The sequence below is a fragment of the Paenibacillus sp. FSL H7-0350 genome, assembly GCF_038593195.1.
GTDB lineage: Bacteria > Bacillota > Bacilli > Paenibacillales > Paenibacillaceae > Paenibacillus_AQ.
This window is the reverse complement of record NZ_CP151972.1, coordinates 2364532-2595217: the sequence shown is the minus strand read 5'-3', so window position 1 is coordinate 2595217 and position 230686 is coordinate 2364532. Positions and strand designations below refer to the sequence as shown.

The following is a 230686-nucleotide window of genomic DNA, read 5'->3' as shown; positions in this document are numbered from 1 at the left end:
GCTACTTCAACTTCCGTACCTGTCACTGCTACATCAGCAGTTTTCACAGCTGTACGAAGCGCGGACTTCTGGGAAGCGTTCAGTGCACGGCGTTTCTCGATCGTCTTGACGCGTTTTACCGCGGATTTGATATTTGGCATTGCATTCACCTCCTGAAAGACATTCGAAATCAACAAATGATTCACAACTTAAAATAGTTTAGCATGAAGGGTAGTAAAAAGCAAGATAAAAAGCTTTAGAATTCCTCAGTGTGGTTTGTATAAACGGCGGCTTTCTCTCGCACACTATCAGCAATATGCAAAAGGAGGCTGAACTAAGAATGGAACTGGATCTTCAGCTGTATTCGGTACGTACGGACTTGGCGGTGGAAGCGAAGGAAATGGCAGAGCGGCACGCCAATACGCCGATCCCGGGTGTCAATGAGGAAGTGGAAGAAGCGGACGGCATCAAAGTCACGAGACTTGCTGTAGCAGACCTTGCCGGCTCTCAGGCGATTGGACGGGCAATCGGCAATTACGTGACCCTGGAGGTGCCTGGGCTGCGCGGCGGGGACACAGGGCTGCAGCAGAAGGTCTCTACAGTGTTTGCCCGGGAATTCGAGCACTTCCTGGATAAAATCGGGATTGACCGCGATTCCAAGGTCCTTATCGTGGGACTGGGCAACTGGAATGTGACGCCCGACTCGCTCGGCCCGCTGGTCGTTGAGAATGCGCTGATTACCCGCCAGTTCTATGAGCTGGTGCCCGACCAGATCTCGCCCGGTTACCGGAATGTCAGTGCTATTGCTCCCGGAGTGCTCGGCCTGACAGGGATTGAATCCAGCGAAGTTGTGCAGGGGATAGTGGACCGCACCAGCCCGGATGTCATTATAGCTATTGATGCGCTGGCCTCCCGTTCATTGGAGAGAATCAATACCACCATCCAGATTGCTGACATCGGGATTCATCCCGGTTCAGGGATCGGGAACAAACGCAGAGGGCTGACCAAGGAGGTGCTCGGTGTACCTTGCATCGCCATCGGCGTCCCTACAGTCTGCTATGCCTCCACTATCGTCAATAATGTGCTGGAGATGATGCGGACCCATTTCGGGCAAATGGCTGACGGGGGCGCTCATACCAAGGAGATTATGGGTCTCCTTGACGATATCTCTGAGCAGGAGCGTCTAGCCCTGGTGAAAGAAGTGCTTGAGCCGCTGGGCCATGACCTGATTGTGACCCCCAAAGAGATCGATGAATTCATTGAAGAGATCGCGAACATTGTGGCAAGCGGACTGAATGCCGCCCTGCATGAAGCGGTAGATCCGGGTAATGTCGGAGCTTACACTCACTGATCTGTCACTTATCAACTAGCCCGCACCGCCCTGCTATAACGCAGAACTGGTTGCGGGCTCTTTGTACAAATTACAAGAACTTATGTGTCACATCTCTATCTATGCTCCCTGCTATCTCTCATTTTGTGGTTCTAGCATAACCCTTAAGCTCATAGATTTGGAGTATGAGAGATTACAGAGGGCTTAGAGGAGGACATAACAATCATGAACAGAAAATGGTTTCAGCTATGGAATATAGGGCGGCTGCGCGGACGGCTGATGGATATTCTGTCGCTGGGAAGGACGATGCTGCTGCTGGCCGGAGGTTCGCTTGTGTTGTTCATGCTGCTTGGAGCCGGCGGATTGGCCGGGCAGAAGCTGAATTCTTCGCCCATTCCTTCTATGAAAGGTCTGGCGGCTTCGCTCTCCAGCGGATTCTTCATGGAGCTGCTGGGCATGGAGGTTCCTCATCTGCCGAAGGGCGAGGAGCCTTCAGCCTTCTCCGGGGACAAGGTGACCTCGTTCGTATTCCGGCTGCTGACCAGTGTTGATCCTGGTGATCCGAAGAGTCTGGTCTCGCGTGAGATGCCAGGACTTGCTGCCGATGATCCTTTCCTGCTGCGGCAAGGTTCAGGGGGAAGTACAGGGGCGCCGGCCGATTATCATCCGGGGGGCGATGAACTGGCCACTGGGGAAAACCCTGGAGCAGGGGGCGATCCTGGAGCCCTCCCAGATTCAGGGGACGGTACAGAGGCTGATAATGGCCATGACAATCCGGGGGGAGGCGTGGTACAGCCCGAGGCTTCGCCTATTCCGGACCCGTCCGGTACAGAACCTGACGAGGGTTACTCCGGAAGCGGAGATGCCGAGAACGGCACGGGAGATACTTCGGTCAAGCGTATTCTCGTCTATCATTCCCATCCGCGGGAAGCATATAATCCGCTGCTGGGCGCACAGAGCGACAACCCCAGCTCGGCCGTCCCTTCCAAGAATGTCATGCTGGTAGGCTCCTATATTGCCAAGAGGCTGGAAGAACGCGGAATCGGAACGGTCCATGCCCAGGAGGACTATGCTACAGAGGTGCCAGGCTACAACTGGAACTTCTCTTATAAATATTCACGTATGACTGTGAAATCGGCTATGGCCTCCAATCAGAGCATGAGTGAGTTGATTGATATTCACCGCGATTCGCAGCGGCACGGCAAAACAACGGCTGTGATTAACGGAAAAAATTATGCCCAGGTATATTTTATATTGGGGCATGCGAATAAAAACTGGAAACAAAACGAAGCCTTCGCCAATAAAATCCATCAGCTGCTGGAGAAAAATTATCCTGGAATTTCACGCGGGATATGGGGGAAATCGTCCGGAAACGGGAATAATGGGGAATATAACCAGACGTTGTCCCCGAACAGTGTGCTGATTGAGGTAGGCGGAATTGACAACAGCGCCGAGGAGCTGAAGCGGACGGCGGATCTTCTGGCAGATGCGATTGCTGATGTGTATTGGAGCAGCCGTGATGCTGAGAAGGCGGCTGCGCCAGATCAAGGCAGTACGCAGTCTGGAGTCACCGGGGCAGACACTTCAACCGGTTCCTAAATGGAATATAGCTGAAAAGGAGCGGAGACTATGACACGGTTCGGTAAAAAGCTGGTGATGGTCGGAATATGGGCGGGTGTAGGGATGCTGATCGGCCTGCAGTTCGGCGGCGGCGGTCCGGGAGTCTCCGGTATACTGCCGGACTGGAGTAAGCCAGCCGAGAGCAGCACGGCTGGGAGTCAGCTTCCGGCTGGACAGAACGGCACGGCCGGGACCGCACATGTTCCGGCTGCCGGCTCGGCCCCGGGCGGCCAGGCTTATGTATATGTGCCCGTGACTATTGATCCGGTAACGGGCGCTTACACCATGCTGCCCATGCAGCAGCAGGTTGCAGGTACACAGGCGCAGACGGCTGGCGGCACAGGCAGCCTTCCGCAGCAGGAGGTGAAGGACTACTCTGCGCTCAGTCCCGAGCAGATTCTGATCCCGGAGGAGCAGAAGCCCACGGTGGATGTGCTGGCCGATAAGACTGCTGGCCTGCTCCAGCAGGCTTCGCAGAAGGGTATCCGCTGGGTGGTCTCGCTCTTCGACTCCTCGGAGGAGTGAGCAGGAACAGCCCGGAATTTCCCGGGCTGTAAGGAGGTTTAAGGTACAAACGGCTGCGGATGATGGAAGTCCGCAGCCGTTTGTGTGTTTTTTTGCAGGATTCCGCCTGCGGTTGTAGAGGGTCCAGGCGGTTTCTTTCTTTTCCGGGGGCTGTCGGGATTGATGGGCGAAGCCCGTACTGTTATAATAAGTGGATTAACATTAGGCTGTCTGTGGGGGTAAGGAATGACTGACGTTCAGAAACGACAACAACAAATTCGCAATTTCTCGATTATTGCACATATAGACCATGGCAAATCGACACTGGCTGACCGCATTCTGGAGTATACGGGTGCGCTCACTTCGCGTGAAATGCAGGAGCAGGTTCTGGATCAGATGGACCTGGAGCGCGAGCGCGGCATCACCATCAAGCTGCAGGCCGTACGTCTGACGTACCGTGCCGATGACGGACAGGATTATTATCTGAATCTGATTGACACACCTGGGCATGTCGATTTCACCTATGAGGTATCCCGCAGTCTGGCGGCCTGCGAAGGCGCACTGCTGGTCGTGGATGCGGCGCAGGGGATCGAGGCCCAGACGCTGGCTAACGTGTATCTCGCGCTTGATAACAATCTGGAGATTCTTCCGGTGCTCAACAAAATCGATCTTCCCAATGCTGACGCCGAACGCGTGAAGCAGGAGATTGAAGATGTCATCGGGCTGGATGCCAGTGAAGCTGTTCTGGCTTCTGCCAAGGCAGGCATCGGCATCAAGGAGATTCTGGAGCAGGTCGTGAAGCAGGTTCCGGCGCCGACTGGCAGCTCGGAAGAACCGCTCAAGGCGCTGATCTTCGACTCCCATTATGACCCGTACAAGGGCGTTATCGTCTATGTCCGTGTAATGGACGGCAGTATCCGTGCCGGTTCCAAGATTAAAATGATGGCCACCGACAAAACCTTTGAGGTTATTGAGGTCGGAGCCTTTATGCCGCGCATGACCATTGTACCGGAGCTGAACATCGGCGATGTCGGCTTCATTGTGGCCGGAATTAAGCATGTAGGCGACACCCGTGTCGGGGATACAGTGACGGATGCCAAGAATCCGACGCCTGAACCGCTGCCGGGCTACCGCCGGATTAATCCGATGGTCTATTGCGGGCTCTATCCTATTGAGACTTCCGATTATAATGATCTCCGTGAAGCGCTGGAGAAGCTGCAGCTGAATGACGCTTCCCTGAGCTTCGAGCCGGAGAGCTCCAGCGCCCTCGGCTTTGGCTTCCGCTGCGGCTTCCTGGGACTGCTGCATATGGAGATTATTCAGGAGCGGATCGAACGCGAGTTCAATCTGCCACTGATTACTACCGCGCCGAGCGTTATTTACCGTATTAAGCTGACTAACGGGGAGACCATCCAGATCGACAATCCGTCGCACTATCCGGAGATCGGGACGATTGACTTCATCGAAGAGCCGTATGTCAAAGCGGGAATTATTGTGCCTAACGACTTCGTGGGTACCGTGATGGAGCTGTGCCAGAACAAACGCGGTGAATTCGTCAACATGGAGTATCTGGACAGCAACCGTGTAACCATTACGTACGAGATTCCGTTATCCGAGATCGTCTACGACTTCTTCGACCAACTGAAATCCGGCACGAAGGGTTATGCATCCTACGATTACGAGATCTCCGGTTACCGCCAGTCCAATCTCGTGAAGATGGATATCCTGCTGAACAATGAGCAGGTCGATGCACTGTCCTTCATCGTTCACCGCGACCGCGCCTACAACCGCGGCCGGGTCATCTGTGAGAAGCTGCGCGGCATTATCCCGCGCCAGATGTTCGAGGTGCCGATTCAGGCATCCGTCGGCACGAAGGTGGTTGCGCGTGAGACCGTTAAGGCCATGCGTAAGAACGTATTAGCCAAATGCTACGGCGGCGATATCTCGCGTAAGCGGAAGCTGCTGGAGAAGCAGAAGGAAGGCAAGAAGCGCATGAAGCAGGTCGGCAGCGTCGAGGTGCCGCAGGAAGCGTTCATGGCCGTGCTTCAGATTGAGTAGCAGCATATAAGCTCCTCCGGAGCTTTCGGTTTATCGCAGAAACGGGTGCCGTCCTACGCAGGGCGGTGCAGCCGTTTCTTCTTGCTTTTCAGCAGCAGGTGCTGTGGCAGGCCTGTACATTAATAGAACAAAGGAGACAGCTAATGAACACAGCTAAGAACACTGCACACCATGGCCGTCCCCCTGAGGCCGTATATATTCACATCCCGTTCTGCACCAATAAATGCTTCTATTGTGATTTCAATTCTTACGTGCTGAAGGACCAGCCGGTGATGGACTACCTCCATGCGCTTGACCGTGAGATGGAGCTGACCGTGCAACACACGCCTCCGGGTGTGATCAAGACGATTTTTGTCGGCGGGGGTACGCCTACTGTACTGGGGCCTGATGAGATGGCTTATTTCCTGGAATCGGTCCGCAGACATTTCCCGCAGTGGGATGAGCAGATTGAATTCTCGATGGAGGCTAACCCCGGCACAACCGATATCGACAAGCTCAGAGTCATGAAGGAAGGCGGCGTCAACCGTGTCAGCTTCGGGGTGCAGGCGTTCCAGAATGAACTGCTGAGCGGAATCGGCCGGATTCATGATGTGAACGACGTATACCGCAGTCTGGAGAATGCCCGTGCGGTGGGCCTTAATAACCTGTCGCTGGATCTGATGTTCGGCCTGCCGAACCAGACAGTGGACATGCTCAGAGAGAGCATCGACAAGGCGCTGGCGCTGGATCTTCCGCATTATTCCATCTACAGCCTGAAGGTGGAGGAGAACACACTGTTCCACACGCTGTTCAACAAGAACAAGCTTCCGCTGCCGAATGAAGAGGATGAGCTGGCGATGTATCTGTTGCTGATGTCTACTATGGAGGCCGCAGGGTATATACAGTATGAGATTAGTAATTTTGCGAAGCCGGGGCTGGAGAGCCGCCACAATATCACGTACTGGCGCAACGAGGATTATTACGGACTGGGCGCAGGGGCGCATGGATATGTGGGCCGGCAGCGGCACATGAATATCAAGGGCGTGAACCCGTATAACGAGGCTTCGCGCAGCGGGCTGCCGCGTCTGGACAGCTTTGAGATCTCCGAGCAGGAGGCGATGGAGGATTTCATGATGGTCGGCCTGCGGATGCGCGAAGGAGTATCGGATAAGGCGTTCCGTTCGCAATTCGGTAAGCCGCTGGAGGCTGTTTTTGCAAGGCCGCTGCATAAAATGCTCAAGGCCGGGCTGCTGGAGCAGTCCGGGGACAACTATCGCCTGAGCAAGCAGGGAATCCTGTTTGGCAACGATGTTTTCGGGGAATTTGTCGGTGCTTTGACAGAGGTTTAATTTTGAAATACCCCTTGAATTGTAATTCACTGTGTTGTATATTTATTCATATTAACAACAAGGGGTGAGTCAAGGTGCTTGTCAAAACGGATCATTTCCAAAAGGCTTCTCCAGCGGGAGAGCAGCAAGTGATATGCAGAAATGCTACGGTGGAGGATGTAGAGCCGCTGTATCTGATGATAGAGGAGTATGCCAGGCAGGGGATTATGCTGCCCCGTTCAAGGCAAGCACTGACCCGCCAGATCGACCAGTTCGTAATTGCCGAGATTGGCGGCAAGTTTGTCGGCTGCGGTTCCTTGTTCAGGCTCGGCAGTGATCTTGTGGAGGTCCGTTCCATTGGACTGCGTGATGAAGGTAAGGGCAAAGGTGTAGGCACGATGATCCTGGAGAAGCTGGTGGAAGAAGCCAGACGCCAGCGAATCCCGAAGATTATGGCCCTGACTTATGCCGTGGACTTCTTCCTCCGCAATGGCTTTGATGTGGTGCAGAAGGAGATTTTCCCCGAGAAGGTCTGGACCGATTGTGTGAACTGCAAGAAGCAGCATGCCTGCGATGAGATCGCCGTGCTGAAGAGACTGGACTAATCCGGCGGGACATAGCCCCACGGTAAACTATATAATAAGAAACCACTGTTCTCCCGGGAAGCTGATGCTTCAGGGTGACAGTGGTTTTTTGAAATTATAGAATGTATATGTTTCACACGATAACTTATCCGCTGAAACGGCTTCCGTATTATTGTGCATAGATAAGCTTGCGCTGCTGCTCTACAAGTTCCGCAAGCTCCGGCGTGGCATACGCAGAAGGGTGAAACGAAGGGGACATCGTATTATAAGTAACTCTAACGCTGGACCCGTCCGTCATCTCAATCTCCATCCAGTATTTGTCCCCCACCCAGCTCTTGGTCTGCTTGGACAGCTCCTCGAACGGGAGGTATGCCAGCTTGGGGAATTCACGGATGAATACGGCGTTGGCCTCCGGGGTGAAGTCCATCAGGTCAGAACCGTCATTGCCGCTCACAAAACGGACAGTTTGTATTTTGCCCACTATATCCAGCAGATCGTTAAGGGTTCTGGCTGCCGGATTGTTGGACGCCAGATATAGCCGGTCCCCCGCCCAGAGTCGCGCCGATGTCTTATAGCCCTCTACCTCGTAGAGCAGTGTGCCTGTCTTAAGATTTGTCGCATCTCCATCCTGCAGCTCAGCGCGCGGACACTTCTGTTCGGATTTGCTGTAGGTGATTCTGCCGATCTCCTTGCCTTTGCCCAGTGCGATGGGGTTAGGATTGGTATTATCGTAGTACATGACGCCGTCCCATTGCAGGAGGGATACATAATTCGCATCCACATCGATGCACTCTACCGGTAAGATTTTACCGTTACAGCCCGTAAGTGCCAGTGCAGTTAATAGGCCTGCGATGATAGCCCATAATGTTGTTTTTTTAAAACGCATTTTTATCACTCCCTGAGTATTGGACGGCATCGTCCGGGAAATGGTTGCGGTGAAATATCCAAAATCTTGCTTTGTTTAAAATAGGCGCAATCAAGTTGCTGAACTCACTTGACAATGCTGAGGTCAGTTTGGTATTTTTGTATTAGTGGTTAGCACTCATCTCGTTAGAGTGCTAACGAATCGGAGCCACAGTCGGATAGGAGGGAATAACATGTTAACTGAACGCCAGAGAATGATACTGAATGCCATTGTCGATGACTATATTTCTTCCGCTGAGCCGGTGGGCTCACGCAGTATCTCGAAACGCGGGGATGTGGGCTACAGTCCAGCCACGATCCGCAACGAAATGGCCGATCTGGAGGATCTGGGTTATCTGGAGCAACCTCATACGTCGGCAGGGAGAATCCCGTCCCATAAGGGCTACCGCTATTATGTGGATCATCTGGTACCGTGGAATTCCGCCGAAACGGCCGAGCTGGGCACGATCCGCGCTTTTTTCGCCGAGAAGCTGAATGCTACAGAGCAGGTTATCCAACACGCGGCAATGATCCTGTCCAATATGACGAATTATACTTCCATCCTGCTGGGACCGGAAGTTTTTCATACTTCATTGCGCCATTTCCAGCTGCTTCCGCTCGATGACAAGACCGCTGTGGCAATTATCGTTACCAGCACCGGGCAGGTAGAGAACCGAACCGTGAGTCTTCCTCCGGAGATATCTGTGTCCGAGATGGAGAAGGTCGTGAATCTGCTGAACAGCAAGCTGGTCAATGTACCGCTCTACAAGCTGAAGAGTCAGCTCTATTCCGAGCTGGGTGAAGAAATGCAGCGCCACATCTCCCATTATGAAGAATTAATGCAGGTGCTGGATAAGGCGCTTGAGAGCGACCAAGATCAGCGGATTTACTTAAGCGGAGCCACGAATATGCTGACCCAGCCGGAGTTCAAGGACGTCGACAAGGTGAAGACGATTCTCGATCTGCTGGAGGAGACGCCTACGCTGCTCAAAATGCTCACCCCGGCCAGCAGCGGAGCAGGAATGCAGGTGCGCATCGGTACAGAGAATAAGCATGAGGCTTTTGCCAACTGCAGTCTGATTACCGCCACCTATTCACTGGACGGCAAGCCGCTGGGGAGCATCGGTATCCTGGGTCCGACCCGTATGGAGTACGCACGTGTAATGGGTATTCTGGGGATTTTGTCCCGGGATTTGACAGCGATGCTGGCACACTGGTATAAGTGAACAGAGTGTACTAGTCCATGTGAATGATATTAAGGAGGTGAAGACAACTTGAAAGAGGAAGAGGTTCAAGAAATGAATGAGAAGAATGATCCCTCGGTGAATGAGAATCACGCGGCTGAAGAGGCTGATACCACAGCAGATAGCGGTTCATTCACGGCTGAAGAGGCCGGCGAGGCGGCTTCAGGCAATGAGGAATACAGAAAGCTGCAGGAGCTGGCAGATGAGCATCAGGCGCGCACCTTGCGTGTGCAGGCTGATTTCGATAACTTCCGCCGCCGGACCCAGAAAGAAAAGGAAGAGCTGGCACAGTACGCAACGTCTAAGCTTGTAACCGAACTGCTTCCGGTAATGGATAACTTCGAACGCGCACTGGCGACACCTGCAGCAGGTGCAGACGCTGAAGCGTTCATCAAAGGCGTGAATATGATTTTCCGTCAGCTGGAGGGAGTCCTTAAGTCTGAAGGGCTTACAGCTATGGAAGTGGTAGGACAGCCTTTTAACCCTGAATATCATCAGGCGATCATGCAGGTGGAGAGCGAGGAGCACGAGGAAGGCATCGTGACGGAGGAGGTCCAGAAGGGCTATCTCCTGAAGGATAAGGTTCTTCGTCCGGCCATGGTCAAAGTCAGCATGTAGTTCTGTTCTATATAAGATAAGCGGGTAGAGCTTGTGAAATTAATTTCCACAATAATATAAATGGATGAAGCCCCGGGCTTCACATTATTTCTGAGGAGGCACATTACAGTGAGTAAAGTTATCGGTATTGACTTAGGAACCACGAACTCTTGCGTTGCGGTTATGGAAGGCGGCGAAGCCGTCGTTATCCCGAATCCGGAAGGCGCGCGTACAACCCCATCGGTTGTAGGCTTCAAGAAAGACGGCGAGCGCATCGTCGGTGAAACGGCAAAACGCCAGGCCATTACGAACCCGGACCGTACGATCGCTTCGATCAAACGCCACATGGGTACAGGCCACAAAGAAAGCATTGACGGCAAGGACTATTCTGCACAGGAAATCTCGGCAATGATTCTTCAGAAGCTGAAATCCGATGCTGAAGCTTATCTGGGCCAGACGGTAACCCAAGCGGTTATTACAGTTCCTGCTTATTTCAATGACAGCCAGCGTCAGGCTACCAAGGATGCAGGTAAAATTGCCGGCCTTGAAGTGCTGCGTATCGTCAATGAGCCAACAGCAGCTGCTCTTGCTTACGGTCTGGAGAAATCCGAAGATCACACCATCCTGGTCTATGACCTTGGCGGCGGTACCTTCGACGTATCCATCCTTGAGCTGGGCGACGGCTTCTTTGAAGTAAAGGCCACCAGCGGTGACAACCGTCTGGGCGGAGATGATTTTGACCAACTGGTTATGGATTATCTCGTAGCTGAATTCAAGAAAGAGCAAGGCATTGATCTGAGCAAGGACAAAGCGGCGGTTCAACGTCTGAAAGATGCTGCGGAAAAAGCGAAGAAAGAGCTGTCCGGCGTACTCACAACTACAGTATCGCTTCCGTTCATCACGGTAGTTGACGGAGTGCCTCAGCACTTGGAGATCAACCTGACCCGTGCCAAGTTCGACGAATTGACTGCAAGTCTGGTTGAGCGCACACTGGGACCTACCCGTCAAGCGCTGAAGGATGCTGGTATGACGCCTGCGGACCTGAACAGAATCGTACTGGTCGGCGGATCGACTCGTATTCCTGCCGTACAGGATGCGATTAAGAAGCTTACAGGCAAAGATCCGCACAAAGGTGTTAACCCGGATGAAGTAGTAGCCCTGGGTGCTGCTGTTCAAGCGGGCGTACTGACTGGTGATGTAAAAGACGTAGTCTTGCTCGACGTAACTCCGCTGTCCCTCGGTATTGAAACTGCAGGCGGCGTGTTCACGAAGATGATTGAGCGCAACACTACGATCCCTACAAGCAAATCGCAGGTGTTCTCGACCTTCGCAGACAGCCAGCCTAGCGTGGAAATCCACGTATTGCAGGGTGAACGCGAGATGGCGAACGGCAACAAGACGCTGGGACGCTTCATGCTGAACGAGATTCCACCGGCACCGCGCGGCGTACCGCAGATCGAAGTTACCTTCGACATCGATGCCAACGGTATCGTTAATGTCTCTGCTACAGATAAAGGTACCAACAAGAGCCAGAAGATCACCATTACTTCTTCCAGCGGTCTGAGTGACGCAGAAGTGGAACAGATGATGAAGGATGCTGAGCTGCACGCTGAGGAAGACCGCAAGCGTAAAGAACTGGTTGAAGCCAAGAACGGTGCTGACCAGCTCGTATACTCCACAGATAAAGTAATCAAGGATCTGGGCGACAAGGTCGATGCTTCCGAGATCGACAAAGCCAATGAAGCCAAGGATAAGGTGAAGGCTGCACTTGAAACCGACAACCTGGAAGAAATTACTGCCGCTACAGAGGCGCTGAATGAGATTGTACAGCAGTTGTCCGTGAAGCTGTATGAGCAGGCTGCACAGGAACAGCAGGGTGCTGAAGCGGGTCAGGATGCTTCTGAAGGCAATGCCAAGAAGGATAATGTGGTAGATGCGGATTACGAAGTGGTTGACGATGAGAAGAATCAAGGGTAACCTTAGACGATAAGTTCTAATGTGGTGAGAGGGAAGGTCAAGACCGGGGCATCCCGTGTTTTGGCTTTCCTTTTACCATGTATATAGGGGAAATTAACGATGTACGGAGGTGAAAGCAGTGGCAGATAAACGTGATTATTATGAGGTTCTGGGCCTCGGAAGAGATGCTTCAGAAGACGAAGTGAAGAAGGCTTACCGCAAGCTTGCGCGCCAATACCATCCCGATGTGAATAAGGCCAGTGATGCTGAGGCTAAGTTCAAAGAGGTTAAAGAAGCCTACGATGTCCTGAGTGACGGGCAACAACGGGCGCGGTATGACCAATACGGGCATATTGACCCTAATCAGGGAATGGGCGGCGGCTTTGGCGGCGGTGGCGGAGATTTCGGCGGTCTTGGTGATATCTTCGATATGTTCTTCGGCGGCGGCGGTGGACGGCGTGATCCGAATGCACCACAGCGCGGCGGCGACTTGCAGTATACGATGACCATTGAGTTCAAGGAAGCGGTGTTCGGCAAAGAGACCGATATTACCATTCCGCGCACGGAGACCTGCGATACCTGCTTTGGCTCCGGAGCCAAGCCCGGTACGAAGCCTGAGACCTGTTCCGTCTGCCATGGCAGCGGGCAGCAGGAATTCGTACAGAATACACCGCTTGGACAGATGCGTAACCGCCGTCCCTGCTCCCATTGCAGCGGCACAGGCAAAATCATTAAAGAAAAATGCACCACCTGCGCAGGCCAGGGTAAGGTGAAGAGACAGCGCAAGATCCATGTGCGTATCCCTGCCGGTGTCGATGACGGCGCACAGCTGCGCATGACCGGTGAAGGCGAAGGCGGCACACGCGGCGGCCCGGCCGGAGATCTGTACATTGTAATCCGTGTGAAGAATCATGATTTCTTCGAGCGCGAGAACAACGATATTATGTGCGAGGTTCCCTTGACGTTCGCTCAGGCTGCGCTTGGTGACGAGATTGAGATCCCAACGCTGACCGAGAAGGTGAAGCTCAAGATCCCGGCAGGCACCCAGACCGGCACCTTCTTCCGCCTCAAAGGCAAAGGGGTTCCGCACCTTCGCGGCAACGGCGTCGGTGATCAGCATGTCCGCGTTATCGTCGTTACGCCTAGCAAGCTCAGCGATGAGCAGAAGGACCTGCTCCGCCAGTTCGCCTCCCACAACGGAGAGAACACGCATGAGCAGGAGCAGTCTTTCTTCGACCGCGTGAAGCGGGCGTTCCGGGGAGACTGAACTTTTAGGTAATGTGAAATATGAATGGAAGAGCTTGTAAAATAACGCCCCATCTCCATTAGTGGAGGCGGGGCGCTGTTTTTTGTTGGTTGTTAATTGTATTAATGATTCTATTGTATTTGCAACAACAGAAAGCTTCTAAAATTCACCAAAAAGAGAATCTGTTGTATATCATACAGTAAAAATTCTCCGAATGTGCATTTTCAAGCGGAAATCAAAGAATCAAATGTATAAAATACAACAGAATATCTATTAGGATGAATTAAAGGGGAATCTAATGTAGTAAATGCAATCAGAGGTAGTGTACGGTTATGTCAGCAGCGTCTGTTCAAGTGCTCAAACGGTTCTTAACCAAACAAATAAAGGCTGTCCCGAGTAGTCAAGTAATGACTACTGGGACAGCCTCTTAAGTTTAGTCTACTACTGAATCAAACCGCTCTTGCTCAGCAATTCATAGAGTGCAGCGGCTGCTGTCTCACGGGTTGCCGGAGCTGTTGGATTGAAGGCAATTCCTGATTCGCTGGCGAAGACGCCGGCTTTGGTCAGGGCTAGCAGACTGTCCTTGGCGTAAGGGGCTACCTTAGCGCTGTCGGAGTAAGTTGTGAACGAAGGATTAGCAACAGCCTTCAGCTCAGTGCCTGTCAGTTTCACTGCTCTGTCCAGAATGACAGCGAGCTCTTGGCGGGTTACTTTTTGCGTAGGTGCAAACTTGCCGCCTCCGATACCCAGAATCAGACCGGCCTTGGAAGCTGCGGCGACATCCTTAGCGTACCAGTCCGTTGATTTCACATCGGAGAAGGTTACGCTGGCATCGGTACGCAGACCCAGTGCACGGGTCAAGAGGGCTGTGAACTCGGCGCGGGTCAGGTTGCTCTGCGGTGCAAAAGTAGTTGCCGAAGTTCCTTGGATAATCAGCTTGTCAGCCAGTGTCTGGATGGCAACAGCTGATTTGGAATTAGCGATGTCTGTGAAGGCTGCTGCCGGTTTGCTGACTGCTGCATACACGGAGAAGCCTGGACGGCTTACGGTCACAAGGGTTGTTCCATCGGCTTGTGGTGTGAAGACCGAAGCAACCGGAGTCACCAATCCGTCTTTTTCAAACAGCACACCAGCAGTCTTCGATTCAATCTTGCCTGGTACAGTGAAGGTGCGCTTGATGAACACGTTGGTTGGAACATTCAAGTAAGTGCTGCCTGTAGCTGTAGTCCATGAAGCTTCATAAGATACCGGGGTTCCAATGATCTTGGCACCCGGAGTACCTGCAATCAGCTTGCCGGCTGCATCCGGCTCTTGCTTGATTACTAGCTTCAAGCTCTGGCCCGCAGGGGAAGCCGCAAGTAAGGATACAGGCAGAGATACAGCAGATCCGGCAATATTTACAATAACGGTGCTGCCTGCTGGCATACCTGCGAGTAATTTCAACTGCTCTGCGGTCAGGCTCAGTTCAGCAGACTTATCAGCGATACTGCTGACGGAGATGACAACGGCTGTCTTGGCAGCAGCTGCTTTGGCCAGAGCGGCCTTCAGATCGCTGTCGCTGACGGTTACTGTCGTTACACCATCCTTCGATGCAGTTAGAGGTGTTACCGTTACCTGTTGAACCCCTTCTTCAACAAGGGACTTCACAGGAGCTGGAACTACTACAGGTGTTGGCGTTACTACTGTGCCGCCACCTCCACCACCGCCGCCACCATTGTTTCCACTGCCAGAGACAGTAATAAAGCGGAATGAGGTGTAGGTGCTGTAGTAAGAATCCTTATTATAATCAATTTTGATCGGAGTCTTGGTGTTATCTTTGGCTTTGATTCCAAGAATCTCAAGCTTGTAGACCCCATCGGTCAGGCTGGCAACTGCCGGGTTGCCGCTAGCATCCAGGATTGGATCACCATTATGGTCATATGGGTGATAGGTGGATGATATCACCGTACTATAGTTGCCAGGCTCGAAGAACTTATCCGGCGCACCGGTCGTGGATACTTGGAAAGAGCCCTTCTTGATATCATCAAGCCCAATCAGATTAACTTCATAGTAGTTAATATCTTCAGCCTTCAATTTGTAGTTCAATACTGCACTTGAATTAGTGTAGACAATCGGTTGGCTCAGTGCAGCTTCCTGAATGCCTGTGCCCCAATCAGGTTGTCCGGTTGTCTTATCTACATTGATTGCAAAAGGCAAGTGAAGTGTTGGCTGCCCGTCTGCTTTCAGTACGATATTACCTTGCAGCATTTGTGGCTCAGTATCAGCAGCAACGGTGACCTTCAGGTTGAACGTGGAGGCACCTTTCGCGGCTGCAGTTACCGATGATTTGTCGAGAGCCGCAGATACCTTAGGATCACCATAGTTCCATTCTACGGAAGCGGAATAGGTGAGCGTGCTATCACTCATATTCTTCAATTGCAGGACTTTCGTAGCTTCAGAACCTGGAAGTAATGTGCCAAAGCTTGTGGATGGATTGTAGTTGATTACGTTCTGAGGCACAAAGTTCTTGTCCAGAATGGAGATAGGTTCAACCGCCTGCAGCAGTGCGGGAGTGTTAATTGCATCTTCTACATTGGCGCGTCCTGGACCTTGACGATAAAGATCTTGTGGTTGGCCGTTAACCTTTAGACCTACTGCGGTATTGGCTAGTGCCGCACGGATATCGAATGGTGTATAGTCCGGATGGGCTTGTTTAATAAGCAAAGACAAACCTGCAACATGAGGTGTAGCCATGCTGGTGCCGCTAATACGGTTGTATGCTTTGGAATAATCTGTTTTCGGATGACCTTTGCCATAAGCTGGCCATGTAGACAAGACTCCGTCACCAGGAGCAACAATGTCCGGCTTGATGCTTAGATTACCATCAAAGTTCGGTCCTAACGATGAGAAATTACTCATTGTATCACCAGTTGTCATTTCATGTTTATATTCTGAACCAAAGGTGAAATATGTTGGATTATCACCATTTGCCAGAATTGCTCTGGCTAACTTGCGTCCCTTGGAGCCTTCGATGTCAAATGTAGGTATACTTTGGTAACTATTACCTAGATTCACGCCAATGAAACCATTACGATCTTTGTAGTCTTCGTCTAGAATAGCTTGAAACTCATCGTCCACTTCCTCGGCATTTCCGTTGAAAATTACGATTGCTCTAGCTTTACGCTCTTTGGCATTCGCAATTTTATCTGCAAAGCCCAGTTCACCACGTGATACCAATACGATGGAACCGCTGATGTCTTCAGCAGGGTAATCTTCTTTCGCTCCAAGATCAGCGTACACAACACGTACTGGTTTAGTACCAATGATAGTGGCAAAATCATCATTTGCCAGCTCATACGCCATCATATGGAATGGAAAGTAGGTATCGTAAGTAACAGAAGTTACTGAGTTTGCAATTTCCGCCTTGAATTCGCCGGAGTAAGCGTCAATAGGGCTGGTCACTGAACCTACTGAAATGGCCAATTGGGAAGCAGCTGGAGAACCCATTGAGAAATATTGGCCATTTTCCCCGTTATTCCCATTTGCAATGACAGCAGTCACTCCAGAGAGAACCGCATTATTAATCGCAATGGAATCCGGAGAGTTGACATCCTTCTCGGAATCGGAGCCGAGCGACAGGTTGATGACATCCATTTTGTCCTTCACCGCACGTTCAATCCCATCAATGACTTGAGCGGAAGATCCGGAGGAGGTGTCCGGTTTATCAATATTGCGCCCCAATACTTTGTAGACATACAAGTCAGCCCCGGGAGCGACACCCTTCTGAGCCACATCACCCTTAGCTGCATACTGACCGATGATCGTGCCGGCTACATGCGTACCGTGGTAAGTTCCCGCATAGCCAACACCATATTCTTTATCTTCCCCCGGAGTCAGCGGTACTTCTTCATAGGGATCATTGTCCTGATAGAAGGAGTCATATCCGCCCTTATAAGCCGCAGCAATATCCGGATGCGTGTAGTCAACACCGGTGTCGATTACACCGACTTTCAGTCCGGTCCCGTCGAAACCGTGGTCGGCTGCCCAATCGGCATGAATCTGCTTCAGGGGAGCATTGTCGTTTCTGTAAGTCACTTCGGTTACTGTCTGATCAGGGAGAGCATACCAGGTGCTGTTCGGATAAATGGAAGACACGCCGGAGATCTTCGCCAGCTCAGGGATTTTGTTAGCCGGAACGGTGACTTCAAAGCCGTTCAGAATTGTGTCGTACTTGTAATTGACGGTGAGGTCAATCTTCTTGGCTTCAGCCTTATCAAGTACTTCTTCCTGCTGTCTATTTACCGCAGCTTCAGTCGCTGTATTGGCGAGCGCTGTAATTCCTTGTCTGGCAGCATATTTGCCGACGGCAGCAGGCTGGCCGCTGAGTTGAACGATAACCCGGACAAGATTTGAGGAGTTGGTGTTAATCTGTGGAGAAATATAAGGCTGATTCGCTGGAATCAAGGCTGGAAGATGATTGCCTGATACGGGGGTCTTCAAGCTGCTGGCGGCGAATGCCGCGCCTGGAATCATACTTGCAGCCACACCCAATGATAAAGTTAGTAATGATAGTTTACGAGGTAATTTTGTCCACTCCAAATGTAATCCCCTCCACAATATGATGTTGGTTCTGGCTTACATCTCTCCTGCTACAGACAGTAGGCGGATTCTCCTTTTCTATTAATCCGGTTTATTTCCGTCAAGATTACTAGGAAAAATATTAAGAAGATTTTACCACTGGTTATTTGTAAAATCCACACAAAATTTATAGAGTTTTGAGAATGTTTTCGTTTTATGTGGAATGTTAGTTGACACAAATAAGCTTTTAAAACTACTAATGAAATTAAAAAAGACAAAAAAATACAAAAAAACAGATGAAAAAACAAATTTCGTCATAAATACTTACATGGTTGCCCGGCGAAAAATAGGGCTGGAAATTTAGAAGTGTGGCTTCAGAATTATGAAATCTGTAGAAAACAGAGGGTGGAAGTCTGAATATTCTCTGGAGCCACAGCAAACCAAAATGTATAAATTCCTGTCCGGAAATCCAAAATACCCAAGTAAGCTTGAACGCTGAATACCAGGCAGAAAGCAGGGAATTCCGATGTCTGAAAAAAGTATACTGGCCTACTTCAAAACCCCGGAAGAAGCGGAAGGGGTCTCGCGTAAGCTGCAGGCACTGCGCGCAGAGGAGATTTCGATTGAACGGTTCAGCAGGTTTGGGGGGAGCGGGCAGGAGCCGGGAGTGAATCCGGTTACCGGCAATTTGGCAAGCATGGATTCGATGACAGCAGTCAGTGACCATACGGGTATCTTAGCTGCGGCGCATACGAGCGGGAGCGGAATGAGCCACGGCGGGGATGGCGGACCGACAGGCAGAAATATTCTGCTGACGGTTATTGTCGATGCGTCTGTCCATGGTCAGGCGATGTCGCTGATTGAGGAAGCCGGCGGAATGATTTGAAGCTGAAGAATCAGATAATACATTGGAGGCTGATGGCAAGCTATGGACAGAGAGAACTCGAAAATCTTTTCCAAAACCGATAAAATGAAAATGCTCTATGAGGCGAAGGCCGAGGATGTTGAATTCTCAGCGGCTGAAGCAGATCAGGATGATATAGAGGCCATGGACCGTTCCCGGGAGGCGGACAAGCGGCAGCTGGGAGAGATCATGAAGAAGGAATAATTCAGTAAAGTCAAGAAGAGATGAACAGGCGAATTGTTGCTATCGATACCCTGCGTAAGTGGGGTATTTTTGTGTTGTGGCGTGTATAATGGAGTGATATGCGAAGCCGGGAGGATACATAAGTGGATACAGTGATAATGTGGGTGGGGCTGGCGCTGCTGGTGGCACTCTTAACCTTTCTGAACCAGAAACAGGTCTATTCCTCCAAAGTGAAACAAGCTTACCGGGGGTTACGAATGCTCGCTGATAAGGTCCAATCAGAGCAGTCGGAGGCGGCAGATCTTGGACGCTGGGAAGCTTCCATTGCCGAAATGGAAAAGCACCCCAATGAATTCAACAAGCTGGACAAGGAGATCGGCCTGCGCCAGGTCTTCGCCTTGTATCTGGAGCGGCATTATCCGCAGGATACGAGACTTCCAGAGCTGCGAGAAGCGGCTGCTTACCGGAAGGACAGCGTATGGGGGATTAAGATAGGAAATTAAAAAAAACATATCATCCAAAAAGCCTGAACAGCCGTTAATAGGAGTATATAGAAATAAGAGAATATCGTCCGCATATCAGTTAAAAATTGAGATGTATAGGGAGCAGTCAACATGGAAAATCTAGCAGACCAGACAGTTACAGACGAACTGGTTGTCAAAGCTTTGGAAAAGAATCTCGCCATGATCCGGTTTGACCTGGACCGTCGTGTCGCCTATGTCAATGAGCTCTTTGCCCAGTCAGTGAAATACAAAACGGAGGATATGTACGGCATGCAGCACAGCCAGCTGTGCTTCCCTTCATTCGTGAACAGTCCGGATTATGAGTTGTTCTGGCAGAATTTAATGGCTGGCCGGAGCTTCCAGGACAAAATTGAACGGATGGACGCAGAGGGAAATTCGGTCTGGCTGGAAGCTACATATATGCCGGTGTTCGATGAGACAGATACCCATGTCATCGGCGTATCCAAGGTGGCCACCAACATTACGGAGAGACAGAATAACATGAGCCATGTCGTGGAGCTGATGCAGGGAATGGCGGATAGCCTTAATCAGCGTGCGGACAAAGGAATTGAGCGGAGTCAGGAGCTGCTGCTGAGTATTGACAGGATTGCCGAGGTGTCGAGCGAGAATACCGAAACCCTGCTAAGTCTGCAAAAGCAGGCGGCTGCGATCCGCGGCGTAGTGCAGACCATCCGTGATATTGCTTCCCAGACCCATCTGCTTGCCCTGAACGCAGCTATTGAGGCTGCACATGCCGGAGAATTCGGCCGGGGATTCGATGTGGTGGCCAAAGAGGTAAGAAAGCTGTCCGCGATAGTGCAGGATCAGATTACCGAAGTCCGGGACAGTGTCCAGGCCATTACAGAAGAGGTCGGGAGAATATCCATTGGACTGAACCAGGTGCAGGATAATGTGCAGCTCAGTCAGCAGCAGATTCAAGTGGCTCTGAATGAGTTCACGCTGATCGCAAGCTCTGCGCAGGAGCTGGACAACCAGGCACGCGAGGTTATGAACATTATCTAAGATGTGCTTACTCTGAAGTTGAGCATTTATTCCGTATAATCTATCGTAAGCAGTATGTAGCCTGTGTACACCAGGTGGACATGCTGCTTTTTTATTACATAGAGCTGGATATGCTGCAGAAATGAACCTTTTACCGCCCGGATTTGTTATAAGAAGCAGAACGAACAAGAAGGGAGGCCATGCTTAAGTGGATAACAAGGAATTATTCCAGACCTACAACAAGGAGGTATACCGCACCTGCTATTATATGGTGCATGATGCTGCCGATGCTGAGGATCTGTGTCAGGAGGTATTCATCACTCTCTTCCGCAGCGAGTGGCAAGGCATTGAATATCTGAAGGCCTGGATTATGAAGATCACCGTCAACACCTGCCTGAATCATCTGAAGCGCAGGAACAGCCTGCAGCAGAAGCTGAAGGCGCATCTCCATATGTTCAGGGAGAATCCGCAGCCGCTGGTAGACAAGCTGGTGGAGCAGAAGGAAACGAAGCTGGAATGGGCGGGATACATGTCCCGGCTCCCGGCGAAGATCAGGGTGGTGCTGACTCTGCGGTATATGCATGATTTCAGTCTGGAGGACATCCGCCGGATGCTGGACATCCCGCTGGGGACCGTGAAGTCCAGACAGCACAAGGGACTGCGTATGATGAAGAGGATTCTCGAAGAAGCGGGCGTTCAGCCCATAGCGAAGGAGGACGAAGAATATGGACAGAACCGAAGCGCAGTTAAAGCGTCGCTTAAATGAGGATCAGGAGCTGAATTACCCTGATTTCGAGCAAATGTGGGGCCGGATGGAGCAGGCCGGATATGCTTCCTCCAAGGGCGGCAGCCGTGCAGGAGCAAATAGCCCGGTCCGCCATCGTAACTGGCGTAAGATCACTGTCGCAGCCTCCTTCAGCGTAGTGCTGATGGCTGTTCCCGTGTATGCCGCTGTGCAATATGACTGGGGGGATCTGCTTAACCATAGAAGTGGTGTACAGGCTGCGATATCCCAGAATCTGGGTCAGCAGCTGGGCCAAACGATCACCAAGGATGGAGTAACCCTGACGCTGCATACGGCGCTCTCGGATGAGAACCGCACAGTGATTCTGTACAGCCTGGATGTCGGTGGAGACAAGGGCAACGGAATATGGGATGTGAACGGAATGTCCCTTAAGGATGCCAAAGGAAACGGTAATGACATGGAATCCAGCTACCAGCAGTGGGACGAGAAAACCAAGCGGTACAACGGCTATTTCGAGACAGACTGGAGTCCGGCCCAGGAGACAGTCAAAGTAAGCCTTAGCGCAACAGGAATTCAGTCCTACTCCCAACAGGAGGTGGACCTGAAGCTGGATACGGACTCACCGGAGCGGCAGAGCTTCCCGGTCAACCGGGATGGACTGGAGTCCTTTGGCGTGCAGCCCTTTAAGGAAGGGAATGAGCGTCTGATGTTGTCCACAGACACTATTTTTTCTGATCCTGAAGCGAGAAGGCTGGCGTCCCCGCAAATTATGGCGTACCGGGATGGGCAGCTTGTTAAGAAATCTCAGGGAAGCGTAATGGGCAAACCGGGAGATAACGGAGAATATACTTCCCTTGAGTACTACAAGCCTGCTGATGTGCCGAAGGATGAAACCACGTATAAACTCAGTTACACCAAGCTTGAACGCAATATTGATGGTCCGTGGACGTTCGATTTCGAGCTGAGCAAGAAGCAAATGGCTGGTGCGACGATGAAGACAGCCCTGAATCTGCCACTGGAGGCCGGAGACTCGTTGAACATGATTGAGCAGATGGTGGTAACACCGACGCAGATCCGAGTGGCTGTGCGGAGTAATACGGAGCCGTTCCCTGATTTGCCGTATGTTAATTATACTCTTGAGGTGAATGGTCAGCAGCTGGATGGCGGATTATGGTATACAGGCTCTGAGGACCGTAAGCTGATGACACTGCGCTTCGAGCGGCCGGTAAATCTTGAGATTACCAAAGACACACCAATGACGCTTGTGGGGAAATATAAAGTTACCGTGCATGAGGATGACAAGGCGCCGCTTGAATTAAAGAACATCTCTGGCGAGAAGCAGACACTAATCCGGCAAACCGGCGGGTATCCGGTGCAGTGGACCTATTATATGCAGGGGGCAGACCTCTATGTGGAGACGAAGAGTGATGATCCGAATTTTGGCGGTGTGAATCAGACCTACATCGGTAAAGGCAAAGACCGGCTCATCAGCAGCATTGTAACCACTAAGTTCAGAGGAGACGGAAATAACCATAGTATTAATAAGTACAAGGATTTCAAGGGAAAAGAAGCTTCAATATATATGTTCTATTACACAACAAATGCACCGGACAAAGAGACACGGGTACAGCTGCAAGGACAATAGTAACATTATTTTACGGGAAGAACCTTGTGTTCTTCTCTTTTTTTCGTATACAGTTAATAGATACGGCTTATGTATAGCCGAAGGATCATACGGCAGAGGAGAGAGGCACGGTGGATGTAAAGCGCTGCGATTGGGTGAACACGGACCCGGTATACATAGCTTATCATGATGAAGAGTGGGGCAAGCCGCTGGTTGATGACCTGAAGCTGTTCGAGCTGCTGATGCTGGAGGGGATGCAGGCCGGGCTGAGCTGGTATACGGTTCTGAAGAAGCGGGAGGGCTTCCGCGAGGCTTTTGACGGCTTTGATCCGGAGAAGATCGTGCTGTATGGGGAGGACAAAGTCGAAGAGCTGATGCAAAATGCGGGAATTGTCCGCAACCGTCTGAAGATTAAGGGCGTGATTACCAATGCACAGGTGTATCAGCAGATCTGCCGCGAGGAAGAGGGCGGCTTTGCCGGTTATTTGTGGAGCTTCGTCGGCGGGACGCCGGTGGTGAATCACTGGAAGAACAGAGCCGAGGTTCCCGCGACGACCCCTCAGTCCGATCAGATGAGCAAGGCGCTCAAGCGCAAGGGGATGAAGTTCGTCGGCTCGACGATCTGTTACGCTTTTATGCAGGCGTCCGGGATGGTGGATGACCATGCGCTGGATTGTTTTTGCCGGACTCCCCCTGCTGCTATAGAGAGTTGAACGGCAGTTTGGCGCTGAACGGGTAAGAAATGCTATACTAGCTAAGATACGTTTGGAGGGAGATTATGCTCGCAAAACTTAAGTCTATGCTTCCGAAGTAAGTTTGTTCGAAGCAGAATCGAGAGAAGTAACGCTTACAAACTAAGTGTATGCTTTCGAAGCGAGTTTTGCGCGAAGAAAAGTCGGGTGCAGTAATGCTCGCAAAACTTTTAGGAGGATTCATTACCATGCTATGGCACGAATTGACGGTACATACAACGGAGGAAGCACAGGAGATGATCTCCAATCTGCTGGTTGAGGCCGGAGCGGGCGGAGTCTCTATTGAAGAATCCGGGACGCTGAATAAAACCCGGGATACACGTTACGGTGAATTATACGATGAACCGCTCAATGACATCCCTGAAGGGGAAGCGGTTATTAAAGGATATTATGCGGAATCGGTGGACATGGACGCGGTTGTGGCCGAGGTGGCTCCAAGGGTGGAAGAGCTGAGAGAGTTCGGCATCGACCCCGGGCTGGCACAGATCTCCTGGAAGACAGTGGATGAGGATGATTGGGCTCATGCCTGGAAGCAGTACTTCAAGCCACTGCGCGTCTCCCGGCGGCTGACCATTAAGCCGACATGGGAAGAATATACCCCGGCCTCTGCCGATGAGAAAATCATTGAGATTGACCCCGGTATGGCCTTCGGAACCGGGACGCATCCGACAACGGCGCTGTGCCTTCGCGCCCTTGAGAAGCATATTGTCAGCGGTGACGAGGTCATCGATGTAGGTACGGGCTCCGGCATCCTTTCTGTCGGAGCAATGCTGCTCGGTGCAGCCTCCGTCCTGGCGCTGGATCTGGACCCGGTCGCCGTGGAGAGTGCCCGCGAGAATGTGGCGCTGAACCGGCTGGAGTCAGCGGTCACCGTGAAGGAGAGTGACCTGCTCTCGCTGCTGGGCGGTGAGGGGGCGGCGGATACCGTAGCTGGAGAAATGTGGCCTTCAGCCCGGTCAAGCAATACGGCTAACCAAGAGGCCGTTCCTGTTGGTGCCCCGGCGGCAGACGGGCTGGGAGTGACTCTGCCGGTCCGGGTGGTCGTGGCGAATATTCTGGCCGAGATCATTGTGCTGTTCACGGACGATGTCTACCGTGCGCTTCAGCCGGAGGGGATCTATATTACCTCGGGGATTTATAAGGATAAGGAAGGGCTGGTCGCGGAAGCACTGAAGTCTTCCGGTTTCGAGATTTTAGAAGTAACCCGCGAAGAAGATTGGGTGGCGTTCACAGCCGGAAAGAGGTAGACATGGGTTCCCTGGATCAATTTTTAGTATATCCTTTACAGCAGCTTCCGTTTTTTCTGATTACGATTGTTATTGCGTTTACGGTGCATGAATTCGCCCACGCTTATTTTGCCAATAAATTTGGGGACCCTACAGCGCGCCTGCTGGGCCGTATGACCTTGAATCCGGCGGTGCACTTTGATCTCTTCGGTATCATTCTGCTGCTGATTGCGGGCTTCGGCTGGGCGCGTCCGGTTCCCGTGAACCGGGATAACTTCCGCCGTCCCCGCCTGATGGGTGTCATCGTCTCGGCCGCCGGGCCAGTCAGCAATCTGCTGCTGGGTATTCTGGGTGCGCTGATCTATGCGATTCTGCTGGGAACAGGGACAATGGATTCGATTAAGAACGACCAGGTGCTTCAGGCACTATACTGGTTCTTCGGGATGTTCATCCACTTCAACTTCTTCCTCTTCGTGTTCAACCTGATTCCGCTGCCGCCGCTGGACGGTTACCGGATCGTAGAAGATATCGCACCGCGTCCGATCCGGGGAAGACTTCAGCAGTATGAGCAGTATACGGTTTTCCTTTTTCTGCTGATTATCTTTATTCCGGGTCTGCGCGCCTATACGATAGAACCGCTTAGCTACTGGGCTAGCAGGACCGGCAATGATTTCGTCCGGCTGTTCCTGGGCATGTTCGGGGTCTGAGCAGAGCAGTATGGACAGGGACTGTTCAGTGCATGGCAAACGTTGTAGAATATAATGTGATTATTAAGTAGATGAATGATACGTGTGAAGCGGCGGCCGGGACCTGATTTGACGGGGACTACGCCGCTTTTACGCTGAATAACGGACAGGATGAGGATGAGAGATGCAGCGTTATTTCGTAACTCCGGCACAGTTCGGACAAGACAAGGTTAGCATTGACGGTGAAGACGCCCGCCATATTGCCAAGGTCATGCGCGGCAAGGCCGGGGATAAGCTGATCGTCAGCGACGGCGTGTCCCGTGAAGCACTGGCTGAGATCGCTGAAATTGAGATCGGCCTGGTCACCGTGAGCATACTGGAGCCTCTGGCCATGACTCATGAGCCGCGCATCCAGATTACCGTCGCCCAGAGCCTGCCCAAAGGGGACAAGCTGGAGACAGTCATTCAGAAATGCACGGAGATCGGGGCTGTAGCCTTCATGCCGTTCCTCTCAGAGCGGACCATCGTGCAGTACGATGAGCGCAAGGAGAGTAAGCGGGTAGAGCGCTGGCGCAAAATCTGCAAGGAGGCTGCTGAACAGGCGCACCGGAATATTGTTCCGCAGGTGCATTCACCGCTTAGCTGGAAGCAGCTGCTCCAGAGCTTCAGCGGCTATGATGCCGTCTATTTCTGCTATGAGAAGGAAGAGGGTCTCCAGCTTCGCAGCGCAGCCGCGCCATGGCTGGCATCGCTTCCGCAGGAGGCTGCGGCCAAGGTGCTGATCGTTGTAGGGCCAGAGGGCGGCTTCAGTATGGAGGAATGCCGGCTGGCTGAGGAGGCCGGAGCAGTCTCTGTCGGGCTGGGGCCGCGTATTCTGCGCTGTGAAACCGCAGGTATGGTTGCCGCCGCCTGCATTTTATATGAATCCGGAGAAATGGGAGGAGCTTAAATCATGCCATCTGTAGCTTTTTATACACTGGGCTGCAAAGTCAATTTCTATGATACCGAGGCCATCTGGCAGCTCTTTAAGAATGATGGATACGAGCAGGTAGATTTCGAGGGTTCTGCCGATGTCTATCTGATCAATACCTGTACGGTGACCAATACAGGCGACAAAAAAAGCCGGCAGATGATCCGCCGGGCGGTCCGCCGCAATCCTGACGCTATCGTAGCGGTTACCGGCTGCTACGCGCAGACCTCACCGGGAGAGATTCTCGATATTCCCGGCGTCGATCTGGTGATCGGCAACCAGGACCGGGAGCAGATCATGACGCATGTAAAGAATATTCAGGAGTCGCGCCAGCCGGTCAATGCGGTTCGCAACATTATGAAGACACGCGAGTTCGAGGAGATGGATGTGCCCGGGTTCGCTGACCGGACGCGGGCGTTCATGAAGATTCAGGATGGCTGCAACAACTTCTGCACCTTCTGCATCATTCCATGGTCGCGCGGCCTCTCGCGCAGCCGTGATCCGAAATCAATTGTCGCCCAAGCGCATCAGCTGGTGGAGGCCGGATACAAGGAATTCGTGCTTACCGGCATCCATACCGGCGGGTACGGGGATGATCTGGAGAACTACCGTCTCTCTGACCTGCTCTGGGAGCTGGATAAGGTGGACGGGCTGGAACGTGTCCGCATCAGCTCCATTGAAGCGAGCCAGATTGACGAGAAGCTGCTGGAGGTGCTGAACCGCAGCACCAAGATGTGCCGCCATCTGCATATTCCGCTCCAGGCGGGTCATAACGAGGTGCTGAAGGCGATGCGCCGGAAGTATACCACGGAAGAGTATTTTGCCAAAATGCAGCTGATCCGTCAGGCCATGCCGGATGTGGGGATCACAACCGATGTGATCGTCGGCTTCCCTGGTGAGACGGATGAGATGTTCCGGGTAGGCTATGACTTTATGAAGGCGGTCAACTATTCGGAGATGCATGTCTTCCCGTATTCCAAACGGACCGGAACCCCGGCTGCGCGGATGCTCAATCAGGTGGATGAGGAGATCAAAAATGCACGTGTGCAGGAGTTGATCGATCTCTCCGAAGAGATGCAATTGGCCTATGCCAAGCGCTTCGTGGGCCAGACACTGTCTGTCATTCCGGAGCGGGCCGCGAAAGGCTCGGCTGGACGGAGCGTCCAGCACGGCTTCAGCGACAACTATCTCCAGGTGCTGTTTGGCGGCGACGATTCGCTGCAGGGCGAGCTGTGCCAGGTGAAGGTAACCGAAGCCGGCGTGAATGAATGCCGGGGCGAGCTTGTTAGTGTTAGCCGGGCAGTGGCGACCCCCTGACCGGACAGACTGCTACAGGATGTCTTCTGTGCCTTCGGCGGCAGGAAGACATCCTTTTTTTCGTTATCCCGTGATTAGCTATTTAAATAGGACTTAAAAAAACAGATTGGGAAAAGTGGCGGAGGCATTTTATATAGTTACATAGTCCTGAATTTGCCCGGGATTCGTGAAATACGGAAAATGGGGTAAAGACTTGGGCCGGATTTGTCGATATAGTGGAAGAGAGTGGGAAAAAAGTCCACCGATAATCAGACCGTCTAAGGAGAGAACAGATGACCGTGTACAGGAAAATGACAAAAACGCTCCTCATTATGATATTGCTCGTTGTGGCCGCTTTTCCGGTAAACGTCTTTGCTGCTGCTGGAGACACTATCTCCATTGAATTCGACAGTGCAGCCAAGGTTGAGCTTACCGTGGGCCAGTCACCGAAGCAGCTTAAGGTATATGCCAATGTAGAGGGCTCCGCGTCCAAACGGGATGTAACGGCAGCCGCGACCTGGACCTCCTCTAAGCAGGAAGTGGTCACGGTACTTAACGGCCAGCTTAAACCGGTAAGTGCAGGAACGGCGATGATCACAGCAACCTACAATAATGCGATAGCTTCTGTAGAGGTGTCGGTCACCCATTCCTTCAAGGAACTGAAATTGACCCGCAGCACAGAGGGCAGCTATAAATTAGGCGACAAAGAGGAATTGCTGTCTGTTACGGCAACCGCCATCGGCGGAACTTCGGCCACTGCGGAGAAGGATGTCACGAAGGACACGGAATGGAGCAGTTCGAATACGGGTGTGCTGACTATTGCTGCAGGCAAGGTTACACTGGTCGGTGAAGGTAAGGCTACCATTACCGCCAAGTACAAAGGATTAACCGAAACAATCAAAGCGGTAGTAGAGCTTCCTTATGCCGCTATTGTATTGAAAGACAAGAAAGACACCATCGTCAAGGAAATGGAAATGCTGGTCGGAGACAACCCGGTCAAGCTGACCGCCAAGACCAAAGCCACTTCGGCAAGTCAGGAGATCACCTTGGGCAATGAGGTGGAATGGAGCAGCTCCAGCGAGAGCGTAGCTACTGTTAAAGACGGCGAGATTACCATCCTGGGTGTGGGTAAAACGGTCATCACCGCAAGCTATCTGGGTGTCACCCAGTCGGTGGATGTCTATGTGCGTGCGCCATATGAAGCGCTTGTGCTGAAGCCTGCCGGCGACCAGTCGCTTTTCCTGGGGGAGAGTCTGAATGTAACCGCAGAAATGCGTAATGCCATCAATTCAACCTCGAACGAAACAGCGTCCGCAGTCTGGACCTCAGATAACCTGATGAATGCTACGGTAACTGCCAATACGGCAGATGCAGGTAACGCTTATGCCACTGTTACGGGTAAAGCAGTAGGAACCTCAATCATCAAGGCTAACTATCTGGGAATCAGCAAAAGCTTCAAGATCACCGTCTATCCGACCCTGACTGAGCTGGGCTTGGAGAAGACGGAGCAGGAAATATACACGGCGGATGCGGTCAGCCTGCCGAAAGTGAATGGAACCAAGTATGACGGAACCAAGCTCGACATCAGCGATGAGATGGAGTGGACCTCTGCGAATGAAGAGATTGTGTCTATCAAGGACGGAAAGTTTGTCGGCGGCAAGGCAGGCACAGCTATCCTGACCGGTAAGCTCAAAAATGGCGAAGTGACCTCCGCTTCCGCTACAGCCATCCGGTCCAAGACAGTTCAGTTTAACGTAACGGTTCAGAATAAAGTGTTGGTCCTGATCGGGCCTGATGAAGCACTGGGTGTAGTCATTGGTGAAGAGTTGCAGCTGCCTGCTGTCCAGGCTGTACTGGAGAACGGCGACGAGCTGGACGTATCAGGAAGCATTAAGTGGGAGCTGAGCGGCAGCAATGCTGTTCTTAAGCAGACAAGCACTGTGAAGACTATTAAGGGACTGGTCAAAGGTACGGCAACCCTGAAGGGAACCTACTCCAATAAGACAATTAGTTTTCCGGTGACGATTGCACAGAAGGTCGTGAAGCTGGTAGTGGACCCGGCAACGCTGGAAATGAACATCAAGGCCTCCAAGTCCATTAAGGCGACCGGATACTTTTCAAACGGTAAATCTGCCAACTTCTCGAGTGCAATGAACTGGGAATCCTCGAACCCTGCTGTGGCCACCATTAACGGGACTTCGGTCAAAGCGCTGGCTGAGGGAACTACAACCCTGACCGGTTCCTACCAAGGCATTCAGGCGACGGTTAAGATTACGGTTGTTCCCAAGCTGATGAAGCTTACGGTCAGTGAGAACCGGCTGAATCTTGCACCGGGAGCAGGCAAAAACGTAGTGGTAACCGCACTGTATGATACCGGACGCACTGCAGTTGTCACAGGAAGCATGGTCTGGACCAGCTCCAAACCTGCTGTCGCCAAGGTGAATGCTGCCGGGCAGATTACAGCAGTGAGCAAAGGTACTGCATCTATTAAAGGAAAACTGGGAACCAAGACAGTCTCCGTATCCGTTAGTGTGAAGTAGTGTAATGCTGCCGGCGGTTTGAGCGGCCGCAATAAGACCTGTACATTCGTCCATGTGGACGGTGTGCAGGTTTTTTGTCTATTCCGGAGCACTCCATTCTGCGCTTCCAGTTCCTTAAGGTGGAGCTGCGTAAGCAGAACTGGCGGCGTTTCATCGACTCAGATAATGCAGTGGCTGCTGCGTTATTAGCGAAGATGGGTTATACTACAAGAGAAGCGAGAGAAGTACGGCGGGAATTCCTGCGAATGTTCATCAAGCTCAGGACACGATTGGATCAGGGACGGCTGGCGCTGATTATGGCAAAGCCGAAGGTATTGAGGAAGGCAAAGCAGAAGGAAAAGCAGAAGGAAAAGCAGAAGGTCAGGCGGAGCTCATCCGTAAATTGCTGCTCAATGGATTTTCTCCCGAAGCGGTCTCTAAGGCTGTTGAACTGCCGCTGGATAAGATTAAGAAGCTGATGTAAATATAGACCTGGGGTGAAGGTGCCCTAGGTCTTTTTTCTATGGTTTGCGTGAATCTCGCCTTTGTTGATTATACTTCCCTTGCAGATTGGATTAGTACTGTCCGGCGGATTTGAAGTATAATGAGGACTGCGATTACGATTCTTGGAAGACTTAGGACTGCAGCCGCTGCTCCAGCCTGGACCAGACGCGCAGATAGCATAACGGCAGTACACCAAGCGAACAGACGACGTTGAAAATAGTCTGGGCATGGGCAAGCTGGGCGGCAGGTCCGCCGCCGATCCAGGCGGACAGGGATTGCAGCGGCCCTATGAAGGGCAGAAAGAGTAAGGCGCCGCCGACATTCAGTGTCACATGCGACCAGGCGACGAATACGCCGGAAGGCGTACTGCCGATGGCGGCAATGACGGCAGTGACGCAGGTGCCGATATTCGCGCCGAGGACGATGGCGATGCCAAGCGCAGGCGGCATCACGCCGCTGGCAGCGAGGCCCATCGCCATGCCGATAACTGCGGCGCTGCTGTGCACCATCGCCGTCAGCACAGCCCCGGCGGCCAGCCCCCAAAGTGCGCTGGTTGCGGCATGCCCGAGAAACCAGCTGAACAGGGCGCTGCCTTCCAGAGCAGGGCCGATGGACTGCATGACCGCGATGCCCCACAGGACGAGCGCGAAGCCGGTGACCGCGAGGCAGATGAACTGCAGCGGTCCCGAGATCCGGCGGCAGGCCTCAAGCAGCCGCCGGGACTGAGGGGCCAGCTCGCCGGCCATCACGGCGGCGGCCCACAGGCAGAGCGCCGCGATCAGCAGCGGCGCGGCCAGTGTGCTGATCTGCAGGCTGATCAGCTCCGTTGTCAGGCAGGTGCCGATGTTGCTGCCGAGAATAATGCCAAGCGTGCGGGCATAGGTCAGCAGCCCGGCATTGACCATGCCGATGGTCAGCACCGTTACAGCGGTGCTGCTCTGCAGCAGCGCCGACAGCAGGGCACTGACGATCAGGCCTTTGGCCGGTGTGGAGGTAGCCTTGTGCAGGCTGCGCTTCAGCAGCGGACCGGCCAGCTGCGACAGCGAGGCTTCCATCACCTTCATGCCGGCGAGGAATATGACAAGACCGTAGAGGACAGGGAATAACAGTTCACGGATCATAAGGACAAGCTCCTTTTTGAAAAGATAAGAAATTATAGGTTTCACACGATAACTTATCCTTCTATTTCTCGCTGAACGGTACCGTCCTTGAGAGGATGGCATAGCCGTTTCCACTTAACAGAATTTATATTGTTTCGGGGTCCCCGCAAAGTACCTGAGTCATCACCTACGCTAAAGCCTCACTTTGTGGGGTTATTTTACGGGGGTTGTACCAATATATGAACGCCAGGCATAGGACATGTATATTAATCTGGCAACAAGAATAGGGAGTTGAAGGTATTGGCATCAGTAATTCTGGAACGAAACCGTAAAAAAAGAGTAGAACAGGGCCACCCATGGGTCTTCGCCAGTGAAGTAGCATCTGTAGACGGAGATCCGCAAGCAGGCGGGCTGGTAGATGTTCTGACTCATCAGGGTCGTTATCTGGCTACGGGATATTACAATCCGGCTTCGCAGATCCGGGTGAGAATTCTGTCGCAGCACAAGCTGGCGGCGATGGACACGGCGTTTTTTGCACAGCGGTTCGAGGACTGTCTGCGGCACAGGGAACGCTTCCTGCCGGGGGCGGACGCTTATCGTCTGGTCTATGGGGAAGCGGATTTTCTGCCGGGGCTGATCATTGACCGCTTCGGTGAAGTCCTTGTGGTGCAGCTGCTGACACTGGCTATGGATCAGCACCGCTCCGAGATTGTGGAGGCGTTGGTGCAGGTGATGGCGCCGCGCGGCATCTACGAGCGCAGCGATGTCAGTGTGCGTGAGCTGGAGGGACTGGAACAGACCACGGGTGTGCTCTACGGCGAATGCCTGCGCCACATTACCGTAAGTGAGAACGGGCTGAAGGTGATCGTCGATATTGAAGAGGGGCAGAAGACCGGCTACTTCTTCGATCAGCGGGAGAACAGGGCATCGATTGCTCCGCTGATGAAGGGCTGGGGCGGGCGCAGCGGAATTACACTGCAGAACGTAGCAGCAGAGGATGGTTCACTCCAGATGCTGCCGGTCAACAAAAGCGGCAAGCCTGTCACTTTCCCATACTGGGATGGTGCAACTGTGCTGGAATGCTTTGCGCATACGGGAAGCTTCACACTGCATGCCTGCAAATACGGCGCTAAGAAGGTAACCTGCCTTGACGTGTCTGCGCATGCCATCGAGAGCGCAAAGGCCAACGTGGAGATCAACGGATTCAGTGACCGGGTGGAATTCGTGGTAGATGATGCATTTGCCTTCCTGCGCAATCAGGTCAAGGGTCAGGAGGAACGCACCGAGCGCGCTACGGGCGGAGCAGCGGCAGAAGGGAAAACCGCAAGCAAACCGGCTGCCAAGGCGGACACCGCGAAGCCGATGACCGCCGGTGGCGGCCGCACATGGGATGTTGTGATTCTGGACCCTCCTGCTTTTGCCAAGACCAAAAGCGCAGTGGCAGGTGCCGTTCGCGGGTACAAGGACATCAATCTGCAGGGCATGAAGCTGGTGAATGACGGCGGATATCTGGTCACGGCCAGCTGTTCGTACCACATGCAGCCGCAGCTGTTCCTCGATACGATCATGGAAGCAGCCAAGGATGCCGGCAAGGTGCTGAGACTGATCGAATGGCGGGCCGCAGGCAAGGATCATCCGCAGATTCTCGGGGTGGACGAGGGGCATTATCTGAAGTTCGCCATCTTTGAGGTACGCAGCAAATAGAAGTGTCTGAACCGGCGGGCCAGCCGGTTATGCGGGAAGAGTCTCTTTTATAGAGGCTCTTTTTTGATGTATTTGGTACAGTTAAAAGACCGCCCAAAACCAGAATAGTTGCGATAGCTGTATTCTGTACAATTAAAAACAGCCCGGAGAGTCTGTGGAGGTGAAAACCGGATTTTTAATTGCAGAGACTACACTTAAACCTGTTAACGCGTCATTTAAGCCGCTTGTAGTTGTACCAAATACACCTAAGTACAAATCAGCCCGAGTCCCGCGCCCGCCCTCGCCACCCGCCCCGGTCCCGCCACCGCCACTCGTCCAGTCCCGCGCCCGCCGTGCCACCCGTGTCACCCTGCCCAGTCTCGCCCCTGCCGTGCCAACCGTGACACCGCCGATTCCCGCCTACGCCGCACCTATCTCTTGCCGCCCATCCCATTGACCATCGCCGCACCATCCGCCCCTGCCCCAGCTCAGTAACATCCTCCCCTTTCAATAGTTGATTTCCCTATCCCGGCCGCTGGGACGTTCCCTCTATAATCAAGGTACAGATTCTAAGGGGGGCCGTTATATGAAACAGAAAAAAATACATGCCTACGTCTTCGTATTTCCCAGCTTGTTCCTGACCCTGGTGTTCGGCATTTATCCTCTGCTATGGGCCTTGCGTTATATGTTCTATGACTATCAAGGGTTTGGGACGCCTGTATTTATCGGCCTCGATAACTTCGGGCGGGTGCTGCGCGACCATCAGTTCTGGTCCTCTGTCGGCAATACCGGGATCTATGCACTCGGTAAGCTCGTGGTGACGATTCCGATGTCGCTGCTGCTGGCGATTATCCTGAACCGCAAAATGAAGGGGCGTTCCTTCCTGCGGGCGATTTATTATCTGCCTACCATCTTCAGCGCCTCGGTTATGGCGATTGTCTTCTTCATCATTTTCAACTCCTATAACGGCATCTTGAATCAGCTGCTAATCCGCTTCCATATCATCAGCGAGCCGATTGGCTGGCTCAGCGCCGACCATGCGATGATGACCACTATCATTATTGCTATCTGGGGTGCGGTTGGTAACTATATGCTGCTGTTCCTCGCAGGACTCCAAGGCATTCCGAATGATCTATATGAAGCGGCCTCGCTGGATGGGGCGAATGAATTCCAGAAGCTGAAGAATGTGACCATCCCGCTGCTGGGACCGGTGATGCAGATGATTATCATGCTGGCGATTACCATCTCGCTGAAGGGCTATGAGAGCATCATGGTGCTTACCGAAGGCGGGCCGTATGGCAAAACAGAAGTCATGTACCTGTACCTGTTCAAGCTCCTATTCCCGGTATCGGCGGAAGCACAGTCCATCCAGCAGCTCGGCTACGGCAGCGCAGTCGGCTTCACCACTGCGGTCATTGTGGGCGGTGTGACGCTGGTCTACTTCCGGATCTCCAAGAAATTAAACGATGTGTACTAGAACCGACAGGAGGAGAGCAGAATGAATAACACTCATACCCGTTCCGACATTTCCCCGCTGCTGACCCGCTCACTCGGCAAGGCTGTGCTCTGGATCTTTCTGATTGCGGCCGCCCTGCTGGCCTTGTTCCCGATCATCATGGTCGTGCTGGGCTCGTTCAAGACGAATCAGGAGCTGACCGGCAGTGCAACCATATGGCCGTCAAGCTGGCATTTCTCGAACTACCTGGAAGCGTGGAAGAACGCTAACTTCTCCCGCTATACGCTGAACAGTATATTTGTAAGCGTGGTCACCACTGCCGGCACTTTACTGGTGGCTTCAATGTCCGCCTATGCGGTAAACCGGGTTTCTTTTATCGGCAAAAAAGCGTACTCCCTGCTCATGGCCTCAACGCTGTTCATCTCCATCGGTGCTGTGGTGCTGCGTCCGCAATTTGACCTGATGGTGATGCTCGGCCTGAACAAGACGCTCTGGGGCGTCATTATTATCCTGATCAGCGCCCATGCCACCTGTTATTTCATCTTAATCGGCTTCTTCCAGAGCATTCCGCGCGACCTGGACGAAGCGGCGATGATCGATGGCTGCAACTTCTACTCTGTCTACCTGCGTATCATCCTGCCGATGCTGCGGCCTGCGCTGGCGGTTGCCGGGCTGGGGGCGTTCCAGGGGTCATGGAATGAATATATTCTGCCGCTGGTCTTCACGATGAGCAATCCTAAGCTTCAGACGCTTCCAGTTGGGCTGGCGAATCTGCGCTACGGAATCGGAGCGGCGTCAGAGGTACAGCTGATGATGGCCGGCGCGTGCCTGTCCATTTTGCCGCTGCTGGTGGTCTATGTGTTCGCCAACAAATCCTTCATGCAGGTGACGCTCGGCGCAGTCAAAGGTTAGTCCCGGAAAGAGTAGTGTTCCGCCCGCACTGTTGTTACAATGGGTTGCAAGGAGTGGTTCACGGATGAAACTCGGTTTCTACAAGCAGTCTTTGAAGAAAAGAATTCAGGTGCTGTACATCTTCCTCGCCATTCTCTGCATCAGTGTAACCGGGGTCGGCTCGTATCTCTTTGCGGAGCGCAGCATTCAGGGCAGTGCACTTGAGCTGAAGCAAGGTATTCTGAACAAATCCGTTCAGGTGATGGACGAGCACCTCCGGCATATCGTGGTCTCTTCCTATTCCCTTATGCTGGGTGAGAGCTTCGGCCAGGCGATGAAGGATGTCAGCAACAATAATACCTCTCATTATTATCAGAATCTGTCGCTGCTGCAGACTTCTTTTGACCAGCTTAAGCTGGTGGAGCCGCTGATCGATGCGACCTATCTCAGTACGCCGATTGGCGATTTTTACTCCACTAAGGATTTCCCCGACAGGAAGACCAACTTTATGGAGAAGTATGGCAGCTATCTGGAGCGGCCGGGCTGGAATACCCTGTGGCTGGGGGCCCATCAGAGCGAGCTGTTTCAGTCGAAGGGCCGGGTGCTCTCGCTGCTGCTGAAGCCTACGGTGATTGACAATCATAATTTCCCGAACGTCTATATGGTTGTGAACATGAAGGAGGAGGCGATGAGGTCTATCCTGGAGCAGGATCTGATGAATAATCAGGTTCAGCTCTTTTTGCTGCAAAAAGATGGATCGATGGTCATCCGGCCGGAGACGCAGACCTACGCGTTCAATACGGAGCACAATTTCGTCAGCCGTTTCAACCAAGGGACGGCAGGCGATTTCAACTATATCAATGCCAAAGGCGAGGAGCTGCTCGTCAATTACAGCACGCTGTCGATGAATGAGGACTGGGTCATGGTCAGTATTCAGTCCAAAGCAGACCTGCTGAAACCGCTGAACCAGATCCGTTGGCTGATCTTCTGGATTATGCTGATCTGTACCCTGGTGGCGCTGGCCTTGTCCAACCTGCTCGCCTCTGCACTGCTGAAGCCGCTCAACAAGCTGCAGCGTCTGATGGTGGAGGTGGAATATAACGACCTGGATGTGCGGTTTCAGAGCCGGTATGAGGATGAGGTGAGCGCCGTCGGCCATAAGTTCAACCGGATGCTGGACCAGATTCAGGTTCTGATTCAGGAGGTACGGACCTCGGAGCAGGAGAAGCGCAAGTCGGAGGTCAAGGCGTTACAGGCGCAGGTGGACCCTCATTTCTTATACAATACGCTGAATACGATCTTCTGGAAAAGCGAGAATGGCGAGAAAAGCGATGTCAGCGAGATGATTGTGGCCTTGTCGCTCCTGTTCCGCCTGGGGCTGAACAACGGGAACGATATTACGACCCTCCAGCAGGAGGTCCAGCATGTCCGGCAGTATTTGCAGCTCCAGCAGAAGTGCTATGAGAATCTGTTCACCTATACGATTGAGGTGGAGGATGATGCCTATCTGTCCGTCCGGATGTTGAAGATTCTGCTTCAGCCGCTGGTGGAAAATTCAATCCTGCACGGCTTCCGCGACAAAGCGGAGCTAGGCAGGATTGAGATCCGCATCTACCGCTCTGCCGGATTTCTGATCCTGCGGGTCACGGACAACGGCTGCGGCATGGATGCCGCTGCGCTTGCGAATGCGGTAAATGGCACCGAAGCAGAGCGCAGGGGGTATGCATTGTCCAACCTGCGAAGCAGGCTCAGCCTGCATTACGGTGAATCCGCATCGATTGCCTTCAGCAGCATTCCCGATATTGCTACAACTGTAACCGTCACCATACCGATCCTCTAGGAGGCTGCCATGAACCCATTGACCCTGTGCGTAATGGATGATATTCAGACTGTCGTCAAAGGAATTGCTTCAACGATCCCGTGGGCGGATCATGGAATCGAGGTAGCAGGGACCGCCGGCAACGGCGAGCAGGGCTGGGAGCTGCTGCTGGAGAAGGACCCCGACATCGTTATCAGCGATATCCGTATGCCTAAGCTCAGCGGTCTTGAACTCATGAAACGGGCTGCCGAAGCGAAGCTGCGGGCCAAATTTATATTCATCAGCGGGTATTCGGATTTCAGTTATGCGCAGGAGGCGATTAAGCTGGGTGCCTCCAACTATTTGCTGAAGCCGTTCACCCAGCCGGAGATTGTGGAAGCTGTGCTGAAGGTGAAGCAGACTATTCAAGAAGAGCGGACGAGAGCAGAGCAGATACAGCAAATGGAGCAGAAGATGGTAGCCAGCCATTCGCAGCTGCGCCAGGATTATCTTACCGCTCTGCTGCGCCAGGAGACCCATATCAGCCTGAGTGACAGCCGCTGGCAGGAGCTGGGCATCGACCTGGATGCCGGCAATCTGCTGGTGATGGCTATTGAGCTGGACTGTTATACCGAATACGGGTACACCCTGCATCTGGATGACAGTGAAATCATTCCCTTTGCGATCAAGAACATCCTGGACGAGACGCTGAAAATGCACACGCGCGGCGTTGTACTGCGCGAGAGCAGACAGCGGCTGGCTGCGATCTTTAATCCGCCGGACGCCATGGATACGGCAGCGCTGCTGGAGCTGTGCCGTGAGAATGTGGAGAAATACAGCAAGAATACCGTTTCGATCGGCCTTGGCACAGCGGCACGGGGACCGCGTGAGATCCGGGCCTCCTTTGTGCATGCGGCCAAAGCGCTGGCCTACCGCTTTTACAGTGAGGGGAATTGTATCTTCCGCTTCACGGAGCTTGACCCGGAGAACCGCGCAGCCCCGGACTATCCTGAGGAGAAGGTGAAGGAGCTGCTGTACGCGCTCAAATCCGGCAATGAGGAAGGCTGCCATGAGATCATCGGTGATATCTTCCGGCAATGGACCCTCTCCGGCAGATATCCTGACCCGCTGTCGATGGTCCGGCTGTTGTCCGGGCTGACCTTTGCCATGTACCGCGCGTTCTGTGATGAAATCACGGAGGAGGAGCGCATACAGCTGGAGGCTGACCTGACGGCGCTGGAGGAGAACCGTTCTTTAACCTTTGGCGGCTGGAAAAGCTATATCAATCACTTCGCCAGCATGGGCTGTGAATTCGTCGATAGCAAGCAGTTCCGCGATGTAACACAGTCCATTAACCGGGCCAGAGAGTATATCCGGCTGCATCTGGAGGAGAATCTGACCCTGAACAGCTGCGCGCAGGCTGTCCATCTGAGCCCGAGCTATTTCGCAGGCGCCTTCAAGAAGGAGACCGGCATGACACTGATTCAGTATATTACCAAGCTGAGGATGGAGCGGGCGAAGGAGCTGCTGATTGCCGGGGCGCAGGTACAGGAGATTTCCCTGATGCTCGGCTATGAGGACCGCCCTTATTTCAGCGGCCTGTTCAAAAAATACTGCGGACTTACGCCCACAGCGTTCCGGCAGAAATACCTGAAATAAGCAGGAGCTGAAGGAACAGGGACAAGCATTTTTCCCCCCTTACAAAGTTAGAATGTCCCTCACCCCACTGAAAGCGGAACCATTATGATTACGTTAACAGATAGCCGATTACAGGCTGTCAGGACAAGCACAAGGGGGCATAACGATGGATAAAAAATGGGTTGTTGCAACAATGAGTACAGTGCTGGCACTGAGTCTGGCCGGCTGCGCTGCCGACAGCAATAAGGAGCCCGCGGCAAGTAACAGCAAACCGGCGGACACCAAGGGAGACAACGGAGCAGCAAGCGGCGGCAAAACCAAAATTATCTACTGGACACCCGACCGTCACGACGCCGACTTCATGAAATCAAAGGTTGATGAGTTCAACAAGACGAACAAGGATAACATCGAAGTGGAAATGACTGTGATGGGGGATAACTATCCGCAGGCGGTAGATATCGCTTTTGCCAGTAAGCAGGCTCCTGATGTGCTTCAGATCAACGACTTCCAGACCTATTACAAAAAAGGCTACATGGCCCCGATCAATGACTATATGAGCAGCGAGATGAAGGAGACCTTCAAGGACAGCCTGCTGGAGAACAAGAACACCGTTGACGGCAAGACCTATACCCTGCCCAATACCGGACAGATCTGGAGACTGATCTATAATAAAGATATCTTCAAGCAAGCCGGCATTGAGAATCCGCCGAAAACACTGGACGAGATGTTTGCTGCCGCCAAAAAGATTACCGAAACCGGCAAAAAGGACGGCGTATACGGCTTCGCCAGCCCGTTCAAGAGCTCAAGCGGCTTCTGGCGTGCATCCAATACTGTAGCAGGCGCGAGCAACAATACCGGTATTGACGGCTACAATTACAAGACCGGCCAATTCGACTTCAGCATGTACAAGGATATTGCGCTGGCCCTGCGTCAGATGAACGAAGACGGCAGTATGCTGCCGGGCGTAGAGAGCCTGGATATCGATCCGCTGCGTGCGCAGTTCGCCCAAGGCAAAATAGGCATGTACATTAACCACTCCGCAGAGCCCGGCGTCTACAAAGACCAGTTCCCGACCACCGCTAATTGGGCTGCCGTTGCTGTACCGACTACGGACGGAACGATAAAGGGCGCATCGCAGATCATCGGCGGCTCCTACATCGGCATCAGTGCGGACAGCACGCACAAGGAAGCAGCGTGGAAGTTCATGGAGTATGTGTACAGCGACAGCCTGCAGAGCGAATATTATGAAAAAGGCTACGGCATCTCGCTGATCCCTACGGTTATCAGCTCTGGCAAAAAACCAAGCATTCCCGGCATTGAAGGCTTCCTGCCGAAGCGCTATGACGCGATTTACCCGGCGAACCCGCTTACCATTACAGAAGGTTCACTGGAAGGCAGCAAATGGAGCGATGCGTTCTCGGCATTCGTCTTCACCGGCGGCGATGTGGACAGTATTATCAAAGACCTGGATACCCGGTATAATGCTTCATTAGAGAAAGCAAGAGCCTCCGGCGCAACGGATATTGTAGCCGATCCAAGCTTTGACGCATCGAAGCTGCAGGGGAAATTATCCACCGAAGAATAAGAGCTTACAGGTGGCGGCCGATACATGATGGTTCGGCCGCTTTTTTTATCAATAGAGAGGGGCAGATCCGAAATGATTATAGAGAATAGCGAAGCCGCAAAGACGGTTCTGAATGAGAGTTCGTCCCGCACCCTGCTTGCAAAGGGAGGCTCGATGATGATGGTGGAGGTTACCTTCGCTGCAGGCGGCATCGGGGAGGTTCATTCCCATGATGCGCATGAGCAGATCAGCTATATTGTGAAGGGCAGCTTTGAGGTCAAGGTCGGGGAGGAGAAGCGTATTCTGAAGGCGGGCGACAGCTTCTATGCCGGCTATAATGTTCCGCATGGTGTGAAGGCGCTGGAGGATTCCGTGATTCTGGATGTGTTCAATCCGTTCCGTGAGGATTTCTTGGAGAAGCAGGAATGAAGGATTATTATCTGAGTACACCTGAGCTGCGCAGTGCTGCCGCTTATTATGCCCGCCATTTCCCCATCGAGGCGCAGAACTCGGTCCAGATTGCCGAACATGCTGTGGACAATGAATTCATTATTCCTTATACCGGCGATCTGAGCCGCTGGATTCCGCTGGGCAAGCCGGTGGCGGACTGGCTGCATAATCCTACGAACGACCCCGAATTCACCTGGGGCATCAACCGCCACTGGCATATGCTGGATCTGGGCAAGGCCTATCTGATGAATGGCAAGCCGGAATACGTTACGGCCTTTATGCAGCATTTCCGCAGCTGGCGCGGGCAGAACCCGGTTCCTGTGATCCCGTCATATGAGGAGGCGGTATTCTTCCAGAAGCCGGGTCCATGGCGTCTGCTGGAGACCGGCCTGCGCGTGCAGTCCTGGATCTCTGCGTATAAATATATGGAGGACAGCCCGCTGCTGGACGGATGTTTCCGCAGCGAACTGCTGGAGGGGCTTGCGGAACATGCTGAATTCCTGACCCGTTACCTCGGCAGCACGGAGATCAATCATGCGATTATGCATATGCAGGGCCTATACATGATTGCTGTCTTCCATCACGGGCATCCGTGCGCACCGTATTGGCGGCAGCTGGCCGGGGAGCGCCTGGAGCTGTGCCTTTTGCATCAGGTCGGACCGGAAGGGATTCAGATTGAGCTGACCACCCATTATCATGATGCGGCCATCGAGATGTTCGGGACGCCTTATCTGCTGGGCGCTTTGTCCGGCCACCCGTTCTCTGCCTGGTACGGCGGACAGCTCCGCAAGATGGCCGCGTTCACCGAAGCGCTGGTCCGCCCGGATGACCAGTCCACCGGGATCGGCGATTCCGACTGGATCAGCAGCGGCCGGCAGCGGCTGACACTGCTGGGTGCCATTCTGAAGGATGATGCGCTGATTGGACGCGGCACAGGTAATGCAGAATGCCTCTGGCTGCTGGGAGCCGAGGCATATGAGCGGTGTGTGCAGCTTCAGGCGGAGTCTGCGCCTTCGGTGAACAGCGTGGCTTTTGTGCAGACCGGATATTATGTGATGCGGGACCCGCAGCAGTATCTGTTCTTCGATGCCGCAGAGATGGGCGGAGCGCACGGTCATGCGGATGCGCTGAATCTGGAGTGGATGTGGAAAGGGCAATTGCTCTTCACGGATACCGGCCGGTACACCTACGAGGAAGGGGAGTGGCGCCGTTATTTCAAAAGTACCCGCGCGCACAACACCATCACCGTAGGCGGGTTGGATCAGACGCCGTATATCTCCACCCAGCAATGGGGCGAGCCTGTTGCTAAGGCCAGCACCTTCCGCTGGGAGAGCAACAGCCGTTACCATTTCATTGATGCCGCGCATGACGGATACATCCGTCTTCCCGGTCCGGTCATGCACCGGCGCTGGGTGCTGCTGGGCGTGGAGGTGCCGCTGCTGCTGATTGCCGACTGGCTGGAGGCGGATGGCGAACATGAGCTGGAGCAGCGGTTCCATCTGCACCCGGAGGCGGTGCTGGAGCTGTCTTCCGAAGCCGGAGCGGCTGGAGAAGCAATGACCGGAGCCAGAGAACCCGAAGTCGCAGCCGCACAGCCTACAGTAACCGTGGTCTATCCCGGCTCTACAGTGAAGCTGAATATGAGCTGGATGACCAGCGGCCTGATGGATGAACAGTTCACGGTTAGTAAGGAGCAGGGCTGGGTATCGGAGGTCTACGGCTCCAAATCGGAGATTCCGGTAGTAGAGGGCCGGGCGGCCTGGGCCGGCAAGGCTGGAATTCTGACGCTGTGTCTGCCCGAAGATGCGGCGGACGGCAGCGGTCCGCTGCACGTGAGCACCTGCGTGGTGGATGCGGAGCGGCGGCGGGTCGAGCTGTCCTATGTATACGGTGATGCGATCGGCACGATCGTAATCGGTACGGACACCCTGGGCTGGACGGAGCGGAAGGAATAAGGGTCTAGTTGTTAGCCTTGAAACTAATTTACATGAGTTTATGCAGACTTTTCCGTCCGCCGTTTGCGCGGCTCCGGGAGAGTCTTTTATTTTGCAAACAATGGCAAACGTACGTTCTGGAGCGTGTGGTGGAGGTATGCTATACTATTGAGACGAGAAGTTTCATAGATTCTGGTGTCATAGAGTGCCAGGGTTCAACGGAAGGAGTCTGCTGAAATGACGGTTAACTTCATCATCGGCCGCTCGGGCAGCGGCAAGACGACTACAATATGGGAGCGGGTATCCTCCAGGCTGAAGGCAGAGCCGCTGGGAGCCCCGATCATTATACTTGTTCCCGAACAGGGATCGTTCGGAGCGGAACGGGGACTGCTGGCGGCGGGCGGCGTGAAGGGAAGTCTGCGCGCCCAGACGCTCAGCTTCTCGCGGCTTGCCTACCGGGTGAAGCAGGAGACCGGCGGCAGCGCGAGTCTGCCCATCAGTGAAGAAGGCAAGAAGATGCTGATCTACAAGATTATCAGCAAACGCAAGGAGGAGCTGAAGCTGTTCGGCGCTTCCTCGGACCGGCCGGGATTTGTAGAGCGGCTAAGCAGTCTGCACACGGAGCTTAAGCGCTGCTGTCTTGGAGCCGGAGACCTGGAGGAGCAGATCGGCAGAATGCGGGATGCCACGCTGGGCAGCCCTATTCTGGCCGGGAAGCTGGATGATCTGCATCTCGTCTTCAGCGAGCTGGACCAGGAGATGTCACAGCTCTATATAGATGAAGAGGATAGACTGGCCGAACTGGCTGAGCATATTGCGGACTCTGCCTATATCCGCGGCGCCGAGATCTGGGTGGACGGCTTCCACGGCTTCAGCAACCAGGAATTTGTCGTCTTACGTGAGCTGATGCAGTACGCGGACACAATGACTATTGCGCTCACAGTGGACCGGATCTATCCGGCGGGCGTTGCCCCGCATGAGCTGGATCTGTTCCATCCGGCGGTGGTTACTTATATTAAGCTGCGGGGAATAGCGGAGGAGATGGGACTTACCGTATGGGATGAGCTGCTGGCTCCGCCCGTCCTCCCAAGGTTCAAGGACGCTCCCGTACTCGCCCATCTGGAGCGCGGATTACAGCGCCGGCATCCCTGGGCAGGACCGGCTGAACAGGTGAAGGAAGCCATCAGCATCCGGGCTGCGGCTTCACGCCGCACCGAGGTGGAGGGCGTGCTGCGGGAGATGCAGGCCCTGGCCAGAGAATCGGGAGCCAAATACGGGGAAATGGCAGTATTCATGCGCAATATGGCCGATTATGAGCCGCTGATTGCTCCGTTATTTCAGGACTTCGGCGTTCCGTTCTTCCTGGACCAGAAGCTCAGTGAGCTGCATCATCCGCTGGTGGAATTCATCCGCTCCGCCCTGGATGTCGTCCGCCGCCGCTGGCGTTATGAAGATGTGTTCCGCTGCGTGAAGACAGAGCTGCTGCTGCCGCTGGACGGAAGCATTACCCGCACTCATATGGATGAGCTGGAGAATTACGTGCTGGCCTGCGGCATTCACGGCTACCGCTGGACGGACGGGCGATCCTGGAAGGGGATTCCCCGCCTGTCGCTGGAGGGAAGTGAGGCTGTAGATGAAGCCATGCTATCCAGAATGGAAGCCTGCCGGAGTGCGATTACAGGACCGCTGCAGGCGTTTGAGAAGAGAATCAAAGCCAGCCGCAGCGGCCTGGAGCTATGCCGGGCGGTATATCTGCTGCTGGAGGATACGGAAGCGGCACGCAAGCTTGAAGGGATGGGAGCGGAGTCTCTGAAGCAAGGCCGTCCGGAGGCCGCACGGGAGCATAGCCAGCTCTGGGGCGCTGTTCTGGGTCTGCTGGACCAGATTGCTGAGATGATGGGCAAAGAACGGATAGAATTCAGCCTGTTCGCCGGGGTGCTGGAGACCGGTCTGGCAGAGCTTAAGATGGGGCTCGTCCCGCCCGCACTTGACCAGGTGCTGGTAGGTACGATGGACCGTACCCGGGTGTCGGGGGTGAAGTACGCCTTCCTGCTCGGTTTCAACGAAGGAGTGGTTCCGGCGCAGTTCAAGGAAGACGGAATTCTTTCCGAGGGGGAGCGCCTCCTGCTGGAGAAGTCTGGTATGGAGCTTGCGCCGGGCTCATCCCGGAAGCTGCTGGATGAGCGCTTCCTGATCTACAATGCGCTTACGACGGCCAGCAGGAAGCTGTGGATCAGCTATGCTGTGGCTGACGATGAGGGCAAGGCGCTGCTGCCTTCGGAGGTCATCCGCCAGCTGCAGGGAATGTTCCCGCATATGTTGGATGAACAATTCCTCTCCGGCTTCCCGCAGAGCGGCAATGACGACGACGCTGTCCATATGGACTTCATCGGCCATCCTGAGCAGACGCTCCGCATGCTGCTGCTTCAGCTCCGCCAGTGGCGTCAAGGAGCAGAGATACCCGGCATGTGGTGGGAGGTCTATAACTGGTTTGCAGCGGAGCAGGGCGCAGACAAGCCTGCGGGTGAACAGGCAGCGGAATACCGCCATGCGGATCTGTCCATGAAGCTGAAGCTGGAGCGGTTGCTCAGCTCGCTGTTCTACCGCAATGAAGGCATACGGCTGAAGAAGGAGACAAGCCTGCGCCTGTATGGCGGTTCCACGCTGCGCGGCAGCGTGTCACGGATGGAACGGTTTGTCGCTTGCTCCTTCTCCCATTTCGCCTCCTACGGGCTGAGGCTGAAGGAGCGCCAGCTCTACAAGCTCCAAGCCCCGGATATCGGGCAACTCTTTCATGCGGCCCTCAGTGAGATGGCGAAGCGGCTGCAGGAGCAAGGCCGCAGCTGGGGCAGCATGACTGCGGAGGAATGCCGCACGGAAGCGGGGAAAACCGTAGACAAGCTGTCTCCGCTGTTACAGGGAGAGATTCTGATGAGCAGCAAGCGCTACGGCTATATTTCTCGCAAGCTGAAGAATATTGTCGGCCGCGCTTCGGTCATCCTCGGGGAGCATTCGCGGCGCGGGAGCTTCGAGCCGGTCGGGCTGGAGCTGGATTTCGGCCCGGGACAGGAGCTGCCTCCGCTGAGAATTACACTGCCGAACGGCTGTGTCATGGAGGTGGTCGGGCGGATTGACCGGGTGGATAAGGCTGAAGGGGAGCAGGGGATTCTGCTGCGGGTTATCGACTACAAATCAAGCCAGAAGGACCTCAAGCTGCATGAGGTCTACTATGGATTGTCGCTGCAGATGTTAACGTACCTTGATGTGCTGCTGACTTATTCCGAGCAATGGCTTGGCCAGGAAGCTCTGCCTGCCGGGGCGCTCTATTTCCACGTTCATGATCCGCTCCTGACCTCAGCCAACGGAATGAACCGGGAGCAGGCGGAGCAGGAGCTGATGAAGCGCTTCAAGATGAAGGGCTTGCTGACCGCCGACCGTGAGGTGGTCTCGCTGATGGATACCACACTCGACAAAGGGTATTCCTCTATTGTTCCGGTAGCGCTGAAGAGCGACGGCAGCTTCTACAGCAGCGCATCTGTAGCTACCCCAGAGCAGTGGGGGCAGCTGCGGTCCTCGGTGCGCAGCACGATCTCGGAGATCGGTACCAGCATTACGGAGGGGGATGTGGCAATACAGCCTTACCGCATCCAGCAGGAAACGGCTTGCACCTTCTGCTCCTTCCGTCCCGTCTGCCAGTTCGATGAGACGGTGGAAGGCAATAGCTATAACATTCTAAGTAAGCCGGGCAAAGAAGTGATCTGGGATCTGCTGTCCCGCAAAGGAGGAGAGAAGCTGTGAGCACAAGACCTATACCCGAGACGAAGCCGGAAGGCAGTCTGTGGAGTGACGACCAATGGCGCGCCATTGCCGAGAGCGGCAGCGATATTCTCGTGGCGGCGGCAGCCGGTTCCGGCAAAACTGCGGTTCTCGTCGAGCGGATTATCCGCAAGATCAGCAATGAGGAAGCTGGCTTCAGCGTGGACCGGCTGCTGGTGGCAACCTTCACCAAGGCTGCCGCCTCCGAGATGCGCCAGCGTATCCGGGAAGCGCTGGAGCGTAAGCTTGCGGAGGACAGTGAGGGCGGGAACGAATATCTGCGCCGCCAGCTTGCTCTCCTGGGCAGAGCCTCCATTACCACGCTGCATTCCTTCTGCCTTGAAGTAATCCGCCGGTATTACCAGATGATTCCGATTGATCCCGGCTTCCGTATCCTGAATGAGCATGAGGCGGAGATGATGCGCCAGGAGCTGCTGGAAGAGCTGCTGGAGGAGAAATACGGCGAGGTTGCCGGGGACGGGGAAGATACCCTGTTTGTGCAGCTCGCAGACTGGTTCAGCGGTGAACGAAGCGATGATGCAGTGCATTCGCTGATCCAGCGGCTGCATGATTTTGCGCGCAGCCATCCCTGGCCTGCGCAGTGGCTGCGGGATACCGCAGCAGACTTTGCGCTGCCGGATGCTGAGGCTCTGAGCCATACGCCTTGGGTGCAGAGCATTCTTGCCGAAGCCCGGCTTACGCTGAAGGGCGCGGTCAGCCAGCTGGAGCAGGGGCGTGAGATCGCGCTTCAGCCCGGAGGTCCGGCGCCTTATGCGGAGAATCTAGCTGCCGATCTGGAGATGGCGCAGGGCCTGCTGGACGCGGTGGACTCGCAGCCCTGGGCCGGATTGTATGATATCTTCATGGAGATCTCCTTCGGGAAGCTGAAGCCCTGCAAGAAGGATGCCACTGATCCGCTGCTTCAGGAGAGCGTGAAGGCGATCCGGGATCAGGTGAAGAAGAGCCTGCTCGAGCTGCAAAAATCCCTGTTCGGCCGTCCGGCGGAATCCTTCCTGGGGGAACTTCATACGGCGGCTCCGCTGATGCAGGAGCTGGCGGAGACCGTAATTGCGTTCGGCGAGCGCTACCGGCTGGAGAAGGCAGGCCGGGGGCTGGTGGACTTCAGTGATCTGGAGCATTACTGCCTGCAGATTCTGCGCCATAAGGACTCGCAGCCCGGGCGTTCTCTCCCGTCGGATGCGGCGATGGAGTACCGCAGCCAGTTCGACGAAGTGCTGCTGGATGAATATCAGGACACCAACAGTGTACAGGAGGAGATTGTCCGGCTGATCTCCCGGGAAGCCCCCGGCAACCGCTTCATGGTCGGGGATATGAAGCAGAGTATTTACCGGTTCCGCCTGGCGGAGCCGGGCCTGTTCCTGGACAAATACCGCAGGTTCAGTAATGGGCTGTCTTACGGAGACAGTGCAGGCAACAATCTGCATGACGGTGAGGCAGAGGGCCGGGCGGCTGGGACTGATCCGGGACAGGAGGAACGGGAAGATGGCCTGGTCATCGATCTGGCCCGCAATTTCCGCAGCAGGCTGGAAGTGGTGAATGCGGTGAATATGGTCTTCCGGCAGATCATGGACAGCAATGTCGCGGAGATCAGCTATGATGAGAGGGCAGAGCTGGTGTACGGAGCGAACTTCCCGGGAGCTGCGGAGAAAGGCCCGGATACTTATTTTGCGCCGGAGCTGCTGCTGATTGATAAGGGAGGCTCTGCCCCAGGGCCGGCGGACGAAGCAGCAGAGGGCGATGAGCTGCCCCTTCTGGAGCTGGAGGCTGCTGAGAGTGAGACTGCACAGCTGGAAGCCCGGGCTATTGCCCGGCGTATCTCGCAGATGACGGGAATGACCGGCGGTGAGCCGCTGCTGATCTATGATAAAGCACTGCGGATCATGCGTCCCGTAGTATACGGCGACATTGTCATTCTGCTGCGTTCGGCCCGGGTATGGACGCCGCTGATGATTGAGGAGCTGCGGGCTGAAGGGATTCCGGCGTACGGTGACCAGAACAAGGGGTATTTCCAGGCTACGGAGGTGGAGATTGCCCTCTCCCTGCTGCAGATTGTCGATAATCCCCGTCAGGACATTCCCCTAGCCGGAGTGCTGCGCTCACCGGTGGTGAATCTCCGGGAGGAGGAGCTGGCGAAGGTGCGGCTGTGCAGCAGAGGGACGTTCTACGATGCGCTGGTTGCGGCTTCTGAAGCAGGAGAGGCACTGCGGGACAATCCGCCGGATCTGTTCTGGGATGCCGCGCTGCTTGCGGGGCAGGATGCCGGTACCGGTGACACAGCCGGAGAGACAGCCGCTGCGTCAGAGCTTACGCCATCGTCAGCAAATGAGGGTGTACAGGAAGGTATAACTGACGGAACCGATGCTTCGGCGGCGCTGCGTGATATTCCTATTACGCTGCAGCGTAAGCTTAAGTCCTTCAGGGATAGGCTGGAGAACTGGAGAAATGCTGCCCGGCAAGGAAGCTTAAGCGAGCTGATCTGGAGGATCTACCGTGAGAGCGGGTATCTGGAGTGGGTCGGTGGGCTTCCCGGAGGCTTTCAGCGCCAGAACAATCTGAAGGCGCTGTATGACCGGGCTGTTCAATTCGAGAACGAGACCTCGGCCAGAGGACTGTTCCGCTTCCTGGTGTTCATCTCACGGCTGAGAGAGAACGGCGGCGATCTGGGGGTTGCCGGAGGAAGCAGCGAGGAGGCCGGGGGCGTCAGAATTATGACGATCCACAAGTCTAAGGGTCTGGAGTTCCCTGTTGTTTTCCTGGCAGGCATGGCCAAAATGTTCAACCGTCAGGACCTGCATTCTCCGTTCCTGATGCACAAGGAGCTTGGCTTCGGGCCGCGCTTCGTGGAGCGGGAGACCCGGGTCAGCTACCCGACACTGCCCTATCTGGCGATTAACCGCCGTTCGCGGCTGGAGCTGCTCGCTGAGGAGATGCGCGTGCTCTATGTCGGACTGACCCGTCCGCGTGACAAAATGATTCTGGTCGGCACGGTCAGGGATCTGCCGCGCACGGTTTCGGGCTGGGCAGCGATGCAGGGCCGCGAAGAGCTGCTGTTGGCGGATCACCTGCTGGCCCGGGGCCGCAGTTATCTGGATTGGGTGGGACCGGCGCTGATCCGCCACCCTGCCGCTGCTATTCTGCGCAAGCTGGCAGGCAGCGAGGGGCCAGTATCCACGGTGCTGCATGGCGATGAGTCGAACTGGAGTATTACGGTGACTGGAGCAGCGGAGCTTAGCCCGGGCGCTTTCCTTGCCGGGGACGGCGATCAGGACAAGAACGAACAACGCCGGGTCATTCTGGAGGCGCTCCACAGGGGCAGCGCGGTGTCAACACCTGAGACCCCGGCTACTGCACAGATTGCGGAGAGACTGGGCTGGACTTACCGGTACACGGCAGCCTCAAGCATCCCTGCTAAGACCTCGGTCACCGAGCTCAAGGGATTATTATCGATGCAGGAGCAGCCTTCTTACGACCAACTGGAGGAGCGGAGGCTTCCGGGTGGACCGGACGAACGGAAAGAGCGCGGGTATAGGGACAGCCTGCATCTTCAGCGGCCGAAATTCATGGAGCAGCGGGGACTTACCCCTGCCGAGCGCGGAACGGCTTACCATACGGTGATGCAGCATATTCCCCTGGATGAGCCGTTAGACCGGTCAGTGCTGGAGGCTACGCTTGAGCGTCTTGTAAGGCTTGCTATCCTTAGCAGGGAACAGGCGGATGCGGTGGTGCTGGAGGAAGTTGGGCAGTTCTGCCGGAGTGAGCTGGGCCACAGACTCTTCCACTCTGTATGGAAGACCAGAGAGCAGCCCTTCAGCTACACGATGCCAGCCGGTGAAGCCTACCGGGGGCTTGACTATCTGGATGAAGCGGCTGCCGGACTTGCGGATGAACGCGGCGGCGGTGATTTTGCGGAGACAGTAATGATTCAAGGGGTGATCGACTGCCTGTTCCGGGAAAAGGGACGGCTGATTCTGCTGGATTACAAAACAGATCATATCCCTCCGCACGGGGACGGGCTTGCACAGCTGTCAGACAAATACCGTTTCCAGCTCGAGCTGTACAGCAAGGCGCTGCTGGATATTCTGGGCGAGCCGGTCAGCGAGATATGGCTGTACTTTTTCGAAGGCGGACATGCTGTGAGATTGTGAGCGGTGGAGAAGGGTTGCGGTAACAGCGGCGGATATAGAGTGCTGAACGGTAGCTAAGACAAATTATAGGCTTGCGGTCTGGCGAGCGTTGGCTGAGCGAATGAACTGACTGTTTTTGTCCCTTAGAATGTTGCGGAATGTTGTACTTATTACAGCTTGAGTGTAGACATTGCTGCCGTGTTGGATCGGATTGCTGTATGAAATACAAGAATAGCTCTGTACATCGGCCTGTAGCAGGGGGAAAGTTGTCTTTCTTGCAACAATTCCAGTATAAGAAGGCTTCTTGGCGCAGGAAGGTTGTATTTCGTGCAGGATTAAATGGCCGATGATGAGGTGCAGCCGCTGTCAACCTACTTCAACCTCGAACAGAATGAAAGATCAATGAAATCAGAGGACAACAGCGGACGGAAGTCCAAATGTTCAACTAAGCGACGGCCAAGCTTTGAGTTCAAATCTTAAGTGCTTTTTATATATGATTGCCGCAGACAGGCGGGGAAAAGAGGGCGGAAATGCGCATATTGCATACAGGAGACTGGCATCTGGGGCGGACGCTGGAGGGCCGAAGCCGGCAGAAGGAGCAGGAGCAGTTCGTGGATGAGCTGGTGGAGATTGCCGATTCCTCCGGGACAGATCTGATTCTGATGGCGGGGGATGTCTACGATTCGGTGAATCCTCCGGCTGCAGCGGAGCAGCTGTTCTATGACGCGGCGGCCCGACTGACGGCAGGCGGCCGTCCGCTGGTGGTTATCTCGGGCAATCACGACCAGCCTGAGCGCGTAGCTTCCGTGTCCCCGCTTGTCCGCAGGCAGGGGATTACGCTCGTCGGAATGCCGACTTCGGAACCGGTCACTGTGCATGCGCTCAGAACCGGCGAGATTGCCAAAATCGCTGCACTCCCTTACCCCTCTGAAGCCCGGCTCGGCGAGCTGCTTGCGGGGGATAGCGGAGAGGCTGAGCTGCGGCTGGCTTACAGTGCCCGGGTCGGGCGGCTGATGAATCTGCTTGGGCGCGAGTTCACCCCGCAGACCGTCAATCTGGCGATGAGCCATATCTATGTGCTGGGTGGCGTGGAGAGTGACTCCGAACGGCCGATCCAGGTCGGCGGTGCGTATACCGTTGATCCTTCGGCACTCTCTTGCGGCGCGCAATATACGGCACTTGGGCATCTTCACCGCGCCCAGCGGGTCAAAGGCGACGGGATGATCCGCTACAGCGGCTCCCCGCTGGCTTACAGCTTCTCTGAAGCAGGTCAGGCCAAATCGGTGGCCATGATTGATGTCGCGCCGGGTGGGGAGCCGGTGTTCGAGGAGATCTATCTCCGCTGCGGGCGGCCGCTGGTCAACTGGAAGTCTGCGGGCGGATTGCAGGAGGTCTACGGCTGGCTGGATGAGGGCCGGGACGCCGGGGCGTTCATCGATCTGGAGCTGCGGCTGACCGAGGCCATGTCCATGAACGATATCCAGCGGCTGCGCAAGGCACGGGAGGGCATCGTCCATATTCGCCCGATCTACCCGCAGATGGAGCAGGAGCTGGAAGAAATGTCCCGTTCCCGCATGCCGGTACAGGAGCTGTTCCGCAGGTTCTATCAGCGCCAGACCGGCGGCGCGGAGCCGGATGACAGCCTGATTGCGCTGTTCCTGGAGCTGGCGGAAGAAGAGCGGCACGATGCTGCGGAAGGGGAGGAGAACTGATTTGAAGCCGATATTGTTGAAATTATCCGGGCTGCAGAGTTACCGTGCGCAGCAGGAGATTGATTTTGCCAGCCTGACCGAGACGGGGCTGTTCGGGATCTTTGGTCCGACGGGCAGCGGTAAATCCAGTCTGCTGGACGCCATTACACTGGCGATGTACGGCAAAGTGGAGCGCGCCGTGAACGGAACCCAGGGAATTATGAACCATTCCGAGGACCAGCTCAGTGTGGCCTTCACCTTCGAGCTGAACTCCTCTTCCGGGGCGCGGCGCTACCGTGTGGAACGGAAATTCAAACGCACCGGGGAGCAGTCGGTCAGCAATACAATCAGCCGTTTCATCGAGGTCAAGGCGGACGGCGATCTTGTGATGGCCGACAAGCTGGCCGAGGTTACGCGCTGTGTCGAAGAGCACATCGGGCTGAAGATGGACGATTTCACCCGGGCTGTTGTGCTGCCGCAGGGCAAATTCGCCGAGTTCTTGTCGCTGCGTGGCGTGGACCGCAGGCAGATGCTCCAGCGTCTGTTCCATCTGGAACAGTACGGCGATGGGCTGGCACTGAAGCTGAGCCGCCGCGTCAAGGAGAACGAGGCGGCGCTGCGCGCTCTGGAAGCCGAGCAGCAGGGGCTGGGCAGCGCGGGCAAGGCAGATGTGGAAGCGGCCGCCGTCCGTGTGCAGGAGGCGATCCGTCATGCGGCGGATTGCCGGGGGCGGCTCACGGAGGCTGCGGAGCGCGCCGAGCGCTTCGTCCGCATCCGCGAGCTGCAGGAGGAACGGGCCCGCCGCGAGTCGCAGCGGCAAGGTCTGCTGGCCAAGGAGGAGCAGATCCTCCTCCTGGAGCAGAAGCTCGGCAAGGCGGACGAGGCCGAGCGGAGATTGCCCGCGCTGAAGGCTTGGCGCAGCGCGGAGGAGGCCTGGAAGGCCCGGGCGGCACGCGCCGGGGGCCTTGAGGGCTTGGCCGCCGCCGCCGTGCAGGAGGCGGCGGCCGGGGCAGAAGCGGAAGCAGCGGCCCAGACCGCGCTGTCCGCAGGCGAGCCGGCCCTCCGCGAGGAGGAGGGCCGGTACCGGCGCGCGCTCGAGCTGGAAGCCGAGCTCGGCGCGCTGCACAGCGAGCGGGCGGCGCTGCAGGCGCGCCGCGAGGAAGCCGCCCGGGGCCTGGCTGCCGGGCGGGAGAGCCTGGCCCGGGAGCGTGAGCTTTTGGCCCGCGGCCAAAAGAAACAGCACGAGCTGCAGCAGAGCCTGCAGCCGCTGGCGGTCCGCTCCCAGGAGCGGCAGTCTCTGCAGGAAGCCATGCAGAGACTGCAGGGACTGCGTTCTGCCGAGGCCCAGCGGGAATCGGCAGAACGTGAACGCCAGGGCCGCGCGGCGGTGCTCGCGGCGGCGGAAGCGCGGCTGGCCGCCGCCGGGTCCCGGCGGCAGGCGCTGGATGCCGGGCGCGGGGAACTGCTAGCCGCCGCCGCCCTGCACCAGGAAGAGCTGCGGACGGCCGAAGGGGCAGCGGGAGACGCTGCCGGCCGCCTGGAGGGGCATATCAGCGCGCTGGAGGCTGCGCTGAAGGAGCAGGAGGTTCACCGGCTCTCGCAGGCGCTCGCCGGTGAACTCCAAGAAGGGGTTCCCTGCCCGGTATGCGGCAGTGAGCATCACCCCTCCCCTGCGCTTCAACAGAAGCAGGGAGACCCTGAGGAGCTGGACAATAGGCTCCGCCATGTCCGCGTTCAGGCCCGGCAGGCGCTGGAGGCGCGCCATTTGCTGCGCAGCCTGCTGGAGCAAGATAGCTCGTGGCTCGCTGGGCTAGCGGGAGCCGCGTCCGAAGAGGCGCTGCACCAGTCAGCCGCTGGCGCGGCCGGGGCGGAGCCGGCTTCGGACAAGACGGCAAGCATTACTTCCCACGCCGCACCCGTACCCAAGCTCTCAAGCAGTTCCGGTTCGGATGCAGCATCTAACTCTCTGAACAGTTCTGATTCACACGCCGCACCTGATTCCTTAATTACCCCAGAGTCTCCCGGCTCCCAGACATTCGCGCAGCTTCCGGATGAACAAGCTCTATCCGCGCTGGATAGCTGGTTGTCTGCCTTGAATGAGCAGCTGGCCGCGCTGCGAGGCCGCTCCGCAGAGCTGCGCCGTGCGGCTTCAGACTGGCAGCGTTCCCTGCAGGAGCTGGAACAGGTGTATCACAAGGAGGCGGCAGGTGCCGAAGCAGAGAAGACCTGGCTGCAGGGGCTGTCTGCCAAGGCAGAGGAGCTGGCTGCTTCAGCCGGCAAGCTAAGGGAGGAATGGAGTCGTCTCTTCCCGGAGCTTGCCCCGGAGGAAGCGGAGAGAACGTATCAGGAGATGCTCGGCAAGGATGAACGCGCTGAGGAGATCCGCAGCCGGCTGGAGATCAGCGTCAAGTTCCTGGACGAGAAAAACCTCGCTGTGCAGACGCTGAACGAGCAACTGGCCGGATTGGATAAGGAGCTGGCGCAGTGGGATGCGCAGCTTGAAGGCAAGGAGGCACTTGCCCGCGATAAAGAGCAGCGCCTGCGCGAAGGGACCGGCGGCCAGCCTGCCAGGGAGCTGCTGGCCGCCTGTGAACGCAGGCTGCTGGAGCTGCAGACTGCGCTGGAACGCAGCCGGCAGGAACACCGCCGGGCAGCGGATAAGGCGCAGCAGCAGACCCGCGAAGCTGCGGTAGCCCGCCAGGCGGCAGAATCGGCGCAGGAGCATTATACCGCCGCCGCCGCCCAGTGGGAGGAGAGTCTGCAGTCTTCGCCGTTTGCTTCGGCCGCAGAGGTGGAAGCCTCATCGCTGGAGACTGGAGAACGGGCACAGGCCGCTGAACGTGTGAAGTCCTACCGCGAAGAAGAGGCGGAGTGCCTGCTGCAGCTGCGGAGCATTGAGGAGAAGCTGGCTGGAGCTGTGCTCAGCAATGAAGAATGGCAGGAGAGCCAGGACGCGCTGCTAAGGTGCAAAGAGGAGGATGAAGCCTCGCTTCAGGCCCGTGCACGGGCAGAGCGGGATCTGGAGGATCTGCAGCAGCGCCATATCCGCTGGGTAGAGCTGGAGGACAAGCGGGCTGGACATGCGGCGATGCAGGAGCGTCTATCCAAGCTGCAGACCGTGCTGCGCGGCAATGCTTTTGTGGAGTATATTGCTGAAGAACAGCTGATGCAGGTATGCCAGGCTGCGTCACAGCGTCTAAGGTTCCTAAGTAAGCAGCGTTATGCGCTGGAGGTGGATTCAGGCGGCGGCTTCGTCATCCGGGATGACGGGAACGGCGGCGTAAGACGTCCGGTGTCCACGTTATCCGGGGGAGAGACCTTCCTGACCTCCCTGTCGCTGGCGCTTGCCCTGTCAGCCCAGATTCAGCTGCGCGGACAATATCCGCTGCAATTCTTTTTCCTGGATGAGGGCTTTGGCACGCTGGACCCGGATCTGCTCGACACCGTCATCACTTCACTGGAGAGACTGCATAATGACCAGCTGTCCGTCGGTATCATCAGCCATGTTCCCGAGCTTCGGGCCCGCCTGCCGCGCAAGCTGATTGTAGTTCCCGCAGAGCAGGGCGGTGGGGGTTCAACCATTCTTTTGGAAAAAATGTGAAAGACGGGGTTGGTTGTGATGAGAATCACAGATACACCTCCAACCCCCTGTTATAATACAGCTAAGCCGACATTATTTGAAACACCTCGGCGGACGTATGACAGGGAATCTACTCCTTCTCATACGTCCGCCGCCGAAGCAGCTCATATGAGCTGTGAAGGGTGTTTCCTTTTTTTTGTCTTTTTTTGGTGAAACTCAAAAGTAGCAGCGGGATTACCGAATAGAGGGAGCGCCCTCCATTAAGGCAATCGAACAAAATGTATGCGAAAATCCGACTGCATTATGCTACAGCGAGGGTTAGCGAGCCAATTGTGCTGATGAAGTTATGCCCGGAGCAAATGTATTCAAAGAACCGAACACAACGTGCCGCCAGACCTGTTATAATACAGTCTGCCCACCCTATACTCTGTTATCATGATCCTCCACTCCCTGCCCCCTGACCCTCCTCCGCCTGATATCCTGATTCCATCCCCAACACTCTGCTCCCCCACTTTCCCTCACAATCCCAACCTAATCCGCCCCAATCATCTAGTTTTACCAGAATGTAGTCTTCCGTCTTTCGTAATTGCTCAACATCCTGTATGATTAGAGCCATACATTGAAATTTGTCGTGAAGCCAATCAGGCCGGAAGCCCGAAGACATTCAGGCGTGTGCGTCCCGCAGAGCTCAAGCTGAACAGAACGATACTTGATCCTCTTCTGGGTGATCTCCTGGGAGTACCGGGTGGTTATTGCACGGAAGAGAGTTGTGTTCATGTCTGTTATCTCAGCCAGTGCTGCGGATAGTGCCGGATGCAAGCTTCTGCATTACAAATTTTCTGGGAGGAAGCGTGGTATGGAAACTGTATTCAGCAAAATTATCGAAGGTACAATCCCGTCCAAAAAGGTGTTCGAGAATGAGCGGATTCTGGCGTTCCACGATATTGAGCCTGCTGCCCCTGTGCATGTGCTGATTATCCCTAAGAAATACATTGCTTCCATGAACGAGGTTACGCCTGAGGATCTGCCGCTGATCGGCGAGATTCACGCTGTAGCACAGCAGCTCGCAACAGAGCTGGGAATTGCTGATTCCGGCTACCGGCTAATTAACAATTGCGGTCCGGACAGCGGGATGGCCGTGCCGCATCTGCATTATCATCTGCTGGGCGGAGCCAAGCTTGGTGCCTTGACCGGGAACTCCAATTCTCATGCCTAAGTAAGCAATCTAACTATATGCAGCCTGACTGAAAAAAAAATAACGCGAAGGTTGACACCTTATTTAGGTTTGACCTATAATGAAAGGTGATGAACCGTGTTGTTATGCTCTTGGACGGTCTGGTCGGAGGGAGGGAAAACTGGTGTCTGAAACGAAAGTTCGCAAAAACGAGACAATTGATGCTGCACTTCGTCGCTTTAAACGTTCCATTGCTAAGGATGGTGTCTTGGCTGAGGTGAAGAAACGCAAGCATTATGAGAAGCCAAGCGTAAAGCGCAAGAAGAAGTCTGAGGCTGCTCGTAAGAGAAAGTTTTAGGAGGATTACCCACGCATGAATCTTAGCGAACGATTGAACGAAGATATGAAGCAAGCGATGAAGAGTAGGGACAAGTTCACACTCTCCACCATTCGAATGGTTCGTTCTACAATAAAGTATCTTGAAATAGATTTGAAGAGAACATTAGACGACAACGAAGTGCTTGATATCCTTAGTCGTGAGATCAAACAGCGCAAAGATGCCCTCCAAGAATTTGAAGCAGCGGGTCGCGATGAGCTTGCCGCGAGTACTAAGGCAGAAATCGAGATTATCATTAAATATCTTCCCGAGCAGCTTACCGAAGAAGAAATTAAAGTAATTGTACAACAGACCATCCAGGAAACCGGTGCTTCTTCGAAAAGTGAAATGGGTAAGGTGATGAGCGCACTGATGCCTAAGGTCAAAGGTCGCGCCGATGGCAAACTCGTGAACCAGGCGGTTCAGCAATTTCTGCAATAATATAACGCTAGCACCCCTTTCATTAGGGGTGTTTTTCATTATGTGGATCTTTTTGGATAGACCTGCGTATATGGAATACTAAGAATTATATGCAGGCGTACATACAATGATAAGTTGAGAATGCAATGGTTCATGTACAAAAGGGGGGCGCAGGCTTGAATAAGTTACGTACCATCATATTCTCCTGTATCGCGGCGCTGATGGTTCTTCTGTTCCTGCCGGTGGCGGGGACGATTCAGGCAGATAATGAAGCGGTCCGTGCACCGGGAGCGGCTTCGGGTACAGTAGTCAGCGGACCTGTGTTCATTATTCCGGTAGACCAGGAGATTGAGCGGGGTCTGCAGAGCTTTCTGGAACGGGGCTTTCAGGAAGCGGCGAATTACGGCGCAGTTCTGATTGTGCTGGAGATCGATACGCCTGGAGGACGGGTGGATTCCGCCGAACGAATCGGCACCCTGGTCAGAGACAGCAAGATCCCGGCAGTGGCCTATATCAAAGGCAACGCCGCATCGGCAGGCAGCTATATCGCGCTGAACGCGGATGCCATTATCATGAAGCCGGGCAGCATGATCGGGTCTGCTTCGCTGGTGGACATGAACGGGAAGAGCGTGGAAGACGCCAAGATGGTATCGTACTGGAAATCCAAAATGATCGGGGCTGCCTCGCTGAATGGGCGTGATCCTGAAGTGGCTGCCGGCATGATGGATGTTCATCTGGTAGTTAACCGCCCGGAACTGGGCGTGAACAAGCAGGCGGGCGAGATTATCGCTCTGAGCAGCAACGAGGCGCTTCAGGCCGGTTACGCCGACCGGATTGCTGGAACGGAGCAGGAGGCGATTACCTGGCTGGGCTACTCGACAGACGACATTTTTCGCATTGAGCATACCGGTGCGGAGAAAATGTCGCAATTTCTGACCCATCCGGTGGTCATGACGATTCTGCTCTTCGTGGGCATCGCCGGTGTGTTCATCGAGCTGCTGGTGCCCGGCTTTGGGGTGCCCGGAGTTGTCGGTACGCTGGCGTTCGCCCTTTACTTCTTCGGCAACTATGTGGCTGGCTTCGCCGGGGCGGAGACGCTGCTGCTGTTCATTCTGGGACTGGTAATGCTGATTCTGGAGCTGTTTGTGCCGAGCTTCGGTATTCTGGGGATACTCGGGTCCATCAGTCTGGTGGCTGGTGTTGTAAGGGCTGCATACAGCTTTACGCATGCGCTGTTCAGCCTTGGCATTGCTTTTTCGGCAGCGGCTGTGGTCATTGTGTTTGTAGCCGTGGTCTTCAAGGAGCGTGGGATCTGGAACCGTTTCATCCTTCAGGATAGCCTTACCAGAGACAAAGGGTTTGTTCCTGTCCCGGAGAAGCTGCGTCTGATCGGAGCCTCCGGCATGAGCGTAACCCCGCTGCGTCCGGCTGGAACCGCCACCTTTGACGGTGAACGGATAGATGTGGTGACAGAAGGCGGGTTCATCGAGGCGCAGACTGCCGTATCCGTGGTGAAGGTTGAGGGCGGCCGCGTGGTCGTGAAGGAAGCTGCGAAATAATTGTTGTCTATCAAGATATAGGAGGTTGATAAGCGTATGTTAGAAGCATCTATGATTACTTTTTTGCTGATCGCGGTAGCCGTGATTATTGTACTAAGCGTCTTCTTCAGCTTCTTCCCGGTAATGCTGTGGGTATCTGCATGGGCCTCCGGGGTCAAAATCAGCATTATCACGCTGGTAGCGATGCGTCTGCGCCGGGTAACACCTAGCCGGATTGTCAATCCGCTGATTAAGGCGACCAAGGCTGGGCTGGGGCTGAATATCAATCAGCTGGAGAGCCATTATCTGGCCGGAGGGAACGTGGACCGGGTAGTGAACGCGCTGATTGCCGCCCAGAGAGCGGATATTCCGCTGGAATTCACACGTGCCGCCGCCATCGATCTGGCCGGACGCGATGTGCTGCTGGCGGTTCAGATGAGCGTTAACCCGCGTGTCATTGAGACGCCGATTGTTGCGGCTGTGGCCAAGAACGGAATTGAAGTCAAGGTCAAAGCACGTGTAACGGTGCGGGCCAATATCGACCGGCTGGTCGGCGGTGCGGGCGAAGAGACGATTATTGCCCGTGTCGGCGAGGGGATTGTAACCACAGTCGGCTCCAGTAATTCGCATAAGGATGTGCTGGAGAATCCGGATTCTATCTCCCGCACTGTTTTATCCAAGGGTCTCGACTCAGGGACGGCCTTTGAAATTCTGTCCATTGATATTGCGGATGTGGATGTAGGCAAGAATATTGGTGCGTACCTGCAGACTGAGCAGGCAGAAGCGGATAAGCGCATCGCCCAGGCGAAGGCTGAAGAACGCCGGGCGATGGCGGTTGCCCATGAGCAGGAGATGAAAGCCCGCGTGGTCGAGATGAAGGCGCTGGTCGTTGAATCCGAATCCCAGGTACCCTTGGCGATGGCCGAAGCCCTGCGCTCCGGTAAGCTTGGTGTGATGGATTATATGAATCTGAAAAATATCGAGGCAGATACGCAGATGCGCGGCTCCCTCGGCAAACTAAACGATGGGGACGACGCCAGCCGTCCGCCCCACAAATAAAGGGATGTGAGCTCCCATGAGCAGCGTGATCTATTTCCTGGTGCTTGCGGCCATAGCGATCATCACCAATCTGAACAAAAAGAAGGGCAAAGACAAACAGGCCCCGCGCGGGGGGATGCCTACCTTTGGCGGCGGCGGAGGGGACATCGGTAATACGCTGCCCCGCCGCCGGAAGGCCGGGCGTGCGGAGCAGCAGGGCAGTGGCTTCCCGGCGCCTGCCGGGACAAGGGCGGACACAGACCTGCCTGCCCCGCAGCCGGATGTACATGAAGCCCCGTCTTCGCCAGCCTGGGCTGAGGCTGAGCAGCCGGTTGCCGGTGATGAGACCGGCGAAGGGGTGTCTCTGGAGCAGGCCGATGACCTGGATAGCTTGGAGGCCCGCACAGCACGCATGCAGCGGGAGCTGGAGGCGCTGCAGGCTGCCTTCGACGGAATGGCGGCTGCCGTCCCGTCTGCGGGCTCTGAAGCAGGCGGAGAGGGCATTGGCGCAGCATCACCGGCATTCGCCAGCCATCCGCTCACGGGCGACCCTGACACGCTGCGCAGCGGCCTGGTGTGGGCGGAGGTGCTGGGTCCGCCCCGTGCCCGCCAGCCGCATTCCACGCGGCGTTAAGACTTTGCCTTCGCCTCCTGATCAAACCTGTAATGCTGCAATAAGCCTGGATCTATTCCTTAGCGGGAAAGGATTCAGGCTTTTTTGCTGTTGTACCAGGAGACTGCATGTGAGTTCTTCTCATAAACGGCCGCCCCGCCGCATAAGGTGTACAGAAGGCAGGAAGGGGGAGCGTCTACTTATGACCCGTATCGGCCGCAGGCTGCGGGGATGGACAAACGGGGTACTGGATCTTCCGCAGGATGTGCTGCAGGAGATGCCTCGGATCACCCTGATCGGCAATAAGGAGCTGTATATTGAGAACCACCGCGGCGTGCTGCATTTCTCTTCGGAGCAGCTCAGGCTGGCATTAACCCAAGGAGTGCTGGAGATTTCCGGCGAAGGACTGGTCATCCGCAATATTCTGGGCCAGGAGCTTGCCGTCATTGGAGTAATCGGTGAAATCAGATATAAGGAAAGTGGGGAGAATCCATGAAAGAACCGCCTCTGGCATCACTGCGGGGGTTCGTTACACTGCATGTGAGCGGACCGCAGGTGGAGAAGTTCATTAATGCTGTAACCGGAGCGGGCATCATCATCTGGGATGTGAGGCCTGCCGGGGACGGCGCTTCTTTGAATCTGCTGCTGGATGACTTTTTCCGGCTCCGCCCGCTCCTCAAAAAGACAGGCTGCCGTATGCATGTTACAGCCAGGCACGGACTTCCGTTTCGCCTCGCGCGCTTGTGGAGACGGAAGTTTTTTGCCGCAGGGATACTGATCTTCGGTGTAGGCCTGCTGCTGCTCTCCTCCATGATCTGGAGCGTCAAGGTGGAAGGGAATACCCGCATTCCTACCGAGGATATTCTGGAAGCGGCACGCAAGGAAGGTGTCTATCCGTTTCAGTGGATTTGGCGCATGCAGGAGTCGGACGAGCTGTCCCGGGAGCTGACCACCCTGGTTCCGGGCTTGACATGGGCCGGGTTCCACCGGACCGGGACGAGCATTACCATCCAGGTCGTCGAAGCCGACCGCCCCGAGAATAAGCCGCTGCTCAGCCAGCGCCATCTCATCAGCCGGACCGATGCGGTGGTGACCGAAATCTATGCGGAGCAGGGCAGACCGGTGGTCAGCCGGAATTCGCGGGTCAAAAAAGGGGACATCCTCATCTCCGGAGCGCTGGGTGACGAGGAGAATACCGAGTTTGTAGTCGCCAAAGGCATGGTTAAAGGCCTTGTATGGCATGAATATAATCTGGAGGTGCCGCTCAAAAGAACGGGCAGTGCGTATACAGGAGAACGCAAGGACCGCACCTATCTCGTTCTCGGCAAGTGGGCGATTCAGCTGTGGGGCTATGGGGACTCCGGGTTTGCTAAGTCCCGTACGCTTTCAGAGCCCGACATGCTGTCGTGGCGCTCGTTTCAGCTGCCGCTGGGCCTGATGACTGAGAAGGAGCTGGAGATCAAAGCTACCGCTGAAGCGCTTACTCCAGAGGCAGCCAGAGCGGAAGGATTGACGCGGGCGAAGAGCGATATTTTCGCGCGATACGGCGCTGATAGCGTCATTAAAAGTCAAAAAATTTTGCATGAGAAGAAAGAGAATGGTAAAGTTTATATGAAAGTGCTGTTTGAGGTGGAAGAGAGAATTGCGGAAGAACTTCCGATAGTAAACAATTGAGGAGAATGAGGCTACTTGTCAGAACAGACTGCAAGCATTCAAATATCTTTGCACAATGCGGGAGAAGCGCAATCCCTGTTCGGCCCGCAGGACGGATTCCTGAAAATCATTGAGAAAGAAATTCCGGCAGTTATTAACTCACGCGAGGCCGAAATTACGATTCGCGGTACGGAGCGGGAAGTGGACATGCTGGGCCAGCTCTTCAACGTGCTGCTGTCACTGGTACGCGGGGGTTATATATTGAGCGAACGCGATGTGCAGTATGCCGTGGAGCTGGCGAAGGATTTCCGTGCCGACCAGCTGCTGGACCTGTTCAAGGGCGAGATTACAACCACATTCCGCGGCAAGCCGATCCGTGTCAAGACGATTGGCCAGAAGCATTATGTGAGCACCATCAAAAAGCGTGATATCGTCTTCGGCATCGGCCCGGCGGGCACAGGCAAGACATATCTGGCTGTGGTCCTCGCGGTGACGGCGCTGAAGGAAGGCTCGGTCAAACGGATCGTGCTTACGCGTCCGGCTGTAGAGGCCGGGGAGAACCTGGGCTTCCTCCCGGGAGATTTGCAAGAGAAGGTAGATCCGTATCTGCGGCCGCTCTACGACGCCTTGTACGACGTTATGGGGCCTGATCAGGTGGCAAAGGCGCTGGAGCGCGGGCTGATCGAGATTGCACCGCTTGCCTATATGCGCGGACGTACGCTGGAGGATGCTTTTATCATCCTTGATGAAGCGCAGAATACCACGCCCGAACAAATGAAAATGTTCCTCACCCGTCTGGGCTTCGGCTCCAAGATGGTCATCACGGGCGATGTGACCCAGATCGATTTGCCGCGCGGCAAGAAGTCAGGGCTGATCGAAGCCAAAACGATTCTTTCCGGTATCGAGGAGCTTGGCTTTGTCTACTTCGCTGAGCAGGACGTTGTCCGTCATTCCCTTGTGCAGAAAATTATCGTTGCCTATGACCGCTCTGCCGAAAACCTCCAATAAAAAAGGGGATTGTCTTCATGGCCTCAAAGCAACCATCGAAATTAAGCGGATTTGTATATAGCAGTAGCGGATGGAAGTATAGCGCGGTGACGCGCTATGCTCTTTTCCTGTTATTGGCCGTTGTCTTCTACCTCAGCCTGTCCTCTGATCTGCTGCCCAAAAGGTATGATATCAAAGAGGGAACCCGCAGTGCCAAGGAGATTACAGCTCCCAAGCAAATCCTGGACAACAACGCCAAGCTCAAGGCCCAGGAGACTGCTGCAGAGAATGTGACCAACCGTTATGCCATTATTCCTATCCGGGCGGAGAATCTAGTAACTCTGCTGCTGGACCGGATCGGCGGGTTGAATCAGGATGATACGATTTCACAGAGTGAGAAGACAGAGATTTACCGGGAAGAGATTCCGCGGCGGGCGAATGATTTTATTCTTAATTTCGTGGCGGCCAGCCAGAAGGCCGGGACTTACTCCGAGCATCTGCTGGATGAAATGCAGTCCGTTATCAAGGATCAGGCCTACGTCATTCCGGAAGAGACCTATATCAAGATCCCGCGCCTGACTCAGCAGGATATCATCGAAATGAAGCCGGTGGCCCGGGATATTGTCACCAAGCTGATGAATGACCAGATTACCGACGCCCAGAGCGCACGCGCCAAGGTGGCCGAGCAGGTCAGCGTCAGTTCGCTGGGACAGCGGACCGCCCGCGAGGTGGTTCAGGAGCTGGTGCGGCTGGTGATTACCGCCAACAAATTCTATGACGAGGATGCGACCAAGGAAGCGAAGGTGCAGGCCCGTCAGAATACGCCGGATGTGTTCATCGAGCAGGGGGATGTGCTAGTCGCCAAGAATCAGGAGATTACCCCTGAGCTGTACAAGCTGCTGGATGAGAACGGTCTGCTCAGTAAAGAGATTAATTACTGGCCGCAACTCGGCCTGCTGCTGCTCTCTGCACTGTTGTCCTTTGGTCTGATGACCTTCATCCGCTACAATGGCGGAGCCTCAGGCTTCAAATACAATAACTCCCAGCTGCTTATGCTGGTACTGGTCTTTATTATTACGATTGTTATGATGAAGCTTACGGCCTTCCTGCAGACCGATGTGCGGACATATATCGGCTATCTGGCACCTGTGGCTCTCGGCGCGATGCTGATTTCCATGCTGCTGGACATGACCTTAGCTTATTTCTGTTCCATTCTGTTCAGCATTCTGGCCAGTATCCTGCTGAATGTTCAGCAGAATACTATCTTTGATTTCACCTTCGGCTTCTTTGCCCTAATCGTGAGTTATGTTGCCATCTTCTCGACGCACCGCGCCGGACAACGTTCAACGCTGCTGAAGGGCGGCATTATGGTGTCCCTGCTCGGTTGCCTGACTGTGGCCATACTGACGATGCTGAGCGGAGGCGTATGGAACGAGACGAATACGTTATATGCTCTGGGCTTCTCCTTTGCCGGGGGGCTGCTTACCGCAGTGCTGGTCATCGGCTTGATGCCGTTCTTCGAGGTAACGTTCGGCATTCTGTCGGCACTGAAGCTCGTAGAACTGTCTAACCCGAACCATCCGCTGCTGCGTAAGCTGCTTACTGAGACGCCGGGCACCTATCACCACAGCGTGATGGTAGGTAATCTGTCCGAGGCTGCGGCCGAAGCGATTGGTGCGGACGGACTTCTGTGCCGGGTAGGCTCGTATTATCATGACATCGGCAAGACGAAGCGCCCGTTCTATTTCATAGAGAACCAGAACAATATGGAGAATCCGCATGACTCGATTGAGCCGAAGCTGAGCAAGTCGATCATTGTGGCCCACGCCCGGGACGGGGTGGAGATGCAGAAGGAATACAAGCTGCCGAAGCCGATCCGCGATATAGCGGAGCAGCATCACGGCACGACGTTCCTGCATTATTTTTATCATAAGGCATTGAAGCTTGCAGAAGATAAGGGGGTAGAGCCGGACTTCACGGAGGAGGATTTCCGTTATCCCGGCCCGAAGGCGCAGTCAAAGGAATCCGCAGTCGTCGGGATCGCCGATAGTGTGGAGGCCGCCGTCCGTTCGCTCCGTAAGCCAACCGTGGTGCAGGTGGAGACTATGATTGAGAAAATTATCAAAAGTCGGCTGGATGACCATCAGTTCGATGAATGCGATCTGACGCTCAAGGAGCTGGATATTATTTCGCGGACACTGAAAGAGACTGTTATGGGTATTTTCCATTCCCGGATTGAATACCCCGAGGATGTGCGTAAGCCCAAAAAAGAGGAAGGGGCCATCAAAAATGAGTCTGAGCGTCGTTTGGAACAATGAACAGGATGAACATGAAATTAACGGCGATCTGATTGCACTGCTGGAGCGGATTCTTCAGGCAGCAGGCATTGCTGAAGGAATTGACACGGGGGAAGTGGATCTGACCTTCGTCAATAACGAACGCATTCACGAGCTGAATCTGGAATACCGCGGTATTGACCGTCCGACAGATGTGCTCTCCTTCGCAATGAACGAGGCCGGAGAAGACGAGCTGGAGATTAAATATGATTTAGCAGATGAAGACGAAGAGCTGGAAGAAGTACCGAATGTGCTTGGGGATATTATCATCTCGGTTACCCGGGCGCAGGAGCAGGCTGAGGAATACGGCCATTCCCTGGAGCGGGAGCTGGGCTTCCTGTTCGTGCACGGGTTCCTGCATTTGCTGGGCTATGATCATCAGGAGCCGGAGGCTGAGGCCGAAATGATGTCTAAGCAGGAGAAGGCTCTGGCTCAGGTCGGGTTGACACGCTAATGGTCAAGAATACGGCGGTGGGCCACAAAAAATTCTGGCATTCCTTTCGCTTTGCAGCGCACGGCATTGCAGCGGCCTTCAAATCGGAGCTGAACATGAAGGTGCACAGCGGCCTTGCTGTTCTGGTAGTGGCTGCCGCCGCTGTGTTCAGACTTCCTCCGTCAAGCTGGATGCTGCTGCTGCTGGCCATTACGCTGGTGCTGACAGCCGAACTGCTGAACACGGCGATTGAAGCGACGATTGATCTGGTGTCGCCTGAGGTTCACCCCTTGGCCAAGAAGGCCAAAGATACCGCCGCAGGCGCCGTGCTGCTTACGGCGGTGTTTGCCGTGATTGCCGGAATCTATGTTTTTTATCATCCCGTGATGGACTGGATCACAGGTCTTATGTCATAATCAGTTTACAACTTCAGCTGGTGTAAGAGGCGGACCCGCTTTGCGCGCTCCGTCATCTTTAATTAGAGTGACATTTTCAGGGCAATGAATGAAGTGGGTGCTCAATAAAACTAGGCTAATGCTTACGAAGTGAGTTTTGTACGAGAACTAATCGAAGAAGCGTAAGCTTACAAAACTTAAGCTGATGCTTACGAAGCGAGTTTTATTTCGATGAAGATTCGATGAAGCGAATGCTCAATAAAACTAAGCGTATGCTTACGAAGCGAGTTTTGTACGAAGATTAATCGAAGAAGATGAAAAACTTTTAGGAGGACAACTATGGATTCTGCGCTACTTCTTCAGGAAGCGATCAAGGCAAGAGCCAATGCATATATACCGTATTCCCACTTCGGGGTGGGGGCAGCGCTGCTGGATCAGGACGGCAAAGTCCACCACGGCTGCAACATCGAGAATGCCGCTTACGGTCCCACCAACTGCGGGGAGCGGACGGCCATGTTCCGCGCCATTGCGGACGGCCATAAGCCCGGTACCTTCAAAGCTATAGCAGTAGTAGCAGATACGGATGGCCCCGTATCACCTTGCGGCGTCTGCCGCCAGGTGATGGTCGAGCTGTGCGGCCCCGATATGCCGGTCATTCTCGGCAACCTGAAGGGCGATATTGTGGAGACTACGGTCCGTGACCTGCTTCCTGGCGCCTTCGGCCCGGCGGATCTGGCGCAGGGGCAGAGTGCGGAGTGATGGCAGGAGCTAGCGTGTGCGTGCGGGAAGCGTGTGGGTCTAAGCATTGCAACTAATCAACTATTCGCGCCGCAGTCAAGCGTGTTCCCGGAGGTAACCAATAGCGCTGGTGCTCCGAAGTTAACTGTATATTCTACAACTAACTCTCCCCTATTCCCGCCAAAAGTTGATTTAAGTGTAAATTGTACAACTAAATTCATCAGATATCGTCGAAAGTGACGTTGATGAGGAAAATAGATGTATGAATTACAACTAAAGTCTATTTACCGCTGATTTGGAGCGGAATAAGTGTACAAAATACAATTAAGACAGTTGTAGGCATGGCAGGTTAGTTATTGTGGGCATGCCGGGCTAGTTATTGCGAGTGGGCATGGGCAGGATTCGGTGTTCAACAAATTAGTCTTTCCCGCTTCGCAGTCAAGCGTGTTCCCGGTGGGAACGAAAGCGCTCATGCTCCACAGCTCTCTGTCCCGCGCAGCATGCTGGCCACAGCCAATCAAAGGCGCCGCAGTTAAGCGTGTTCCCGCAGGGAACGGCAAGCGCTCATGCTCCACAGCTCCCTGTCCCGCGCAGCATGCTGGCCACCGCCAATCAAATGCGCCGCAGTCAAGCGTGTTCCCGCAGGGAACGAAAAGCGATCCTCCTTCCAAAGTTTCTTGCCGCGCCAAGCGCTGCATCCACGTCAATTCCGGGTGTCCAGAGGGCCGGGGCCCTTGGGGTCCCCCTTGGCGAAGGGGGACTTAGGGGGATCGAAAATCTTTTGAACGCTTTGGAATTAAAGTTTGGACGATTCTAACCACGTAGTAAGGAAGGAAGATCATATGAAATTCAAATCAGGGTTTGTCGCCATTATCGGCAGACCAAACGTAGGCAAATCAACACTCATGAACCAGGTAATCGGCCAGAAGATTGCCATTATGTCGGACAAGCCGCAGACCACACGGAATAAGATTCACGGAGTATACACGGCGAATAACTCACAGATTGTATTCCTGGACACCCCGGGTATCCATAAAAGACAGTCCAAGCTCGGCGATTACATGAATCAGACCGCGATGAGCACGCTGCATGAAGTGGAAGCGGTGTTGTTCCTGGTGGATGCATCTGAGGGAATGGGCGGAGGAGACCGTTTTATCGCGGAACAGCTTGGCAGCATTAAGACTCCGGTCATTCTGGTCATGAACAAGATTGACAAGATTGAGCCGGAAGCGCTGCTGCCGATGATTACGGAGTATAACAAGCTGCATACGTTCGCCGAGATCGTGCCGATCTCAGCCAAGATGGGCAATAATGTCAACACGCTGCTGGAGCAGGTGCAGAAATATCTGCCGGAAGGCCCGCAGTATTATCCGGACGATCAGATTACCGATCACCCCGAGCAGTTCGTCTGCGCGGAGCTGATCCGCGAGAAGATTCTGCATCTGACCCGTGAAGAGGTGCCGCATTCCATCGCAGTGGCGATTGAGGATATGAGCGTGGAACCCAATGGGGTTGTGCATATTTCGGCGGTTATTTTTGTCGAGCGCGATTCCCAGAAGGGAATTATTATCGGTAAGCAGGGAGCGCTGCTGAAGGAAGTCGGACGCCGTGCGCGGACGGATATTGAGAATCTGCTGGGCTCGAAGATTTTCCTGGAATTATGGGTGAAGGTGAAAAAAGACTGGCGTAACCAGGACCGCGTCCTGCGGGATTTGGGCTTCCATAAAGAATGATCACCTCTCAAGCCGCCTCTACTTGGCAGGAATTGCACGGATAGATCCTGGGGCATCGCACATCCTACATCTGAAGAGACATCGTGTTTCCGAAGAAAGGATGAATACGAATGCGGAATTTTTCGTGGAAGTATTTTGCAATGACTGGAGATCTCGATGCGTATTTGCTGTACAGGGAAGCTGGGGATTCGCCCGAGGGCAGCGGAACGCTGCCGGCGGAGGAAGAGATGGCTATCGATGAAGAAGCACAATAAGAACTGGTTGCTTGCCGAGTGGTTGGGGGAAGAGGCATGCTATACAGGGTGGAAGGGATCGTCATCCGCAGCATGGACTACGGTGAAGGGAACGCCATTATTACGCTTTGCACCGAGAACGCCGGTAAAGTAGGGGTTCTGGTGCGGGGCGCCAAGAAGGTCAAAAGCCGTCATGCTGCCCTGATCCAGTTGTTCACAACAGGTGAGTTCGTGTTCTTCCGCAACAACGGTGGACTGGGAACACTCAATGCCGGAGAGATCACGAAGTCCCATCATCCGCTACGTGAGGATCTGGTCAAGGCGGCGTATGCATCGTATGCCTGCGAGCTGCTGGACCGGGTACTGCATGATGAAGAGACTGGCAGCTTCTGGTACCGCCAGCTAACCGCCTGCCTGAATGCACTGGAGGAAGACAAAGAGCCCGGCATTATCAATAATGTATTTGAAATGAAGGTACTGCAGGCTGCGGGTTACGGGCCTCAGCTCGACTCCTGTATCGTCTGCGGCAAAGACAAGCCGGATGAGGAGCTTAGAATGAGTCCCCGTCTGGGGGGAGTTCTCTGCCGCAGCTGCCGGCATAACGATCCGCCGGCCATGGAGATTTCCCCGCGTGCCTTGAAGCTGCTGCGGATCTTCGCGGCGCTGGATCTGACCAGGCTGGGAAATGTTGATGTGAAGCCGGAGACCCGTGCGGAGCTGAAGACCGTCATGCGGGGATTCATGGATATGCAGTTGGGGCTCAGACTGAAGTCCCAGAGCTTCCTGGACCAGCTCGATAAATACAATATTTGACGAATCGCAAATTATCCGTTACTATAAGTTCAGTTTCTTTTATAAGATTGCCGTGTTTGCTCCAGAACTGGAGAGAGTGCGTGGATCGGGAAAGTAGTGGGCGGTATTGTCGCAGCAGCGAGCCGGGGGTAGTGGAAGCCTGGCGGGACGACGTTCATGAACAGGGCACCCGGGAGTACGGAAGCGGCAGCATGAAAAGTGGATTTCGTGATTTTTGCGTAATCAAGTAGGGTGGAACCGCGGGAGAATAGATTTGAGCTCTCGTCCCTATGTCTGTTCATCAGGCATGGGGGCGGGAGCTTTTTGGCTTGTGGCTGTGGGGGACATTCTTCTTCCATCATAGACCGCAGGTACATAGAAGCTGGTGCCGCCTCCATCGCGCAGCAGCAAGAGCCAGTCATAAGCAAGAGGCAGTACACACTTGTAAAGCGAAGGAGCCGGTAGTTATGAACTTTCAGCAGATGATTCTGACCCTGCAGCAGTTCTGGGCAGCCCAGAATTGTATTCTCGTCCAGCCGTATGATACGGAAAAAGGGGCGGGCACGATGAACCCTATGACTTTTTTGCGTTCCCTGGGCCCGGAGCCGTGGAAGGTTGCTTATGTGGAGCCTTCACGGCGCCCGTCTGACGGCCGCTACGGGGAGAACCCGAACCGCCTGTATCAGCATCACCAGTTCCAGGTCATCATCAAGCCGTCCCCGGACAATATTCAGGAGCTGTACCTGGACAGCTTGAAGGCACTTGGCGTAGATCCCCTGCTGCATGATGTGCGGTTTGTCGAAGATAACTGGGAGAATCCGTCCCTGGGCTGTGCGGGTCTCGGGTGGGAAGTGTGGCTGGACGGTATGGAAATTACCCAATTCACCTACTTCCAGCAGGTTGGCGGAATTGAAGCAAGTCCGGTAGCGGTGGAGATTACCTACGGGATGGAGCGTCTGGCCTCTTATATTCAGGATAAGGAGAATGTATTTGACCTGGAATGGGTAGACGGCATGACGTACGGAGATGTTTTCCATCAGCCGGAGGTCGAGCATTCCACGTATACCTTTGAAGTCTCGGATGTCAAAATGCTGTTCAGCTTGTTCAACACCTACGAAGAGGAAGCCCGCAGAGCAATGGAGAATCACCTCGTCTTCCCGGCGTATGATTACGTGCTGAAATGCTCGCATACCTTCAACCTGCTGGATGCGCGCGGCGCGATCAGCGTAACGGAACGCACAGGCTTCATTACGAGAGTACGCAACTTGGCCCGCACCGTAGCGGCGACATATCTGGAGGAACGCGAGAAGCTGGGCTTCCCGCTGCTGAAGAAAGAAGGTGCTGACCATGTCTAAGGATATTCTGTTCGAGATCGGTCTGGAGGAAATCCCTGCACGCTTTATCCGGGCGGCGATGGAGCAACTGAAGGACAGAACGGCGAAATGGCTGGAGGCCTCGCGGATCAGTCATCAGGGCGTCAGTGCATATGCAACACCGCGCCGCCTTGCCGTACTGGTGAAGGATGCCGCTGAGCGGCAGGAGGATGTAAGCGAAGAGGTTAAAGGACCGTCACGCAAAATCGCACTGGATGCCAGCGGCGAATGGAGCAAGGCTGCACTGGGCTTTGCCCGCAGTCAAGGAGCCACGCCGGAGCAATTCACGTTCAAGGAACTGGCAGGAGTTGAATACATCTATGTGACCAAGAGCAGCACCGGCATTGAGACAGCCTCACTTCTCTCTGAAGGCTTGGCTGGCATTGTCAGCAGCATGACCTTCCCGAAAAATATGCGTTGGGGCGCTTATGATTTCAAGTTCGTGCGTCCGATCCGCTGGATGGTGGCTCTCTTTGGCCAAGAGATCATTGACCTTTCGATTACCGGAGTCAAGGCTGGCAATGTGAGCCGTGGCCACCGTTTCCTTGGTGAAGAGGCTGTGATTACGGAGCCTGCTGCATACGTTGAAGCCCTGCGCAGCCAGCATGTGCTGGTGGATGTGAAGGAGCGCGAAGAACTGATTCTAAGCGGTATTCATAAGCTTGCGGAAGAGAAGAACTGGAAGATTGCGATCAAGGAGGATCTGCTGGAAGAGGTCCTGTTCCTGGTAGAGACGCCGACTGTGCTGTTCGGTACCTTTGATCCGGCCTTCCTGAATATTCCGCAGGAGGTGCTGATCACCTCGATGCGTGAGCATCAGCGTTACTTCCCGGTGTTTGGTGAAGACGGCAAGCTGTTGCCGTTCTTCGTAACGGTACGTAACGGGAACGCGGTATCGCTGGATGTCATCGCCAAGGGGAACGAGAAGGTGCTGCGCGCCCGCTTGTCGGATGCCAAATTCTTTTATGAAGAAGACCAGAAGCTACAGATTAACGATGCTCTGGCCAAGCTGGAGAATATCGTCTACCATGAAGAGCTGGGCAGTGTAGGGGACAAAGTGCGCCGTATCCGTGCCATCGCTGACCGCTTGGCTGTGAAGCTTGAGCTGTCTTCAGAGGCAGCTGCGGAAGTGAGCCGTACAGCGGATATTTGCAAATTCGATCTGGTGACCCAGATGGTAGGGGAATTCCCTGAACTGCAAGGCACGATGGGTGAGGATTATGCCCGTAAGGCCGGGGAAACAGAGCAGGTGTCCAAAGCGGTCTTCGAGCACTATCAGCCGCGCTTCGCCGGAGATGCCGTTCCTTCTACACAGGCAGGTCTTGTAGTCAGCCTTGCTGATAAAATCGATACGATTGTCGGCTGCTTCTCCATCGGAATTATTCCAACCGGCTCCCAGGACCCGTATGCTCTGCGCCGTCAGGCGGCAGGCATTGTCCAGATCGTGCTGGAGCATCAGCTGAGCCTAAGCCTGAAGGAGATTTTTGCAGCGGCACTGGAAGTACATGGAAGTTCCCGTGCAGAGAAACATTTCACCCCTGAACTGCGTATAACCCTGTATGAGTTCTTCGGTCTGCGTGTCAAACGTCTGTTAGCCGACAACAATGTACGCTATGATGTTGTGGATGCAGCGCTTGCGGCAGGCTTCGATGATATCGTTGATGTAGTAAGCAGAAGTCTGGCTTTGATGAATGCTGTAACCGATCTGGCTGATTTCAAAACCACTGTGGATTCACTGACCCGTGTCAGCAATCTGGCCGCCAAAGCTCCGGAAGGTGTAATTATCGACCCGGCCCTGCTTAAGGAAGAAGCGGAACAGAAGCTGTATGCGACTTGGCAGAGTATTCATGAGCCTTACCGCACTGCCCTTGCTTCCAGACATGCTGCTGAAGCCCTGCAGATTCTGTCGGGACTTGAAGCAGCAGTTACCGGATTCTTCGATTCTGTAATGGTTATGGCCGAAGACGAAGCCGTCCGCTCGACCCGTCTGGCGCTGCTGGCTGGCATTCATACCGACTCCAAGTTGTTTGCTGATTTCGGCAAGCTGGTGTGGTAGTTCAGGCAGCTTTTAAGTAATGTTTGCGATTTTATGGTATAGATCGAGGGTTTAGGGTATAAATATACGGAACGGTGCCAATGCGTAGTTGACATTCGTTCCGTATTTATGCTTTACGAAAGAAGGATTTTTGACCATAGGGAGCGTAATATATATTACACAGGAATTTGGTGAGGCTGAACTTGGGAATTTCCCGGCTAAGGAAGATTGTTGTGGACGGTGATGCTTGTCCGGTTAAGCAGGAGATTATTACCGTGGCGCGCAGGTTCGGGCTTCCGGTGCTGATGGTCTCTTCCTATGATCATGTGCTGCGGGCGGAAGAAGGCGTTACGGTGGTTCAGGTGGACCGCGGGGCAGACAGTGCCGACCTCTATATCGCCAATCATATTTCTGCAGGAGATGTCGTAATTACGCAGGATTATGGACTGGCGGCGCTGGCGCTGGGCAAACGCTGCCTTGCTCTTTCGAACCGGGGCCAGGAATATGAGAATTCTACCATGGATTTTATGCTGGAGAGCAGGCATGCCAAGGCGGTTGAACGCAGGCGCGGGAACTATTCCAAGGGTCCCAAAGCGATTACCGCAGAGGAAAAAAATCTTTTTCAACATAAACTGACAAAACTTTTAACAATTTTGCAGGAGAATGTCCAGCTATAGCGAATTATATTTAACTGTATAAGAGATGAAGGTGGCTAATGTGGCTAGCGGACATGGTCCTATTCCCGAAGAGGTTATCGAGAACGTGCTGGCGCGGCATGATATTGTCGATACAGTCAGCAAGGTTGTCCATTTGTCCAAGCAGGGTAAATATTTATGGGGCCTCTGCCCGTTCCATTCGGAGAAGTCCCCTTCCTTCACTGTAACCCCTGACCGGGGAGTCTTTCATTGTTTTGGCTGCGGTATGGGCGGAAATGCCATCAAATTCAGGATGGAAATCGAAGGATTATCCTTCCCCGAAGCAGTCAGAATCATGGCGGAAGAGAGTGATATCCCTGTTCCTGAGGGGAGAGGCGGGGCGCTGGCTGCCCCCGATCCTGAGCGGGACCGGCTGATTCAGGCGTATGAATTATCGGCGAAGTTTTATCATTTTTTGCTGAAGAACACGGAATACGGCACTGCCGCCATGGATTACTTAAGAACCCGGGGGTTCAGCGACAAAATGATTGACCAGTTCCAGATCGGCTACGCGCCGGACCGCTGGGATACGCTGCTGCAGTTTCTGGAGAAGCGCAGCTTCGATCTCGCCGAGATGGAGAAGGGCGGACTATTGTCTGCCAGAGGGGAAGGCAAAGGATATCTGGACCGCTTCCGCGGCCGGGTTATTTTTCCGATTGCGAACCGCATGGGTAAGACGATCGCCTTCGCCGGACGCATTCTCGGGGAGGGGCAGCCGAAGTATTTGAACTCTCCCGAGAGCCGGTTATTCAACAAAAGCCGTATTCTGTACAATCTGCACCAGTCCAAAGCATCCATCCGCAAAACGCGGCAAATCGTCCTGTTCGAGGGATACGGTGATGTCATTTCGGCGTGGGAGGCAGGTGTACAGAACGGGGTAGCCACGATGGGAACCTCGCTCACTGAGGGTCATGTGGCCCTGATGAAGAGCCTTGGAGATGAGATCGTGCTTGCCTATGATGGAGATAAGGCTGGACAAGCTGCCGCCCTTAAGGCCATTCCTATCCTGGAAGCCAGCGGACTGCGGGTCAAAGTAGCACTGCTTCCAAGCGGCCTCGACCCGGATGAATTCATCTCCCGGCATGGCGGGGACAGATTCAGGGAACAGGTGATTGACTCTGCTGTGTCTTCCATCAAATTTAAGCTTATATATCTGAAAAAAAACCATATACTCCTAGAGGAAGACGGCAAAATTGCCTATGTCAAGGAGGCTCTGGAGATTATCGCCGGGCTCCCTTCTTCAACGGAGCGGGAGGTATACTTGCGGGAAATCGCCTCCGAGCTTGAGCTGTCCTATGACAGTCTGAAGCAGGATTGCAATTTACTTCGTGCCTCCATGCAAAAAAACAACCCCGAAGGGGATAATAACGACAATAGGTGGAATAATGGTAGGCATAAAAAAGGGCAAGTGCAGACACCTACGTTGCTGCCTGCTTACCATGTTGCGGAACGGCGCCTGTTATCCTTAATGATTCAAGACCCGGAAGCAGCGGCCTATGTGGGTGAACGGCTCGGGGAAGAGTTCAATATTGATGATCATGCGGCAATCGCCGCTTATCTATATGCTTATTATGCGCAAGGCAAACCACCCGGCATCAGCCGGTTTCTATCATCGCTTCAGGACGACCGTCTGGAGAAGACCGCAACGGCCATCTCCATGATGGATACCCCTCCGGACTGGAATACGCAGGTTCTGGACGATTGTATTCGTGAAGTGCGGAAGTATCCTCTGCAGCGCAAAATTGAACCCAAGCGTGAAGAGATGATTCAGGCGGAGAAATCCGGTGACTTTTTGCGTGCAGCACAAATAGCAAGTGAAATTTTAGCCCTAGAGAGACAATGAGCTGTTGACAGGATGTACCTAGGGAGGAGGGAGTCGAATTATGGCGAACGATCAGCACACTGAACTGGAAGCGGAATTTACTCTGGATCAGGTTAAGGATCAGCTTATTGATCACGGGAAGAAAAGATCATCACTTAATTACAAAGATATCATGGAGAAATTGTCGCCATTCGATCAGGACCCCGAGCAGATGGAGGAATTCTACGAGCAGCTGAGCGATCTGGGGATCGAGGTTGTCAATGAGAACGATGAAGAGGTGAACAGCCTTCGTCCAAGCGAAGACAATGAGGACAAAGAAGGTGACGACTTCAGCTTTGACGATGATCTGTCGCTGCCTCCGGGTATCAAGATTAACGACCCCGTCCGGATGTACTTGAAGGAAATCGGCCGCGTGCCGCTGTTATCGGCTGACGATGAAGTGGAACTGGCGATGCGAATCAAGAATGGTGATGAGGAAGCGAAGCGGAGACTGGCAGAAGCGAACCTGCGGCTCGTGGTCAGTATCGCCAAGCGTTATGTCGGACGCGGCATGCTGTTCCTGGATCTGATTCAGGAAGGCAACATGGGTCTGATCAAGGCAGTTGAGAAGTTTGACCATAATAAGGGCTTCAAGTTCAGTACCTATGCGACCTGGTGGATTCGTCAGGCGATTACGCGTGCGATTGCCGACCAGGCGCGTACAATCCGTATTCCGGTGCATATGGTTGAAACCATCAACAAGCTGATCCGGGTCTCCCGCCAATTGCTGCAGGAGCTGGGACGCGAGCCATCGCCGGAAGAGATTGCAGCGGAGATGGAGCTTACCGTTGAGAAGGTTAGAGAGATCATGAAGATTGCCCAGGAACCGGTATCGCTGGAAACACCAATCGGTGAGGAAGATGATTCGCATCTGGGAGATTTCATTGAGGACCAGGAGGCGCTGGCGCCTGCCGATGCAGCGGCGTATGAGCTGCTGAAGGAACAGCTGGAGGATGTGCTGGACACGCTGACTGAGCGTGAAGAGAATGTGCTCCGCCTGCGCTTCGGACTGGATGACGGACGGACGAGAACCCTTGAGGAAGTGGGCAAGGTGTTCGGCGTAACCCGCGAGCGGATTCGCCAGATCGAAGCCAAAGCGCTTCGTAAGCTGCGCCATCCTAGCCGCAGTAAGCGGCTGAAGGATTTCCTCGAATAGACCTTACAACCGGGACCTTCTGCTGCACGGTGGCAGGAGGTCCTATTATGTTGTCAAGGGGATTCACCAATGCTGTAGCCCCGACATGTGCGGGAGCTTGTAATGAAGTGAAGGCAAGTTCTGGAAAGAGGGATGCCGGTTGAGCCTGGAGAAACGTGATACTATATTAAGAGAAATTCAATATTGGAGAAGAAGCAAGCTTCTGCCGGAGCAATACTGTGACTTCCTGACCAACCTGTATGATGATCAGGCAGAGACGGAGGACAGCAATCCGGTATCGTTACGGAATCTCCAGCAGGGAAGCATCAAAATTTGGCTGTTTGGTTTTGGAATTATTTCCTTGATTTTCTTGATTAGTCTTTATTTTAGCGTTTTTCCCTGGCCTTTGCAACTTGCTACAGCGCTCAGCGTCCTAATTATTTGTTATGGATATTCAGCGATTTACCTGAACCGCAACAAGACAATCAGTCTGATGCTGGCGGGGATCGGCAGCATTTTAACGTTGGGATTCGGATTATGGCTGATTGAGCTGCATAAGCTGGATGCTGATTTTTGGACACCGCTGCTGATTGCGGCCTGCGGGCTGCTGTGGTGTGTGCTTGGTTTTTTTCTGCGTATCGGACTGCTTCATTTCTGCGGATATGCCTTCTGGGCTCTGCTCTATGCAGGCTTCTTCGGACATGTCCGGCCGGACGCCTCTCTGCTGGAGCTGGAGCTGCTCTGGCTTCCGCTGTGTGTGCTTATGATCTGGATGAGCTGGTTGATGTATCACAAGGTTAGCGGGGTCTCAGGGGTGTACCTTGGGGCTGGTGTGGCTCTCTGGCTGATGCCGGAGGTGGACGCGCTATGGCTCAGAGGAGGATTCCCGGAATGGACCTCGCTTATAATAATACTGAAGATTGCAGTGGGCCTTGCGCTGCTGTTCCTCTTCAGAAAAAAATGGATAACGTGGGTGGCCTCATGAACAACGTAAAATTATCAGACCGGCTTCAGCTGCTGCTGGAGCAGGTCCCTGCGGGCAGCAGACTTGCCGATATCGGCTCAGATCATGCTCTGCTGCCAGTTGCCGCTGTGAAGAGCGGCCGTGTGCCTTCGGCTATTGCCGGAGAAGTAAATCCGGGACCCTATGAAGCGGCGCTTCGTGGTGTTGCGGAAGCAGGACTCGGTGCAAAGATCGCGGTACGGCGCGGAGACGGGCTGGAGGTGCTGGAGCCGGGGGAAGCGGACTGTATTACCATTGCAGGAATGGGCGGCTCGCTGATCGCGGCCATTCTGGAACGCGGGCAGAAGGTTGGCAAGCTGGCAGGGGTGAAGACGCTCGCGTTACAGCCCAATGTAGGCGAGGATATTCTGCGCCGCTGGCTGCTGCGGAGCGGCTGGGTGCTGGTCTCGGAGCATATTTTGGAGGAAGACGGCAAAATCTATGAAATCCTGACCGCTGTCCCTGAGGGTGCTGAAGCGGCGGGGACGAATGAAGAGCTGTACAGCGAACGTCTGCTTGCCGGAGGGAAGATGGCTCTTGATCAGGCGCTGCTGCTCGAGATGGGACCGTTGCTGCTGCAAGCGCCAAATGAAGTGTTCGCTGCTAAATGGCAGGGTGAAATCTCCAAGCTGGAGAGCATCCTGGCCTCACTTGCACGTTCGGAGCTGGGGGCGGCTGAGGAGAAGAGCAGCAGAATCAAGCTTCAGATTAAACGGATTGCGGAGGTGCTGGAATGTTTGCCAAAGGACAGACCGTAATTGGATATATGGAGCAGCTTGCCCCAAAGCATCTGGCTGAGGAATGGGATAATGTCGGTCTTCAGGTCGGCAGTCTCCAGAAGGAAATCACCGGGGTGCTGGTGGCACTGGATGTCAATGAGAGCATTGTGGATGAGGCGATTACCAAGGGCTGTAATCTGATTATTGCCCATCATGCGGTGATTTTCCGGCCGATCAAAGGGATCCTGACGGATACCCCGGCAGGCCGCTTATATGAGAAGCTGATCAAAAACGACATTGCCGTGTACATCAGCCATACGAATCTGGATGTGGCCGAAGGTGGAATGAACGACTGGATGGCTGATGCGCTGGGTATTGAGAATGGTGCACCGATCAAGGATATTCATACCGAGCAGCTGTCCAAGCTGGTTGTATTCGTGCCGAAGGATCATCACCAGAAGGTGCTGGATGCCATTCTGAACGCCGGAGCAGGCTGGATCGGCAATTACAGCCATTGCAGCTTCAATATTGAAGGCTATGGCACCTTCATTCCGCAGGAGGGCACGGCCCCGTACATTGGCACGCCAGGCAAGCTGGAGCGGGCTGAAGAAGTCCGCATCGAGACAATTGTGCCCCATACGATCCGTAACAAGGTGGTACAGGCCATGCTGAAGGCTCACCCGTATGAAGAGGTGGCTTATGACCTGTATTCCATGGACCTCAAGGGACGCAGCCTTGGACTTGGAAGAGTGGGGAAGCTGAAGGAGCAGGTGACGCTTGGCGAATTCATCGAGACAGTCAAACGCGGGCTGGATGTGGAGAGCGTGCGGGTGGTTGGAGATCTGGACCGCAAGATCCGCAAGGCGGCAGTCATGGGCGGGTCCGGTGCCAAGTATTACAGCAGCGCTATCTTCAAGGGAGCGGATGTGCTGGTGACCGGCGATATCGATTACCATACGGCACAGGATGCGCACCTCGCAGGAATCGCCTTGATCGATCCGGGCCATAATGCGGAGAAGATCATGAAGGTGAAGGTAGCGGAGTATCTCGCCGGCAAGCTGACGGAGCACAAGTACGGCACGGCAGTGCATGCCTCGCAGCCGGATACCGAGCCTTTTATATTCCTGTAGGCCGTCATTATTTGCACTTGTGCACTAGGCGGCATATCTGTATAATATACAATGTTGTTTCGGAAAGTTTGACAGACAATCGCCGGTATGCGTGAGAGCGCATGCGGGAGGAAAGTCCGGGCTCCACAAGGCAGGGTGCTGGATAACGTCCAGTCGGCGCGAGCTGAAGGATAGTGCCACAGAAATGGACCGCCGATGGCCGCTTTCGGGCGGCACAGGCAAGGATGGAACCGAGGTGTAAGAGACCCCGAGGAACGCTGGTGACTTCGTTCCTGGTAAACCCCATCTGGAGCAAGACCTAATGAGACGCAGCCGCTTCCCTAACCGGAAGCCGCAGCCTTCGCCTGAGGCGTGTCTAGGTTGGTCGCTGGAGCTGTGCAGTAATGTATGGCCTAGATAGATGATTGTCGCTTATGGTGGGAGGGTAGTTCCCGTCTGAACCACAACGAGCACAGAACCCGGCTTACGGCAAACTTTCCTAACTGACAACTTTAATAAGACATTACAGTAATCACAATTTCTGCATAATAAGACGGCGGCCTCCTGAGGGGGGCCGCCTTTTTGTATGAAAACGTAGAGGTGAACTGAATTATAGAGACAACACACGCTCCTCATACCGGGACAGCGCGGTGGTCAAACGCTGCACCGCGAGCGGTAGCAGTTCCGGCCGGGTATGGGTGAAATTCAGGCGCATCGTGTTCTTCATGGGCTGCTCCGAATAGAAAACTTCGCCCGGAACGAAGGCAACCCCTTGCTCCACGGCCAGCGGCAGCAGCTCGGCGGTATGAATCCGGGCCGGCAGGCTCAGCCACAGGAACATGCCGCCGCGCGGCTCCAGGAAGGATGTGTCCTGCCAGCTTTGCGAAGCCAGCTCTGCCGAGAGCAGCTTCATCCGTGACTTGTATTCCCGGGAGACCAGCCGGATATGGGCTTCAAGGTCGAAGGACAGCAGCAGCTCATGCAGGGCGCGCTGATCGATGGTGCTGGAGTGCAAATCGGCGGCTTGCTTGGCTCTGGCGATCATTGTGACCAGCCCGGCGGGGCCAACGATCCAGCCTGTCCGCAGTCCCGGAGCTACGATCTTGGAGAAAGTACCTGTATAGACCACGCAGGTATCCCCGCCCTGATTCCTGTCGATGGCTGCGAGGGCCTTAGGGTAGGCTTCTGGGGATTCATCGAACCTAATCTCTCCGTAAGGATTATCCTCCAGTATCAGCACGCCGTATTTCCGGCATAGCTCCACCACTTGCTCACGGCGTGCCCTGCTCCAGGTTGCGCCTGAAGGATTGTTGAAGGTGGGAACGGCGTATAACAGCTTAGGGCGGTGCACTCGAAGCTGCTCTTCGAGATGCTCTGGCAGCAGCCCGTCCTCATCGCTCTTTACAACATGGATGTCTGCACGGTACGAGCCCAGTACCTGCAAGGCGGCCAGATAGGTCGGTGCCTCTACAAGTACGGTGTCTCCCGGATCAAGCAGAATTCTGCATAGCAAATCTATGGCCTGCTGGGAGCCGGTAGTGAGGATCATTTCCTCGGTGGAGACAGGGATGCCCTGTTGCCCCAGTCTGGCGGCAATCTGTTCACGCAGCGGAAAATAGCCTTCTGTCAGTCCATATTGCAGCGCAGAGCTGTCGCCGCTCAGAACGCGGCTGTAAGCCTCCCGGATTGCTTCTGCCGGAAACAGCTCTTCGGCAGGCAGCCCGCCGGCAAGCGAGATGATGTCCTTACCCTGTGTGATCTTAAGGATATCGCGGACTGCGGAGGACCCCAGGTGGTTCGTCATATCCGCATAGTTGATCTTCATATTCATGCTCCCTGCTATTCTGAATTTTGTAGTATCATAACGGTATAGCGGTATAACAGTAAAGCGGTAAATATAACAGTTAGGAGGCGGCAGACCATGCATATTGATTTACTCCGCAGCGGAGACAAATCGCTGCCCCGGCAGATTAGTGAGACGATCGCACAGCGGATCACCTCGGGTCTGCTCCAGCCGGGCACACAGCTGCCGTCCGTTAGAGGTCTGTCTTCCTCCTTGAATGTAAGCCAGGTAACGGTAAGCAAGGCTTATGCTGACCTGGAGCTGCGCGGACATATTCTGTGCAGCCAGGGCAAGGGCTGTTATGTAGCAGAACGGGACCGAAGCAGGCAAGTGGCAGAGGCGGGGTCGGGGTGGCAGGACGGCTATGATGACTATCTGCCAAGGGCCCAGCTATGGCGTAATTTCGATTATTCAGAGGTGGACTATCCCTTTCATCTGGCCTCCATCCACAGCAGTTTGCTCCCACTGGGACCTATTGGCACGACCATGGCAACACTTGTGAAGGAGCAGCCTGAGCTGATGGCCACCTACGGTAATTTTCAAGGAGACCCGGAGCTGCGCGAGGTGATGCGCAGGCACCTGCAGAGCCGGGGAATCCAGCTGGGCGCCAGTGATTTGATGATCACAAGCGGCGCACAGCAGGGGATCGATCTGGTCGCCCGGACCTTTGTCGGTCCGGGGGATACGGTGTATCTGGAGGCACCCAGCTATACTGGGGCGATAGATGTTTTTGCAGGGCGGGGGGCTGAGATGATCTTCGTTCCGATGGACGGGGACGGAATGCGGGTGGACCGGCTTACCGCAATGTGTGACCGGAGGCCGCCTAAGCTCATCTATACCAATCCGACCTTCCAGAATCCGAGCGGGGTCACCATGAGCATGCCAAGAAGACAGCGCCTGCTGGAGCTTGCCCGCAGCTACCGCTGTCTCATTGTGGAGGATGATCCGTTCAGTGACCTGTACTTCCATCAGCCGCCCCCGGCGTCCATTAAATCGCTGGATACCGCCGGACATGTAGTCTACATGAAGAGCTTCAGCAAAGTTCTCGCCCCCGGCTGCCGGATCGCCTGTGTCGCCGCTCAGGGCAATATCCTCTCCCGGCTGATCGCCGCCAAGTCGGCCAGTGATCTGGGCAGTCCGCTGCTGACCCAGCGGGCTGTACTGCCCTTCATCGAGCGCCAGTATGACGAGTACGCAGCGAAGCTGCGGTCAGCGCTGCGTGTCCGCCAGGAGGCGGCAGCGAGGCTGCTGAAGCAGTATGCTCCGGCCGGGGTAACCTGGCAACTGCCGGGGGGAGGGCTGAATCTGTGGCTGCAGCTGCCGGAATCCCCTGCAATTGAGGAGCTCCACACTCTCGCCGAGCAGGAAGGGATCTCCTTCCTGCCGGGCGATGTCTGCTATGCCGGGGATATACCCTCCAGGCATATCCGCTTAAGCTATTCGCAGCTGACGCAGGAGGGGATGGAGCGCGGACTCCGCAAGTTCCTGCTGCTGTTGGAACGGCATCTGCACTCTTAGCAGCTTATTGTATAGAATCCAGCTGTTTGCCGACCTGCTGCGGGAACAGCTGGAGCGGAACCTGGCCTCCTCCTGCGGCCTGCAGGGTACGGTAGATATCCACCTGGCCCCAGCCGTAATACTTATCATGGCCAGCGGTGCCCAGATCGATGGCATTAGAGGTCAAGAGCGCGGTCACTTCCTTGTTCGTCAGCGCAGGGTTCAAGGAGCGCACCAGTCCGGCCAGCGCCGCTACATGGGGACTGGCCATCGAGGTGCCGGATAACGCAGCATACTGATTATCGGGATAGGTGCTGGCAATGCTCTCCCCGGGTGCAGCCACATCGATGTAGTCCCCGTAATTGGAGAAGGAAGCACGCTCTCCCGCCGCATTCGTTGCGGCGACTGCAATCACCTCTTCGTAGGCTGCGGGATATCCCGGCCGCTCCGTATTGTCATTGCCGGAAGCGGAGACAATCACCACATCCCGGTCATAGGCATACTTAATTGCATCATGCAGAAACTGCGAGTCGGCATAGTTGCCCAGGCTGAGATTAATCACCTTAGCCCCCTGATCTGCCGCCCAGATAATGCCTTCGGCCACCGAATAGGTGGTGCCTGCCCCGGAATTATCCAGCGCTTTTACCGGAAGGATCTTGTTATACCAGCTGATGCCGGCGACCCCTTCTTCATTATTGGTTAACGCTCCAATGATGCCGGCCACATGGGTGCCATGTCCGACATCGTCGTCCGGCGTGCTGCCGCTCGTAATCGCATTGTAGCCCTTGAGCAGCTGCCCCTTCAGATCCGGGTGGTTCGCTTGAACACCGGTATCCACAACGGCGATTACGATCTCCTTGCTGCCCTTGGACAGATTCCAGCCCTGCGGGGTTTCAATCGCCGGCAGATTCCACTGGTAAGTGGAGAAGAGCAGGTCATTGGGCGTAATTACATTCGCTCCCGGATTTTCGCTGACCGCATCATTGGTTAAGTACATATAGTGAGGCTCTGCGTACAGCGGATGCCACTTATTGGCGAAGTAGGTCTTGAGCTGGGAGTAACTCATCTTGTCCGACCGGAAAATATAAGCATACCCCAGCTTGCGCGGCTCCTTGCAGCGGATATCGGCGGCGATGGTCTGAAGCTGTGCCGCAGTGGGATGTCCGTTCGGGAAGCGGACGACAATCTCATTCTCGTAGTAATGGCTGGCGTTCTCATTGTCATGTCCGGTCTTGACTGTGATGTCCTTCAAGGTATCGGCGTGGACAGATTCTATCCGGTACTTGCCTTCCTTCGGGTACGGAATGAGCCGCAGATTCTTGAGCTGATGCAGTGCAACGCGGTCCAGAATCTTCTGGTTAATCAGGGCGATGACAGCCATTTGACCCTCCCGGTTACGCTGGGCTACGAAATAATACTTTTTGTCGCCGATGATGAACGAGGGGGATTCATAGGACTGGTGGCCTTTGATCGCAGATTTGGCGGTGTTCAGATAATGAAGCAGCTGTTTATTCTCCTGATCGGTTCCTTCGGGCAGAGAAGATTTGAAGGTAGTTGTCTTACGGGTGTTGAAATCAACCAGCATCAGCATGGTAATATGCCCGTGCCCCTGTTGAAGGCTCTGCGCATATGCTGAGATAGCTTCAGGCGAAGCGTGATGCATATCGGCCAGCAGGGTGCTCAGATGTCTGTTTACATCGACGCGGTTCAGCTTGTCAGTGGCCGTTACATCCTGCAAAAGGGTGGTTTTCTTAATCACTTTTTCCTGAGAGGGATTAGGCACAGATGCTTGCTGAAGGGTACCGCCGCCGCCTTCCGGCCGCAGGGCGAAGGTGAGCAGCAGTACGGTCAGCGGGGCAGTAACTATACCGGCGACGGTTAAATTTTTACGTGACATGATTTCCGCTCCATTCCTCGTGGTTTCATATACCTGTTAGAGTTCGGAGCTGAAGCCGGTTTTATGCATCTTACGAAAAGGCTACCGCCGTCCTTGGTTTTATGTTAATATCAAAAAGAAAGCGCCTTCCGGGGCGTGTACTGCTCTTTCCAGAAGCAGGATTCTTCTCCGCTAGCAGTACGGTGGAGGCTTAGGAGATTTTGTGATACTATCAAGAGAGTACAACTGCAATGTCTAAGTGTCATTAACAACTACTAATGCAAGGAACAATAAGGGGGAGCAACCGCCATGTCAGCAGCCAATGTGCAGAAATTGTGTGAATCGACGAGAGAGAAGCTTAAATCCGTTATCGAAAAAATGGAACTGTTCCTGAATGAGCATGCACTGCCGCAGCTTGTTACCGAAGAGGATGAAGAAACGCTGCATTTTTATCGGGGGTTCTTGTCCGATCTCCGCCATCTGCTGGTGTTCTCGGAAATGTCTTATGAGAAGCTTGGGCTTGCACTGCGCCGCGCTACCTTCGATGAACCTTTTGCGCAAAAAGCGCTATATAATGTATATCATCTTGGAGTTAATAACTTCTTCTATCCTAAGAATGAGAGTTATTCGGAGGATGGACGTTACGCCTATACCGGGCAAGATGCGATCCGTTTCCGCAAGAAGCCAGTGCGTCCGGCACGCGATATCATTATGGAGATCACCAAGGTCTATGAGGAACTGCGTGATGATCTGACTTATTATGAGAATGATTATTTGACGGAGAAGCGGATGCAGAATCAGCTGTAATTGATTGTCAGGTCTATAATCTTTTTTCTGTAAAAGGCTGTCCCAACTGCCGACATGGCTGCTTGGGGCGGTCTTTTTGTTATTTCTGGTGAGCAGCCTTCAGCCGCATAGCCAATTTCCCTGGCGGGCATAATACATGGCGAGGTGATCATTATGACAAACGCCAAACCGCTTGTGAAATGTAGTGTGAGCAACTGTCATTTTTGGGGAGAACAGAACCTGTGCCGTGCCGAGGAAATTGTCATTGAGATCGATCAGCATGCAGGCAGCCGTTACATGGAGGAATACGCAGAGGAGATGACGGCGGGTAATCATCATGATCATGCCGGAACCTCGTCCGCAACCTGTTGTCTGACGTTCAAGCCGAACGCCTGAGAAGGAGGCCCTTATGGATAATCCGAATGATGAACCCAAAGTGGACCGTTCCGCCCGCAGAAAGGTAATTTTGCGCCCGCGCAGCAGAGTCGATTACCCCCGCCGGGACAGAAGCCACAATGAGGAGTATGCAGCCGAGCTCAGCCCGCTCCCATCGCAGCTTCAGAGCACGATGGAACGGAGCGGCGAAGCTCAGCGGACGACGGGTGGCGTGAGCGAGGGAGAAGACAAGAGAATCGGCTATATAGGCCTGGGCTTCGGTGTTGTCTCCTTATTCATCTGGTCCATTATATTGGGGCCAATTGCCGCGGTTCTGGGGTATTATGCGTATGCCAGAGGACAAAAATCAGCCGGGGCCTGGTCAATGGGTCTGGGGATTGTATCCACTTTAAGCTATTTTGTCTTAATTCCTTTTGCCCGTTAGAGCCGGCTGAATCCACACATCCGATTTCCAAAACAGGCTATCAGACCTAACTATGCAGGTCTGAGGTCTGTTTTTTCGCTTAGGCATATAGTAATTGCTGATAATAAATAGTAAAGTTCAAATATAAGACTTCGTGTGAAAGAGGGAATGGATGCATGTCAATCAATGCCGCTGGACCAAGCGGTCAGTTGAAATGGGTAGACTTAAGAAGCTCAAGCATGAAGCGTGAGGATACCAAAGCGAACCCCGGAGTGACCGGTTCCTCGGCGGCAGCGTTCACCGCGATGCTTCAGCAGGCGACGGGGACGTCTCAAACCACTGACAACAGCAATAAAAGCACATACGTTGCTCTTGCAGGTACCTCTTCGATGGATAATCTGCTGTGGCAGCAGCTTGGGGAAGCAGCAGCGTCCAATAGCGGCATTTCCGGGGAAATAACGCAGACCGTGCCGACGGATTATGAACAGCTGATTCAGACTGCCAGCGCGAAATATGGCGTTCCGGTTGATCTGATCAAGGCGGTTATTGATACGGAATCCTCCTTCAATCCGAATGTTGTATCTTCTGCCGGTGCCAAAGGACTGATGCAGTTAATGGACGGAACAGCGAGCGGCCTGGGTGTCTCCGATCCCTTCGATCCTGCCCAGAGCATTGACGGCGGCGTCCGATATCTCTCGTACCAGCTTAAGCGGTATGACGGACAGGAGAAGATGGCGCTGGCCGCCTATAATGCCGGGCCGGGCCGGGTGAACAAGCTTGGAGTCAGCAGCGATGCTGAGCTTATGGCGAACCTCTCTGAGCTTCCGAAGGAGACTCAGGCTTACATTGCCAAAATAGAACGCGCCCGCGCGCAATTCGCGGTATAATATAAGGATCAAACGGAATCTGCACCCTGCTTCTTTTGCGGGTCGGGCCGTTTGATCCTTTTTGCAACATATAAGCAGTTATGAATTCTACTCAACAAAGGAGAAGGCCGATATATGCTGTATTGGGATTACGCCGCTGCTGCCCCTCCCTATGAGGAGGTAGTGCAGACACTGGAGCAGGTGATGAGGAAGCACTTCGCCAACCCCTCTTCCCTGCACCGGGCGGGAGAAGAGGCGGACAAGCTGATTAAGCGGGCGCGCGAGGTGTGTGCAGCTGCGCTTGATGTGCTGCCGCAGGAAATTATATTCACCTCGGGTGCTACCGAGAGCAACAATCTGGCGGTCAAAGGGGCTGCACTGCAGTATCAGAGCAGGGGGCGGCATATTGTGACCACGGAGCTGGAGCATCCTTCCGTCTACGAGAGCTGTCTTCAGCTACAGAAGCTGGGTTGGGAGGTTACCTTCGTAGCTCCTAATCCTCAGGGAGTGGTCGAACCTTCGCGGATTGCCGCTGCGGTCCGGCCGGATACGGTGCTCGTCAGTGTGATGCATGTGAATAATGAGATCGGCACGGTTCAGCCGCTGCGCGAGATCGGACAACAAGTCAAGGCGGTGAACCGCCGGACGTTATTCCATGTTGACGGCGTGCAGGGCTACGGGAAGCTTGAGGTTGAACTTAAGGCCTGGCAGGCAGATCTGTACAGCCTGTCTGCACATAAATTACGCGGGCCGCGCGGGACGGGAATTCTCTATGTGAGAGAAGGGGTGACGTTGTTTCCCTTGTTGACTGGCGGTTCCCAGGAACAAGGTAAGCGCGCCGGGACAGAGAATGTGCCGAATATTGTAGCTTCAGCCAAGGCCATGCGGATGAGCGGGGAACAGCGGGAGGCATTCAGCGCCCGGATTCGTCCGCTCAAGGCGCAGCTGGAGAAATATATAGCAGGGATACCGGAGCTTGTACTGAACAGTAGTAGGGACGGGGCGCCGCATATTGTCCACTTCTCTTACCCCGGCATGAAGGGGGAAGTCTTGGCCCGCAGGCTGGAGGAGCTTGGGATGGCGGTCGCCACACGCTCCGCCTGTTCCTCGCGTCTGGCCGAGCCGAGCCGGATTCTGCTGTCGATGGGCAGGGATACCGCTGCTGCGCTTGGCGGCATACGGATCAGCCTGGGGGACAGTCATACGCAGCAGGACGTGAGCCGGCTGGAACAGGCGCTGCTGGCAGCCGTCCAATCCTTGAAGATTGCAGAAGGAGGCATGAAATAACCAATGACAACAAGAGAGACAGGTAGCGGAGCACAGAATGCAGGATACGCAAGCAGCATGGACTATGCCGATATGCTCCTGCTGCGCTTCGGAGAGTTCATCCTGAAAGGAAAGAACCGCAGCCGGTTCGAGAAGACCGTACTGCGGCATGTGAAGGAGATGGTGAAGCCGTATCCGAATGTGAAGCTGACCCGGGAATTCGGGCGGATCTACGTCGAATTGAACGGTGAACCCGCAGGAGAATTAACGGAGGCGCTCGTAAAAGTATTCGGGATCGCCTCGATTAGCCCGGTGAAGGTCTCCCGGCCGGAATTTGAGGATATTCTTGCGGCCAGCCAGACCTTCCTCCACCTTATTGCTCCGGCAGCGGGAACCAGCTTCAAGGTTAGCGCGCGCCGGGTGTGGAAGGGCTTCCCTTACGGCTCTATAGAGATGAATAAGCTTATAGCTACACCGCTGCTGCAGGGCTATCCGGGGCTGCTTGTAGATGTGAAGTCTCCCGATTTGGAGCTGAAGATTGAGATTCGAGAAGGTCATACTCTTATTTTCTGCGAGAATATTGCCGGAGTCGGCGGCTTCCCTCTGGGAACGAACGGCAAAGCTATGCTGCTGCTCTCCGGCGGGATCGACAGTCCGGTGGCTGGCTGGTCATCCATGCGCAGGGGGCTGGAGGTAGAGTGCATCCACTTTTACAGCTATCCTTATACGAGTGAGCTTGCCCGCCAGAAGGTTGTAGATTTGACGCGTATCTTGTCGCGTTATGCCGGTGTAATTAAGCTGCATCTGGTTCCGTTTACGGAGGTGCAGACCTCTTTTACCGGGATCGGGCAGGATAATCTGATTATTACGCTGATGCGCCGGGCTATGCTGCGGATTGCTACCGCCCTTGCGGAGAAGGAGGGGGCGCTTGCGCTGATTACCGGCGACAGTCTGGGCCAGGTGGCCAGCCAGACTCTGCCCAGTATGAATGTGATCGGGCGTGCAACGGCTCTGCCGCTGCTGCGTCCGCTGGTGATGATGGACAAGAGTGAGATCGTGGAGCTCTCGAAGACCATAGGTACGTATGACTTGTCCATTCTGCCATATGAAGATTGCTGTACACTGTTCGTGCCCAAATCGCCGACAACGAATCCGAATATGCGGATTGTAGACAAGATTGAAGCGACGCTGCCAGGCTATCAGGTCTTACTTGATACGGCGGTTGCCGGAACCGAGACCGTACTCATTACACCTTATGGCAACGAGAAGCCGGAGGACTTAGTACCGGCACAGGCAGGCCTTCAGGAAGAGTGGTTCTGAAGAGCGGGGTCCGTCCGGCGGCGCTTCCAGTGTCCCGCAGCCAGGATACCGGCAATTACTGCGGCGATGAACAGAATGTGCAGCAGCGGATGTGCCTTGAAGTAAGGGGCAATAACCTTCTCGCCGGAAATCATAGTGGAGGCTGTGAAGCCGAGTACGCCTGACCCGAGATAGATAATCCATGGATATCTGTTGATTAACCGGATAAACAGGGTACTTCCCCAGACCACAATAGGCACACTGATCAGCAGTCCCAGCACCACTAACGTAATATTATGATTCGCTGCACCGGCAACAGCAATGACGTTGTCCAGTCCCATGGCTGCGTCTGCTATCACAATCGTCCGAACAGCTGCCCACAGAGTTCCACCGGCCTGAATATCCGTCTCTGCACTGCCGCCGGACAGCAGCTTATAGGCTATAAGGATCAGCAGTAGCCCGCCTATCGCCAGCAGCCATGGAATCTTTAGCAGCCACACCACAAGAATCGTCGCGATGATTCTCAGGATCACTGCACCGCCTGTGCCAAGCAGAATCGCCTGCTTCTGCCGCTTTCCTTGCAGGTTCCGCGCGGCCAGGCCGATGACGATGGCATTGTCGCCCGCCAGAATAAGATCGAGGAACACAATATTTAGCAGAGATAATATGAAATCCGCAGCGGATGTATTCATCCCGGGTCACTCCTATAGGTTTGATAGCTTGCAGTCCTCTTGCAGCCAGTCAGGCCGGAGACTATAGATATACGCTGCAATCAGGCCGTACATGCACAGTTTCTGAAATAGCGGGACAAGAAGCATAGCTTGTCGCCCCCCGGCATACATGTAGATACATGGAGTTCAGGGAGGCTGAGGTGGATGGATTCATTATTGCTGCTTGGTGAAATTCTAATGATTAATCTGGTGCTCAGCGGAGACAACGCCATGGTCATTGCGATGGCCAGCAAAAATCTGCCGGAGAAGCACAGGAAGCTGGCTGTCTGGTGGGGGGCCGCCGGAGCGGTCGCGCTGCGTTGTATCCTGACCTTCGCCGCAGTGCTGCTGCTCAAGATTCCCTATATTGAGGCTGGAGGGGCTATGCTGCTGCTATGGATTTCCTTCAAGCTGCTGCTCGAGGACGAGGAAGAGCTGAGAATTGAGGGAAGCCCCAGCGTCTGGAAGTCGGTACGCACCATCCTGCTGGCGGACTTCATCATGAGTCTGGATAATGTACTGGCGATTGCCGGGCTTGCCAAAGGGGATCTGGCACTCATCGTAATCGGGATTGCGATCAGCATTCCGATTGTCGTCTGGGGGAGCGGCATTATCGTGGGCTGGCTGCACCGCTTCCCGGTGCTGATCTTCATCGGTGCCTATATTCTGGCGTATACCGCCGGGAACATGCTGCTGCAGGATGCCAAATTCGGCCCGGTGATTTCGTTCCTGTTGCCGTCGCTTCATGCTATGCTGCCGATACTGCTGGGCATTATCGTGGTTGTTACGGGCATGCTGAAGCACAGGAAAGTATCCGCAGGCTGATAACCGGTAATAATAAGGCTGTACCAAAAGCTGGAAGGCTTTGGTGCAGCCTTATTTCGTTTTTCTAGAGAATGCTCTGCCGCGATGTGTGAAGAATGATGGTGTTTTATGCGTTTATCAGCTAAAATAAAGGGAAACCTGTCGCCGGATTTGTCTGCTGAAGGGGCAAGGACTGGTGAAAAGACACGAAATTTTGAAGGGATAGGTGAAAGATGTCTTCCAAAAATGACATGAAACTGGGTGTGTTCATCGCCGCGGCCGGCCTCGTGATTCTGCTGGGCAAGCTGGGGGTGTTCGGTTTTCTGGGACGGGCCTTATGGCCGCTCATCATTCTGGTTCCGGGCCTGTTCCTGCATGTGCTCTTTTTCACCCGCCGGGCTTCTGCATCTGTACTCATTCCAGCGGGCATACTATCGGTGTACGGCTTGCTCTTCGGCTTATGCAATACCTGGGGCTGGGACCTCATGAGACACTTATGGCCTGTTCTTCTGCTGGGGATCGCGGTGGGACTGTACGAATATTCCCTGTATGCTTCAGTCAGAACAAGAGGCTTGACCACCGCCGCGGTAATTCTGGGGCTGCTTAGCCTTGTGCTGGTTATCTTCACCCTGCTCGGCACCGGGGCGCTCTATCTGCTCGGCGCTGTGCTGGTAGCTGCGGGACTGTGGCTGATGCTGGGGAGAGGCAGACCGGGAAGCCGCAAGAAGTGGAACGGTGGCTGGTAAACAGACCGGCAACACGCCCTGATAGGTTAATTCAAGACCGCTGAGCCGGACATGAGGCAAAATTAGAAAAATTAAGCGGACTTGGCAACGTTTTTTTCAGAAAAAGACTTGCTTTTCATAGTACTTTCACTATAAAATTAAGGAATGTTGGAGCGTCGGCTTTCTGCCTGGCGCTTCTTTTGTGAGACTGCCGTGACATGCTAAGAATTTAAACAGTTTTAATTTGATAAATGAGAGGATTTGGATACAAATCATGCATTCAAGAAAAGATATCCGTAATATTGCGATCATTGCCCACGTTGACCATGGTAAAACAACACTCGTCGATCAGCTTCTCCAGCAGTCCGGGATTTTCAGCGCGCACGAGCACGTTCAAGAACGCGCCATGGACTCTAACGATATCGAACGGGAACGTGGAATTACAATCCTAGCTAAAAATACAGCAATCACTTATAAAGAGTTCCTGATTAACATCGTAGATACACCTGGACACGCTGACTTCGGCGGCGAAGTAGAACGGATCATGAAGATGGTTGACGGTGTACTGCTCGTTGTTGACGCTTATGAAGGCTGCATGCCGCAGACCAAGTTCGTACTGCGCAAGGCGCTGGAACAGCACCTGACTCCAATTGTAGTCGTGAACAAGATTGACCGTCCGGCTGCGCGTCCGAAGGAAGTTATTGACGAAGTGCTGGACTTGTTCATTGAGCTTGAAGCCAGTGACGACCAGCTTGAATTCCCTGTAGTTTACGCATCTGCGCTTAACGGCACATCGAGCATGGTTCCTGAGAAGCAGGATGAGACAATGCTTTCACTTTATGAAACAATCGTTGAGCATATCCCTGCTCCAACTGAGAAGGTTGAAGAGCCGCTGCAGTTCCTGGTAACTCTGATGGACTACAACGAATACCTGGGCCGTATCGCTATTGGCCGCGTCAACCGCGGTGTAATCAAGCAAGGCCAGTCCGTTACAGTCATCATGCGTGACGGCAAGAGCAAGACTGCCCGTATCGAGAAGCTGTTTGGCTTCCAGGGTCTGAAGCGCGTGGAGACAGAAGAGGCCGGCGCAGGCGACATCGTGGCTATTGCCGGTATCAAGGACATCAACATCGGTGAGACGATTGCTGATTCGCAGCATCCTGAAGCACTGCCTGTTTTGAAGATTGACGAGCCTACCATGCAGATGACGTTCCTCGTGAACAACAGCCCGTTCGCAGGTAAAGAAGGCAAGTGGGTTACTTCCCGTAAGCTTCGTGAGCGTCTGTTCAAAGAACTGGAAACGGATGTGAGCTTGCGTGTAGATGAAACAGACAGTCCTGATGCGTTTATCGTTTCTGGACGCGGTGAGCTTCACCTTGGTATTCTGATCGAGAATATGCGTCGTGAAGGTTATGAAATGCAAGTGTCCAAACCACAAGTAATCATTAAAGACATCGATGGTGTCAGATCTGAGCCGCTTGAGCGCCTCATGATTGACATTCCAGAAGATAGCATGGGTTCCGTTATGGAAAGTCTGGGCAGCCGTAAAGCCGAGATGGTCAACATGATCAACCACGGCACCGGCCAAGTCCGTCTGGAATTCCTGATTCCGGCACGCGGCCTGATCGGCTACAACACACACTTCCTGACGCTGACACGCGGCTACGGTGTAATGAACCATGCCTTCGATAGCTATGCTCCACTGGTTGGCGGCCAAGTTGGCGGACGTCATCAGGGTGTGCTTGTTGCAAGCGAAAGTGGAACAACAACCCAATACGGAATCGTGGGTGTTGAGGATCGTGGTATTCTCTTCCTGGATGCAGGTACAGAAATTTATGAAGGTATGATTGTAGGCGAGCATACACGTGATAACGATATTATCGTTAACATTTGTAAAGAAAAAGCACTTACCAACATGCGTACCTCAGGCAAAGATGATACTGTAAAAATGAAGACACCACGTAGTTTCTCTTTGGAAGGTGCACTTGAATATTTGAATGATGATGAATATTGTGAAATCACTCCTAAATCTGTACGTCTGCGCAAAAAGATCCTGAATAAGGGCGAACGCGAGCGTGTAGAGAAGCAGCGTAAGGCGGCGCAAGCCAGCCAAGCGTAAGCGGATGACAATGAAGCCGCCGGATGAACAATCCGGCGGCTTTTATTATTTTTCCGGTAACGGATCTTTCAAATTGCAGGGATTAATAGCAGTACAAAACGGCGGCGGGTGATATAATGTAAGCGTAACTTATGATCCGGGAGGAGTGACGGGTTATGCAAAGCTGGTTCGCTGAGCACCCAGTTATCGCTTATATTGTCATTTTTATCTTACTGACTTATGTGTACAACCGAGTATTCCGCGTCAATCAGAAGCTGCCGGTCGGCAAAGAGATCGTGCTGTATGTGATGATGGCGGCAGGCTCAGGCATGCTTCTTATCTTCCAGCATGACAAGCTGCCGATCATCCAGTGCCTGCTGGTAGCGGTCGGGCTGATGCTGCTTGTGCGGGTCCGCTACCTGGTGGAGGCCCGGCAGAAGCGGAAGGCTGCAGCGGCTGCAAAACGGCAGTAGGCGCAACTTTTGATGATAGGGTTCGTCTAAGTTATTACGAAGTTATCTACTTCAATTCCAGTTGAATGAAAAGGAACTAAATGGATTATGAATACAAGCAAGGGTAATTTGCCACCCAGAAGGAACGGCCAGCAAGGAAGCGCCAATACTAACAGGCAGCAGCCTAGGTCTGCTGCTTCAACTACAACCGCAAAGAAAAAAGCGCGGAAACCGAAAAAGCGCGGATTCTTCGCCCGGCTGATGAGAGTGCTGCTCACCATTCTCCTGATTGCTGTTATAGCTGCATTAGGCTACGCAGGGTATTTGTACTGGAAGGTGGATCACGGAGGATTCGGAGTGGACCAGCCGGTTGCCGCAGGGCAATCCGCCTCGGAGAAGCCGCTGACGATGCTGCTGCTCGGTACGGACAACCGTCCGAAGCACCCGTCCAACCTGACGGATGTGATCATGGTCGCGGCCTTGAACCCGGAGACCAAATCGGCTACAGTGGTCTCATTACCCCGCGATACATATGTCGAGCTTGGCGGATACAAGAAGACGAAGATTAATGCCTTTTACTCTCGCTTCAAGAGTAAGGAGAAGACCTCCGGTATTCTGGCTGAGGATGAGATGAAGAAGATGATGGGCAAATATCTGGACATTAAGGTCGATTACGCTACCGTGCTGGATTTCCAGGGCTTCCGGGATATTGTAGATGAGTTCGGCGGCGTGGACGTTAATATCAGCGCCAATATGTGTTACACGGACAGTGTGGACGGCACCAACATTAATCTCAAAAAAGGCGAAGCCAAGCTAAATGGTGATAAAGCGCTGGATTATGTGCGTTACCGCAAGTCCAACTGCAAGCCGGCGACGAAGCCATCGGATGATTTTGAACGCAATAAGCGCCAGAACGAGGTACTGACTTCATTGATCTCTCAGATGCAGTCGCTGGGCGGCGTCCTCAAAATCGGCCGGGTGCTGGATGCGGTGGATAATAATCTGGAGAGCGATATCGAGAATGCGCAGATTAAGAGCCTGATCGCAACGTACTGGGATATACCCAAGGAGAATGTCGAATATGTACCGGTAACCGGAACCTGGCGCAGCCCCTATGTATATATTAACGATAAGGAGCTGGACGCAGCTAAGAAAAGCCTCCAGTACCGGATATCCGGAGTGTCCGCTGCAGTGGTCTCAGGCCAGCCTTGAGCAGCGGGCAGGGTACAATCTGTAAATTGAATGCAAGTTTCGTCCTGTGCTATAATATAATAAATTGAAAGTATTCTTGCCGCATAGGGGGCCTGTAACTATGTCTGAAGCCGTTGCTCAGCTCAATGAAACTCTGCTAGCTATGCTGCAATCGGAGACGTTTGTTCTTCTTAATACTGTGGATGCAGAATCCGGAGGACCTACGTCGACTGCGATCTCCTGGATCTATGCTGTGAGCCCTTCCATTGTCCGGCTGGCTGTGGACCACCGCTCCAGACTGGTGAACAACATGAAGGTTAATCCCAGGGTAACGATTACCGTGTTTGGCGAAGGGACGGTGCATGCCATTAATGGTCATGCTGCGGTTCGGCTGGACCCGTTGCCGGATGTTCCGTTTAAGATGTGCTGTTTTGATATTGAGATTGAAGCGGTCCGCAATGCGCTGTTCTATGGTGCGCACCTGGAATCTGCTCCGAAATATGCGAAGGTATACGATGCACGTGCGGCTGAGAAGCTGGACGGACAAGTGTTTGCCGCCATGCAAAAAGCCTAGTGTGCTATCACTAGGCTTTTTTTGAAATTAGCTCCTATCGGGTATTGCCTTGCGGCTCAATATCCTCCGGCAGCTGCGGAATGATCCGGCCGATAATATCGGCCATCTCGGAGGCGAAGCCCGAGACCGGGTTGCCCTTGGAGATATGCTTGCCCATCTCGGCCAGCCTGCTGCTGAGGTCCATGTCGGCAGTCACCAGGACTCTTACGCCCCTCGGGTCCTTGCGGATCGCTTCAGCTACTGAATATTTCACACTTCCGACCCGCGAACGGGTAAGGGCGCCGTCCACATCAATGCCGACCACGGCAAGGTTGTTCATGACGACACAGTGGACGCCTTCCACACCTGGGACTCTTCGCGCTAATTGTTCAAAATGATCCTTGAGTGCCACATCGCTGTCGTGCTTGCCTTCTGAAGGTTGTTTCGAATCCGGGGTGGCCTCCTGTACGGCTGTACCATCTTCCGACAATGTCCGCATTCCGCGGTCCCCCTGGCTGTGCACCGCTTCAGCCGACTGTTTATCCTGAGGAGAGGGTGATGTCTCTTTATTAGCGATACCGCAGCTTGTCAGCAGTACCAGCAACAGACACATTGATTTTCTCATATGTGAGTACTCCTTTCAGCCTGAGAACTAGTAATTTACCTTATCTTGCCCTTGCTGAAAAGAGTTATGTATGATCAATCAAACCAGGCGCTGTGGAGGGGATAACATGAAAAAGATATTCGTACTGGACACTAACGTGCTGTTGCACGACCCCAATTCGATTTTTGCTTTCAAGGCGAATGAGGTGGTCATTCCTGCTGTAGTCCTGGAAGAAATCGACTCCAAGAAGCGTAATGCCGATGAAATCGGCCGCAACGCCCGCACCGTATCGCGTCTGTTAGACGGGCTCCGGGAGCTGGGCCACCTGCATAGCGGGGTGGTACTGGACCATGGAGGCACGCTGAAGGTGGAGCTTAACCACCGAAGCTTCGTCAAGGTACAGGAGATGTTCGGCGAAATCTCCAATGACAACCGGATATTGGCTGTAGCGCTCAATTATCTCCATGAGGAGAACGAGAAGGCTGACCCGAGTCCTGTGGTACTTGTAAGTAAAGATGTTCTCGTCCGCATCAAAGCGGATGTGCTTGGCATAACTCCGGAGGATTATCTGTCCGACCGCACCGGCGATCTGAATGAGCTCTATTCCGGCTGCCAGTCGCTGATGGCCCATCCTTCACTGATTGATGAATATTACAGTCACCGGTTCCTGTCCACGAAGCAGCTGTCGCTGTCCTATCCGCTGTATCCGCATGAATTCGTAATTCTGAAGGATGAGATCGGCAGCGGCAAATCTGCGCTTCTGAAGGTCAACAGTGATGCCTCCCGTCTGGAGCCGCTCTATCTGGGCAACGATGCGGTATGGGGCATCAGCGCCCGGAATGCACAGCAGCGGATGGCACTTGAGCTTCTGCTGAATGATGATATTCCGCTGGTGACCATCACGGGCAAGGCGGGTACAGGCAAGACGCTGCTGGCGTTAGCCGCCGGGTTGTTCAAGGTAGAGGATGAACACAAATACAAGAAGCTGCTGATTGCCCGCCCGGTGGTACCGATGGGTAAGGATATCGGCTATCTGCCAGGAGAGAAGGATGAGAAGCTCCGTCCATGGATGCAGCCGATTTATGATAACCTCGAATTCCTGTTCGACACCAAGAAGGCAGGGGATATCGATAAAATATTGATGGGGCTGGGAAGTATCCAGGTAGAGGCGCTGACCTATATCCGCGGCCGCTCCATTCCGTCGCAGTTCATTATCATTGATGAGGCGCAGAACCTGTCCCGCCACGAAGTGAAGACGATTGTCTCCCGGGCCGGCGAGGGCAGTAAGGTGATCCTGATGGGGGACCCCGAGCAGATTGACCACCCTTATCTGGATGCTGCGAGCAACGGCCTCAGCTATATCGTTGAGAAGTTTAAGCAGCAGGGCATTAGCGGACATATTACACTGGAAAAGGGCGAGCGTTCGCATCTGGCTCAGCTGGCCGCCGATCTGCTCTAACCTCCAACAACAAACCTTATTCCAGCCGGGAGCTCAAGACTCCCGGCTTTTTGCTGCCCGCCCCCGGAAGCGGCGGGAGAGTTTTTGTGCAGTTAAAAAGTGCGATCAGCGGAGGGAGCGGAATTGTTCTGGAGAAGCGTAGCGTTCGCCTTTAAAGACGGATTTCAACCTCTAATCAGTTATTGAATAAGAAATCGGGCTTTAACAGCGATCGGAAGAATAATCCGCACACGCAGCGTCTTGCGCACCTGGGTTTTAACCTGCACTGAACAATCCCACCGTTTCCTTCTATATAAAGAGAACGGTTTCACAACCCAAGACAAGCGCCAGCATCTCTGCTAAAATGAGGAATAAGAAACGCTGAAGGAGAGAGCGCATGTGCTGAAACGCAAAAATTACTGGCTGCTGTTTGCAGTTCTGCTGCTGGCCCTGACAAGCCTGTCACCCAGCATGGAGCTGAATACGGATCATGGAAGCTATCCGCCCAGACAGCCGCTGGACCAATCAGAGCGTCCTCCTTCAGGGGAAGCAGGGGAAATCGAGAGCCTCCAGATCCGCGTCTCACTCAGTACGGAGGAGTTCAGCGTATTGGAGCAGATTAGCAAAGAGTACACTTTATCCAGCGGAGTCAGCGTGATCCTTAAGAATGTGGAGGCGGAAGACGTGGGAGCACAGGTGCGTGATGAACTAACCATTGGGACAAGCCCGGATATCGTGATGCTGGACGGTCACAGCATTTATGATCTGGCTACCAGGGGCTATTTGCTGCCTGTAGATATCTACCAAAGTGTTCCCGGGAGCACGCCGCTTACGATGCTGATTCCGCAGATGCAGTGGAACGGATATAACTGGGGAGTGCCGCTGGATATCGATCCCTATGTCCTCGTGTATTCGCCGGAGCGGCTCGCCGGAATGGGTCTTGCAGAGGTGCCCGCAAGCCTGGAGCAGTGGAATATGCTGCTAAGCCGGCTGAAGGAGGAACCGGAGAAGAAGCGTTATCTGCTGGCTATGGATCCGCGGAATCCTTACGGGTATGCCGCCGTGCTGCATAGCATGGGCAGCAGTCTGCACTCCGCCAGCCTTGAGCAGGCTCAGTGGACAGAAGCAGCGCGCAGCTCTTTGTATCTGACCAGCCGGTTCAATAAGGAGATCTGGGGGCTGCTGCAGGATGGGAAGCTTGCGGTGGCGGCTGTGCCGCTCTCGGAGTGGAAGAAGCACGGGAATTCGACGCTGGCGGTGCAGATGCCGAAGAAGCAGGAGGGTATATCAAGCTATGAGGTTATTCACAGCCGCTTTTTTGCCCTTCCGGCACAATCAGGCAGTCCGGAAGCAGCGGTCAAATGGCTCGCCTACGTCACTTCAAGCACGGCCCAGCTGGAATGGCTGGAGAACACGGACCGTCTGCCGGCACTGGATGAGTTGTACCGCTCCGCTCAGCCCAAGATTGGCAAGCTGCCAATGGACGCCGGCTGGTTCCTTGCAGAGGATAATACCCCCGGTCCCGGCTCTGAGGCAGAGTGGAGCCGGAAGGCGGAGGCAGCACTTGATTTGTTAACCGGCAAGCTGAATGCCGCCGCTTATGAAGCGGTAGTAAAGCTTCCTTTAGAATGAGAGGGACAGCTTCACATGCAGAATGCCGTCCAAGCTTGCGACCTCGGTGGCCTGCAGGAAGGAGACGATCTTCGCCGGATAGAAGCCGAGATCGAATTCTTCCTCCAGAGCCTGGCGGGTGGTATCCGGCAGCTCCAGACCATTGAATACCACATGATCAACATGGAACATCAAGCCGTTGACAGGCTCCTGCTGTATGGTATAGCGGCCGGTCAGCGACAGCGACAAGCCCCCGCTTTTACCCGTTGCCGAGACTGAATTATCCTTGAACGCAAACCGGAAATCCTCAAACAGCGGGTTCTGGGTGACCAGGAACTCATTCAGATCCTTTTCGGACAGGGCCAGATTATAGGTCATCCCCTTGCGCACCAGTACGCCATCCCGGCTCTGGACGAACTCCGGCAGCTGCTTCATGGCAGAAGCCAGCGCTTTGAAATACTTCCGCACCTCATGCAGGCCGATATTCTCCCAATATTTACTGAACTCTGCCAGCAGCCGCTCCATACTCTCAGGATCTGTACTGGCCTGAATCCCGCCTGTAATCTCCTTATCTAAGGCAAGCACACGCTTCTGCTGCGCTTCGAGCGCTGTTTTGAGCTCTGCCAGCTCCTGACTGCTGCGCCGGGCGGCCGTGAGTGTGCTTTTTAAATCCTTGTACTGCATCTCATATTCCGTGAGCGTCTTCCGGTCCTGCCCCATAATAATCTCATAATAATCGAATAGAGCGATTAGCCTGCTGATGCTTTTGGTGGAGAGGAATGCGGTAAGAAGTCCATCCCGCTCCCCCATATAATAGGCCCGCACAACAGCGCCCGCCCGTTCCTGCTGATCTGCGATATTACTCTGTTTGGCAGCAGCCTGCTCTTCCAGCGCAGCGGCTTTGTGCTCCAGCGTCTGTTGTTCTGCGGTAATCCGGGCAATCTCACGTTCAATCTCTGCAGAGGACAGCGTCTGCTCCAGCAGCTTGCGGGTCGCTTCATCATCCGGCATAGAGGGCGGCGGAGCGCTGACTCCTGAAGTGAAGCCGGAACCGGCGGACAGATACACCGGAGAAGCCGGCGGCATAGCGATGCAGGTGAGGATCAATATTGCTGCGAATAACCGGCGAACCGTATTACGGGATAACACTTGCACCACCACCTTGAACAGAGTTAGACAGGTATGTACTATTAATATGTTTCAGCCTGTTAAAATATCATACCCTGTTTTGCGTCCCCCCGAACTACAATTTTGCAAACAAAAAGAACGGAAATGCTTCTTGAAGGCAAGAAGCCATATCCGTTCATTTCTATATATGCGTTAGAGCGGCAATTCCATCTCAAATATCGTCCAATAGCTGAAGCCTGTAAACGTCAGGATCATATACCCCCAAAAGAGCAGGATGTAGGTCTTTTCCGTAAATTTCATATAGCCCAGAATGACAAAAAAAGCGGTTTGCAAAAAGAATAGCAGGGCCATTTCCGTCAGATTACCGGCAAAAGCCATAAGTCCGATGGTGAGTGTAAAAAATCCTAAAACGCGAAACATGCGGTCCAAGAGAGGGTCCCCCTTCCAGTATGAATCCGGCTAACAGCTGCTTACCATTTATTATAACGGCTCTCTAAAACACTGTAAACGAATTCATTGAAAAAAATTCAAAATTTCATAAAATATATGATTTTTATTATTGACACAAGTCCTCTGAGCGGAAGAGGAGAATTTATAGCAAAAGTAGTATGAGGTGCAGACAAATTGGCAATACAAATTAGTATCAAATAGATTCTATGAACTCTAATAGAGGCATAGAAATGTAGTAAGCAGCTTTTATCCCTATTCACTACCCGGCGGAGCTGCCGGTTCTGAAGATGGTTATTTCATGATGTTGTTAGGAGGGTTAGGCTTTATGACAGCCGTTAGACAGGATGCTTGGAGTGCAGAAGATGATCTGATATTGGCAGAAATAACGCTGCGTCATATCCGCGAGGGCAGCACACAGCTTGCTGCTTTTGAAGAGGTGGGTGAAAAAATCGGCAGAACTTCGGCGGCCTGCGGTTTCCGCTGGAACAGCTGTGTGCGCAAAAGCTATGAGGATGCCATTGGGATTGCCAAAGGACAGCGCCAGAAACGGAGCTATCTGAAAAAACAGCCTGCCTCGCGCGGGGCACAGGTCGCCGGACTGATTCTCGGTGACATTGAGGAAGACTACAGCCGCAGCGAAGGATTAAGCGAGAACAGCTTGTCTATCGATGCCGTCATCCGCTTTTTGCGGCAATGGAAAGGAACGTTCCAGGAGGCCGGAAGACAGCTTAAGATGCTAGAGCGTGATCTGCGGGAGAAGGAAGAGGAACTTTCAGAACTGAGAGTAGAGAATGAACGTCTATCCAGAGAAGTGAATCTTGCCCAGAGCGATTACCGTGTGGTTAATGATGATTACAAGGCGCTGATCCAGATTATGGACCGTGCCCGCAGGCTGGCTTTTCTTAATGAAGAGGATGAAGAGAAAACCCGCTTCAAAATGGATGCGAACGGAAACCTGGAACGGATTGAATAGAAGATTTAGGCAGCAAGCCCTGCGTCCGCGTGCGTTACAGCAACGGATTAGCAGGGTTTTTGTTTTGCTTTTGCAGAGACAAGCAGGATATAATTAGGAAAATTATTGGAGCAAGGCATAGCAGGGGGCAGGGTTTAGCATGAGAGTAGATGTGATAGGCGCGGGGTCACTGGGCCTGCTGCTTGCAGGACGGCTGATTGCCGGCGGGGCTGAAGTGCGGATATGGTGCAGGGGGAAGGAGCAGAGCAGGGCGCTAACCGCAGAGGGGCTGACTGTCAGCTATGAAGATGGCAGGGAGGCAACACGGCTTCCAGGAGGGAGTTTCTCCGCTGCGCCGGTACAAGAATATACACAGTGTCAGCTGGACAAGCCCGGGGAGGTTACGCTTTTAACGGTTAAGCAGAAGGTGCTTCATGAGTCTTTGCCAGAGATTCTCCGGCCGCTAAGCGCCAGGAAGCTTGTCATCGTAGGATTCCAGAACGGCTGCGGACATCTGGAGCTGCTCAGGGGGCTGTTGCCGGGGTCATCCATCTGGGCGGCTGTAACAACAGAGGCGGCCAAGAGGAAAACATTAACAGAGGTTATTCATGCTGGTAAAGGGGAAATATGTATAGGGAAGAGCAGCTCTACTATTAATATTCATGAAACTGATCTGCAGGCATCTGAGCCTGAGGCTATAATTAGTTTCATAGAAGCTCTTGCCTCAGCAGGATTTCACGCTTCTCTGTCGAAAGAAGTGGATACCATCATTTACCGGAAGCTTCTGATCAATGCTGTCATTAATCCTCTAACCGCCATTTGGCGGGTCCGGAACGGCGAATTACTGGCCTCCACTGCACGTGTACAGCTTATGAAGGAACTGTATACAGAGGCAGCCGGGATATTAGAGGCCTGCGGGATTTCCCTTGAGCATGGTGCCTGGGAGGCCATTCTTGAAGTGTGCCGCGCAACCTCGGGCAATACATCATCGATGCTGGCTGATGTACTTGCTGCAAGGGAGACTGAAATCCGCTGGATTAACGGAAGCATTGTAGATATGGGGCTGCAGCAGGGCGTTCAGGCTCCGCTCCACCGCTGGATATGCGGACTGGTAGAAGGCATGACTGTGAGGGAGGGGTGAAGCTGTTTGGAATTTCTCCGGAATTCGTTCGGCGTGTTAAGCGTTATTCCGATTGTTCCTTTTTTGATTGTGTATTTCGCAGGAATCGGGCTCAGGCATGATAAGAGGAAAACGATGATGCTGGCGATGGATGTAACAACTTTATTTTTATTGCTGTCAGTTTCGGGACTGTTCAATATTATTTTTGACTCAACCTTTGGATTCTTTCTTATACTACTTATTGTATTAATATCCGCCGGACTGATTGGCGGCGCGCAAAACCGCCTCAAAGGAGGGGTGGACGGAAAACGGTTACTTCGTGCTGTATGGCGGCTTTCTTTCTTTTTCCTGGGCGTAGGTTACGTATTATTTATGGTTGTAGGCCTCATTCAATACATATCACAAGCGATGTAACGTTCCACTGCTCCGGTGAAGCGTCAACGTCACAAAATTTTAAAGAATTAAAAAAAAGTCGTTTTCAGAAAATATTGCTCTAGATTTTTTTGACCACTGGTTGTATAATCATAAACCATATACCACATTCTATTTAGGGGGAACTGCTAGATGAAGAAGAGTAAAAGTCTATTGCTCATGATCGCAATAGTTCTGGTGATCGGCACAGTGCTTGCAGGCTGCGGCGGGAACAAGAACAACAGCGGCACCAATGCTGCGGCGACGACTGCACCAGAGGGCAGCACGAACACAGGAACAACAGGTGACGAGAAGCTGGCTGCTGACCAGACACTCAGAATTAACCTGACCTCCGAGCCTCCAACATTTGATCCGCAGCAAGCTCAAGACAGTACATCTAATGCTATTCTGAAATTGATGTATGAAGGTCTTACTCGTCAGAATACAGAAACAGGGCAGGCTGAAGAAGGTATGGCAGAGTCATGGGATATTTCCGCTGACGGTCTGGTTTATACTTTCAAAATTCGTGACGCAAAATGGAGTAATGGTGACGCTGTAACAGCTAATGACTTTGCCTTTGCTTGGAAGCGTGTATTAGATCCTAATGCAACTGATGCTGCACCATATGCTTACCAGTTGTTCTACATTAAGGGTGCTGAAGATTTCAATGCTGGTAAAATTACAGATTTCAACCAGGTAGGAATTAAGGTATTAGACGACAAGACACTTGAAGTTACACTAGCGAACCCGACTCCTTATTTCTTGGGTTTGCTATCCTTCTATACGTACTACCCAGTGCACAGTTCCGTTGCTAATGATCCTAAGTGGGCTACTAAAGTAGACACGCAGATCACCAATGGACCATTCACATTGACCGAATGGACTACTGGACAATCCCTGGCTGTAACTAAAAATCCAAATTATTATGATGAAAAAGATATTAAAGCAGCAGGCATCAACTTCTCCATCGTTAACAGCGGTGCAACTGAGCTGCTCAGCTACAAAAATGGTGAACTTGACCGTGCAGGCGGCCCAATCGGTGAAATTCCAACAGAGCAGCTGCCAATTGTTGAGAAAGAATTCCCTAAAGAATTTTCGAGAAAAGGTATTTCCAGCGTTTACTACTATCAGTTCAATGTAACGGAAAAACCTTTCACAAATAAGAAAATCCGTAAAGCTTTGGCTATGGCCATTGAACGTAAACCAATTATTGATAACATTACCTTAGGTGGACAAATTCCAGCATTTGGTTTCGTTCCTCCTGGTATTCAGAGTAATGAACAAGAATTCCGCAGTCAAGTTGCTGATTCTCAGTATTTCACTGAAAATGTGGAAGAAGCCAAAACATTGCTTGCAGAAGGTCTGAAAGAAGAAGGCCTTGATAAACTGAGCTTTACCCTGTCTTACAACACAAGCGAAGGCCATCAGAAAATTGCGATAGCTATTGCTGACCAATTGAAAAAAGCTCTAGGCGTTGAAGTTAAGCTTGAAAACAAAGAGTGGGGCGTCTTCATCGAAGACAAACACAACTTGAATTATCAAGTAGCACGCGCAGGCTGGTCAGCAGACTTTAATGATCCAATGACTTACCTGGATATGTGGGTTACTAAGGGTGGAAACAACGATACTGGCTATTCCAATCCTGAGTATGACAAATTGATTCAAGAAGCTAAGGTTTCTTCTGACAATGCGCTTCGCCAAGAGAAGTTTGCTGCAGCAGAAAAAATCATGATGGATGATATGATTCTGATTCCGATTTACTACTACACTAACAACTCATTGACTAAAGAGTACCTTAAAGGTGTAACTCTTGACTTCAGTGGTGCAGTTGATCTGTCTCGTGCATATTTGCTCGAACACTAAGGCATAGTTTGTAATCGAATATTAGTAATACTATATCTGAAGGACTATAATTACTTCGGGATATATATGTGGAACTCCATATATATCCCTTTTTTATGTATAGGAAATCCAATGTTATTTTATATAAATTATTCCAAGCTTCAAAAATGGACAAGTGCGAGTTTTTTTCTTACAATAGGTGAGCAAGAAAAATGTCGAAGGAGGTGATGGCGGGCATGATTCGTTATATTTTCAACAGATTCATTCACATGATTGTTTCATTATTTGTTTTGATTTCTGCAACTTTTTTCTTAATGAAGGCGATCCCCGGAGATCCATTCACATCAGAAAAGAAGATTCCGGAACAAATTTTGAAACGTCTTTATGCGCAATTTAATTTGGACAAGCCCGTCTGGGAGCAGTACATTATTTATTTGAAGAATATTATTAAAGGTGATTTTGGTATTTCGATGAAAATGCTTAATCAGGATGTAACCAATATTATCAGTCAGACCTTCTCATCATCGCTTAAGCTGGGCGTAGTGGCTATTATTGTGGCGATTATTGTAGGTGTGATACTGGGGATGCTGGCAGCACTGCATCACCGCAAACTGATTGATAATATCACTATGGTTATTGCCGTTCTTGGTATTGCTGTACCGAGTTTTGTTATGGCGTCCTTGTTGCAATACTTGTTAGCATATCATTGGAAAGTATTCCCTGTAATGGGCTTTAAAGGGCCAATGAATTACTTCCTTCCGGTTATGGCTTTGACAGCTTCCCCCATTGCAGTCATTGCACGTCTTACCCGCTCCAGCATGCTTGAAGTGTTGCATTCCGACTACATCAAGACAGCCAAAGCAAAAGGGCTTAGCTGGTTTGCAATCATGTCGCGGCATGTATTGCGGAATGGTATTATGCCAGTAATTACTTACGTTGGACCAATGACAGCGAATATTATTACAGGTTCGGTTGTTATTGAACAAATTTTCGGTATTGGCGGTATCGGTAAACAGTTTGTTCAAGCCATTAACACCCGTGACTATCCAATTATTATGGGGATTACAATATTCTATGGCATCATTCTGATGGTTGCACGTTTCCTTACAGATGTTGCTTATGTTGCTATTGATCCGCGGATTAAACTTGCTGGAGGAAAGGAGGATTAAAGTTGGCTGCGAATAATAATACTATTGCTCCCCAGGAGAACCTGAAGCAGGAAGATTTTCGGAAAATAGGCATTAATGAAAAAGAAGCTGAATTAATTCAGCGTGAAAGTCTCTCCGCTTGGCAAGATGCCTGGCAGCGCCTGCGCCAGAATAAATTTGCTATGGGTGCTCTGGTTGTGATGATAATTATTATCATTATGGCTGTTGTGGCACCTCACTTAGTTGGTTACACCTATGACTCCAATGACTTGATGAGCACGAACAAGCCGCCTTCTTTAGAGCATTTATTTGGTACTGATGATTTCGGCCGTGACGTATTTGTCCGTACCTGGATGGGTGCCCGGATTTCCTTGATTGTAGGTCTTGCGGCTGCCTGTATCGACTTGATCTTCGGGGTAATCTATGGCGGGATTATGGGTTTCTTTGGCGGACGTGTCGACACCATTATGAACAAGTTCTCCGAAATTTTGTACTCGATCCCTTATTTGTTAGTAGTAATTATGTTGTTGGTAGTATTTGAACCGAGCCTGTGGACGATTATACTGGCCTTGACCATTACAGGGTGGATTAATATGTCCTGGATCGTGCGCGGTGAAATTATGCAGCTCAAAAACCGTGAATTTATTCTGGCTTCCCGTTCCATGGGTGCTGACTGGAAACGTCTGCTGTTTAAACATTTGCTGCCAAATGCAATGGGGCCGATAATTGTTACTGTAACACTGTCTGTTCCAAGCGCGATCTTCTCTGAGGCATTCTTAAGCTTCCTGGGTCTTGGCGTACAGGCACCAGTTGCTTCTCTGGGTTCAATGATTAATGACTCATTGACAGGCTGGATGTATTATCCTTGGCGCATGATTTTCCCAGCGCTTGTTATCAGCTTGACAATGCTCTCGTTTAATATTTTTGGTGACGGACTCCGTGATGCTCTAGATCCTAAGCTTAAGAAATAGGAGCTAACATTAGCAGAATGGTCTGGCAGTGGCAAAAGCATAACGGCACAATCTATTATGTGATTAATCTCTGCAACAGAGGTTTTGACCAAACATCAGAAAATGTCGGCGGCCGAAACGCAACAATACAAAATAACGGATGTTCAAATGAATTGGCATCTATAATGCGGCGGCTTGCTTTAACCATATTCCCACTACTTTTTCAGCTAGACGGTCTGTTTTATTTTACCAGAATGTCTCTGGATTTGATTTAGCCGTTACAGCACAACAGAATTCAGCGAATTGCATAACGTAAGATGCTGAGTTCTGCATTCAATGGCCAAGGAGGTGCAGTTCTTTTGAGTAAGAATTTGAGCAAGAATCTGATTGAAGTAGAAGGCCTTAAAAAATATTTTAATGTAGGCAAAGGTAGAATTCTTAAGGCCGTTGATAATATTAGTTTCTCGATTCGCGAAGGCGAGACCCTGGGTATGGTAGGAGAGTCTGGTTGTGGGAAGACTACTGCCGGCCGTACAGTACTCCGCTTGTATGAGCCGACTGCAGGAAGTGTGAAATACAACGGTACAGATATCTACAAATTGTCCGGCGGCAAAATGAAGGCACTGCGCCGTGATATGCAAATGATCTTTCAGGACCCGTATGCCTCGCTGAACCCGCGGTTAACGGTGTCTGACATTATCGGTGAAGCGCTGGACATTCATGGTCTGGCCGGAAGCAGGCAGGAACGTAAAAAGCGGATTGAAGAGCTGCTGGATATGGTTGGCCTTAACCATGATCACGCTACGCGTTATCCGCATGAATTCTCAGGTGGTCAACGTCAGCGTATCGGGATTGCCCGCTCGCTCGCCGTGAACCCTAAGTTCATCGTCTGCGATGAGCCGATCTCGGCACTTGACGTGTCCATCCAGGCACAGGTCGTTAACCTCCTGAAGGAGCTGCAGGACCGTCTTGGACTTACTTATCTCTTCATCGCGCATGACTTGTCCATGGTGAAGCATATCAGTGACCGTGTGGCTGTTATGTACCTGGGCAAAATGGTAGAGCTGGCGGAAAGCGAAGAATTGTACGCTAATCCGATCCATCCGTACACCAAATCCCTGCTCTCCGCGATTCCAGTTCCGGACCCGGAGGTTGAAGCGAACAAAAAACGTATTCATCTGCATGATGAGCTGGGCAGTCCGATTTATGCGGCCGGTGAGAAATCAAATGACAGCGATTATGAACTGGTTGAGGTGTCTAAAGGGCATTTTGTGGCTAGAAAATATGTTTGATATATAATATTTAATCCTGAATTCCGAAAGCAAGTAACAGTAAGGAAGGCAGAAACTGAACGTACGAAAAACCTGTAAGAATCAGGTGGAATTAACAGGGTGAATATTCCAAGTAGACTCCCGCTTATAGGTTCCCCACCTCAGAAGACCGGGCATTTGCATTTCCATGTTAAATTTTGGAAGCCTTCAGTCTAGCTGGGCGATCTTGAATTCTATCCGTTCCAGGCGTAGCGGTTTGCAAATTCCTTCGTCAGTTTGAGTACGGTGGTTCGAATGTGACTCACCAGCGTCGCCGCACATTGAAAGAATTCCAGACGAAACCGTGCCACCGTATAACCGAAGTGAATGGGTTCACAGCAATCTCGTTTGAAACGCTCATACAGGTTATACGCTAGCAATTTGACGAGGAGGTCGATCTCTTTGGCTTCGAAGGAGCCTGTGGCGACCTTGTCAATGGAAAATCCACTCTTGGCTTCTTTGATGTAATTTTCCATGCAGCAGCGCTGGTTGTAAAACCGCCACAAGTCGATCGCTTCCCAGTCCAGGTTCGTGACCATGCCTTCGTACTGCCAATCCGTGTCCAGCAGTAAACGCGCTTAGTCATCCTGAACGACGGTTGCTTTACGGATGACGGCGACCCGCCGTGGCTTCGTCCAGGAGGTCGTTTGGTACCACAGGGCGATGCCTTCAATGATCAAATCTTCGTCGACGTAACGTTTTCAGTACCGACAAGGGGCCACTTCAGCCGACAGACGCTTCGTCCATTTCATTTTGCCCACATAGCCAATCTTTTGTTCTTCCCAGAAGGAATAGAAGTCTTCGCCGCCAAATCCTTTGTCAAACCGGGCATATTGAACGGAGTGCTGGCCCAGGAGGCCAAAGGTCTCTTCCAGAAAAGTAGAAGCCTCCGTGGACGAGTGAACGTTTCAGGCGCGGAGCACGGCATTTAGGTAGAGGTGGGATTGTCCCTCGAAAGCCAGCAAGGGATGGTAGCTTTTGCGCCCCGGCTTATGGGCATTCACGCCATTGGCTGCCTTGGCCTGATTCCCATAGACCTTCTCCATGATGGAATCCAAATCGAGAATGAGTGTGGAGGGCAGAGCCAGCCGAATCACTTCAAGATTCACTTTTCGGAGCTCCGACCGTACAGAAGGATTCATTCTTGCCAGTCGAGCCAGTTCCTTGTACAGAAGGGAATGGTTTGGACAACGTCCACCGAGGAAACGCCGGAGGAGAGAGTCCTTTTGCCATCTGCGAAAGTGGAACAGACGCTCACAACCCAAGACCCAGCCGATGATGAGATACAGCAGAATGTGGTGCATATGGAACCGCAGATTGCGGGCTTTGCCTCCGGATACGGTTTGCAGCGCCTGGCGCAGTTTGATTTTTCCAGATAATCCAGGAAGATCTTGCTTCCTCCGATGCTGGTCGACTGAGTCAGGGAAAATTCGGTCTTGATTTTAGAAATGGATGTGGTAGACTTCACCTAAAAGGTGCTCCTCTCTTTGGGTGTAGTGTTCTGGATAAACACCATTCTACCAAAGAAATGAGCCCTTTTTTTGTTTTTGCGTACAGTTACTTTCGAAATTCAGGTTAATTTGATTTTTAAAAAAGTTGATACACAAATAGGAATAGTGTTATATGTCTTAAATATAGATATATAACACTGTTTCTACTTTCTCTTTCTACAAGATAAGAACTGATTTTCTTACCGATGCGACACTCCCGACGGTTTACTATGAATAGAAACGGATAGTGTTCCTTATCATCGAAGGGAGAGCATCGCTGATTCAGGTGTGACAAGTTATGAAATGGCTTTGAGTTTCCGGTTTGAATTCTACATTCTGCTATGTATATCTGGCATCAAGAGTTAATGCTTTGCTTACATGCTGTTCTTAGATCATTGCAATATAAGACCGTGAAATCAGTAACATAGGTGTGAACATTGTTTTACTTGGCTTTATATTGGAATGAAACTGTCAAACACCGCTATAGCTATAGTGCAAGAGAACTAACACAAACAGCTCCTGCAGCATTTCTCCTCCAGGTAAGTCATACTCCAGCATCTCGTTATTTATATCCCTTCTATTGAGAGCGTTGTGTTTTCAGTGACAACTGCTTCATCCTTGTACTTCATTGACGAAAAAAAGTTATTCGGAAAGCCCATAATCCGGGGTGGGATGGGTGCCAAAAATTTTCTGTTTAGAGATGCCTGCTACAATCTTTGATTTGTGTTTCACTATCTCAACAGGTTATATATTGAGCAGCTGATTCTTTATCTCAAGAGACCCTCGCTTTATTTCAATCAAGAGGTGAATTTGTTGTGCGCATGGGAGGCGTTTTGGAGGCCAATGCCTGGCCCTTAGTTCCCAAAATTTAACTAATTTGTATGGACGAACAACCGATTCATCTTTTGGAAGATCTCATCCATTCGAGCAGATGGGATCGGGGATGTGCAGCGTGAAGCTTATAAGTGCGTGCGAAAACAACTTGAATCCGCACACGATCTCTTTATTATATGAAACCTTTTCATCAGACCAGGCCTTATCTTTAGAAAAACGCCTGGAAATCTACTACACTCCGGAACTGGTTAACATGGCTGAAATTGAACTGAACTCGATGACGAGTCAATGTCTGAATCGGTGTATTGGCTCCATTGAATAACTAGAACGTGAAATCACGCCATAGGAAATCGACCGGAATTAGGCACGAAAACCGTGGAGTGGCAGTTAACAACTACAATACCCAGAAGGAAATTTAAACATTTGTATCCTGAAATTTGATGCGTTCAATGTAGTAGTATGTTCAATAATCCCCCAAGTGGAGTTCCGCTTTGCCACTCATCTATGAGGAGTACATTAATTTTGGTTTTGAATAAGTCTGGACAGTAAAAAGTTCTACAGAGCTAAGAAACTACCGAATCGCGCCTCACATTTGTGTTTTCCTGCTTGTAATTAATTACTTTCGTTAGGATTAAGTGAGAAATTTGAGCAAACAGGCGAACATAGACTTACGTAAATAAGCGGCAACGCTGGTCTCGGAGACTTCCAAAACCGATTAAGCTTCAGCAACGACTTACTTCAGAAACGGTAGCCAAAGGTGTGATTGATCTGCATCATTTTCTGAAACATGCATTCGATTTTGGAGTACAAGCCGATGATGTCCTTGGCTGTCAGGCTTAAATCCGTAATGATCAAGACGGAGTAGCGGCCCTCCTGCACCACCAGCACGAAACGTAATTCCTGATACAAGCCCTGGGCCCAAAGCAGATTCAGGTATAGAAAATGAACCGTCTCTTTGTTGCCATACAGCGAAAAAGTTGTGGTTTGAAAATCGGTCGTTCGAGTCGTGAAGAGCTCCGTTAATTTGACTGCCCTTTTTGGGTGGTCGGCCCCGTCCTGGCTTTTTGGCGGGGGGACGTTCGTAGGCGACGACATTTGATTTCGCTTTCGTCATCAGATGCATGCGGATTTCGGAAGCAAGGTGGCGCGCATTCAGCCGCTCCTAGGCCGGCACCGACAAGAAGTATCGATCAGGAGGAGCAGCACTTGGCCGAAACCTTTCCCAGCCTCGAATCCTTGCATCTGAACGACATGTGGAGACGTCTCTTCTCTGCTTCGCCCTTAGACTTCTTCCAGCCCAGAATGGATTGGACACCGTCTTGCAGATCTATGGACAAGGGCAAGCAGAACTACTTCCGGGAATCGCCGACCAGAATGCCGATGGCGCCGAACAAATGACCAAAGATATAGTCTTTTTTGGAGACATTTTCGGATCCTTGGTAAAGCTTCTTGACCCCCGGCATCCGGCGGCCATCCTTGGTCTGTTTCATTGCTGCTGCCGAAGGCGCATGCTGTCGTACGACCTAAAGCTACTTTTGTTGTAGAGACGAGGTGGACCAGCCGAACGATCGGAAAAAGTGAAAGAGTGTCTCATAACAGAGGCTATTTGGCGAAAGATCGCGAATTCAAGAAGTCACACCCAGATGGTCGGAGCGCGATATGAAACCGTCGACCAGGACAACGAATCACTTGAACGTGGCTTGTCTGGAAAAGCAGGAACGGAAGGGAAACGAAAGTTTAATCGAATGGTCAATCGCTTCGAAATAGGGTACACTTTTTCGAAAGCCATTCAGCGATTCTATCCTTTTAGAGTGAGATCTTAAGAATACCGTAGATTCGCTGAGATGGGTTGTTTTCCTATGCTATGATTTTTTGATAAGAACTTTTGACTGTCTAGTATAAGTCTAATCTAATATATTTTTGAGCGATATTCATAAGTGAACGATTTCGTTCATGATAACTATCTCAACCGAGGTCTTTGATGATATTGAATTTGGTATTTCGGTTAACACTTCCAATAATTGAGAAAGAACTTTTAAGAATGTAGTATAATTTAATTATTTTACTTCAATTTTAGATTTTTACTATATTGACTATTATGCATTTAATAGGGTATTATTGCCTTGGAAGTATATTGAAGCACATACTTCGACAAAATATGGATATTGAGAGGAGAATTTAAATTGTCTCATTCTAAAGGTAAATTTATTCAAATGAGAAGTGTTGGAGGAAACAAATTTGGAGTAGGCGCAACAATTCATGTGAGATTTGACCATCCAAGGGGTACGGGTGGTGGTGGTGGTGCATGTGCAGCCACTTCCATGGGAACATGCTCTACATGTGTACCGGTTACTAAACCTAATCCAGGCGGTTGCGGTGCTGCAATGAGAGAAAAAAAATCTTAAATACAACTATTTGGGAAAGTTGACTCATTGGAGTCAACTCTCCTTTTTCGGAGGTTTATATTATATGAATTATAAAATCAATAAATATATACTATTTAGATTAGAAGATGGAAAGATAGTTGTTCAGAATCAAGATAGTATTGTTACAATTACTGAACCTTCTTTAATTGCTCTTTTAGTTAATTGGGATGAGGATCAAATAGAAAGTACATCTGATGAAAAATTGAAGGAAATATTCCATGATGATACAATTGAAGCAATTAATTTTTTGAAAGATTACTTTATAATAATTGAGGAAAGACCAAAGACAGTAAATGTGAAAAAGCTAATAATAGCTAGTAATGATAGTTTAACTAGTTTGAAAATATACGAATTATTACACGAAGATTATAAAAAAAATATTAATGTAGAATTGTATTCTGTTGATGATTTGCCTGAATGTGAAGAAAACGAACTAACCATAGTTTTTTTAAATCCATATAACAAAAAAATTGCGAAGCGTATTGTAGAAAGACAAAATCGAATGGAAAATTCTATGCTTTTATGTACATACATTTATCATAATAATTTTTACATGGATTGTCTTTTCTCTCCCTCTTGGAAAGTGCCCTGCCATCAATGTCATATGGGGCATATAGAATCGACGGGATTAGTGGAAGAAAATCAAGGTTTAACTTATCAAAACATGATAGATTCTCTATACTCGGAAAATGAAAATTTCATGGTTCAAGTACCTATAACTGCTATCCAAAATAATAATATAATTAACGTAATTGTTAATAATGTTTCTTCTTTTCTTGGTAATATGAATACAACTAATTTCCACAAAGAGGATTTGACTACTTGTTCTCTACTTGATCTTAAGACCTTGAAGAAATATAAAGATACTTCAATACATTGGGAGTTGTGTAATTGTTATGAATCTTGAGTTGAACTCAGAAAATAGGGTTGAGGCGTTGGCTAAATTATTCGAAGCAGAAAAATTACTCGAGAATTTTCAGGATCGTGCATTACTTGACCAAATTTTAAAATTTCATCAAAAAACTACTTGGCAATATATTGGAGAAGAAAATTTAGATCTAAGGTTAACGCGCTGGTTAGAACTTGTTCAATTTACCGATGTTTTACCGGAATATTATGAACAAAAAATAGATTTTAATGTGAAAAAAATAAAATTAAATGAAGGGAGAAGCAAAAGAACTTTTAAAAAGAATGGAGTAATCGATTTTAATCAACTTGGTGAAATATTATATGAATCGTTTGGATTATCTGAAGGCTCTTTATCAAAACCCTACCCTTCAGCAGGGGCGTTGTATCCAATCATTCCTTTGTTATTAGTTCTAGATGAAAATGCTGTTGAAAGGGATTTTCTCCCTGGAAGTTATGTTTTTGATTCACATGAAGCTAGATTATTAATGATAAAAAAGTTTGACCAAGAAGAGATTTTAAAAATAAAAAAAAATATATATGGTGAAAGTCTTTCAGGAATTGCTATTTGTTACTCGATTGATATAAGAAGATCAATTGCAAAATATAGAAGCAGAGGCTATCGGCATGCTCTAATAGAAGTTGGTTTAATGGCACAGAGCTTTAGAAGTACTTTAGAACGTCATAAAGGATTCGGTGAATGTACATGGTCGGGATTTAATGATAATGCATTGAGTAGTATCTTAGGTCTGAGCCCAAGATTATCACCGGTTGTATTAGTACAATGGTTTGGGGAAATTTCATGATTTTTGAATCTAGAATTGGCATTAAATTCGGCTTTGGAAGCAAACTGTTTACCAATTTTCCAGTGTATATTACTTCTTCTGTAATTGGTAATTTCATTGATGATGATGGTTATATAGGCCCTGTCGGAAGTGGTGCTGTTTCAAATAATAAAAATGAATCAGTTCTTAAAGCCTTTTCGGAATCTGTAGAGCGCAGGTCATTGCTATTTGGAGCAAAGCATAACGGAAGTAATTTAAGTTATACATTTGATTTAATAAATAAAACAGAAGGCAGAGTCCAAAGTTTATATACTTCATATAGAGAGACTTCTCCTTTTGTTGATACTACAGGAACGGCTGTCCATACAAATTCAATGGTTGCAGTATATAACGCTTTTGTTGAATTGCTAGAGAAAAATGCAATCTTTTTATTTTGGTATGGTAATATGGGCTTTGTGCTGAATGAAGAGCACTCATCTTTATATTATAAAAAACAAATTAAAGAGGGTGTGAAGGTTACATTTTTTTTGCAGGATTTTTTTGCCCCTTTGAAAATTGTTATTTGTATGTTTGAAGACAAAAATAGTCCAGTGCATTATAAATTTGGAGTGGGCTCTGGCCTTTGTGTGGAAAAAGCAAAGAGCAAAGCTATTTCGGAGGCCTTTTTTCTAGGGCATTATCATGATATCAAATACTTTAATGAGAATGACAGTCTTAATAAAGTAAAGAACAACTGTGATGGAAATTTGCTATTTGCTCAGAAAAACATTGAGAAACTTAAGCGTTTACCTGAATATAAAAAAAGTGAAGAATTTATTGATTTAGATGTATACTCTAACATGAGTGAGATATTGAAAAAGATTCCCCCGTGGGTAGAAAATCTACATGTTTGTATTTTGAAGCAAAAATTGTATTCAAACCTAATTGCTGTAAAAGTAACATCTCCAGACTTAATCACGCACATTCCTCTTAAAGAATACATTGATGTTAATGTCGGTATTAATCGAAATACCATTTCGCTCAGTGCTGATATGCTGAGTGATTTTCCCAACTGTCCAATTGTATAAGGAGGCCTTTTATGTTGCATTCTGCACCTTTTATTATTAAGTCATTGAAAATTTATCAATCTTCTTTTCCAAATAGGCCCAAAGAATGCACTATAAATTCTTTTTTGAATCCTGAGATAAACGGATTTTCAAGGAAACAAGATGTTCGCAATTTGATTAAAGCGTCTTTAGGTGAGTTTCAAGAAAGGCTAGCAGGATTAAAATGCTTGAAAAAAAGTAATGGGGATAGCACAGCTACTTTTAAAGCATTTAATTTATTTAGTGGAGATACTATAAGTGTACCCGCTGATTTTATTATTTTAAATCATCATCAACCACTATTTAAAGATAATGTTTCTACGAATTTTACTGATAGTAGTGGAACTGCTGCACATTTGAGAAGTGACTTTGCGATCGAAAAGGGATATTTGGAGTTTATTGAGAGACAATCGTTGGTTCATTCTTGGCTAAGCCAGAACCCAGGAAGAAGAATATCATCCGATCACATTGAAAGTATAATAAAAAAAATAAATTCTACTGTTGAACATATATCTTTTCATAATATTTCAATTACAAAAGACATTTTCGTAATATTAACTTTAGGGTATGGCGAGAAGGCTTTTTCAGTTGGACTTGGTTCGAGTTGGAGTCTTGAGGAAGCAATTAAATCCAGCTTTGATGAATTTATAATGATCTATGATGGAGTGATAAATTTTAAAATTAATAATGGTGAGTATAACACGGAAAATTTGTATATAAATCTTTTTTATTCAAAAGACGTTCGTGATTTTATAAAAGATTACACATACCTAATTGAAAATTTAAAATATGAGAATTTAGATGAGATAGATGAACGTGATATTTATAGTGAAAACAAACAAATATTATTACGCGAATCTATAAGTACATTAAGAGAAAACTTGAATATCGAAGTTTATGTTACACAAGTCCCCTCCCCTTTTTACAAAAATCAGAGTAAAATAGTAAAGGTTTTTTCGCCTGATGCTTTCCCGCATATTAATACATCTTTGTATGATCCGCATGATTATAAAATATCTAAAAAATTAGCTATTCAAGAATTTCCTAATTTATATAAAATGATACCATTTGCATAGAATAGAGGACCAAAAATGTTGAAAAAGGCGTATGAATTTTTTCTGTTTTATAATAAAATTATTTTCAGAGAAGGTTTAGGCAATTATGCATGGTCATTGATAATGCCTTTACTAATTTTTGTTTCTATTAAAATTAATTGGTTTTTTGAAAAGCCTTCTTTTAATGAGGCTATTGTTTTTTTTAGTGCAATTTGGTCCTATAATATCGTTAATACATATTTGTTTGGGTTTGCGGGAAGAATTTCAATATTTCGAGAAAATGGTTTTTTAAGGTCTTTTACATATGTAGCAGGTGATAAAAAGCCAATAATACTAAGCTTGTTTTTTACTCAAATTTTGCATGGGCTTATAACTATTATAATTTCCACCTCGGTCTCTGCAGTGCTATTTAATATAGATATATTTAAGTTGCTTTTCATAAGTGTCTTGTCTTTCTTCATCGTAAGTGTACCTATTTCAATGTTAATGTTAGTTTTAGTTTCCTTACCTATAACGACTGCTACGCTTAATTCGGTAGGTAGCATAATAATGCTTCCAGCGTTATTCATCACTATGTTTAGGGATGGGGGAGGGAATGAGATAGTCAATGCACTTTTCTTGATTAGTCCGGTAGAATATGTATCGTTAGTTTGTAGAGCTTTGACTGATATGGTCATTTATGGAAATACAAGAGCTGATATATCTCTACTTTTATGGATTAGTTTAATTTATATCATACTTGGAGCATTCTTTTGGCGATTTATAAAAATAAGCTCTAAGACGGTAAGAACTTAAGATACTATAGTGGAATGAATAAGGTGGAGGGAAATATGATATTATTAAAGAATATTTCATTTTCATATCCAAAATCTAGTATAAATGTTTTGGAAAATTTAAATGTTACTTTTGAAAAAGGAATAGCTAATATTCTGATTGGACTAAATGGTGCAGGTAAAACTACAATGTTTGACATACTTATTGGTGAAACAAAACCATTAAAAGGTGAAATAATAAATTTCCCAATACTAAGCGAAGTTCTTTATCATGTTCAAGGTGCATATATCTCATATTTAGTTACTGGAAAAGATTATATAAAGTTGGTTTTTACTATATCAGGAAAAAAATTCATCAAAGAAATAGATGTTTTAATTGAAGATATGGGTTTGGTAAATACAAGAGAAAAAGATTTATTGAAAGGTTTATGGAATAAACGAATTGGACAAATGTCTGTTGGTGAGAGAAGATGGTTATATATTACAACATTATGTCAAATAAAGAAAAAGGTTTATATTTTTGATGAACCAACAGCTGGAGTTGACCCATCATCTAGAATCATTATATATAAGCGTTTGGAAGAACTCGTTGAAAATAATGAAGCAACATTAATTGTTTCTACTCATCATTTACATGAACTAAAAAATATGAGATGTAAGATTATATTATTGCATAAAGGAAAATTATTGTTTGAAGGTAGTTATAGCCAGTTTATTGGCCAGCATAACACGATTAACCCAGATGAAGCTTTTGATAAATTTATTACCTCAAGTTACGATGGTATTGTTGCAGCTAACGCAAAATAACAAATTAATATGATATTAAGTTCTAAACGTGTGAAGATTGAAGTGATGTAAATTTTTTCAAAAATTATTTCCTGATTTTTATTCTAAATATTAAACTCTTAATTGAAGGGTGCCCAAAATTTATATTCATGAAACCACTCTGTACTAAAGTGGAGGCCCCTGAAAAACTAGCCTTTCTTAGAAAAAGTAAAAAAACGTATTTAAAAGACGACGCTATTCGGTTTCTCCGAATGGACGTCGTCTTTTTCTTACCTATTTCTTCAACTTTGGTTACTCCATGAGTTTCAATATTCGTTTTAAATTAACAGTGAATATCGCTATGGCTCCTTGAATCTCCATGCCAACTAAACCCATGGAAGATGCAACATCGTACCCGTGTCTGTGTTTGAATTCGCTATTCGTGGCTTCTATTTTTGTAGCGCTCTTTCGCTTTGACCTTAAAGAGTTCACTTTCCTGAAACACAGCTTGCTTGGCATGTTCGTTGCTCTTTATACTTACCGAGTAGGTCTTACTCTGAGCACCTTCTGTGTAGTACCCTTCCTTTAATGGACATCGTTTACACTTTTCAATATCATAAAAGTAGGTGTCTTTTTGGTTTTTGCCCTGTCCCTTCTTGCCTTGCCGTGCTCTTCGAATGGCCAGATGCCCGGCTCTACAAACATACATACCTGCATCTTTATTAAAATCGAATTCGTCTTCTTTCCTAAACATTCCGACCGGGTCTACCGCGGTTCGTCCATTATCTTGGCAATACCTTTCGTTTAGTTCCTCATAAACAAAGCTGAAGTCCACCAACTCGTCCATGCGTCGCAACAAGTTACCTTTTGGGATGAGTATATTGTAAAGTTCGATATACGGGCTCAAGATAAAACTTTGCTGCTTAGGAAGCATGAATACCACCAGCCTTTGATTTAATTTTTTAATTGTATCGAAAAAAGGTTACTACTTAGGTCCCCTTGAAAAATTTTCGACCATTCTCCACGTAAAAAAAGGAATTTCACTCTCCCCTATCGAAAGAAAAAAGACAAAACCCGGGAGGTGAATGAGGTATGGATGTTAGCCCACAGCAAGTCCTTCAGATCAGTAAAAGGGATCCTGAAATTGCAGGCTTCATCCAAATGCTCCTCGACCAAAATCGGGTCTTAGCCGAACAGAATCAGCGCCTTCAACAAATCGTAGACACACAGGCGAAAGAGATTCGAACGCTGAAAAAACGCGTGCATGAGTTGGAACGGCAACTCCAGTAGCAAAGTCATAACAGCAGTGAACCCCATCCAGTGACGGACTTCGCAAGCCTCCAAATTTGCGGACTCCTGGCGGCCCCAAAGGCGCACCGAAGGGCCATCCCGGGACTACGCTCCATGTCATCGACAATCCCGATGAAGTCGTGGTCTGCGAATTAACCACCTGCCCGGACTGCTTGGGCTCGCTCGCAGATGCCCCTTGTGTGGGGGAAGAACGGCGCCAAGAATTCGACCTTCCGGTGTCCCGCATCTGGACCACCGAGTTTCGTGCCGAGCAGCGCTACTGCGCTTGCTGCCAAAAAGTCCAGCGTGCAGCCTTTCCGTCCCACATCACCGCTCCGGCCCAATATGGCCCCCGGATGGCGGCGTGGACGGTCTATTTTTATGCCTTTCACTTTCTTCCGCTTCAGCGGATGGCTCAGCTCTTCGAGGACTGGACTACGTATCGGCCCAGCGAAGGTACCTTGCTTTCCTTTTTAGAGACCGCCCATGATCGGTTCGCTCCTATCGAAGAGCATATCCGTACCCAGTTGCATCAGAAAGTTAAAGTCCATGCGGATGAAACCGAGGGAGCGCCCGCGATGAAGGATATCGGATTTTTACCTACTTATACGGGAACCGTCGTCCATGACTGCATGAAAGGATACTTTAATGAGAAGCATAGCTATTCCCATGCCTTGTGTAATGCCCATTTGCTCCGGGAATGCATTGGAATCGCCGAGCATGACGGGACATAAATGGGCGAAAAAGATGAAGGATCTGCTGACGGAGGGAGGGGCCCAGGCACTGCGTTCCCGCCAAGCCGGGGTTCCTTTGGAGCCGGAGGTCCTTCAATCGTTTAGGGAACGGTACGACGCGATTCTCCAAACGGGTGAAGGGGAATGGTCGAAAGACTGGGTACGGGCCAAAACGTGTAAAAAAGGGCGTGCCATTAAGAGCAGGGCCGGCAACTTGGGAGAACCTTTTCGGTTTACAAAGAGGCGATTCTCAAGTTTCTTTGGTGTCCCGAGATTCCGTTTGATAACAACCAAGCCGAACGTGATCTCCGAATGGTTAAGGTGAAGCAAAAAGTCTCCGGTTCTTTTCGTACAGAAGCCGCGGCGCAATGGTTTGCCCGCTTACGGAGCGTCGTCTCCACCTACATTAAACAACAACTCCCTATCCTTTCCTCGCTATCTCTTGCCTTTTCTGGTAACCCTGTTTTGAAGTGACCTAAGTAGTAACAAAAAAAGAGACATTCTTTGTGTCGAATGTCTCTTTCAGTTCTTTATGGACTTTTTCAGTGGCCTCACTATAGTGCAAGGTGGTTTCATGATCAGAATTCATTATTGCTGGTTCATGAACAAGTCAGATGCCAATGGGTCCAAGCAGATGTGTTCGGTTCAGTAAATGCTTTTTATTGTATAATGCTTGCCGATTTATAGTCGGATGCCGAAAAAATATAATTATAGTGGAAATACAACTATCCCTCTAGCGAATTGTTAAAACCCAGTGCATCTTGTTACGAATACTCTGATGAATTCATCTTATTAAAAGCAGTTGTTCTACCGTTTTAAAGATGAAATAGCTTGTTTCCATGGTATGCTCTTCTTTGGTATTTTCAAGCCATTTTTACTTTTATTTTTAAATTTTTTCTATATTTATATGTTTCTAGATTTATTTTGTAAGTGATCAGACTGATATCTACGTTTCTTTCTTTGACGCCACACCCAACATTGGATACAATCATAAAGGGTTTACCGATTTATGAATTACATATAGCAGCAGGTTATTGCAGAACAAGGAGGCCACTATCCATGAATGTTGTACAGGAACCACTGCCGGGCGGACCAGCGCTCGCCAGTGACTATATACATCAATACGAAGCAGTAGGACATTTGTATAGCGGGGATTTCCGCAGTCAGGAGAGCCGGGCTGAACGTGCAGCATGGCTAGATCGTACAGGAAGCCTGCGGGCAGACCGCGCAGAGGTTGTCTCATACTTGCGCAGCTATAACAAGAAGCACAATACCCATGAGGCAGTTCTACGTTCGCTTGAATTGCTGGAACAGCCAGAGACTCTTGTTGTGACAGGCGGCCAGCAGAGCGGCTTGTTCACAGGCCCTCTATTCGTGGTCTATAAGGCCGTTACTACCATTCAGGCAGCACAGGAGGCAGCGGCCCAGCTTGGGCGGCCGGTCGTTCCGTTGTTCTGGATTGCAGGAGAGGATCATGACTGGGATGAGGTCAATCATACCTATGTGCTTAACCGGACAGGCGAAATTACCCGCATTAAGCTGGATAAAGGCGAAGGACCCCGGTCCTCGGTCAGCGAGATCAAGGTGGATGCCGAGAGCTGGCTTCAGGCGGTTGCGCAGCTGGACGGCTTATTACAGGACAGTGAATTCAAACCGCTGCTGATGGAGCTGGTTACGGCTGCATCTACGGGCGCCGGGAATATGACGGAGGCGTTCGCCAAGCTGATGGGATCTTTGTTCGGTAAATTCGGGCTGATTCTGCTGGATTCTGCCGATCCTGCCCTGCGTAGGCTGGAAGCGCCCATGTTCGCTTCCATGATTGAGCGGAATGACGAGCTGGAGGCAGCTTATCTTGCCGCAGCTGAACGGATTACGGCCAGCGGATATGAGCTTCAGGCCGATGTGACGCCCGGTAATGCGAATCTTTTCTATATTCATGAGGGTGCACGGCTTCTGCTCCATAAGGTGGAGGGGCGGTTCGCAGACCGGAAAGCTACTGTATCGTTCTCCCGTTCCGAGCTGCTGGAGCTGCTGGAGAGCCATCCCGAACGGTTCAGCAACAATGTGCTAACGCGCCCGCTAATGCAGGACTATGTACTTCCTGTACTTGCTACGGTGCTTGGACAAGGGGAAATGGCTTACTGGGCCATTCCGCATCAAGCGTTCAAGATCATGGACGGACAGATGCCGCTGATTATTCCGCGCATGTCTTTTACAGTTATTGAGGGAACGCTTCGCAAGCATATGGATAAATACGGTTTATCCTTCACGGATGTGCAGACGGGTCTGGATGATAAACGAAAGGCTTGGCTGCACGCTCAGGATGAGCTGAAGCTCGAAGACAAATTCGAAGAGATTAAGACGGCATTCTCCGGGATGTATGAGCCGCTGATCGAGCAGCTTGGCAGCATTCAGGCGGGTCTGCTGAAGCTGGGGAGCAATAACAAGGATAAGATTATCGACCAGATCTCCTTCCTGCAGGGCAAAGCTCTGGATGCGATGGAGAAGCAGAATGAGGCTGCACTTCGCCAGTGGGAACGGATCGAGTTGTCGCTTATGCCGCTGGGTAAGCTTCAGGAGCGGGTCTATAATATGATGTATTATCTGAACCGGTACGGGCTGGAATGGCTGGAGGAATTGATGGCTGTGCCTGCTGACTACAGCGGAACACACCGTATTATTTATATGTAAGCAAATTATTCTAGGGGGTCCTACCATGAGTTCATTATCCAAGCAAAACAGTATTGTTGCCGATATGTCGCTTGCACCCGAGGGGCATCTCAAAATCGACTGGGTTCGCCAGCATATGCCGGTACTGAACCGTATCCGTGAGCAGTTCGAAGCCGAGCAGCCGTTCAAGGGGCTCAAGGTATCGATCACCCTTCACCTGGAAGCCAAGACCGCTTATCTGGCCAAGGTAGTACAGGCTGGTGGTGCTGAGGTAACGATTACAGGCTCCAACCCTTTATCTACCCAGGATGATGTGTGTGCTGCACTCGTTGAGGACGGCATTACCGTATTTGCCAAGTACAATCCTTCTCCAGAAGAGTTCAAGGCACTGAACATCCGGGCACTGGAGAGCAAGCCGGATCTCATTATCGATGACGGCGGCGATTTCGCCACACTGCTGCACTCCGAACGCCCCGATCTGATGGAGAATGTCCGCGGGGGAGCGGAGGAGACGACGACAGGCATCATCCGGCTGAAGGCACTGCAGAAGCAGGGCATGCTGAAATTCCCGATGGTGGCGGTAAATGACGCTTATTGCAAATATTTGTTTGATAACCGCTACGGTACAGGACAGTCGGCATGGGACGGCATTGTCCGCACCACCAACCTGATTGTGGCCGGCAAAACGGTGGTTGTGGTCGGCTACGGCTGGTGCGGTAAAGGTGTAGCGATGCGGGCCAAGGGGCTTGGGGCGAACGTGATCGTTACGGAAGTGGATGCGATTAAGGCAGTAGAGGCGCATATGGACGGATTCCATGTCATGCCGATGCTGGAAGCTGCGAAGCAAGGTGATTTCTTCGTTACAGTCACAGGTAACCGCTATGTGATCCGCGGTGAGCATTATGATGTGATGAAGGATGGCGCGATTCTCTGCAATGCCGGACATTTCGATGTGGAGGTCAATAAGCCGGAGCTGGCCGAGCGCTCGGTGTCCCAGCGGACGGTGCGCAAGAACATCGAAGAGTATCAGCTGAAGGACGGACGCAAGCTCTATCTCTTGGCTGAAGGACGTCTGGTTAATCTTGGCGCGGCTGATGGTCATCCGGCAGAGATTATGGATACCACCTTCGCACTCCAGGCCTTGTCCCTTAAATATGTGAATGATAATTATAAGAGTATTGGCGTCAAAGTGGAGAATGTTCCCTATGAGCTGGATGAGCAGGTAGCGCGTTACAAGCTGGAAAGTCTGGGGATATCCATCGACAGCCTGACACAGGCGCAAGTCGAGTATCTGGACAGCTGGAATCTGAACGACTAAGGATATGGATCTGCACGAGCCCGGAGCCAATCACATTGGCCCGGGCTTTTGCGTGTCTGCAGGGGATGCAAGAATAGCCTCTTGACAAATAAGAAAAAATTACCTTGCTCCGGAAAAAGGTTTTTGATTTTTAATGGCGAATCTATTATGCTTAGGTGGTGAAAAGTGGGGCAAAGTGGGGAATCGGGATTCAGGGGTGGGGTACAAGCATGTTTATGGGGGAATACCAGCACAGCATTGACGATAAAGGCCGGATCATTATCCCTGCCAAGTTCCGTGATATGCTCGGAACCTCCTTCGTGGCGACCCGCGGCCTGGACTCATGCCTGTTTGTTTATCCCATGGAAGAATGGGGAATCATGGAGCAAAAGCTTAAAAGCCTTTCACTGATGAAATCGGATGCCCGTGCCTTCAGCCGCTTTTTTTTCTCGGGAGCGACGGAGTGTGTATGGGACAAGCAAGGCAGGGTGAATCTGCCGGGAAATCTGCGGCAATATGCCAAGCTGGACAAGGACTGTGTTATTCTGGGCGTTTCGAACCGGGTGGAGATCTGGAACAAGGAGCTATGGGAGCAGTACTTCGAACAGTCAGAGGAATCGTTCAACGAAATCGCCGAGAAATTGGTGGATTTCAATTTTGATCTATAAAACATAACATTTCGAATTACTGCCTTGGAGGGATGCAGCTTGTTTCACCACATCACGGTACTAAAAGAAGAAGCGACAGAAGGGCTGCACATCAAGAAGGATGGCCTATATGTAGATTGTACGCTCGGGGGAGCCGGGCACAGCGCCCTTATCGCATCCAAGCTGAGCGGCGGGGGACGGCTGATTTGTCTGGATCAGGATGACTGGGCACTGAACAATGCGAAGGAGAGATTGTCCGGATACGGCGACAAGGTGGTGACCGTCAAGACCAACTTCCGCGATCTGGAGCAGGTGCTGAAGGGACTGCCGTTTGTTCCGCAAAAGGACGGAGTTCCCCAAGTAGACGGGATTCTCTTTGATCTGGGGGTATCATCTCCGCAGTTTGATGAAGGGGAACGAGGCTTCAGCTACAACCACGACGCCCCGCTGGATATGCGGATGGACCAGTCGGCACAGCTGAGTGCGGCAGATATTATCAACACCTGGAGTGAGCAGGAGATTGCCAGGGTGCTTTTCCAGTATGGAGAAGAGAAATTCTCACGGCGGATTGCCCGGAAAATTGTAGAGCGCAGGGAAGAACGCCCGGTGGAGACAACCGGAGAACTGGCCGAGCTGATCAAGGAAGGCATTCCTGCGGCTGCAAGAAGGACCGGAGGACATCCGGCCAAACGGAGTTTTCAGGGGCTGCGGATTGCCGTCAATGATGAGCTGGGTGCTTTTGAGGAAGGGCTGCATGCGGCTGTACGCTGTCTGGCGCCTGAGGGAAGGGTATCCGTAATTACCTTTCACTCGCTGGAGGACCGGATCTGCAAGCAGATTTTCAGCAGCTATCTGAGCCGTTGCACTTGTCCGCCTGACCTTCCGTACTGCGTGTGCGGTGCTGAGGGCACCCTGAAGCTGATCAACCGCAAGCCTATTGTGCCGGGGGAAGAAGAGCTGGAGCTTAACTCGCGTGCCCGTTCAGCCAAGCTGCGTATCGCAGAGAAATTGTAGATGACGATAAAGGAGAATCAGAGATGGCTTATACCCGCGGAAATTTAGCAGTTCAACCTAAGAGAAAACAAGAGGCAAACCCGCTGTACCGTGAGAAAACGAAAGTTGTCACCAAGCGCAGAGTGCTGCCGCTGCAGGAGAAGCTTTTGTACATGCTGACACTGGGAGCCTTTATTCTGGTAGCAGCCTCCCTGATCTGGCGTTACGTCCATATTTACGATTTGAATATGCAGGCCCAGCAGCTGGACAGCAAAATCGCGAGCAACAAAAAGCTAATTGCCACGTACAAAATGGAGAAGCAGACGCTGGAGCAGACGATTGTCCCGCGGGCGAAGGAAATGGGCTTTGGGGTCCCTTCTGAGGAATCTACTATCTATGTTCCGCTTAGCAGCCAGGCTACTGACAAAGCCGGTATAAAATAGCGATGTACGGCAATCGCAATAATAGAGGTTGTGAGGTACCTTATGGTTAAGAGAATCAAACTTCGCACGCTGTTTATAGGAGGGTGTATTACCCTCTTTTTTCTTGTTTTAGTTGCCAGAGTATTCTGGATTCAGGTTCTGCAAGGCAAGGAGTGGCAGGAGACTGCCGCTAAGCAGTGGGCCCATACTTCAACCATTAAGGCCGTCCGCGGGGTGATCGAAGACCGTAACGGCAATGTTCTGGCCAGTGATGTGCCTGCCTACACGGTGGTGGTTAACCCTGAGGTCATTGCCGAGAAAAAAATCGGTGAAGAGGTAATTCAGGGTTTGCATGAGCTGCTGAACAAACCGGTGGATGAGCTGAAGAAGCTGGTGGAGGCGAAGGATAAAGACGGGAAATACCTGAAAAACCGCGAGATCCGTAATGAAGGCTGGAAGATTGACCAGGATATGGCCGATAAAGTGACGGCTTTCGTTGAGAAGCTCAAGAAGGAGCATGATACGCTGGAAACCGGTGTCGGGCTCGTCAGAGAGCAGAAGCGCTATTATCCGAAGGGTTCGCTCGCTGCGCATATTCTGGGTTACACCGACAGGGATGGCAAAGCGGCCATGGGACTGGAAAAGTATCTGGACAAACAGCTCTCTGGTACGGACGGCGAGTTGAACTACCAGAGTGACGGCAAGGGCATCAAGCTGCCCGATTCGAAGGATACATTCCAGCCTGTGGTGAATGGAAGCAACTACAAGCTGACGATTGACAGCACGATTCAGTTCTATATTGAAGAGGCTATGAAAAAGGCGTATGCGGAGTATAAGCCGAAGTCGATCAGTGTGATTGCGGCCGACCCGAAGACGATGGAAATTCTGGGTCTGGCGAATATGCCTACTTTTAACCCGAATGAATACTTTGATCTGAATCAGGATGCGGCCGGCTTCTATAATCATGCTATCATGACGAGATTCGAGCCGGGTTCAACGTTCAAGATTGTACCTCTGGCAGGTGCTGTGCAAGAGAAGCTGTTCAATCCGAATGCCACCTTCCAGTCCGGTTCTGTCCGGATTAAGGGATACAGCAAGCCTATCTTTGATATGAACAGAGCCGGTTACGGAACGATCAGCTTCCTGGAAGGGGTTAAGCGGTCGAGTAACGTTGCGTTCGTTAAGCTCGGTTACGAGATGCTGGGCAAGGAGAAGCTGCTGCAGTATATCACGGATTTCGGGTTCACGGAAAAGACAGGCATTGACCTCCCGGGAGAGGTTAAGGGTATTGTCAACCCTGATCCGAACAGGGCGGTAGAGAATGCAACGCTTGCCTATGGACACGGTAAGCTGTTGGTGACCCCGATTCAACAGCTCACAGCCGTCGCTGCGATTGCGAACGGCGGCAAGCTACTGGTACCGCATGTGGTGAAGGAGGTTACCGATCCGAACACCGGCAAGACCACGGTTACTCAGCCTGAGGTTGTACGGCAGGTGCTCTCCGAAGCAAGTGCAAGGGAGACAGGCAGCTATCTGGAGCAGGTAGTGGCAGATCAGCAGCACGGAACCGGCCGGCATGCCTACATTGAGGGTTACCGGGTGGCCGGCAAGACAGGTACGGCGATTAAGCCAGACGGTAAAGGAGGGTATGACCGCGACAAAGTTCGCTCCTCCTTCCTCGGTTATGCACCGGCCAATGACCCCAAGATCGCAGTCTTCGTCATTATTGACGAGCCTGCCGATGCGGCCGGCGGCGGTGCTGCTGCGGGTCCGGTCTTCAAGGATATCGTCTCACAGGCGCTTCCTTATATGGGCGTACCCAAAGCGGGAGATGTCACGGGCCCTGCCGACAAGAAGACGGTGAAGGTCGAGGCCGCCATCCAGCGTAAAGCGCCGGATCTGACCGGCAAGACGGTGAAGGCGGCAAGACAGCAGCTCATTAATCAGGGCTTTGATTTTGAAGCTGTAGGCCAAGGAGCGAATGTAGTCAGCCAGTACCCTGAGAAGGGCACTGCACTGACCGCCGGGCAGCGGATCTATCTGTTAAGCGAGCAGGGAGAGAACCTGACGCTTCCAGATCTGCGCGGGCAGTCTCTGCGCGATGCTCTGGAGATTCTGAACCTGCTGAAGGTGGGGATCTCCGTCAATGGAGAAGGTTATGTCACGGAGCAGACGCAGACCAAGAATAACGGTAAAACCCAGGTTGCGCTGACGCTTAGTCCTCTCAATGAATACGGCGAGAATATCCCTGTTGCCTTAGCCAGTGATGCCGATAAGGAAGAAGCTGCTAAGTAACACCCATATAGGCTTGTTCTAACCTCTGTTTGTCCCGAATAGTCATGAAGATAAGAGATCATGTCTATGAGTGAAAGCGGGGAGAACACTATGAAGGTATCAAAAGTCGTTAGCCGGCGGAGAATGCTGTGGACGCTGCTGGGACTGGCCGTGTTGTTCGGCGCGCTGGCTGTGCGTCTTGCCTATGTACAGTTAACTCAGGGTGAGAAGCTGAGCGAGAAAGCCGAGGATTTATGGCGGCGGAATATCCCCTTCACCGCCAAACGCGGTGAGATATTGGACAGGGAGGGTGTGGCGCTGGCTTATAACATCAGCTCACCGACGATTTATGCCATTCCTGTACAGGTGAAGGAGAAGGAACAGACCGCGAAGCAGCTGGCTCCGCTGCTCGGGATGACCGAGGAGAAGCTGGCCCAGCTGCTGACCCAAAAGAAAGCCTCAGTGAAACTGCAGCCCGGCGGCCGCAAAATTACGATGGAGCTTGCCGCGAGCATCCGTAATTTGCAGCTGCCGGGCATCGTTGTCGCTGAGGATAACAAACGGTATTATCCCTTCGGGGATCTGGCCGCACATATTCTGGGTTTCACTGGTATCGATAATCAGGGGATTACCGGGATAGAGAGCATCTATGATAAGCTGCTTCAGGGGAGCGCGGGCAATATCTCCTATCTCTCCGATGCGGGAGGCCGGCTGATGCCCGGGTCCTCCGAGAAGTACACTGAGCCGCAGGATGGACTAAGCCTGCAGCTGACCATCGACAAGCAGATTCAATCCATTATGGAACGCGAGCTGGACCAGGCCATGGTGAAATATCAGGCGCAGGGGGCCTGGTCTATCGCCATGGACCCCCGTAACGGTGAGATTCTGGCGATGGCGAGCCGGCCGGGGTATGAGCCGGGGGCTTACCAGGAATACGATGCCGAGGTATATAACCGGAATCTTCCGATCTGGATGACGTATGAGCCGGGTTCCACCTTCAAGATCATCACGCTGGCTGCGGCTTTGCAGGAGGGGAAGGTTGATCTCCAGCATGAGCATTTTTTCGATCCGGGCTACATTGAGGTCGGCGGAGCTAAGCTGCGCTGCTGGAAGAAGGGCGGGCATGGAAGTCAGACCTTCCTTGAAGTGGTCGAGAACTCCTGCAACCCGGGATTTGTAGCCTTGGGACAGCGTCTGGGTAAGGATACGCTGTTCAAGTACATCCGGGATTTCGGCTTCGGGAGCAAGACGGGCATCGATCTGAACGGTGAGGCGAACGGAATTCTGTTCAAGCCGGCACAGGTGGGTCCAGTGGAACTGGCGACCACTGCATTCGGCCAGGGGGTATCCGTCACGCCGATCCAGCAGATTGCTGCGGTATCGGCAGCCATCAACGGCGGCAAGCTGTATACTCCGCATGTGGCCAAGGCCTGGATTAACCCGGATACCGGGAACATTGTCTCCGAGACTGAGCCGGAGGAAGTGCGGCAGGTGATCTCGGAGGAGACCTCGAAGAAAGTGCGGGCTGCCCTTGAGAGCGTGGTTGCCAAAGGCACGGGCCGGCCGGCATTTATTGACGGCTACCGTGTGGGCGGCAAGACGGGGACAGCTCAGAAAGTAATCAACGGCCGGTATTCTCCTACGGAGCATATTGTTTCCTTTATCGGCTTTGCGCCAGCGGATGATCCGCAGATCGTGGTCTATACGGCGGTCGATAACCCGAAGGGAATTCAGTTCGGGGGTGTAGTAGCCGCTCCAATTGTCCAGAATATTCTTGAGGATTCTCTTCTGTATCTGAAGGTTCCAGAGCGTAAGGATCAGCTGCCGAGAACCTATAAATACGGAGAGACCCCCATAGTGACGGTCCCTGATCTTACGGGGGCAACTGTTCAGGATATCTATGAGGATCTGAATATGAATTTCATGCTGGTCCGTTCCGGCACCGGCAACACCGTGATCAATCAGGCTCCGAAGGCGGGGGCAAGAGTGCAGCAGGGCTCAACCATCCGGATTTACATGGGAACGCCAAATGAACCGTAAGCTTTGTTATATACTAAAAAACTTACAAGTGCTATTTAATAAAAGTGGATAATATAACCAAAATATAAGGATTTTATGCAGAGTGAGGGATAGGTATGTTAATTAAAGAACTCTCTTCTTGTCTGGCTGCTGCCCGTCTATACGGGGACGGAGACATAGAAATTTCGGATTTGCAGGTCGATTCTCGCAAGGTGGGTCAAGGCGATATGTTCATCTGTCTGCCCGGACATACAGTGGACGGACATGATTACGCACCTCAGGCTGCCGCTAAGGGCGCGGCTGCCCTGGTCTGCGAACGGAAGCTGGACATTGACCTGCCGCAGATCGTGGTGGATGATTGCCGGTATGCCATGTCTGTGCTGTCGAATGCCTTCTTCGGTTCACCGAGCAGCCGGATGAAGCTGATCGGCATTACCGGTACTAACGGCAAGACGACCACCACCTATCTGATTGAACGGATCATGCAGGATCATGGGGTGAAGACCGGCCTGATCGGTACGATCCAGATGCGGTATGACGGTCAGAGCTATCCGATGTCCGGTACGACACAGGAATCGCTGGAGCTTCAGCGCACTCTGAATCATATGGCGCTTAAGGGTGTACAGTGCTGTGTGATGGAAGTATCCTCTCATGCGCTCCAGCAGGGCCGGGTAAAGGGGACAGACTACCGCACCGCGATCTTTACGAATCTGACCCAGGATCACCTGGATTACCACCATACGATGGAGGAGTACCGCGCAGTGAAGGGCTTGTTCTTCTCACGGCTCGGCAACGTGATCTCGCCGTGGAAGGAAGAACGCAAATATGCTGTGCTGAATGCAGACGATGAAGCCAGCGCCTATTTTGCCGCCCAGACCGCAGCCGAGGTCATTACATATGGTATCGACAAGGCTGCCAATGTCCGGGCCTCGCAAATATCGATCACCGCCAAAGGAACTTTTTTCCACGTGGAGTCGTTTAAGGGTGAGACGGATATTTCGCTTCGCATGGTCGGCAAGTTCAACGTCTATAATGCGCTTGCGGCCATTACGGCTGCATTGCTGGAGGATGTGCCGCTTGAAGGCATCAAGGCCAGTCTGGAGTCGGTTGCCGGTGTGGACGGCCGTGTCGAATCGGTGGATGCCGGGCAGGATTTCGCAGTAATCGTTGACTATGCGCATACACCGGATGGTCTGGAGAATGTACTGAAGGCGGTATGTGAATTCGCAGCAGGCAAAGTGCTCACTGTCTTCGGCTGCGGCGGGGACCGCGATACGACCAAACGGCCTCTCATGGGCAAAATAGCTGCCAAATACAGCGACCATGTGCTGGTCACCTCCGACAATCCCCGGACGGAGGACCCGCTGCAGATTCTGGCTGATATTGAGGCGGGTCTGCGCGAGGATGGCGTGGAGCGCGAGCGCTACGAGATGATTCCGGACCGGCGGGAAGCCATCACAAAAGCTGTTGAAATGGCAAGCCCCGGCGATGTAGTATTGATTGCGGGGAAAGGTCATGAGACCTATCAGCTGATCAAGGGAGTCGTTCATGATTTCGATGACCGCATCGTTGCCAAAGAAGTGATAAGGGGCCGAAGCTATTGATTATTAGAACATTGCATAATGTCGCGGAAATGTGCGGAGGAGAGCTGTCCTCATCCGAAGCTAAGGATATAGAGATTCAGGGAGTTGTAACCGATTCGCGGAAAATATCGCCGGACTGCCTGTTCGTCCCGCTGGTTGGAGAGAACTTCGACGGCCATCACTATGCGGCCGCTTCCCTGGCGGCGGGAGCTGCCGCTACCCTCTGGCAGAAGGATAAGGGGCCTGCACCCGCAGGCGGCGCGGTTATTCTGGTAGAGGACACTTTAGCGGCACTGCAGAAGCTGTCCTCCGCCTACTTGGCCGAAGTTGCCCCCCGTGTAGTTGCTGTTACGGGAAGCAACGGCAAGACGACAACCAAGGATATGATTACGGCACTGCTGGAAGTGCAGTACAAGGTGCACAAGACCCAAGGGAACTTCAACAATCATATCGGCCTGCCGCTTACGATTCTCTCTATGGACAGCGATGTTGAGATCGCTGTGCTGGAGATGGGCATGAGCTCAAGGGGAGAGATCGCTCTGCTGTCTCTGCTCGCTTCTCCTGACGTAGCGGTGATTACCAATGTTGGCGAATCCCATCTGCTGCAGCTTGGCTCCCGCAAGGAGATTGCCAGAGCGAAGCTTGAGATTGTGGACGGACTTCAGCCGGGCGGGCTGCTGATCTATAACGGGGATGAGCCGCTGCTTGCCGAGGTTCTGGCAGAGCCAGGGTTCCGCGCGCCTGAAGGGCTGAAGACCTTCCGCTTCGGGCAGTCGGCTGACAATGATGATTATCCGACCGGGCTCATGACACACAGCGGGAGGATGACCTTCACCTCGCTGCAGCATGGGGAGCGTGCCTTCACCCTTCCGCTGCCGGGACAGCATAATGTAATTAATGCGCTCGCTGCGCTTGCAGTGGCACGTCATTATAAGGTGACCGATGAGAATATGGCAGAAGGACTAAGCGGCCTCAAGCTGACTGGGATGCGGATTGAGGTTATTCAGGCGGCCAGCGGGCTGGTTCTGCTGAATGACGCCTACAATGCCAGTCCGACCTCCATGAGGGCGGCGATTGATGTGCTGCAGTCTATGAAATGCAGCGGCCGCAGAATCGCAGTGCTGGGAGACATGTTGGAACTCGGGCCGGAGGAGCTTCAGTTCCACCGGCAGATCGGCAGCTATCTCGACCCGGAGCTGACGGATGACGTATTCACCTTCGGCCCGCTGGCGGTACAGCTGGCGGCGGCGGCCTCGGAGCGGTTCGAGGCCGGGCATATCTATGCTTTTACAGATAAAGAAGACTTGATCAATGCCTTGAATGCAAAGTGCGGCAATAATGATGTTGTGTTGTTCAAAGCATCCAGAGGAATGCGGCTGGAGGAAGTGCTCCACCGCTTGAAAGAACATTCTGAAGCGAATTCTAACTAAAGGAGGGGTGTACCCATGGATTATCAATTGCTTCTGCTGACTATTGCTGTGTCCTTTATCCTTGCGGTCATTGCCGCTCCGCTGATCATACCGCTGCTGCGCCGGCTCAAGCTGGGACAGCAGGTTCGTGACGACGGGCCCCAGACCCATCTGAAAAAGGCGGGAACCCCTACCATGGGCGGCGTAATCATCATGGTCGCGTTCACGCTGTCTTTTCTGAAATTCTCGGTAATTAATTCGGATTTCTATGTACTGCTGGCTGCTACGCTGGGCTATGGACTCATTGGATTCCTGGATGATTATATCAAAATTGTGTTCAAGCGCTCCCTCGGCCTTACGGCGCGCCAGAAGCTGATAGGCCAGCTGCTGGTTGGCGTCGTGCTCAGCGTTCTGCTGATCTCGGCCGGGCATAATACCAATATCAGCGTTCCGGGAACCTCCTTCAGCTTCGACTGGGGCCCCTGGTTCTATTATCCGTTCATTGTGCTGATGATGATGGCAGTCACGAATGCCGTTAACTTCACGGACGGTGTGGATGGTCTGCTGTCAGGCGTAAGTGCGATTGCGCTGGCTGCCTTCGCGGTGGTAGCCATGCAGGCAACCTCGATTGCCGCTGGTGTCTGTGCGGCTGCGATGATTGGCGCAGTGCTTGGGTTTCTCGTATTCAATGCCCATCCTGCCAAGGTGTTCATGGGCGATTTCGGCTCCTTCGGGATTGGCGGGGCGATTGGCGCGATTGCTATTGTCACCAAGACCGAGCTGCTCTTTGTGGTGATCGGCGGAATCTTCGTGGTTGAAATGCTGTCCGTAATTATTCAGGTCGCTTCGTTTAAGACACGCGGCAAACGGGTATTCAGAATGAGCCCGATCCATCATCACTTTGAGCTGGGCGGCTGGTCGGAGTGGCGCGTAGTCGTCTCCTTCTGGGCGGTGGGCCTTGTGCTGGCGGCAGCTGGACTATATCTCATCAAGGGGTTGTAACGAATGAAACATCCGGATCTGTACCGTGGTCAAAAGGTGGTCGTCCTGGGGCTCGCCAAAAGCGGCGTCCAGGTGGCCAAGGTGCTGCATGAACACGGCGCTGTGGTGACGGTCAATGATAAAAAGGAAAGAGATCAGAGTCCCGAAGCTTCCGAACTGGAATCTTTGGGAATTTCTGTTATATGTGGCGGACATCCGGAGAACTTGATCCACGAGGGTGTGGAGCTGGTTGTGAAGAATCCGGGGATTCCCTATTCGGTCGCTCCCGTACAGCAGGCGCTGGAGCTGGGGATTGAGGTGGTGACCGAGGTAGAGGTAGCTTACCATCTCTGCGCTGCCCCGATGATCGGCATTACCGGTTCCAACGGCAAGACCACTACAACGACCTGGGTAGGCCTTATGCTGGAGGCGGCAGGGATGCGCCCTATTGTGGCCGGGAACATAGGAACGCCGCTCTCTCAGGCCGCACAGGAGGCTGACGCGGACAACTGGATGGTGGTCGAGCTAAGCAGCTTCCAGCTGAAGGGCACGGAAACGTTCCGGCCCAAGATTGCTGCCTTGCTGAATGTCGCGGAGACCCACCTGGACTACCATGGAGGCATGGAGGACTATGTAGCCTCTAAGTCCAAGCTGTTCGCCAATCAGGGACCGGAGGATACCGCTGTGCTGAACTGGGATGATCCGGTCTGCCGCGAGCTGGTGCCCTATCTGAAGGCGGGAATTCTGCCCTTCTCCATGAATGAGGAGCTGGTGCAGGGCATCTTCGTCCGCCCGTCCTATGTGGCGGATACGGTAGACGAGCTGAAGCGGGTTATTATCTACCGCGATTACACCGAGAGCGAGACCGAAATAGCTGATGTCGATTCTATCGGACTTCCCGGCCGCTTCAATGTGGGGAATGCGCTGGCTGCCTGCGGCATTGCCATTGCCGCAGGGGCGGACCCGGCGGTGCTGGGTCCGGTGCTGGCTTCCTTCCGCGGGGTGGAGCACAGGCTGGAGTATGTAACAGATAACGCAGGTGCGGCCTATTATAACAATTCCAAGGCTACCAATTCCAAAGCTACCTCCATGGCGCTGGCCTCCTTCCTTAAGCCGGTCATTCTTATTGCCGGGGGCCTGGACCGCGGCTCGGATTATATGGAGCTGCTGCCTGTCCTCGGGGAGAATGTCAAAGCCCTGGTGACGCTTGGACAGACCCGGGACAAGCTGGCGGCTGTAGCCCGGCTGGCAGGAGTAAAGACGGTCATCTCCGTCGATAATGGGGAGAGTGCCGCTGCCGTGCTGGAGCAGGCTGTGCGGGAGGCTTCCGCCCTGGCGGAAGCTGGGGATGTAGTTCTCCTGTCCCCTGCCTGTGCCAGCTGGGATATGTTTACCTCCTATGAGGAGCGCGGGCGTATTTTTAAAGAGGCGGTGCATAACCTTTAAGTAGGGGGGTGGATAAGCCCCTACTACGGATGCAAGAGGTGTGCTCCTGATGAACAAATCCCGTCATGCGCCCGATATCTGGCTGCTGCTTCCGATACTGGCCTTACTGGCTATCGGTATGGTAATGGTATACAGTGCCGGGTCCGTTCTGGGCTTCCGCAATTATGGCGATTCGTTTTACTTTGTCAAAAGACAGATGCTGTTCGCAGGCCTGGGCCTCATCGCGATGTTCATTACGGCGAACACCGATTATCTGGTGCTGAAAAGGTTCGCCCGGCCGCTCCTGATCGTGTGCTTCGCCCTGCTGGTGCTGGTGCTGATACCCGGCATCGGAGTGGTGCGCGGCGGGGCACGCAGCTGGATCGGCATCAGCTCCTTCGGCATTCAGCCCTCGGAATTCATGAAGATGGGGATGATCCTCTTCCTGGCCAAATGGCTCGGAACCGAGGAGTATGACATTTCCAGCTTCATGCGCGGGCTGCTTCCGCCGCTTGCGTTGATCGGCTCCGCGTTCGCGCTGATTATGCTTCAGCCGGATCTCGGCACAGGCACTGTCATGTTCGGCGCGGCCCTGATGATGGTCTTCACAGCGGGGGCGCGGATGAAGCATCTGCTCTCCCTTGGTGCGCTGGGGCTGGCCGGGTTCGCCGGACTCATTGCAGCGGCGCCTTACCGACTGCAGCGGATCACCGCCTTTCTGGACCCCTGGTCCGATCCGCTGGGCGCCGGTTATCAGATCATCCAGTCACTCTATGCGGTGGGTCCCGGCGGGCTGGGCGGACTGGGCTTCGGGATGAGCCGGCAAAAATACAGCTACGTCCCGGAGCCGCAGACTGATTTTATTTTCTCAATTTTGGCCGAGGAGCTGGGGTTTATCGGGGGGCTGGCCGTACTGCTGCTGTTCCTGCTGCTGATCTGGCGCGGAATGAAGGTCGCTATGAGCCTGCCGGACCGCTTCGGAAGCTATCTTGCTGTAGGTATTGTATGTATGGTAGCGGTTCAGGTTGTCATCAACATCGGTGTGGTGATCGGCCTGATTCCGGTAACCGGCATCACGCTTCCGCTGATCAGCTACGGCGGCTCATCGCTGACCCTGATGCTCACAGCTCTTGGCATTCTGCTTAATTTATCACGTTATGCGAGGTGAAAGACATGCGTATTGTACTTAGCGGCGGCGGCACGGGAGGACATATTTATCCTGCCGTAGCCGTAGCCAGACAACTGGAATCCGAAGATACGGATTCTGTCTTCCTGTATATCGGAGGCAAGCGAGGTCTGGAGAGCAAGCTGGTTCCCCAGGAGAATCTGCCTTTCCAGTCCATTGATATTACAGGCTTCCGCCGCAAGCTGTCGATGGATAATGTGAAGACGGTTATGCGGTTCCTGAAGGGGGTCAAAGCCTCCAAAGCCATGCTGCGCGAGTTCAAGCCTGATGTGGTTGTCGGTACCGGGGGGTATGTCTGCGGGCCTGTAGTGTATGCAGCCTCGCGGCTCGGCATCCCGACCCTGATCCATGAACAGAATGCGATTCCGGGACTGACCAACCGTTTTCTCAGCCGGTATGCCAGCACGGTCGCGGTGAGCTTTGAAGGCACAGAGGCGGCTTTTTCCGGGGCCAAGAATGTAATCTATACGGGCAATCCCCGGGCCACTACGGTCATGACAGCGAACCCGCAGCGCGGCTTTGCTTCACTAGGAGTTCCTGAAGGTAGTACGGTGGTGCTGGTTGTCGGAGGAAGCGGGGGGGCCAAGGCGATTAACCGTGCCATGATTGAAATGGCACCATTTGTGGGTAAGGGGAATGGTGTTCACTATGTGTATGTCACCGGAGAGTCTTACTTCGAGGATACCCGCAAAGCGGTACGCGAGCAGCTCGGCGGTATTCCGAATTGGCTGCATGTCCTCCCTTATGTTCACAATATGCCTGAGGTGCTGGCCTGCACTTCCCTGATCGTGAACCGGGCAGGCGCCTCTTTTCTTGCAGAGATTACCGCGCTTGGCATACCCTCTGTCCTCATTCCGTCTCCTAATGTAACGAACAACCATCAGGAAGCCAACGCCAGAGCGCTGGAAGGTGAAGGTGCGGCAGTGGTGCTTCTGGAGAAGGATCTGAGCGGAGAGGCGCTGTTCACAGCGGTTCAGAAGATCATCGGAGCGGATACGCTGCATCGCAGCATGTCGGAGGCCTCAAGACGCCTCGGCAAAAGAGATTCCGCTTCCCTGGTAGTCAGTGAGCTGCACAGGCTGGCTGCAGGCCGGGGACGCTAGAATCCGGGCTTACATTGTCACACACACGGAGCTCCGAACATAGGATGATCCTATAATCGTGACAATCACCCAGAGCGCTTCTTGATGTCTGAGATTCGGAGACGGAATTCGTTCTGACCCATTTCGCAGGACGGCGGGGCCAGGAAGTGCTTATGGTGGGTGAGCGGTAATCTCGGAGGTGATACATTGGACAAATTGGTGATTGAGGGTGGAACCCCCCTGTCAGGCACCATACGTATCCATGGAGCAAAAAATGCGGCACTGCCGATTCTGGCAGCGAGCCTGCTGGCCGAAGGAGTTCACTCACTGCATAATGTGCCGAAGCTGCTGGACATCGAAACGATGCTGCATATTCTGCAGCGGCTGGGCTGCAGGACAGTGCATGAAGAGGAGACGGTCACCGTCGATACATCCTTTCTCTTGACCTCTCATGTGCCGGAGGACCTGATGCGGCAGATGAGATCCTCCATATTCCTGATGGGGCCTCTTCTGGCCAAGTTCGGGGAAGTGACGATCTATCAGCCGGGAGGCTGTGCGATCGGGGAGCGCAAGATTGATCTCCACCTGCAGAGCCTCAAGCTGCTCGGGGCAGAGATTGAGGAGACGGGCGGCAGGATCTGCTGCCGGGCTGCTAGCTTGAGAGGCTGTGATATCCATCTGGATTATCCCAGCGTGGGCGCCACGGAGAATATCATGATGGCCGCCGCCATGGCCGAGGGCACGACTACCGTCTCCGGGGCAGCGAGAGAACCGGAAATCCAGGACCTACAGAACTTCCTCAATGCGATGGGGGCACAGATTATCGGGGCAGGGACCGATACGATCACCATTCAGGGTGTCCGCAAGCTCCATGCCTGCAGCTATGAGGTGATCCCCGACCGGATTGTTGCCGGAACCGTGATGATTGCTGCCGCCGCCACGCGGGGCAATGTAACGCTGACCCACACCAATGCAGGACATTTGACCTCCCTGATCCACATCCTGAGGCGCGCCGGTGTTCAAATTACAGTGTGCAATGATATAATTAATATCAGCTGTATGGGACGTCCCCGTGCGGTTGAGCGTATTGTTACCTCTCCGTATCCGTCCTTTCCTACGGACCTGCAGTCCCAGGTAATGGTTCTATTGTCCCTGGCGGACGGGTTCAGTGTAATTAAGGAGACGGTCTTTGAAGGGCGCTTCAAGCATGTGGAGGAGATGGCCCGGATGGGAGCGGATATCTCTATTGATCTTAACAGGGCCTTCATACGCGGCGTTCAGCGGTTGTATGGAGCAACGGTTGAGGCCACTGACCTGCGGGCAGGAGCTGCCCTAGTAATCGCCGGACTGGCTGCTCAGGGAACGACTGTTGTAGAGCAGGCTCATCATATAGACCGGGGATATGACGGCATCGAATTACTGTTTCAAAAGCTGGGGGCGCGCATTAGCCGCAAGGTGCCTGTGCCTGACCCGCTGGATTTGGCCAATTAAAGCTCCCTGTCTCCTTCGGCGAAGCCGTGAGGAAGGAGACAGGGCCTTATTACGGAGATATGAGAATGCCAAAAACGCGAATACCTCTTTTGAAAGAGGACAAGCCTAGCAAGAGAAAAAACCGTAAAATTATCATCATCCTGGCACTGCTGTTCACTGCACTGCTGGCTGTAATCTTCTTCCGTTCGTCGATCAGCAAGATTACAGCCATTGAAATGCAGGGGGATAAATATACGTCCCGTGAGCAGCTGCTGGCAGCAAGCGGCCTGAAGATCGGAGGACAGTTCTTTGCAGTCTCCGGAGATTCCGTGGGGAAGGCGCTGGAGGAGCTGAAAACAGTTCAGGAGGCGCAGGTCAGCAAGAAGTTCCCCGGTGTGGTTACGATCACTGTGAAGGAGTACCCGGCGGTTGCCTATGAACTGGACCAGGCAGGCGTGCTGGAAGCTATTCTGTCGAGCGGGGCCGCCGTCTCTGTGACGGATACCGGAATTGCTGTAGAGAAGCCGATATTGACCAACTGGAAGGCTGACGATCCTTATAAGACCAAGCTGTGCCAGGCGCTGGCCGGAATTCCGAATGAGCTGACCAGTGATATATCGGAGATTGTACCTTCCCCGACGTTGTCTTTTCCGGACCGGATCAAGCTCTACACACGTTCACGCTTTGAGGTCATAACGGCCATTTCGCTGCTCAAGGATAAAGTAGGCTATTTGAATCAGGTGATTCAGACGGAGGAGCCGGGACTTATCAAAATGCTGGAGGCGGATTCCTATGTTCCATTCCATTCTGAAGCCGGGGACAACGGAGAAGACGCAGATGCACAAGAGTAAATAGTCCCTACTAATGAAGCGGAATAAATGCTACAATCTGTTTTACGGGTAATAAGCAATATCCCTCTTTTTTCTGCGGATTTTTTGAGATGCAATTCAGGATATAGCCGCTGTTCTCTTGTTTTTCTTGTTTGAAGGTCAGGTGCTGATCCCGCTTAGCGGAGGGCGCCTGCCGGTACGTGAATACCTTGTCATATTATTCCTCTCAAAAAATTTGTTGAAAAAAGAGGGAAAGGATTAGGGATGTTGAATATGTACAGAGATGTTTCCCGCGACCGGGATCAAAAGCTTGTTTATTATGATTATAACAGGAGGTGCCATAGGGCTTGAGCAACAATGACATCATTGTTAGTTTGGACATCGGTACATCCAAAGTTCGGGCAATAATCGGGGAAGTTACTAGTGGAACCTTCAATATTATTGGCGTTGGATCTGCTGATTCGGAAGGGATACGCAAGGGTGCGATTGTAGACATCGATCAGACTGTGCAATCGATCAGGAGTGCCGTAGAGCATGCGGAGCAAATGGTCGGTATTCAAATATCCGAGGTGTATGTCGGCATATCCGGCAACCATATCGGCCTGCAATCCAGCCACGGCGTAGTTGCCGTTCAGAATGAGGACCGTGAGATCGGCGAAGATGACATCGACCGTGTAATCAAGGCAGCGGAGGTTATTGCACTCCCGCCGGAACGCGAGGTCATTGATGTTGTCGCCAAGCAGTATATCGTCGACGGCCTTGAAGGTATTCAGGACCCGCGCGGAATGATCGGCGTCCGCCTGGAAGTGGAAGCTACGATCATTACCGGTGCCAAGACCCCCATACATAATCTGCTCCGCTGCGTGGAGAAATCAGGTCTGAAGGTTAAAGATCTTGTCCTTATGTCTCTCGGGGCTGGCGGATTAGCGCTCTCCAAAGATGAGAAATCAATGGGGGCTGTACTGGTGGATATCGGTGCCGGACAAGCCACGATAGCCGTATATGAAGAAGGTTCCCTTAGTGCAACCTCCACGATTCCGATCGGAGGAGAATTCATAACCAATGATATTGCGTACGGACTTCGGACACTTACCGACCAGGCCGAGAAGGTCAAGCTGAAATACGGCTGTGCCTGGATCGATGATGCTGCTTCGGAGGTCGTCTTCAAGGTCCTGCGTATCGGCAGCAATGTGGAGAAGGAATTCAACCAGGAGGATTTGGCAGCGATTATCGAGCCAAGAGTCCAGGAAATCTTCCACCTGATCCGTCAGGAAGTGAAGCGGCTTGGTTATACGGAGCTCCCGGGAGGTTATATACTTACGGGTGGCACAGTTTCGATGCCAGGGGTGCTTAAGGTAGCCCAGAACGAGCTCGCAGCCTCCGTACGGATCGCTGTACCGGATTATATCGGAGTGCGTGACCCCGGCTTCACCGGCGGCGTAGGCATCCTTCATAATGTGGTACGCAACTACCGCGGACGGAGCAGCGGCGGAAGTGCCAACAAGAAGACCGTTAACCGCAGCAAGCAGAGCGCAGCGCCGGTTCAGGATTCTTCCAAGAAGCCAGGTCTGGTGGAACGACTAAAGAATATGTTTAGCGAGTTCATATAAGTGTAATCCAGATATACTTGGATTGGCCATCCAAGCACTACTCGAGGGGGAGATGGAAACAATATGTTGGAATTTGATTTTGAAATGGAGAGCTTGGCGCAAATAAAAGTCATCGGCGTCGGCGGTGGCGGAAGCAACGCTGTGAACCGGATGATTGAAAATGGCGTTCAGGGTGTTGAGTTCATCACGGTTAATACAGACGCCCAAGCGCTGCATATGGCCAAATCGGAGCATAAATTACAAATCGGGGATAAATTGACCCGCGGACTTGGCGCAGGAGCGAATCCTGAGGTTGGCAAGAAGGCGGCAGAGGAATCCCGCGATCTGATCTCGAATACGCTGAAGGGCGCGGACATGGTCTTCGTTACCGCAGGTATGGGCGGCGGTACCGGAACAGGCGCAGCGCCTGTCATTGCCGAAATCGCTAGAGAATGCGGAGCATTGACGGTAGGCGTCGTGACCCGCCCGTTCACTTTTGAAGGCAGAAAACGTGCCAACCAGGCAGAGCTTGGAATCGAAGCGCTCAAGGAAAAGGTTGATACGCTGATTGTGATTCCAAATGACCGCCTCCTAGAAATTGTGGATAAGAAAACTCCAATGCTGGAAGCGTTCCGTGAAGCGGACAATGTACTCCGGCAGGCGGTACAAGGCATCTCCGACCTTATTCAGGTTCCCGGACTGATCAACCTTGACTTTGCTGATGTGAAGACGATTATGACGGAGCGCGGTTCAGCGCTTATGGGCATCGGGATTGCCACCGGTGAGAACCGGGCGTCTGAGGCGGCCCGCAAAGCGATTATGAGCCCGCTGCTTGAAACCTCCATCGAAGGTGCACGCGGTGTCATTATGAACATTACAGGCGGCTCTAACCTCTCCCTGTACGAAGTGAATGAAGCTGCAGAGATCGTTACTTCGGCTTCGGACCCTGAAGTGAATATGATCTTCGGTGCCATTATCGAAGAGAGTATGAAGGACGAGATCAAGGTTACTGTTATTGCGACCGGCTTTGAACACAAGCCTTCTCCAATAGCTCCTGTACGCCGTCCCGCGGCAAACAGCGAACCGGCTGCTGATAATAAGAGCAAGAGTGAGAATCTTCGTCCGTTCGGGAATCAGACAAGCTCTGATCAGCTGGATATTCCAACCTTCCTGCGCAACCGGACACGCGGTAATAATGATTAAGATTAAGAGCCATTAATAGCATAGACTGTTACGGAAGCACCGTATCACGCAGCTTTGAACTGCGGGGTATGGTGTTTTTTTGCTTTTCAGGCTGTATAATTACGTTAACGGGAGACGATACCATGGAAATGCTGGACCCCCGGGTGGATTTTGTATTTAAGCGAATTTTTGCAAGCGAGGGCAACAAGGATGTACTGCTCGCCTTTTTGAACCAGATATTCTTGGATGCGGGCGATCTTCCGCTGGAGGAAGTGGTGCTGCTCAATCCTTATACGGATAAGGATGATCCGCTGGATAAGCAGGCGATATTTGATATATGGGCCAAGACGGTGGACGGCAAGCTGATTAACATTGAGATGCAGCTGTTCAACAAATATGATATTGAGAAACGCACGCTGTATTATTGGAGCAAGCGTTATGCCGGGCAGCTTCAAGTCAGCGGGAAATATACCGAGCTTAAGAAATGCGTGACGATTAACATTCTGAATTACAAGGTGCTCCCTAATGAACATACACATAGTGTATTTCATTTGCGGGAGGACAGCAGCGGAGCGCCGCTGACAGATGATATAGAGATTCATTTCCTGGAGCTGCCCAAGCTGAACCAGCCGGTTACGCCCGGCGAGGGCGGCCTTGTGAACTGGCTGTTGTTCCTGAAAGGCATTGACTACTCTGAATGGGAGGTGCTGCAAATGAATGAGCCAGCCTTGAAGAAGGCGATGGAGACGCTGGAATTTCTGAGCCAGGATTCGGAGGCCCGCCGCAAATATGAGGACCGCCAGAAATTTCTGATGGACGAAGCCTCGCAGCGGGATGGTGCGCTTAGAGAAGGCTTCGCTAAGGGAACTGCTGCGGGTGAACTGGAGGCCAAGCGGGTAATAGCAAAGAATCTCCTGTCGATGGGAATGGATCGTGCTTCAGTGCAGAAAGCAACCGGACTCTCCGAAGAAGAGCTGAAATCTATCAATAACTAAATACGTTTCTCATGAAGCCAGCCGCTTAGGGCTGGCTTTTGTGTTGTGCACTGAAGTTCCTCTCAATGCCCATAAGTCGACAAAAAAACTGCAAGAACGCCCCCCATGTTTAGACAGACTTTGGATACAGGAGTTTCTATACTAATCTTATCGTCTAAAAAGAGAGCCTGCACCGAGGCCTCCGGATAGATATCCGCTTGCAGGCAGGTGAGAGCGATGGTTGTCTATATTGACTTGATTTTTGCCGCCAATCTGCTGATCGACGGAGTCCTGCTGTGGCTGACAAGCTGGCTGGTTAAGCACAAGGTATCCTGGTGGCGGCTGACTCTCTCAGCGCTGGCGGGTGCACTCTATGTCGTCATGATGTTCGTACCGGAGCTGTCCTTTCTGTATACCTTTCTCATCAAATTCGGGTTATCGGTTTTGATGATCTGGATAGCCTTTGGATTTAGAAGTCTGCAAAGCTATCTTCGGGCATTTGGGGCGTTTTATATCATTAATTTTGCGGCGGCGGGAGGGATCATAGGCGTTCATTATCTGCTGCAAAGCTCTGGTGACCTCTGGAAGGGCATGATCTTCACCTCATCGGGAGGCCAAGCTTACCGGCTGAAGATCGGGTTCTGGTTCGTGCTTGCCCTGCTTCCGCTGGTGCTGTTGCTCTTCAAGCTGATCCAATCCTCCCGCCGGCACAGAGAACAACTGGATTCCTATATTGGGGAAGTGACGGTGGAGATCGACGGAGTGTCGGTTACCTGCCCCGGACTGCTGGATACCGGGAACCGGCTCAGCGATCCGCTGACGAGGATTCCGGTCATGGTGATGGAAGCCTCGCTGTGGGAGGGCCATTTGCCGGCTTCCTGGAAAGGAAGGCTGACCCAGACGGGTGCAGATACACTTGTACTGGAAACGGACGGGCAGTCGTTCGCCTGGCAGGACAGGATACGGCTGGTGCCGTACAGAGGCGTCAATCGCGGGGCATCCTTCATGCTCGCGCTGAAGCCGGATAAGGTGAGTATAGAACTTGGCGGTGATACCTTTTGCAGCACAAGGGTACTCATCGGGCTGGATGGCGGGACACTGTCGGGAGACGGCGCGTACCGGGCGGTCATACATCCTGACCTGACCCACAAAGAGAGTGCTCCAGAAGCGCCGGCTGACAAGGTGATGGGCTAAGTAACCTATAGGAGGAACAATAATGGTCAAATTCAAGCTTGTGCTGCAACTGCAGTATTACCGCATGCTGTTTCTGCTCGGTCTGAAGAGCCAGGAGATTTATTATATCGGAGGAAGTGAAGCGCTGCCGCCGCCGTTGACACGCGAGGAGGAGGAATTCCTGCTCCAGCGGCTCTCCAGCGGGGATGCAGCAGTCCGGGCTATGCTGATTGAGCGCAACCTGCGGCTGGTGGTCTACATCGCCCGAAAATTCGAGAACACCGGCATTAACATCGAGGATCTGGTATCCATTGGCGCGATCGGACTGATTAAGGCGGTCAACACCTTTGATCCGGAGAAAAAAATCAAACTCGCGACCTACGCCTCACGCTGCATCGAGAATGAAATTCTGATGTATCTGCGGCGTAACAGCAAGACCAGAAGCGAGGTTTCTTTTGATGAACCGCTGAATATTGATTGGGACGGCAACGAGCTGCTGCTCTCGGATGTGCTGGGCACGGAGAACGATACGATCTACCGGAACATTGAGGAGCAGGTCGACCGCAAGCTGCTGCAGAAGGCGCTGGAGAAGCTCAGCGAGCGGGAACGGCTGATTATGGAGCTGCGGTTCGGGCTGCGGGGCGGCGAGGAAAAAACGCAAAAGGATGTAGCTGATCTGCTGGGCATCTCCCAATCTTATATTTCGCGCCTGGAAAAAAGAATTATCAAGCGGCTGCGCAAGGAGTTCAACAAGATGGTGTAAGTGATAAACGCTGAGGAATAAAATGCCGGGCCGGGGAGATAATGTACAGTAATGTTTCTCCTTGGGAGGTTAATCATCATGACCCGAAATAAAGTCGAGATTTGCGGTGTGGACACCGCCAAGCTGCCTGTTCTCACGAACGTGGAAATGCGGGCATTGTTCACTTCGCTGCAGCAGCAGGGCGAGCGATCCGCCAGAGAGAAATTGGTAAATGGCAACCTCAGGCTTGTGCTAAGCGTGATTCAAAGGTTCAATAATCGTGGAGAGTTCGTGGATGATTTGTTTCAGGTAGGCTGCATCGGACTCATGAAAGCCATCGATAATTTCGATTTATCGCAGAATGTCAAGTTCTCCACCTATGCGGTGCCGATGATCATCGGAGAGATCCGCCGCTACTTGCGCGACAACAACCCGATCCGGGTATCCCGCTCCCTGCGCGACATTGCCTATAAGGCGCTGCAGGTGCGTGACAGCCTGACGAACCAGAATTCGCGGGAGCCGACGATCTTCGAAATATCCGAAGCGCTCGGTGTTCCGAAGGAGGATGTTGTCTTCGCCCTTGATGCGATCCAGGACCCGGTCTCTCTGTTCGAGCCGATCTATCATGACGGCGGGGACCCGATCTATGTGATGGATCAGATCAGTGACGACAAGAACAAGGATGTCTCCTGGATTGAGGAGATTGCGCTGCGGGAGGCCATGCAGCGGCTGGGGCAGCGTGAGAAACGCATTTTGTCGATGCGCTTCTTCGAAGGTAAGACCCAGATGGAGGTCGCCGACGAGATTGGCATCTCCCAGGCTCAGGTCTCACGGCTTGAGAAATCAGCAATCCAGCAAATGCAAAAGCATGTAAAGTCCTGACCACAGTCTATAAATGAGCGGAGGATATTCCGGATGGCGGCAACTAGCGGCTAGCCGGGATATCCTTTTATATGTCCGGGGCACAGAGGATCTGGAATACAGTCATGCGGCCAAGCCTTAAGGACATATACTGAGCTATAGGTCTGAATGTACAGGGGTGGCAGGATGATTGAGGAAACGTCAGCTTCGGGTAAAAAGATGAAAATCTCCGATTTTCAAACCAAAGATGTAATCAATATTGTCGACGGTAAACGGCTGGGCCAGATCAGCGATCTGGAGCTGGATTTGCGTAGAGGCGTCATTGACGCTGTGATTGTCCCGGGCTATACCAGATTCATGGGGTTGTTCGGCGGCGGTGCTGATCTGGTGATTCCATGGCGGAATATCGTGAAGATCGGTGCGGATGTCGTGCTCGTGAAGCTGGAGGAGCCCCGCATACCGCAGGGACAGGAAGACCGCGAGATGATGTACCTGGAACGGCCGGACCGCAGTGAACGGCGCACTTATTAATGAGGTGCGTCTTTTTTCTGCGGATATGGGTAAAGTCATAGGAGAATGTTTTCGGGGCTGAGTGTGGTACACTTAAGCGGAGGTGAAGAGATGGAACCGTTTATGCAAAATGGCACAGCGAGCATGCTGCTGCATCTGGAGCCGTGGCGTGAGCCGTATAGGAGCATTACTGCAGGCTTCACCGGCAGAGCAGGCGGCAGCGGCAAAGAACCGTATGACAGCTTCAATTGTGCTTTTCATGTAGGCGATGATCCGGCGGATGTGCTGGCTAACCGCAGCCTGCTGGCTGCGAGTCTGGGCTTCCGGCTTGCCGATTGGACCTGCGGGGAACAGACCCATGGCAAAGAGATCGCTGTCATTACAGAACAGGATCGCGGCCGGGGCAGCCTGGACCGGGCCTCTGCCTTTCAAGCCACTGACGGGCTGCTGACGAATGTGCCCGGGGTGCTGTTGACTTCTTTTTACGCTGATTGTGTGCCGCTGTTCTTCCATGATCCACTGAACCAGGTGGTGGGGCTGGCGCATGCAGGCTGGAAGGGGACCGTGGCGGAAATCGCGGCCGCGATGGTGGAGCGCATGGGACAGACGTACGGGAGCCGTCCTGAGGACATACAGGCTGCTATAGGGCCTTCCATCGGAGACTGCTGCTATGAGGTGGATGATTATGTAATGGACCCTGTCCGGCGCCTGGAGGCCAGGCTCAACCTGCCGGCTGTGGCGGAAGGCGCGCGGGCTGTATATAGACCATCGGAGACAGACAGCAGCAAAATGATGCTGAACTTGAAAGAATTGAATCAACGCATTATGATAAAAGCAGGAATATTGCCGACTCATATCGAATGTACAACTTGGTGTACAAGCTGTAACAGTGATCTGTTCTTTTCGTACCGGAAGGAAAACGGGGTCACTGGGAGAATGACGAGCTGGATCGGAATAAAGGAGAGTTGAAATTTTGGCCTCGCTACAAGAAAGAATAGCCACTACCCGGGAACGTGTCGCACGGGCCTGCGCGGCCAGCGGCCGGGATGCCAGTGAAGTCAAGCTGATTGCGGTAACGAAATACGTATCGCTGAATACGGTTGCCGCTGTGCTGGAGGCAGGTCTTGAGGAGATCGCCGAGAGCCGCTGGCAGGATGCGGAGCCGAAATGGAATGCGCTTGGGCATAAGGGAATATGGCACTTTATCGGGCATCTGCAGACGAATAAGGTGAAGGACGTTATCGGTAAATTTCAATATATTCACTCTCTGGACCGGCTGTCGCTGGCCAGGGAGCTGCATAAGAAGGCGGAAGCTGCGGGACTTGCTGTGAAGGTGTTCCTGCAGGTGAATATTTCAGGCGAGGATACCAAGTTCGGCCTGGCGCCGGAAGCGGTGGAGGACTTCCTGCGGGAGATCGCTCCGCTTGACCGGGTGAAGGTCATCGGCCTGATGACGATGGCCCCTCACGAAGAAGACCCCGAGGCGACCCGGCCGGTATTCCGCGGACTCCGTGAGCTGCGTGACCGCTTGAATCTGTTGGGTTTGACACCTGAGCCAATACAAGAGCTGTCGATGGGCATGTCGAATGACTTTGAAGTGGCGATACAGGAAGGAGCCACCCGGGTACGCCTGGGAACGGTATTAGTAGGTCATGAGGAGGGAGAATGATGGGCGTGATGAACCGATTTATGAGTTTCTTGGGTTTGCAGGAGGAAGAGGAGATTGTGGAACGGGAGCAAATCTCCCGTGATGAGGATGAATACGAACCCGCCCCTGTAGAAACACGCAAGAATCAGAGGGCCAACGTCGTCAGCATTCATTCCCAAAAAAATGTGAAGGTTGTGCTCTACGAGCCGCGCTCGTATGACGAGGCGCAGGAGATTGCCGACCATCTGCGTTCACACCGCACGGTAGTAATTAACCTGCAGCGGGTGCGCAATGACCAGGCGATGCGGATCATCGATTTTCTCAGCGGAACTGTTTATGCTCTGGGTGGAGGAATATCCAAAATTGGGGGCAATATATTTATGTGCACACCGGACACCGTGGAGATTCAAGGCTCCATTACCGAGATCCTGGGTGACGAGCAAGATTACAACAGAATGAGGTGAGCAGGTTTTGAACGAAGTATCTTCAATTATATACATCCTATTCCAGATTTACTATTACATGATTCTCGTATACATTCTAATGTCCTGGCTGCCAAATCTGCGTGAGAACTTTATCGGCGAGCTGCTGGGCAAGCTGGTGGAGCCGTATCTGGCACCGTTCCGGAGGATTATCCCTCCGCTGTTTGGAACGCTGGATATTTCCCCGATTGTCGCGATTATCATGCTGCGTTTTGCCGCAGTCGGGCTTCAGTCTATCGTAACCTCGGTCTTCGGCTGAGTCCCATGAAGAATGAAATCTACGGGCATTTCCACCCGGACGAGCGGCCATTTGTGGACAAGGCCTGGGAGTGGGTCACGAATGCCGGGGAGTATCATGAGACGAAGCTGACCGAATTTCTGGACCCCCGTCAGAGCTATATTCTGCAGAGTCTGGTGAACCGCCACCCTGATGTGATTGTGCGCTGGGAGGGCGGTTCTTCGGATGCCGAGCGGAAGCGCGGGCTGGTGGCTCCGGATTATCGTGACCTCACGGATGAGGATATGGAATTAAGCGTGCTGGCGATCACCTCAGGCGAACAGAAATTTCTCTCGCTGGAGCATGGGGATTATATGGGAGCAATCCTGGGACTTGGCATCAAAAGAGGCAAGATCGGTGATATTCATGTGCTGGAAGACGGCTGTCACGTAGTGGTGGCTGCTGATATCGCAGATTACCTGTCCATTCATTTGACCGGTGTACACCGGATTAACGTCAGTACGGAGATCTTGCCGTTATCCGGGCTGCGCAGCAGTGAGGTCAAGCTGGAGGCGATGGAGTTCACAGTGGCATCCCTCCGGCTTGACGGGATTGCAGCGGATGTGACGCGGCTGAGCCGGAGCAAGATTCTGGCCCCGATCAAGGCCGGGCGCGTCCGCGTGAACTGGAAGGTCGAGGAAGATCCGTCCTGTTCGCTGAAGGACGGGGACATGGTCTCGATCCAGGGCTTCGGACGGTTCAAGGTGCTGGAGATCGGCAGCTTGACGAAGAAGGGCCGTTACCGGATTTTGGTAGGCAAATTTGTCTGAAGTCTTTGCAGGATTACAGCTGTGCTTGTCGAAATTGATAATCTCAGGGAAATATGGACATTTAGCAGGCCGTGCGCCGGTAATTGTCTTTCATCTATAATCTTCACCGAAATTTCTAGGAGGTGCACAGCATGCCATTAACACCGCTCGACATACATAACAAGGAATTCTCCCGGAGAATCCGCGGTTATGACGAAGATGAGGTCAATGAATTTCTGGATCAGGTGATTAAGGATTACGAGAGCGTGATCCGCGAGAATAAGGAACTGCACAACCAGCTGTTAACCCTTCAGGAACGCCTGGATCATTTCGTCAATATTGAAGAAAGTCTGTCCAAGACCATTCTTGTAGCCCAGGAGGCTGCAGATGATGTGAAGAACAACTCCAAGAAGGAATCCCAGCTGATCCTCAAGGAAGCGGAGAAGAATGCGGACCGGATTATCAACGAAGCGTTGTCCAAATCCCGCAAGGTGGCGATCGAGACCGAGGAGCTGCGCAAGCAGGCTTCGATCTATCGTACCCGGTTCCGGACGCTGCTGGAAGCCCAGCTGGAGCTGCTGTCCCAGGATGACTGGAATGCGCTGGAGAGCCGTGAGGTTAGCGAGAACGCGCTCTGAGCCTAAGATGACGGTTAGCTTGTACCCTAATACACAAAAACTCCTTAGCAGCAGGTCAATCAAGACCTCTGCCAAGGAGTTTTTTTGTGCATTTTAAGCGGGAACGATAACTTTGCCTGTAATGTGGATGGGGCCCCTAAGGTTAATTTCGCCTTGAAGATCTTCCACATTGGAGGCAAAGATCTGAAATGCATAATAACCTTCGGGAAAATCGGTAAGGATCGTCTGAAACATGGTTGTCATTCGAATCGGATCTCCATCCGCCGGGATAGCAGCTTGTTCGGCACTGCCTACGAGAATTCCATTCACAAGCAATTCCAGCAGGAGGGTGGGTTGAACGGGCGGTGTGGCAAAGACGTTAACAGCCTCCCAGCCAACAGTTGTAGCAAGCTCAACGAAATTGCTTGGAGCAGGAGGAACAGGCATACCGAATTCCAAGATCAGGTGGGGTGTTCCATCGATTGGAATCGGAGGTCCAAAGGATAGATTGGTGCTGACACTCCGCGCAAATTCTACTAGGGTATGCGACATTTTTTCACCTCCATATTATGGCATAGTTCCATCCTATGTTTTGAGTGAATATTATGTTAGAGACAACATCCTATGGACTTTGAAAAATATCGGTAATTATGGTGGTGATAGCTATGAATATCCTATTGATAACATCAGGCTTCCAGGGCGTCTATTCTTTCTTCGAGCAGCGTATCGCAGAGGCTTTACAGAAAGCGGGGCATCATTGCAGAGCTTTGCAGCCTGGCAGTGTGTTGAATGAAATAAAGCTTAACCAGCATTTTTGGCAGCCGGAGCTGATTCTGCTTATGGCCGGTGTGAAGGTTCCAGAGCCTGTGCTGGAGTACATCAGACAATCCGGGGTGAAGTCGGCGGTGTGGATGACAGAGGACCCCTATTACATGGATTGGACGGCTCCGCTGATTGCTTATTTTGATTATATTTTCACGATTGACCAGGCTGCAATGGAGCATTATCGGGCGCTGGGTCATCCCCGGGTCTATCATCTGCCGCTGGGTACAGACCCTGATCTGTTTCACCCCGCAGCCGTATCCGATGAGTATAGAAGTGATATCTGCTTAGTAGGCGTGCCTTACAGTAACCGGATTGAGCTTATAGAAGCCTTACTTGCAGGCACAGCCTATCGCATCCAGCTGGTGGGGCGGGGGTGGGGCCGGCACTATCATGAATGGAAGCATGGCGCTAACCGCAATGTGGAGCTGGTGAATGCCTGGGTCCAGCCGGAGACGGCTGCCAAGTTTTACAACGGGGCGAAGATTGTGCTGAATATTCACCGCCCTTCCGCTGAGAAGTACAACCGTAACCGGGCAGGGATTATCGCCACAAGCATCAACAACCGTACCTTTGATGCAGCCAGCTGTGAAGCGTTTCAGCTTACCGATTATAAAAGCGGGCTCCGCCATCAGTTTGACGAGGGCACTCAGGTGGTTTCTTATCAGGATAAGCATGATTTGCTGCAAAAGATCCATTACTACATGGCGCATGACGAGGAGCGCAAGTGGATTGCTGAAGCAGCAAGACAGCAGGTGCTGGCAGCCCATACCTTTGAGCACCGGCTGCATGATTTGTTGATGAACGTGCAAGCTTAATAGACGGATTCACCGGACCTGATAGACGCTCCGCAGTTAATCTGCCGGGCGTTTATTCAGGTTTGCCCATAGACTAAGTCCGCTATTTTGTCCTCCATTTGAAAATTTAGTCTTCTAACCTATAACGTTTCGAAGAAGGATACATATGATAGCGAGTAAACAGCGGGGGAGGTATTCGATTGCCAAAGGTTACGATCATTATGACCAGCTACAATAAGGCCGCATATGTCGCAAAGTCCATTGAATCCATTCTGAATCAGACGCTTACAGACTTTGAATTCTACTTGATGGATGATAACTCGAATGAAGAAACTCTGAAAGTGATTGAGCCCTATCTCAAGGATAAGAGAATCAAATTCTTCAGAAGTGATACGGAAACCCTGGAGCAGAGAGTAGCGAAGGTCAGATATTCCGCGCTGATCAATCAAGCCCTCGCTCAAGCACAGGGGGAGTATATTTCCTATGCTACCGATGATAACCGTTACAGAAATACTAGACTTGAGCAGATGGTGAACTATCTGGAGGAGAATCCCGAAGTCATGATTGCCTACTCTGCGTCGCTGGTCAACTACTTGAACGAACAGGATGAAGTAACCCGCAGCCAGCTAAGACCAGCCAAAAAAGTCGTTTCGGTGGCCCCTTGCGTCATCGATCATTGCTCCATCCTGCACAGAAGCTCCATTCTTCCGGTCATTCATGACAAGTTCGGGTCTTACTGGGATGAGAATCCGGAGTTCTATCGAATAGGTGACGGCCGGTTCTTCTGGCGGCTGAACCAGTTCTGGGACTTCTACCCGGTGGATGAGATTCTGGATGATAACTATATCACCGAGCTGTCTATTCACTATCAATTACAGCATCAGGAGAAGAGCCAGTTCATTCAGATGCTTCCCCCGCAGCGAACCTGCAAGGAGCTGAGAGAAGAACTGAAATGTATCCGGCAGCACAAGAAATAAGGCCATTGTATAGAAAGGCACCACGAGGAGGGAAAACGGATTGTCCATCTATCTGTCCAATTACTGGTCGCTCTATAGTGAATTTATCCATACTGCGCAGGAGCTGAAGTACAGGAATATCCCTCTGGCCCTGATGACGAACTTCTATCAACAAATCAACGATGAGCTTAGGAGCGAAATGGGGAGCAGCGATTTTAAGCTGAAGCTGGAGCATTCCGGTATTCATGAGCAGCACCAGATTCAGCCTTTCTTTGACAATAGGGTTGCGCCGCTCTATCAGCCTGTGAAGTCCAATCTGAAGGGCAAAATACTGATTAATCTGGACTATATCAGAATGTCGGAGCAAACGATCAGCGAGCATTTCAGCGGAGATTCAGCCATGATTCTGTCCCGCTCCAGAGCCACCGAGCTCTATGGAATCCCGAATGTATACAGCCTGGGCTACAAGCGGGACACCAAGGCAGAGGCAGAAGAGCTGGTCCGGCGCGCTGCTGACCTTTTCGCGAAGGCCGAAGGACATCCTGCGTTCAGCAATGAATTTTTTACCCAGACCTTCCTGAGCCGGATTCCTTCCATTGTAGATACCATTGAAATGGTATTTAATCTCTACAATGACCTGCCGGTAGCCTCTGTAATGGTAGGTACGACAGAAGATGTAGCCAGCCGGGCGCTTGCCGTCGTTGCAGGGATCAAGGGGATTCCCAGTGTATGTCTGCAGCACGGAATTCTGATGGGAGAGGAAGCCTTCATTCCTGTATTCTCCAGCCATATCGCAATCTACGGGCAATATGAACATGATTGGTACGTGCGCAGAGGGCTGGAAGCCGGGCGGATCGTGATTACCGGCCATGCCCGTTACGATGATATCTTTACTTCGAAGATTACGTCTACAGAGTCTTTTAGAGAAACCTACCAGCTTGATCCTCATAAAATCACCTTACTAATCGCTACAGGACCGACGCTGGATGAATCCAAGATCCGCACCCTGCTCACCCAATTGGCCTCACATCCGCAGTTTCAGCTGATCATCAAGCCCCATCCCTGGGAGCTGTCCAAGAAGCTGATTTCGCTGTATACCGGGTACGAAGAAGAATATAGCAATGTTCATGTGGTTACCGACCGCAAGGCAGACACCCGTGAGCTGATTATGAAATCGGACGCTGTGGTCGCCACCCTCTCTACGGTTGCCCTTGAAGGCCTTTTATTCGGCAAGCCTGTATTTGTCTACAAATTCATTCAGGCTAACCGTGAATATGATTACTATGATGCCCTTGACCGCTATATTCAAAAAGAACCCTCTGACTTAACCAGTATCATCGCCCGCTATTATTCCAGCAGCAATATAGAGAAATTAAACTACAAGACTGTAAAAGAGAAATTCTTGCAGCAAGCCTATCAGATTCCTGACTCCGGCAAAGCGCTTGCGGATCTCATGGACCGCCTGATCCATGGAAGCGGGAATCGATGAAGCGGGAGGTGGAGAGCATGTTCTTCCGGAATAAAAGCATTCTGATCATCGGCGGTACCGGCACCATCGGGAAAAGTATTGCGAAGCTCCTTCTGAAGCAGGAGCCAGAGATCATCCGGATTCTCAGCAGAGACGAGTATAAGCAGTTCGAGCTGCAGGATGAGCTACATGGGAACGCAAGACTTAGCTACCTGATCGGCGATGTCCGGGATTATGACCGTGTGCTGGCTGCCATGGAGGGAATAGATTATGTGTTCCATACAGCTGCTATGAAGCATGTATCCTTCTGTGAATATAACCCGTTGGAGGCTGTACTTACGAATATTATCGGCACTCATAACGTGATTCAGGCAGCGAAGCAGCAGAAGGTAGGTAAGGTCGTTTTTACAAGTACAGATAAGGCCATTTCGCCGACCAACAACTACGGGGCCACCAAGCTGTCTGCTGAGAAGCTGATTTCCTCTGCCGTCACCTCGGGCGGCTCCGGCCAAACGGTGTTCTGCACCGTACGGTTCGGGAATGTGATGGGCTCCAGAGGGTCTGTCATTCCCTTGTTTGTGAAGCAGGCGAGAGAAGGCAGGGCGATCACCGTAACAGATCTGTCCATGACAAGGTTCATGATGACGCTGGAGCAGGCAACCCGGCTGACCGTTCAGTCCCTGCAGCTGGCGAAGGGTGGTGAGACTTTTATTCTGAAGATGCCGGTGATCAGGCTGAAGGATCTGGCTGAGGTTGTAGCCGAGGAGGCGCCGAAGAAATATGGGACCCTCCCGACTACAGTGAAGATCCTGGAGATCGGCCTGAAGCCAGGCGAGAAGAGATATGAAGAACTGATGACCCACGAGGAATCCTTAAGTGCTTATGAATTAAAGGATGTATATATTGTCCCTTCCCCCTATGCTGCACCGCAGTCCTACCGGGAAGCAAGCAGGCCGAAGCCGGGCACTTACAGCTCCGAAGGAGAGATTCCGCTGACCAAGGAGCAGGTTAAGAAGCTGGCATCGGAACAAAATCTAATCTAGTGGAGGCTACTATGAATATACTCGTAACCGGAGGCGCCGGCTTCATCGGCAGATGGGTGGTCGGACGTTTGTTAAAGGATGGACAAAGGGTATGGGTCATCGATAATCTGGTGAATTCATCGCTGGATAATCTGAAGGAGTATGAAGATCACGAGCATTTGCAGAAGGTACAGGTCATGGACCTCAAGGACAGAGAAGCTCTGAAGGAGCTTTTCCGGGAGAATTCCTTCGACCTGTGCTACCATCTGGCGGCAAGCATTAATGTGCAAGACAGCATTGATGATCCTGAGACCACGTTCAATAATGATACGCTGGCCACCTTCTATCTTCTTGAGGAATGCCGCAAGCAGCAGGTGAAGATGGTCTTCATGAGTACCTGCATGGTCTACGCCCGGGCGGCGGATGAACAGGGAATTGACGAGCAATCCCCTATCAAACCAGCCTCTCCCTATGCAGGGGCCAAGATTGCTGCGGAGAACATGGTGCTATCCTATTTCTATGCCTATGATCTGCCAGTGGTGGTCGTAAGGCCGTTTAACACGTATGGTCCCTATCAGAAAACCGGAGGCGAAGGCGTCGTCGTGGCGATCTTCATCCACAGCAAATTAGAAGGCCAGCCGCTGAATATCTACGGGGACGGCACCCAGTCACGGGATCTATTATATGTCTTGGACTGTGCAGATTTCGTAGTGGAGGCGGGCTACAGCGACAAGCTGCACGGAGAAATTGTCAATGCAGGCACGGGTGAGGATATCACCGTCAATCAATTGGCTGAGCTGATTGCAGACGGGCAGGCACCGGTCCAGCATGTTCCCCATATTCACCCGCAGAGTGAGATCCAGAAGCTGTTATGCAATTACAACAAGGCAGAGAAGCAATTGTCCTGGACACCTAAGGTTACCATCCAAGAGGGCATCCGGCAGACAGAGCAATGGATTCTGGAGACCTTTCACCGAAAGGAGCCGAACCAATCATGAGTAAGAGCAAACTGGCCATTGACGGCGGGAAGCCTGTACGTGCCCACTACTTGCCGTATGGGAGACAGATGATCGATGACGAGGATATTGAGTCCGTGGTCAAGGTGCTGCAAAGTGATTATTTGACCAGTGGCCCGGCTATTGAGCAATTCGAAGCAGAGATCGCAGCATTTACCGGGGCAAAATATGCGGTGGCCTTCTCCAGCGGAACTGCGGCCCTGCACGGGGCCTGTTATGCCGCCGGGATCGGCGAAGGGGATGAGGTGATTACGACGCCCATGACGTTTGCCGCTACTGCGAACTGTGTGCTGTATCAGGGGGGCGTACCGGTATTTGCCGATATCGATCCGCGGACATATAATCTTGATCCGCAGCGGATTAGGGAGAGAATTACGGCCAGAACAAAAGCCATTATTCCCGTCCACTTCACGGGTCAGCCGGCAGAGCTTGATGAGATCCTGCAGATTGCCAGGGAGCATAATCTGATCGTGATTGAGGATGCCGCCCATGCGCTGGGTGCGAGATATAAGGATAGAAGCATTGGGGCTATCGGGGACATGACTATGTTCAGCTTCCATCCTGTAAAGCATATAACAACGGGAGAAGGCGGAATGATTACGACCAATAACCCGTTATATTATGAGAAGCTGCTGCAGTTCCGCACCCACGGCATCACCAGGGATGAGCGCAAGTTAAGGGAGAACCACGGGCCCTGGTATTATGAGATGCAATTCCTCGGGTACAACTACCGGATCACAGACATACAGACCTCACTCGGCATTTCCCAGCTGCGCAGAATCGGGGGCTTCATCGAGAAGCGCAAACAGCTTGCCGCCTTGTATCTGCAGGAGCTGGGCGCGACCAAGGAGCTTATTCTGCCGCATCAGCTTCCAGAGGCGGAGTCAAGCTGGCATCTGTTCATTGTCAGACTTCAGCTCGCAAGGCTGAAGGCCACACGCAAGACGGTCTTTCAGGCGCTGCAAAAGGAGAACATCGGCGTAAACGTCCACTACATCCCCGCCTATCTGCATCCGTACTACGAAAGTCTGGGGTTCCGCAAGGGAATCTGTCCGGTCGCTGAAAGCTGCTACGAGGAATTCATTACACTCCCGCTATATGCGGGCATGGAACCTGAAGATGTGCTGGATGTGGTCGCCGCGGTCAAGAAGGTGATCTGCCACTACTCCAAGTAAAAATAGAGAAGGGAGTGATTATTGTGGCCAAAGTGAAGGTGATTGCTGAAATTGCCAATGCCCATTGGGGCGACCCCGGCCGGCTGCGGGAGCTGATCCTCGCAGCCGCACGCAGCGGCGCTGACGGGGTGAAATTTCAATGGTTCCATTACGACAGCCTGGCGGTGCCGGATTTCATCCATTATCAGACGTATATCGATTTGTTCATCGGCAAGCAGCAATGGGCGGAGGCTGTCCAGCTTGCCAAGGCTGAGGGACTGGAGGTCTGGGTAGACCTCTATGATGAATGGGGCGCTCAGCTGCTCGCGGAGCTTGAATCGCAGATAGACGGCTTGAAATTACCCACAACCGTACTCCAGTCGATCCCCTTGACTCTAGCCCTGCACAGGTTCAATAAGCCCTTACTCATCGGCGTAAGCGGCTGGCTGGAGGAAGAGATGGATTCCCAATTATCCTACATTCGGAGCCATTTCAAAGGTCCAATCGTGCTGATGCACGGCTTCCAGGGCTATCCGACCCGGACAGAGGATTCTAACCTGAGCCGCATCGCCCATATCAAGCAGACCTATCAGCTGGAGGTGGGCTTCGCGGATCATGAGGATGCTGATCATGAAATGGCGGTCGATCTTCCGGTCTATGCCTATCTGCTGGGGGCTAGTGTCATTGAGAAGCACATTACCCTGAACCGTGCGGAGAAAGGCATTGACTATTATTCCGCGCTTGAGCCGGAGGAATTCGGGCGGATGGTGGAGAAGCTGCGCCGGGCAGAGTGTGTACAGGGCAGTCTCGAAATTAAGGAATCGGAAAGAAGGTATCTGGAGGATTCCTCTCTGAGGATCGTCTCCCGCAGAGAGCTGCGCCCGGGTGAAATGATCACGCCTGAGAACATATGCTATAAACGTTCATCTATGCCGGATGCCCTCATGGCAAGCAATGCTTCCCTACCATTTCCTATGATTGCCACCTCGGCCATTCCTGCGAACACACCCATCACGCCCGGGAAGGTAAAAGCACCCAAAGTCTGCATTGCTGTCATCTGCAGATTGAAATCCACCCGGCTCCGCCGCAAGGCGCTGCGCGAGATTCACGGCATTCCAGCCATTGAGAGATGCCTGATGAATTGTCTGGCTGTGCCGGGCGGCCATGAGGTAATGCTGGCCACCTCGGATCTGCCGGACGACCAGCCGCTTACGGCGTTCACCCTGAACGGTCAGGTGAAGGTGGTCACCGGCGATCCGGACAATGTGGCTGCAAGAATGCTGAGCGTGGCAGAAGCGGCCCAGGCGGATATCGTAGTCCGGGTGACCGGCGACAATCCGGCGGTCTCCCCGGAGATGCTTAAGCTTCTGATCGACCGGCATCTGGCAAGCGGTGCCGACTTCACCTACGCCAAGGAGTCGACCATAGGGACGGTGGGGGATGTTTTTACCGTTGAAGCGCTGAGCAGGCTGCTGCACTATTCCAATCCGCTTACGCATGCGGAGTATCTGTCCTTTTACTTTTTCAACAATCCGCATCTCTTCAAGATCAATGCTGTGGACCTTCCTGCGGAGTGGGTGCATCCCAAGTGGCGGTTAACCATGGATGAAATTCAGGATCTGGAGCTGTTCGAGTCGGTCTACCAGGCACTGGATGTGGGGGCAAGACCGCTATTCTTCGAGGAATTGAAGGCATTCCTGCAGGAACACCCTGAGGTGGCTGAGCACAACCGGGGCATTCAGGTGAAATGGCGGGATGATACGGAGCTGGTTAAGGAGCTGAATGCAGCAACCACCCTGAACAAGAAATTATAACGTTAGCGAGGCATCGGATGATGATAAATAAAGCGAGCCTTGTGCTGGGGACGGCCCAGCTGGGCGGAAATTACGGGATTGCGAATGCAGCTGCGAACCCCTCTGTTCAACAGAGGAACGAACTGCTCCAATATGCCCTCTCTTCAGGGATCGGTTATTTGGATACCGCGCCGGGATACGGGGACAGCGAGTCTATCATCGGAGATTGCCTGGAGCACACTGAGCCGCAGAGCCGGCCGCAGATTGTGACGAAGCTCCCTTCCGTCCAGCGGCTGCGGCTGCACACGGAGGAAGCGCGGAGAAGGTTCGTCATCGCTTCCGTGCATGCTTCCCTGGACCGGCTGAAGTGTTCTGCGCTGGATATCTGTCTCTTGCATGATCCGCTGGATATGATTTACCAGGACGGCGAAATTCTGCGAGTGCTTCAGGAACTGAAGCGGCAGCACACGATCCGCAGAATCGGCGTATCCGTGTATGATGCGGAGGATATTGCGAACTTTATGCGCGTGGAGAGGCTGGACAGTATTCAAATTCCGCTGAATGTCCTGGACCAGAGATGGCTCGCGAATGGAATGCTGGAGCGGCTCGCCCGGAAGGGAACAGAAATCTTCGTCCGCAGTGTCTATCTGCAGGGCCTGCTGCTGATGGCACCGGAGCAGCTTCCGGCGGGGCTGAAGCAAGCGGAGCAGCCGTTGTTACGATTAATCAGATACAGCAAGGAAACCGGGATACCGGTTAAAGAGCTGTGCTTCCTCTATGTGAGGGATCTTCCGGGGGTAACCGGGCTGGTGATTGGCTGTGAGACGGCGGAGCAGGTGCAGGAGAATCTGCGGATGATGGCATTGCCCCTACTAAGCCCGGCGGTGAGACAGACGCTTGGTGAATCCTTTACGGATATTCCTGTAGAGATCATTGACCCCAGGAGGTGGAAGTAACCGGATGCGTACTCTTCAGGAATTATTTAATCTGCAAGGCAAGGCAGCGGTTGTGACCGGAGGGGCTGGTTATCTGGGCAGAGCCATAGCGGAGGGGCTGGCTGAGGCTGGTGCGGCAGTCTATCTGGTAAGCTCAAGCGGGCAGCGCTGCAAGGAGACCGCTGAAGCAATCGCCCGCACCACTGGAGCAGCCTGCTTCGGCAAGGCGATGGATATCCGGCAGGAAGCCTCTGTCAGACAATGTATTCAGAGCATCGCTGAATCGGCCGGAAGCATTGATATCCTGGTGAATAATGCCGCGTTCAGCTCAGCGGCCAGCTTGGAGGCCATGAATGAAGAGCAGTGGCTGACAGGGTTGGACGGGACGATCAACGGAACCTTCAGATGTGTCAAGGCTGTCCTTCCCTATATGGTTAAGCAAAAGGGGGGCTCGATCATTAACGTCTCCTCGATGTACGGGCTGGTCTCGCCTAACCCGGAGGTCTACGGAGACAGCGGGATGAATAATCCCGCCAATTACGGGGCGGGTAAAGCGGCGATTGGCCAGTTTACCCGCTACATTGCCTGCCACTTCGGGCCACACGGAATCCGAGCGAATACGGTATCGCCGGGGCCTTTTCCCAATGCAGCGGTTCAAACTGCCGATCCCCAGTTCATCCGCCAGCTGGAAAGGAAGAACCCGCTGGGCAGAATCGGCACCCCAGAAGATTTGAAGGGAGTGATGGTGTTCCTCGCTTCCGCTGCCTCAAGCTATGTTACAGGTGAGAATATCTCTGTCGACGGAGGCTGGACTGCATGGTAAGCACAGCAGCTAATCCAATGAATATATGGATTCGGGCCGATTCCTCGTATTCTATGGGCACGGGCCATATCATGCGCTGCCTGACACTTGCAGGCGGGCTTGCCGCCAGAGGCGGGCAGATCACGTTCGTTTGCCGCGAGCTGCCGGGGAATTTGGCCGACTATATCAGGGGTCAGGGCTATACGGTGGAGCTGCTGCCGCCGCCGGATAATCCGTCGTACGCCGCATTCTGGCTACAGGTGGATTGGCGGACCGATGTCATGGAGACGGTGCAGCGGCTGGAGGGGGCTGCTCTTGCGGATTGCCTCATTATCGACCATTACGGGATTGATAAGCGGTGGGAGATATGGGTACAGGGGAAAGTGAAGAAGATAGTAGCCATCGACGATTTAGCGGACCGCCTGCATCAATGTGATCTGCTGCTGGACTCCAATCCATCCGCTGCCAGGGACCGTTACCAGGGGCTGCTTCCTGCTTACTGCACGAAATTGACAGGCACCTGCTATACGCTGCTGCGGCCGGAATTCCGTGCGGCTAAGCTGGGGCTGGCTGAACGGAACGGAAGCATAAACCGGGTTCTGGTGTTTTTTGGCGGCACCGATCCTACAGGGGAGACTCTCAAAACCTTGCAGGCCCTCCAACATCCCGCCTTCGGTAATCTGCAGCTGGATGTCGTAGTTGGCGGAATGAACCGCCGCAAAGAAGAGATTGCAGCGTTATGTAGCTCGATGCCGCAGGCCAGCTTCCATTGTCAGATCGATTACATGGCTGACTTAATGCAGAAGGCAGACCTCTCCATCGGAGCAGGCGGAAGTACGACCTGGGAGCGTTGTTACCTGGGCCTCCCTTCGCTGTGCATTATTACGGCGGATAATCAGCGGGAGATCACGGCCTTGGTTCATGCGCAGGGGGCTGCATTAAGCCTGGGGAAGAGTAATGAGGTGACTGCCCACGGGATTGAGCAGGGGCTTAGGACTATGCTGGCTGACCCGGCGAGGGTACGGGGCATGTCGGAGCAGGCGCTCTGCCTGATGGGCGAGGATAAATGGGATGAGGTCATAGACAGGATTATGGGAGGAGACTATGGCAGACCTACGGGACTATAGGCTTGAGAAGCTGAGCCAGGAGCATAGCCGGCTAATATGGGAATGGCGCAATGCCGATCACATCCGGCCCTATATGAATCATGACGGGATCATTCCACTTGAAGAGCATCTTAGCTGGATGCATGCCATAGCGGAGGATGCCAGCCGGGTGGTCCGGATCTGTTGCTATCTGGACACACCGGTGGGCTTCGTGCAGTTCTCGCAGATCGACAGGGTCCACAAGACCTGTGAATGGGGCTTTTATATAGGGGAGAGGAGCTGTCCTCCCGGATCCGGCACCATGATGGGAATCTTGGCGCTGGAGCATATTTTCCGGGAGGAGCAGTTAAGTAAGGTATGCGCGCAAATTCTTGATTTCAATCAGAGAAGCTTGTCCTATCACCGCAAACTAGGCTTCGTGGAGGAAGGCAGGCTAGGCAGGCAACGGATCAGAAATCATCAGCCTGTGGATGTGGTCTTGATGTCCCTGTTCCGGGAGCAATGGGAGAGCCGCAGGCTACGGCTGACAGAGGAGGCAACGACAGGCCATGAAGGAAATCAAGATCGGTAACCGCACCATTGGCAGCGGGCATCCGCCTTTTGTCATCGCAGAGATGTCCGGTAATCATAATAAGTCCTTGGACCGTGCGCTCGAAATCGTTAAGGCCGCAGCCCGGGCTGGCGCACATGCGTTCAAAATCCAGACCTATACGCCGGACACCATGACGCTTAATCTGCAGAATAAGGATTTCATGATTGGGGAAACGAACGGACTGTGGAAAGGGAAGTCACTGTATGAGCTGTATGCTGAAGCATATACGCCCTGGGAGTGGCATGAGCCTATCTTTGCTTCGTGCAGGGCGCTTGGGATGATTCCATTCAGTACCCCGTTCGATGAATCCTCGCTCGAATTCCTGGAGACCCTCGGCGTCGACTGCTACAAGATCGCTTCCTTCGAAAATAATGATATTCCCTTATTGCGGAAGGTGGCCTCCAAAGGGAAACCAATGATTATTTCCACCGGGATGGCCTCGCTCGGCGATATTGAACAGGCTATCGGTACCATAACTGCGGCTGGCTGCCGGGAATATATACTGCTCAAATGCACCAGCAGCTATCCGACTTCGCCCGAGAATACCAACCTTAACACCATTCCGTATCTGCGCGACGTCTTCCGTGCTCAGGTGGGCCTGTCCGACCATACCCTGGGCGTAGGGGCAGCAGTAGCAAGCGTGGCGCTGGGCAGCACCGTGATTGAAAAGCACTTCACCCTGAGCCGTGCGGAAGGCGGGGTGGATGCTGGATTCTCCCTGGAGCCGGCAGAATTCGCTTCCCTGGTCCGGGAGACAGATACGGCCTGGAGGTCGCTCGGCGGCGTATCCATCGGTCCGACCCCCGAAGAAGAGAAATCCCTGCAATTCAGACGGTCCGTCTATACCGCCAAGGGCATCAAGGCCGGGGACCTGCTGACTGCGGATAACCTCAAAGTCATCCGGCCCGGCTACGGCCTCGCGCCAAAGTATTATGACTTGCTTCTCGGCAAACGCTTGAGAACCGATCTGCCCGCCGGCACTCCGCTGAGCTGGGACCTGCTGCTGTAATCCGCCTTGACAATTGGGGCGAAAACGTCTATAACTAGAACATATCTGTATCCATTGAATCTAAATTCGATGACGGGACAAGTACGATAAGGTAACGTTCTCCAGAGAGTCGGTGCTTGCTGCGAGCCGATCGTTCACGCCTTACCCGAAGATCCTCCCTTAGAAGCTAAGCTGAAGCGTGTATACGTGTCTAGGCTCCGCCGTCTGCCGGACGTTATCCCGGACCCGCAAGGTTGTCTATTGCCTGCGGACTGAGATTGTACTGAATTCACACCCCTTAGGATGTGCGTGCAGTGCAAATTAGGGTGGTATCGCGAGCGTCGTCTCGCCCCTTTGGGGGCGGGGCGGCGTTTATTTGTGTGGTGGGCATCCCCCTAAATCGGCTTAGATCCCCCTAAATCCCCCTTCCAAGGGGGACCCCAAGGGCTGGCCGCCCTCTGGACACCCGCAGGCAAGTGCATCGAGGTTGGGCGGGCGTCCGCGGAAGGGGAAAAATTTGTTCGGCGTAGGACCGGCCCTTCTTAGGCTGCCCTATCGGGTACGCCTGCGGGGCCTCAACAGCGCTAAAGGCAGGGTGTAACCCGTCCAGTGCTGCCCTCCGGGATCGCGGGCCGGGTGGCTCAAGAGCTAACGGCAAGCCCCCCGTCCAGTGCTGCCCTCCGGGATCGCGGGCCGGGTGGCTCAAGAGCTAACGGCAAGCCCCCCGTCCAAGTAGCTGCCCTCCGGGATCGCGGGCCGGGTGGCTCAAGAGCTAACGGCAAGCCCCCCGTCCAAGTAGCTGCCCTTCGGGTTCGCGGGCCGGGAGGCCCAAGAGCTAACGGCAAGCCCCCCGTCCAAGTAGCTGCCCTCCGGGATCGCGGGCCGGGAGGCCAAGAACGAACGGCAAGGACCCCGGGCGGAAGCCCGGTGGTGCACTAGCGCAGTTAAGGCCCCGCAGGCGTACCCGTCAGGGGAGCCTAAGAAGGGCCGAGGACTCCACCGAAGTAATCCTTCCCGTCCACTGACCCTGCTCCTTACGCGATGCACTTATTTCGGGTGTCCAGAGGGCGGCGCCCTTGGGGCCCTCCCTTGGCGAAGGGAGGGTTTGGGAGGGATCGAAAAGCTTTTATAAAAGGTTAAAGGTTTTGAAATATTTTTTTAAACGAAGGGATTGACCATCATGCATAAGGTAGACGTCAAAGAAAAAGCCCGGGCCAGAGATGTCCGGATCTTGAAAAAGTGGAGCGAGGAGGACACGTTCCGCCGATCCATGGAGAACCGTGAGGGACGACCGAACTATGTGTTCTATGAAGGGCCGCCGACGGCGAACGGAGTGCCGCATATCGGGCACGTGCTGGGCCGGGTCATCAAGGATTTTATCGGCCGCTACCAGACCATGAAGGGCTTCCGCGTCATCCGCAAAGCGGGCTGGGATACGCACGGCCTGCCGGTAGAGCTCGGGGTGCAGAAGAAGCTCGGCATCTCCGGCAAGCAGGATATCGAAGAATACGGCGTGGAGAAGTTCATCAAGGAATGTAAGGAAAGTGTCTTCGGCTATGAGAAGCAGTGGCGGGAATTCACAGAAGCGATCGGCTATTGGACGGACCTGGATCATCCGTATGTAACGCTGGACAATACGTATATCGAGAGCGTGTGGAACATCCTGGCTACGGTTCATGAGAAGGGCCTGATGTACCGGGGGCACCGCGTTAGCCCTTACTGCCCGAGCTGCCAGACGACCCTCAGCTCCCATGAAGTTGCCCAGGGGTATAAGACAGTTAAGGATCTGAGTGCTACCGCCAAGTTCAAGCTGGACGGCAGCGGTGACTATGTGCTGGCCTGGACGACTACGCCTTGGACGCTTCCGGCACATATGGCGCTGGCGATGAATCCGGCGATGGAATATGTGCGTGCGCAGCAGGAAGACGGCGTATATGTACTGGCCAAGAATCTGGTGGACGAAGTGCTGAAGGGCGAGTACACCATCCTGTCTACACACACTGGCGCTGACTTTATCGGCCAGAGCTATACACCGCCGTTCGGTTATATCAAGGCGGAGAAGCATAATGTGATCGTCGGAGCCTCTTTTGTAACGGATTCCAGCGGTACCGGGATCGTACATATGGCTCCGGCACACGGGGAAGACGACTATAAAAGCTGCCGCGAGAATGGGATCAGCTTTGTGAATGTAGTAGATACTTCCGGGAAATACACAGATGTAGTGAGTGATTTTGCCGGACGGTTCGTGAAGGACTGTGATCTGGATATCGTGAAGGTGCTGTCTGAACGCGGACTGCTCTACCACAAAGAGAAATACGAGCACAGCTATCCGTTCTGCTGGCGCTGCGACACCCCGCTGCTCTATTACGCAACAGACAGCTGGTTCATCCAGACGACAGCGATCAAGGATCAGCTGATTGCCAACAATAACAGTGTAGACTGGTACCCAGACCATGTACGTGAAGGCCGCTTCGGCAAGTTCCTGGAAGAGCTGGTGGACTGGAATATCAGCCGTAACCGCTACTGGGGTACGCCGCTTAACGTATGGGTATGCCAGGATACAGGCAAGGAATTTGCACCGCACAGCATCGCCGAGCTGAGAGCAATGGCGATCGGAGAGGTCGCTGAGGATATCGAGCTGCATAAGCCGTACGTGGATAATATCCAGCTGCGCAGCCCGTTCAGCGAAGGCGGCATCATGATCCGCACTCCGGAAGTGATCGACGTCTGGTTCGACAGCGGCTCGATGCCATTCGCCCAGAGTCATTATCCGTTTGAGAATCAAGACCGGTTCGAGGACCAGTATCCGGCAGATATGATCTGCGAAGGGATCGACCAGACGCGCGGCTGGTTCTACAGCCTGCTGGCGGTATCAACCCTGTTCACAGGCAAGGCGCCATACAAGGCGGTTATCGCCCACGGCCATATTTTCGATGAGAACGGTCAGAAGATGTCCAAATCCAAAGGCAATGTCATCGACCCTTGGGAAATCATGAACGAATACGGTACGGATGCCTTCCGCTGGGCTATTCTGTCTGACAGTGCGCCGTGGAACAACAAGCGGTTCTCGCGTGGTCTGGTCGGGGAGACGAAGTCTAAGGTAGTGGATACGCTGGTGAACACGCATGCCTTCCTTACGCTGTATGCCGGGATCGACGGCTATGATCCTGCAGATCACCCGTTCAAGTTGTCTGAGCATAAGCTCGACCGCTGGATTCTCTCCCGCCTGAACAGCCTGATCGTGCTGCTCGATAAGGGGCTGGCCGTGAATGATTTCGTGAACACCTCCAAGGCCATTGAGAACTTCGTGGATGAGCTAAGCAACTGGTACATCCGCCGGTCCCGTGACCGTTTCTGGGGCAGCGGGCTGGGTGAAGAGAAGCTGGATGCTTACCGCACCCTTACGCATGTCCTGCTGACCACAGCTAAGCTGATGGCTCCATTCACCCCGATGCTATCCGAGGATATCTTCACCAACCTGGGCGGCGGGGAGAGTGTGCATCTGGCAGACTATCCGGCAGCAGATGAGAACCTGATCGATCTTGCCCTGGAAAAAGATATGGAGTACGCCCGCGGCATCGTCGAACTGGCCCGTAACGTCCGCAACGAGAGCGGCATCAAGACCCGCCAGCCGTTATCCGAGCTGATCGCGTCTACTCCGGACGACTTCAACGTGGCGGATTATGAAGAACTGATCAAAGAAGAGATCAACGTCAAAAATATCGTCATCGAGCACAGCGACAGCGGCTTCGTAGACTTCACCCTGAAGCTGAACCTGAAGGTGGCAGGCAAGAAATATGGCAAGAGCGTCGGCTTCCTGCAAGGCTTCCTCAAAGCAATGGACAGTGACGCTACCCGCAAAGCGGTGCAAGAAGGCGTTATCGCCATTGTGTCACCGGACGGAGAAGAGCTGCAGATTACGTCTGAGGAGCTGCTGGTTGAGAAGCAGGCCAAGCCAGGCTTTGCCTCCGCTTCCGGCTATGGACTGACTGTGGCCTTGAACACAGAAATCACGCCGGAGCTGGTCCAGGAAGGCTGGGTACGCGAAGTTGTACGTGCGGTGCAGGATTACCGCAAACGTCTGGATCTGCCGATCGACAAGCGGATTGCCCTGACCCTGCATGTCGATGATGAGCTGAAGGCGGCGGTGACTGCATTCGAGCATGTGCTGCGTGAGAATGTACTGGTGACTACGGTGGATTTTGACGGAGGTTATACCTATGAGACAGTGGATGCCGGCGGCAAGAGCATCGGTATTCATATCGGCGCTTAACTCCGGAGCGGCCGCGCATTTCCTGTATTACTTGTCCCTATCTGGCATATACTAGCCGCAAAGGAAAAGTTTCCACGGGTTAGAATGCAAATGACGAGCCCTGTGCTTGAAGAGAGAATTCTCTTCGACCGGGCTCGTTTGTTTTGCGGCGTATAGACAACCAGGAGGTGCAGGGGCATGGGGGGATGGAAAGGCGGGAAGAATCCTGCAGAGCAGCCGAAGCAGCCGGAAGAGCCGGAAGAGCCGGAAGAGCCAGGCAGAATTTTGATCAGAACTACGGACAGCGGGAACAACAGGGAGGACGCACCGCATGAGGAGCAGCCCCCGCATTCTGGAGCAGGCTCATCGGGCAAGACAGATCCGGGCACAGAATATCCTGAGAAAAGTCAGCCAGCCGCTTCTTCCCATCCTAAGCCTAAGGTGGCTGTCACAGCAGCCGTTGATCCGGCCGATCTTCCCCCGGAAGAGAAGCTGAATGCCCTGTACCGGATGACCACGAGTCTGGCCCAGCAGATGGAGAAGTCAAGGATCTCGGAATATACCGAGCTGCTGTATTCCCCCTTCCGGCTGATCTGGCTGAACATCCTCTCCGGAGTAGCCAGGGGGCTGGGGATTGCGCTCGGGTTTACTTTTTTTGCGGCGACGATTATTTATGTGCTTCAGGTGCTGGGTGCGCTCAACCTGCCGATTATCGGCGACTATATCGCGGATATTGTGCGGATTGTCCAGCATCAGCTGGAGCTGAAGACGTTCTGAGCGGCGCTGAACCTGAAAGAACCCCACAATGGTGGGGCCTTGCGATTAGTAGGTAGTGGAACAGGGTTCCAAGACAAGCACAGGGACAGATAATTGTAGAATGTACAACTAAATGCAGCAAAATAGCCTGCTTTAAACGGATAACTGCAATCTGTACAACTAAATTCGCCTAAAGAGGCCTCAACTTAGAATTCGAGCCTTTTTAAATGTACGGAATGCAACTAAATAGGATAGAGCGTATGAATCAGATATTTTAGTTGTACAAAGTGCATTTTAGCCTTTCCAGCTCCCTCATCGGCTGCTGCGCTACTTCCGTTCTTTTCGAGTCGGGTCCAGCAGGTAGTCGCCTTCCTCGTCGTCCATGTAATGGCGGTAGCTGTTGCCTTTGATGATCGTCAGATGGTTGCCGGTGATGTCGGTAGCCACGAAGTTCTCCCAGGGCTCCACGAAGCCCTCGGTTTCGTCCGCTTCGATCTCCATATCATTGTAAGAGCCGATATTGCTGCCTTCAGCCATCGCAGGGGAATCCGAATTGCCCCAGCTCTCCACGATCTGCCAGGCATCCTCACCATCGAAGCCGTTCTGGTCATCCCGCTCATCCAGACTGGTGCGGCCAAACGGCGGAGTCAGCAGCTCCTCCTCGGCCGGACGGGTGAATGGAGCGCTCTGGCGGGGAGCATGCTCTTTCGTGTAGCGGGTGGAGGGAAGGGCGGCCAGGCGTTCATAAGGAATTGGTTCGCCGCTGGCGATGCAGATGCCGTAGGTTCCTTCGTCCATCGCCCGCAGGGCGGATTCAATATCGTCCAGCTCATGCTCATCGCGCTCCAGCAGGGAGATATCCATGGAACGGTTATACAGCTCTGTGGCGGCATCACCGGGATGGTTGTCGATTTCGGACAGCTCTCCAGTGTTGTCCCGCATTGCCTCCTGCAATCCGTATTGTCCGCTGCTCTTCAGCCTGTGCTCAATATCCTCCTGCTGCTGCAGGAGAGCAGTACGCAGCCCGGAGAGCTGCTTTGATGTCAGATGGCTCATTGCTGTGAGCTCCTTTCGGTAGCTAATCGCTGAAATGGGCTTAGCGCCGGCGCCAGGGAGGAAGGATGGAAGAGTACCCCGGCAGGAACCGGCGAAGCCGTTTTGTTCTAAAGATAGCTTGGCCTCCGGGGCCCTTTTTTAGCGCTGGCAAATAGTGCCCTGTCTTAACCGGTTTGCCAGGTCATGCAATAGACGGGTTCTTGAGGCCTGTGCTACAATATACAAGTCTTTATTCAGTATTCGTACCGCGTAGCCGCGGGAAAAATAAGAACGGAGTGACAACTTCTGTGGTGTACTTTCTGATTGCGCTAATTGTATTTCTGATTGACCAGGGTACCAAATATCTGATTGCCACCCGGCTGGAGCTCGCAGAGCAAATTCCGGTAATCAAGGATTTCTTCATTATTACGTCGCACCGCAATCGTGGAGCCGCCTTCGGAATTCTGGAGGGGCAGCAGTGGTTCTTCATTGTGATTACAGTAATCGTTGTATGCGGAATCGTCTGGTACCTGAACAAGGCCCGCAAGACCCGCAAGCTGCTGCCTACCGCGCTGGCGCTTGTCCTTGGCGGAGCAGTCGGCAACTTCCTGGACCGGATTCTTAACGGTGAGGTTGTGGATTTCCTCATGTTCAATTTCGGAAGCTATACGTTCCCGATCTTCAACGTGGCCGATTCCTGTATCGTGGTCGGGGTGGGTCTGATTATTCTGGACACGCTGCTGGAAGTGAAGGGTGAACAGGAAGTCACCGAGGTGAAGGAATCACAGGAAGTCAAAGAAGGGAATGAATGATTTGAACAAAGACGTCAAAGGGCTGGCGGATTCTGGCGCCCTCGAGGAAGAAAGAGACGTCACCGAATGGATCGTTGCCGAGGGCAATGCGCGGGAGCGGATTGATAAATATGTTACAGAGGCCATGGAAGACGAGATCTCGCGCTCCCAGGTTCAGCTATGGATCAGCAGCGGCCATGTAGTGGTCAACGGCTCGCCGGTCAAAGCGAACTACAAGCTGAATGAAGGCGATAAGGTAACTGTTACGGTGCCCGAGCCCGAGGTTACGGACCTGATCGCACAGGATATTCCGCTTGATGTGGCTTATGAGGACAGCGATGTGATTGTAGTGAACAAGGTGCGCGGCATGGTTGTGCATCCGGCAGTGGGACATCCCTCCGGCACCCTGGTCAATGCGCTGATGTATCATTGCAAGGACCTGTCTGGCATTAACGGCGAGATTCGTCCAGGCATTGTCCACCGGATCGACAAGGATACCTCCGGTCTGATTATGGCGGCCAAGAATGACGCCAGTCATGCTTCGCTGTCCGCCCAGCTTAAGGAGCACAGTGTGACCCGCCGCTATATCGCAGTGGTGCACGGCAATCTGTCTCATGACAAGGGAACCGTAGATGCTCCGATCGGCCGTGATCCGCATGACCGCAAGCTGTATACCGTAACCGAGAAGAACAGCAAGCGCTCCGTGACGCATTTTACCGTGCTGGAGCGGTTTGGTGACTGCACACTGCTGGAGCTTCAGCTGGAGACAGGGCGCACGCATCAGATCCGTGTTCACATGAAGTTCATCGGCCATCCGCTGGTGGGGGATCCGATCTACGGGCGCAGCAAGGGAACTACTATGAACGGACAAGCCCTGCATGCAGCGGTACTGGGTTTTGTACATCCTTCTACAGGCGAGTACAAGGAGTTCAGCGCGCCGATTCCGGCGGATATGGAAGAACTTCTATTTACGCTGCGCAGCAGATAAGTACAAATCAATAGATTATAAATCCATGGTACAGCGGCCGGATTTGCGTCATATTTAGAGCATAGATTCACAACATAGGCCCAGGAGATGAGTAGAAGATTATGAGTATTGAACACTATCAGGCTACATTCATTCAGACGAATTTTGCAGACCGCATCGGCGGCGAAGGATACGGCAAGGACACCTCCATCTACAAATTTGAGAAAATCAAACGCGCCAAAGCCTCGGCGAAGCAGGATTTTCCGAACATTGAACTGATCGACATGGGCGTCGGCGAGCCGGACGAAATGGCAGATGAAGGCATTGTGTCCAGACTTGCACTGGAAGCGGCCAAGGAAGAGAACCGCGGCTACTCCGATAACGGTATTCCTGAATTCAAGGACGCTGCGGCCGTGTATCTTAAGGAAGTTTTTCAGGTGGACGGAATTGACCCTGTAACGGAAATCGTGCATTCGATCGGCTCGAAGCCTGCGCTGGCTATGCTGCCATCCGTATTCATTAATCCGGGCGACATCACGATCATGACCATTCCGGGCTATCCGGTGCTGGGTACTCATACCAAGTATCTGGGGGGACAAGTCTACTCCGTGGAGCTTAAGAAGGAGAACAACTTCCTGCCTGACCTGAACTCCATTCCTGAGGATGTAGCCCGCAAGGCGAAGCTGCTCTACCTCAACTATCCGAACAACCCTACCGGTGCAAGTGCCACACCTGAATTCTTCACTGAAGTAGTGGCCTGGGCCAAAAAATATGATGTAGTCGTAATCCATGACGCTCCTTATGCTGCATTGACGTATGACGGCGTGAAGCCGCTGAGCTTCCTGTCCGTGCCTGGTGCCAAGGATGTCGGTGTTGAGCTGCACTCCCTGTCCAAGTCCTATAACATGACCGGCTGGAGAATCGGCTTCGTGGCCGGCAACCCGCTGATCGTGAAGGCGTTCAGTGATGTGAAGGACAACAATGATTCCGGCCAGTTCATCGCGATTCAAAAAGCTGCTGCTTACGGTCTCTCTCATCCTGAGATTACCGAAGCTATTGCCGTCAAGTACTCCCGCCGCCACAACATGCTGGTGGATGCGCTGAACAGCCTGGGCTTCAAGGCCGAGAAGCCGAAGGGCTCCTTCTTCCTCTATGTAGCCGCGCCAAAAGGCGTCAAGGGCGGACGCCGCTTCGAATCCGGCGAGGATTTCTCACAGTTCCTGATCCGCGAGAAGCTCATCTCCACCGTGCCTTGGGATGATGCCGGCGCGTTCGTGCGTTTCTCCGTGACCTTCGTCGCCAAGGGTGAGGAGGAGGAGAAGCGTGTCATCTCCGAAATCCAAAGACGTCTGAGCGACGTTGAATTTGAATTTTAAGTTTGGTTTATATGGGGCCGCTGCGGAGCAATCTGCGGCGGCTTTTTTGTGGTGCGCGTCGATCTACATAGCGGACTCCCGCTCAGCCCGGCTCGAATTGTTGCACAAATTGCAGCCTCGCACCGCTCAAACCAAGCTCGAACACACATATCCTGCACTTTTTGCAACAATCCATTCGGTGATGATTAATATCTGGCATGAATCCTGCAAAAACTGCAACAATTGGCCCAGCAGCACACAGGAGCGGAAGAATTCCTGCATAATGTGCAACATCAGAGCATTAGTAAAGCATCAGTGCAGTCTAACCCTTCCGGTAAGCCACCCGATGGAAAGCATTAATGTATAGAAACAGCGCTTCACCATCATCCGGCACATTCGCCGTTTCACCCAGCGGAAGCATCATGGCCTGATAAGGCTCCGGTACCATTCGATATTGATGCACATAGGAGGTCAGGACGAATCCGTTCCGCTCCCAGAAATGAATACGCTCCTTGTGCGACTCCGTAGCCCCCGATTCCGCTTCGATGATGACTCCCCGGATGCCATGTTCCTGCACCGCCCAAGCTTTGATCTGCTCCAGTATCCAGGTCCCCGTACCCTCCCCGCGCAATAGCTTATCTACTGCCAGGTAATCGATAATCAGGATCTTGTCCGCAGCTTGTCCCACTACACCGGTAACAGCCATCGCGACAACCACCCCCTGATGCACCCCCGCATGTAAGTAGCCAATCCCCCGGTTCAGCATACTGCGCAGAATCCCCTTAGTCTTAGCCCCGCTCGGAAAAGCCTCATGGTAGATCCGCTCCATCCGCCCCCACCACGCTTCATCCCACTCTTCTATAGTAATAAACTCCATGTTCATGATTGTATTCGCCTCCAGTTCCATTCCAGTTTTATCATAACAGAGCAGGGGCTGGAACGAAATCAGGGTAGATCGCTCGTGTAAAAAAATGGTATAATATGAGAGCTAATAATCAGACTCTTGGGCTATTGGATTTCGTACGACATTATATTTCCATTAGGAGAGAGCAGATGAACACAACACCCACACATGCTGAAACCCATAAGAAAGCTGATATTGCTGAAGACAGTGCCGGTTATATTGATGAACAATTGCTGCCTCAGCAGCTGATCGAAGGCGGGGGGCCTTTTCGGCGAGTTGATCTAACCAGCCTTCCCGGACCCGTGAAATATATAGGATACATGATTGTCTACGGTATCCCCGTGTTGTTAGTAGGTTTGATTGTGGCGGTTACTTTTTTTAAATGAGCCGGCCTATTGCCGCTGATGCGGTGTCTTGTGCCATTAGTGCAATTTCTGTATTCCGCAGTTGTGTAATTCGCACGATCAGCGCAGCGCCATAGTGCCCCTTCTGCCTGCCCCTCCCCAAAGGGGGGATGGCAAGTCCTTGTCCCTTGCACCGTTTAGGTGGAAGCGGCGGAGGGGATTTTGGAACTGCAGGAGCGATAGCGTTCGCCTTTGTCTCCGGATTTAATCCGCTAAGCGGTTAATTCAAATCAATCTGGAGACAACAGCGACCGAAAGTCCAAAATCACCGCAGCCGCGCACTTCACCTAAATGAAATGTCTGAGAAGAAAATTTGACATCCCCCCGTCCATCTGTCATAATTCCCTATAGTTGAATAGCGCCTTTAATTCAGTCCCGTGAGGCTGGCAAGGTAACGTGAATCGAGGTTCGCGTAAGAAAGCAGGAATCCGTAGGAGTACGGAGGGCCTTTTTCTGCGCGCGGACACGCCATCTTTTTGAATCTGCGGATTTCACTCCTTGCCTGTTTTGGGCAAGGAGTTTTTTTGTTTCCGGGGAACTTGAACAGGCGATCAAGCAGGAGGATGGCAAAGAGGATGGTTACTGAAAAAAATGTCATTATGGACGAAACGGCGATTCGCCGGGCACTGTCACGCATTGCACATGAGATTTTGGAGAAAAACAAGGGTATCGAGAATTGCCTGCTGGTCGGCATCCGGACCCGGGGGATCTACCTGGCTCAGCGGATCGCAGAGCGGATTAAGGAAATTGAAGGTGTGGACATCCCTTACGGGGAGCTGGACATTACCCATTACCGTGATGACCGCGAAGGCGGCGGGGACAACCGGGACGCGATGGATAAGACAGTTGTGAACAGCAACCTGATCCTGCCTCCGGGCTCGAGCGGCACCCGGGACAAGAAAGTGATCCTGTTCGACGATGTACTGTACACCGGAAGAACGATCCGCGCGGCAATGGATGCGCTGATGGATTGCGGACGGCCCCGGATGATCCAGCTGGCTGTACTGGCTGACCGCGGCCACCGGGAACTGCCGATCCGCCCCGATTATATCGGCAAGAACGTACCTACCTCCAGGCATGAGCAGATTGAAGTGTCCCTGAGCGAATATGACGGCAAGGACGAAGTGTACATTATTTCAAACCGGGAGGAACGATAACAATGATGACGGCAACCAAAGTGAAGGAACGCAGTCTGCTGGGGATGAAGGAGCTGGCGGGGTCGGAGATTAACCAGCTGTTAGACAGAACAGCCTACTGGGATAATCAGAGCGAGAAGCTCACGCCGGTGCTGAGAGCACATTTTGTTGCCAATATGTTCTTCGAGAATAGTACAAGAACCCGCTTTTCCTTCGAGATGGCCGAGAAACGCCTGGGTGTACAAGTACTGAACTTCACGGCTGCGGCCTCCAGTGTAGAGAAGGGCGAGTCCATCTACGACACAGTGCGCACACTGGAGTCAATGGGCATCGATGCCGGAGTGGTCCGGCTGAAGCCAGCCGGGGTACTGCAGCAGCTAGCCGAGAAGGTAGGCGTTCCGCTGATCAATGCCGGGGACGGCAACAACGAGCATCCGACGCAGGCGCTGCTGGACCTGTACACGATGCGCAAGCATTTTGGCGGACTGAAGGGCTTGAAGGTTTCGATTATTGGGGATATTATGCACAGCCGGGTAGCGCGGTCCAACCTCTGGGCACTCACCAAATTGGGGGCAAGCGTGCAGTTCTGCGCACCGGTGAATATGCAGGCTCCTGAGCTTGCGGCCTACGCTCCATATGTGTCTATGGAAGAAGCGCTGAAAGCGGATGTGGTCATGATGCTGAGAGTGCAGCTGGAGCGGCATGCCTCAGGTATTATTTTATCGGCTGAGCAGTACCGGGAGCACTTCGGGCTGACCGAGGAACGGGCGTCGAGACTGGACCCGGCAACGATCATCATGCACCCGGCGCCGGTGAACCGCAATGTGGAGATCGACGATGCGGTGGTGGAGAGCAGCCAGTCCCGGATTTTCCCGCAGATGGCGAACGGAGTGCCGGTACGGATGGCTGTTATGGAGCGGGCGCTGCAATAGCGCAGCAGAACTGCAACAGAAAAACCTCACATAAGAGTATTAATAAATATACACAAAGATGAATTTTTATTATATAATAACTACAGAGCTTACGGCTGCGGCTGGAAGGCACAAAGGAGAATCATAACCGTGATCATCAAAAATGCCAGTGTACTGAACGAAGAAGGCGTACTGGAGCGCAAGCATATTGTTGTGCAGGACGGAATTATCTCGAAGATTCAGGATGCCGCGGAAGCGGTAGAGGAAGCCGGAGAAACCGTTGAAGCGGAAGGTAAGCTGCTGATACCGGGACTGATCGATATGCATGTGCACCTGCGTGAGCCGGGCTTCGAGCATAAGGAAACCATTGAGACGGGTGCGCGTTCGGCGGCCAAGGGCGGATTCACTACAATAGCCTGTATGCCGAACACACGCCCGGTAACTGACAGTGCAGAGATCGTACAGCTGGTTAAGGATAAGGCGCGCGAAGCGGGACTTGTGAAGGTTCTGCCTTACGCGGCCATTACCAAGAATGAGCTGGGACGCGAGCTGACGGATTTTGCGGCACTGAAGGAAGCGGGAGCGATCGGCTTCACCGATGACGGCGTAGGCGTTCAGAGTGCGCAGATGATGAAGGATGCAATGAAGCTGGCGAAGGAACTGGATATGCCGGTGATTGCCCACTGTGAGGATAACTCGCTGGTAGAAGGAGCGCCGGTAGCTGAGGGCACTTTTGCCGACAAGCATGGCCTGAAGGGAATTCCGAATGAGTCGGAAGCCATTCATGTAGGCCGTGACATTCTGTTGTCTGAAGCAACGGGTGTTCACTATCATGTGTGCCATGTCAGCACCGAGCAATCGGTCCGGCTGATCCGCCAGGCGAAGCAAATCGGCATTAAGGTGACCGCCGAGGTATGCCCGCATCATCTGCTGCTCTCGGAGGAAGATATTCCGGGCATGGACGCCAATTGGAAAATGAACCCGCCGCTGCGCTCGCGACGCGACGTGGAAGCTTGCATCGAAGGGCTGCTGGACGGCACGCTGGATATCATCGTGACTGACCATGCCCCGCACAGCGAGGAAGAGAAAGCCAAAGGCATGCAGCTTGCACCGTTTGGCATCGTCGGCTTTGAGACGGCCTTCCCGCTGCTGTATACCGCTTTTGTGGCCACAGGCAAATGGGATCTGTCCCTGCTGGTGCAGCGGATGACCGCTGATCCGGCCCGGGTGTTCAGACTGAATACAGGCAGCCTTACAGTAGGGGCTCCTGCCGATCTGACCCTGATTGACTTGAATGAAGAGAAGGCAGTAGATCCTGCAACGTTTGCGAGCAAAGGCCGCAATACACCTTTTACCGGATGGAAGCTTAAGGGCTGGCCGGTGAAGACCTGGGTAGACGGCACAGCCGTATGGAGTGAGGCTTAACAGAAGTAAGCAGTAGCCCATGCAGCCCGGCTGCATGGCTGTGACATAAGAATCAGACTACAGAAACAAGAAGGAGTGGAAGGCATGCAGGCGAGATTGCTGCTTCAGGACGGAACACTGTTTACAGGCACCGCATTTGGCGCGGAAGGCGAGAAGACGGGCGAGGTTGTTTTTAACACAGGAATTACAGGCTATCAGGAGGTACTATCGGACCCTTCGTACTGCGGCCAGATCGTCACCATGACGTATCCGCTGATCGGGAATTACGGCATTACCCGTGATGACTTCGAGTCCGTGCGCCCTTTTGTACACGGCTTTGTTGTGCGGCGTCACGAATCCGTACCCAGCAACTGGCGTGCTGAATACAGTGTAGACGATCTGCTCAAGGAATATGATATTCCCGGCATCAGCGAGATTGATACCCGTATGCTTACCCGGATTATCCGCCACTACGGCACCATGAAGGCGATCCTCACCACTTCTAACAAGCGTGTGGAAGAACTGATGGAGATGATGGGTGATACTACTATTGAGGAGCTGCGCAATCAAGTGGCCCGTACCTCTACGACTAAAAGCTACACTAGCCCGGGCAATAAGGAGCGTATTGTGCTGGTCGATTACGGCGCGAAGACAGGCATCCTGCGCGAGCTGAACAGCCGTGGCTGTGATGTAGTGGTTGTGCCTCATGATGTTACAGCAGACGAGATCCGCCGACTGAACCCGGATGGCATTCAGCTCTCGAACGGCCCTGGGGACCCGAAGGATGTGCCTTATGCGGTACAGACCATCTCCGAGCTGCTCGGCGAATACCCGATCTTCGGCATCTGCCTGGGACACCAGCTGTTCGCACTGGCTTGCGGCGCTGATACAGAGAAGCTTAAGTTCGGCCATCGCGGCGGGAACCATCCGGTGAAGGAGCTGGAGAGCGGACGCTGCTTCATCACCTCCCAGAATCATGGCTACACCGTGAACGAGGAATCGATTGCCAGCACAGACCTGGAAGTTACCCATATCAATAACAATGACAAGACCGTTGAAGGACTGAAGCATACCCGCTACCCCGCTTTTTCGGTGCAGTATCATCCGGAAGCGGCGCCGGGACCGCATGACAGCAGTTATCTGTTCGACCGCTTCCTGCAGCTGATCGCAGATCACAAGGCGCAGCGGCCGGCCGGATCGCGCCAGGCACAGCTTGCGGCCAATGCCAGAATCACGGCACCGAAATCATCCGCACCCCAGCTTGAAGCCGTGAAAGGAGCTCTATAACATGCCTAAGAACAATAAACTCAAAAAAATTCTGGTTATCGGCTCCGGCCCGATCGTTATTGGTCAAGCTGCCGAATTCGACTATGCAGGCACACAGGCCTGTCAAGCCCTTAAAGAAGAGGGCGTCGAGGTCGTGCTGATCAACAGCAACCCGGCGACGATTATGACCGATACCAATATGGCTGACAAAGTATACATCGAGCCGATCACGCTGGAGTTCGTTACCGGCATTATCCGCCAGGAGCGCCCGGACGGGCTGCTGCCGACCCTCGGCGGACAGACCGGCCTGAACATGGCCGTAGAGCTGGCCCGTGCTGGAGTCCTGGAGCAGGAGAATGTGAAGCTGCTGGGGACCCAGCTCGAATCCATTGAGAAAGCAGAAGACCGTGATTTGTTCCGCGACCTGATGCGTGAGCTGGAACAGCCTGTGCCGGAAAGTGCGATCATTACCAGTGTGGAAGAAGCTCTTGGCTTCGCCGCAGGGATCGGCTATCCGCTGATCGTTCGTCCGGCCTACACGCTGGGCGGAACCGGCGGCGGGATCTGCGACAACGAAGAAGAGCTGCGCGAGACCGTTAAGGCAGGTATCCGTTACAGCCCGATCGGCCAATGTCTGGTCGAGAAGAGTATCGCCGGCATGAAGGAAGTCGAATATGAGGTTATGCGTGATGCGAATGACAACTGTATTGTAGTCTGCAACATGGAGAACTTTGATCCGGTTGGCGTACATACGGGCGACAGTATCGTTGTGGCGCCTAGCCAGACGCTGTCCGACCGTGAATATCAGATGCTGCGCAGTGCTTCCCTGAAGATTATCCGCGCGCTGAATATTGAAGGCGGCTGTAATGTTCAGTTCGCACTCGACCCGCAGAGCTATCAGTACTACGTCATTGAAGTGAACCCGCGTGTAAGCCGCTCGTCAGCGCTGGCCTCGAAGGCCACCGGTTATCCGATTGCCAAGATGGCGGCCAAGATTGCCCTCGGTTATACGCTGGATGAAATTGTCAACCCGGTAACCGGCCAGACGTATGCTTGCTTCGAGCCTACGCTGGACTATATCGTCAGCAAGATCCCACGCTGGCCGTTCGACAAGTTCATCTCGGCGAACCGCAAGCTGGGAACGCAGATGAAGGCGACCGGAGAGGTCATGGCGATTGGCCGGACTTTTGAAGAGTCGATTCACAAGGCGATCCGGTCGCTGGAGATCGGTGTCCACCGTTTCCGTCTGCCGGGAGCGGAGCTGCTTGAAGAGAGTGTGTTGCGCTATAGACTTGCCAAGCCGGATGATGAACGCCTGTTCCTGATCGCGGAAGCCTTCCGCCGCGGCTATGAACTGCAGGAGATTCAGGATATTACGAATGTGGACTGGTGGTTCCTCTCCAAGATCGAGGGGCTCGTGAGCTTCGAGGAGGAGATCCGTGCCGATGAGACCTTGTCTGCTGAGACGCTGTATCAGGCCAAGCGCAAGGGCTTCACAGACCGGGCGATTGCCGAGATCCGTGCCGAAGGCCGTCCAGGCGGAGCATTCACTAAGGAGTCAGAGGTACGTGTGCTGCGTCTGCAGCAGGGTCTGGTTCCGGTATTCAAAATGGTAGATACCTGCGCCGCTGAATTTGAGGCCACAACACCATATTACTACTCGACCTATGAGACGGAGAATGAGGTCATTCATTCCGACAAGCAGAAGGTTATTGTACTCGGCTCCGGCCCGATCCGTATCGGCCAGGGGATTGAATTTGACTACTCCACAGTGCATGCGGTGTGGGCGATTCAGAAGGCCGGCTATGAAGCTGTAATTATCAATAATAATCCAGAGACCGTATCGACGGATTTCAATACCTCGGACCGTCTGTACTTTGAGCCGCTGTTCTTCGAGGATGTCATGAACGTGATTGCTCAGGAGAATCCGATCGGAGTCATCGTACAGTTCGGCGGACAGACCGCGATTAACCTGGCTGCACCGCTTGCTGCTGCAGGCGTGAACATTCTGGGGACCAGCCTGGAGAGCATCGATGAAGCCGAGAACCGCAAGAAGTTCGAAGCGCTGCTGGCCCGTCTGGATATCGCACAACCTAAAGGCAAGACCGTAATCAACATCGATGAAGCCGTCGAAACCGCGCAATCCCTCGGTTATCCGGTGCTGGTTCGTCCATCGTATGTCCTGGGCGGACGCGCCATGGAGATTGTCTACAACGACACAGAGCTGCTGAGCTACATGGTTGAAGCGGTAAAAGTGAATCCGGAGCATCCGGTGCTGATCGACCGTTACATGCTGGGCAAGGAAGTGGAAGTGGACGCCATCTGCGACGGAGAGACAGTTGTCATTCCGGGCATCATGGAGCATGTGGAACGCGCAGGGGTTCACTCCGGCGACTCTATCGCTGTCTACCCGCCGCAATATCTGGATGAAGGTCTGAAGCAGAAGATTGCCGAGATTACCATCAAGATTGCCAAGGAGCTCAAGACCATCGGTCTGGTGAACATCCAGTTCGTCATTTATCAGAATGAAGTGTATGTCATTGAGGTCAACCCGCGCTCCTCACGTACGGTTCCGTTCCTGAGTAAAGTAACAGGTATTCCGATGGCGAACCTGGCGACCAAGATCATTCTCGGCGGCAAGCTGAAGGAAGATGGGTATACTGAAGGCTTATGGCCGGAGAGCGATTATGTGTCGGTAAAAGTACCGGTGTTCTCTTTTGCCAAGCTGCGCAGAGTAGAGCCTACGCTCGGACCGGAGATGAAATCTACCGGAGAAGTCATGGGCCGCGACAAACTGTATGCCAAGGCGCTCTACAAAGGCCTGATCGGTGCAGGAATGAAGATTCCCGCCACCGGCGCAATCATCGTAACCGTAGCCGACAAAGACAAGGCTGAAGCAGTTGAACTGATGAAGGGCTTCCATGCCATGGGCTACAAAATTATCGCCACCGGCGGTACAGCAGCGGCGCTGGAGCAGGCCGGGCTGAACGTAATGAATGTTAACAAGCTGGATGAAGGTGAGCCGACTATTCTGGATCTGATCCGCGGCGGTCAAGCGAACTTCGTCTTCAATACACTGACCAAGGGCAAAACGCCTGAGCGTGACGGATTCCGCATCCGCCGTGAAGCGGTAGAGAACGGAGTCGTATGTATGACCTCGCTCGATACGGTAACGGCGCTGCTGAGAATGCTGCAGACGATTAACTTCTCGTCCCAGCCGATGCCTGCTTTTGTTGGACAATAAGATAGAGGGTGAGGCAGCTGTAACAGGCTGCTACAGGAACGGTTTGCGTTAACGCAGACCGTTCCCCTATGCCCGGGACCTTGAAGCCAGAGGCGATGGATACGATAACTAAGAAAGAAGGTTGGCGAATGGAACGGACAGCAGCAGAGCAGCAGCACGGGCACGAGAATGTCGGACAGATTGAGAAGTGGAATGAAATGGCCGGACGGCTGATGGTTGCATTGGATTACCCGAATGCAGATCAGGCGCGGGCGCTGATCGAACAGCTCGAAGGAATCCCCTGTTATATGAAGGTGGGCATGCAGCTGTTCTATGCAGCCGGTCCTGACTTCATCCGGGAGCTGAAGGAGCGCGGATATTCGGTATTCCTAGATGTCAAAATGCATGATATCCCCAACACCGTACGGGGCGGGGCAGAGAGCTTGACCTTGCTCGGCGTGGATATGTTCAACGTACATGCCGCTGGAGGAGCCGCCATGATGGCGGCTGCACTGGAAGGAGCGGCCCAGGCGGTCAGCCTGAAGCCACCCTTGCACATGCCGCTGATCATTGCAGTAACACAGCTTACCAGCACCAGCCAGGAAGTGATGAACCGCGAAATCGGCATAGCCGGAACAGTGACTGATGCAGTGGTGCGTTACGCCAAGCTTGCAGCGGAAGCAGGCTTGCATGGAGTGGTAGCATCCCCGCAGGAATCCGTGGTGATTGCTGAAGCGTGCGGACCCGAGTTCCGTACGGTTACCCCTGGTATCCGGCCCGCCGGGGCGTCCCTGGACGACCAGTCCCGGGTCATGACGCCGAGGCAGGCTATCCGCCAAGGCAGCCACTACCTGGTAGTGGGCCGGCCGATTACAGCAGCGGCAGATCCGCGTGCAGCAGCACTGACTATTATTGAGGAGATGAGCCAAGCATGAGCATATTAGAGAATCGAAGTGAACAGGTCGCAAGTCATCTGCTGGAGATCGGAGCGGTAGCCCTGCGTCCGCAGGAGCCGTTCACCTGGACCTCCGGCATCAAATCGCCGATCTACTGCGACAACCGTCTGACCATGGCCTTCCCGGCCGTCCGCAACTACATTGCCGAGGCCTTCGCAGAGCTGATCAGAACCAGCTACCCGGACGCCGAGGTGATTGCCGGGACAGCAACCGCCGGTATCCCGCATGCGGCCTGGGTGGCCGATAAGCTCGGTCTCCCGATGGCTTACATCCGGGACAAGGCCAAAGGCCATGGCAAGCAGAACCAAATCGAAGGACTGATCACACCCGGCCAGAAGGTCGTCGTGATCGAGGACCTGATCTCCACCGGCGGCAGCTCCATCAAGGCTGCGCAGGCCGTACAAGAAGCAGGCGGCCTCCCGTTGGCCGTCTTGGCCATCTTCAGCTACGAGCTGGACCGCGCCGTAGAAGCCTTCGCCGCTGCACAGCTTCCGCTCCAGAGCCTGTCCAATTACAGCACACTGATTAATGTGGCGCTGGCCCAGGGCAAGATCGCGGAGAGCGATGTAGCGCTGCTGCAATCCTGGCGCCAGGACCCTGCCGCCTTCGGCGTGTAGAGAAGAGGACGTATAAAAGAAGCTCAGTCCCCTTTGAAGGGGATCGGGCTTCTTTTTGAGTACTTTCACATGATGGAACTCCTTTTTCGGTCGGGCGCCCGTTCACTCTCGAAACACCTTTTTAGGGGATAACTGGAAAAATAGCATTTATTCAATGGCTCAGCACATTTCTGGAGACTTTAGTTGGATAAAATACACTTGTTGAAACCTGAAATGGACAATAACGCAGATACCGCCAGAACTAGATGATCTAAATCCACTTATTTCCTTTTAAGAAGAGATTTCCACCAAATTAAGTGTACAAAATCCAACTGTTTCCCCCCAACTGCTCATTATCTCCACAGCCCCTAATTAGCTGCGCACTCTCTTCCTGTTTTCAACTCATTTTTTATAATCCATCCCCCCAGTAATCTGCTCCAGGCGAGCGTTATCCTTCAACCAGCCACCTAAGCTTTCGGGCAGAAATTGCCATCCGATCCGCTGAGCAATCCTCTAATTTTCTTGCAAAACTGGGCATGATAAATAGCACCGGGACATATATTATTGTGATGAAGGAGAAGAGGGTATCATGAATTGGATCTATTTTGCCAAGTTGTTCAGGACCAGATTTCAAGCGGGCTGCCTTGCCAAAAGACTGGAGCAGGACGGCTGGATCTATGGCTATCATGATCCGAGTTTTGTGGAAATATACCGTTCGCGTAAGGGCCGTTATGGTGTGCGTTTTCTGCCTTAGACAGAAAATCCAAAATCATCCTTGACTTTATCCATGGGTATATTGTATATTATCTATTGTCGCTGTTTAAATAATTATTAACTGACGCGGGGTGGAGCAGCCCGGTAGCTCGTCGGGCTCATAACCCGAAGGCCGCAGGTTCAAATCCTGCCCCCGCAATTACCTTATTACACCGGACAGCACTCGTATAATACGGATATCCTAGTCCGGGCCCTTAGCTCAGTTGGTTAGAGCGGTCGGCTCATAACCGATTGGTCACAGGTTCGAGTCCTGTAGGGCCCACTTCACTCAAACCCTTACTTTGTAAGGGTTTTTTGCTGTTTATAGGCTCATAGGAGCGAATATGCTTGAGTGGGGAAAGGCCATATTTTATAGCTTGCTAACGGATTTGCTAACGGAGACTTTTATTCCACAGGTTCAAGCTGCTTTTCTGCGAATTTATTGAGTTCATTTTCAATTCTGTCAACGGCTTCTTCCTGCATGATCGGGAGCAGATGTGAGTACTTCTCATTGAACATCGCTGGAGTCATGTCCAGGCGTTCGGCGGCAACCCACGCGTCCTGCAGTATTCATAAAGCACAATGGGCGGTCCACTGCATCCGGTCCAGTACAACCACAGGTACGACTGCGACTCAGCGGACTTTCCTGGCTCACGCAGCACCTGCAGCGTCGTCAGCCACTGATCTGCCCCATACATCATCCAATTCGCCATGGTCTGCCGCGAGAGTGTCAGCCCGAGCCGGGAAAACTGTTGCTCCTGGCGGTGTGAACGCGAAGCGATTTAGACGCCCATCGTTACGGCCCCCATGCCGAAATCGGTCTATTCCGGCAGTCTGGCTTCGCCTTCTATTCTAGCGCATGTCATGACCCAAAAATATGTGGAGAGCCAGCCTCTCTACCGCCAAAGTTGGAAGTTCAAAGGTAATTGCTGTGCCGCCAGGATCAGCAACTGTATTTTCACGAGGGATAGGCAGCCCAGTAAACGTTTGCCCGCTACTAACTGCATCATATGCAGCTGTGAATATGACATTGCTCTGATTTCCAGACTGTACTAACTGCGGACCATGTCCTAGTGCTAAGATATCAATTCCTCTTTGAGAGGGACTTATTACCCATTCAAATCGTAGGTTAAGCTGATAATCATTTGTCCCCACTTTAAAAGCTTGCATAGTATATTTCATATAGCCATCGTCAGTAACATAATCTACGCTTGAATTTTGAATGTTTACTTCTTGTTGTTTTATCATTCTTAACTTTGGCAGAGTTTGTTTTTCATTTTGTGCTACATTATATTCTGCTACTTCCTGGTAAAATTCATCTTCACTCAAAGGTACTACTTTTTCTGTACCTTCTATAGGTGTAATCGTCGGGGTCAATCGATAGGGCTGCTTGGCTGATGCACATATAGACATGGAGCAGGAATATTGACAGTGAAAAAAGAAGCAGCAGCGGCACTTAAAAGATTCGCCTCAGTAGCCAGCTAAGTGCAAAGACTTTTTATATAGGCTTTAGGAAGGAACTGTACAGTTTTCTTCTAGGGCGAAGTGCGTGAAGGAAAAAACTTGCTGGATGACGAAATATGATGTCGAAGGGAGGTTTATGAAATGGATGATTGGGATGAAAAAATAAAAAAGGCATTTGATGTTCATGTTGAGAAAAAAGTAAACATAACTAGTGCATTGAACTCACTTATGGTTGAACTAAGAGCTCGCCAGGGATTAAAACCTAATGTAGAACAAATAAATGAATATCCTTTGGTATGGAGGATATTGATTCAAGGCCGCTGTGTTGATATTAGCGAAGAAGAAATTGATGATATCCGGGATTCATTGCCTAGTTTCAATAGTTCAGGTGAGAAATTACCTTTACTTGATGGAATTAAAAAATTGTTAGTTGAAAAATTTAATTAAGCACCTTAGGATGACTTTTATGTCTTTAAATGGCCTTTTATAAGCTGTTCTCAAATACTTGCGAATAATAAACCCTTCTGGCTTAAGCCAGAAGGGTTATTTTATAGCGTTCGCAAAATCTAAATAATTGTGTTCATAATTATTAAGGGTTTTAATTTTTAATGCTTCTTACTTCCATTCTTTTGTTCTTTAGCTTTCTCACTGAAATGTAAGCTAATAATAGCAATTACCAATAAAGTCACACCAACTACATTAGAGTATACAGGCTCATTGTTTGAAAAAGATCGTATTAACAACCGAATATTAATAGCAAGAGCCCCGAACCAACATATGTAAACAAACCATTTGGTATTATTTTTCATTATTTTACCTTTCAAATACATTATTTTATAATTATACAATATATACCAACTAAGGAGGGATGCTTATGGAAGAATACACATCTAACCAAACATAGAAGGCAAAAAGAACAAGAAAAAGATAATTAGAACGATCACGCTGGTGATTCTGCTCATAATGAGGTAGGCTTCACTGGGGCCGGAGTCGCCTTTTACCATCCAGCCGTAACGCATACGCCAGCCCATGGCCGGGAAGAAGATATTCAATACTGCAATCAATACGAAAATAACAGCGAAAATAACAACCATTTTTACCAGCTCCTTTATCCATTTACGAAAGCCCATTGCATGAAGTTGCATATTTCTGGATGCGGGAAGTATGATTTTGACAAGAAGGAGGTCATTTATGAAGACGATATTCAAAAAACTAAGTTTCTGGCTACCTGTGTTGTCTTCGCTGGTCTGTCTCTATAATCTGTCAGGAGAAGACGACAAGAACTTATTGCTGTTCTTAACCAGTCCCTTGCTCCTAATCTTTAACCCCGAATTAACAAACCTGAATTCTTCTATGGAGAATGAGCAAGCTTTCCAGTACATTCTGTATGGCATTCATTTTGTCTCCTGGTTAGCCTTTGGCCTGATCATAGAGTGGGGGTTATCATGGGTATCACGTAAATCACAGGAACGTCCCCCAAACCACTAATTAAAGAGAGTCCAGTCCCACATGACAATTATGTCACACCACCCCCTATATTGTTAGCTCATTCGATGGGGAATTCCGTTTCTGCCTCTTATACTGGAAATATATTGATTCACTTCCGAGAGGGGTTATTCACCAGTGACTGAAGCTATCAAAGCAATACTATTAGGGATTATTGAGGGGTTGACTGAATTCTTGCCGGTCTCGTCTACCGGGCACCTTATCCTTGCAGGGGATCTGCTGGACTTCGAGGGGGAGGGTGCGGTTACCTTCAAAATCGTAATCCAGTTAGGTGCGGTAATGGCTGTATTGCTGCTGTATTGGAAAAAGTATGTGAACATCGGGATGAATATGCTGAAGCTGGATTTCTCCAAGAGCAAGGGACTGAATGCCATCCACATGATCCTGGCTATGGTTCCGGCACTAGTGGTGTATCTGCTCTTCAAAGACACGATCAAGAGCCAGTTATTCGGCCCCAAGCCGGTTCTCATTGGTCTGATTGCCGGTGGACTATTGATGATCTTCGCTGCACGCAGCAGGAGATCCGTTACGTCAGAGACGGTAGACGGGCTTAATTATACCCAAGCCTTCGGCATCGGGCTGTTCCAGTGTCTGGCGCTGTGGCCCGGGTTCTCAAGATCCGGCTCGACGATCTCAGGGGGCCTGCTGCTGGGAACCAGCCAGAAAGCCGCTGCGGACTTCACCTTCCTGATTTCAGTACCAGTAATGTTCGGAGCCAGCCTCCTGGACCTCTATGACAGCCGGAATGCGCTGAATTCGGATGATCTTGTGCTCATGCTGATCGGGTTCGTGACGTCCTTCCTCGTAGCCATGATTGCAGTAGTCACGTTCATCAAGATGATCAAGCGGCTTCGACTGGAATGGTTCGCGCTGTACCGGTTCGTGTTAGCAGGGCTGTTCTATGTAATTGTTATCCTGTAGAATCCTGCACTCAGTCGTATTCCTTAGGCTCCTGGAGCAGGATGGAGAAGGTCTGGGTCACGTGGTCCACTTCAATCGTCTCGATACCCACAAAATCCGGAATTTCAGGATGAACAGCATCGACGCTGTATTCAGGATGAGTCAGCAATAATTGAATGACTTTTAGGGCTTCCACGTTGATCTTGATCCCCTTTACAGTAGAATCTCTTGTTCTGATCTATAGTCTGTATTATCCCCGCAGCGCTTAGCGAATATGTCTGTGGATGATATTTCTGTCTTCGTTACGTTCCATAACAGCCATTAATTGCCCCTGAAAAATACGTCTCTGGATCTGGTCGATCCGCTGCAGCGCGAGAGGGACGGGAACCTGGAACGCTACAGCCAGTTCGGTAACGGCATCCTCACGGAGTTCGGGCAGCGTATTCGCGGAGATCATGACATAAGGCATGGAGGCATACAGGATGAACCGGTCGGATTCATCTCTCTGTGCCTGCGTGAACACTCCGGGCATAAGCGTAGACTTGCCGGCATGCCGCAGCAGATGACACAGCTCGTGAAGGAATTCCAGCCGCTGCAGCTCGGGAGGGAGACGGTTGTCGATGAACATGCTGTACATTCCGGCCGTAGCCTCAATCGCCTTGCTGCGGACATCCAGATAGTGTACCCAGATATTGAGCCGGTTCGCTATGTAATCGATGGAGATGTCGGACGGCTTGCGGACACCAATACGCTGGTATAGATCCTCTGTCCATTTCTCCAATGCGGTCATCTGATAATAGCCTTGCATAATCAATCACCCCATATATAAGATCGTATGTTCGTGTTATTGGCCAAAAGAAAAGCCCGAAAGGGCTAAGCAGCAGTTCAGCACGTAACTCATCACCGGCTGAAATATGGAACGGGTGTTCCTATGTATGTAAGCATAAAGGAATTACGCTCGAATATCAAGTGTTTTTCCCAAGGTGGGGTGCGTGGCCTGACTCAGCATCTGAACCATATCCTGGGCGCTGCTCTGCGCCTGCTCCTTGGCAAGGCTCATCACCTGCAGCCCTGCGGCCTGCTGTAAGGATGACTGGCTCATCACTACGGATAATGCAGCAATATCCATCCGGCATTCCTCCCTCCATATGTTGTGAAGCCATTGCTTCATACTCTATATCGACCACTGGACGCCTGTCCGTTAGGTGAATGGTATTTCTTTGCCAATTGGCCCATGCAACGGAGCGGAATTCCACATATTCTGTGCTGTATTCAATATTCAAGAGGAGGAATTAATCATGGGAGCAGAGTATGGTTGCGGTTGTGGAAATAACGTAGGTGGAGTGAATCAGGGACCTCCAATCGTTCCGGTAGTAAGCCCTTGGACTTCGACAGGTGCAATTCTGGTTCTGTTCATTCTGCTGGTTATCATCACAAAAGCCTGTTTGTTCTAGAACAGCCTATAGCCAGTGTAGCCCTGTCCGGCCTGTGCCGGATAGGGCTATTTCTTTTTTTTCTTCTTATGAGCACGGACCGTTGGCCCGATCTGGCGTGTGATTCTGCCTGTAGCTGCATCAGTTTCAATGATATAGAGCTCCTTAATTGTTCCTGCAAGCGCGAACCATTCCTGTAAGGCTTCAGCTTCGGACATAGGGCCGTACAGCCGTTTGCCCCGATAACAGATATAGAACACATCGGGCTCTCCATCTATGTTATATTATCCCATTTCATTCTACGCTTTATCGCAGTGAAATTGAATAACATCCCCCACATGCCGGCTTACTTGAAAATAAACTCCACACGCGTACCGTCTGCGAACGCCTCCAGCTGATTGCCGACCCAGCTTCCCGCTCCGCGGTTATCACTGGGGGTTATGTACTCAATATGGGCCCCGGCTCCGCCTTCCGCACACATGGCCATCGGCCATTCGTCCCGGTCATAGCCTTTCTTGGTGGGAACTCCCTTCAGCGACGCCTTGCGGTTCTCCTCAGCATCCTTGCGGTTGATGGTACAGATGGCTGACTCTCCCTTGCGGATGGCCTTTTGGATGTGCCTCGCGGTCTCCGGGTAGCGGTCTGCCGGGAACTTCAGCTTCACGATCTCCGAAGAATGACCGGAAGGGGTCTGCGGCAGCCATTGCCCGTTCTCCTCCAGCAGGTAGGCGGACAGACTGAGCAGGGCGATAATAATGAGACTGATGATGGATTTTTTGGCTTTCATATCTGCTCCTTTGGATGTGGGTATGGGTATAATGCCTGTGCCCTGAATAGTATAGCGTAAGAATAACGGATTGGGACAGCCCGAATTCTGTGCAGCAGCCGTGCTGAAGTTCCATAATTCGTCATAATATGTACAAACACAATGAAAAGGATGGTGGAAAATGTGGAACAGCGCAACCTCAGGGACCTGCTGGATTCGGCCTCGCGGCTGATTGGTGATGTGCAGTGGCAAGCGGCTTTTCGCAAAATACAGATGTCTCCCGCTGACGCGGAGATGGGGGCGCCCGCACGGAAGCTGCTGGAGACGCTGTACTGGCTGCAGGGCCAGGGAATGATCAGCGGCCAGCATGATTACCTGGAGAGCCCGGATGATATCAACAACAAGCTGAAGAATACGGCAGGCAGTTATGCCGGACTGCACGGCTATGAGATGGGGCCGATCAGCAACCAGACGGAGAAGCTCATCAGCAGTCAGCGGCAGGGTGTAACGGACAGTGCGATCCGCTGGCACAAGGCCAGGGGCATCGTAGCGATGACCTATCATGCCAACCTGCCGGGTACGGCACCAGCCTGGACGAATGTCTCCATGAGCCTCAGCGAAGCTAATTTCAGCAAGTACATCACACCGGGAACAACCGAGTATACGGCGATGATTGCCGAGCTGGATAAGGTCGCTGTTTTCCTGAAAAAACTGAATGACGCCGGTGTCCCCGTCCTCTGGAGACCTTACCACGAGATGAACGGCGGCTGGTTCTGGTGGGGGCAGAAATCCTCCTTCGTGACCCTCTGGGAGATCATGTTCGAGCGGTATACCGTCTATCATCAGCTGCACAATCTGCTGTGGGTGTGGAGTCCGAATGCCAAGAACAAGAATAGTGAGGAGCCGGCCAAGTATTATCCGGGCAGCGGCAGAGTGGATGTGCTGGCGGCGGATATTTTCGAGGGTGATTACAAGGGGGAACATCATGATACGCTCTGGGACCTGGGACGCGGCAAGCTGATCGCCATCGGCGAGAACGGGGAGCTTCCTCCGCCAGCTGTGCTGGCAGGCCCGCAGAACAAATGGAGCTACCAGATGACCTGGGGCAAGATGCTGTACGAGCGCAATAAGGATGCAGTGATTCAGGCTTTTATGAGGAATAGTGCCATATTCTCCAGAGACGACTATTCGGCCAAAGCGGCGGCGTATGCTTCTTCAGGAGGGGTACTCCCCAAACCGGGCCTCTATGGGCAGTATTACAACAATATTACGCTTACCGGCACGCCTGCCCTCACCCGGACAGATGCCAATATTAACTTCGCCTGGAGGCAGGCGGCGCCTGATCCGGCTGTTCACGCAGATCTGTTCTCGGTACGCTGGAGCGGCCGAATAAGCGCTGCCTACAGTGAGACCTACACGATCTATTCGTATTCAGATGACGGAATCCGGATATGGATCGACGGGAAGCTGGTTATTGACAGCTGGATCAAGCAGAGCGGGCAGGAGCGGCAAGGCACAGTGAGTCTGATTGCGGGGAAGCTGCATGAGCTGAAGGTGGAGTACTATGAGAACCAGGGGGATGCGCGGGCGGTACTGATGTGGGAGAGCCCCAGCCAGGCCAAAGGCGTAATTCCGGCAGGAGCTCTCTATCTTCCCTGAATAAAGTGTAACGAAGCCTCAGATATGCTCGCGGTAGCTGATATTGTTGGCGATTTTCTCGTCACGCACGGCTTGGCGCAGGATATCCTTGACAGATTGAACCTTACGGATTCTATAGAAGGGGAGCTGTGGTGATGAAGCATCATCCGACAAAATGATCAGCGTCCCGATGCCCAGCATACGCTGCATAACCGACTGGGTGACGGAGAAATCATTGACCCGCAGCAGCTCGATTTCTTCGACATCCTTGCCGATCAGCCCGCTCTTCACCATAATCCGCTGGGACGTAATCGTATACTTGGTGGTATTCAGCCCGATCAGCCCCTTGAGACGGTCAGAGATGCCGGCAGGCTTGCCCTGCCATAATTCTTGTTCAGGACCGGAGCTGTGGCCAGCCGCCGGACGACGTGCTGCTGCCGGAGAACCGGCCTCATCTGTACCTGCCCCGCATTCCCCGCAGAATTTGGCGCCTTGCTTGTATTCCGCACCACATGCTGTGCAATAAGCCATGATAGATCTTCCTCTCCTTGAACGGATAAATTCATTATAGTATAACAGGAATTGCCAGTCATCAACTGGGTTATTGGCCACCTTTTCTCCCTATGAATACGCTTAACCGCTGACATATGTTTCATTACGCCGAATTTTACATTAATTTCATTTGCACTTAACAAAAATCGATATTATTCTGTTAAGTGGAGGGATATTAACTATGAGACAAGCTTTACTTGCAGGACTGCTAATGGCTGTCATGATCCTCAGTGCCTGCGGCAATAACAGTGCTGAACCGGCTTCCCCGGAAGTGGTGCAGGAGACAGTACAGAACTTTTATAATGAAATTTCGAAATTCGACGAAATGGGCAAATCCTCGCTAGCGAACTTCAACACCACGCTAACCTCTTATTCCACCGGACAAGCGACGGACAAAGAATTTCAGAAGGCTGTAGACAGCTTCCAGGATACCGCCTCCGAGCTTGCAGATCATGTGAACGATATCAAGATTGCGGGCGGCCTGCCGGATACGATCGAGAAGCTGCTCAGAGATTCGGTGATCGCTTTCCAGAGCGCCTATCAGATCAAGGAGAAGGCTTCCAAGAGCGCAGTATCGCCCGATGTGACCGCAGAGGAATTCGACGCGATGAATCAGCAGGCAGACGTAGCCATGCTCTACGGCATCTCCAAGCTGAATGAAGCCAGAGAAGCTGCAGGACTGATCGATCCGGAGCAATCCGTACCAGGAACCGTGTCAGATGCAGGCACAGATGCCAAGCAGGAACCAGGTACCGGAAGCGCAGGGACTTCGTCAGTGAAATAAGCAGAGACAAGACTTGTTATTGTAAAAGGGTTCAGAGGAAGACGCTGTACAGCATAACTGTGGGCGTCTTTTTGCTGTGCCTGCTTCCCTAAATTTCTGCTTGCCTAACCTGCTGAAGCACAGATATAATACAAACATATGTTCTGCATGAAGAATAGGAGGAACGGCGAATGGGCAAGAAGCTTGAAGGGAACCGTCAACGGGAGTACAGCGGGAGGGTGCTTCCGGAGCAGATCGGGCGAATAGGGAGAGACGAACGGGAGATCTGGCATAGCCTGAGGCCGGTGCTGGATGAGCAGAAGCTGGAGGAGATAGAGCATACGCTGGCCTTATCGCTACGGAGTCATGTACGGGTAACGCTGGTGCTGTATAGTCCTCTGGAACAGGTGAAGCTAAGCGGATTCGTGACCTCCATCCACACCCACTCGCGGGAATTCAAGCTGCAGTGGGCGGAGGAATGGAAGTGGCTGCTTGTAGATGACATTGTGGAGGCATATATTGTCTGACAGATTCTACTTACTGCGGTGTCCGTCCGTCTTCTCATAGGCAATTAGCGTGACTTCCGGGTTCCCGGTCATCCGGGCAATCTCCGATTCCGCCTGGCGGATCACCTCCACCACATCCTCCTGGCCGCTAAACGGGGCTATTCTGTAGCTGTCGCTGTGAATATCCATGTTCATCCCCCTTTCCGTTAGAATGACCTGACGACAGGTCTGCATTCTTATTCTGGCCTATAGGTGCACTGTTCATCCGGGGTGATCGGGCGATGCATAGCTTCTTTTTGCGAAAAAAACGGTCATTGGTGCAAGCAACCCGGTCAAAGCGGGCATTTACTATACCAGGGGGTGAGTAGATGCTTACTTTGGAGCAGGTCAAGCAGAAGTCGGCCGCAAGGCTGGCGAAGCTGCATCCGGCTGTACTGGCCGGGGCGAACGAGCTGATTAGACGCAGTTATAACCGGGGGGTGCCAATCCTCATTACGCAGGGCATGCGCACGATAGCGCAGCAGAATGAGCTATATGCTCAAGGGAGAACTAAGAAGGGCGACATTGTAACCAATGCCCGGGGAGGCGACAGCTACCATAATTACGGACTGGCAATAGACTTCGCGCTGCTGCTGCCGGATGGCAGGAATGTATCCTGGGATATGAACCGTGACGGGGATGGCGACAAGGTGGCAGACTGGCAAGAGGTGGCGCAGGAGGGGAAGCAGCTGGGGTTCGAATGGGGCGGGGACTGGACCTCCTTCAAGGATTATGCTCATCTGCAGATGAGCTTCGGCCTTAGCATTCAGGACCTGAAGGCAGGCAGACGGCCGACCGCCCAGCAGAGTGCAGCCGCACTAAGCTGCATAACCGGAGGTGAGCCAGAGGTGAACAAGGATATCCCGGTAAATATTACGCTCAATGGTAAGAAGCTGACGACCGGCGTCATGGACGATGCGGTAACCTATGCGCCTGTACGTGCGATTGCCGAAGCGCTTGGAGCCAAAGTCACGTATAATGCGTCCAGCAAGACCGTGAACATTGTGAAGGAATAACTTCTCTGCATAGATGCTGTGCCGGATGGGGAAATTATCAGCGATTAACCACATCCATGAAGGGGGCACAACATTTTGAACAAGCTGATCACAAGTCTTGCCTGCGGTACGGTCCTGTCCATGAGTCTGCTCGGAGCAGGTGACATCTCCGCAGCACCCGGCGGTATGATGACTACGACTCCGGGCGTTATGAGCACCAGCGCTCCGGGCATGAACAGCACGACCACTGACGGCCGGATGGGCAATATGAACATGCGCGATATGGACGACCGGACGATGGATAATCGGGGAAATACTCTGATGAACGAGACCAGAGATTCCATGCATAAGACCGAATCCATCATGAAGGACAAAATCCGTACCGGCGACAACAGCTCCGTCTCCCCGCTGTCCAACAATAATACAACGGGCCGCTACCGGGCACAGAGCACCACCACCACAGCCACCAACAACGGCAACCGCTCTAACTGGGGCTGGCTCGGACTTGTCGGCCTCCTCGGCCTCGCAGGCATGCGCAGCAGAACCGGCGAGCGCGACCGCCACTAGCCGGAGCAGGGCACCGCGGTTCTGCGAGTAAGGAACAGCAGCGCCAAGCAGTAAGCCCGTGTCAGTCTCGGCTGAGCGGGCTATTTGCTGCTTATGCAGAAGAAAATTTGGAAAAAGGAATTGCGTATCCCCCGGATACGTGATATTATATCTCTTGTCGCGTATAACGCGCACACAACATGCCGGGGTGGCGGAACAGGCAGACGCACAGGACTTAAAATCCTGCGGTACGTGAGTACCGTACGGGTTCGACCCCCGTCCTCGGCATATATAGTAGTAGACAAAGACGCATTCTGCTGAATGCGTCTTTTCTGTATATACAGGTTAAGGGTGCTCTTTTCAGCATGATATATTATTAATTAAACCACATGTATATAGATCATTCAGCTTTAACATAGAATCAGTGAAGAGACAATTAAATGACTATATTAATGCTTCTGATTCATTTTCAAGTCTTGTAACCAGCCGTAACTATGATCCGAATATGGTTTATGGAGTAGATGTATACGATTATCTAATAAAAAATATTGTCACGAATCAAATTGGCATAAGACCGTTGAATCTGATATATGAACATAAAAAGCTAATGCTAATGAGACTGAATTACATGCGAAAGAGTGGTCTAATCAGTGAAGATATATTTGAGTTGCTCTTTCAGCAATTCAAATCACTTATGGATCTTGCATATACTACAAGACAGCAATATTTAAAGCATATATTGGCGTACAACATAAAGCTAATAAAAATAATTATTTCTAATTTAGAATCAATGAAAGCTAACGAGTTAGAATTGATACCTAAATTAATTGATTGCTTAGCAAATGAGGCTCAAATAAGTAATTAGCGGTACTCCTGCCAATCTCATTTCTATGGTGCAAAAACACCTCCAAGATTTTCTCCCTATCTTACGATAAGGATCCATTCTCTTGGGGGTGTTTTGATTTGTCTCACGTTACTATCGGCTTAGCTCAGATTGCCGCTCCAGTGGTCGATAAATGAATCACCTGGTCAGCCAGCGTAATAAACTCCGGATCGTGCGAGACATATACAATCGTACAATCGGAAGCAGAAAGGATGTCTTTAAGCCACTCTTTACCCTGGGCATCCAAATGATTAGACGGCTCATCCATGAAGATCAGCTGAGCCTTTTTCAGTAGTGCTCGGGCTATAGCAATTCGCTGCTTCTCACCGCCTGAACAGCTTTGCGGTTCAGTACCTTGCTTATGGATTTCGAACAAACCTGCCTCTTTGATAATTTGAAGCACCTCATCGGCTGCTGCTTCCGGATTTGCCAGTTGAATGTTGTCCAATAGTGAGACCTGAAACAGAAATGGTTCCTGCTCGATATACGCAATCTGGCGATAATAAGAAGAGGGAGAAATTGCAGATAAACTTTCTCCGTTCAAAAGAATGCTGCCGGCTGCTGGCGTCAGCATGCCGGAAAGAAGGTGTAGGAGAGTCGTTTTACCGGTACCGTTCGGTCCAACGATCGCCGTCTTTTCTCCAGGCTTAATCGTGATATTAATGTTGTCAAGCAGTGCGACTGATTCACTATAAACGAATTGCAAACCGTAGCATACAAGCGTCAGCGGGTCATCCGATAGCACGATTTGTCCTGAATCAGCAGAGTCAGCGGCAATTTCACTGATTTTTGGCATGAACTGCTTGTAAAGGGCATGGCTTTTGATGGCGGAAGCTAATTTCTGATACACATCGGTCAGGCTTGCGGATAATCCCAGAGCACTCATAATGGCTCCAGCCATGATTTCTTGATGTGCCGCAAGCCAGGCTCCAACCAGAAGAAGGAGCAGGTTACCGCAAGAGGATGAGATGAAGCTTACATTGCGGATAGCATACAGGATGCGCATACTCTTTTTTAGCGAGTGGTTCATGTGGTTCGTGAAAGAATCCCGGAAAAGGGCAATCCATTGATCTTTTATTCCATACAATTTAAAATAACCGGCGCCGCTGATGACGTCAAACTCCAGATTCCGCTGTTCCAGCTCAAAATCCCGGACTTGCATTTTGTACACAGCTTCGAGCCGTTTGGTGATACGAATGGCGGCAAGCGGAGTAGCTGCGGCTAAGATGCAAGTCAGAGCCAGCCAGATATGGGTTTCGAAAAGCTTTGTCAAAATAACAGTACCTACAATTAGAGCCACCGGCAGATCCGTCAGAACTCTCACGATAGCCATCCGGTATTCATGAGGGTCCTGCTCCAGCCTGTACTGAATCTCAGCTTCAGTGAATTTTTGTATGTCTGGTATCGATTTATGAATAAACTGATTGATGATATAGCGGTCATGCTGCAGGGCGTTGCGGAACATCAAGATATTTTTAACATATTGCAGTAAAGGGATTAACAGGATACTTGTAATCAAAGCCAAGACCAGCATTATCAACGATGTCGAAGGAAATGAACGGGAACCATAGAGGATGTCGTTGGTGACAGACCCAATAGTTTGGTAGATAAAAACAGAAAGAGCACCTATGGATGCCCCCTCCACAACACCCAGTACAATCGTCCAACGCAAAAAGTATACGGTCTGCAGCAATGGTGATCTAGACATAAGTACGATCCCTTTCTTGTCCTTCTGTAGGTTCTCTATTTAACTGGATGGCCAGATTTGAGCTTGCTTGGAACAGATCATCATGGCTGACTATGATTAAAGCACGTTTGTCATCCTGCAAACATTTCATCAGTGCCGCTTTGGAATTGTAATCCAGGGAGTTATCCGGTTCATCCAGAAGAATGAGTGAAGCCGAGGGTTTCATTAAAGCAGCGGCAAGATAGACTTTTTTTCGTTCTCCTCCCGACAATTCACTGATGGTATGCTTGCTCAATCTTTCATCATTTAAATTGAGGGTGCTGCACAGTTGAAGGGTTCTCTGAAGGATGTCCGGGTGGTCTGAATATAAAAGGCTGAATAATTGCATAGGTGTTATGGATAGCTTCAAATCCTCTTGAGGAAGCAGGGAGAGTTCATGGAAAAGTTCATCCTCTGGTATTGACGCCAGCTCCGTCCCCCGGAAATAGATCTGACCTTCAGCTAGCGGGACTTGTCTGGTCAGCAGCCGCAGAAGTGTGGATTTGCCTGATCCGTTTTTTCCTTGTACCAGCAAATGATCATGCCCCGTTAGTTGGAAATGCCATGATTGATTAGCTACAGCTGAGTCTATCTCCGCCTTTGCATCCATTACTTCGAGTAACAATGGGGGAGAAGACTCCCTTTTTGCAGCACCAGGCAAAGAATTGGATGATTCTGATTCTGTAACGTTGATCTTATGAAATAGACTTAATCTTTCATTTGCAGCAGTATAAACGGCTCTTTGAGAAAAATGTGAGCATAACGTGCTAACGGCTGAATAAAAGCTGGGGCTCAGCATCAGGAGGGCTAGGCCATTGGTCAGCGTAATTGCATCTATCCAAATCAGGTATCCGACAATGCCGTATGTGCCAAATTTGACGGCGTGTTCCACACCCTTCGTCAGCACTTCCTCCGAAGCTAACGTTTTTTCCGCCTTACTGCCTATTCCGTTGTACTCATTATGAATTTTCATTAGCTGCTGCATAAACCAATGGTGGCAGGAGTAGATCTGGAGAATCCGAAAAGCCTTGAAACCGGATATAAGATGATTAGTAAGCTCGGCTTCAATATCCCGTGTGTCCATATACTGGGTATACATATATTTTCTGATTACGATTGGCGGAATAACATGCAGTAAGGCTATGAATGCAAGGATCAGAGCGGATAGAGGATTGATTGACAGGAAATAACCCGAATATATAACGGCAGTGACGGAGGCGCTAATCAAGCCGGGGAGCACTGTGGTTTTATAATCTGCCAGTTCGTTCAGGTCATTCGAGAGATGTTCAATCATCTTGCCTTTGCCCATCCGTTCAATCTGTAGCATTTCCAGTGACAAGAAATGGTGAATCATGGACATTTTCAACTGGTTTTTTGTTCGTTCTACCGTGATTTGTAAAAGCAAATAAAAAAAGTAATCCATTGTATAATACACGATGACTATCGTAAGGAGCTCAAGACTCCCGGTTTGTAACGCTCTGAAATCGGTTTTAAGCGATGCCTCCAAAATATGGGCTAGCTTGAATGCTGTCAGCAAACCAAACGGAATAGCCAAAAGATTTCGTAACGTCAAACCGCAAATCAGTTTTGCAAACGGAACGTTGAACGTCATCAGGGAACCACACGCTTTCATTTTTGGAATATAACCATTCTATTGCAGGTGGAATTATGTTCACAATTATTCCTATACGAGTTCGTTACTTCATTCCAATCTATCTTTAAACTTCAACATACTCTTTCCAGCTTGTAAGATTTAAATTGTATAAATCTTTATAAATGATACAAGGAGTGAAATTAAAAGTTTCAGAAAGTCCCCAAGTACGATCCAAGGTAATATTTTTATTTGGTCAGTGTAATGTAATTGAGATTTCTGTATTGTTCTAAAAGCGGCGCTCCAATATTTAAAACATTGGCCCCTAAACTTATGGCACATTCAATATAACTATCTATTTTTTGAAGAACTTGTTTATTCATAGCTTGATATATGAGAACATCATAGATGATAAAAAAATAAAAAAACACCTGTTAAATTATACTATTATTGTAGATTTAAGCATGTTTCTTTATGGCCCATTTTATTGTAAAATACAGAATTAATATAAAAACGGAAGACTTCCTTGGAAACTGTAAAGTTGGAGACGCTAGTAGGTTATATGATACGTTTCAAAGCAAGCTGTCAGAAACTAACATTCTATTCTTTTCCCATTTATCAAAGAGGCCCATGCTCTCCCGCATGGGCCTCTTGCTCCATTCAATTCACTTCCCCCCACCCGGAATCGCAACCTCATGCCCAACAGTTGCGGCCATGCGGGCAATCGACTTCGGATCGGAATTTCTAACATTTACGTCGATGCGAGGGGTGTATGCAGCTTCCAGTCTTTCTGCTTCTTCGTCGGATAGCTTGATCGAGAGAGCTTTGATCGCATCGTCAATATGACTGGTTTTGAGGGCTCCAACGATTGGGGCGGCAACGACGGGATTGCGATACAGCCAGGCAAGCGAGATTTCGGCGCGGCTGACCCCGCGTTCCTCTGCCACTTGGCCGATAGCCTCGACAATTTGTTGGTCGGCTGCTGCAGTTGCCTGATAGTATTGGGCAGCACCGGATTCGGTATCGGAGCGGGCCGTTTGTGCACCCCAAGGCCGGGCCAGGACCCCACGCGATAGCGGACTGAAGACCATGGTCTGAATCTCTTCGTCGGCACAGAGCGGGATCATCTCGTTCTCTTCCTCGCGGGCGATCAAGTTGTAGTTGTGTTGCATGGTGAGGAAGCGGGCCCAACCGTTCGCTTTCTGGAGATGCAGAGCCTTTGCGAACTGCCAAGTTCTCATGGTGGAGGCGCCCAAATAGCGCACTTTGCCCATTTTTACGAGATCATGAAGGGCTTCAAGTGTCTCTTCCCACGGTGTAAAAGGGTCCGCCCGATGAATCTGGTACAGGTCGATATAATCTGTTCCAAGACGTCGCAAGCTGTCGTCAATTTCGGTCATAATCGCCTTGCGTGAGAGTCCGAATGAGTTAGGTCCTGAACGCATGGGAGCACCCAGTTTGGTGGCAATGACGACGTTCTCTCGTGTAGAGAAATCCTTGAGCGCTCTGCCGACACTTTCCTCGCTGGTTCCATGCGAATAGAGATTAGCGGTATCGAAGAAGTTGATCCCCGCCTCAAGCGCATGTCTGATCACAAGACGGCTGCCTTCCTCGCCCAGCGCCCAGCCAGGGTAACCACTAAGGGGATCTCCAAAGCCCATACAGCCGATGCAGATCGGTGAAACTTCGAGGCCGGAGTGGCCTAGCTTAATATATTGCATACATACCTCCTGAATATTTTTATTCTTATTGAACCTTATTGAAGGTATTCATAATATACAGCGAGTGCCCAAACCCCCGGTACTCCGATCCGATCAAAAAGTTGCCTAATCCTATTACGGACGACTTTTAAACTTCTTCATATCCTCTTTGGGTGGAGCGCCAAACATCCTGGAGTACTCCCGGCTGAATTGTGTCGGACTCTCATAACCCACCTGATAAGCAGCATCCGCTGCGTTCTCTGACCCGGATAGTAAGAGGCGGCGGGCTTCCTGAAGCCTTAGCTGTTTTTGAAATTGAATCGGGCTCATGCCGGTGATTTCCTTGAAATGCCTATGGAACGACGGAACGCTCATCTTCGCAAGTTGCGCCAGATCTTCAATGCGGAATGAATCTTGATAATGATTCAGAATGTGCTCGATTGCGTTTTTAATATGAACGCTTGGACTCCCCTCCGTTACAATTTGTCTTAAGGAGTCACCATGTTCACCGTACAGTACCTTGTATAGAATTTCTTTGGCAAAAAGCGGCGCCAGCCCAGGAATATCTTCGGGTGTATCGAGCAGACGAACCAGCCTCACCACAGCATCTAACAGGGGAACATCCAATTCGCCAACATTCATACCGCGTCTGGATGTTCCTCTGGAGTTCCCCTTGAGTGCATCATCGCCTACTAGTTCTAAAATATGGCCGGGCGTAAATTCAATTTTACAGGTTAAGTTGGGCACTTTGGGCGTTGCTTCCAGCACTTCGGCAATGATCGGCAGGTCCATAGAGGCTACAAGGTAGTGTGGCGGACCATACCGGTAGCGCTCTGTACCAATGACTATATCCTTTAGACCTTGAACGACGATACAGAGTGAAGGGTTGTTAAGCTTGTAGGGAGGTTCAGTCTCGGTGGAATGGTAAGGAATAGAACAACGGGAAAAGCTGAGGGACGAAATTAATGTAGAGTGAGGACCATCTATAGGAGTATGCCGATCCACGAGCTCCGCAAGCTCTTTTTGCAAATAATCATTAAGGTCAAACATACGGTTCCTCCTGTGAAGGCTTTATCTTTAGGTCTATGTAATGTTCATCATGATAACCATTCCTTGTTATTCGCGTACCTTATTTTAACATAGGAATGTGAAAAGCTAATAACAGAAACCCCGTCAACCTTTTGCCGCATCAACAACTGCTGTATGCAAAATAACCCCACAAAGTGGGGCTTTAGCGTAGGTGGTGACTCAGGTACTTTGCGGGGACCCCAAAACATATAGATTCTTATCTATCAAAAAAAGAGCTACTCTCGTAGCTCCCTCGCAAAAATTATTCTGGCATGATCCAGACAATCTCACAGATTCGTACGAAAAATTTCTGGCCCCTGATATCCAATACAACGTGGTCTGGCTTGACTTCCACTAAGCAGCCGCTTATCCCTCCGCGAGTGGTTTCGAGCACTACCTGTTTACCTTTTACAGACATTAAGGTTTCGACTACGTAGGGATCAATAGGATAGACCATGATTGCTTGCGGCATTTGTTGCTGCATTGGATACATTTGATTATTCAGCACTTTGTTACCTCCCAAATGGTTATACATCATCCTATGCTAATGCCCACTTCAAGAGCTGGGCGGATGCCCATACAATAGCGAATTCCTTAATCATTATTAAATGAAAAATGGAAGCAAGTACAAAGCTGTAATGGCACCAAAGGGTATTGGTCTTGGATAAAAGCGGCGGCGCGGGTAGAATCCCGGATAGTATCCGAATTGTCTGTAGGCTGTTGCGTTAGCAGGCATTCCGTTCATCTGGCCCATCATTTCATTTGTGGGAATGGCAAGTATAACGTTGTTCTGATCGATTTGAGCAATAAACCCGTCGTGAGACTGACCGTCCGTTGTCGTAATACCGACATACTTATTCATACAATTCCAGGCAACTTGTTGATAATTCGTTTCCATGGGGTAACCTCCTCAAATAATGTCTCGTCAACAGTCTATGGACTACAACCCATATCCATCACGGCATATGCCTATAGCACACAAAATTCTCACGGAAGGACCGGTACGGATATGAGCTGGTGGAGCAGATCTCGTAGAAATTTGCCATTGCAGAGGGTACGATCTATCCGTTGTTAAGAAGGCTGGCGGCAGATGGGTTATTCTCGACCTATTTATCCGAATCGGAGGAGGGGCCGCCCCGGAAGTACTATAAGATTACCGCTGAGGGAAGGAGAGTCATGCACGACATGATTGAGGAATGGAATGCTTTTGCCATAGGGGTCCAGGAGATTATTAAGGGGGGATCGGATTGAATAAAGAGGCCTATCTGAATGAATTGGCACGGTATCTGAAGCTGCTTCCTCCTGAGGAATGTGCTGAGCTAATGGGGGAATTCCGGGAGCATTTCGAGTGTGCCCGGTTAAGCGGACGGTCTGAGGCAGAAGTAATCTCCAGGCTGGGCCATCCCCGGTTGATCGCGCGCGAATTACTGACCCAGTCTCAGATTGAACAAGCAGACAAATTCCCAACGCTCTTAACTGTAACGAAGGCGGTTATGGCAACGGTGAGCTTAGGATTGTTCAACTTGGTTATCGTTCTGCTGCCTTTTATCACTTCCCTAACGGTGATTGCCGGGGTATTCGTCTTTGCCATTTGCCTGCTTATTTCTCCGATTCTCTTAATGCTTCAGTATCGGTCGGTTGCTCTGTCTATCAATAGTATATTTCTGATGCTGGGCCTGGTCGGTGCGGGACTACTGGTAGCGATTGGAACATTAAAGCTCACCCGGCTGTATTACCATCTTGTGATCCGGTATGCAGGGTTTCATTCCACCAGACGGGACTGTAGCGTCTGCAAGCAGTACTTACGGTGGGAAGACACCTGACAAGGCAATAGATTCGAATTTAGAAAGTTTTTGGAATAGTAATGGTTATCAGGGTACGCTGGAAATGAAATTTCCTGAAGAAATTCATCTTGATTTTGTTCAGTTAGCGGCTTCCGCAATGCCTAGGGCAAATATCTCTTATAAATTGTATGGTTTGCAATCTAACTCTTGGGTGGATATTTCTGGAAATGCAACTAGAAGTGTGGAGAATTATCTGAATAAAACCTACACAATCCTTGATCCATTTACAGTAACTCCCGGAAAGTATAGCGGTATTAGAATAGAATGTACTGGAAGTGGTACTTGGATTGCTATAAATGAAATTACTGTAGGTACTCTGACGCCTGAACCAACTGCTGTACCAACAGCGACTTCAGAGCCGACGCCTACCGTCACACCAGAACCAACCGTTGAGCCAACACCAACAGTAACACCGTCACCGACTCCAGAGCAGCCTACAGGTAACCGGGCAATCTTGGTCGTAACGATGAATACTGGGCTTGAAAAAGAATTTGATCTTCCAATGTCTGAGGTCAATGCCTTTTTAAGTTGGTACGACGCATCCTCAGGATCAGCCCGGTATGGAATTAATAAGCACGACAATAACAAAGGGCCATTTACTAGCCGCAAAGATTATGTAATCATTGATAGAATACTTACTTTCAGTGTAGATGAGTATTCAGCGGAATAATTTTTTCCCATAACAACCCTGTCAGTAATGGCAGGTTACTTTAAGGAAAGTTTTCCTTCCCATATACATAATGTTACAAACGGATTAATCTATTCTTATGAATAATGAAAAATATCAGTACAGAGATACTTACTTTACCGTAGGGAATCCAGTGTTTTTGTGGGTCGCCGTATTTGTTCTGTTGGTGCTAATTTTAATTTTGCTCCTGTTAATCAAGAAATATCGGAAGAAAAGGAAGTGAGGTTGCTTTAGTATAGGCGATATTGATTTGCTTTTAAAGCATACATAAAATAACCCGCCGGGCTTTTGCCTAATGGGTTATTTTCTTTTTTTAATTTATGAAAAGAGTTTGTAATCCTTCATCTCATCATACTCCCAAGGAAACAGCCTGTTAATTGACAATGCAGTTTGTGCCCAGTCATCCTTAGCACATTCCGAAATTCTAACTTGAATACAATCTTTAATGGCTTTTAAGTTGAATTCAGGAACTACCACAAAACCTCGACAAATTATAAATGGTCTGGTACTAAGAAAATCCGCGATCCCTTGAGCAGTCCCAACTGTAGCATAGAATTGATCAGCACCAGAGACATCTGCAGGACCAATGTCTAGAACTAAGGATATGCAGAAATCTCCGGTCACATCTCCTTCAGCAAAAACATGAACATTCTTTAGTTCTGGAATTATTGCCATTATAAACTCCTTTCAACCAAATACAGAACTAAGCTCTGTATAGCCGGTAGGGTAGATTTTCATTAATTTGCTCTCCATCTTGCAGGCCTTAGCTATCATTTCGTCTAACTCGCTTGCTGCAAAATCCTCATCAATGATAGATTCCATTAGATTAGTGTATTCCTCTGCTAATTCCTTATCTTCGTTTATTTGGTTAACAGTATCTTCGTAGTCAGACAACGACTTCTCTAACCGATCTCCAATATGGAGCAGGTCTTGACGATCACGTTCCTTTTTCGCGTCATACAGAATTTTCCGCCAATCCTACCACCAATTAACAAGACCACCACAAGTAGTACCCACCATTTCTTACTATTCATAGATCCCCCTAAATTTATGTAATTAACCAAAATCATTCTATCAAAATGTGGTAATATTTACTATGGGATTAAATAAACTTTAGTATATAGTGTGGACAACGAATCATGGGGTCGGGAGAAAAAATAAATATAAAAGTACCCTCTAAAATTGATACTAAGGAATTAAATAAAACATCTTATTATTTAGTGGTTTTCAATTCTAATATGATTCAAAAAAACAGATTGAAGAAAATAGAGGAATCAAAATAATCTTTGGATATTTAATGCTTGTGAAGGTCAGAGTGGTTGCAAAGCCGGGGTATGCTATTATAACGAAGAGTTAGGTAATGTTAAGTAATAAGAATTAATTTAGCGGATTTCTTGAAGATAGATCGTAATTCTTCAATTCATTATTATTAATTATTTGAGGTGGTTTCATGATTGTGTTGAAGAAAAAAACTTACTGGATCACTACTTTAATAATTCTGATACTCTCGTTAATGAAACCTATCTCTATTGAACACTCGAATACAGCGTACGAATATAAATTTGGAGCCTTGTTTCCATTTCTTAGCCTTAGACTAAATGATTTTTCTTCTGGATATCAAGATATTTTCAGTATATCTGCACAGGCTCAGAGTTATGAGTTGAACATTATTTCATTAGTTGGTGCTTGTTTAGTTTACTTTCTCATTTCCTATGTACTAATAAAAATTGCTATAGCACTTTTTGGAAAAAGAGCTAACTAGGATTAGTTACACTAGCCGCCAACTCCATCCCGTGAGTTTGACCATACAAGTCTAACAGCGCTTCTAATTCGTCGAATTGCTCTGCTGAAAGCCGGTCCTTCCAAACCTCTATGATGTCAGATGTCCTTTTTCTTAAAATAGAGTACTGAGGGTCATTGGGTATGATATTTTCATCGGGATGCAAGTTGCCGTGATACAGGCTCTCTAGAATACTGTCCACTTGCCCATCTCCTTCATTGTTAAAGTACTTTGTGTTCAACAATAAAAGATAAAAACTGGTAAATCTACGGAGTATACTTTACAGAAGGATGGAATTGTTTTCTGAATCTTTCAACATCAATATTTTTATAAGGAGGTGCCCATGAAAAAGAGAAACTTACTCCTTTCATTCATTCTTCTATTTGTTATTGCCTACATCGCGTTCGGGGCATGGATATCGCATGATACCAAGATCATATTAGAAGAAGCGATGAAGAAGGACGCTGATATGAATTACATGAGTCCATCAGCATACAGCAAAATAAATCCTGTTGAACGCGGGATGGCATCTGACGGTTTTGAGTATCATTCAAGCTCTCATCATATCGGTTTTGTATTGCCGCTGCACTACTTCGCAGGTGCAAAAGTATATGTGACTCAGAAATATGATGATGATAATTTTGCATTCAAAGAACCTGTTCAGCTAACGCTGAAATTGAAATCCGGGAAGTGGTACGCGACAGAGGTATCTATTCAGCCTTAACAGAAACAAGGGCTCCAGCTCATCAGAACTGGAACCCTTTTTGTTTTCCTCAGCACGGCAAAACAATCTCAAATTCAGTGCCTTGCCCGATTGTCGAATGTACCTTAATTTCCCCACCGTGTGCTTCGACGATGGTCTTGGCGATGCTCATGCCGATGCTCATGCCGAGCCCGGAGCCGTATGTGGATTCCTCGGTATTGGTTCCGCGGTAGTAGCGGTTGAATAAATGATGCAATGTCTCCTCGTCCATCCCTTTCCCATTGTCGAGTACCCGTATGCAAGCTTTGTCATTGACTCGGATAAGAGTGACAGTAATGGTTGTGCCCGGTGGACCACCATACCCGCCTCATAGTTATCTGGAGACTGCTGGATGGCCAGAATGTCCAGGGGCCGATATACCTTTTGTACATACGTCTGATCGCCAATGCCTTGTACAGTGTTACTCTCAGAATCAAGAACTTGCAGATAACGGCCAGTCTCCTGAAGCTGCTGTTCCAAGAGGGGAACGGCTTCACTCCTCACCATGCCCTGTTGTCCGTAAGCGTTGAACCACGCTGTGAGCTGGTCCAGGTCAGGGGTTGGATAGCCAAGCACATATAAAAGCGGGTCCGGGAATGAGAAGTTCAGTTGCGTCTGTACATCATAAGCCCCGAGTCTCCGTGTCTCTTGAATATCGAGCAATTGAGCGGTGGAGTAGGAGGCAGTCAGTGCAGGATAGGGTGCTGTGTTAATGCTGTAGACTACTTCTCCTTCTGCACTAACCACCTGCAGCCACATCCCTTTCTCCTCGATAAGCTTGTTCCACTGGGAGAAAATGCGAAGCTTCCCGTCTTTGTACTGGGCTTCTTGGGATATCTGCTCCAGGACGCCGAACAGAGCTCCAGCCCGCTGCCGTCGGGAAGCATAATGTCGAGCAGGACAATATCAGGGACCACACGTTGCACCAGGCTGATAGCTTCAGCACAAGTGGAAGCCCCATATAGTTGTTGAAAGCCTTCGCGGCGAAGCACCATTTGCAGCATGGTGATGATGGAAGGTTCGTCGTCAACGATAGCGATTTTAATCGCGGATAGATTTGGCATTTTATCACCCTAGTTCAAAATAGCATAGTTATCTTAACAGAACCTAAACAGCGGGCACAAAATTCAGCGAAAATTCAGTGGTTCGTTTAAGTTCCATTCCGGCGGGGTTGGTAGGATAGGTCTGAGCAACACATTCGAGCTTCGATGAGAAGATTAGGAGGAAAATAGCATGAGTAAAAAGGTCACGATCGGGGGAATGGCAATGAGTAGTCCATCTCTGTCTGAAAAACCTCACAGCCGGCCTGGTTGGCCGGAGATTAACTGCACTGTCCCTCTATATGATCGGCGTTGTTATCCTTGGGGTCTGGATGCTTCAAATTCCTGATGAACAAGCCATCTTACGGATTAATATCGGAGGTGCAGCCAATGGTCTGATTGGCTTCCTGGCTCTGTTCGCAGCCTACGCCCTGCGGATTCGCAATTTCCATGCTTTCGGGTTTCGGATGACGGAGCGGAAATGGCTGCTGGTGGCGGTTGTCATCGGGATTGCCGCGTTCGGGGGATGTTTTGTGATCGAAGGGATCTATTATCACTTTATTACCGAGATCAATACCCAGGCAGACTTCCAGACGGCAGCGCAAGGCGGTCCGCGCTCCATGTTTATTCTGCTTATCACCGGGGCCATTCTCACGCCGCTAAGCGAGGAATTTGTCTTCCGCGGCGTCATTGCCAATGCCCTGAACCGTTATGGCCCCTGGGCCGGAATAGCGGGCAGCGCTGCAATCTTCGGCTTGGTTCATGGATTCACCGTTATCCTGTTAGACGCATTCATGGTCGGCGTTCTGGTTGCATACCTGTTCCGCAAGACAGGTTCCATCTGGCCGGGAGTTGTGGTGCATATCGTGTATAACAGCCTCTATCTAATCTATTATGCTACGCTATCCCTATAATCTGACAGGTTATTCCTCCCGTATGGAAGTGATACTATGAATTGGGGCGTTCTTATAATTCATTCCAACAAGGAGACTACATGCTTACTTCAAGAAAATATACCGAATTTGATCTGATCAGGATTCCATTGCGGGTGATTCCGGTGCAGACGGTGGCGGCGGTGGGGTATATGCTGGTGGATGCCTTGATGCCTGCGTATCAGACGCTGGTGATGGCTTATTTCATTAATACGGCGACCCATATTGTGAATGGCCGGGCGGAGTATTCGTTAATCTATAGGCCGCTTGCGCTGATTATGGGGTATGTGATTGTCACTCATCTGCTCCCCAGCCTGATGCAGCTCATTGAGCTGACGGGGCGCAACCGGCTGAATGTGCGGCTGAAGCGGGAGATGGTGCTCAAGCGGGCGCGGCTTGCGTATCAGCATATTGAGAATAAGGAGACTTCGGATTTAATCCATAGGGTGTGCGGAGATCCGGTGGGTCATTTCATGGGCGGGTTCAACAATATGATGAGTGGGTTGAATCTGCTGATTGGGACCGCTTCGCTGCTTGTGATTGTGATGTCGTCCACGTTCATTACGGGGCTTGTGATTGTGCTGGTAGCGGTGCCTCTGTTCTATATCGCCATGAAGACGGGCAAGGCGAATTATGTGCTGGGGATGGAGGCGCAGCGGATACGGAGGAGGAGTGCGGATCTGGCGCATATTTTGACCAGCCGGGAGGATGCGGAGGAACGCACGTTATTCGGGTATAGTCCGGCGCTCAGGGATCGGTACGATAAGCTGTATGATCAGACGTACGCGGTGGAGAAGAAGATACAGATCCGAAGCTTCTTTCATCTGAAAAGCGGCTCGATCATTGCCCTGCTAATCGGCATCATTATAGTGGCCTTGCTGCTGCCTGCGCTGCACTTGGGCGAGCTAACAATTGGCCTGTACATTTCGCTGGTGACCGCGATCTTCAGCCTCGTGCAGAGGATGTCCTGGCAGTTAGCCGAGACGATGCAGGAGCATGCGCGGATGAAGGCGTATCTGAAGGACTTCTCTGCATTTGCCGGACTAAGTGAGAAGACGGATGCTGCTGCTCTACCTGTGGAGTTGGGCGGCTTCGTCTTTCAATCGCTGGAATTCAGGCAGGTGAGCTTCCGCTACCCGGATACGGAGAGATACATATTGAATCAATGCTCGTTCACCATGGTTAGCGGGAAGAGCTATGCCATTGTCGGGGAGAACGGGGCCGGTAAGTCCACCCTGATCAAACTGCTCACCGGGATGTACGATAACTACGAGGGAGAAATCTACATTAATAATAGGAATCTGCGGGAGTACAGCTACCCGGAGCTGAAAGGCATCATCGCGGTGGTCTTCCAGAATTACGCCAGGTATGCGCTGACGATTCAAGATAATGTCCGGCTGGGGAATATCCTGAGGCTGGATGAAGAGCGAATCCGTCACAGCATAAGCAAGATGAATCTGGATGGGATGGTCCAGGGTCTGGAAGCGGGTCTCGATACATATGTCGGCAAAATCCAAGAGAACAGCCTGGACCTCTCCGGCGGGCAGTGGCAAAGGTTGGCGATAGCCAGACTGTTGTACTCCAGCTCTGCCATCCATATCATGGATGAGCCTACGGCTGCCTTGGACCCCATCGAAGAGAGCCGGCTATATGAAATGTTCAGCAGCATCCGAGCAGACCGGTTCACCATATACATCACCCACAGGCTGGGTGCTGCGAGAATCTCGGATGAGATCCTGGTGGTGCATAGCGGGCGGATTGTGGAGCAGGGGTCTCATGAGCAATTGATGGACATTCCGGACGGGATATACGGGGAAATGTTCGCCAGCCAGAAGTCGTGGTATGAGGCAGAGGGTAAGGTGCAGCATGGATAGAATACAGGGGCAGGGATTCCTGAGGAACGGGGTCAGATGCTTACGGCTTTTATTCCAGGTTAATCCCGGGATGTCTTACACGTACATCGGTATTGCCTTGCTCCAGGCAGTCTCCTGGGTGCTGCAGGTGTTATTTATGCAGAGATTTTTGGATGCGGCTGCTGCCTATGCTACGGACCGAATAGACTTCAAGATGATTCTCTTTTCCTTGGGTACGCTGGCCCTTATGTATCTGTTCTATCATGTCATGGACGGACTCGGTAACTGTTATGAGGAGATTTACGGGCTAAGCGTGGGCAAGCACCTGAACCTGATGATTTTTAGGCGAGTAGATTCGTTACAGGTCTTTGAATTTGAGAATACGGGGCGGCTGGATTATATCCACAAGGCTGTGAACGGGAGCGGCAAGCTGATCTGGATCGGAACAACTTTACTGGATATTCTGTTCTACTATACGACTTACTTCGTGTTCATCGGGTGGTATCTGTTCACGCTCAAGCCAGTGCTTGCGCTAAGTATTGTCGTCGTATTTGTACCAGTGATGCTCTCTCAATGGGTGCTGATGTCAGCATTCAAGAATCTGGAGGCGGCATCTGCCCCGATCCGGCGGGAAAATGAGTACTATGAACAGTGCTTGACGGACAAAGTGTATCTATCAGAGACCCGGCTGCTGGGAGCTACTGCATTTTTCGAGAATTTGTATACCTCTGCCCTGCAACGGTTGAACGCTATTGTACTTCGGACGCAGGTACGCAAGCATCTCGTTCAGCTCATTCTGAATATAGTGACGGTTATGGGCTACGGCCTGATCGTGTATATGCTGTTTGTGTCTGTGATGAGGCAGGAGATTTCGATTGGAGCTTTTGCGGCGGTGCTGGCTTCGATTGGCAGTCTGTACCGGTTCATGAACAAGCTGATCACCGAGAGAATCGCCTGGGCTACGGAGAATATCGGCTCTACAGAGAATTTCCTGGATTTCATCGATGAGCCTGTTCAGAGGACCCACAACCTGCCAAGGCCCGCAGACAGTGATATTGAGCTAAAAGCTGTCCGGTTCCGCTATCCGCTGGCGACCCGCAATGCGGTGGAGGAGATCGATCTGATCATTCCGAACAAGCAGACGCTGGCGATTGTAGGAGAGAATGGAAGCGGGAAGACCACGCTGTGCCGCATCATTATGGGGTTATACCCGCCAACGGCAGGAGAAGTGTGGTACGGGAACGTGGAGGCTTCGCGGATTAGCTATGAGCGAACGTCGGCTGTTTTTCAACATTATCGTAAGTATAATGAGACCATCCGGGAGAATGTGCGGATCAGCCAATATTCGAAACCAGCAGATGTCGCAGTAGTATCCGTGTGTGTGGAGGCCGGGGTGCTTTTATCCGGTGAAGGGGTTAAGGAAGGGCTGGATACGATGCTGGGACGCGAGTTCGGCGGCACGGATCTATCCGGCGGTCAGTGGCAGCGTGTAGCGATTGCGCGCGGATTGTTCCGGGACAGCGACTGTATGATCTTGGATGAACCTACGGCGGCCATCGATCCTCTGGAGGAGACCCGTCTGTATAATGACTTCGCCGCCCTGTGCCGGGATAAAACCGCAATCCTCGTCTCCCACCGATTAGGCTCTGTGAAGCTCGCGGACCGAATTCTCGTGATGAAGGACGGACGGATCGTGCAAGACGGCACGCATGAGAAGCTCATGAGCACGGCGGGCGAGTACCGGACGATGTATGAGGCGCAGCGGAAGTGGTATGTGTAGGGGAAGGGGACACAGGCTTAACCCGTACTTTTTCAAAACCTCCCTTTTGGAGTTCGTTATAGTTCCCGTGTGTGTATTTTATGGTGTCTCCAGCGTTGTGTATAAGGGCCAGGGGCTCGATGATTTCAAGGGTCAGATCGTCTGTTCTAGCCGTATCTAACGCATCTGCATTTTCAAACTTTAGATAATTGGCATCTACTGAAACGGTTTCTATTAAATACGAATCGGGTTGTGAAGTTGCTGATTGGGAGTCTATTTGCCTCAAGTAGACACCAACCATAATAGGAAGAGCAGCCAGACCTGCAATTATGAAACTTCTTGTTCTACGGTTGATCATCACTTCATCTCCCTATTCAGATCCTTTATACTAAAATTATACCCTATCTCATGTATTATGCCTGTTACCTGCTTGATTAACTTGATAGTGAGTGCCATGGAATGAAACCGATTACATCAGAGTAAAGCCTGGATTCAAAGTGGGGAGGAATAGCAATAAATGGTTTACTAATACAGAGCTAAACGATAAGATGAAGCCAAAACCAGTTATTGCCGATGGGCAAAGAGAGGAAGCAGAATGAAGCCCGTTACCGTATATGATATCGCGAGGGAAGCCAACGTCTCGGTTGCCACTGTATCCAGAGTGCTTAATAATACCGCCCCCGTCAAAAAAGAAACGAGAGAGCGGATTACTGCGCTGATTGACAAGCACCAGTTTCAGCCCAACGCGCTTGCGCGAAGCCTGATCCGCAAAGAAACCGGGATGATCGGGTTCATCCTGCCAGATATAACCAACCCGTTTTTTCCGGAGGTTCTGGCCAGCTTTGACCGGGAGACGAGAAAACTGGGCTATACCTGTTTTTTGTGCGATACCGTCTCTTCGGACGAGGAGACAGACCGCCAGTATGCGCGGGAATCACAGTATCTGGGGATATTGATGGAGAAGCAGGTCGATGGCATCGTGATGATAGGCGGCAGGCTGGATTTGTCCAAGCCGGATGAATCGCTGGTGCGGGAGGTAGAAGAAGCGGCCAAACGTGTTCCGGTGCTGATGATTAACGGAAATCTGCCCAACACGAAGATTCACAGGGTGGCGGTCGACCAGAGGCTGGGGGCGGAGCTGGCTGCACAGCATTTAATCGATCTTGGACACCGGGATATCGCCGTCATTGGCGGTTTCGTGCATATGTCCAATACGCAGCAGCGGCTTCAAGGATTCCGGACGGCTATGCGAAACAACGGTCTGGAGGTCCGTAAAGAATGGATGGTTCATGGGGGATTCTCTGTCAATATGGGCTTCAAGTTTGCAGAACAGGTGCTGAATTTGCCGGATCGGCCTACAGCTATCATATGTATGAACGACCTGGTGGCCATCGGAGCACTGAAAGCGGCTGACCGGGCGGGACTTGCCGTGCCGGCAGAATTGTCCATTGTTGGTTATGATGATATTCCATTTGCGTCCTTCAGCATTCCTGAGCTGACTACGGTTTCACTGATGGCGAACGAAATCGGCCATCTTGCGGCAGAAATGCTGCACAAGCTGATTGCCGGCAAAAACGTGCCCCGTTTACATTCGGTTATTCCCGAGCTAAGGGTACGCCAAACGACAGCGCCTCCCCAGAAATAATGGATTTAGAAATATAAATTAATAGTTGACTTTGAAATAACGAGGGCTTATTCTGTTGGAGAAAGCCCTTACATTTTGATTTTTAATGAAACCCATTTCACCTATAATCCGATTACTTGCTGAATGAACAAGGAAACTCCCTGGGAAATTTGCGAGAAGAAGAGAGACAGGATGAATAACGGGTTTCATTTTTTTATTTTATTGTGAAATGGGTTTCATTAATTTAACAGTCGGTAGCTGCTATCTAATCAATTAAGGAGGGGTCTTATGTCCACTGCTTCACCTGCCCAATTGACAGAGAAGAGGTATACCAAACCCAAGCGCGGCCGCTGGAAACGTTTTAAGAACAACAAGACATTGCTGCTGATGTGCTTTCCGGCGATAGCGTTTTTTCTCATCTTTTCCTATATGCCTATGCCTGGGCTGTATCTGGCGTTTATCAAGTACAACTATTCTGACGGCATCTTCGGAAGCGCCTTTGCCGGGCTGGAGAATTTCCGGTTCCTTGTCATGACGGGTGATCTGTGGCGCCTGACCTTCAATACCATCGCTTATAACATCGCGTTTATCCTCCTTGGGAACATGCTTCAGATTACGGTCGCTGTACTGTTGAACGAGATGCGGTCCAAATGGTTCAAAAAAGTATCCCAAACCATGATGTTCCTGCCGTATTTCGTATCCGCCGTTCTGATCGGCCTCATCGCCTACAACATTCTGAGCTATGATTATGGCATTTTGAACTCGGTCCTGCACTCCTTGGGACTTGATCCGGTGAAGGCTTACTCGAGTCCGGGGGCGTGGCCTTTTATCATAGTCATCACGTATTTATGGCAAAGCACCGGATATGGCTCTATTGTGTATTTCGCCGCCATTATGGGGCTGGACAGTGAGATTGTGGAGGCTTCGGAGATCGACGGAGCCAATGCTTTTCAGCGTATCCGGTATATCGTACTGCCTTGGCTCAAACCGACCTTTATCATTCTGCTGCTGTTCTCGCTTGGCGGAATCCTTAAGGGGAACTTCGGATTATTCTTCAATCTGGTGGGGGCTAACAACACAGCGTTATACGCCTCTACGGATATTATCGAGACCTATGTGTTCCGCTCGCTGATGACCAACTTCAACTTCTCGATGGGCAGTGCGGTCAGCCTGTATCAGTCCTTGTTCGGATTCATCGTTGTTCTAACTGCTAACTGGCTGGTCAGAAAGGTATCGCCTGACAATTCACTTTTTTAGGAGGACTTGCCCATGGATGAGACTTTTGTAAGCGCACGCAAAAAAAAGGATACCAGCGGCCTTGTCGTTCAGTGGATCGGATATCTGTTTATCGGCTTGTTCGCCCTCTGCTGCCTGTTGCCGTTCTTGCTGGTGCTGGGCACCTCCTTCACCTCCGAGTCGGCCATCAAACTCTCCGGCTTCAACTTCTGGCCCAAAGAATTCAGTACGTTCGCTTATAAAATCGTGTTTGAGAATCCCGATCTGATCATCGGATCGTATATTGTAACCATAGTTATGACGATTGTAGGTACAGCGATCGGCCTGCTGCTGGTGGCTATGACGGGATATGCGCTGCAGCGGCCGGACTTCATGTACCGCAATAAAATTTCTTTCTTCATTTACTTCACTACACTGTTCTCTGGAGGTCTGGTGCCGTTCTACCTGCTCATCACCCAGTATCTTCATTTAAAAGATAACTATCTGGCGGTTCTGCTTCCTGGTCTGCTAAGTCCGTTCCTGATCATTATGATGAAAAGCTTCGTCCGCTCTATTCCTCATGCCATTACGGAATCGGCGAAGATCGACGGAGCGGGCGATTTTACGATTTTCCTCCGGCTGATTCTGCCCATGACCACGCCCGCCCTGGCCACAATCGGGCTGTTCATCGCCTTGGGTTACTGGAACGAATGGTATAACTCCATGCTGTTTCTGTCGCCGGATATGAAATATCGCACCTTGCAGCTTTTTTTGTATAACGTGATCACCAGTGCCGATTTTGTCCGTAATTCCGCTGCCGCCTCGAATGTGCAGCTTCGTGATGTGCCGCTCGAGTCCATGAAGATGGCGACAGCCGTAGTTGCCACGGGTCCAGTCATTTTGTTCTACCCGTTCGTACAGCGCTACTTCATTAAGGGTATCACTGTAGGGGCCGTAAAAGGCTGATCTTCCAGACCCTTCAATTCTACTGCAACGATGTGCCAAGGCAATCAAGCCTTCTCACATAAAGTAAATTAAATACAGGGAGGTTGTACAAGAATGGGGATCAAAAAAGCATCAGGCATGTTGTTGACACTCCTCTTACTGTTTACGCTGGCCGCCTGCGGTGGCGGGAATAATGCGGCTAACAATGGGGCAAATACGACGAATGACACTGGAAACAAAGACAGCTCGGCGCCGGACACCTCCAAGTTCGTAAAAATCAGTTATGTAGTGCTGGGTGATAAGCCGAAGAATGGACAATTCGAAAAGGTGCTGGCCAAGGTCAATGAAATTATGAAAGAAAAAATCAATGCCGAGCTGGAATGGAAATGGGTCGAATGGGCCGATTGGCAGACCAAATACAACTTGCTGCTGGCCTCTGGGGAGAAGGTTGATCTGATCACCATCGGAACAGATTGGCTCGATACCTGGGCCAATGCGCAGCGCGGAGCCTTCATGAATCTGGATGAGCTGCTGCCGAGGTATGCACCGGAAACCTGGAAATCCGTCCCGGAGAAGGATTGGAACGAGAGCCGTTACAACGGCAAAATTGTGCTGATTCCTGAGAATGATTACACGCAATGGGTCAACCATGGATTCTTCTACCGCGGCGACTGGGCGAAGGAGGCCGGGCTCAACGAACCGATCAAAAATTGGGAGGAAATTGGCCAGTATCTGCAATATATCAAAGACAACAAGCCGGATGTCATTCCATGGGATATGGCTTCCGGTGCGGTGACATGGGGAGGCTATATTCAGTCCTATACGGATAACCTGGACCTTCCGCTCTCTACAGGCTACATGCCCGTATTTACAGCGGTATCGAACGATGAGAAATATACCGTAGCTGAACCCATCTTCAGCGATCTCTTCCTGAATTATGCCAAGCTTATGAAAGAATGGGCTGATAAAGGATTCTGGCGCGAGGATGCGCTCAATAACAAAAATGACAACCGTATAGCCCTCAAGGCCGGGTTATCCGGTCTGGACCAGCATCACACACAGACCTTCTCCACGCTGCGAGTAGAGATGGACAAAGCAGAGCCAGGCTCTGAGCTGCAGATGTTCCCGTTCAACCGGACCGGCGGGAAGAATCTGATGGAGCTGTCGATTACGCACGGCGGTACCTCCCTAGGTGCCCACAGCAAAAATCCGGAGCGGGCGCTGATGGCGTATGATTTGATCCGCAACAACGAGGAAATCTATCATCTGATCAACTATGGTATTGAAGGCGTTCAATATGAGATCAAGGATGGAAAAAGAACATTGCCAGCCAACTACAATGAAGCTTCTGACAGCTTCTATGCAGATTTCTGGGGTGGCCGAATGGATAAATTCGAAATCCCAAGTGAGACGGTGTGGAGTGAAATCGGCACACTCTATGACGAATACGACAAAATCAAAATTCCGTATCCTTACGGTCAGTTTGTCTTCGACAAAACTCCTGTGGAAAGTGAACTGACTGCGATCTCGCAGGTGGCCGGGGAGCTTGGGCCGGCTATCAACTTCGGGAAGGTAAGTGATCCAGCCAAAGCAGTGGAGGAGTTCAGAGCCAAAATCAAGACTGCCGGATATGATAAAGTCAAGGCTGAATTGCAGAAGCAGCTGGATGCGTTCAAGCAAAAAATGGAAGATGCGAAATAAACGGCTATATAAATTGAACTGAAAAATTTAAGTTAAAGGAAAAGTGGCGGAGGGGAATTTTGGAACTGGAGGAGCGGGAGCGTCCGCCTTTGTCTGCGGATTTCAACCGTTAAAAACGGGATAAATCAAGAAATCTGCAGACAACAGCGGCCGGAAGTCCAAAACTTCTCTGGAGTCACGGTTAATCCTAAAACCTAAAAATCATTAGTTCAATTTATCTAATAACCTATTCTTAAGACCGGATAAAGGAGAAGCGCATGAACGAGTCCAGAAGCAAGATATGGCTTAATGCGGAGTGGTGTTTCAATCGCGGGGATGTACCTGAGGCATGGTACAAGGGATATGACGACAAAGATTGGCGTGAAGTCACACTTCCGCATGACTGGGCCATCGAGGCTGATTTTTCCAGAGATTATTCCAGCGGCAGCGGATATCTGCCCGGCGGAACCGGCTGGTACCGCAAGCATATTGTGTTGCCGGACCGGCTGGAGGGCAAGCGTGCGTACCTTACCTTTGAGGGCGTCTACAACCATTCACAGGTCTGGGTTAACAGCTATTATTTGGGCAAACGGCCTTATGGTTATAGCACGTTCACTTATGAAATCACGGATCTGCTGGTGTATGGCGGAGCCGTGAATACCATTGCGGTAAAGGTGAACCATGCGGAGACAGCAGACTCCCGCTGGTACACCGGTTCAGGGATCTACCGTGATGTATATCTGACATTTACGCATGACATTCATGTTGCAGAGTACGGTGTTTTTGCATCGACAACTGAAATTGGCCGGGAATGGGCGGAGCTGCAGGCCGAGACCCGGATTATGAACGAAACAGGGGAACCGGCAGAGATCTGTGTACGTCATACTCTTGTGGATGAGGAGGGTGTCGAATCGGGTACATCGGCCAATCTGCTCGCGGCGGCGGGCGGTACGGAATTCAGTCAACAGGTAATTCAAGTGAAGGAACCGAAGCTCTGGTCGCCGGAAGCCCCCAACATGTATACGCTTCTTACAGAAGTTATCTGGAAGGGTGCAACGGTTGATGAGGTCCGCACTCCCGTTGGCCTCCGGAGCATTCAGTTCGATCCGGCAGAAGGGTTCAAGCTGAATGGAGAGGCTCTTAAGATCAAGGGAGTCTGTGTGCATCATGACGCCGGTTGCCTCGGCGCTGCCGTTCCTGGCGATGTCTGGGTCCGGCGGCTGCGCTACCTTAAGGAAATGGGCTGCAATGCAATCCGCATGAGCCATAATCCGCCGGCTCCGGTTCTCCTGGATTTATGCGATCAAATGGGATTTATGGTGATGGACGAAGCTTTTGATGAATGGGAGGGCGTCAAAAACAAGTGGTCTACCGGACATAATGTATATCCTCCAAAGCACTTCGGCTATTATGAGGATTTCCCGGACTGGGGCATTACGGATATTCAGGAGATGGTGCAGCGTGACCGAAACCATCCTTCTATTATTATGTGGAGTATTGGCAATGAGGTAGACTATCCTAATGATCCGTACTGTCACCCCTACTTCCAGACGATGACCGGCAACAATGATGCCAACAAGCCTGCTGAAGAACGTGTATATGATCCGAACAAGCCGAATGCTGAACGTCTTGCTGTCATAGCCGGTAAATTGGTGGAGGCTGTGAAGGCATGTGACAAGACAAGGCCAGTAACGGCTGCGCTTGCTTATCCGGAACTAGCCAATCTTATCGGTTATTCCGATACGCTCGACGTGGTCGGCTATAACTACAGAGAGTCTTTATACCAAAAGGATAGGAGCTCTTACCCGGACCGTGTGCTCTATGGCAGCGAGAATTCTCCGGGACTGCAGGAGTGGCTGGCGGTCCGCGATAACACCGATATTTGCGCACAGTTTATATGGACTGGAATCGATTATCTGGGAGAAGCGTATGGCTGGCCGATACGGGCTTCGCAGGCAGGATTCATGGACCTTGCCGGCTTCCCGAAACCAAGCTATTACTACCGTCAGAGTCTGTGGAGCGATACGCCGATGGCTTATCTCGCAGTCCGCAGGGCAGATGAACCGGGAATATCTGACACTGGTGGACGGTCAGGTGGCGAGCCAAGCTGGAACTGGGAGCCGGGCGAGCGGTTGATCGTAGACGGCTATACCAATCTGGCGGCTGCGGAACTGTACCTTAACGGCAAGCTGCTGGGGCGAGGACATCCGGATGAGAGCGGGGAGCTGCTGCTGAGCTGGGAGGTGAACTTTGAACCGGGAACGCTGCTTTTAACGGGGAAAGACCAACAGGGCAGAACGGTCAAGCGGGAGTTGCATACGGCAGCAGCGCCGGAGCAGCTAAGGCTGACAGCCGATACCCTGCAGTTGCGGGCCAACCTGCGGGATATCGTCCATGTAGAGCTGGAAATTGTGGATTCGGCGGGCATTGGGGTATATAGCGCTGAGGTTCCTGTCACAGTGACCGTAGAGGGCGCGGGTAAATTACTGGGATTGGAGAATGGAAATGTGCAGGATCTGGAGCCTTACCGTTCCCATACCCGAAGTACCCATCACGGCAAGCTGCTGGCGTATATCAGGACCGGAGCAGTCTCCGGAACGATTAAGGTCACTGCGGTCACTCCAGGACTATCGCCGGCAGAGTTTGAAATAAGCTCTTTATAGATTGCAATTGCATTATGGAGGGCATGACGACGCTATTCGGTTTCTCCGAATGGTGTCGTCTTTTTCTCAATTTCCAAACTGATAATGATATAATCCTACATAAAAGCTTTACTAAGCTATCTAAAGTCACAACAAACAAGGAGAAAACCATGGCCATCCAACTCGTAAACGGCGATCTACTAGAAGCTAGTGAAGATATTCTGGGGCACCAGGTGAATTGCCAGGGGGTGATGGGTTCGGGAATTGCGAAGATCCTGCGGGACCGTTATCCGAATTTATATCCTGAGTATAAAAAGTATTGTGACCAGTACACACCTGACGGGTTGCTCGGACACTGCCAGCTGGTGCAGACGGGCGCGAAGTACACGGCGAATCTGTTCGGTCAGCTGAACTATGGAAGGAGCAAAACCCGGTATACGGATTATGCTGCGCTGGAGCAAGCGTTAACTACACTGAAGACAGAAGCGCAGGCCAAGGGGCTGTCTGTGGCGCTCCCGTACAATATTGGCTGTGGGCTGGCAAATGGGGAGTGGAGTGTGGTAGAGGAGATGATCGGGAAGGTTTTTGCAGACTATGAAGTTACTTTGTATAAGATTTAAATATCACTAAAAATAAAGCCAGATTGCTTACAAGCGGTCTGGCTTTATTTTGTGCTCCCTGTACTGGGTGGGCGTCTGCCCCGTCTGCTGCTTGAACTGGCGCATGAAGTGAATCTCGCTGGCGTAGCCGCTCATTTCGGCGATTTTTTTGACGGAGGTGTCTGTGGTGGTGAGCAGGTATTTCGCATGTTCGATCCGGCTGGTAATGACGTCGGCCATCGGGCTTACGCCGAAGAAGTCCTTGTACAAGTGCTGGAAGCAGGACCGGCTCATGGTCAGCTCGTGGGACAGTCCATCTATCGTCCAGTTCAGGAAGGGCTGGTTGTAGATTTTGGTGCGGATAATGGACATCTTGTTGTAATGCGTGTTGCCGACTTCCTTCTGGGTTGAATGAATCCGGTTGCTGAGCTTAATGAAGAATAATTGCAGATATAATTCAATGGTCTCGTCCTTATGCGGGTTCTCGGAATAAGCCTCATAGCACAAATTGTTAATGATAATCGACAGCTCGTTCAGGTCGCCAATCGGGATCACTTCATCCCTGGGGATCGCCAGCCGGTCCAGCAGCGCTTCATCCCCCGGCTTGTCCAGCCGGAAATGGAACCAGTCATTGGTGAACTGTGACCCGTATGCCCGGTAGAACTGGGGCGTATGTTCACTGTACAGAATGAAGGAATCTGGACCTGTCACCCGGCTCTCTCCCTCCAAAGTGAAGATGGCTGGGGTCTTCAGCAGCAGCAGCATATAGTCTCCTGACCCTTGGGGCCTGTTGATAATAAAATCCGCGTCATGGCTGTGATTGTAGCCGATATTGTGTATGTTCATATGAACCTCCTGCGCAGCAGATAGGTCTATTGTAGAAGCTAAGGGTGCCTTTTGTAAATGAGGATTGCACAATAAGTTAGTACTTACGCACGATGTGTAATTGTCCTGGGGCCAGGGTTTATCTATGCTTAAGGCAGGTAAGCAAGAGGAGTATACAATGAAGGCTGAGGCCGGAGAGGATGATCGAAATGAAAGAGTGGAAGGGTTATTCAAGAGGGGTGAATCTCGGAGGCTGGCTGTCCCAGTGTCCGTATCAGCATACACATTATGATAGCTTCATTACGGAGAAGGATATCGAGACGATTGCCTCCTGGGGTCTGGACCATGTCCGGCTGCCGGTGGATTATGAAGTGATAGAGGATACGGGGAATGCTGAGACTTACGCCGGGTTCAAGCATATCGACAATTGCATCCGCTGGTGTGCTGCCCATGGGCTGAATCTCATTATTGATCTGCATAAAACACCGGGCTTCTCCTTCAACAGCGTGGCCGAGAATTCCCTGTTCGATGATCCGGCGCTCCAGGAGCGGTTCCTGGATCTGTGGAAGGCGATTGCCAGCCGGTATGCCAGTTATAAGGATACTGTGGCTTTTGAATTGTTGAATGAGATTGTGGAGAAGGACAGCAGCCGCTGGAATGCGCTGGCTCACCGGACAATTGCCGAGATCCGCAAGCACGCCCCGGAGACCAAAATCGTTATCGGCGGCATTCAGTGGAACAGCGTGCACACCCTCGTGCTGCTAGATCAGCCGTATGACGAGAATATCGTGTACACCTTCCACTTCTACGAGCCGTTCCTGTTCACACACCAGCGTGCGGCTTGGGTGGAACAGATGCCTAAGAGCAGTATGGAGTATCCGGGTGACCTTGCGAACTACCGCAGTACTTCGGCGGCTATTGGCGCTTTTGGCTCCGGGCTGCATGCAGAAGGTATCCACGAGATGGGGCCGGCGTACATGACCAGTCTGATTCAGAACGCGATTGATGTCGCTGCCGAGCGGAATGTGTATTTGTACTGCGGGGAATATGGCGTTATTGAACAGGCCCCGTCACAGAGCGTAGTGAACTGGTACAAGGATGTGCATGGAGTGTTCGAGCAATACAAGATCGGCCGGGCCGCATGGACGTATAAAAAGATGGATTTCGGCATCTCCGACCGTTACGAGAGCAGCATTACGTCTGAGGTTATTTCTTATTTGTGAGCGGCTTAATACTCTTTATGAAGCGAGGTCTTATAAATGAAAATACAAATTACAGATAAACCCGGAGTATCGATCTCCAAGGGAATGATAGGGCTCTTCTTCGAGGATATCAACTATGGTCTGGACGGCGGGCTGCATGCCGAGATGATTGAGAACCGTTCCTTTGAGTTCATGAAGGCACAGGGCGACAGGGGGAGCTACAGCGAGAGCCATGACGGTCTTTATGGCTGGACAGCTTATCCCGCAGAGGCCAGCGGAGCCATGCTTCAGATTGGGGCGGAGCATCCGCAGAATGAGGTGAATCCCCATTACCTGGCGTTTACCGCCGGGGAGACGCAGAACGCTTTTACCAATAAGGCCTATGATGGCGTGTCTCTGAAGCCGGGACTTACGTATGAGGTATCCTTCTATGCCAGAGCGGAGGGGTATGCAGGGGGCATTGAAGTTTCGGTTGAGAAGAATAGCACAGTTATGGCGCAGGCTGTCATCGCGACAGCGGTAGGGGAAGAGTGGACACGCTATACAGCGCAGCTTAGCAGCATTGAGCCTGTATCGTATGGGGATTTCGTCATCCGGCTGGATGCGCCGGGCACGGTCTGCTTCGACTTCATCTCCATGATTCCCTCCGATGCGGTGCTGGCTCTGTTCCGCCGGGATCTGGTCGGGCTGCTGGAGGAGATGAAACCAGGCTTCCTGCGGTTCCCCGGAGGTTGTATTGTTGAGGGTTATAACCTGGAGAACCGCTACCAGTGGAAGCGGAGTGTAGGAGCCGCCGAGCAGCGCAAGAATAACAGCAGCCGCTGGGCGCTGCACGGGAATAATGAAGAGAATCAGTACACGAGCGAGTACAGCCACTATAATCAGAGCCTGGGGATTGGGTTCTATGAGTATTTTCTGCTGTGTGAATACCTGGGGGCGCGGCCGATTCCGGTGCTGAATGTCGGGCTGGCCTGCCAGTTCCAGTCTACTGAGCATGTGGGCGTACATGATGATGATTTCCAGGAGTATATTCAGGATGCGCTCGATTTGCTGGAATTCGCCAACGGACCGGTGGATTCACCTTGGGGCCGCCTGCGGAGTGAGATGGGCCACCCTGAGCCGTTCGGGCTGGAGATGATCGGGATCGGCAATGAACAGTGGGAGACGGAGCATGCGGACTTTTTCACCCGATACGATCTGTTCGAGCAGGCGATTCATGCAGCGTACCCGTCTGTGCAGCTGATCGGTTCTGCCGGGCCGGATGTCAGCTCAGATAACTACACCCGGGCGTGGGAATATTACCGGAAGCGGGCTGAGGGTAATCCGAATTTCGTCTACGCTATCGATGAGCATTACTATGTGAAGCCGGAATGGTTGTGCGAGAACGTGCATTTCTATGATGAGTATCCACGTAATATCAAGGTATTCGCCGGGGAGTATGCAGGCCATTATGGCAACGGGATGAATATGCCGCACTTCAACAGCTGGGGCGCTGCGCTGGCAGAAGCCGCATTCCTGACGGGCCTTGAGCGCAATGCCGATATCGTCGTGCTGGCCTCTTATGCGCCGTTGTTCGCCAGACTTGGCTACGCCCAGTGGTCGCCGGACATGATCTGGTTCGATGGCGAGAACAGCTATGGCACGCCAAGCTACTATGTGCAGCAACTGTATAGTACACTGATGGGAACGAAGGTGCTGCAGACGGAGCATGACCAGGAGGAGATTCCTTACACTGTTTCTTTTGATGAGGAGCAGCAGGTTCTGTATGTGAAGCTGGTGAATACTCTGGACCGCAAGGTTCAGGTGGAGCTGGAGACGGCGCTGGGCTTGAACGGACGCGGGGTGGCCTATGTGATGCAGGGCGAGGAGACGGAAGTGAACTCGATTGAGACTCCGCGCAACATCGCACCTGCCAGTGTGCCGCTTGAGACCGCAAGCCGGATGGTTTATACACTGGAGCCGAAGTCGTTCCATGTGCTGCGGATGGAGTGCGGGAAGAAGTAATCAGTAATCTGAGTTGCGACATTCTGACCTCTTAAGAAGCTTAATAGAGCTTTTTAAGGGGTCTTTTTATAATATTTAACACTGTGCATACTCAATTATTGACACGTACTGAAACACGTACTATCCTTACCTCATCCCAACTGCCGAAGAAAACCATCATAAGTATCCTCAAGCAGGCAGGACTTCAATAGTTTCATCGAAAGGAGATCATTCAAATGAAGGACAAAGTGAAATTTTACCGTTATTTTGCGACCTGGCTGGATGATCTTGCTGCGACAAATAATGTGAATTACTCACGGATTCTGCAGGATGCATTGAAGGAGCAGCTCGGTGTGAATGAAAGAAGATAATCCATAGATAACAAACCTCCCCTGTGGAGGAAAAGGTAACCCCCTTACGAAGCGTTCAGCTTTTCTTGAGGGGGTTTTTGCTTTGGCCTTGAAGAGTTTTACACCACCAACTTTCCGGTATAAAATAAACTTAAATGATAGATAATTGTATCATTATAGTAATTTAAATATCATTAAATTCACAAACCTATTACTCATTCTACAGCAGAGGCAGGCTTATATTCATGAAAACCAGTGTCAAAGATAACAAACGGAAGGCCATTCTTGATGCATCGACGGAGCTGCTGGCGCTCAAGCAGACGGCTACGCTGCAGGAGATAGCGGATCACGCAGGGGTTGGCATTGCGACGCTGCACCGGTATTTCTCTACCAGGGAGCTGCTGCTGGATGCGCTGGCGCTGAATGCGATCGGGCTGGTGGAAGAAGCGCTCGGAGGAGTTACCGCAGAGGAGCACGATATGCTCCCATTCCTGACGGAAGTGTTCGAGGTGCTGATTCCATTGGGCGGCAAGGTGTCTTTTCTCAGCAGCGCCGCCTCCGTGGACGAGAATCCGCATATTGTAGCCGAGGAAGCACGGATCAAGCAGCCGCTGCGGGAAGCGGTGGAGGGCTGGCAGGCACGCGGTTTGCTGAATACCGGAATGACCGCCCACTGGATCATAACGGTCATGTATAATCTGTTGTTCGTTGCCTGGCAGGAGATCCAGAAGGGGAATCTTGCGAAGAATGATGCTCCGAAGCTGCTGGTTCATACAGTCCTCCAAGGCTGCGGCAGAATAGGGCATGGGGACGACAGGTAACCGTGAAGAGGGCTCGTTCACCAAGACG

207 protein-coding genes, 3 tRNA genes, 1 other RNA gene, 5 pseudogenes and 1 other annotated feature (1 of these 217 cut by a window edge) are annotated in these 230686 nt (G+C 51.9%); of the genes and pseudogenes, 176 read left to right on the top strand and 40 right to left on the bottom strand.

Going from position 1 to position 230686, the window contains the following annotated elements:
- On the bottom strand, window positions 1-140 hold the 5' portion of the coding sequence (gene rpsT / locus NYE24_RS11920; RefSeq protein ID WP_036690458.1) for a 30S ribosomal protein S20. Its footprint begins 133 nt before the window's first position; 140 of the gene's 273 nt are visible here — the first part of the coding sequence; it begins with the start codon at window positions 138-140; the stop codon falls past the left edge of the window.
- Between the two features lie 179 nt (window positions 141-319).
- Between rpsT and gpr the strand changes: the two genes are divergently transcribed.
- From gpr to NYE24_RS11890, 6 genes are all read left to right on the top strand, one after another.
- Window positions 320-1330 carry a GPR endopeptidase gene (gene gpr / locus NYE24_RS11915; protein ID WP_036690456.1) on the top strand — a complete coding sequence of 337 codons (1011 nt, stop codon included), beginning with the start codon at window positions 320-322 and terminating at the stop codon, window positions 1328-1330.
- 204 nt (window positions 1331-1534) lie between these two features.
- A complete protein-coding gene (locus NYE24_RS11910; RefSeq protein ID WP_036690453.1) occupies window positions 1535-2908 on the top strand; it encodes a stage II sporulation protein P in 1374 nt (457 codons plus the stop codon).
- A 30-nt stretch (window positions 2909-2938) separates the two neighbouring features.
- The gene (locus tag NYE24_RS11905; RefSeq protein WP_342478735.1) at window positions 2939-3454 is read left to right on the top strand and encodes a hypothetical protein; all 516 of its coding nucleotides are present in this window, start codon (window positions 2939-2941) and stop codon (window positions 3452-3454) included.
- A 225-nt stretch (window positions 3455-3679) separates the two neighbouring features.
- The gene (gene lepA / locus NYE24_RS11900; RefSeq protein ID WP_076154198.1) at window positions 3680-5491 is read left to right on the top strand and encodes a translation elongation factor 4; all 1812 of its coding nucleotides are present in this window, start codon (window positions 3680-3682) and stop codon (window positions 5489-5491) included.
- A gap of 143 nt (window positions 5492-5634) precedes the next feature.
- On the top strand, window positions 5635-6819 hold the full coding sequence (gene hemW / locus NYE24_RS11895) for a radical SAM family heme chaperone HemW (RefSeq protein ID WP_036690448.1): 1185 nt from the start codon (window positions 5635-5637) through the stop codon (window positions 6817-6819).
- A gap of 74 nt (window positions 6820-6893) precedes the next feature.
- A complete protein-coding gene (locus tag NYE24_RS11890) occupies window positions 6894-7403 on the top strand; it encodes an N-acetyltransferase (protein ID WP_143804192.1) in 510 nt (169 codons plus the stop codon).
- Window positions 7404-7551: 148 nt separating this feature from the next.
- Here NYE24_RS11890 and NYE24_RS11885 read toward each other — a convergent pair whose 3' ends face one another.
- The gene (locus tag NYE24_RS11885; protein WP_342478734.1) at window positions 7552-8268 is read right to left on the bottom strand and encodes a hypothetical protein; all 717 of its coding nucleotides are present in this window, start codon (window positions 8266-8268) and stop codon (window positions 7552-7554) included.
- A gap of 211 nt (window positions 8269-8479) precedes the next feature.
- On the opposite strand from NYE24_RS11885, the gene hrcA reads away from it, so the two are divergent.
- The 4 genes from hrcA (at window position 8480) to dnaJ (ending at window position 13349) form a co-directional block, all read left to right on the top strand.
- Window positions 8480-9511, top strand: coding sequence for a heat-inducible transcriptional repressor HrcA (gene hrcA, locus NYE24_RS11880; protein WP_036690445.1), 1032 nt, complete (start codon window positions 8480-8482; stop codon window positions 9509-9511).
- Between the two features lie 48 nt (window positions 9512-9559).
- The gene (gene grpE, locus NYE24_RS11875; RefSeq protein ID WP_036690443.1) at window positions 9560-10147 is read left to right on the top strand and encodes a nucleotide exchange factor GrpE; all 588 of its coding nucleotides are present in this window, start codon (window positions 9560-9562) and stop codon (window positions 10145-10147) included.
- A gap of 108 nt (window positions 10148-10255) precedes the next feature.
- Window positions 10256-12103: a molecular chaperone DnaK gene (gene dnaK / locus NYE24_RS11870; RefSeq protein ID WP_036690442.1), complete on the top strand. Its 1848-nt coding sequence runs from the start codon at window positions 10256-10258 to the stop codon at window positions 12101-12103.
- 118 nt (window positions 12104-12221) lie between these two features.
- Window positions 12222-13349 carry a molecular chaperone DnaJ gene (gene dnaJ / locus NYE24_RS11865; RefSeq protein WP_036690440.1) on the top strand — a complete coding sequence of 376 codons (1128 nt, stop codon included), beginning with the start codon at window positions 12222-12224 and terminating at the stop codon, window positions 13347-13349.
- A gap of 420 nt (window positions 13350-13769) precedes the next feature.
- Here dnaJ and NYE24_RS11860 read toward each other — a convergent pair whose 3' ends face one another.
- Window positions 13770-17852 carry a S8 family serine peptidase gene (locus NYE24_RS11860; RefSeq protein WP_342479231.1) on the bottom strand — a complete coding sequence of 1361 codons (4083 nt, stop codon included), beginning with the start codon at window positions 17850-17852 and terminating at the stop codon, window positions 13770-13772.
- A gap of 559 nt (window positions 17853-18411) precedes the next feature.
- Here NYE24_RS11860 and NYE24_RS11855 point away from each other — a divergent pair.
- The 13 genes from NYE24_RS11855 to NYE24_RS11795 all read left to right on the top strand — a co-directional run bounded on the left by NYE24_RS11855 (window position 18412) and on the right by NYE24_RS11795 (window position 30774).
- A complete protein-coding gene (locus NYE24_RS11855) occupies window positions 18412-18771 on the top strand; it encodes a hypothetical protein (RefSeq protein WP_342478733.1) in 360 nt (119 codons plus the stop codon).
- 42 nt (window positions 18772-18813) lie between these two features.
- Window positions 18814-18993 carry a YfhD family protein gene (locus tag NYE24_RS11850; protein WP_076154204.1) on the top strand — a complete coding sequence of 60 codons (180 nt, stop codon included), beginning with the start codon at window positions 18814-18816 and terminating at the stop codon, window positions 18991-18993.
- Window positions 18994-19115: 122 nt separating this feature from the next.
- Window positions 19116-19475: a hypothetical protein gene (locus NYE24_RS11845; RefSeq protein ID WP_036700525.1), complete on the top strand. Its 360-nt coding sequence runs from the start codon at window positions 19116-19118 to the stop codon at window positions 19473-19475.
- A gap of 111 nt (window positions 19476-19586) precedes the next feature.
- A complete protein-coding gene (locus NYE24_RS11840) occupies window positions 19587-20498 on the top strand; it encodes a methyl-accepting chemotaxis protein (protein ID WP_342478732.1) in 912 nt (303 codons plus the stop codon).
- 187 nt (window positions 20499-20685) lie between these two features.
- The gene (locus NYE24_RS11835; protein ID WP_036700529.1) at window positions 20686-21243 is read left to right on the top strand and encodes an RNA polymerase sigma factor; all 558 of its coding nucleotides are present in this window, start codon (window positions 20686-20688) and stop codon (window positions 21241-21243) included.
- On the top strand, window positions 21203-22867 hold the full coding sequence (locus tag NYE24_RS11830) for a DUF4179 domain-containing protein (protein ID WP_342478731.1): 1665 nt from the start codon (window positions 21203-21205) through the stop codon (window positions 22865-22867). The genes NYE24_RS11835 and NYE24_RS11830 overlap by 41 nt, the downstream gene beginning before the upstream one ends.
- A gap of 110 nt (window positions 22868-22977) precedes the next feature.
- Complete coding sequence (locus tag NYE24_RS11825) at window positions 22978-23559, top strand: DNA-3-methyladenine glycosylase I (RefSeq protein WP_342478730.1); 582 nt, start codon at window positions 22978-22980, stop codon at window positions 23557-23559.
- A gap of 227 nt (window positions 23560-23786) precedes the next feature.
- Window positions 23787-24845 carry a 50S ribosomal protein L11 methyltransferase gene (gene prmA, locus NYE24_RS11820; protein ID WP_036700536.1) on the top strand — a complete coding sequence of 353 codons (1059 nt, stop codon included), beginning with the start codon at window positions 23787-23789 and terminating at the stop codon, window positions 24843-24845.
- Window positions 24846-24847: 2 nt separating this feature from the next.
- Entirely contained in the window at window positions 24848-25531 is a 684-nt protein-coding gene (locus NYE24_RS11815; RefSeq protein WP_036700539.1) for a site-2 protease family protein, read from the top strand.
- Between the two features lie 163 nt (window positions 25532-25694).
- The gene (locus NYE24_RS11810; protein WP_036700541.1) at window positions 25695-26459 is read left to right on the top strand and encodes an RsmE family RNA methyltransferase; all 765 of its coding nucleotides are present in this window, start codon (window positions 25695-25697) and stop codon (window positions 26457-26459) included.
- A gap of 3 nt (window positions 26460-26462) precedes the next feature.
- Complete coding sequence (gene mtaB / locus NYE24_RS11805; RefSeq protein ID WP_036700544.1) at window positions 26463-27797, top strand: tRNA (N(6)-L-threonylcarbamoyladenosine(37)-C(2))-methylthiotransferase MtaB; 1335 nt, start codon at window positions 26463-26465, stop codon at window positions 27795-27797.
- A 290-nt stretch (window positions 27798-28087) separates the two neighbouring features.
- Window positions 28088-30316, top strand: a complete 2229-nt coding sequence (locus NYE24_RS11800) for an Ig-like domain-containing protein (RefSeq protein WP_342478729.1) — start codon at window positions 28088-28090, stop codon at window positions 30314-30316.
- Between the two features lie 119 nt (window positions 30317-30435).
- Entirely contained in the window at window positions 30436-30774 is a 339-nt protein-coding gene (locus tag NYE24_RS11795) for a hypothetical protein (protein WP_342478728.1), read from the top strand.
- 156 nt (window positions 30775-30930) lie between these two features.
- Here NYE24_RS11795 and NYE24_RS11790 read toward each other — a convergent pair whose 3' ends face one another.
- Window positions 30931-31920 (bottom strand): Na/Pi symporter, encoded by a 990-nt coding sequence (locus tag NYE24_RS11790; protein ID WP_036700551.1) that lies wholly within the window; start codon window positions 31918-31920, stop codon window positions 30931-30933.
- Between the two features lie 279 nt (window positions 31921-32199).
- Between NYE24_RS11790 and NYE24_RS11785 the strand changes: the two genes are divergently transcribed.
- The 37 genes from NYE24_RS11785 (at window position 32200) to rnpB (ending at window position 81436) form a co-directional block, all read left to right on the top strand.
- Entirely contained in the window at window positions 32200-33603 is a 1404-nt protein-coding gene (locus NYE24_RS11785; protein ID WP_342478727.1) for a class I SAM-dependent rRNA methyltransferase, read from the top strand.
- A gap of 565 nt (window positions 33604-34168) precedes the next feature.
- Complete coding sequence (locus tag NYE24_RS11780) at window positions 34169-35059, top strand: sugar ABC transporter permease (RefSeq protein ID WP_076154211.1); 891 nt, start codon at window positions 34169-34171, stop codon at window positions 35057-35059.
- Between the two features lie 21 nt (window positions 35060-35080).
- Window positions 35081-35950: a carbohydrate ABC transporter permease gene (locus NYE24_RS11775; protein WP_342478726.1), complete on the top strand. Its 870-nt coding sequence runs from the start codon at window positions 35081-35083 to the stop codon at window positions 35948-35950.
- Window positions 35951-36014: 64 nt separating this feature from the next.
- The gene (locus NYE24_RS11770; RefSeq protein ID WP_036690323.1) at window positions 36015-37769 is read left to right on the top strand and encodes a histidine kinase; all 1755 of its coding nucleotides are present in this window, start codon (window positions 36015-36017) and stop codon (window positions 37767-37769) included.
- Between the two features lie 9 nt (window positions 37770-37778).
- Window positions 37779-39386 carry a response regulator gene (locus tag NYE24_RS11765; protein ID WP_076154213.1) on the top strand — a complete coding sequence of 536 codons (1608 nt, stop codon included), beginning with the start codon at window positions 37779-37781 and terminating at the stop codon, window positions 39384-39386.
- 145 nt (window positions 39387-39531) lie between these two features.
- Window positions 39532-40950 (top strand): sugar ABC transporter substrate-binding protein, encoded by a 1419-nt coding sequence (locus tag NYE24_RS11760; RefSeq protein WP_342478725.1) that lies wholly within the window; start codon window positions 39532-39534, stop codon window positions 40948-40950.
- A 72-nt stretch (window positions 40951-41022) separates the two neighbouring features.
- Window positions 41023-41358, top strand: a complete 336-nt coding sequence (locus NYE24_RS11755; RefSeq protein ID WP_036690317.1) for a cupin domain-containing protein — start codon at window positions 41023-41025, stop codon at window positions 41356-41358.
- Window positions 41355-43334 carry an alginate lyase family protein gene (locus NYE24_RS11750; RefSeq protein ID WP_036690315.1) on the top strand — a complete coding sequence of 660 codons (1980 nt, stop codon included), beginning with the start codon at window positions 41355-41357 and terminating at the stop codon, window positions 43332-43334. Before NYE24_RS11755 ends, NYE24_RS11750 begins: the two co-directional genes overlap by 4 nt.
- 216 nt (window positions 43335-43550) lie before the next feature.
- On the top strand, window positions 43551-47111 hold the full coding sequence (gene addB, locus NYE24_RS11745; protein WP_036690313.1) for a helicase-exonuclease AddAB subunit AddB: 3561 nt from the start codon (window positions 43551-43553) through the stop codon (window positions 47109-47111).
- Complete coding sequence (locus NYE24_RS11740) at window positions 47108-51295, top strand: UvrD-helicase domain-containing protein (RefSeq protein ID WP_342478724.1); 4188 nt, start codon at window positions 47108-47110, stop codon at window positions 51293-51295. The genes addB and NYE24_RS11740 overlap by 4 nt, the downstream gene beginning before the upstream one ends.
- Window positions 51296-51804: 509 nt before the next feature.
- On the top strand, window positions 51805-52986 hold the full coding sequence (locus NYE24_RS11735) for an exonuclease SbcCD subunit D (protein ID WP_036690310.1): 1182 nt from the start codon (window positions 51805-51807) through the stop codon (window positions 52984-52986).
- A gap of 1 nt (window position 52987) precedes the next feature.
- Complete coding sequence (locus tag NYE24_RS11730) at window positions 52988-56566, top strand: AAA family ATPase (RefSeq protein WP_342478723.1); 3579 nt, start codon at window positions 52988-52990, stop codon at window positions 56564-56566.
- Between the two features lie 835 nt (window positions 56567-57401).
- Window positions 57402-57761 carry a histidine triad nucleotide-binding protein gene (locus NYE24_RS11725; RefSeq protein ID WP_036690358.1) on the top strand — a complete coding sequence of 120 codons (360 nt, stop codon included), beginning with the start codon at window positions 57402-57404 and terminating at the stop codon, window positions 57759-57761.
- A 142-nt stretch (window positions 57762-57903) separates the two neighbouring features.
- On the top strand, window positions 57904-58077 hold the full coding sequence (rpsU, locus tag NYE24_RS11720) for a 30S ribosomal protein S21 (protein WP_005547957.1): 174 nt from the start codon (window positions 57904-57906) through the stop codon (window positions 58075-58077).
- A gap of 15 nt (window positions 58078-58092) precedes the next feature.
- On the top strand, window positions 58093-58536 hold the full coding sequence (locus NYE24_RS11715) for a GatB/YqeY domain-containing protein (RefSeq protein ID WP_036690304.1): 444 nt from the start codon (window positions 58093-58095) through the stop codon (window positions 58534-58536).
- Between the two features lie 155 nt (window positions 58537-58691).
- Window positions 58692-60074, top strand: a complete 1383-nt coding sequence (locus NYE24_RS11710) for an NfeD family protein (RefSeq protein WP_036690302.1) — start codon at window positions 58692-58694, stop codon at window positions 60072-60074.
- A gap of 36 nt (window positions 60075-60110) precedes the next feature.
- On the top strand, window positions 60111-61112 hold the full coding sequence (gene floA, locus NYE24_RS11705; protein WP_036690301.1) for a flotillin-like protein FloA: 1002 nt from the start codon (window positions 60111-60113) through the stop codon (window positions 61110-61112).
- Between the two features lie 16 nt (window positions 61113-61128).
- Entirely contained in the window at window positions 61129-61725 is a 597-nt protein-coding gene (locus tag NYE24_RS11700; RefSeq protein WP_036690299.1) for a hypothetical protein, read from the top strand.
- 181 nt (window positions 61726-61906) lie between these two features.
- Entirely contained in the window at window positions 61907-62200 is a 294-nt protein-coding gene (gene yqfC, locus NYE24_RS11695) for a sporulation protein YqfC (protein WP_036690297.1), read from the top strand.
- Window positions 62197-63378, top strand: a complete 1182-nt coding sequence (yqfD, locus tag NYE24_RS11690) for a sporulation protein YqfD (protein WP_036690295.1) — start codon at window positions 62197-62199, stop codon at window positions 63376-63378. The genes yqfC and yqfD overlap by 4 nt, the downstream gene beginning before the upstream one ends.
- A 15-nt stretch (window positions 63379-63393) precedes the next feature.
- Window positions 63394-64365, top strand: coding sequence for a PhoH family protein (locus tag NYE24_RS11685; protein ID WP_036690294.1), 972 nt, complete (start codon window positions 63394-63396; stop codon window positions 64363-64365).
- A gap of 17 nt (window positions 64366-64382) precedes the next feature.
- Window positions 64383-66662 carry an HDIG domain-containing metalloprotein gene (locus NYE24_RS11680; RefSeq protein WP_036690292.1) on the top strand — a complete coding sequence of 760 codons (2280 nt, stop codon included), beginning with the start codon at window positions 64383-64385 and terminating at the stop codon, window positions 66660-66662.
- Window positions 66634-67134, top strand: coding sequence for an rRNA maturation RNase YbeY (ybeY, locus tag NYE24_RS11675; protein ID WP_036690291.1), 501 nt, complete (start codon window positions 66634-66636; stop codon window positions 67132-67134). The genes NYE24_RS11680 and ybeY overlap by 29 nt, the downstream gene beginning before the upstream one ends.
- A complete protein-coding gene (locus NYE24_RS11670; protein WP_036690289.1) occupies window positions 67134-67529 on the top strand; it encodes a diacylglycerol kinase family protein in 396 nt (131 codons plus the stop codon). The genes ybeY and NYE24_RS11670 overlap by 1 nt, the downstream gene beginning before the upstream one ends.
- A gap of 318 nt (window positions 67530-67847) precedes the next feature.
- Entirely contained in the window at window positions 67848-68267 is a 420-nt protein-coding gene (locus tag NYE24_RS11665; RefSeq protein WP_036690287.1) for a cytidine deaminase, read from the top strand.
- Window positions 68268-69088: 821 nt separating this feature from the next.
- Window positions 69089-69979 (top strand): GTPase Era, encoded by an 891-nt coding sequence (era, locus tag NYE24_RS11660; RefSeq protein ID WP_036690285.1) that lies wholly within the window; start codon window positions 69089-69091, stop codon window positions 69977-69979.
- A 110-nt stretch (window positions 69980-70089) separates the two neighbouring features.
- Window positions 70090-70233 carry a YqzL family protein gene (locus NYE24_RS11655; RefSeq protein ID WP_076154224.1) on the top strand — a complete coding sequence of 48 codons (144 nt, stop codon included), beginning with the start codon at window positions 70090-70092 and terminating at the stop codon, window positions 70231-70233.
- A gap of 36 nt (window positions 70234-70269) precedes the next feature.
- Window positions 70270-71025 carry a DNA repair protein RecO gene (gene recO, locus NYE24_RS11650; protein ID WP_341026386.1) on the top strand — a complete coding sequence of 252 codons (756 nt, stop codon included), beginning with the start codon at window positions 70270-70272 and terminating at the stop codon, window positions 71023-71025.
- A gap of 446 nt (window positions 71026-71471) precedes the next feature.
- Window positions 71472-72359: a glycine--tRNA ligase subunit alpha gene (glyQ, locus tag NYE24_RS11645; protein ID WP_036690280.1), complete on the top strand. Its 888-nt coding sequence runs from the start codon at window positions 71472-71474 to the stop codon at window positions 72357-72359.
- Entirely contained in the window at window positions 72352-74433 is a 2082-nt protein-coding gene (glyS, locus tag NYE24_RS11640; protein WP_036690278.1) for a glycine--tRNA ligase subunit beta, read from the top strand. The genes glyQ and glyS overlap by 8 nt, the downstream gene beginning before the upstream one ends.
- A gap of 167 nt (window positions 74434-74600) precedes the next feature.
- Window positions 74601-75089, top strand: coding sequence for a YaiI/YqxD family protein (locus NYE24_RS11635; protein ID WP_342478722.1), 489 nt, complete (start codon window positions 74601-74603; stop codon window positions 75087-75089).
- Between the two features lie 40 nt (window positions 75090-75129).
- Window positions 75130-76950, top strand: coding sequence for a DNA primase (gene dnaG, locus NYE24_RS11630; protein ID WP_036690274.1), 1821 nt, complete (start codon window positions 75130-75132; stop codon window positions 76948-76950).
- Between the two features lie 40 nt (window positions 76951-76990).
- Window positions 76991-78124 carry an RNA polymerase sigma factor RpoD gene (rpoD, locus tag NYE24_RS11625; protein WP_036690273.1) on the top strand — a complete coding sequence of 378 codons (1134 nt, stop codon included), beginning with the start codon at window positions 76991-76993 and terminating at the stop codon, window positions 78122-78124.
- 139 nt (window positions 78125-78263) lie between these two features.
- A complete protein-coding gene (locus NYE24_RS11620) occupies window positions 78264-79088 on the top strand; it encodes a hypothetical protein (RefSeq protein WP_342478721.1) in 825 nt (274 codons plus the stop codon).
- Window positions 79085-79864, top strand: coding sequence for a class I SAM-dependent methyltransferase (locus NYE24_RS11615; RefSeq protein ID WP_076154228.1), 780 nt, complete (start codon window positions 79085-79087; stop codon window positions 79862-79864). Before NYE24_RS11620 ends, NYE24_RS11615 begins: the two co-directional genes overlap by 4 nt.
- Window positions 79840-80955 (top strand): Nif3-like dinuclear metal center hexameric protein, encoded by a 1116-nt coding sequence (locus NYE24_RS11610; protein ID WP_341026381.1) that lies wholly within the window; start codon window positions 79840-79842, stop codon window positions 80953-80955. Before NYE24_RS11615 ends, NYE24_RS11610 begins: the two co-directional genes overlap by 25 nt.
- Before the next feature lie 63 nt (window positions 80956-81018).
- Window positions 81019-81436, top strand: an RNA gene (gene rnpB, locus NYE24_RS11605) — RNase P RNA component class A.
- A gap of 108 nt (window positions 81437-81544) precedes the next feature.
- Here rnpB and NYE24_RS11600 read toward each other — a convergent pair.
- Window positions 81545-82759: a PLP-dependent aminotransferase family protein gene (locus tag NYE24_RS11600; RefSeq protein WP_342478720.1), complete on the bottom strand. Its 1215-nt coding sequence runs from the start codon at window positions 82757-82759 to the stop codon at window positions 81545-81547.
- Between the two features lie 96 nt (window positions 82760-82855).
- Between NYE24_RS11600 and NYE24_RS11595 the strand changes: the two genes are divergently transcribed.
- The gene (locus NYE24_RS11595) at window positions 82856-84295 is read left to right on the top strand and encodes a PLP-dependent aminotransferase family protein (RefSeq protein WP_036690265.1); all 1440 of its coding nucleotides are present in this window, start codon (window positions 82856-82858) and stop codon (window positions 84293-84295) included.
- Between the two features lie 4 nt (window positions 84296-84299).
- Here the strand turns inward: NYE24_RS11595 and NYE24_RS11590 are convergent, their stop codons facing one another.
- A complete protein-coding gene (locus tag NYE24_RS11590; RefSeq protein WP_342478719.1) occupies window positions 84300-86171 on the bottom strand; it encodes a S8 family peptidase in 1872 nt (623 codons plus the stop codon).
- A 288-nt stretch (window positions 86172-86459) separates the two neighbouring features.
- On the opposite strand from NYE24_RS11590, the gene NYE24_RS11585 reads away from it, so the two are divergent.
- The 6 genes from NYE24_RS11585 (at window position 86460) to thiI (ending at window position 91187) form a co-directional block, all read left to right on the top strand.
- A complete protein-coding gene (locus NYE24_RS11585; protein ID WP_036690261.1) occupies window positions 86460-86957 on the top strand; it encodes a YpuI family protein in 498 nt (165 codons plus the stop codon).
- Between the two features lie 150 nt (window positions 86958-87107).
- Window positions 87108-87332 carry a DUF1540 domain-containing protein gene (locus NYE24_RS11580; protein ID WP_143804207.1) on the top strand — a complete coding sequence of 75 codons (225 nt, stop codon included), beginning with the start codon at window positions 87108-87110 and terminating at the stop codon, window positions 87330-87332.
- Between the two features lie 13 nt (window positions 87333-87345).
- Window positions 87346-87756, top strand: a complete 411-nt coding sequence (locus NYE24_RS11575) for a hypothetical protein (protein WP_051493115.1) — start codon at window positions 87346-87348, stop codon at window positions 87754-87756.
- Window positions 87757-87911: 155 nt separating this feature from the next.
- Window positions 87912-88622: a lytic transglycosylase domain-containing protein gene (locus NYE24_RS11570; protein WP_342478718.1), complete on the top strand. Its 711-nt coding sequence runs from the start codon at window positions 87912-87914 to the stop codon at window positions 88620-88622.
- A gap of 114 nt (window positions 88623-88736) precedes the next feature.
- Window positions 88737-89888, top strand: a complete 1152-nt coding sequence (locus NYE24_RS11565) for a cysteine desulfurase family protein (RefSeq protein ID WP_342478717.1) — start codon at window positions 88737-88739, stop codon at window positions 89886-89888.
- 57 nt (window positions 89889-89945) lie between these two features.
- Window positions 89946-91187 carry a tRNA uracil 4-sulfurtransferase ThiI gene (thiI, locus tag NYE24_RS11560; RefSeq protein ID WP_342479230.1) on the top strand — a complete coding sequence of 414 codons (1242 nt, stop codon included), beginning with the start codon at window positions 89946-89948 and terminating at the stop codon, window positions 91185-91187.
- On the opposite strand, the gene NYE24_RS11555 is transcribed toward thiI, so the two are convergent.
- A complete protein-coding gene (locus NYE24_RS11555; RefSeq protein WP_036690254.1) occupies window positions 91169-91858 on the bottom strand; it encodes a TerC family protein in 690 nt (229 codons plus the stop codon). The two genes, thiI and NYE24_RS11555, sit on opposite strands and share 19 nt — an antisense overlap.
- Before the next feature lie 183 nt (window positions 91859-92041).
- Here NYE24_RS11555 and NYE24_RS11550 point away from each other — a divergent pair, with 183 nt between their 5' ends.
- The 6 genes from NYE24_RS11550 to NYE24_RS11525 all read left to right on the top strand — a co-directional run bounded on the left by NYE24_RS11550 (window position 92042) and on the right by NYE24_RS11525 (window position 97720).
- Entirely contained in the window at window positions 92042-92701 is a 660-nt protein-coding gene (locus NYE24_RS11550; protein WP_036690252.1) for a TerC family protein, read from the top strand.
- A 212-nt stretch (window positions 92702-92913) separates the two neighbouring features.
- Window positions 92914-93426, top strand: a complete 513-nt coding sequence (locus NYE24_RS11545) for a hypothetical protein (protein WP_036690250.1) — start codon at window positions 92914-92916, stop codon at window positions 93424-93426.
- Window positions 93427-93679: 253 nt separating this feature from the next.
- The gene (gene typA / locus NYE24_RS11540) at window positions 93680-95524 is read left to right on the top strand and encodes a translational GTPase TypA (protein ID WP_036690248.1); all 1845 of its coding nucleotides are present in this window, start codon (window positions 93680-93682) and stop codon (window positions 95522-95524) included.
- A gap of 155 nt (window positions 95525-95679) precedes the next feature.
- Window positions 95680-95976, top strand: a complete 297-nt coding sequence (locus NYE24_RS11535; RefSeq protein WP_036690246.1) for a YlaH-like family protein — start codon at window positions 95680-95682, stop codon at window positions 95974-95976.
- A gap of 87 nt (window positions 95977-96063) precedes the next feature.
- Window positions 96064-97167 (top strand): LCP family protein, encoded by a 1104-nt coding sequence (locus NYE24_RS11530; RefSeq protein ID WP_342478716.1) that lies wholly within the window; start codon window positions 96064-96066, stop codon window positions 97165-97167.
- A 100-nt stretch (window positions 97168-97267) separates the two neighbouring features.
- Window positions 97268-97720, top strand: a complete 453-nt coding sequence (locus tag NYE24_RS11525; protein ID WP_036690242.1) for a pyridoxamine 5'-phosphate oxidase family protein — start codon at window positions 97268-97270, stop codon at window positions 97718-97720.
- A gap of 34 nt (window positions 97721-97754) precedes the next feature.
- Here the strand turns inward: NYE24_RS11525 and NYE24_RS11520 are convergent, their stop codons facing one another.
- Entirely contained in the window at window positions 97755-98324 is a 570-nt protein-coding gene (locus NYE24_RS11520) for a YhcN/YlaJ family sporulation lipoprotein (RefSeq protein WP_342478715.1), read from the bottom strand.
- A gap of 106 nt (window positions 98325-98430) precedes the next feature.
- On the opposite strand from NYE24_RS11520, the gene NYE24_RS11515 reads away from it, so the two are divergent.
- Window positions 98431-99762, top strand: a complete 1332-nt coding sequence (locus NYE24_RS11515; protein ID WP_036690238.1) for a PhoH family protein — start codon at window positions 98431-98433, stop codon at window positions 99760-99762.
- 378 nt (window positions 99763-100140) lie between these two features.
- Window positions 100141-101373, top strand: coding sequence for an extracellular solute-binding protein (locus NYE24_RS11510; RefSeq protein WP_342478714.1), 1233 nt, complete (start codon window positions 100141-100143; stop codon window positions 101371-101373).
- Here the strand turns inward: NYE24_RS11510 and NYE24_RS11505 are convergent.
- Together NYE24_RS11505 and NYE24_RS11500 are read right to left on the bottom strand one after the other, a co-directional pair.
- On the bottom strand, window positions 101365-102501 hold the full coding sequence (locus NYE24_RS11505; RefSeq protein ID WP_342478713.1) for a hypothetical protein: 1137 nt from the start codon (window positions 102499-102501) through the stop codon (window positions 101365-101367). The genes NYE24_RS11510 and NYE24_RS11505 overlap by 9 nt on opposite strands.
- A 171-nt stretch (window positions 102502-102672) precedes the next feature.
- A complete protein-coding gene (locus NYE24_RS11500) occupies window positions 102673-102909 on the bottom strand; it encodes a DUF2626 family protein (protein WP_036724295.1) in 237 nt (78 codons plus the stop codon).
- A 346-nt stretch (window positions 102910-103255) separates the two neighbouring features.
- Between NYE24_RS11500 and NYE24_RS11495 the strand changes: the two genes are divergently transcribed.
- From NYE24_RS11495 to NYE24_RS11465, 7 genes are all read left to right on the top strand, one after another.
- On the top strand, window positions 103256-103903 hold the full coding sequence (locus tag NYE24_RS11495) for an RsfA family transcriptional regulator (RefSeq protein WP_036690232.1): 648 nt from the start codon (window positions 103256-103258) through the stop codon (window positions 103901-103903).
- Between the two features lie 139 nt (window positions 103904-104042).
- Window positions 104043-105023 carry a ketopantoate reductase family protein gene (locus NYE24_RS11490; protein ID WP_036690230.1) on the top strand — a complete coding sequence of 327 codons (981 nt, stop codon included), beginning with the start codon at window positions 104043-104045 and terminating at the stop codon, window positions 105021-105023.
- Window positions 105024-105029: 6 nt separating this feature from the next.
- Window positions 105030-105416, top strand: coding sequence for a DUF3397 domain-containing protein (locus tag NYE24_RS11485; protein ID WP_036690228.1), 387 nt, complete (start codon window positions 105030-105032; stop codon window positions 105414-105416).
- A 150-nt stretch (window positions 105417-105566) separates the two neighbouring features.
- Window positions 105567-107276, top strand: a complete 1710-nt coding sequence (locus NYE24_RS11480; protein ID WP_342478712.1) for a peptide ABC transporter substrate-binding protein — start codon at window positions 105567-105569, stop codon at window positions 107274-107276.
- A gap of 215 nt (window positions 107277-107491) precedes the next feature.
- Window positions 107492-108424, top strand: coding sequence for an ABC transporter permease (locus NYE24_RS11475; RefSeq protein ID WP_342478711.1), 933 nt, complete (start codon window positions 107492-107494; stop codon window positions 108422-108424).
- A gap of 2 nt (window positions 108425-108426) precedes the next feature.
- Window positions 108427-109374 carry an ABC transporter permease gene (locus tag NYE24_RS11470; RefSeq protein ID WP_342478710.1) on the top strand — a complete coding sequence of 316 codons (948 nt, stop codon included), beginning with the start codon at window positions 108427-108429 and terminating at the stop codon, window positions 109372-109374.
- Window positions 109375-109670: 296 nt separating this feature from the next.
- Window positions 109671-110645 (top strand): ATP-binding cassette domain-containing protein, encoded by a 975-nt coding sequence (locus NYE24_RS11465; RefSeq protein ID WP_342478709.1) that lies wholly within the window; start codon window positions 109671-109673, stop codon window positions 110643-110645.
- Window positions 110646-110857: 212 nt separating this feature from the next.
- Here NYE24_RS11465 and NYE24_RS11460 read toward each other — a convergent pair.
- The 3 genes and pseudogenes from NYE24_RS11460 to NYE24_RS11450 all read right to left on the bottom strand — a co-directional run bounded on the left by NYE24_RS11460 (window position 110858) and on the right by NYE24_RS11450 (window position 114477).
- Window positions 110858-112131: pseudogene (locus NYE24_RS11460) on the bottom strand (IS1380 family transposase).
- Between the two features lie 1594 nt (window positions 112132-113725).
- Window positions 113726-113896, bottom strand: coding sequence for a hypothetical protein (locus tag NYE24_RS11455; protein ID WP_342478708.1), 171 nt, complete (start codon window positions 113894-113896; stop codon window positions 113726-113728).
- Between the two features lie 440 nt (window positions 113897-114336).
- Entirely contained in the window at window positions 114337-114477 is a 141-nt protein-coding gene (locus NYE24_RS11450) for a hypothetical protein (RefSeq protein ID WP_342478707.1), read from the bottom strand.
- Between the two features lie 693 nt (window positions 114478-115170).
- Here NYE24_RS11450 and NYE24_RS11445 point away from each other — a divergent pair.
- The 7 genes from NYE24_RS11445 to NYE24_RS11415 all read left to right on the top strand — a co-directional run bounded on the left by NYE24_RS11445 (window position 115171) and on the right by NYE24_RS11415 (window position 120824).
- Window positions 115171-115392, top strand: a complete 222-nt coding sequence (locus NYE24_RS11445) for a hypothetical protein (protein WP_342478706.1) — start codon at window positions 115171-115173, stop codon at window positions 115390-115392.
- Between the two features lie 64 nt (window positions 115393-115456).
- A complete protein-coding gene (locus NYE24_RS11440) occupies window positions 115457-116320 on the top strand; it encodes an McbB family protein (protein WP_342478705.1) in 864 nt (287 codons plus the stop codon).
- A complete protein-coding gene (locus tag NYE24_RS11435; protein ID WP_342478704.1) occupies window positions 116310-117125 on the top strand; it encodes a nitroreductase family protein in 816 nt (271 codons plus the stop codon). Before NYE24_RS11440 ends, NYE24_RS11435 begins: the two co-directional genes overlap by 11 nt.
- Window positions 117122-118171, top strand: a complete 1050-nt coding sequence (locus tag NYE24_RS11430) for a YcaO-like family protein (protein ID WP_342478703.1) — start codon at window positions 117122-117124, stop codon at window positions 118169-118171. The genes NYE24_RS11435 and NYE24_RS11430 overlap by 4 nt, the downstream gene beginning before the upstream one ends.
- Before the next feature lie 11 nt (window positions 118172-118182).
- Entirely contained in the window at window positions 118183-119265 is a 1083-nt protein-coding gene (locus NYE24_RS11425; RefSeq protein WP_342478702.1) for a YcaO-like family protein, read from the top strand.
- Between the two features lie 15 nt (window positions 119266-119280).
- Complete coding sequence (locus NYE24_RS11420; RefSeq protein ID WP_342478701.1) at window positions 119281-120039, top strand: hypothetical protein; 759 nt, start codon at window positions 119281-119283, stop codon at window positions 120037-120039.
- Between the two features lie 35 nt (window positions 120040-120074).
- On the top strand, window positions 120075-120824 hold the full coding sequence (locus NYE24_RS11415) for an ATP-binding cassette domain-containing protein (protein WP_342478700.1): 750 nt from the start codon (window positions 120075-120077) through the stop codon (window positions 120822-120824).
- A gap of 270 nt (window positions 120825-121094) precedes the next feature.
- Here NYE24_RS11415 and NYE24_RS11410 read toward each other — a convergent pair.
- Window positions 121095-121530, bottom strand: a pseudogene (locus NYE24_RS11410) (transposase); the annotation flags it as partial.
- A 344-nt stretch (window positions 121531-121874) separates the two neighbouring features.
- Between NYE24_RS11410 and NYE24_RS11405 the strand changes: the two are divergent.
- The 31 genes and pseudogenes from NYE24_RS11405 (at window position 121875) to NYE24_RS11255 (ending at window position 153919) form a co-directional block, all read left to right on the top strand.
- Entirely contained in the window at window positions 121875-122072 is a 198-nt protein-coding gene (locus tag NYE24_RS11405; protein ID WP_342478699.1) for a hypothetical protein, read from the top strand.
- Between the two features lie 140 nt (window positions 122073-122212).
- Complete coding sequence (locus NYE24_RS11400) at window positions 122213-122806, top strand: transposase (RefSeq protein ID WP_342478698.1); 594 nt, start codon at window positions 122213-122215, stop codon at window positions 122804-122806.
- Window positions 122807-123043: 237 nt separating this feature from the next.
- Window positions 123044-123208: pseudogene (locus tag NYE24_RS11395) on the top strand (transposase); the annotation flags it as partial.
- Window positions 123209-123865: 657 nt separating this feature from the next.
- Window positions 123866-125497 (top strand): bacillithiol biosynthesis cysteine-adding enzyme BshC, encoded by a 1632-nt coding sequence (gene bshC, locus NYE24_RS11390; protein ID WP_342478697.1) that lies wholly within the window; start codon window positions 123866-123868, stop codon window positions 125495-125497.
- A gap of 25 nt (window positions 125498-125522) precedes the next feature.
- Window positions 125523-126794, top strand: a complete 1272-nt coding sequence (locus NYE24_RS11385) for an adenosylhomocysteinase (protein ID WP_036690222.1) — start codon at window positions 125523-125525, stop codon at window positions 126792-126794.
- Window positions 126795-127003: 209 nt separating this feature from the next.
- Window positions 127004-127441 (top strand): division/cell wall cluster transcriptional repressor MraZ, encoded by a 438-nt coding sequence (gene mraZ / locus NYE24_RS11380; protein ID WP_036690220.1) that lies wholly within the window; start codon window positions 127004-127006, stop codon window positions 127439-127441.
- A 39-nt stretch (window positions 127442-127480) separates the two neighbouring features.
- Window positions 127481-128434 carry a 16S rRNA (cytosine(1402)-N(4))-methyltransferase RsmH gene (gene rsmH / locus NYE24_RS11375; protein WP_036690219.1) on the top strand — a complete coding sequence of 318 codons (954 nt, stop codon included), beginning with the start codon at window positions 127481-127483 and terminating at the stop codon, window positions 128432-128434.
- Window positions 128435-128457: 23 nt separating this feature from the next.
- Window positions 128458-128856, top strand: a complete 399-nt coding sequence (locus NYE24_RS11370) for a hypothetical protein (protein WP_036690217.1) — start codon at window positions 128458-128460, stop codon at window positions 128854-128856.
- 42 nt (window positions 128857-128898) lie between these two features.
- Window positions 128899-131130, top strand: coding sequence for a PASTA domain-containing penicillin-binding protein (locus tag NYE24_RS11365; RefSeq protein WP_036690215.1), 2232 nt, complete (start codon window positions 128899-128901; stop codon window positions 131128-131130).
- A gap of 90 nt (window positions 131131-131220) precedes the next feature.
- Window positions 131221-133149 (top strand): stage V sporulation protein D, encoded by a 1929-nt coding sequence (locus NYE24_RS11360; RefSeq protein ID WP_036690345.1) that lies wholly within the window; start codon window positions 131221-131223, stop codon window positions 133147-133149.
- 95 nt (window positions 133150-133244) lie between these two features.
- Window positions 133245-134732 carry a UDP-N-acetylmuramoyl-L-alanyl-D-glutamate--2,6-diaminopimelate ligase gene (locus NYE24_RS11355; protein WP_342478696.1) on the top strand — a complete coding sequence of 496 codons (1488 nt, stop codon included), beginning with the start codon at window positions 133245-133247 and terminating at the stop codon, window positions 134730-134732.
- Window positions 134729-136141: a UDP-N-acetylmuramoyl-tripeptide--D-alanyl-D-alanine ligase gene (gene murF / locus NYE24_RS11350; protein WP_342478695.1), complete on the top strand. Its 1413-nt coding sequence runs from the start codon at window positions 134729-134731 to the stop codon at window positions 136139-136141. Before NYE24_RS11355 ends, murF begins: the two co-directional genes overlap by 4 nt.
- Before the next feature lie 15 nt (window positions 136142-136156).
- On the top strand, window positions 136157-137122 hold the full coding sequence (gene mraY, locus NYE24_RS11345) for a phospho-N-acetylmuramoyl-pentapeptide-transferase (RefSeq protein WP_036690209.1): 966 nt from the start codon (window positions 136157-136159) through the stop codon (window positions 137120-137122).
- Between the two features lie 3 nt (window positions 137123-137125).
- Complete coding sequence (murD, locus tag NYE24_RS11340; protein ID WP_342478694.1) at window positions 137126-138547, top strand: UDP-N-acetylmuramoyl-L-alanine--D-glutamate ligase; 1422 nt, start codon at window positions 137126-137128, stop codon at window positions 138545-138547.
- Window positions 138548-138596: 49 nt separating this feature from the next.
- A complete protein-coding gene (gene spoVE, locus NYE24_RS11335; protein WP_036690204.1) occupies window positions 138597-139694 on the top strand; it encodes a stage V sporulation protein E in 1098 nt (365 codons plus the stop codon).
- A 5-nt stretch (window positions 139695-139699) separates the two neighbouring features.
- On the top strand, window positions 139700-140815 hold the full coding sequence (gene murG, locus NYE24_RS11330) for an undecaprenyldiphospho-muramoylpentapeptide beta-N-acetylglucosaminyltransferase (RefSeq protein ID WP_036690202.1): 1116 nt from the start codon (window positions 139700-139702) through the stop codon (window positions 140813-140815).
- Window positions 140816-141001: 186 nt separating this feature from the next.
- Window positions 141002-142285, top strand: a complete 1284-nt coding sequence (murA, locus tag NYE24_RS11325) for a UDP-N-acetylglucosamine 1-carboxyvinyltransferase (RefSeq protein WP_036690200.1) — start codon at window positions 141002-141004, stop codon at window positions 142283-142285.
- Between the two features lie 65 nt (window positions 142286-142350).
- Window positions 142351-143115: an FtsQ-type POTRA domain-containing protein gene (locus NYE24_RS11320; protein WP_036690199.1), complete on the top strand. Its 765-nt coding sequence runs from the start codon at window positions 142351-142353 to the stop codon at window positions 143113-143115.
- A 326-nt stretch (window positions 143116-143441) separates the two neighbouring features.
- Window positions 143442-144704 carry a cell division protein FtsA gene (gene ftsA, locus NYE24_RS11315; protein ID WP_036690197.1) on the top strand — a complete coding sequence of 421 codons (1263 nt, stop codon included), beginning with the start codon at window positions 143442-143444 and terminating at the stop codon, window positions 144702-144704.
- Window positions 144705-144767: 63 nt separating this feature from the next.
- Window positions 144768-145886, top strand: a complete 1119-nt coding sequence (ftsZ, locus tag NYE24_RS11310; RefSeq protein ID WP_036690196.1) for a cell division protein FtsZ — start codon at window positions 144768-144770, stop codon at window positions 145884-145886.
- Window positions 145887-146008: 122 nt separating this feature from the next.
- Window positions 146009-146860 (top strand): Rpn family recombination-promoting nuclease/putative transposase, encoded by an 852-nt coding sequence (locus NYE24_RS11305; RefSeq protein ID WP_036690194.1) that lies wholly within the window; start codon window positions 146009-146011, stop codon window positions 146858-146860.
- 216 nt (window positions 146861-147076) lie between these two features.
- Window positions 147077-148033 (top strand): sigma-E processing peptidase SpoIIGA, encoded by a 957-nt coding sequence (gene spoIIGA, locus NYE24_RS11300; RefSeq protein WP_036690192.1) that lies wholly within the window; start codon window positions 147077-147079, stop codon window positions 148031-148033.
- Window positions 148034-148052: 19 nt separating this feature from the next.
- Window positions 148053-148775, top strand: coding sequence for an RNA polymerase sporulation sigma factor SigE (gene sigE / locus NYE24_RS11295; protein WP_036690190.1), 723 nt, complete (start codon window positions 148053-148055; stop codon window positions 148773-148775).
- Window positions 148776-148853: 78 nt separating this feature from the next.
- The gene (sigG, locus tag NYE24_RS11290) at window positions 148854-149636 is read left to right on the top strand and encodes an RNA polymerase sporulation sigma factor SigG (RefSeq protein WP_036690188.1); all 783 of its coding nucleotides are present in this window, start codon (window positions 148854-148856) and stop codon (window positions 149634-149636) included.
- A gap of 165 nt (window positions 149637-149801) precedes the next feature.
- Window positions 149802-150146, top strand: coding sequence for a YlmC/YmxH family sporulation protein (locus tag NYE24_RS11285; protein ID WP_036690185.1), 345 nt, complete (start codon window positions 149802-149804; stop codon window positions 150144-150146).
- Window positions 150147-150236: 90 nt separating this feature from the next.
- Window positions 150237-151094 (top strand): peptidoglycan editing factor PgeF, encoded by an 858-nt coding sequence (pgeF, locus tag NYE24_RS11280; protein ID WP_036690184.1) that lies wholly within the window; start codon window positions 150237-150239, stop codon window positions 151092-151094.
- A gap of 4 nt (window positions 151095-151098) precedes the next feature.
- A complete protein-coding gene (locus NYE24_RS11275; protein WP_076154238.1) occupies window positions 151099-151794 on the top strand; it encodes a YggS family pyridoxal phosphate-dependent enzyme in 696 nt (231 codons plus the stop codon).
- The gene (sepF, locus tag NYE24_RS11270; protein ID WP_036690181.1) at window positions 151794-152237 is read left to right on the top strand and encodes a cell division protein SepF; all 444 of its coding nucleotides are present in this window, start codon (window positions 151794-151796) and stop codon (window positions 152235-152237) included. The genes NYE24_RS11275 and sepF overlap by 1 nt, the downstream gene beginning before the upstream one ends.
- A 7-nt stretch (window positions 152238-152244) precedes the next feature.
- A complete protein-coding gene (locus NYE24_RS11265) occupies window positions 152245-152514 on the top strand; it encodes a YggT family protein (protein WP_036690179.1) in 270 nt (89 codons plus the stop codon).
- A gap of 5 nt (window positions 152515-152519) precedes the next feature.
- Window positions 152520-153302, top strand: a complete 783-nt coding sequence (locus NYE24_RS11260) for a YlmH/Sll1252 family protein (protein ID WP_036690178.1) — start codon at window positions 152520-152522, stop codon at window positions 153300-153302.
- Between the two features lie 131 nt (window positions 153303-153433).
- Window positions 153434-153919 (top strand): DivIVA domain-containing protein, encoded by a 486-nt coding sequence (locus NYE24_RS11255; protein ID WP_036690176.1) that lies wholly within the window; start codon window positions 153434-153436, stop codon window positions 153917-153919.
- A 93-nt stretch (window positions 153920-154012) separates the two neighbouring features.
- Here the strand turns inward: NYE24_RS11255 and NYE24_RS11250 are convergent, their stop codons facing one another.
- Window positions 154013-154450, bottom strand: coding sequence for a hypothetical protein (locus tag NYE24_RS11250; RefSeq protein WP_036690174.1), 438 nt, complete (start codon window positions 154448-154450; stop codon window positions 154013-154015).
- Window positions 154451-154563: 113 nt separating this feature from the next.
- On the opposite strand from NYE24_RS11250, the gene NYE24_RS11245 reads away from it, so the two are divergent.
- The 14 genes from NYE24_RS11245 (at window position 154564) to NYE24_RS11180 (ending at window position 172378) form a co-directional block, all read left to right on the top strand.
- Window positions 154564-155538 carry a glycosyltransferase gene (locus NYE24_RS11245; RefSeq protein ID WP_076154240.1) on the top strand — a complete coding sequence of 325 codons (975 nt, stop codon included), beginning with the start codon at window positions 154564-154566 and terminating at the stop codon, window positions 155536-155538.
- Window positions 155539-155717: 179 nt separating this feature from the next.
- Window positions 155718-156494, top strand: a complete 777-nt coding sequence (locus NYE24_RS11240; protein WP_036690170.1) for a glycosyltransferase family A protein — start codon at window positions 155718-155720, stop codon at window positions 156492-156494.
- 40 nt (window positions 156495-156534) lie between these two features.
- Window positions 156535-157962, top strand: coding sequence for a CDP-glycerol glycerophosphotransferase family protein (locus tag NYE24_RS11235; RefSeq protein WP_051493113.1), 1428 nt, complete (start codon window positions 156535-156537; stop codon window positions 157960-157962).
- A 17-nt stretch (window positions 157963-157979) separates the two neighbouring features.
- Window positions 157980-158984: an SDR family NAD(P)-dependent oxidoreductase gene (locus tag NYE24_RS11230; RefSeq protein WP_076154357.1), complete on the top strand. Its 1005-nt coding sequence runs from the start codon at window positions 157980-157982 to the stop codon at window positions 158982-158984.
- An 11-nt stretch (window positions 158985-158995) separates the two neighbouring features.
- Window positions 158996-159961, top strand: a complete 966-nt coding sequence (locus NYE24_RS11225; RefSeq protein ID WP_342478693.1) for a GDP-mannose 4,6-dehydratase — start codon at window positions 158996-158998, stop codon at window positions 159959-159961.
- Complete coding sequence (gene pseC, locus NYE24_RS11220; protein ID WP_342478692.1) at window positions 159958-161154, top strand: UDP-4-amino-4,6-dideoxy-N-acetyl-beta-L-altrosamine transaminase; 1197 nt, start codon at window positions 159958-159960, stop codon at window positions 161152-161154. Before NYE24_RS11225 ends, pseC begins: the two co-directional genes overlap by 4 nt.
- Window positions 161155-161177: 23 nt before the next feature.
- Window positions 161178-162947 carry an N-acetylneuraminate synthase family protein gene (locus NYE24_RS11215; protein WP_342478691.1) on the top strand — a complete coding sequence of 590 codons (1770 nt, stop codon included), beginning with the start codon at window positions 161178-161180 and terminating at the stop codon, window positions 162945-162947.
- A 17-nt stretch (window positions 162948-162964) separates the two neighbouring features.
- Window positions 162965-163882 carry an aldo/keto reductase gene (locus NYE24_RS11210; RefSeq protein WP_342478690.1) on the top strand — a complete coding sequence of 306 codons (918 nt, stop codon included), beginning with the start codon at window positions 162965-162967 and terminating at the stop codon, window positions 163880-163882.
- 4 nt (window positions 163883-163886) lie between these two features.
- Entirely contained in the window at window positions 163887-164684 is a 798-nt protein-coding gene (locus NYE24_RS11205; RefSeq protein ID WP_342478689.1) for an SDR family oxidoreductase, read from the top strand.
- A gap of 17 nt (window positions 164685-164701) precedes the next feature.
- Window positions 164702-165790 (top strand): UDP-2,4-diacetamido-2,4,6-trideoxy-beta-L-altropyranose hydrolase, encoded by a 1089-nt coding sequence (gene pseG, locus NYE24_RS11200; protein ID WP_342478688.1) that lies wholly within the window; start codon window positions 164702-164704, stop codon window positions 165788-165790.
- Entirely contained in the window at window positions 165768-166340 is a 573-nt protein-coding gene (pseH, locus tag NYE24_RS11195) for a UDP-4-amino-4,6-dideoxy-N-acetyl-beta-L-altrosamine N-acetyltransferase (protein WP_342478687.1), read from the top strand. The genes pseG and pseH overlap by 23 nt, the downstream gene beginning before the upstream one ends.
- Window positions 166318-167370 carry a pseudaminic acid synthase gene (gene pseI / locus NYE24_RS11190; RefSeq protein ID WP_342478686.1) on the top strand — a complete coding sequence of 351 codons (1053 nt, stop codon included), beginning with the start codon at window positions 166318-166320 and terminating at the stop codon, window positions 167368-167370. The genes pseH and pseI overlap by 23 nt, the downstream gene beginning before the upstream one ends.
- Before the next feature lie 60 nt (window positions 167371-167430).
- Window positions 167431-167706 (top strand) — a binding site (T-box leader).
- 823 nt (window positions 167707-168529) lie between these two features.
- Window positions 168530-171622, top strand: coding sequence for an isoleucine--tRNA ligase (ileS, locus tag NYE24_RS11185; protein WP_342479229.1), 3093 nt, complete (start codon window positions 168530-168532; stop codon window positions 171620-171622).
- 420 nt (window positions 171623-172042) lie between these two features.
- Complete coding sequence (locus tag NYE24_RS11180; protein WP_036690337.1) at window positions 172043-172378, top strand: DUF5665 domain-containing protein; 336 nt, start codon at window positions 172043-172045, stop codon at window positions 172376-172378.
- A gap of 306 nt (window positions 172379-172684) precedes the next feature.
- Here NYE24_RS11180 and NYE24_RS11175 read toward each other — a convergent pair whose 3' ends face one another.
- Complete coding sequence (locus NYE24_RS11175) at window positions 172685-173413, bottom strand: TraR/DksA C4-type zinc finger protein (protein ID WP_036690159.1); 729 nt, start codon at window positions 173411-173413, stop codon at window positions 172685-172687.
- Window positions 173414-173700: 287 nt separating this feature from the next.
- Here NYE24_RS11175 and lspA point away from each other — a divergent pair, with 287 nt between their 5' ends.
- From lspA to NYE24_RS11160, 3 genes are all read left to right on the top strand, one after another.
- Window positions 173701-174204 carry a signal peptidase II gene (gene lspA, locus NYE24_RS11170; protein WP_036690157.1) on the top strand — a complete coding sequence of 168 codons (504 nt, stop codon included), beginning with the start codon at window positions 173701-173703 and terminating at the stop codon, window positions 174202-174204.
- Window positions 174197-175171: an RluA family pseudouridine synthase gene (locus NYE24_RS11165; protein WP_036690155.1), complete on the top strand. Its 975-nt coding sequence runs from the start codon at window positions 174197-174199 to the stop codon at window positions 175169-175171. Before lspA ends, NYE24_RS11165 begins: the two co-directional genes overlap by 8 nt.
- Before the next feature lie 101 nt (window positions 175172-175272).
- Entirely contained in the window at window positions 175273-176526 is a 1254-nt protein-coding gene (locus tag NYE24_RS11160; protein WP_036690154.1) for an LL-diaminopimelate aminotransferase, read from the top strand.
- 301 nt (window positions 176527-176827) lie between these two features.
- Here NYE24_RS11160 and NYE24_RS11155 read toward each other — a convergent pair whose 3' ends face one another.
- A complete protein-coding gene (locus NYE24_RS11155) occupies window positions 176828-177388 on the bottom strand; it encodes a GNAT family N-acetyltransferase (protein ID WP_342478685.1) in 561 nt (186 codons plus the stop codon).
- A gap of 170 nt (window positions 177389-177558) precedes the next feature.
- On the opposite strand from NYE24_RS11155, the gene NYE24_RS11150 reads away from it, so the two are divergent.
- The 11 genes from NYE24_RS11150 to NYE24_RS11100 all read left to right on the top strand — a co-directional run bounded on the left by NYE24_RS11150 (window position 177559) and on the right by NYE24_RS11100 (window position 188341).
- On the top strand, window positions 177559-177795 hold the full coding sequence (locus tag NYE24_RS11150; RefSeq protein WP_076154248.1) for a hypothetical protein: 237 nt from the start codon (window positions 177559-177561) through the stop codon (window positions 177793-177795).
- Window positions 177796-178388: 593 nt separating this feature from the next.
- Complete coding sequence (pyrR, locus tag NYE24_RS11145) at window positions 178389-178970, top strand: bifunctional pyr operon transcriptional regulator/uracil phosphoribosyltransferase PyrR (RefSeq protein ID WP_036690150.1); 582 nt, start codon at window positions 178389-178391, stop codon at window positions 178968-178970.
- A gap of 2 nt (window positions 178971-178972) precedes the next feature.
- Entirely contained in the window at window positions 178973-179881 is a 909-nt protein-coding gene (locus tag NYE24_RS11140; protein ID WP_076154249.1) for an aspartate carbamoyltransferase catalytic subunit, read from the top strand.
- A 123-nt stretch (window positions 179882-180004) separates the two neighbouring features.
- Window positions 180005-181285 (top strand): dihydroorotase, encoded by a 1281-nt coding sequence (locus NYE24_RS11135; protein WP_036690147.1) that lies wholly within the window; start codon window positions 180005-180007, stop codon window positions 181283-181285.
- An 84-nt stretch (window positions 181286-181369) separates the two neighbouring features.
- Window positions 181370-182551, top strand: coding sequence for a glutamine-hydrolyzing carbamoyl-phosphate synthase small subunit (carA, locus tag NYE24_RS11130; protein ID WP_051493110.1), 1182 nt, complete (start codon window positions 181370-181372; stop codon window positions 182549-182551).
- Window position 182552: 1 nt separating this feature from the next.
- Window positions 182553-185774 (top strand): carbamoyl-phosphate synthase large subunit, encoded by a 3222-nt coding sequence (gene carB, locus NYE24_RS11125; RefSeq protein ID WP_342478684.1) that lies wholly within the window; start codon window positions 182553-182555, stop codon window positions 185772-185774.
- A 197-nt stretch (window positions 185775-185971) separates the two neighbouring features.
- Window positions 185972-186688, top strand: a complete 717-nt coding sequence (gene pyrF, locus NYE24_RS11120; protein WP_341028006.1) for an orotidine-5'-phosphate decarboxylase — start codon at window positions 185972-185974, stop codon at window positions 186686-186688.
- On the top strand, window positions 186685-187326 hold the full coding sequence (gene pyrE, locus NYE24_RS11115; RefSeq protein ID WP_342478683.1) for an orotate phosphoribosyltransferase: 642 nt from the start codon (window positions 186685-186687) through the stop codon (window positions 187324-187326). Before pyrF ends, pyrE begins: the two co-directional genes overlap by 4 nt.
- A gap of 568 nt (window positions 187327-187894) precedes the next feature.
- The gene (locus tag NYE24_RS11110) at window positions 187895-188059 is read left to right on the top strand and encodes a hypothetical protein (protein WP_167347621.1); all 165 of its coding nucleotides are present in this window, start codon (window positions 187895-187897) and stop codon (window positions 188057-188059) included.
- Between the two features lie 85 nt (window positions 188060-188144).
- Window positions 188145-188218: transfer RNA gene (locus NYE24_RS11105), tRNA-Met, on the top strand.
- Between the two features lie 49 nt (window positions 188219-188267).
- Window positions 188268-188341: transfer RNA gene (locus NYE24_RS11100), tRNA-Ile, on the top strand.
- Between the two features lie 122 nt (window positions 188342-188463).
- Here NYE24_RS11100 and NYE24_RS11095 read toward each other — a convergent pair.
- From NYE24_RS11095 to NYE24_RS11085, 3 genes and pseudogenes are all read right to left on the bottom strand, one after another.
- Window positions 188464-188589 (bottom strand): hypothetical protein, encoded by a 126-nt coding sequence (locus NYE24_RS11095; RefSeq protein WP_342478682.1) that lies wholly within the window; start codon window positions 188587-188589, stop codon window positions 188464-188466.
- A 23-nt stretch (window positions 188590-188612) separates the two neighbouring features.
- Window positions 188613-188825 (bottom strand): annotated as a pseudogene (locus tag NYE24_RS11090) (transposase); the annotation flags it as partial.
- An 85-nt stretch (window positions 188826-188910) separates the two neighbouring features.
- A complete protein-coding gene (locus tag NYE24_RS11085) occupies window positions 188911-189435 on the bottom strand; it encodes a hypothetical protein (RefSeq protein ID WP_342479347.1) in 525 nt (174 codons plus the stop codon).
- A gap of 228 nt (window positions 189436-189663) precedes the next feature.
- Between NYE24_RS11085 and NYE24_RS11080 the strand changes: the two genes are divergently transcribed.
- Window positions 189664-189969 carry a hypothetical protein gene (locus NYE24_RS11080; RefSeq protein WP_342478681.1) on the top strand — a complete coding sequence of 102 codons (306 nt, stop codon included), beginning with the start codon at window positions 189664-189666 and terminating at the stop codon, window positions 189967-189969.
- Window positions 189970-190412: 443 nt separating this feature from the next.
- Here NYE24_RS11080 and NYE24_RS11075 read toward each other — a convergent pair whose 3' ends face one another.
- Window positions 190413-190616, bottom strand: a complete 204-nt coding sequence (locus NYE24_RS11075) for a DUF6199 family natural product biosynthesis protein (RefSeq protein ID WP_036699458.1) — start codon at window positions 190614-190616, stop codon at window positions 190413-190415.
- 97 nt (window positions 190617-190713) lie between these two features.
- Here NYE24_RS11075 and NYE24_RS11070 point away from each other — a divergent pair, with 97 nt between their 5' ends.
- Window positions 190714-191010, top strand: coding sequence for a hypothetical protein (locus tag NYE24_RS11070; protein WP_036699459.1), 297 nt, complete (start codon window positions 190714-190716; stop codon window positions 191008-191010).
- Between the two features lie 135 nt (window positions 191011-191145).
- Entirely contained in the window at window positions 191146-191949 is an 804-nt protein-coding gene (locus NYE24_RS11065) for an undecaprenyl-diphosphate phosphatase (protein WP_342478680.1), read from the top strand.
- Between the two features lie 10 nt (window positions 191950-191959).
- On the opposite strand, the gene NYE24_RS11060 is transcribed toward NYE24_RS11065, so the two are convergent.
- From NYE24_RS11060 to NYE24_RS11050, 3 genes are all read right to left on the bottom strand, one after another.
- Complete coding sequence (locus NYE24_RS11060; protein ID WP_156949716.1) at window positions 191960-192124, bottom strand: hypothetical protein; 165 nt, start codon at window positions 192122-192124, stop codon at window positions 191960-191962.
- 69 nt (window positions 192125-192193) lie between these two features.
- Window positions 192194-192736, bottom strand: coding sequence for an ImmA/IrrE family metallo-endopeptidase (locus NYE24_RS11055; protein WP_036699461.1), 543 nt, complete (start codon window positions 192734-192736; stop codon window positions 192194-192196).
- Between the two features lie 144 nt (window positions 192737-192880).
- Complete coding sequence (locus tag NYE24_RS11050; RefSeq protein WP_076076056.1) at window positions 192881-193057, bottom strand: YjfB family protein; 177 nt, start codon at window positions 193055-193057, stop codon at window positions 192881-192883.
- Window positions 193058-193226: 169 nt separating this feature from the next.
- Between NYE24_RS11050 and NYE24_RS11045 the strand changes: the two genes are divergently transcribed.
- Window positions 193227-193382, top strand: a complete 156-nt coding sequence (locus tag NYE24_RS11045; RefSeq protein ID WP_155991357.1) for a hypothetical protein — start codon at window positions 193227-193229, stop codon at window positions 193380-193382.
- A 47-nt stretch (window positions 193383-193429) separates the two neighbouring features.
- Here NYE24_RS11045 and NYE24_RS11040 read toward each other — a convergent pair whose 3' ends face one another.
- Window positions 193430-193621: a hypothetical protein gene (locus NYE24_RS11040; protein WP_341026256.1), complete on the bottom strand. Its 192-nt coding sequence runs from the start codon at window positions 193619-193621 to the stop codon at window positions 193430-193432.
- Window positions 193622-193707: 86 nt separating this feature from the next.
- On the bottom strand, window positions 193708-194148 hold the full coding sequence (locus NYE24_RS11035; RefSeq protein ID WP_036699463.1) for a NucA/NucB deoxyribonuclease domain-containing protein: 441 nt from the start codon (window positions 194146-194148) through the stop codon (window positions 193708-193710).
- Window positions 194149-194310: 162 nt separating this feature from the next.
- On the opposite strand from NYE24_RS11035, the gene NYE24_RS11030 reads away from it, so the two are divergent.
- Window positions 194311-195786, top strand: coding sequence for a glycosyl hydrolase (locus NYE24_RS11030; RefSeq protein ID WP_342478679.1), 1476 nt, complete (start codon window positions 194311-194313; stop codon window positions 195784-195786).
- An 18-nt stretch (window positions 195787-195804) separates the two neighbouring features.
- On the opposite strand, the gene NYE24_RS11025 is transcribed toward NYE24_RS11030, so the two are convergent.
- A complete protein-coding gene (locus NYE24_RS11025; RefSeq protein WP_036699465.1) occupies window positions 195805-196296 on the bottom strand; it encodes a PH domain-containing protein in 492 nt (163 codons plus the stop codon).
- A gap of 202 nt (window positions 196297-196498) precedes the next feature.
- Between NYE24_RS11025 and NYE24_RS11020 the strand changes: the two genes are divergently transcribed.
- Both NYE24_RS11020 and NYE24_RS11015 read left to right on the top strand, forming a co-directional pair.
- Complete coding sequence (locus NYE24_RS11020) at window positions 196499-197101, top strand: hypothetical protein (protein WP_076154264.1); 603 nt, start codon at window positions 196499-196501, stop codon at window positions 197099-197101.
- Between the two features lie 170 nt (window positions 197102-197271).
- Window positions 197272-197607 (top strand): YolD-like family protein, encoded by a 336-nt coding sequence (locus NYE24_RS11015; RefSeq protein ID WP_342478678.1) that lies wholly within the window; start codon window positions 197272-197274, stop codon window positions 197605-197607.
- Window positions 197608-197613: 6 nt separating this feature from the next.
- Here NYE24_RS11015 and NYE24_RS11010 read toward each other — a convergent pair whose 3' ends face one another.
- Window positions 197614-197775: a hypothetical protein gene (locus NYE24_RS11010; RefSeq protein ID WP_342478677.1), complete on the bottom strand. Its 162-nt coding sequence runs from the start codon at window positions 197773-197775 to the stop codon at window positions 197614-197616.
- A 179-nt stretch (window positions 197776-197954) separates the two neighbouring features.
- Between NYE24_RS11010 and NYE24_RS11005 the strand changes: the two genes are divergently transcribed.
- The 4 genes from NYE24_RS11005 (at window position 197955) to NYE24_RS10990 (ending at window position 200031) form a co-directional block, all read left to right on the top strand.
- Window positions 197955-198641 (top strand): M15 family metallopeptidase, encoded by a 687-nt coding sequence (locus tag NYE24_RS11005; RefSeq protein WP_342478676.1) that lies wholly within the window; start codon window positions 197955-197957, stop codon window positions 198639-198641.
- A gap of 75 nt (window positions 198642-198716) precedes the next feature.
- Complete coding sequence (locus tag NYE24_RS11000; protein WP_342478675.1) at window positions 198717-199187, top strand: WGxxGxxG family protein; 471 nt, start codon at window positions 198717-198719, stop codon at window positions 199185-199187.
- Between the two features lie 181 nt (window positions 199188-199368).
- A tRNA-Leu gene (locus tag NYE24_RS10995) sits at window positions 199369-199454 on the top strand.
- Window positions 199455-199590: 136 nt separating this feature from the next.
- The gene (locus tag NYE24_RS10990) at window positions 199591-200031 is read left to right on the top strand and encodes a hypothetical protein (protein WP_342478674.1); all 441 of its coding nucleotides are present in this window, start codon (window positions 199591-199593) and stop codon (window positions 200029-200031) included.
- 124 nt (window positions 200032-200155) lie between these two features.
- Here NYE24_RS10990 and NYE24_RS10985 read toward each other — a convergent pair whose 3' ends face one another.
- From NYE24_RS10985 to NYE24_RS10960, 6 genes are all read right to left on the bottom strand, one after another.
- A complete protein-coding gene (locus NYE24_RS10985; protein WP_342478673.1) occupies window positions 200156-201742 on the bottom strand; it encodes an ABC transporter ATP-binding protein in 1587 nt (528 codons plus the stop codon).
- A gap of 7 nt (window positions 201743-201749) precedes the next feature.
- Window positions 201750-203387: an ABC transporter ATP-binding protein gene (locus NYE24_RS10980; RefSeq protein WP_342478672.1), complete on the bottom strand. Its 1638-nt coding sequence runs from the start codon at window positions 203385-203387 to the stop codon at window positions 201750-201752.
- 644 nt (window positions 203388-204031) lie between these two features.
- A complete protein-coding gene (locus tag NYE24_RS10975; RefSeq protein ID WP_342478671.1) occupies window positions 204032-205087 on the bottom strand; it encodes an aldo/keto reductase in 1056 nt (351 codons plus the stop codon).
- A gap of 114 nt (window positions 205088-205201) precedes the next feature.
- Window positions 205202-206116 carry an AraC family transcriptional regulator gene (locus NYE24_RS10970; protein WP_342478670.1) on the bottom strand — a complete coding sequence of 305 codons (915 nt, stop codon included), beginning with the start codon at window positions 206114-206116 and terminating at the stop codon, window positions 205202-205204.
- A 280-nt stretch (window positions 206117-206396) separates the two neighbouring features.
- Window positions 206397-206627, bottom strand: a complete 231-nt coding sequence (locus tag NYE24_RS10965) for a DUF2642 domain-containing protein (RefSeq protein ID WP_076154363.1) — start codon at window positions 206625-206627, stop codon at window positions 206397-206399.
- 111 nt (window positions 206628-206738) lie between these two features.
- On the bottom strand, window positions 206739-207032 hold the full coding sequence (locus tag NYE24_RS10960) for a phosphatidylinositol kinase (protein WP_076154277.1): 294 nt from the start codon (window positions 207030-207032) through the stop codon (window positions 206739-206741).
- A gap of 116 nt (window positions 207033-207148) precedes the next feature.
- On the opposite strand from NYE24_RS10960, the pseudogene NYE24_RS10955 reads away from it, so the two are divergent.
- The 3 genes and pseudogenes from NYE24_RS10955 to NYE24_RS10945 all read left to right on the top strand — a co-directional run bounded on the left by NYE24_RS10955 (window position 207149) and on the right by NYE24_RS10945 (window position 208648).
- Window positions 207149-207385, top strand: a pseudogene (locus tag NYE24_RS10955) (PadR family transcriptional regulator).
- Entirely contained in the window at window positions 207382-207957 is a 576-nt protein-coding gene (locus tag NYE24_RS10950; protein ID WP_342478669.1) for a DUF1700 domain-containing protein, read from the top strand. Before NYE24_RS10955 ends, NYE24_RS10950 begins: the two are co-directional and overlap by 4 nt.
- Window positions 207887-208648: a hypothetical protein gene (locus NYE24_RS10945; protein ID WP_342478668.1), complete on the top strand. Its 762-nt coding sequence runs from the start codon at window positions 207887-207889 to the stop codon at window positions 208646-208648. The genes NYE24_RS10950 and NYE24_RS10945 overlap by 71 nt, the downstream gene beginning before the upstream one ends.
- A 336-nt stretch (window positions 208649-208984) precedes the next feature.
- Here the strand turns inward: NYE24_RS10945 and NYE24_RS10940 are convergent, their stop codons facing one another.
- The 3 genes from NYE24_RS10940 to NYE24_RS10930 form a co-directional block, all read right to left on the bottom strand.
- The gene (locus NYE24_RS10940) at window positions 208985-209341 is read right to left on the bottom strand and encodes an Imm8 family immunity protein (protein WP_342478667.1); all 357 of its coding nucleotides are present in this window, start codon (window positions 209339-209341) and stop codon (window positions 208985-208987) included.
- A 12-nt stretch (window positions 209342-209353) separates the two neighbouring features.
- Window positions 209354-209560 (bottom strand): hypothetical protein, encoded by a 207-nt coding sequence (locus NYE24_RS10935; protein WP_342478666.1) that lies wholly within the window; start codon window positions 209558-209560, stop codon window positions 209354-209356.
- Between the two features lie 860 nt (window positions 209561-210420).
- Window positions 210421-210648, bottom strand: a complete 228-nt coding sequence (locus tag NYE24_RS10930; RefSeq protein ID WP_342478665.1) for a DUF6809 family protein — start codon at window positions 210646-210648, stop codon at window positions 210421-210423.
- A gap of 141 nt (window positions 210649-210789) precedes the next feature.
- On the opposite strand from NYE24_RS10930, the gene NYE24_RS10925 reads away from it, so the two are divergent.
- On the top strand, window positions 210790-211170 hold the full coding sequence (locus tag NYE24_RS10925; protein WP_076154283.1) for a hypothetical protein: 381 nt from the start codon (window positions 210790-210792) through the stop codon (window positions 211168-211170).
- A 159-nt stretch (window positions 211171-211329) separates the two neighbouring features.
- Here NYE24_RS10925 and NYE24_RS10920 read toward each other — a convergent pair whose 3' ends face one another.
- On the bottom strand, window positions 211330-211947 hold the full coding sequence (locus NYE24_RS10920) for a hypothetical protein (protein ID WP_342478664.1): 618 nt from the start codon (window positions 211945-211947) through the stop codon (window positions 211330-211332).
- Window positions 211911-212183 carry a hypothetical protein gene (locus NYE24_RS10915; RefSeq protein WP_342479228.1) on the bottom strand — a complete coding sequence of 91 codons (273 nt, stop codon included), beginning with the start codon at window positions 212181-212183 and terminating at the stop codon, window positions 211911-211913. The genes NYE24_RS10920 and NYE24_RS10915 overlap by 37 nt, the downstream gene beginning before the upstream one ends.
- A gap of 347 nt (window positions 212184-212530) precedes the next feature.
- Between NYE24_RS10915 and NYE24_RS10910 the strand changes: the two genes are divergently transcribed.
- The 9 genes from NYE24_RS10910 (at window position 212531) to NYE24_RS10870 (ending at window position 225498) form a co-directional block, all read left to right on the top strand.
- The gene (locus NYE24_RS10910; RefSeq protein ID WP_342478663.1) at window positions 212531-213142 is read left to right on the top strand and encodes a type II CAAX endopeptidase family protein; all 612 of its coding nucleotides are present in this window, start codon (window positions 212531-212533) and stop codon (window positions 213140-213142) included.
- Between the two features lie 80 nt (window positions 213143-213222).
- The gene (locus NYE24_RS10905) at window positions 213223-215034 is read left to right on the top strand and encodes an ABC transporter ATP-binding protein (RefSeq protein ID WP_051493941.1); all 1812 of its coding nucleotides are present in this window, start codon (window positions 213223-213225) and stop codon (window positions 215032-215034) included.
- 70 nt (window positions 215035-215104) lie between these two features.
- Window positions 215105-216793, top strand: coding sequence for an ABC transporter ATP-binding protein (locus tag NYE24_RS10900; protein ID WP_342478662.1), 1689 nt, complete (start codon window positions 215105-215107; stop codon window positions 216791-216793).
- A gap of 574 nt (window positions 216794-217367) precedes the next feature.
- On the top strand, window positions 217368-218417 hold the full coding sequence (locus NYE24_RS10895; protein ID WP_036699367.1) for a LacI family DNA-binding transcriptional regulator: 1050 nt from the start codon (window positions 217368-217370) through the stop codon (window positions 218415-218417).
- 366 nt (window positions 218418-218783) lie between these two features.
- A complete protein-coding gene (locus NYE24_RS10890) occupies window positions 218784-219653 on the top strand; it encodes an ABC transporter permease subunit (protein WP_235218535.1) in 870 nt (289 codons plus the stop codon).
- A gap of 12 nt (window positions 219654-219665) precedes the next feature.
- A complete protein-coding gene (locus tag NYE24_RS10885) occupies window positions 219666-220577 on the top strand; it encodes a carbohydrate ABC transporter permease (RefSeq protein ID WP_036699369.1) in 912 nt (303 codons plus the stop codon).
- A gap of 93 nt (window positions 220578-220670) precedes the next feature.
- Entirely contained in the window at window positions 220671-222257 is a 1587-nt protein-coding gene (locus NYE24_RS10880) for an ABC transporter substrate-binding protein (RefSeq protein ID WP_342478661.1), read from the top strand.
- A 257-nt stretch (window positions 222258-222514) separates the two neighbouring features.
- Entirely contained in the window at window positions 222515-224899 is a 2385-nt protein-coding gene (locus NYE24_RS10875) for a glycoside hydrolase family 2 TIM barrel-domain containing protein (RefSeq protein ID WP_342478660.1), read from the top strand.
- Window positions 224900-225048: 149 nt separating this feature from the next.
- Entirely contained in the window at window positions 225049-225498 is a 450-nt protein-coding gene (locus NYE24_RS10870; protein WP_036699373.1) for a macro domain-containing protein, read from the top strand.
- Window positions 225499-225525: 27 nt separating this feature from the next.
- Here NYE24_RS10870 and NYE24_RS10865 read toward each other — a convergent pair whose 3' ends face one another.
- A complete protein-coding gene (locus NYE24_RS10865; protein ID WP_036699375.1) occupies window positions 225526-226323 on the bottom strand; it encodes an AraC family transcriptional regulator in 798 nt (265 codons plus the stop codon).
- Window positions 226324-226502: 179 nt separating this feature from the next.
- On the opposite strand from NYE24_RS10865, the gene NYE24_RS10860 reads away from it, so the two are divergent.
- The 4 genes from NYE24_RS10860 (at window position 226503) to NYE24_RS10845 (ending at window position 230658) form a co-directional block, all read left to right on the top strand.
- A complete protein-coding gene (locus NYE24_RS10860) occupies window positions 226503-227525 on the top strand; it encodes a cellulase family glycosylhydrolase (RefSeq protein ID WP_342478659.1) in 1023 nt (340 codons plus the stop codon).
- Window positions 227526-227561: 36 nt separating this feature from the next.
- On the top strand, window positions 227562-229508 hold the full coding sequence (locus tag NYE24_RS10855; protein ID WP_342478658.1) for an alpha-L-arabinofuranosidase C-terminal domain-containing protein: 1947 nt from the start codon (window positions 227562-227564) through the stop codon (window positions 229506-229508).
- Between the two features lie 215 nt (window positions 229509-229723).
- On the top strand, window positions 229724-229858 hold the full coding sequence (locus NYE24_RS10850) for a hypothetical protein (protein ID WP_342478657.1): 135 nt from the start codon (window positions 229724-229726) through the stop codon (window positions 229856-229858).
- Window positions 229859-230082: 224 nt separating this feature from the next.
- Window positions 230083-230658 (top strand): TetR/AcrR family transcriptional regulator, encoded by a 576-nt coding sequence (locus tag NYE24_RS10845; protein WP_342478656.1) that lies wholly within the window; start codon window positions 230083-230085, stop codon window positions 230656-230658.
- The last annotated feature ends 28 nt before the right edge of the window (window positions 230659-230686 follow it).

Excerpts from the sequence above, each read along its gene's own strand:
- gpr (WP_036690456.1), top strand. The coding sequence starts at position 320 with ATGGAACTGGATCTTCAGCTGTATTCGGTACGTACGGACTTGGCGGTG.
- NYE24_RS11910 (WP_036690453.1), top strand. The coding sequence starts at position 1,535 with ATGAACAGAAAATGGTTTCAGCTATGGAATATAGGGCGGCTGCGCGGA.
- NYE24_RS11905 (WP_342478735.1), top strand. The coding sequence starts at position 2,939 with ATGACACGGTTCGGTAAAAAGCTGGTGATGGTCGGAATATGGGCGGGT.
- lepA (WP_076154198.1), top strand. The coding sequence starts at position 3,680 with ATGACTGACGTTCAGAAACGACAACAACAAATTCGCAATTTCTCGATT.
- hemW (WP_036690448.1), top strand. The coding sequence starts at position 5,635 with ATGAACACAGCTAAGAACACTGCACACCATGGCCGTCCCCCTGAGGCC.
- NYE24_RS11885 (WP_342478734.1), bottom strand. The coding sequence starts at position 8,268 with ATGCGTTTTAAAAAAACAACATTATGGGCTATCATCGCAGGCCTATTA.
- hrcA (WP_036690445.1), top strand. The coding sequence starts at position 8,480 with ATGTTAACTGAACGCCAGAGAATGATACTGAATGCCATTGTCGATGAC.
- NYE24_RS11855 (WP_342478733.1), top strand. The coding sequence starts at position 18,412 with ATGTCTGAAAAAAGTATACTGGCCTACTTCAAAACCCCGGAAGAAGCG.
- NYE24_RS11850 (WP_076154204.1), top strand. The coding sequence starts at position 18,814 with ATGGACAGAGAGAACTCGAAAATCTTTTCCAAAACCGATAAAATGAAA.
- NYE24_RS11840 (WP_342478732.1), top strand. The coding sequence starts at position 19,587 with ATGGAAAATCTAGCAGACCAGACAGTTACAGACGAACTGGTTGTCAAA.
- NYE24_RS11830 (WP_342478731.1), top strand. The coding sequence starts at position 21,203 with ATGGACAGAACCGAAGCGCAGTTAAAGCGTCGCTTAAATGAGGATCAG.
- prmA (WP_036700536.1), top strand. The coding sequence starts at position 23,787 with ATGCTATGGCACGAATTGACGGTACATACAACGGAGGAAGCACAGGAG.
- NYE24_RS11815 (WP_036700539.1), top strand. The coding sequence starts at position 24,848 with ATGGGTTCCCTGGATCAATTTTTAGTATATCCTTTACAGCAGCTTCCG.
- NYE24_RS11810 (WP_036700541.1), top strand. The coding sequence starts at position 25,695 with ATGCAGCGTTATTTCGTAACTCCGGCACAGTTCGGACAAGACAAGGTT.
- mtaB (WP_036700544.1), top strand. The coding sequence starts at position 26,463 with ATGCCATCTGTAGCTTTTTATACACTGGGCTGCAAAGTCAATTTCTAT.
- NYE24_RS11800 (WP_342478729.1), top strand. The coding sequence starts at position 28,088 with ATGACAAAAACGCTCCTCATTATGATATTGCTCGTTGTGGCCGCTTTT.
- NYE24_RS11790 (WP_036700551.1), bottom strand. The coding sequence starts at position 31,920 with ATGATCCGTGAACTGTTATTCCCTGTCCTCTACGGTCTTGTCATATTC.
- NYE24_RS11780 (WP_076154211.1), top strand. The coding sequence starts at position 34,169 with ATGAAACAGAAAAAAATACATGCCTACGTCTTCGTATTTCCCAGCTTG.
- NYE24_RS11775 (WP_342478726.1), top strand. The coding sequence starts at position 35,081 with ATGAATAACACTCATACCCGTTCCGACATTTCCCCGCTGCTGACCCGC.
- NYE24_RS11770 (WP_036690323.1), top strand. The coding sequence starts at position 36,015 with ATGAAACTCGGTTTCTACAAGCAGTCTTTGAAGAAAAGAATTCAGGTG.
- NYE24_RS11765 (WP_076154213.1), top strand. The coding sequence starts at position 37,779 with ATGAACCCATTGACCCTGTGCGTAATGGATGATATTCAGACTGTCGTC.
- NYE24_RS11760 (WP_342478725.1), top strand. The coding sequence starts at position 39,532 with ATGGATAAAAAATGGGTTGTTGCAACAATGAGTACAGTGCTGGCACTG.
- NYE24_RS11755 (WP_036690317.1), top strand. The coding sequence starts at position 41,023 with ATGATTATAGAGAATAGCGAAGCCGCAAAGACGGTTCTGAATGAGAGT.
- NYE24_RS11750 (WP_036690315.1), top strand. The coding sequence starts at position 41,355 with ATGAAGGATTATTATCTGAGTACACCTGAGCTGCGCAGTGCTGCCGCT.
- addB (WP_036690313.1), top strand. The coding sequence starts at position 43,551 with ATGACGGTTAACTTCATCATCGGCCGCTCGGGCAGCGGCAAGACGACT.
- NYE24_RS11735 (WP_036690310.1), top strand. The coding sequence starts at position 51,805 with ATGCGCATATTGCATACAGGAGACTGGCATCTGGGGCGGACGCTGGAG.
- NYE24_RS11725 (WP_036690358.1), top strand. The coding sequence starts at position 57,402 with ATGGAAACTGTATTCAGCAAAATTATCGAAGGTACAATCCCGTCCAAA.
- NYE24_RS11715 (WP_036690304.1), top strand. The coding sequence starts at position 58,093 with ATGAATCTTAGCGAACGATTGAACGAAGATATGAAGCAAGCGATGAAG.
- floA (WP_036690301.1), top strand. The coding sequence starts at position 60,111 with ATGTTAGAAGCATCTATGATTACTTTTTTGCTGATCGCGGTAGCCGTG.
- NYE24_RS11700 (WP_036690299.1), top strand. The coding sequence starts at position 61,129 with ATGAGCAGCGTGATCTATTTCCTGGTGCTTGCGGCCATAGCGATCATC.
- yqfC (WP_036690297.1), top strand. The coding sequence starts at position 61,907 with ATGACCCGTATCGGCCGCAGGCTGCGGGGATGGACAAACGGGGTACTG.
- yqfD (WP_036690295.1), top strand. The coding sequence starts at position 62,197 with ATGAAAGAACCGCCTCTGGCATCACTGCGGGGGTTCGTTACACTGCAT.
- NYE24_RS11680 (WP_036690292.1), top strand. The coding sequence starts at position 64,383 with ATGGCCTCAAAGCAACCATCGAAATTAAGCGGATTTGTATATAGCAGT.
- ybeY (WP_036690291.1), top strand. The coding sequence starts at position 66,634 with ATGAGTCTGAGCGTCGTTTGGAACAATGAACAGGATGAACATGAAATT.
- NYE24_RS11670 (WP_036690289.1), top strand. The coding sequence starts at position 67,134 with ATGGTCAAGAATACGGCGGTGGGCCACAAAAAATTCTGGCATTCCTTT.
- NYE24_RS11665 (WP_036690287.1), top strand. The coding sequence starts at position 67,848 with ATGGATTCTGCGCTACTTCTTCAGGAAGCGATCAAGGCAAGAGCCAAT.
- era (WP_036690285.1), top strand. The coding sequence starts at position 69,089 with ATGAAATTCAAATCAGGGTTTGTCGCCATTATCGGCAGACCAAACGTA.
- NYE24_RS11655 (WP_076154224.1), top strand. The coding sequence starts at position 70,090 with ATGCGGAATTTTTCGTGGAAGTATTTTGCAATGACTGGAGATCTCGAT.
- recO (WP_341026386.1), top strand. The coding sequence starts at position 70,270 with ATGCTATACAGGGTGGAAGGGATCGTCATCCGCAGCATGGACTACGGT.
- glyQ (WP_036690280.1), top strand. The coding sequence starts at position 71,472 with ATGAACTTTCAGCAGATGATTCTGACCCTGCAGCAGTTCTGGGCAGCC.
- glyS (WP_036690278.1), top strand. The coding sequence starts at position 72,352 with ATGTCTAAGGATATTCTGTTCGAGATCGGTCTGGAGGAAATCCCTGCA.
- rpoD (WP_036690273.1), top strand. The coding sequence starts at position 76,991 with ATGGCGAACGATCAGCACACTGAACTGGAAGCGGAATTTACTCTGGAT.
- NYE24_RS11615 (WP_076154228.1), top strand. The coding sequence starts at position 79,085 with ATGAACAACGTAAAATTATCAGACCGGCTTCAGCTGCTGCTGGAGCAG.
- NYE24_RS11610 (WP_341026381.1), top strand. The coding sequence starts at position 79,840 with ATGTTTGCCAAAGGACAGACCGTAATTGGATATATGGAGCAGCTTGCC.
- NYE24_RS11600 (WP_342478720.1), bottom strand. The coding sequence starts at position 82,759 with ATGAAGATCAACTATGCGGATATGACGAACCACCTGGGGTCCTCCGCA.
- NYE24_RS11595 (WP_036690265.1), top strand. The coding sequence starts at position 82,856 with ATGCATATTGATTTACTCCGCAGCGGAGACAAATCGCTGCCCCGGCAG.
- NYE24_RS11590 (WP_342478719.1), bottom strand. The coding sequence starts at position 86,171 with ATGTCACGTAAAAATTTAACCGTCGCCGGTATAGTTACTGCCCCGCTG.
- NYE24_RS11585 (WP_036690261.1), top strand. The coding sequence starts at position 86,460 with ATGTCAGCAGCCAATGTGCAGAAATTGTGTGAATCGACGAGAGAGAAG.
- NYE24_RS11575 (WP_051493115.1), top strand. The coding sequence starts at position 87,346 with ATGGATAATCCGAATGATGAACCCAAAGTGGACCGTTCCGCCCGCAGA.
- NYE24_RS11570 (WP_342478718.1), top strand. The coding sequence starts at position 87,912 with ATGTCAATCAATGCCGCTGGACCAAGCGGTCAGTTGAAATGGGTAGAC.
- NYE24_RS11565 (WP_342478717.1), top strand. The coding sequence starts at position 88,737 with ATGCTGTATTGGGATTACGCCGCTGCTGCCCCTCCCTATGAGGAGGTA.
- thiI (WP_342479230.1), top strand. The coding sequence starts at position 89,946 with ATGGACTATGCCGATATGCTCCTGCTGCGCTTCGGAGAGTTCATCCTG.
- NYE24_RS11555 (WP_036690254.1), bottom strand. The coding sequence starts at position 91,858 with ATGAATACATCCGCTGCGGATTTCATATTATCTCTGCTAAATATTGTG.
- NYE24_RS11550 (WP_036690252.1), top strand. The coding sequence starts at position 92,042 with ATGGATTCATTATTGCTGCTTGGTGAAATTCTAATGATTAATCTGGTG.
- NYE24_RS11545 (WP_036690250.1), top strand. The coding sequence starts at position 92,914 with ATGTCTTCCAAAAATGACATGAAACTGGGTGTGTTCATCGCCGCGGCC.
- typA (WP_036690248.1), top strand. The coding sequence starts at position 93,680 with ATGCATTCAAGAAAAGATATCCGTAATATTGCGATCATTGCCCACGTT.
- NYE24_RS11535 (WP_036690246.1), top strand. The coding sequence starts at position 95,680 with ATGCAAAGCTGGTTCGCTGAGCACCCAGTTATCGCTTATATTGTCATT.
- NYE24_RS11530 (WP_342478716.1), top strand. The coding sequence starts at position 96,064 with ATGAATACAAGCAAGGGTAATTTGCCACCCAGAAGGAACGGCCAGCAA.
- NYE24_RS11525 (WP_036690242.1), top strand. The coding sequence starts at position 97,268 with ATGTCTGAAGCCGTTGCTCAGCTCAATGAAACTCTGCTAGCTATGCTG.
- NYE24_RS11520 (WP_342478715.1), bottom strand. The coding sequence starts at position 98,324 with ATGAGAAAATCAATGTGTCTGTTGCTGGTACTGCTGACAAGCTGCGGT.
- NYE24_RS11515 (WP_036690238.1), top strand. The coding sequence starts at position 98,431 with ATGAAAAAGATATTCGTACTGGACACTAACGTGCTGTTGCACGACCCC.
- NYE24_RS11495 (WP_036690232.1), top strand. The coding sequence starts at position 103,256 with ATGACAGCCGTTAGACAGGATGCTTGGAGTGCAGAAGATGATCTGATA.
- NYE24_RS11490 (WP_036690230.1), top strand. The coding sequence starts at position 104,043 with ATGAGAGTAGATGTGATAGGCGCGGGGTCACTGGGCCTGCTGCTTGCA.
- NYE24_RS11480 (WP_342478712.1), top strand. The coding sequence starts at position 105,567 with ATGAAGAAGAGTAAAAGTCTATTGCTCATGATCGCAATAGTTCTGGTG.
- NYE24_RS11475 (WP_342478711.1), top strand. The coding sequence starts at position 107,492 with ATGATTCGTTATATTTTCAACAGATTCATTCACATGATTGTTTCATTA.
- NYE24_RS11465 (WP_342478709.1), top strand. The coding sequence starts at position 109,671 with ATGCTGAGTTCTGCATTCAATGGCCAAGGAGGTGCAGTTCTTTTGAGT.
- NYE24_RS11450 (WP_342478707.1), bottom strand. The coding sequence starts at position 114,477 with ATGAAACAGACCAAGGATGGCCGCCGGATGCCGGGGGTCAAGAAGCTT.
- NYE24_RS11440 (WP_342478705.1), top strand. The coding sequence starts at position 115,457 with ATGAATTATAAAATCAATAAATATATACTATTTAGATTAGAAGATGGA.
- NYE24_RS11435 (WP_342478704.1), top strand. The coding sequence starts at position 116,310 with ATGAATCTTGAGTTGAACTCAGAAAATAGGGTTGAGGCGTTGGCTAAA.
- NYE24_RS11430 (WP_342478703.1), top strand. The coding sequence starts at position 117,122 with ATGATTTTTGAATCTAGAATTGGCATTAAATTCGGCTTTGGAAGCAAA.
- NYE24_RS11425 (WP_342478702.1), top strand. The coding sequence starts at position 118,183 with ATGTTGCATTCTGCACCTTTTATTATTAAGTCATTGAAAATTTATCAA.
- NYE24_RS11420 (WP_342478701.1), top strand. The coding sequence starts at position 119,281 with ATGTTGAAAAAGGCGTATGAATTTTTTCTGTTTTATAATAAAATTATT.
- NYE24_RS11415 (WP_342478700.1), top strand. The coding sequence starts at position 120,075 with ATGATATTATTAAAGAATATTTCATTTTCATATCCAAAATCTAGTATA.
- NYE24_RS11405 (WP_342478699.1), top strand. The coding sequence starts at position 121,875 with ATGGATGTTAGCCCACAGCAAGTCCTTCAGATCAGTAAAAGGGATCCT.
- bshC (WP_342478697.1), top strand. The coding sequence starts at position 123,866 with ATGAATGTTGTACAGGAACCACTGCCGGGCGGACCAGCGCTCGCCAGT.
- NYE24_RS11385 (WP_036690222.1), top strand. The coding sequence starts at position 125,523 with ATGAGTTCATTATCCAAGCAAAACAGTATTGTTGCCGATATGTCGCTT.
- mraZ (WP_036690220.1), top strand. The coding sequence starts at position 127,004 with ATGTTTATGGGGGAATACCAGCACAGCATTGACGATAAAGGCCGGATC.
- NYE24_RS11370 (WP_036690217.1), top strand. The coding sequence starts at position 128,458 with ATGGCTTATACCCGCGGAAATTTAGCAGTTCAACCTAAGAGAAAACAA.
- NYE24_RS11365 (WP_036690215.1), top strand. The coding sequence starts at position 128,899 with ATGGTTAAGAGAATCAAACTTCGCACGCTGTTTATAGGAGGGTGTATT.
- NYE24_RS11360 (WP_036690345.1), top strand. The coding sequence starts at position 131,221 with ATGAAGGTATCAAAAGTCGTTAGCCGGCGGAGAATGCTGTGGACGCTG.
- NYE24_RS11355 (WP_342478696.1), top strand. The coding sequence starts at position 133,245 with ATGTTAATTAAAGAACTCTCTTCTTGTCTGGCTGCTGCCCGTCTATAC.
- mraY (WP_036690209.1), top strand. The coding sequence starts at position 136,157 with ATGGATTATCAATTGCTTCTGCTGACTATTGCTGTGTCCTTTATCCTT.
- murD (WP_342478694.1), top strand. The coding sequence starts at position 137,126 with ATGAAACATCCGGATCTGTACCGTGGTCAAAAGGTGGTCGTCCTGGGG.
- spoVE (WP_036690204.1), top strand. The coding sequence starts at position 138,597 with ATGAACAAATCCCGTCATGCGCCCGATATCTGGCTGCTGCTTCCGATA.
- murG (WP_036690202.1), top strand. The coding sequence starts at position 139,700 with ATGCGTATTGTACTTAGCGGCGGCGGCACGGGAGGACATATTTATCCT.
- NYE24_RS11320 (WP_036690199.1), top strand. The coding sequence starts at position 142,351 with ATGCCAAAAACGCGAATACCTCTTTTGAAAGAGGACAAGCCTAGCAAG.
- ftsZ (WP_036690196.1), top strand. The coding sequence starts at position 144,768 with ATGTTGGAATTTGATTTTGAAATGGAGAGCTTGGCGCAAATAAAAGTC.
- NYE24_RS11305 (WP_036690194.1), top strand. The coding sequence starts at position 146,009 with ATGGAAATGCTGGACCCCCGGGTGGATTTTGTATTTAAGCGAATTTTT.
- spoIIGA (WP_036690192.1), top strand. The coding sequence starts at position 147,077 with ATGGTTGTCTATATTGACTTGATTTTTGCCGCCAATCTGCTGATCGAC.
- sigG (WP_036690188.1), top strand. The coding sequence starts at position 148,854 with ATGACCCGAAATAAAGTCGAGATTTGCGGTGTGGACACCGCCAAGCTG.
- NYE24_RS11285 (WP_036690185.1), top strand. The coding sequence starts at position 149,802 with ATGATTGAGGAAACGTCAGCTTCGGGTAAAAAGATGAAAATCTCCGAT.
- pgeF (WP_036690184.1), top strand. The coding sequence starts at position 150,237 with ATGGAACCGTTTATGCAAAATGGCACAGCGAGCATGCTGCTGCATCTG.
- sepF (WP_036690181.1), top strand. The coding sequence starts at position 151,794 with ATGGGCGTGATGAACCGATTTATGAGTTTCTTGGGTTTGCAGGAGGAA.
- NYE24_RS11260 (WP_036690178.1), top strand. The coding sequence starts at position 152,520 with ATGAAGAATGAAATCTACGGGCATTTCCACCCGGACGAGCGGCCATTT.
- NYE24_RS11255 (WP_036690176.1), top strand. The coding sequence starts at position 153,434 with ATGCCATTAACACCGCTCGACATACATAACAAGGAATTCTCCCGGAGA.
- NYE24_RS11250 (WP_036690174.1), bottom strand. The coding sequence starts at position 154,450 with ATGTCGCATACCCTAGTAGAATTTGCGCGGAGTGTCAGCACCAATCTA.
- NYE24_RS11245 (WP_076154240.1), top strand. The coding sequence starts at position 154,564 with ATGAATATCCTATTGATAACATCAGGCTTCCAGGGCGTCTATTCTTTC.
- NYE24_RS11230 (WP_076154357.1), top strand. The coding sequence starts at position 157,980 with ATGTTCTTCCGGAATAAAAGCATTCTGATCATCGGCGGTACCGGCACC.
- NYE24_RS11225 (WP_342478693.1), top strand. The coding sequence starts at position 158,996 with ATGAATATACTCGTAACCGGAGGCGCCGGCTTCATCGGCAGATGGGTG.
- pseC (WP_342478692.1), top strand. The coding sequence starts at position 159,958 with ATGAGTAAGAGCAAACTGGCCATTGACGGCGGGAAGCCTGTACGTGCC.
- NYE24_RS11210 (WP_342478690.1), top strand. The coding sequence starts at position 162,965 with ATGATGATAAATAAAGCGAGCCTTGTGCTGGGGACGGCCCAGCTGGGC.
- NYE24_RS11205 (WP_342478689.1), top strand. The coding sequence starts at position 163,887 with ATGCGTACTCTTCAGGAATTATTTAATCTGCAAGGCAAGGCAGCGGTT.
- pseG (WP_342478688.1), top strand. The coding sequence starts at position 164,702 with ATGAATATATGGATTCGGGCCGATTCCTCGTATTCTATGGGCACGGGC.
- pseH (WP_342478687.1), top strand. The coding sequence starts at position 165,768 with ATGGCAGACCTACGGGACTATAGGCTTGAGAAGCTGAGCCAGGAGCAT.
- pseI (WP_342478686.1), top strand. The coding sequence starts at position 166,318 with ATGAAGGAAATCAAGATCGGTAACCGCACCATTGGCAGCGGGCATCCG.
- ileS (WP_342479229.1), top strand. The coding sequence starts at position 168,530 with ATGCATAAGGTAGACGTCAAAGAAAAAGCCCGGGCCAGAGATGTCCGG.
- NYE24_RS11175 (WP_036690159.1), bottom strand. The coding sequence starts at position 173,413 with ATGAGCCATCTGACATCAAAGCAGCTCTCCGGGCTGCGTACTGCTCTC.
- NYE24_RS11165 (WP_036690155.1), top strand. The coding sequence starts at position 174,197 with ATGAATGATTTGAACAAAGACGTCAAAGGGCTGGCGGATTCTGGCGCC.
- NYE24_RS11160 (WP_036690154.1), top strand. The coding sequence starts at position 175,273 with ATGAGTATTGAACACTATCAGGCTACATTCATTCAGACGAATTTTGCA.
- NYE24_RS11155 (WP_342478685.1), bottom strand. The coding sequence starts at position 177,388 with ATGAACATGGAGTTTATTACTATAGAAGAGTGGGATGAAGCGTGGTGG.
- NYE24_RS11150 (WP_076154248.1), top strand. The coding sequence starts at position 177,559 with ATGAACACAACACCCACACATGCTGAAACCCATAAGAAAGCTGATATT.
- pyrR (WP_036690150.1), top strand. The coding sequence starts at position 178,389 with ATGGTTACTGAAAAAAATGTCATTATGGACGAAACGGCGATTCGCCGG.
- NYE24_RS11140 (WP_076154249.1), top strand. The coding sequence starts at position 178,973 with ATGATGACGGCAACCAAAGTGAAGGAACGCAGTCTGCTGGGGATGAAG.
- carA (WP_051493110.1), top strand. The coding sequence starts at position 181,370 with ATGCAGGCGAGATTGCTGCTTCAGGACGGAACACTGTTTACAGGCACC.
- carB (WP_342478684.1), top strand. The coding sequence starts at position 182,553 with ATGCCTAAGAACAATAAACTCAAAAAAATTCTGGTTATCGGCTCCGGC.
- pyrF (WP_341028006.1), top strand. The coding sequence starts at position 185,972 with ATGGCCGGACGGCTGATGGTTGCATTGGATTACCCGAATGCAGATCAG.
- pyrE (WP_342478683.1), top strand. The coding sequence starts at position 186,685 with ATGAGCATATTAGAGAATCGAAGTGAACAGGTCGCAAGTCATCTGCTG.
- NYE24_RS11110 (WP_167347621.1), top strand. The coding sequence starts at position 187,895 with ATGAATTGGATCTATTTTGCCAAGTTGTTCAGGACCAGATTTCAAGCG.
- NYE24_RS11095 (WP_342478682.1), bottom strand. The coding sequence starts at position 188,589 with ATGACTCCAGCGATGTTCAATGAGAAGTACTCACATCTGCTCCCGATC.
- NYE24_RS11080 (WP_342478681.1), top strand. The coding sequence starts at position 189,664 with ATGGATGATTGGGATGAAAAAATAAAAAAGGCATTTGATGTTCATGTT.
- NYE24_RS11075 (WP_036699458.1), bottom strand. The coding sequence starts at position 190,616 with ATGGTTGTTATTTTCGCTGTTATTTTCGTATTGATTGCAGTATTGAAT.
- NYE24_RS11070 (WP_036699459.1), top strand. The coding sequence starts at position 190,714 with ATGAAGACGATATTCAAAAAACTAAGTTTCTGGCTACCTGTGTTGTCT.
- NYE24_RS11055 (WP_036699461.1), bottom strand. The coding sequence starts at position 192,736 with ATGCAAGGCTATTATCAGATGACCGCATTGGAGAAATGGACAGAGGAT.
- NYE24_RS11050 (WP_076076056.1), bottom strand. The coding sequence starts at position 193,057 with ATGGATATTGCTGCATTATCCGTAGTGATGAGCCAGTCATCCTTACAG.
- NYE24_RS11045 (WP_155991357.1), top strand. The coding sequence starts at position 193,227 with ATGGGAGCAGAGTATGGTTGCGGTTGTGGAAATAACGTAGGTGGAGTG.
- NYE24_RS11035 (WP_036699463.1), bottom strand. The coding sequence starts at position 194,148 with ATGAAAGCCAAAAAATCCATCATCAGTCTCATTATTATCGCCCTGCTC.
- NYE24_RS11025 (WP_036699465.1), bottom strand. The coding sequence starts at position 196,296 with ATGGCTTATTGCACAGCATGTGGTGCGGAATACAAGCAAGGCGCCAAA.
- NYE24_RS11020 (WP_076154264.1), top strand. The coding sequence starts at position 196,499 with ATGAGACAAGCTTTACTTGCAGGACTGCTAATGGCTGTCATGATCCTC.
- NYE24_RS11015 (WP_342478678.1), top strand. The coding sequence starts at position 197,272 with ATGGGCAAGAAGCTTGAAGGGAACCGTCAACGGGAGTACAGCGGGAGG.
- NYE24_RS11010 (WP_342478677.1), bottom strand. The coding sequence starts at position 197,775 with ATGGATATTCACAGCGACAGCTACAGAATAGCCCCGTTTAGCGGCCAG.
- NYE24_RS11005 (WP_342478676.1), top strand. The coding sequence starts at position 197,955 with ATGCTTACTTTGGAGCAGGTCAAGCAGAAGTCGGCCGCAAGGCTGGCG.
- NYE24_RS10980 (WP_342478672.1), bottom strand. The coding sequence starts at position 203,387 with ATGACGTTCAACGTTCCGTTTGCAAAACTGATTTGCGGTTTGACGTTA.
- NYE24_RS10975 (WP_342478671.1), bottom strand. The coding sequence starts at position 205,087 with ATGCAATATATTAAGCTAGGCCACTCCGGCCTCGAAGTTTCACCGATC.
- NYE24_RS10970 (WP_342478670.1), bottom strand. The coding sequence starts at position 206,116 with ATGTTTGACCTTAATGATTATTTGCAAAAAGAGCTTGCGGAGCTCGTG.
- NYE24_RS10965 (WP_076154363.1), bottom strand. The coding sequence starts at position 206,627 with ATGTATCCAATGCAGCAACAAATGCCGCAAGCAATCATGGTCTATCCT.
- NYE24_RS10960 (WP_076154277.1), bottom strand. The coding sequence starts at position 207,032 with ATGGAAACGAATTATCAACAAGTTGCCTGGAATTGTATGAATAAGTAT.
- NYE24_RS10945 (WP_342478668.1), top strand. The coding sequence starts at position 207,887 with ATGCAGGGTTTCATTCCACCAGACGGGACTGTAGCGTCTGCAAGCAGT.
- NYE24_RS10940 (WP_342478667.1), bottom strand. The coding sequence starts at position 209,341 with ATGGCAATAATTCCAGAACTAAAGAATGTTCATGTTTTTGCTGAAGGA.
- NYE24_RS10925 (WP_076154283.1), top strand. The coding sequence starts at position 210,790 with ATGAAAAAGAGAAACTTACTCCTTTCATTCATTCTTCTATTTGTTATT.
- NYE24_RS10920 (WP_342478664.1), bottom strand. The coding sequence starts at position 211,947 with ATGTGGCTGCAGGTGGTTAGTGCAGAAGGAGAAGTAGTCTACAGCATT.
- NYE24_RS10915 (WP_342479228.1), bottom strand. The coding sequence starts at position 212,183 with ATGGTGCTTCGCCGCGAAGGCTTTCAACAACTATATGGGGCTTCCACT.
- NYE24_RS10910 (WP_342478663.1), top strand. The coding sequence starts at position 212,531 with ATGATCGGCGTTGTTATCCTTGGGGTCTGGATGCTTCAAATTCCTGAT.
- NYE24_RS10905 (WP_051493941.1), top strand. The coding sequence starts at position 213,223 with ATGCTTACTTCAAGAAAATATACCGAATTTGATCTGATCAGGATTCCA.
- NYE24_RS10900 (WP_342478662.1), top strand. The coding sequence starts at position 215,105 with ATGTCTTACACGTACATCGGTATTGCCTTGCTCCAGGCAGTCTCCTGG.
- NYE24_RS10895 (WP_036699367.1), top strand. The coding sequence starts at position 217,368 with ATGAAGCCCGTTACCGTATATGATATCGCGAGGGAAGCCAACGTCTCG.
- NYE24_RS10890 (WP_235218535.1), top strand. The coding sequence starts at position 218,784 with ATGTGCTTTCCGGCGATAGCGTTTTTTCTCATCTTTTCCTATATGCCT.
- NYE24_RS10885 (WP_036699369.1), top strand. The coding sequence starts at position 219,666 with ATGGATGAGACTTTTGTAAGCGCACGCAAAAAAAAGGATACCAGCGGC.
- NYE24_RS10880 (WP_342478661.1), top strand. The coding sequence starts at position 220,671 with ATGGGGATCAAAAAAGCATCAGGCATGTTGTTGACACTCCTCTTACTG.
- NYE24_RS10875 (WP_342478660.1), top strand. The coding sequence starts at position 222,515 with ATGAACGAGTCCAGAAGCAAGATATGGCTTAATGCGGAGTGGTGTTTC.
- NYE24_RS10870 (WP_036699373.1), top strand. The coding sequence starts at position 225,049 with ATGGCCATCCAACTCGTAAACGGCGATCTACTAGAAGCTAGTGAAGAT.
- NYE24_RS10865 (WP_036699375.1), bottom strand. The coding sequence starts at position 226,323 with ATGAACATACACAATATCGGCTACAATCACAGCCATGACGCGGATTTT.
- NYE24_RS10860 (WP_342478659.1), top strand. The coding sequence starts at position 226,503 with ATGATCGAAATGAAAGAGTGGAAGGGTTATTCAAGAGGGGTGAATCTC.
- NYE24_RS10855 (WP_342478658.1), top strand. The coding sequence starts at position 227,562 with ATGAAAATACAAATTACAGATAAACCCGGAGTATCGATCTCCAAGGGA.
- NYE24_RS10850 (WP_342478657.1), top strand. The coding sequence starts at position 229,724 with ATGAAGGACAAAGTGAAATTTTACCGTTATTTTGCGACCTGGCTGGAT.
- NYE24_RS10845 (WP_342478656.1), top strand. The coding sequence starts at position 230,083 with ATGAAAACCAGTGTCAAAGATAACAAACGGAAGGCCATTCTTGATGCA.